We start from the raw sequence: 230686 nt of genomic DNA, 5'->3' as shown, positions 1-230686 counted from the left end.
ATGTTGCAGATAATCCTGGTTTACTTTGAGTAGATATTCGTCGTTACAGAATATATAATTGATTTCGCCAAGTTTCTTATTTTCTGAAAGAATGATTTCTTCCAGCCATTTCTTATAGTTGGTATCAACTGTTTCGGGTAAGTTTTCGTAAAAGAATTGTATCATCGTATTAAAACCAGTGTCCTAAAATTACACTGAATATGCCTTTTTGATTATTTTTGAGAGAGTGACTGAAGTTTATTTTAATCTGTCCGAATGGAGATTTGTAACCAGCGGTAACTCCTAAAGAGCTGTAATTTAGTTTTACTGCATCTTCAAAGCTTATATCATCCGAGAGATTCGCAAAGGAGAAGTTTCCGCTGATGAAGTAGTTCTTATTGAATTTAAATTGAAGATCATTACAAATCAAAATCACATTATTGCTGTTCAGCTGCCCGAAGTAAAACCCGGGAAAGCTTCTGAAATTAACGATATTCTGCTCAAAGATACCACCAAGTCTGTACTGATAAAACTGAGGCAGATTTTCCCCTAATGTAATTCCGCCATAAAGATTAAGGCGATAAGCAAATTGTTTGGAAAGCGGGATATTGATTCTGATGTCGGCTTTTATCTGGACCAGTCTTTTTTCAACTTCCGATTTCATCAGATCGATTACTTTACCTTCTGCATTAATGTAAATACCGCGGGTAGGGAAGTCTTTATCATTCTGGGTATCACTTTTCAGAAATACATAAGGATTCAGGAAGCGGTTATAACGTTTATTGGTTCCATTGGCTTCCGCTTCAAAATAATCATGGCTGATTCCTGCGCCCACTGCAAATTTATCTCTCCAGATAGATTGAATATACGCTTCATTACGCAACCACATCCATTGATCTACTTCATAATTGTTGATGTCCTTCAAATCAAAACTCATTCCTGACGAATAGATCCCGAATCCCGGAATATATCCGTTGTCAATAAAATAATTCAGATAATATCTTGGTTTATCGCCCACAATAACATCCAGCGATAGGTTTGAATTTCTGAATAAAAGACGTTTCGCAGAATAGTTAACAAGAAGCCCGGTTTTGAAAATTTCGTCGTAATGCAGCCCGAATTTAAGAAAGTGGCGTGAATTGTCCTCAGTGACATATAATTTCAGGTAGTTGACATCATTTTCAGAGATGATATCGTAATTAATAAATTTATAATTATTCGTAGCGACCAGCTTATCTATTTTTTTATTAATGCTTCCGTAAGTCTGAAGGGACGGAAGGCGAAGTCCCATCTTCCCGAGAACGTAGTTTTTCCCGTAAATTCGGCCTCCTTCTATTGCAACGCTATCTATTTTATAGACATTGGAATATATGGGATTTATGTGCTGTCTGAGACGGTCAAACGGACGTTTTGGCAATTCATCCAGAATTTTGGAATATTTCAGTCCTTCCGCGTAACCGCTGTCAAGAATTTTTTTCTTTTCATCATAACTTGTAGCAGTCATTCCGGTAAGGTTTGGTTTGATATTGATATCTGTGAATTTATATTGTCTTCTGGTATCTTTTTTAATTCCGAAATCAATGACCTGATTCAGTATGGAAATGATATTCCCAAGATCTTCTCTTTTGGATAAATCCTGGTTGAGATCTACTCCGATTACTATATCAATGCCTTTATCTTTTAGCGGTTTTGAAGGATAATTTACCGTCATCGCGCCGTCGATGTAAATGCTGTCTCCAATTTTTACGGGATCCATCAACGAAGGAAATGCTGAGCTGGCCATGATAGACTGTACCAGATCTCCTTTTTCAAAAATCTGCATGTTTCCACTTTCAAGATTAGTAGCTACACACATAAAAGGAATCGGCAACTTTGAAAAATCATCAATATTGGAAACATTTTTAAAAAGCTCTTTTAAAAGATAAACATTTTTCTGGCCGGTACTAATGGAGGAGGGAAGGGTAATTTTACCGTTTTTCAGAGGAATGGTGAGAAGATATTTATCAACTGATTTATTGAAAAAAGTAGTTTCCTGTCTTGTGGCTTTAGGATCCATGATTAATGAATAGAAATCCGTATCCATCACAATTTTTTCTATTTCTTTCCCGGAATATCCTGAAGCATATAAACCGCCTACAATTGCTCCCATACTGGTTCCGGCAATGTAATCAACCTTTACGCCTAACGAATCCAGTACTTTAAGTACTCCCACATGAGAAAATCCTTTAGCTCCTCCTCCTGCAAGTGATAATCCTATTCTTGGATTTTTAGGAATCACCAGATCTTTTTTCACCTGAGACCGGATCAAAAATAATTGGAATACTAATAAAAGAATCAGGAGCTTTCTCATAAGTTAATCTTTTACATAAATCCTTTTCACACGTGGCGAAATGGAGGTTAATACTTCATAGGTTATTGTTTTGCAGTAATCTGCGAATTCTTTCAGGGTTGGTTTTGCATTGAATACCGTTACTGTGTCCCCTTCTTTTACATCAGGAATATGATCTACATTAATCATCATCATATCCATGCAGATATTTCCGACAATAGGAGACAATATTTTATGGATTCCCACATTCCCCACCTGATTTCCTATCAGTCTTGGAATACCGTCGGCATAACCAACTGGTATTGTGGCTATTTTTGTGGTATGATCTGTTTTAAATTTTCTGCTGTAACCCACGGATTCTCCGTTTCCTACATACGATATTTGTGAGATTACGGTTTTAAAACTTACCACAGACCGAAGCTGTTTATTTATTTCACTATTTGGTGATTCTCCTAACATTCCGATGCCAATTCTTACCATATCATATTGATAATCTGTATAATTGGTTATTCCTGAAGAATTCAGGATGTGACGGGTAGGAGTGTAGCCCAGGTGCTTTATCAGATAACTTGAATTTTTTTCAAATGTATCAAGCTGATGCAAAGTAAATTCTTTTTCTGAAGAAAGATCAGATGATGATAAATGGCTGAATATGCTTTTTACTTTTACATTCTTTTGGGCTAAAGTGCTGCTTAATTCATCCAGTTCAAAATCCTTAAAACCAAGACGATGCATTCCTGTTTCCAGTTTAATATGGATTGGATATTTTTTATCGTATCCTGATTTCTGTACCGCTTCATAAAACTGTTCCAGTACCCTGAAGCTGTATATTTCCGGCTCCAGATTGTAGGCAATCACAGTTTCGTAACTGTGTTGTTCAGGATTCATGACAACAATCGGTACAGTAATTCCTTTTTTACGAAGCTCAACGCCCTCATCTACAAAAGCCACTCCTAAGTAATCGATATGATGATGCTGCAGGAATTCTGAAATTTCATAGCTTCCGAGGCCGTAGGCATTGGCTTTCACCATTGCCATCATTTTAGTGGAAGGCTTCAGTAAGGATTTATGATAATTGATGTTATGAAGAATTGCATTCAGATTAATTTCAAGAACGGTATCATGTTTTCTGAGTTCAAGAATATCTTTAAGCTTTTCAATCTCAAATTTTCTCGCACCTTTTAGAAGAATAATCTGATTTTCTATTTCCGTAAGGTGTTTACTGTCAATTAATTCCTGAGTGTTAATGTAAGTAGAAGTTTTAGATTTAAATAATTCACTGTATTTAGATATTTCATGACCAATCAGGAAAACAGAATCGAATTTCTGCTCATTTACCAGTTCGGATACTTCTTCGTACAGTTCTTTTGAATTTGAATTTACTCCAACGATTTCCGTTAAGACCAGGGATTTTTTTGGTTTATTATATTCATTTAAAAATTGTAGGGCTGTTTTTAAAGAATCCAGATCCAGATTAAAAGAATCATTGATAACAATATTGTTTTTAATTCCTTCAATAGCTTCAAGCCTCATTTCTACAGCTTTCAGCGCATTGATTTTTTCGATGATCTTATCATTGCTGATCCCTAATTCTTTTAAAACAGTTAAGAGTGCCAGAGCATTGATTAACGTTGCCTCGTCCCGTTGATTAGCGGGAAAGCTTATTTGTTCACTAAAATAATGAACAACGACATCCTTTCCTCTTGAAAAATTATTTTTGAAATGTACATTATTGCTTTCCTTAAAGCCGTAAGTAATTAATTTTTTTGTTGAATAGAGTTCTTTTATTTTACTGTCAACCAATAAATTATCACCATTGTAAATAATAATTTCCGAATTTTTGAACAATTTGATTTTTTCATCAATCAGTTGTTCCTCAGATTTGAAGTTGGCGAGGTGCGCAGTACCGATATGCGTCAGCAACCCGATCTGAGGGTGGAATATATTTTCCTGCTTTTCCATTTCATCCGGTTTCGAGATCCCTACTTCAAAAATTCCCAGTTCATGGGACTCATTAATCTGAAGCAAAGATAAAGGAAGGCCAATCTGAGAATTAAAACTTTTAGGACTTTTTACCGTTTTGAATTCATTCCACAGGCATTGATACAGCCATTCTTTTAAAATAGTTTTACCATTGCTTCCCGTAATTCCAACAGATTTTATATGAGCATTTTCAAAATGATATTGTGCAAGTTTTTGGAGAAAGGCAACAGAATCACTGGTAATAATCCAGGTAACATTTTCATACTGCGGATCATGGTGTTCTGAAATAATTACGCCTATACCCCTGTCAATGGCAGCCTCAATAAACTTTTCTCCCGAATTCTTCTTCGTATTGATCGCAATAAAAGCTGTATTTTTGGTGGAATAAATAATCCTGCTGTCGAAAGCTATATTTTTTATCAAAAGTTTTTCGTCACCAATAACCTGTGCATTGGTGATTTCTGCAATCTGATGTACTGTATAATTCATTGGTGCCTGTTCTGCTGATTGTAAGCAGGAAACAAATAAGCAAAGGCCTTATCAAATAATTGCTTATGCTTCCGGCTTCTTTTTGGCCTAATTTACTGTTTTTTCTTCTTCAAAAGCACTTCGTCAATAAAAACCCGGCGGCTTACCGCTTCATAGCTTTCGGTTTCACCAAGTTCAACAAGGTTATTGCCACTGGATATTCTCATAGAATAATTGGCAAGATTTCCGGTCCTTTTACAGATCGCGTGTACTTTGGTCACATATTCGGCAGTGGCCATAAGATTTGGCATCGGCCCGAATGGCCTTCCTAAAAAGTCCATATCAAGACCGGCAATTACTACCCGGATTCCGCTGTCTGCCAGTTGATTGGCTACATCTACAATGCCTTCATCAAAAAACTGTGCTTCATCAATTCCCACTACATCACAGTTGGAGGCCAGCAAAATAATTTCATTGGGATTTTCTACCGGTGTACTTCGTATTTTATTTTGATTATGAGAAATAACGTCTTCTTCAGAATACCTTGTATCCAGTTTCGGTTTAAAAATCTCCACATTCTGCCCCGCCATTTCTGCCCTTCTCAGCCTCCTGATCAACTCTTCGGTTTTTCCGGAAAACATTGAGCCACAAATAACTTCCATCCAACCACTTTGTTTGGAATGATTAATTGTATTTTCTAAAAACATTTGTTAAATTAGCCGTATATTTTTAACATCAAAAGTAAGCAATTTTTTAACAAGATTCTTATATGCAAAACATCCAAGATTTAAAGGAAAAGATTTTTTTTGAATCCAAGAATATGATCGCTATTCTGGATAAAATAAGCAATGTAGACGAATTAATTTCCCGGCAGGATCTTGTAGATGAACTTGCTAACCGGATTTCGTTTCTCAAGTTGCTTGAAAAAAATCTGGAGTATTTTGAAAAAGAAAATTTTTCTTCAACAGAAAAAAATAGTGAAAACTTTTCATCTCAACCTTTCATTGAAAGCAATTATGAAGTGGAAGAGGAAGAAGCTATTTTTAATAACCAACTGAATGAAATCGGCGAAAGTAAAGAATTTCCTGTTATGGAAGAAGAAGCCATTTTCAATAATCAGCTGAATGAAATTGTTGAAGAAGAGCTTCATGAGACACTGGTTGACTTTGTTGAAGAAAATACTGATTCTGAAACTGTTATATCAGCAGATGTACAAGAAGATAAAGATATTTTCAATAAGCAACTGGAAGAAACCGATGAACACGAAATTCCTGACAATACAGACAGGACATTGAATTTTATCGATGAAGAAAGAATTTTGGCAAATGCTGAACCTGAAAATGATGATGATATTGATGAAGACATGTTCAGCAGAGAACATACAGAAGAAGAAGCCATTTTTAATAATCAGCTGAATGAAATTGATGAATTTGAAAATGAAATTTCGGATGATCAGGGAAATTTTAATGATTTTGATGAAGAAGAAAATATCCGGAATAATTTTGATAAGGATGTTAAAAATGAAGAAAAGCAGGAAATTACAGAAACCATTCCAAGTATTTTTGATACGGAACCTATTGAGGAAGACCTGCTGATCGAAGAAAATGAGGAACATTTTACGGTTTCTGAAGCCATGATCGAACACGGAGAAATGGCTGCGGATACTTCAAATGTAGAAAGTATTGTAACGGAAATCAGGCATGAAGCGGCTCTTGAGGAAAAACAGGAGACTATTTTGGCAGAAATTAATGACCGCCGAAAAATTGTTGAGATTGACAGGCCTGTTCCTGAAAAAGAAAACGATAAACCGGCCTCCGATGAAAGTTTTGAAAATTTAGAAGCATATCAGCAGGAGAAAAAAATAAAGCTGGCTCATATTAAAGGCTTAAAAGCTGTACAGACGCTTTTTGATGATGATCATCTGGAAAGAACACTGCCCTTGGAACAGACAGCACCTGTTGAGAAAAAAGAAGATACGGGAAGTATTTTAAAAACAAATATTCCAACGGATTTTATGGAGGCGGAAAAGAAAAAACCGGAATTCAAACTGGATTTAAATGATCGTATTGCTTTTACAAAAACACTTTTCGGGGGAAGCCAGTCTGAATTGAATGAGGTAGTAAATAATCTGAACAGTTTCAGAACATTAGAAGATGCAAAGGAATACCTGAGCGACCTTTATTATGCCAAAAAATGGAGCAAGGTGGATGAATATGCACAAAGACTCTGGATCTTGGTAGAAAACAAATTTTTATAACGTAAATTTTGAGCGGAATTCTATATTTTGTTCCCACACCGATCGGGAACCTTGAGGATATGACTTACAGAGCAGTAAGTGTTTTAAAAGAAGTAGATTATATACTATGTGAAGACACCAGAACTTCCGGAATTCTTCTGAAGCATTTCGAGATTTCCAAACCTTTAAAATCGTATCATCTTCATAATGAGCATCAGGCAACGGATAAAGTGATCGCTGATCTGAAAAGCGGTCAGAATATTGCCATTATCACCGATGCAGGAACTCCCGGAATTTCGGATCCCGGTTATTTACTGGCAAAAGCAGGCGCAGATCATCATATTGATATGATCTGTCTTCCGGGAGCCACAGCCTTTGTTCCGGCTTTAGTAGTTTCCGGACTTCCCAATAACGAATTTCTTTTCGCAGGATTTCTCCCACAGAAAAAAGGCAGGCAGACCAAACTGAAGCAGCTGGCAGAAGAAAAAAGACGATTGTTCTCTATGAAAGTCCCCATAAAATCAATACTACGCTGGAACAGATCAAAGAATTTTTCGGAGAAAACACGAAAGTAAGCCTGAGCAGGGAAATCTCAAAAAAATTTGAAGAAACCAAACGCGGAACAATTATTGAACTTATTGAATTTTCTAAAAGCAAAACCTTAAAAGGTGAGATCGTTCTCATCGTAAATAATTCCATTTAATTGAAAAAACTAATTTTCGTGCTGTTTTCGTCGGTTTGCCTCGGACAGACGGATCAGTATAAACAGATACTCTTAACAAAAAAGCTGGGCAAAGAAGTGCGTTCCTACACGAAAGGTTACGGAATGATCAACGATGCCAAAACCGGAACATCCGGAATCGTAGATTCTTTAGGAAATATTACTTTTAGTTATCCTTTTAAAAGCGAAATATCAAGGCTTTGGAAAGACAGGTTTATCCTTAAGGTTAAATCAGGGAATTCCACAGGAAAAACAGCTCTTATTGATGAAAAAGGAAGTGAACTTATTCCTCTTGAAAACTTCAGGTTCAGGACATGGGAAAATAAAGACCGGCTGATCTGCACAAAACAAGGAAAAGAATGTGTTTATGACTTCAACGGAAAACAGATTATCCCTTTTTCGGAGAAAATAGAATTCGGCAGCGAAAACAGATTTTTTGTTAAGGTAAACGGAAGCTGGTTTATTTACGATTTTGACGGCAAACAGGTTTCAGACAGAGCATTTACTACTGATCTTCGGTTTTACAAAGGCCGTACTTATATTTCTACAGGTGAAAAATCCGGTGAAATTATTGATAATAACGGGAAAACGCTAACTAAAATTTCAGATCATAACGTAGACAATATCAATGCATTTCCGTTCCTTGTAACGCTTGATGCAGCAAAAAACCGGTACGGAATTATTAATGACACGGAAAAAGTTATTGCGGATGAAATCTATGATCAGGCTTTCGTAGGAAGAGAATATATCTATCTTACCAAAGATGATAAAGTAAGTATTTTTTCAAAGAAGGAAGGGAAGGTTTATGATCTTGATTATCAATATGTAAACCCTCTTTTTAACGGTTTGTTTAAAACATCTCAGGATCAGAACAATCCTAAAGCTGCAGTGGTTCGCTTATCCGGAGAAGTTGTTTTTCCTAAAGAATATGACCGGGTGGAAGGACTTACCATCGCCGGAGAAAAATATATTTATCTAAGAAAAAACGATGAAGAAACAATTGTAGATAAAAATTTAAAAAATATCCTCAAGGAAAATTATGAAATTGAAAAAATATTTCCGAATACCATTATTTTAAATAAAGATAATAACTACTACAAATTTTCACCAAAAGACGGAGAATACATAGAATTGAAAGGTTTGAAAGAGATTAAACCTTTGGAAATGTATCCCATGATCATAGGGAAAAATGCCGATAATTTCTACGGAGTTCTCAATGAAAACGGCAAAGAAATTATTCCTTTTGTCTATGATGATATCATTACTTTTTCGGGTGCCAATGAATTTGTGATAAGAAAAGGCAATAAATTCGGAATTTCCAACCATAAAAATGAACCTTTGGCAGAAGTGGTTTTTGATAAATACGTTCAGGATAAAAAAGGGATAAAATTGATGAAAGGAAAGGATTTTCAATTTATTTATTTTACAGAACAGAATGAAAAGAATTTTATTGAATAATCATATTATGATAAAAAACAGAGAATAAATTTCATTAAAATCGCGATTTAAAATGCAATGAATAACATTTTGTAATATCTTTGCGCACTGTTTTATTCGGATAAAATTAAATAATGTATATATTAGCCAACCTTCAAAAGGCTAATTGGTTAAAGAAAATAATTGTCATATATGAAACTATTAGAAGGAAAAGTAGCGCTAATAACGGGAGCTACAAGAGGAATCGGAAAAGGAATCGCTGAAATGTATGCCCAGCAGGGAGCAAAGATCGCTTTTACTTATGCCGGATCTGTAGACAAAGCTAAGGAATTAGAAGCCACTTTAAGTTCTGTAACTCAAATTAAGGGATATCAGTCTGATGCATCGGATTTTGATGCTGCTCAAACATTGGTAGACGAAGTTCTGAAAGAATTCGGAAAAATTGATATCCTGATCAACAATGCCGGTATCACAAAAGATAATCTGTTGTTGAGAATGTCAAAAGAAGACTGGGATAAAGTAATCAATGTAAATCTTGATTCTGTATTTAATCTTACAAAAGCCGTAATCAAGCCTATGATGAAGGCAAAAGAAGGTTCTATTATCAATATGACTTCCGTAGTTGGAATTAGCGGGAACGCGGGACAGGCGAATTATGCGGCCTCAAAAGCCGGTGTTATCGGGTTTACAAAATCTGTAGCGCTTGAATTAGGTTCCAGAAATATCCGTTGCAATGCTATTGCTCCGGGCTTTATCCAGACTGAAATGACAGATGCGCTTGATGATAAGGCAAAAGACAAATGGAACGAAGCTATTCCTATGAAAAAATTAGGTCAGACAAAAGATATTGCCAATGCCTGCGTGTTTTTAGGAAGTGAAATGGCATCGTACATCACGGGTCAGACTCTGAACGTAGACGGCGGTTTATTAACGTAAAAAAATGAAGTCAGTATATTCTGTTACTGCATTTTTTTCCACTATATTGATCATCGGCCTGGTATATATTTCTTATTTTAATGTATATCAGACCGATGATTATATTTATGCATATACTACCGGAAAATTAGGATTTATTGGAAATATGCAGGAATTCTATCTGAATTGGGGAGGGCGCTATTTCGGATATGGTTACAATATGCTGATCCCGCTTTCCAAAGATCCGGAAAATATTTTGCCTAAAATTTATCCTGTTTTTCTCATCTTTTCTTTCATAGCTGTTTCAGCACTTAATTTTAAAGAATTTTTTAAGTATTCCTGGCTGCTGGCACTTGGTAAAGGGTTCGCCTTATTTTTATTTTATACTGTTATTTTAACGAACATTTCAGAGCATTTCTTTTGGTTTACCGGATCCAATGTATATTTTTTGCCGGTTATTATATCGGGACTTTTGGTGTTTTTCTGCAGGAAATATAACGATACAAATAAAAAAATGTGGTACGGCCTGGTTCTGTTACTCATTTTCATTTTAATGGGCTCCAATGAAATTCTTGCACTGATTGTATTCGGGATGATAATATATTGGAATACTCAAAATAAGTCAGCCAGAGCAAGAATAATGTTAATGGTTGGTTTATCAGGCATTTTAATTTCATTTCTTGCCCCGGGAAATTTTCAGAGAATGACTGAATCTCAGGATGTTTTTTACGTGAAATGGTTTAAAAGAATCATCTATTTCGGCGCGGATACAACTTATATTGTTATCAAAACAGCTATTGTAATTCCATTATTTATTAAAATTTTTGAAAAAGAACTGGCCGAAATAACAGACCGGTATGATTTCAAAAAACTTATAATCATTTGGATGATCTCTTTTTTACCATTACTGTTCTTAGGATTTATCATGAACAGTATCGGAAGACAGTTCGAAAATATTATCTTTTTCTGGCTGCTAAGTTCATCGGTGATACTATATATGAGGTTTGGGAAGATCAAAAAATTCTGGATTTTTAGTATGATTATTATGTTACTGCCGCAAACCAACTTTTTTCCTGAGAAATATAAGAATTTTAATATCAGTTTTAATATCAATACCATCGCTAAAGAGATATTGTACACAGATTTAAAAGCCTATGACAGGGAAATAAGCGAAAGAGTTCATATTTTAAAAACAACACCATCAGATTCTGTTGTTGTAGATAAAATAAAAACAGTGCCTGTTGTATTATATTTTGATGAAATGTCTTCTGTAAGCGAAACCAGAGATTATGTAAGCATGCAGCTGGAGAGATATTTTAACAAAAAATACATCAGGACGAAATAATATTTATTTTTCTCCGAGAATTTTATCATAAAACTGTTTTACCTGAAGATCTCCATACCCGAAAATTCCCAGTTCATTTCGAAATTTTTCAAAAACAGCATTGAAATTCATCGTTTCGCTTTCCATTAAATCTCTGACAAAAGTTTCAGGATTAACATTCTGATAAACACGGATCAACTCTTTCAAAAAACGAAAACAGTCTGATGGATGAAGAGAAAGTTGCTTTAATGTATTGCGATCGTTACTTTGATATGCTTTCCACAAATCGCATCCCAGATCGATGTCTTTCTGATCAAATAAAATTTTCGATTTCCAGGCCTCCTGCAAATTCATATCATTTGAATCCGAAAATCCTTCCCACTTGTTTTCTAATAAATTTTTTGGAAAAACTCTGTAAATTTTTATATTTCTGTCTTTGGGAAGTAAGGTCAGGCAAAACCACAGATTCACCTGGCAAAAAAGATCATCTTCAAACCAGAGATTCACTTCAGAATGGTCCGGAATATTTTTCATCTTTTCAAATTCGGAGACGACTTTATGATAATAATTCTCTTTTTTATCAGAATAATTTTCGGAAATAAATTCTGCCCGCATTTTCCAGAATTCATCCGGATGATCAGCCTGTAAAGGTCCTGTAACCAAGGCTTCTCTACAGATAATTATCTCGCCCGAAATTATTGTTTGATTCAATCTTCCGGCGAGATAATCTCCGTTGATAATATTAAATGTAGCTCTCAAGATCTAATCTTTGAATACCTGGTTTTCCTGCTCCTGAACTCTGATAAAAGTAGTTCTTTTAGACAGCTCTTTCAATGTGGATGCTCCTACATAAGTACAGGTAGAACGGACGCCGCCCAGAATATCTTTTACGGTCTCTGAAACCGGACCTTTGTAAGGAACTTTAACCGTTTTTCCTTCCGATGCTCTGTATTCCGCAACACCTCCGGAATGTTTATCCATCGCTGTTTTCGAACTCATCCCATAAAAGAGACGGAATTTTTTCCCATTTTCTTCAACGATTTCACCACCACTTTCATCATGTCCTGCAAACATTCCGCCCAACATCACAAAATCAGCTCCTCCACCAAAAGCTTTAGCCACATCTCCGGGAACTTTACAGCCGCCGTCTGCAATAATGTGTCCTTTTAATCCATGCGCTGCATCGGCACATTCAATTATCGCTGAAAGCTGGGGATATCCCACGCCGGTCTTTACTCTGGTTGTACATACTGATCCGGGGCCTATTCCCACTTTAATGATGTCGGCACCCACCAGAAGAAGTTCTTCCACCATTTCTCCGGTAACCACATTACCGGCAATGATGATTTTATCGGGAAAATTGGCCCTTGCATTCTTCACAAATTCAACAAAATGCTCCGAATAACCATTGGCCACATCAATACAGAGAAACTCGATTTTTGGATGCTTTTCAAGGATCGTGCGAATTTTTTCTTCATCAGATTTACCGGTTCCGGTGCTTAATGCAATATATTGATGAATACTGTCCGGCTGCGAATCCAGAAAAGAAGTCCATTCTTCGGGTGTATAATGTTTGTGAATTGCGGTAATGATTTTATCCTTGGCAAGCTCCACGGCCATCTCAAATGTTCCTACTGTATCCATGTTGGCGGCAATTACAGGAACACCGCTCCATTTTTTCCGGGTGTGTCTGAAGATAAATTCTCTTTCCAGGTCAACTTCCGAACGGGATTTTAACGTGGAACGTTTCGGGCGAAACATCACATCCTTAAAACCCAGTTTTATATCATATTCTATTCTCATAATTTGGAAAATTATATTTAAATAAAAATAAGGAAAAAGATTGATTTTAAATCTTAAATTAGCTCAGATTAATGGAAATTCCTTATAAATCCACATTCTGAAATAACATTTGCAAGCAGAAATATGATTAATCACCTAAAAAGGATCGTGAACGAAGCAAAAAGCTCGAATATCAATGCAAGTTGGGTCATTGATGAGCCTAAAAGGGTGGTTAACCATGCAAAAAGGGTGGATGACGAAGCAAAAAGGTTCACTGACGAACCTAATAGTCTCAATTTCCATGCAAAAAGGCTCGTTTACCATGCCGAAAGGATGAATTATCAGCATCAGGAAATGAATTTGGTATGAAAATTAAGAAGAATTCCTGTATATATTTTAAAAAGCAATACATTTGAAGCCATGGATTTTCCTGTAACCTTCAACATTTTTGATAAAGCAATCCTTGCACATCCGCTTTTTGAAGCGGCAGGAATTTTCATCGGTATGCGCTATTATTTTTATTTAAAAAGAAAGTCCGCTGAAAAGATGTCTTTCAATACTTCTGCAGCTGTTTTAATAGGAGCTACAGCGGGAGCCTTAATAGGTTCCAAACTAATTGGAAATTTAGAAAATCCATACACTCTTTTTGAAAATTTTAGCTTCAAAAGATTTTGGACAAATAATACGATTGTTGGCGGACTGGCTTTTGGATTAATTGGAGTAGAATGGGCAAAAAAAATTATCGGCCATAAAGAAAGCACAGGAGATCTGATTGTCTTTCCATTAATTCTAGCAATGATTATCGGAAGAATAGGCTGCTTTCTTACAGGAATTCATGAAGAAACATATGGTATTCCTACAGATTCTTTTTTTGGAATGCATCTGGGAGATCAGTATCTGAGACATCCTGTTGCTCTATATGAAATTGTTTTCCTTATTGTTTTGTGGATTGTTTTAAAAATAATTAAGAAAAAAAATAAATTTCCGTCAGGATTTATCTTTCAGTTATTTATGATTTGTTACTTCAGCTTCAGATTTATGCTGGATTTTATCAAGCCTAAAGTAGATATCATTGCAGGACTTGGAACAATACAGTTGGTGTGTATTGCTATAATTTTTTATTATTTCTTTAAGCTTAAATCAGCGAAAATTGTAAATTCACGTTAAATATTACTCATGAAATTATTAACATTACTTGAAGTTGGAGATCTCACTGGCTTAGTTATATTCATAATAGCAATCATTTTAGTTGTACTTTTGGTTGTTTCAGTCTTTGTAGCAGCTTTTGTACAGATCATTTACGAATGGGATAATAAAAGAAAATTTACGAGTAAACAGTTCTGGAAAACAGTTTTAATATCAATGCTTGTTGGCGGGCTGATCAGTGGCTTCGTCTGTGGAGGAATGTAAAAATAAATTATGCCAGTAAGAAACTATACCTATTACGACTATACCATCAGTCTTTGCCCGGAATGCCTGAAAAGAGTAGGCGCAAAGATCATTATTGAAGATGAAGCGGTTTTCATGACCAAAAGATGTCCCGATCACGGATTTTTCAAAACAAAAATTGCTTCTGATGTTCAGTATTATAAAAATATCAGAAATTACAATAAAGCTTCGGAAACGCCGGTTCATTTTGGAACAGATGTAGAATACGGGTGTCCTTATGATTGTGGTTTATGTGTTGATCATGAGCAACATAGCTGCCTGTCTATTGTGGAAGTCACCGACCGTTGCAATCTCACCTGTCCGACCTGTTATGCGATGTCTTCGCCCCATTACGGAAGCCACAGAAGTCTGGAAGAAATTGAAGCGATGTTCGATATCATTGTTAAAAATGAAGGAGAGCCGGATGTTGTCCAGATCAGCGGAGGCGAGCCAACCATTCATCCTGAATTTTTTAAAATCATGGATATTGCCAAATCAAAACCGATTAAGCATTTAATGCTGAATACCAATGGTGTAAGAATTGCCAATGATCCGGGATTTGCAGAAAAACTGGCTACCTACGCTCCGGAATTTGAAATTTATCTTCAGTTTGATTCTTTTAAACCGGAAGTTCTGGAAGATTTCAGGGGAAAAGATCTTACCGATGTTCGGATGAAAGCTTTGGAAAAATTAAATGCCTTAAATCTTTCCACAACACTTGTTATTGTACTTCAGAAAGGGAAGAATATTGATGAGATCGGAAAAATTATTGATTTTGCCTTAAAACAAAAATGCGTTCGCGGAATTACCTTTCAGCCCGTAGAAATTGCCGGAAGAAACCGGGATGATTCGGCACATGAAAAAATTACCTTGACCGAAGTAAGGCAGGAAATTTTAAACCAGTTTCCACTTCTGAATTCTGATGATATTATTCCTGTTCCGTGTAATCCGGATGCTTTGGCAATGGGCTATATTCTGAAACTGGAAGGCGAAATTATTCCTTTAACAAGATACATCAATCCTGCTGATCTCCTGAACAATGAAACGAAAAACACAATCGTCTACGAGCAGGATACCGGCCTTCAGATGCAGTTGCTGGATATTTTCAGCACCGGAATTTCTGTGGATAAAGTAAAACCTAAAGTGAATCAGTTATTATGCTGTCTTCCCGATGTTTCTGCTCCTAATCTCGATTATGATAATCTTTTCAGAATTATCATCATGAATTTTATGGATGCTCACGATTTTGATGTCCGGGCTGTAAAGAAATCCTGCGTGCATATTGTCAACAAAGACCTGAAATTAATTCCTTTTGAAACCATGAATCTATTTTATCGCGATGATAAGGATAAGTATCTGGAAGAATTGAGGAGGGAGGATAGAGTTTTATTTTAATTTTTCTTCACAGATTTGTACAAATTTTCACAGCTATTTTATGAATTAATATGACATAGGGAAATGGAACGTTAAGAAAATTAATTCTGTGAACGTCAAAAATTCTAATGTTTGACGCGAGATAACTATTTGAACCGAAGAACAAATCTTAAATTCGCGCGAGTTTTAGAATTTTTAGAGAATAGAATTAATTTTTAGCAAAAGTTCCCAAGTCTTAAACTTTTCGTTCTTTTGTTTGACGACGTCGAATCTTCGATTTCAAGACAAAAGGACAAAAAATAAGGCGTAAAACAAATTTACGCCTCAATATTTAGATTTAATCAAACTTCATTACTTCACTCAGTGTATTCATATACTCATACGCCGTAAGGTCGAATTTTACCGGAACAATGGAAATGTATCCGTTAGCCAGAGCTGTTTCGTCCGCATCTTCAGATTCATCCATATTATTGAAATATCCGGTAAGCCAGTAGTATTTTTTTCCGTGGGGATTTACCCTTTCGTCAAAGCTTTCTTCCCATTTGGCATGAGCCTGCTTACAGACTTTAACTCCTTTTATTTCTTCCTTTGAAAGTTTCGGAATATTTACATTTAAAACAACCCCTTTAGGCATTGGGTTTTCCAGGGTTCTTTTAACAATATTCTGAATGTATTCTTTTGCTTGTGTAAAATCTGCTTCCCAGCTGAAATCAAGTAGTGAAAAACCGATCGCCGGAAGATTTTCTACACCTGCTTCTACCGCCGCAGACATCGTCCCGGAGTAAATAACATTAATAGAAGAATTGGCACCGTGATTGATCCCGGAAACTACAATATCCGGTCTTCTCGGCAATATCTTATCAAGTGCCATCTTGACACAGTCTACAGGAGTTCCGCTGCAGGAAAAATCTTTTTGCGGCCCTTCCAGGTGAACTTCTTCGTAGCTGAGGGTAGAATTGATGGTAATGGCGTGACCTTTACCGCTTTGTGGAGAGTTCGGTGCTACAACAACTACTTCTCCGATTTCGTTCATAAAACTTACAAGATTTCTGATACCAGGTGCTGTAATCCCGTCGTCATTAGTAACCAGAATAAGTGGTTTTTCCATATTAAAATTAAATTTTAACAAAAATACTTAAAACTATCTGATATTTGTAAAGAAGGTATTAAATTTGATAATTTGTAACAGTTAATTAAAAATTACTACTTATTAAAATACTTTTTTAAAAAATTAATAAAATACATTACAGATTTATGTGGAAAAATTTTAAGCTAAATAAATTTTTACTCCTAATTCCATTAACAAGTCTAATGTTTTGTTTCAACTCGCCTAAAAATGATGATGAAAAGATGCAGACGATAATGGTGAGCGTAAAAAATACACTTTCTTATTTGCATTACAGCCCAAAACCAATTAACGATGCGTATTCCAAAGATGTTTACAAGCATTACTTCGAATTGGTAGATCCGGGCAAAAGATATTTCCTGCAGTCGGATATGGATGAATTCGCAAAGCACGAAACCAAACTTGATGATTATATTAATCTGGGCGATCTTACGTTTTATAAACTTACAGTCGACAGATTATACCAGCGTGCTGATGAAATCGATAAAATGACACAGGATATTTTCAGTAAACCGATCAACCTTCATGAAGACGAATCACTGATCCTTGAACCGAAAATTAAAAAAGCTCCTGCAAACAAAGAGGAAATGTATAATGAGTGGAAAAAATTCATTAAATACAATATTCTTCAGGAAATTGAATCCATGAACAGCAAAGAGGAAGCGCAGAAGGAAAAGAAAGATTCTGTTCAGAAATATAAGCTGAAAGATACGATCAAGTACGAGCCTATTGCACCGGATCAGAAGATTAAAAAAGCAACGGATGAGGTGAAAGATCTTGTAAAAGAAACCTTTACGAGATTTAAAAAGAGAAAGAAAATGGATTGGTTTACCGTTTATATGAATGCTTATACCGAGGTTTTCGATCCTCATACCAATTACTACTCACCGAAAGATAAAGAAGACTTCGATACCAATTTTACAGGAAAAGTAATCGGAATCGGGGCAATCATCCAGGAGAAAAAAGGGAATCTGTATCTGGGTGCTTTAACTATAGGAGCACCGGCCTGGAAGTCCAAACAGCTTTCAGAAGGGGATAAAATTTTAAAGGTAAAGTCTAAACCTAAGGAAGATGCGGTAAACGTTGTTGGAATGCTCTCTGATGAAGCGGTACGATTGATCAGAGGGGAAAAAGGAACACCTGTTACATTAACTGTTCAGAAAAAAGACGGAACGATTAAAGATGTAACGATGATCCGCGAAGAAGTAGCGATAGAAGATACCTTCGCAAGAAGTATTGTCATCAATTCTCCGAACGGAAAAAAATATGGGTTCATTAATTTACCAAGCTTCAACGCAGATTTTGAAAATCCAAACGGGAGAAATGCTTCTGATGATATTAAAAATGAGATCATTAAGCTAAAACAGCAGAATATTGAAGGGATTGTTCTCGACCTTAGAAATAATGGAGGAGGATCTCTTACCGAAGTAGGGGATATTATGGGACTTTTCATGGATGCAGGACCTTATGTTCAGGTAAAAGACGGAAACGGAAAAATCCAGACCCTTAAAAACAAACAGGAAGCACCAATCTGGACGGGTCCGTTGGTGATCATGCAGAATGAGCTTTCCGCTTCGGCTTCGGAAATTCTTGCCGGAGTAATGCAGGATTACGGAAGAGCAATGATTATCGGATCTCCACAGTCATTCGGAAAGGGAACGGTACAGACTTTTGTGGATCTTAACAGATTCTTAAATACAGAAGATGATTTCGGATCTTTAAAGCTTACTATTCAGAAATTCTATAGAATTACCGGCGAATCTACCCAGAGAAAAGGGATTGTTTCCGATATACAAATGAAAGATTTCTTTACCTATGCTGAAATAGGAGAGCGATATGATGATTATGCTTTAGCTTGGGATAAAATACCTTCCACCAACTTCCAGAAACTTAATTATTTCAATATTCAGGCTTTGGAAAAAGCAAGTTCAGACAGAATGGCGAAAAATGCCAAATACCAGTTACTGCTTGAATCCGCACAATGGAGAGAACAACTGGACAAGGAAGAATCTATTACTTTGAATATTGATAAGTTCAATGAGGTTACGAAACAAAGAAAAGCTCAGATTGAAAAATTCAAATCTCTAAATAAATTTGAAAACGGACTTCAGTTTTTGATGTATCCTAATGAAATCGAAAGAGAGAAAAAGGATGAAGCTTTCAAAAAGAAATCTGAAATCTGGATCAAAAATCTTAAAAAAGACCTTTATCTTCAGGAAGCGATGAACATCATCGCAGATATGAATGTAAAATCTTAAAATTTGAATCGGCGAAGCCGGTAACAAAATAGCACAAAAAAACCGTTGCCTGAGGTTCTCGAAGGCAACGGTTTTTTTATTGAATTAAGGCTTTATTTAATCTCTATACATCCCACTCTTCCGCCTGCATTTCCCGTAGGCTGAGTATGAAAATCGTCTGCGGAAGCATGAATAATCATTCCTTTTCCGATTATATTTTTAGATTCATCTGTACATCCCAGACACCATTTGTCGGTTTTGAAAGTCAGCATGGCGTTTCCGTTCTGATCGGCAGTAAGGTTTCCGATATCTCCCATATGGAAATGTTCGGCTCCCCATTTTCCGTGATCGTCCTTGGCCGGATTCCAGTGCCCTCCTGTAGAAGTTCCGTCTGCTGCAGAGCAGTCACCTTTTTCGTGAATATGTACCGCATGAATTCCCGGAGTAAGATTGGTTACATCCAGCTTCATCACAACTTCATCGCCCTTTTGGGTAAATTTTGCCGTTCCGCCGGTTTGTGTGTTGCTTTTAGACATGATTTGGTACGTGTTTGTCGTTCCGCACGAAACTACAAACAGAGCACCCGCTGCCAATAATGATAATGTTTTAGCTTTCATTTTTAAATGATTTAAAGTGATTTTAGGTTAAATTTAAAAAACATTTACGGATACACCTTACGAATTCAGGATCTTTTTGAAAATAGCAGTAAAAGATTCTTTTTCTAAAGTCTTTTTCCGGCCTTTAAACCAAAACCAACGGTTCAGAATTCAAATTCTACCATTCGGTAAGAAAAATTTATATCAGGTGAAAATTCATCTTACTTTTGAATCGAAAATAAAAGCTATGAAAACAAAACTATTATTTCTTGTTACTCTTTTGTTCTTTGCCGTAAGCATGGCTCAGACAAAAATATCCGGAAGGATAACCTACAAAAATAAAGGCGTGGCTGAGGTAAATGTAAGCTTAAAAAACACCTATGACGGAGCAACAAGTGATTCCAACGGAAACTTTTCTTTTGAAACTTCAGAAAAAGGAAATCAGATATTAGTGTTTTCGCATCCCAAATACATTGAAGTTGAAAAGTCAATTATCATTGAAAATCAGGAAGTTTCCGTGAATGCTGAGCTGAGGGAACAGATCAATGAAATTGATGCCGTTGTTGTATCCGCGGGTTCTATTGAGGCCAGCGACAAAAAAAGAGCAACAGCGCTTTTGACGCCCATCGATATATACACAACGGCCGGAGCAGACGGACAGATTTCTTCAGCATTAAACTATCTGCCTGGAGTTCAGAAAGTGGGTGAAACAGAAGGTCTTTTTATCCGTGGAGGCACGGGAACGGAGTCCAGAATTTTTATGGACGGAAGTCTTATCAACAATTATTTTTCGAATTCAGTTCCGGGAATTGCGGGTAGAGACCGTTTTAATACTTCGCTTTTTAAAGGAAATGTGTTCTCAAGTGGTGGATATTCTGCTTTGTACGGACAGGCGCTTTCCGGTGCGCTCATGCTGGAAAGTGTTGATCTTCCGGATCAGAGCTCTTATGATTTCGGATTTTCACCCATATTTTTAAATGCAGGATTCCAAAGACTTACCGATAATAAAAACTCATCTTTCGGAGCAAGCGTAGGATATTCCAACTTAAAGCTGATGCAGGATGTTTTTAATTTTAATACTGATTTTTCAGAAGCTCCGGAAAGTCTCAACGGTGATTTTAATTTCAGAATTAAAACAAAATCAGGAGGTTTCTTCAAATATTACGGAATGTACGATTCCAACAGGATGGGAGTAAAAACCCAAAGCCTGGAGCCGGAAGATTATGATTGGTCTCTGGTAAAACTGAAAGGAAAAAATACCTATCATAATTTATCATTCAAACAGAAATTCGGGAAATATTTGCTGAATGCGGGAACTTCTTATTCCTTCAACCGGTCTGATCTTGATTTTTCAACCGAAAAAAATAATGTTGAAAACGGGAATACAAAACTTTTGACTGACGGAAATTATATTAATTTTAAAACCGTTTTAGAAAGAAAAGTAAATAAAATAAGTGCATTGCGCGGAGGTTTTGAGCTCAATGCAACCAGTGAAAAACTTAGCTTTAATGATTTTGTTCAAAAAAATTACAAGGATCTCATTTCTTCTGCCTTTGTAGAAACAGACCTGGGATTCAGCAATCATTTATCAGCTAAAATAGGAGTTAGGGCAGAATACTCTTCGTATCTTGAACAAAGCAATATTGCGCCTCGTGTGGCTTTAGCGTATCGTTTTGCAAAAGACTGGACTACTTCTTTCGCTTATGGTATTTTTTATCAGAATCCGGAAAGCAGATACATCAACGGACCAGCTAATCTGGATTTTCAAAAAGCGCAGCATTATATTTTTCAGGTGCAGAGAACAACAGAAGGAAGAAGTCTTAGGCTGGAAGCTTTTTATAAAAAGTATGATGACCTGATCAAAGTAAAAAACCTGAGTTATATTGACGGACAGAATCAGTATATTCAGACTGCTGACAACAACAATGGTTATGGTTTTGCAAAAGGGCTTGAATTATTCTGGAGAGATAAAAAGACTTTTGAAAACATCGATTACTGGATCAGCTATTCTTATCTGTATTCAAAAAGAGATTTTATGAATTATCCGGTAAGTCTGAAACCTAATTTTGCTTCTGAACACACCCTTTCAGCTGTGGCCAAAAGATTTGTTCCGAAATGGAAAACAGGGTTTAATCTTTCTTATACCTATGCCAAAGGCCGTCCGTATTATGATATTGCGACACAAAATGTAAATGGCGAACAGGAATATTTTGTAAGGCATGAAGGTCGGCTTAAAGATTACAGTGCATTGAATTTCAGTGTTAATTATCTGCCTAATTTAGGGAAGAAAGATGCTAAAGCATTTACGGTGCTTGTCCTAAGTGTATCGAATATATTAGGCTCAAAAAATGTTTACGGTTATAATTTCTCAATGGACGGAAACAGAAGTTCTGCGGTAGTCCCACCAGTAAATACTTTCGTTTTTATAGGTGCTTTCATCAGTTTCGGGGTTGATAAGACACAGGATGCCATCAACAATAATTTATAATAAAAATTACATTAAATACATTACTATTAACTTTAAAAAAATTTAAAAATGAGAAAATATTTTTTAACTTTCGCTTTAAGTATGATGAGTTTAACAGCTTTTGCTCAGTCAGATTATGAAAAAATAATGTCTGATAAAATTGCAAAACTGGAAACCACCAGATCAACCGATGAATTCCAGGCTCTGGCTAATGATTTCGACAGGATCGGGAAAAAGGAAATAAACCAGTGGCTGCCTTCCTATTATGCCGCATTGGCTTATCTTCAGAAAGGCAGAATGCAGATGCAGTCCGGTAAAATGTCCGAGCTTTCCATCAATGCGGACATTGCCGACAAATATCTGGATCAGGCAGAAGCAATTGCCGGGAAAGACAATTCTGAAATACATCTGCTGAGAAAAATGGCGTATTCCCTGAAAATGATGGAAAATCCCGCAGAACGATACATGACAGACGGAATGAAAGCCATGGAAGAGCTTAAAAAAGCAGAAACCCTGGACCCAAATAACCCGAGAGTAGCCCTCATTAAAGCCGAAGACACCTATTTTACTCCTGAACAATACGGAGGAAGCAAAGAAAAAGGTATTGAGCAGTTTAAAACAGCGCTGGAAAAATTCAATGCTTTTAAACCTAAAACAGCTTTGGACCCGAACTGGGGAAAAGCCGAAGCAGAATATTTTCTAAGCGGAGCGGCGAAATAATTTCCATAGCCTTCTCTCCGGAGGAGGCTTTATAATGTTCGCAGTGTAAAAGATGCTTAACGAAAATAAATTTTAATATTTTTAAGACACCAATTTTGATGCAGGGAAACTGATTATGAAACGCAAGAACTTTATCACTTTATGCTGGGTATCACTGGCAACATCCATGTTTTTCTTTTTCATTTTTACGGATGAGAAAAATCTGGAGAATTTTATGCTGACCATTGCCATATCATCTATGTACTCCTTTGTTCTGGGCGCAGGAAACTGGCTGATTAATGATTTTCTTAACAAAAAATTTCCCTGGTCTGAAGCAACTACCAAAAGGGCGGTAATCAGTATTATTTCCATCTTATTGGCAAATATCATTTTGGTGTATTTCTGCAATTACATGAATTTTGTGGTCTTCCAGAAAAGTGCGACCACAGAAGAATATTTTACAGGTAAATACAACTATATCAATTGGTTTACCATTAATATTGCCTTGCTGATTTCAGCTTTCCTTCACGCAAAAGGCTTCATGGAAGAACTGAAAAAAAATTCCAAAAAAGAAGTGGTGGAGCAAAAACTCATTGCAAAATCTGCCAATGCTCAGTTTGAAAGTCTTAAAAACCAGCTGGACCCGCATTTTTTATTTAATTCGCTCAATGTTTTAAGTTCGCTTATTGATGAAAATCCCAGGCAGGCACAGAAGTTTACCGCTTCAATGTCAAAGATTTACAGGTATGTACTTGAACAGAAAGATAAAGAATTGGTAACTGTAGAAGATGAGTTGGAATTTGCTAAAACCTATTGTGAACTACTGAAAACAAGATTTGAAGACAGTGTGGATTTCGTTTTTGATGTTAAAAAAGAAGATTACAGAAGGTTTGTCGTTCCGTTGTCGCTTCAGCTGTTGCTGGAAAACTGTATCAAGCACAATTTTGCAACATCATCAAAGCCGCTTATCATCAAAATTTACTCTGAAAATGATACGTTGTGTATCGAAAATAACCTTCAGGTAAGAGAACAGATTAAGGAAAGTTCCGGAATAGGACTTTCAAACATTGTACAGCGGTATTCTCTTCTTACGAAGAAAAATGTTTTTATCGAAAAATCCGAAGATTATTTTAAAGTGAAACTTCCGGTGCTGTCTGCAAAGCCAAACGTTGTCAGTGAAAAAATAAATGATGAAGACAAAGCTTACGAAAGAGCTCAAAAAAGAGTAAAAGAGCTTAAAAGCTTTTATGGAAACCTGATCTCTTATTGTATTGTCATTCCTTTTTTAATCATTCTTAACCTGATTACCTCGCCTCGCGAGCTCTGGTTCTACTGGCCAATGCTGGGATGGGGAATCGGTCTTGTTGCCCACGGAGCAAGTGTATTTGCGATCGGGAAAGGCTGGGAAGAGAAAAAAATCAGGGAAATTTTAGAAAAACAAAATAATCATAAATATTAAATAGTATGAATCCTATCAAAGATGACATAAGATACAAAGAGGCGGAAAGACGTGTTAAAAAAATTAAAAACTTTTATGTTTTTGCATTCGTTTATTTCGCGGTAAATATTTTTATCCTGGTAATGAATTACAAAGAATTAAAACCCGGAGAAACCATCTGGCACCTGAAATACTTTTCGCTTCCGATCTTCTGGGGAATCGGGCTTATCGGCTATGCGATCAATGTTTTTGTTCCGGGAGCTATTTTAGGCAGAAACTGGGAAGAAAAGAAAATTAAAAAACTGATGGAAGAAGAAGCTGCACAGAATAAATACAATAAATAATCATGAAAATACTACAGATCTTGTTTGCTGTTTCCATGGGAGTATGGTTTTTAAGTGAAATTCTATACAAGAATATTCTAAAATCCGGAGACAATGACAAAAAAGATAAAGACCGCTCAACGCTGAATATTCTGTGGCTGGCTATTCCGTTATCCATTGCATCATCCGTCAGTGTTTCATATCTTACAAAACTACCGATTTCTGATGAAGACCGGATTTATTACATCGGAGTTGCTCTTGTATGGGTGGGAATTATTCTTAGGTTTATCATCATCAGATCATTGGGTAAATATTTTACCGTTGATGTAACGATACGTGAAGATCACAAAATTAAGAAGGAAGGTTTCTACAAATATATAAGGCATCCGTCATACGCTTTTTCGCTGCTGACTTCACTCGGCCTGGGATTGTATCTTAACAATTGGTTCTCGTTGATTTTAGCTTTTTTAATTCCGTTTGTTGCTTTCAGTTACAGAATTACGGTTGAAGAAAGAACTTTGATTGAGCAGTTCGGGGAAGAATATCTGGAATACCGAAGAAAAACAAAAAAACTGATTCCGTTTATTTATTAAATTTAATTATTGTGTTGCAATTTTTAGATTTGATAAAAACCGCAAAGTTATCCAAAGAATGATAAAAAAATACTGATAATAAAGCTAAACAAAAGCCGTTTCACTTATTTTCGAAAAGCATAATTCAAAATGCACAAGGGAGTATTATTTAAACTCCTATTTAGAATAGTCAAACTTCTTTATCTGCAAAATCAGCGAGAGAAATATATTAAAATCTCAAAGCTTTAGATCCGAAGAAAACTACACATCCCGATTCACCATTGAGTCGGGATTTTTACAATTCAGAATACATATTCTACGGTTCGGTCATATAAAATTGATTCGAGGATTGTTTCCGTCATACATTTGTCTCAACAAAAAGAAACAATTAATCTTAAAAAATAAAAATTATGGAAACTTTCATCAACAAAGAAGAGCTTGCGTACCAAAAAGCATCAAGAAGAGTAAAAGAACTGAAAGGATTTTATGGAAATCTTACTTCATACTGCCTTGTCATTTCTTTTTTAGCCGTATTAAACCTTATCACTTCACCGGAATATTTATGGTTTTTATGGCCAATGTTAGGCTGGGGAATAGGAATTGCAGCACATGCAGCCAATACCTTCGGGATAAGCAAAGACTGGGAAGAAAAAAAGATCAGAGAATTGATGGAAGAGGAAAGAAAAAATACCAAAACACTTTAATAAAAACTTAAAAATTAATACAATGGACTACAATCAGGCACAACAGAGAGTACACGATTTAAAAAAATTCTACAAAAACCTTTTATGGTTCGGAATTATTACCATATTCATTTTTGCGGACGATATTCTGGAAAAAGGAATTTTTCACCTCTCGCTTTGGAACGGATCAATAATTCTGTCAATCTGGGGAATTGTTTTAATTGTAAAGGCCATAAAACTTTTCATTTTCAATGCAGAATGGGAGAGAAATATCATCAGAAAAGAAATGAAGAAGACAAAAGAACCGATTCAGTTTTAAAAACTGATAACTTTTGATTATTTTTAAATGCTAAAACTAAATCAGGAACTCAAAAATGATAAGAACAGTCATTATCGAAGACGAAAAACCGGCTTCAAGGAAATTGGAAAGAATGCTTGGCGAATTTCCTGAAATTGAGCTGGTTGCCAAAATAGAATCCGTAGAAGAAGGAGTTTCATGGTTTACTGAAAATGAGCATCCACAGCTGATCTTTTCGGATATTGTTCTGGGAGACGGTTTGTCATTCGATATTTTCGAAAAAATTCCCACCAAAGGTTTTATTATTTATACCACCGCTTTCGATCAGTACACACTGAAAGCATTTAAACTCAACAGCATCGACTATCTTTTAAAACCTGTTCTGGACGAGGACCTCGGAGCTGCCATTGATAAATTCAAATCGTTTATTCCTTCGGATCATTTGGTTAATTCTCAGGAAATAAAACAATTAATTAAAAAAGATAAAACTACGCTGTCCAGAATTCTGGTGAAGATCGGGTATAATCTTAAAATCGTACAGACACATGAAGTCAGCTGCTTTTACAGCGAAAATAAAATTGTGTATCTGCAGACTCAGGAGCGTGCTTTTCCTTCGGATTTTACATTGGATGAGCTGGAAGATATTCTGGATGATAGGAAGTTTTTCAGGGTAAACCGCCAGTTTATCATCAATTCGGATTACATAAAAAATATCCATACTTCGCCCAATTATAAAGTTGAATTGGAGTTTCAGCCTAAAGAAGAAATTACGGTAAGCCGCGACCGCGTTAAAGATTTTAAAGACTGGCTGGTAAGTTGATTCATAAAGATAATAGAGAAAAGATGATAGACTTTCTCTTATATCCCAAAACTTTAAACCTTGAACTTTAAACTAAAAACCCACAACTATTTGTAATCAATCCGGTTAGCTTCCGTATCTTCAAGTTGTTTTACAATGGTTGGAGGTATTTCTTCACTGTCAATGGGAAAGCTGATGGAATCCGTAATAAAAGTTTTCCGGTCTGCTTTCTGAAAAATTTCGAAAAGAGCAATTGGCTCCTGGTTAAAACTAATACATGTACTTATAAAATGCAATTCATGGAGCTTGTATTCTGGATTTTTAAGCTTTTCCTTAATATCTTTTATCCTTGAGATAAAATGACGCTGGCGAATAAACGTATTGCTGTTCATGATAATAAAAACATAATCAGAATAAGCCGTCACTTTGCCGAAATACTTATGCCGGTCGCCGCCGCTTCTTTCAATGAAATATTCACCCGAAGTTTCGGATTTATAGATCTCTGTGGCAGATCTCCAGATGCGCTCTTCACGGGCCTGTAAAGGATTATCCGGAAGATTCCTGTTGTAGGAGTACCAGCAGCCGACAAGCTTATCGAGCAAATCTGTATTCGGTTTTACATTATTCATATCAATCCGAAGATCATTGAAATTAAATGATTCTGTATTCGAATTAATAAAATCAATATAATTGGAATATCCCAATACTTTTACAATCTGGCTTAACTTGGCAAGATTGGGTTTGCTGATGACAGCATTTTTATCCTGATTAAATTTTTTTAATTTGTTAATGATCACATGTTCATACAGATAATTAGAGCCCAGAAGATCAGGCTGTTTCTTTATGCCTTTTCCCTGATTTTCAGAATTGATCAGGTCATTCAATTCGGCAACAATATAAGACCATTCTGTTTTGGAAACATCTTCCCATCTGCTTTTTTTGAGAAATTGCATTGCCAAAAAGTTCATCAGTTTTTCTAAATGCAGCAAATCTTCTTTTTTCATTTGTTTAAAATATAAGACTAATATAAGATTATTTTAAAACTTAATAATACCATCATAAGACTTTTATATTTATTTTTCCTTCGATATTTGAGTAGAAACAAAATATAAACAATGGAAACAAAACTCATCTTACAGAACGATCCGCTTTGGAAAAGACTTCAGAATTTTTCATTAGACCATCCTAATGCTGCTTTTCCCTTTTCAAAAAAACTGGCGAAAGAAGAAAACTGGACAAGTTCTTTTACCGCAAAAGCCATTGAAGAATATAAAAAATTCGTTTATCTATGCTGTACATTGCCTGATGGCGCTTCACCCAGTGAAATTATTGATAAAGTATGGCACATGCATTTAGTTTACACTCGAAATTACTGGGAAGAATTCTGCCCGGATATTCTCCAAAAGAAATTGCATCATCATCCGTCACCAGGAGGACCAGCTGAAAATGAAAAGCACAGAAGCTGGTTTGAAGAAACATTAAAAAGCTACCGTGAAATCTTTCAGCAGGAACCGCCTGAAGAGATCTGGAAACAGGATTTAAAACCTTTAAACAAACAAAATAAATCATACTTCGGTAAAATTGCTCTTTTATTGGGCAGTATGTTTATAATTTTCTCATGCACAGAAAATAGCAGTGGAGGATTGGGAATATTTTTTACCTTGATTTTCTTTTTCGTAATTGTGGTTTTGATTATAAAAACGTTCAGTAATAAAAGCGGATCAGATAAAAACAATACAGACGCGGGAGGTGACGGAACATTCTTCTATACCTGCGGAAGCGACAGTTCTCACGGAGACGGAGGAAGTTCTTCCGGGTGCAGCAGTTCCTGTGGGAGCAGTTGGGGGGGAGGTTGCGGAGGCTGTGGCGGCGGAGATTAATTATTTAATTCCACAATAATGAAAAGATTATTCATTCATACCATTCCTTTCGCGATAAGCTTTTTTTGGTTGCTGATAGTAAATCATACCTCAAATCCATTTGTTTTGAAAGGTCCGGATTTTTTAAAATTTTATCTCATCCTTATCTTCCTGTTTTATACGTCGGTATTTATTTTAAATAGGAGTATCTCACAAACAACATTTTATAGTTCAGGCTTGATTATTTTATTGGGAATCATTAAACTCTTTATTGGAATGATATTGGGAAAACCTGTCGGGTTTTTAATCATCATTTTAATTCTTGAATTAATTGTATTAATGATTATTAGAAGATCTTATCTAAACATGTAAATTAAATTCTGGTATTAATCCAAAAAAACAAACCCGAAACAACACGCTCCGGGTTTTATCATATTTTATTAATTCTATTTATTTTGACTTTTCCGTCCGTATTGGTCTATCACGAAACAGGTAACGGCAACAAGCATAATGCTCAATGTAAGTTGTGACTTTTCCGGATTAACGATCTCCTGATAAAGATGATATCCAAAAAAAGAAGATACTAAAGCAATAATTAATTGTTGAGCGTAAGAATAATTGTTTTCTAAAATGGTTTTCATAATGATATTTTTATTGTTATTTACAGAGTAAGTATAACAACTCAAAATATGTTACAGAAATTTATTTCTTATGAAATTACACCGCTTCCCAGCAATTCTTCTCCGTCATACCAAGCAGCAAACTGTCCTTCGGCAATTGCGGATTGTAATTCTTCAAACTCAATATAAAAAGCATTGTCAAACTGATACAAGGTTGCTTTTTGCAAAGGCTGTCTGTACCGGAATCGGGCCATCACTTCCATCGATTCTCCGCTTTTCAGCTTCAGGTCTTCACGAACCCAATGCAATTCGGAATTATCGATTTTCAAAGCTTTTTTAAGCAATCCGGGAAATTGATGCCCTTCTCCTACAAAAAGAATATTGTTTTCCATATCTCTGGAGATGATAAAACAGCTTTCCTTATGCCCGCCGATTCCCAGGCCTTTGCTTTGTCCAATCGTGAAAAACTGGGCGCCCTGATGTTTTCCGATTACCTTTCCATCAGATCTTTTATAATTGATTTTTTGGCTTAAAAATTCAAGTTCTTCCTGTTTTGAAGAAAATTTCGGCGTTTCCTGGGTAAAAAGCGGAGAATCTTTGAAAATTTCCACGATTTCTCCTTCTTTAGGAACCAGTTGCTGCTGCAGAAATTGCGGAAGGCTTACCTTTCCGATAAAACATAATCCCTGAGAATCTTTCTTATCAGCAGTTACCAATCCGATTTCTTTTGCAATTTCCCTCACCTGCGGTTTTGTAAGTTCCCCAATTGGGAATAACGCTTTAGAAAGCTGATCCTGGCTAAGCTGGCATAGAAAATAAGACTGATCTTTATTGTTGTCTTTTCCGGCTAAAAGATGGAAAATTTCTTTTCCATTTTCATCAATGGCAGAATCTACTCTGGCGTAATGCCCCGTTGCTACTTTATCCGCTCCCAACGACATTGCCGTTTTCAGGAATACATCGAATTTTACTTCGCGGTTACACAATACATCAGGATTCGGGGTTCTTCCTTTCTGATATTCATCAAACATGTAATCTACAATTCTTTCCTTATACAGCTCGCTCATATCGATTACCTGGAAAGGAATTCCCAATTTCTGGGCTACCATCAATGCATCATTACTGTCCTCGATCCACGGACACTCATCTTCCAGCGTTACCGAAGCATCATTCCAGTTTCTCATAAATAAGGCTACCACTTCATGGCCCTGTTGTTGCAGCAAATAAGCTGTAACACTCGAATCTACACCTCCGGAGAGGCCTACTACTACTTTCATTATATTCAATTTTACGAAACTCTTAACGGGAGCTCTTAGTTTGACGCTGCAAAAATACAATTAAAAAGATTCGTAAAAAAGTTATAATTTTAAACATCGACAAAAACAATATACTATGAAAAAGTTCATTATTCCTTTCTTTATGTTTATTTCAGGATCTGTATTCTGTCAGGTAGCCGTTGGGGCCTCACCGGAAAATAATAACCGCTGGACGTTCGGAGGCGGTATCGGTTTTGGTTTCGGAAGCAATAATTATTTTAACCTTTCAGCAGCTCCGAGAGTAGGATACAGGCTTACTGATGATTTGGAAGGTGGGATTTTAGGAAGTATATCGTGGCAGAAATCCAACGCGTACAGCTCTACGATGTTTGGAATCGGTCCGTTCATGAATTATTATATTGCAAGAACTTTTTTTATAAGTGCTAATTATCAGCATTATTTCATCAATTATAAAGATAAATTTTACGATTTTAAAGCCAATGCAGATGAAGATGCACTGTATCTGGGAGGTGGTTATATGCAAAGAATCGGTAATAATTCTTATTTGCAGCTTGGGCTGATGTATAATGTTTTGTGGAAAGAAAATTCCAGCATTTTTTCAAGCGGTTTGGTTCCGAATATTGGTTTCGTAGTCGGGCTTTAACAAGTATTCTGAAAGATGCGGTATAATATCATTGCATTCAGATCAGCAAAATCTGCGTTAGAAAATATTTGTTCTCCCACGAATTGCACAGATTCGCAGATTAAATTATTAAAGCTTTTTAATTTAACGCAAAGATGTAATTTATAATTATTAATTTTTAGTTAGTAAAGGCAAATAAATTTTGCTTCGCGAAGGTGAATATCATTTCGTCAAAATCATCTTGTTGATTTAAACTTTGTTCCTTTGTAAAGTATCAATTAAGCAGTATTTGCGTTAAAAAATAATGCAGTAAAATAAAGCATCAGAAAATTCAGACGGCAATCAGCGACGTTTCCAAAATCTGCATGAGATTATATTTCATCTCACGCTGATAGCACAGATCTCTCTGATTAAATTTCAGGATTAAATTTTCAATTCTTATAAATTTAAATATGTGGGAAATAATAATTAGCGACTATTAAAAATAAAAAAAGCATCAGAAAAAATTTCCGATGCTTTTCATTATAATTAAATTATTTATTTAAGATTGAGAAGACTTTTCCGCCGATTTTTTTGGTTTTGAAGTCTTTCCCGTTAATCCGTCTTTTGCCTCATTGACGTCAAGAACAACAGTTTCTCCTTCGTTCAATTGCTTGTTTACCAACATTTCAGCTAATAAATCTTCAATATATTTCTGGATTGCACGTTTCAATGGTCTTGCGCCGAAATCTTTATCCCAACCTTTTTCAGAAATAAAATCTTTCGCTTCCTCAGTTAATTCTACTTTATATCCTAATTTCTCAAGACGGCTGTATAATTTACCAAGTTCAAGATCAATGATTTTCTTAATATCGGTCTGTTCAAGAGAATTAAAGATAATAATGTCATCAATTCTATTCAGGAATTCAGGAGCAAATGCTTTTTTAAGAGCATTTTCGATAGTGCTTCTTGCTCTTGTATCCGAACTTGATTTTTTGGCAGAAGTACCGAATCCTACACCGTCACCGAAATCTTTAAGATCTCTTGTCCCAATGTTTGAAGTCAGGATGATAATGGTATTTCTAAAATCTATTTTTCTACCTAAACTGTCGGTAACGTGACCTTCATCTAAAATCTGCAGCAAGATATTGAATACATCCGGGTGAGCTTTTTCGATCTCATCCAGAAGCACCACAGCATAAGGTTTTCTTCTTACAGCTTCTGTTAATTGTCCACCTTCTTCGTATCCTACGTATCCCGGAGGCGCACCAACTAATCTTGAAACCGCGAATTTTTCCATGTATTCACTCATGTCAATTCTGATCAATGCTTCATCAGAATCGAAGAGTTCTCTTGCCATTACTTTAGCCAGCTCGGTTTTACCGACCCCTGTTGTTCCTAAGAAAATAAAGGTACCAATCGGACGGTTAGGATCTTTAAGACCCGCTCTGTTTCTCTGGATTGCTTTAACAACCTTTTTCACAGCGTCTTCCTGACCGATTACTTTTCCGTTCAGATTTCCATCCATTCCGGCAAGCTTATCAAGCTCGTTTTTGCCTACTTTCGTTACAGGAACACCACTCATCATGGAAACAACTTCTGCTACATTTTCTTCCGTTACGGTTTCTTTTTTCTCCTTCACATCTTTGTCCCACTTATCCTGAGCGGAGTTAAGTTCCATCTGGAGTCTTTCCTCTTCATCTTTCAGTTTTCTCGCTTCAAGATAATCCTGTGCTTTTACTGCTTTCTGTTTTAGTTCCTTAATATCTTCGATTTTCTTTTCAAAATCAATGATTTCGGTAGGAACCTTCATGTTTTTAATATAAACACGGGAACCGGCTTCATCCATAGCATCAATTGCCTTATCCGGTAAGAAACGGTCTGTAATATATCTTGAAGTTAAATTAACGCATGCTAAAATGGCCTCATCTGTATAAACAACATTGTGGTGTTCTTCATACTTATCTTTAATCTGATTAAGAATCTGTACCGTCTCATCAATAGAAGTAGGTTCTACCATTACTTTCTGGAATCTTCTCTCCAAAGCACCGTCTTTTTCAATATACTGACGGTATTCATCCAGAGTAGTAGCCCCGATGCATTGAATCTCACCTCTTGCCAAAGCCGGTTTAAACATATTGGACGCATCTAAACTTCCTGTTGAACTTCCAGCACCAACGATGGTGTGAAGCTCGTCAATAAATAAAATGACATCTCTGTTCTTTTCCAGCTCGGTCATGATTGCTTTCATCCTTTCCTCAAACTGACCACGATACTTCGTTCCGGCAACCAAACTTGCCAGATCCAGTGTAATCACTCTTTTATTGAAAAGAACTCTGGAAACCTTTTTCTGTTGAATTCTTAATGCTAAACCTTCCGCAATCGCAGATTTACCAACTCCCGGCTCTCCGATAAGGAGCGGATTGTTTTTCTTTCTGCGGGATAAAATCTGGGAAACTCTTTCGATCTCTTTTTCACGGCCGATAACAGGGTCCAGTTTCCCGTCCCTTGCCAAAGAGGTGAGGTCTCTGCCGAAATTATCCAGAGTAGGGGTTTTGCTTTTTGCAGAACCTAAATTTCCTGTAGGCTTCCTCATCTGTTCAAAATCCTCTCTTTCATCATCATCATCATATGCACTCATTTGCGGCGCCTGTCCGGAATTTTTCAGCATGGTCTGATATTCCTTTGAAACTCCCTCATAATCAATGTCGTAAGCTCCTAAAATATTTGAAGTAGGGTCCTCATATTTGTAAAGAATGCCCAAAAGCAAATGAACGGTATTAATCTCATTGCTTTTATACTGTCTGCATTCAAGTTCTGCACGTTTAACGGCATGGTCTGCCATTTTAGTGAAAGAAATATTAGTAACTTCCTCAGATATAGGATTAAGACTTGCTGTATTTAAAGTTTCAATTTTTCTTCTGATCTGTGTTAAATCCGCATTAAGGTTTTGAAGGATTTCTTTTGCAGAGTTTTCCGTTTTTATAATACCTAAAAGTAGATGTTCTGTATTAAGAAATTCACTTTTCAGCCTTTTAGCTTCGCTTTTGCTTTGTTTGAACACCTGGCTCAAACCTTGTGAAAACTTATAATCCATAATATATCTCATTAGAATAAAAGCAGCATTGCCATTTATTCATTATCTAAATTACAAATATTTTACCAAAAATCAATAAATGACTTTATGGCAGAAAAAATTTTATTATCTTCCTGAAAATGATTAAGTTTGTGATCCTCTAAAATTCTCCTATGAATCCCGAAACCGCTGCCTATATCGGCTATTCTGCATCCCTGTTTATTGTACTGAGCTTTATTCTGAAAGATGTAAGAAAAATCAGGATTGTCAATATGATAGGGTGTATCTGTTTTGTGATTTATGGTATTTTCAACGGGATGCTCTGGCCGGTAATTATTCCCAACGGACTAATTTGTTTTATACAGATTTATTATCTTCTGTCTGATAAAAACAAAAGATGAACAGAAAAAAAATTATTATTTCTGCCTTTAGTAATCTTAATACAGACCAGCGTATCGAGAAGGTTTGTAAAACCATGCACGATAACAGCTATTCTATTGAATTGATTGGCAATACATGGGGCGGAAGTGAAAAATTGTCACGTCCTTATCCTGTTTCGCGAATACAGCTGATTTCGAAAAGTTTAAAAACGGCTTATTTTGAATTCAACTGGAAATTGTATAATGAACTAAAGAAAAGAGCAGATAAGGAAACGATTCTTTATGCCAATGATCTTGATGCTTTGCTGCCCAATTATTTAATTGCTAAAAAAAAACAGATTCCGCTTATTTTTGACAGTCATGAAATTTTTTCCGAAATGCCGGCAATTCAAGGCAAAATGTCACAAAAATTGTGGCGATATGTAGAGAAGAGCATACTTCCGGACCTTCGTTTTATGATTACAGCAAGCTCCGGCTATGCAGAATGGTTTAAGGAACGATACGGAATTCAGGCAGCTGTTGTACAGAATGCACCCCGAAAACTTAATTTCAGTATTGAAATCCCTGAAAACAATCCTAAAATAATTTTATATCAGGGGGTGATCAATCCGTTTCGCGGAATAGATAAAGCTATTTTGGCCATGCATCATCTAGATCATGTAATTTTTAAGATTGCAGGCGACGGTCCCAGAAAGAAAGAATATGAACAACTGGTCATAAATGAAAGTCTTCAGGATAAAGTTCTGTTCCTGGGAAAACTTTCACCGGAAAAGTTACGGGATGTTACACTTACAGCAGATTGCGGAATGAGCATTGAAGAAAATGGCGGCCAAAGCTATTACTATTCGCTTCCGAATAAGGTTTTGGACTGTATCCAGGCACGTGTTCCTTTAATATTGTCTGATCTTCCTGAAATGCAGAACATTAGGAATCAATATGATGTTGGTGAAATTATAAAAGATCATAACCCTGAAAATATTGCTCATGCAATTCAGACCGTATTGAATAAAGGACGCAGAAATTATTTACCGCAACTTGAAAAAGCAGCTCATATTTTGTGCTGGGAAAATGAAGAAGTAAAATTGCTGGAAGTAGTAAAAAAAGCGTCTTTGTATTAATCTTATTTTTTAATATTTAAAGGAGTGTCTGTGACTTTAGCCCCGATTGTCGCGACATCCTTTTAATTTTCGGGCTCCGCGAAGCGGAGCCCGAAAATTAAAAGATACAGCAGAAAGCGGGAAAAAGCTTAATAAAATAAACTTAGAATTTCCATTCAGTTCTTATGAGGAGGGTAATAAAATAATCTTTTTAAATTGGTTATCTTTGCAGAAAGAAATCAATCAAAATGACCATTAAGGAAAAACAGCAGGAAATAATCGATGAATTTGCTTTTCTTGACGACTGGGAACAGAAATATGAATACATCATAGATCTGGGTAAAGAATTGAAGGGGCTTTCTGACGATAAGAAAACAGATGAAAACCTGATCAAGGGCTGCCAGAGTAAAGTCTGGATCGATGCAGAGTTCAGAGACGGCAGATTGTTTTTCAATGCGGATTCCGACGGGATTTTGCCAAAAGGGATCGTATCTCTTCTGGTAAGTATATACAGCGGACATTCTACACAGGAAATTTTAGATTCCGACTTTGATTTCATTTCAGAAATAGGATTACAGGAATTTTTATCACCTTCCAGAGCCAACGGATTAATGGCGATGACCAAACAGATTAAGTTTTACGCTGTTGCCTACCAATTGAAATCGTAATTGTGACAAGGATTTTAGCATATCGTTTTTCTGCTTTTGGTGACGTTGCGATGACAGCACCTGTATTCCGGGAATTCCTGGAACAAAATCCGGAAGTGGAAATTGTCATGGTTTCACGAAGTAATTTTGAAGCCTTATTCGAAGAGATCCCGAATGTTATATTTAAAGGGGTCAATCTTGATGACTACAAGGGTTTTTTTGGACTCAACAGGCTCGCTAATGAGCTTATCAAAGAATTTCATCCGGACCTTATTGCCAATCTTCATGATGTAATCCGAACGAAAATTCTGGATAAAATTTATAGTACGAAAGGATTTAGGGTTTTTAAAATCAATAAAGGAAAAGAAGAAAAAGAACATTTAACGGACATCTGGAACCTGAATAAAGTTCAGCTTAAGAAAACAGTGGAACGGTATGCCGATGTTTTTCGTGAAATGGGCTTTCAGGTGACACTTTCTCATCAGCTAAGACCTACGAGTTTCAATAAATCGGGGATTGGTTTCGCGCCTTTTGCTCAGCATAAAGGAAAAATGCTTCCTCTTGAAAAGTCATATGAACTCGCGAGAATCTTATCTCTAAAAAATACAGTTTATTTTTTCGGTGGTGGAAAAGCTGAAACCGAAATACTCGAAAAATGGGAAAAAGAAATTCCAAATACCCGAAACCTTGCAGGTAAACTGAATCTCACAGAAGAACTGGACACAATCTCACAATTACAAATGATGATCTCTATGGACTCCGCAAATATGCATCTTGCCAGCCTTGTGGGGACACGATGTGTTTCTGTTTGGGGCCAAACGCATCCTTACGCCGGATTTTTAGGTTTTGGACAAAGTGAGGAGGATGTGGTTCAGGTAAAGGATCTTACGTGCAGGCCATGCTCTGTTTTTGGTGATAAAGAATGCTTCCGTGGTGACTGGGCTTGCCTGGGAGAACTTAATATACAGAAGATTGTTGATAAGATTTAATAATCTTTTAAATAATTATTCTAAATTTCATTGGCACAGTATTTTAATATTTGTTTAAAAAGAAGAGTTATGAAAGTACTAAAAAAGACGGCTTTAGCTTTTACTGTCGCGATGTTCGTTACTTCATGTGTTGCTGTTAGGTCTAACGGAAATAATGGATTGCCGCCGGGACAGGTGAAAAAAGTAACCGGTGCAAAATCTGCGAGAAATTATGCTCCTGGGCACAATAAGTAAATTACAAACAAGCGTTCAGAGTCTCTGAGCGTTTTATTTTAGCTGATTTTTTAAAAGGTACAAACAAAAAAATCTCCCTTAAAAAAGAGAGATTTCTGTGGGTCCTGAGGGATTCGAACCCCCGACCCTCTGGGTGTAAACCAGATGCTCTGAACCAACTGAGCTAAGAACCCGAATTTTTTTAAAAGGTTTCGTTTCCTTTTCTGTGGGTCCTGAGGGATTCGAACCCCCGACCCTCTGGGTGTAAACCAGATGCTCTGAACCAACTGAGCTAAGAACCCTCTTTATCGTTGTTTCCTCGATTAGAGTGGTGCAAATATACGACTTATTCGGAAATCTCCAAATTTTTTTCTAAAAATTCTCCCACAACAAAATTACTTCCGCCAATAAAAATCATTTCCTCTTTTCTACAGTTCTCTTTTGCAGACAGATAAGCCTCCTGTACGGAATTGAAAATTTTATAGGAAATTTTTGCTTCCACCAATAAATTCTCATATTCCTGAGGTGCTCTGCCTCTTTGAATAGAAGGCTTCGCAAAATAAAATGCCGCATTTTCGGGCAAGATCCTCATGACATCATCTATCTTTTTGTCATTGACAAATCCTAAAACAATATGCTTATGCTTATTAATAGAATTCAGCTGGGAAAAAACATATTCCAGGCCAGCCTGATTATGTGCCGTATCACAAATCGTAAGCGGATTTTGTGAGAACTCAAACCACCGGCCGATAAAGCCTGTATTCTGATGAACACGCAAAAGTCCTTCTTCAATATTCTGCCCGGAAATAATGAATCCAAGTTTTCGTAATTCTTCAATTAATGCCAAAACAACCCGGATATTTTTTTCCTGATAATTTCCCTTTAAGTCAGACTTCAAAGCTGTTTTTATCAAAGTAGCATCAATAAAAGATACGTTTTCTTTATCAGCCTTGTTTTTAATGATGTTTTTCACCGTTTCATTTTCATCACCGAAAATGATCGGGATATGTGGTTTTACAATTCCTGCTTTCTCTTCCGCAATTTCTTCGATAGTCTCTCCTAAAATATTCTGATGATCCAGCTGAACATTGGTAATGGCCGAAACCAGCGGCAGGATAATATTGGTAGAATCAAGCCTTCCGCCTAAGCCTACCTCAATAATGGCTACGTCAACCTGCTGCTGATAAAAATATTCAAAAGCCATAATGGTGGTGAACTCAAAAAAAGAAGGCTGTATATTTTCCGGAAGATTTTTCAGTTTTTGGATAAAGTGATAGACAAATTCTTTATCGCAATTCTTACCATTTACTTTAATACGTTCGGTAAAATCAATAAGATGCGGTGAATTATATAAACCAGTTTTATAACCCGATTCCTGAAGAACGGAAGCCAGCATATTACTTGTAGATCCTTTGCCGTTGGTTCCTCCGATGTGAACACATTTGATTTTTTCCTGAGGATTTCCGAAGAAATCACATAGCTTCCTGATATTGTCTAATCCGGGTTTATATGCCTTCTGTCCATCAATCTGATAATTCGGAGCCTGTACGAACAGCCATTCTACGGCTTCCTGGTATTGTGCGGTTGTCATGATGCAAAATTAAACTTACCGGAGAAATTTAATACAGATTTTAATTAAAATTTTTTTAACTAAGCAAGATAATATTCAGAATAAAATAATTTAAGAAAGTTAAAATTTAGTCTTTTTATGGGTGAATAATATTTTTGTAAACTTCAAATTGTTTTTTTTTAAGGAGGCAATTATTTTTGCTAAAAACACAAGTGCACAAATGTTTTTTGAAATAGAAAATTTATTAACATAAAATTTTTAAAACATGGATTTAAAAAAATTAAAAGTAGTTGAGCTTAATGCTCAGGAAATCAAAAAAACCGAAGGTGGTTGGTGGCAAGCTGTTCTAATCGGATTAGCATGGTCTGCTTGGGAAAATGTTGGAGACATTAGAGAAGGGTTTAGTGATGGTTATCATGGTGTAAAACCGAGACATATAAAATAACTAATAAAAAAGAGGAGATGTTACAAAAAAGTAAATATTTTGATAAAAAAAAGGTAATAATGTTTATACTTATTTTCATTTTAACTGTTTCAATAATGGAATATTCTCCTGCAATTGTTAGGTTTTTAATTAATCAATTTAAATAAAAAAATAATGACTTTAAATAATAAAAAACTCATTGATCTAAATGAAGGGCAAATGAGAGAAATCTCAGGGGGAGAATCTGGTTGGTATTGGGTTATGTATACAGTTGGAGGAGTAGTAAGGTGGTATACAACGCAATGTGCTCTTTCAGCCTCAGCAATGCCACGCTAATACTTTTGTTTAGAGTGGTCCATCTATGGAACACTTTAAATATACATCATGAACAATAAAAACGACGATTTGTTTGCTCCCATAATGATTTTAGCTATCTTATTAGTAGCGGCTATATGGCATTACATATTATTATAGATTCTAAACAAATGAATAGCGTTAAATAAAATTATGATATTTTCTAAAAAAATAGATATTATATTAGCTTATTTAATTGTTTGCTTATTCGTCTTTGTGTGCGGAAAAGTTTTAGGGAAAGCAATGTATTATTTATTAAACTGAAAAAATTTTACCATATTAAGTACATAATATAGGAAGAAGAATACTTCTTCCTATATTTCTTTAGTTAAAAATTATTTATAAGCGATTTTATATTCTAAGGAATAATAATCAACATGATGATATTTTGTATTCTATATAATTTTAAAAGCCCTATATAATTTTGGGGTAGTCTAAAAATAATTTCTTATGACAAAATCTGTTTACCTCAGTATTATTGCTTTGGTGATAACAATTTTTATATCCTTACCGCATATCAAAGTTCCCATTTCATCTTCTTCAAGAGGTTTGGTAAGATCTGTTCAAGAAAACACCAAAGTGTCATCTGTAGTTTCGGGCAAGGTGGTACAAAGCAGATTAGAAAGAAACAACCAATACATACAAAAAGGAGATACACTCTTGGAAGTAGCGACAGCGCAACTTGATACACAAAAAAGCCTGCAAAGCAGTCAGAGTTCAGATTACGCAGCGCAATTATTAGATTTGCAAAAAATTTCTGGGGAGCAATTTGGAGGTTTGCAAACCGGGCAATACCAACGTGAGGTTTCTGCTATGCAGGAGAAAATTGCACAGGTGCAGACCCAGCTTGCTTTGGCACAAAAAGACTTCGACAGGGCAGAAACACTCTACAAACAAGGTGTAGTTCCAAAGGCAGAATATGACAAGTTTTTTTATAATCTCCAAGGGCTAAAAACTCAAATTTCGGGTATCAGAGAACAGCAAATCGCACAGTGGCAAGCCCAAAAAAGAGAGGTTGAACGGCAGCTTCGTTCTTTGGGTTCAGAAATTCAACGTATTGGGCAGGAGCAGGAAAATTATATCGTTACGGCACCCATTTCTGGCAGATTGGTCAATTTTTCGGGCGTACAAAAAGGAAATTTCATTGTGCAGGGGCAAAATATCGGTGAAATCTCTCCGGAAGAATCTTTGATTGCCGAGTGTATGGTCTCACCAAAAGATATTGGATTCATTCAAACAGGACAAAAAGTAGGATTTCAAATAGATACATACAATTACAATCAATGGGGTCTTTTGGATGGAGCAGTGAAAGAAATTGATCAAAACATTACAGTAAACCAACAAACCGGGGAAACTTACTTTAGGGTAATTTGTACAATGCAAAAAAATTATTTGCAGCTTAAAAATGGCTACAGAGGCAAAATCGGAAAAGGAATGACATTTACTGCACGGTTTCATCTCTTCGATAGAACATTATGGCAGTTGTTATTTGACAGAGCAGATGATTGGTTTAATCCGAAACTAAAATAATGAAGAAAGACATCTTAATAAAACAGCATGATCTTAAAGATTGTGGAGCTGCCTGTCTCGCATCGGTTTCAGCTTATTACGGGCTAAAAATGCCCATCGCAAAAATTCGTCAATTCAGCCATACTGATACACGGGGAACAAATGTACTGGGAATGATACAGGGCTTGGAGAAAATGGGCTTCAATGCAAAAGGAGTAAAAGGCGGCGCAGATGCCTTACCTGAAATTCCACTTCCTGCCATTGCCCACATCATTACTAAAGAGCAATATCATCATTATGTAGTTATTTATAAAGTTAGCAAAAGTAAGATTGAAATAATGGATCCTGCTTTTGGAAAAATTGAAGAATACACTATTGAAGAATTCTCAAATATCTGGACAGGCGTTTTAATATTGCTTGAGCCCAACGAATATTTTGAACAAAAAGATGAAAAGATAAGTATTTATAGTAGATTTTGGAATCTGGTACAGCCCCATAAAAGCATTCTGATTCAAGCTTTAATTGGTGCAGTAATTTACACTATTTTGGGTTTATCGACTTCTATTTATATTGAAAAAATCACCGATTATGTTCTTATCGACGCGAACCGAAGGCTACTCAATTTGCTGTCAGTCGGGATGATTATTATCTTGTTTTTTCAGATATTTATCGGGGTAATGAAATCAGTTCTGGTCTTGCAGACAGGTCAAAGAATTGACAAGCATCTTATTTTAGGATATTATAAACATTTGCTGAAGCTTCCTCAAAGATTTTTCGATACAATGAAAGTTGGCGAAATAATATCCCGGGTGAATGATGCCGTAAAAATAAGGTCTTTCATCAACGATGTAGCAATCCAAATATTTGTGAATATTTTTATTGTTATTTTCTCCTTTGCGCTGATGTTTACTTATTATTGGAAACTCGCACTAATAACCGCATTAATTATTCCATTCTATTTTTTTGTTTATTGGCTAACCAATAGACTTAACAGAAAAGTTGAGCGTAGATTAATGGAAGAAAGCGCAGAGTTGGAATCCCATTTGGTAGAATCTATAACATCTGTAAAAACTATTAAGCAATTCGGAATAGAAACTTTTGCCAATAATAAAACCGATAATTCATTTTCAACACTGTTGAAAACCATTTACAAATCTGCCCTCAACAGTTTGTTTTCTGGCGATTCTACAGAGTTTTTATCAAGAATATTTACTATTGTTTTGCTGTGGGTGGGTTCTGGTTACGTGATTGACAGAACTATAACTCCTGGTGAACTCTTGTCTTTTTATGCATTAATCGGGTATTTTACGAATCCCGTTTCTCAATTGATAGGAATGAATAAAATAATTCAAAATGCATTAATTGCAGCAGACCGTTTATTTGAAATTATGGATTTAGAACGCGAAGAAACGACCGATAAAATGGATATTAAAAAAGAAAATATACAGGACATTCAGTTTAAGGAAGTAAGTTTCAGCTATGGAAGCAGAACTGATGTTTTTGAAGACTTCAACTGTATTATAAAAAAAGGAAAGACCACTGCAATAGTAGGAGAAAGCGGAAGCGGAAAATCAACATTAGCTGCACTTATTCAAAATTTATATCCCTTGAAAAAAGGAAAAGTAATGATCGGGGATTATGATATTAATTATATTTCAAACCATTCGCTACGAAACCTGATATCGGTTGTTCCTCAACAGATCGATTTATTTTCAGGAAATATAATAGAAAATATTGCTTTGGGAGAAGATTTTCCAGATGTACAGAAAATTCTAAACATAACAAAAGATCTGGGGATTCTGGCATTTGTGGAAAAACTGCCAAATGGATTTCAAACTTATTTAGGCGAAAATGGAGCGTTGCTATCAGGTGGACAAAAACAAAGAATTGCTATTGCAAGAGCATTGTATAAAAATCCCGAAATACTAATTTTAGATGAAGCGACATCTTCGTTAGATACAGAAGCTGAACAAATGATTCAAAAAACATTGGATGATTTCAAAAATCAAGGAAAAACAATGATTGTTATTGCCCATAGGTTAAGTACTGTTGCCAGTGCTGATGAAATTTTGGTGATGAAAGACGGTAAAATTGTAGAACAAGGAGATCACAAAGCACTCCTTTCAAAAGATTCCATTTATAAACAAATGTGGGAAAAACAAAGCATTTCTTTAAATTAATGTAACAAAAAATAAATTGTCTCGTCTAATAAGGAAAAATCGGAATTATGAAAAAAGTTTTGACTATTATTTTGGGATTATCTTGCCTGGCTGTCAGCGCCCAGAAAAAGTGGTCTTTGCGGGAATGTGTTGATTATGCAACCAAACACAATCTTCAGGTAATCCAAAATGAATATTCGAAACAAATGCAGGATCTCAACCTGAAAATTGCCAGAAAAAATTATCTTCCTTCGGTGTCCGCCAATGTGGGAAACAGTGTGAGTTTCGGGCAGGCTTCTTTGGGAACGGGAAGTATCCGGAATGACAGGTTTAGCAATAATGCCAATCTTGGAGCAGATATCCTTGTCTATAACAACGGAAGGCTTGAAAAAACTATCAGAAAAACCGAATTTGACGTAGAGGCAAGTCAATACGACATTGAGACCATCAAAAATGATATTTCATTACAGATTGCACAGCAATATCTCACAACTCTGCTGAATAAGGAAATCGTTAAAATTTCCCAGGCTGCGGTTGAAAACGCCCAAAAGCAGTATGACAGATCAAAAATTACTACGGAAGTCGGAACGACAGCTCAAACGGTTCTGGCGGAGGCGGAAGCAGGACTTGCCAGAGAAAAGCAGAATCTGAAAACGGCTGAAATAAATGTGGGAAGAAGTCTTTTTGCATTGGCCCAGCTCCTGCAGCTTCAGGATTATAAAGATTTTGATGTGGAAGACGTAAATGTGCCGGATCAGCTGGCGCCACAACTAATAGCTGTAGATGAGGTTTTAACAACAGCCTATGAAACTCAGCCCCAGGTGAAAGCTGCAGAAAGCAGGATCAGATCGGCAGAAGCACAGACTGAAGTTACCAGAACCGCTTTCTGGCCTACTGTAACGGCAAGTGCGGGTATCGGAAGTTTTTATAATAATCTTTTAAATACAAGGGTCACAGGCTACGATCTGTTTGGAAATCCTGTTGTAGAGCCTACTTTTTTCAATCAGTATAAAGATAATTTCGGACAGAATATCGGGGTTTCGGTAAACATCCCGATTTTTAACAAAGGAATTACAAAACTTCAGGTTGAACAGTCGAAGCTCCAGGAAAGTATTGCAAAGACTACTTTACAGCAGCAAAAGCAGATTGTTCGTGAAAATGTTCAAAAAGCTCAGTTTGACGTGGATGCGAATTATGAAATTTATTTATCAGCAGTTCAGGCCGAGAAAAGCACGAAACTGGCCCTTGATTTTGCCGATAAAAGCTATGCGGCAGGAAGATCTACGATCTACGATGTCAATATCGCCAGAAACAATTATGCCAATGCGCAGGGATCTGTGGCTCAGGCTAAATATAATTATCTTTTCAGTCTTAAATTGTTGAATTTCTATGCAGGAATTCCACTAAGTTTGTAAAATGTCTATTCAATCTTTAGAAAAATATTTACCCCAAAATACATTACAATATTTAAAAATCTGGTTTGCAGATTACTATATTCATATAAAAATTACAAGAAACAGGAATTCCAAGCTGGGAGATTACCGCAAACTTCCAGACAATTCCCACGAAATTACGATTAATTCGACTCTGGTTCCGGAGCTTTTTTTCTTCGTGCTTACTCATGAGCTTGCCCACCTTATTGCTTTCGAAAAATATGGCAGGAGAATTTCTCCACATGGAAATGAATGGAAGGAAACCTTCAGACAAATGCTGTTGCAGAGTATTAATGTCTATGATGAGAATCTGAAACCGATCATTATGAAATTTTCCCAATCTCCAAAAGCGAACTTCATGGCGAGCCCGGACCTCGTTAAGTATTTCCATATTGAAAAACAGGATGATGCGCTTGTATTTATTGAAAATCTCCAAAAAGGCGATTTCTTTATTTACCGAAATGAGAAGTATTTATTGGAGGGTCTTATTAAAAAAAACTATCTTTGTAAGAACCTGGCTACGGGAAGGAAGTATTCTTTCAAGCCTTTGGCAAGGGTAGAAAAATGCACTTAATAATGTCAAAATCAAATAGATATTGCGTGATTATGGCGGGAGGAATCGGCAGTAGATTCTGGCCGTTAAGTACGCAGAAGTTTCCGAAACAGTTTCAGGATATTTTAGGCGTGGGACGCACAATGATCCAACAGACGTATGACAGGATCAGCAAGATTATTCCTGATGAAAATATATTTGTGATCACCAATAAAGAATATGTGGAGCTTTCCCATCAGCAGCTGCCGGAAATTCCTCAGGAAAATATTGTTGGAGAGCCTTTACTGAAAAATACTGCGCCATGCAATCTTTATATGGCCAACAAAATTGCTGAAATTGATCCTGACGCTACCATGATTGTTCTGCCGGCAGATCACCTTATTTTAAAAGAAGAAACTTTTCTGCAGAAAGCGGAAGTTGCTCTGGATCTCGCTGCCAAAAATGATTACCTTGTTACGCTCGGGATTACCCCTACAAGACCGGATACCGGATACGGATACATCCAATTTGTGGATAAACAAGATTCTGATTATTACAAAGTAAAAACCTTTACGGAGAAACCAATTCTAGAAATCGCCAAAAGTTTTCTTGAAAGTGGAGATTTCCTCTGGAACGCCGGAATTTTTATATGGAATGTTAAAAGTATTCAACATGCTTTCGAAAAATATCTTCCTGAAATGACCCAGCACTTCATGGCATGCGAATATAATGCTGAAGGTGAGCAAAGCTGTATCGAACTGATTTATCCTAAAGTACAGAAAATCTCAATTGATAACGGGATTCTGGAAAAAGCGAAAAATGTTTATGTAATTCCGGCAGACCTGGGATGGAGTGATCTGGGAACATGGACGTCCGTATTTGAAAATACGGAAAAAGACGAAAACCAAAATGCTACCAAGCAAAAACATATTTTAGCCTACAATTCGGAGGGAAATATTATCAATATAAAAAACAGCAACAAAGCGGTTATTGTTGATTCTCTGAAAGATTTTATTATCGTAGATACGGATAAAGTTCTGCTTATATGTCCTAAAGAACATGATCAGCTGATTAAAGATTATGTATTGGATCTGAAAAACCTTAAAAAGGGAGATAAGTTCATGTAAAATAATTCGGATTGATCTTCGTTCTTTCAATATGATAAAGTTTACATACAGGCTTACTGCGTTCATTTGCTTTTTATTCGGAACAGTACTTTCTGCTCAGGAGAAAAAACAGTTTCCCGGAGTTTCATCAATTTTGCAGAGTATCATTCCTGATGCAAAAAATGATACGTGGATGTTGATTCATAAAAGCTATGGAAAAGACAATATCATAAAGCAGTCAGGAGTAAAAAAAGATTTTGAATCTCAATCTTCAGGATTCAATATAGGAATTGCTGATGAAGACGCATTTTACTATATCGTGGTTTTATCGAAGGATATTCCGGAATATATTACCGATCTTACAGCACTCAGAAAATTTGTCGGTAAGGTGGATAATATTCAGGATGCAGCAGTTTTTGCCGCAACGGAAGGATATATTATTGATGAAGAATTCAGAGATCTGGCGGCCAATTATTACCAGGATTCAGCCAACTATTATCTGGATTTAGGAAAACTGACATCAAAGGAATGTCCTTATCAGAAAAAGTATTTTACCTTAACGATTCCAAAATCCGGAGTTGGGATTTTAAACGTAAAAGACAACGGATCTTATATTGAGCTGTATAATAAAAAATGCACCAATAATCCCAGATTGCTGAAAATTGAAAAAAAAGAAGAGCCGAAAGATGAGCCTAAAAAATCAAACAAATCTACAAAACGGAGATAAGTTTTACGAAACCGAACGGCTGATCCTGCGTCCTATGGCTGCGGAAGATGCCGAATTTATCCTTACACTTTATAACAGTCCCAAGTTTATCCAGTATATCGGTGACCGCTATATCAGGACGGTTGCTGATGCGGAAAATTATATTGAACGGAGATTCCTTCCTCAGTTTGAAAAACTGGGTTTTGGAAATTATTTAATTTTAACCAAAGAAGGAAATCAAAAAATCGGAGGCGTGGGAATATTTGAAAGAGACGGGCTGGATGTTATGGATATCGGTTTCTCCCTCCTCGAAGAATTTGAAGGAAAAGGATATGCTTACGAAGCGGCTTTAAAAATAAAATCAGTTGGGATGAATGATTTTGGCTTAAAAAAACTTTCAGCAATTACTACAAAAGATAATGCTTCTTCCCAAAAATTAATTGAAAAGCTGGGATTGAAATTTCAGAAATTTGTTACCATTCCGGGAGATCCGGAGGAGTTGATGTATTATGAAACAGAGTAATTTACTGTTCTTTACATGATTGATAATGAAGGAAATCTTAAAATATAAAATCATTAAGTTTGTCATCCTGAAAGGATCTATACAAAATCTTGAAAAGTTTGCATTGAGATGCTTTCAGCATGACAAATATGCTGTAAAATTATCCTTCCAGAATCTGCTCCGCAGCAGTCTTTGATGTTACTTTTTCAATAACTCTTTCACAGATTCCTTTTTCATCAAAAATAAAGGTCGTTCTCACAATTCCCATATACGTTTTCCCGAAAGTTGTTTTTTCCTGCCAAACTCCGAATTTTTCAAGAATTTCGTGGCTCTCATCAGCGATGAGATCATAAGGAAAAGCAAACTTGCTGTGAAAGTTTTTCTGTTTTTTTACCGAGTCTCCGCTGATTCCCAACAGTTGAAAACCAGCCTTTTCCAGTTTTGAGTAATTATCACTCAGGTTACAGGCTTCTACCGTGCAGGTTGGCGTATTGGCCTGGGGATAAAAGAAAATAACCAGTTTCTTTCCGATTAATTGTTCAGAACGTACGGTTTCTCCATCCTGATTTATTCCTTCAAATTGAGGTAATTTTTCGCCGACTTTAAGCATAATGTTTATTTTTGTTCAAATTTAATGGTTACATGACAAAAAAGCAAAGAGCGGAGCTTGTTCAGAGAGAATTGGAAAAATTGTATCCTCAAGTACCGATTCCGTTGGATCATACCGACCCTTACACGTTGATGGTTGCGGTGGCACTTTCGGCACAGACTACCGATAAAAAAGTAAACCAGGTTACTCCGGAACTGTTCAGGATTGCAGGAACTCCCCAAAAAATGGCAAAGCTGGAGGTGGAAGAAATTAAGGAACTGATCAAAGAAATCGGGTTATCCAATACGAAGGCAAAGAACCTTAAAAGAATGGCAGAACTGCTTTTGGAAAGACATCATGGAGTAGTACCGCAAACTTATGAAGAACTCGAAGCACTTCCGGGAGTAGGCCACAAAACGGCTTCAGTAGTGATGAGCCAGGGTTTCGGATTTCCTGCTTTTCCGGTAGATACCCATATTCATCGTTTAATGACGCAATGGAAACTGACCTCCGGAAAAAACGTTGTAGAAACAGAAAAAGATGCAAAAGCCATATGGCCGGAAAGCGTGTGGAATAAACTTCATCTCCAGATTATTTTCTATGGAAGAGAATATTCTCCGGCAAGAGGAAAAGGAGAGAAAGATTTTATTACGAAAATGCTATTCGAAAAATAATGGCATGCAATAATGAGGTAATGGTGGCTAAATTTTCACGAAAAATTTAGCCGGGTAGTTTAAAAGATTAAATTACTTCACATCAAGCAATCTTCGATGATAATTTATCTGCCCAAGATGATAGCTTAAATGCCCGAACAGGTGAATCAGGAAATACTCTGTTGTCATGGCATAGCCCAAAGGTTCGGAAGGATATGCTTTCTGAAGTTCTTCCGCAGATAAATTTCCAAGCGTAAGGTCTACAGTTTCAATAGTTCTTTCAATCTGCTGAATCAATTCTGTCCTTGGTATATTTTTTAATGAAAATTCAAGGTCCCTGTTTCTTATATAGCCGGAATTTCCAAGTGTGGCTCCAATATAGTGATTAAGGTTTCCTACCAGATGGAGACAAAGGTTCCCGGCTGAATTAGAAATATTATTATCGGTTTTCCAGATGTTTTCTTCGTTTTGATAAGATTCGATTTCTGTTTTTAATTTATTTAAATCTCTTGTGAAAAGGGATTGTAAACTTTGTATCATTTTATTTGATTTTTGTTCTGAAATATCCTTGGAAAAACTTAGTAACCGGGGAATCAATTTTAGTTTTTTAATGAGGAATTTCTTCCGTAAGAATTGTATTACCTGCTTTATCATAATAGATGCAGGAAAATTGATTAAGATCCACAATCCACTTCTCAATTCCTGTCCGGGCACAGTCTTCGCAGAATTTCATATAATCTGTTTCACCATGCTGATGACTTTTTAATTGGTTGATAAATAATTCTTTATCAACTTTGTTTTCAACGGCTAGTTCATCATATTGAGGCCGGGATTTTGTGGTGTAGCCGTTCTCTCCAAAATATTCCGTATGACTGTCTTTTACCCAGGTTTCGAAAGACTGTACACCGAATTCTTTTATTTCTTTGATGTAATTCGGAAAATCGGCACCCGACTGTACTTTGCTGTGCGCATGTTCAATTTGTTCTACAGTAAACATTTATTTGTATTTTTATTAAGCTTGATTTTACCGCAAAAGGAATAAAAGAATATAAATATTTGTTCTTTTGTGATAAAAATTAATTATTTCTGCTTTTTCGCCCACAATTCCATCTTCCGGTTCAGGACATCCAAAGGAAGACAGCCCTGATTCAGAATTTCATCATGAAACTTGGCCAGGCTGAATTTGCCGCCCAGTTCTTTCTGATATTTTTCCCTTAACTCACGAATCCTCAAAGAACCAATTTTATAACCTAAAGCCTGTCCGGGCATTGCCATGTATCGTTCTACTTCAGCCGTTGCGCCGGCTTCATCATAAGAAATATTGCTCAGAAAATATTTGATAGCTTCTTCTCTTGTCATTCTTCCGGTATGGAGGCCTGTATCAACCACAAGTCTTACAGCTCTCAGCATTTGGTCACTCAGATAGCCCATTTTCTGATAAGGATCCGTATACAATCCGAATTCCGGACCTAACGTTTCACAGTAATGCGCCCATCCTTCACCATACGCACCGAACCACCCGAATCTCATGAATTTCGGAAGCTTGGTGTTTTCCTGCTGTAAAGAAACCTGGTAATGATGTCCTGGTATCGCCTCATGCAAAAACAGAGATTCCATTCCTGAAGTCACATTGAATTTGGACGGATCCGGAAGCGGGACATAGAAAATCCCCGGTCTTTTTCCATCCGGAGTTCCCTGGATATATTCCGCACTCGCACTGGCTTCCCTGAATTTTTCCGTCTGCCTGATCTCAAACTTCGTCTTTGGAGTTACGGAAAACATCGTTTTCAGTTTAGGCGTGATTTTCGTTAAAATTCCATTAAAAGCATCCAGCACTTCTTTTGATGTTTTGTAAGGCATCGCTTTTGGGTCTGTTTTTACATAGCTGATGAACTCCTCAAGCGTTCCGCTAAAGCCCACCTGCTGTTTTACTTTTTCCATTTCGGCACGAAGCATGGCCACCTGCTGAAGTCCTGTTTTATTGATTTCTTCAGGGGTTTTATCTGTTGTAGTCCAGCTTTTTGCGTAATACTGATAAATTTCTTTTCCGTTAGGAAGACTGTTATAACCGTCTGTATCTCTTGCTTTTGGTAAATATTCTTTTTCTAAGAAGTCTCCCATTTTTGTATAAGCCGGAATGATCTTTTGTGTAATGGCATCTTTATACAATTTTGAAAATTTATCTTTCTGTTCTTTGGTAAAATCTTTTGGGAAATTTCTTACCGGCCCATAGAAAATATTCTTTTCCCAATCCGCAGTTATGATTTCTTCGGCTCTCATCTGCGGAATCATTTTGATTACCAGTTTCTTAGGTAAAACCATCTTATTGCTGATCCCTTCCCGGAAATTATCCGTTGCAGCGTTCATCCAGTCCGGAAACTTTTCCATTCTTTTGAGCCAGTCGCTGTAGTCTTTTTCTGTTTTAAAAGGCTGGCTTCCTTCTCCGCTCCCATAAAGCGGAAAGTTAAGCGGCAGTCCGCCAAACTGGGTAAAAGGAATATATTCCGGATGATAATCGTACGCCTGGATTTTATCTTTCAGTGTGAAGTTCAATACATCATAAACCACTTTATCTTCATCGGAAAGGTTTTTGTAGTCTACGTTTTCGAGCTGTTTCTGTACGGAGCGATAAAAAGCCACTTCCCCGGAAATAAAATCTTTATCAATGGTGATCGGAAGCTGGTCGTTATATCGTAAGTCACCCTGCGAAGTGGCGTCAAGCGGATAAAGTTTCAGGTACTGCTCATAATAATTGGAAGCAATAGAATCGATATTAGAGGGCGTGACTTTGGTTAAAGGGGAATCAGATTTTTTGCAGGAAGTGAGGCTCAGCACCAGGCTCAAACCTACAATGCTTTTCGATATGATATGTTTCATTCTTCGGAAATTCTTTATAAAAAACAAATGTAAATATTTAAAGTAGAAAAGCAGTAAAAGATTTTCTACATGAATGGGAGAGCTCGTTTAAAACAGACTTTAATTGGTGAAGCATAATTATCCGGATGATTAAGATTAGTGTTTGCATAATGCATTCATGACATTATTCAACACTTTTCATAAATAATGATTTTAAAAAATAATTTTCAAAAAATTTTTCACGTTCAATCTATTTTTTATCTTTGTTGAAAACGTTTAACAATCATATTATTACAGCTCTTTTTTAAGAAAAAATGAAAGGGATTTTAAAAATTTACCATCCGGACGAAACGCTAAAGTACAATATCAGAAACACTTATTGTAAAGCGGTTTACAGCAACCAGCAGCATTTTTTAGAGGTTGAGATCATCACGGATGACGGTCTGGATCATGTGGAGGATGATTCTCTGCAGTACAACTTTCCTCAACTTTCACTTGAGGTTTTTGATTTCCCTATTGAATCTGCGGAAATAGAAGGGAAAACAATTATGATTAATGATTCTGATGAAGACACTTTTACAGAAGTAGATCTTTTCGATGACGAGGATGCTTTTATCTACGATAATGAGCTGCTGTTTGATAAAAATGAAAAAGGCGAGCTTCAGGTTGTGTGGAAAGGAACCATTGATGATTTTTACACAGGTTCCAATGCTCCGATTCCTTTCAGGCTGAAATGCGAATTTAGCCAGGATGATATTGAAGTAGACGAAGATTAACATTTAACGTTCTCTTCTTCTCCGAAATTTTATACAGTTTTCTTTTCAGATTTTTTTGAAAAGAAACTTGCTATTGCTGAAAATAACAAATTTTAATGTGTTTTAAGCATTTTTTAAGATACCATTTCATAATATTCCAGTACATTTGTCGTTACAACTCTTATAAAAATACAGATTAATGCTGATAACGGAACTTACTCAGATTTTGTTTGCACAGGTTGCTACACCTACGGTAGCGGCGGAAGATTTAGAATTTTCATTTTGGAAAATCATGTTTCACGGAGGTGCCTTCGCCAAAATAGTAATGGTGACCGTACTCCTGCTCGGTGTATTTTCCGTATATCTGTTCTTTGAACGTTTTTTCTTTATTAAAAGGCTTACCTCTAAAACGGATGCCAACTTCATGGATAATATTGAAGACTTTATCAAAGAAGGAAAAATGGAATCTGCACTGGATTATTGTAAAAGACAAAACTCTCCTGAAGGCCGTATTCTGGAAAAAGGAATTTCAAGATTGGGAAGACCGGTTTCCGATATCGTAAGTGCAATGGAATCCCAGGCACAGGTTGAGGTTGCCAATATGGAAAAAAACCTTAATCTTTTGGCGGTAGTACCAAGTATTGCTCCGATGCTGGGACTTTTGGGAACGGTAATCGGGATGATTATCGCTTTCTTTAACCTTTCTCACGCTAGCGGATCTTTTTCACCTAAAACTTTGTCAGAAGGTATTTACACGGCGTTGGGACAAACAGCGGTGGGACTTGCAGTAGCAATTCCGGCGAACTTTTTCTACAATTTATTATTAACAAGAATTGATAAGTTTGTATTGAAAGCACAGAACATGTCCGGAGAATTTTTAGATCTTATCAACAAACCTTTATAAATCTTCATATGAAACCGTAAGGTTCCGTCTGATCTTTAAAAATTAGTAAAAATAAACAGATGAAAATTCAGAGAAGAAATAAAGCAAATCCTGAGTTCAGTCTCGCAGCGATGACCGATGTTATCCTGCTGATGCTGATCTTCTTTATGGTAACATCATCCGCGGCCAATCAAAGTGCCATCGATGTAAAGTTACCTAAAACGGGAGCTGTTGAAGATAATATACCAAATCCTTTAACCGTAAGCATCAAGCCGGACGGATCTTATTTTGTAGACGACAGTCCTGTAGAAAAAGCACAGCTTGAACAGACGATCGTGAATAAGCTGACTAATCAGACCAATAAATCTTTTACGATCAGGGCTGATGAAAATACTATGCACAAAGATGTTGTTTTTGTAATGGAAATTGCTGAGAAATACAAATTCAATATTGCCATTGCGACAGTTAAAGATAAATAACAATTCCGAAACTTTCGGAAATGATCTTTTTAAAATGAGGAGCCATATTATAGATAAAAATGAACAAAATAGAGACCGGGTAAAAAGTGCATTGCTTTCTATCCTGATCTGGTCTGCCATCCTGCTGTTTGTTTTTTTATATAAGCTGAAACCAGAGCTGGATGAGCAGCCTGAAATTGTAACCACCATGCTGGTAAACTTTGGAGACAACAGAAACGGAAACGGTGCAGAAGAACCTGCCGATCAGCCGGGAAGCTTGGCTGCAGCAACGGAAAATGTTACTGATCCTGCAGAAGCCGCTGTTCCGGAAACCAAAACCGTTTTAAAACCTGAGCCTCAGCCTGAAACCCAAAAATCTGAAGCAAAAGAAAAAATTATTACCGGAAATAATTCAAAAATAACGGTACCTAAAAAAGAAGAATCCAAAGCGGAAACTAAAAAATCTGCTGCAAGCACAAGTGCTGCTAAAAACACTAAAAAATCAGGAGCGGTAACTTCCAATTCAAAAACAGGAAACGGTGACGGAAAAGGAACTGCAGCCATCGGAAATCTCATCAGAGGAAGAGGAACTAAAGCCGGAAGCCAGGGAGATGGAGACGGCATCGGAAATGCAGGAGATCCTTTGGGTGGAGACGGAAACGGCGACAGCAGAGTGGGAATCGACAGAAAGCTGGTGGGCTTCATACCGGGAACAATGGGAAGAGGGGGAGCGCAACCTGCGAACAGCTGTACTGCAAGCGGAACAATCACCATATCTTATACGGTTGATAAAGCAGGAAATGTAGTGTCTGCAAGAAGATCAGGTGGAACATCCGATCCATGCATCACCTCAAATGCTATTTCTTGGGTAAAGAAATATGTAAAAGCTGAGAGAGCCAGTGTTTCTTCCACCGGAACTTATAAAATCACTTTTTAACATACAAAAGCACTTTAGTCAAGTGCTTTTTTTATTTCTGAAATTCTGTTGATCACCGGAAGCGCAAAAATTCCGCTGGTTTGAAGATAGCGTTCGTAGAACGTTCTGGCTTTATCCAGAAAGTCATTATTGATTTCTGTTTTTCCTTTAAAATAAAAGAGATTACCCAGCATTTCATAATAATCTTTGTGATCTCTTTCTTGTCTTTCGTTGATCATTTCGATCAGCTCTTCTTTCGTTTTTGAAGATACTTCAGAGAAGTTCATCTTAAAAATATCTCTCATTAACGAATCGAAATCCAGATCTTTCTGCATTAAACTTTCTTCCGGTTTATCCAGAATGAGTTTTTCCAATGCCTGGCTCAGCTGACGTATTAATCTTAATGTAAATTCTTTATCTGTAATCATAGTTGTGGTTTAAAGTTTAGTGTTTAAGGTTATCATATGATACTTCAATGTTTAAAACTTAAACATTGAACCTTGAGTTTTTTAAGCAAAAAATAAATATGCCAGTGCAATAGAAGTGATAATTCCCACCAGATCGGCCAAAAGCATTGCAATGACCGTGTATCTCGTGTTTTTCACAGCAACGGCCCCGAAATATACGGCAATCACATAAAACGTCGTATCTGAGCTTCCCTGAAGCACTGCGGCCAGTTTACCCTGGAAACTGTCGGCTCCGAAAGTTGCCATCGTGTCCACCATCATGCCTCTCGCACCAGAACCAGACAAAGGTTTTATTAAAGCTGTCGGAAGCCCGTCGACAAATCTCGCATCAAGATTCGCATGGTAAGCTACCCACTTCATTCCATCAATAATGACATCAAAAACGCCTGAAGTTCTCAACAAAGAGATGGCGATCAGCATACCCACCAAATATGGGATAATTTTCACACAAGTGGTAAAACCTTCTTTTGCGCCTTCGATAAAAGCATCAAAAACATTAATTTTTTTATAGACTGCGCCAAGAACAATTCCAAGAAAGATAAAAAGAATCAAGCCATTGCTCAATACTTTACTGAAGTCATCCAGCTGATCCTTACTAAGCTGTACCAGATACAAAACCAATAATGCTATAATCGCTGAAATTCCTCCAACGTAAGCAATCACAACCGGTCTTAAGAGATTGATCTTCTGATACAAAGATACTATGATCATGGCGGCCAGCGTTGCTGCAAAAGTCGCAATCATACAGGGAAGGAAAATATCCGTCGGGGTTTTTGAGCCCATTGAAGCGCGGATTGCAATAATTGACACGGGAATTAAGGTCATCCCACCTGCGTGGAGGCACAAAAACATGATCTGTGAATTGCTCGCGGTATCTTTATTGGGGTTTAAGCTTTGTAAACTTTCCATGGCTTTTAAACCGAAAGGTGTTGCTGCATTATCAAGTCCGAGAAGATTGGCGCTAAAGTTCATGAGCATATGTCCGAAAGCAGGATGGTTTTTGGGAATTTCGGGGAAAAGCTTTGAAAAGAAGGGCTGGATCAAACGGCTCAGAAGATTGATGCCGCCGGCTTTTTCAGCAATACTCATAAAACCCATAAATAAGGTCATAATACCGATGAGTCCAAGACAAATTTTCACGGCGGTTTCGGAGGTTCCGATCACACCGTCTGCTTCCTGAATACGATATACTTTCACATCCTGTTGTAAAGAATCTGTCTTATAATGGATCCGGCTATCTGCAAAATCCGGTTTTTGGGTCAGACTGTCTTTTACCAACGGAGAAAGCGTGTTCATTTTCTGTGTTGCAATCTGTACCGTGTCGCCGCTTTTACCTACCACCATATCATTAAATATGGTTTTATAATGGCTTGATGAAATGTATTTTACACTGGCAATGGCAATGGCAATAATAATAAAAGCCGACCAAATTCTGCTGAGAACCATCCGATTGAATTAATATGGGTTAAACTTATCAAAAAAACTTCAGATGACAAAGGGATGTGTGTCAATAGTCAATTCCTTCTGGTCAATCCGCTTCGCTTGTCAATTTTTAATCTTATTTAAAATTCACTTGCATGGCTAATTTACCATTCACATTTACTTATTTTTCATCCAGATACACCAAGAACCCATCAAAATCATCATCCAGGTTTTTGAGGATTTTAGCGGTCTTCATTTTCTTTTCTAAACCATCTATAAAAAAGCTTTTTTCAAAAAACTGGCGGTGGATTCCGGGAAGAAGTTCCATGAAATAATCCATCCCGAATTTATTATTGTGAAGGTCCATTTTCGTTTCCAGAGGTTTATTGGGAAACAGTTCTTCATGAAGGTCTGTCATTCTTTTGCAGAAGGCTAGTGCTTTTTCAGGAGATGAAATTTTACAGCAGTACATCATAATAAAGCAGCACCATAAAGCATGTCTGAAAGCGTTTCCAATTCCATTGGTAGAAGCTGTTTTGGGGAATTTTTTCTGCGCAATGGAATAGGCCTGAAGTGTCGCATGAAAACTTAATAAGGAGAAAAGAGGATGAGGAAGAACAAGCGACAAAAGACGCATGATCTTTTTAAGGCTCATGCTCCTGATTGTATTGAAAAATATACTGAACGTTCTCATCAATAAAAAATCTCTCTCCGAATCAGAGAGAGATTGTTGTATTTCGTTAAAAATTAAGCTTTTACAGTTAACAGGTTTACGGTTTTAGAAACGGTATCCTTAATTTCGGTCCTTTTCACGATGAAATCAACGAATCCTTTTTCCTGAAGGAATTCCGAAGTCTGGAAGCCTTCCGGTAAGTCTCTTCCGATAGTTTCACGGATAACTCTTGGCCCTGCAAAACCGATAAGTGCACCTGGTTCTGCCATGATGATATCTGCAGTCATTGCGAATGAAGCCGTAATTCCTCCAAAAGTAGGGTCACAAAGATAAGCGATGTATAAAAGTCCTGCTTCAGAAAGCTGAGCCAGCTTAGCCTGAACTTTCGCCAGCTGCATCAGAGAGTACGTTGCCTCCTGCATCCTGGCTCCACCGGATTGGCAGATAATCATATACGGAAGTTTTTTCTGGATACAATAGTCTACGGCTCTTCTGATTTTTTCTCCCATAACTGATCCTAAAGAACCGCCAATGAAAGCAAAATCCATACATGAAACCACCATTTCAGTTCCTTTTACGGTTCCTACAGCGTTTCTGATGGAGTCGGTAAGCTTCGTTTTAGCTTTAACTTCTTTCAGTCGGTCTGCATATGGTTTTGTATCTTTAAAATTCAGAATATCAATGCTTTCTACATTGGCGTCCAGTTCCGTAAATTTACCTTCGTCAAAAAGAATGTCAAAGAATTCTGCACTTCCTATTCTTACATGAAATCCATCTTCAGGAGAAACGTAATTGTTTCTTCTCAATTCGTCATGTTCTACGATTTTTCCTGACGGTGTCTGATGCCAAAGACCTTTAGGAACGTCTTTTTTCTGATCAGTAGAGGTCGTAATATTTTGTGCTTTTCTCTTAAACCACTCGAATGCCATATTGTTTATATATTGATGAAAGATAAATGATAAATGATGAAAACGGTTAATTGAGATCAATTATTAATCATCACTTATCATTAATAATTTTATTTAAGCGTATTTACGTTATTTAAATCTTCAAATGCCTGAACAAGTCTCTTAGCGAATGTTTCTTCTCCTTTTCTTACCCAAACTCTTGGGTCATAGAATTTCTTGTTCGGTTTTTCTTCTCCTTCAGGATTTCCGATCTGAGCTTTCAGATAATCAATATTGTTAACCATGTAATCTCTGATGCCTTCTGTGTAAGCAAACTGCAGATCCGTATCAATATTCATTTTAATTACTCCATAGTCAATTGCTTCTCTGATTTCTTCCAAAGTAGATCCTGAACCTCCGTGGAATACGAAATTGATTGGTTTTTCAGCAGTTCCGAATTTTTCCTGAACATATTTCTGGGAGTTATCCAGAATTTTAGGAGTAAGAACTACGTTTCCTGGCTTGTACACCCCGTGAACATTTCCGAAAGCTGCAGCGATTGTAAAGTTTTCTGAAATAGCTTTTAATTTTTCATACGTATAAGCTACATCTTCAGGCTGCGTATATAATTTTGAATTGTCAACGTCAGAATTGTCAACACCATCTTCTTCACCTCCTGTTACCCCGATTTCCACCTCAAGCGTCATTTGCATTTTCGCCATTCTTTCAAAATATTTAGCAGAAGTTTCAAGATTCTCTTCTAAAGACTCCTCGGAAAGATCCAGCATGTGAGAAGAATAAAGTGATTTTCCTGTCTGCTTGTAGAATTCTTCGTTAGCATCCATTAAACCGTCGATCCAAGGCAATAATTTTTTTGCACAATGGTCAGTATGAAGTATTACAGTCGCTCCGTAAGCTTCTGCTAGAGTATGAATATGTTTTGCTCCGGCGATCGCTCCTAAAACTGCCGCTTTCTGTCCGTCATTGCTTAATCCTTTTCCTGCATTGTAAGCAGCACCTCCGTTAGAGAACTGAATAATTACAGGGGAGTTTAGTTTCGCTGCAGTTTCCATAACCGCATTTACGTTGCTTGAACCAATTACGTTTACTGCCGGTAATGCAAATTTGTTTTCTTTAGCATGCTGAAAAATATCAGTAACTAATTGACCTGTGGCAACTCCTGCCGGGAAAATTCTGCTCATGTTTTACTTTTTAATATAAATTATTAGGGTTTGTAAAATTCCTGTAAAGGTAATCATTTTTGCTTAATTCTTAATTTCTTTTATCTCTTCCCCAAAGCAGCTTCTGGCGGATCGTTTCGTAGAAGCTGAGATTATTCGGCTGTACGAGAAGAATCTGGAAATCGGCTTTTTTAATGATGATTTCCTTATCCGTTTCGATATGTATCAGACGAGAGTCTAATGAAAGCGAATACTGTGGTACGCGGCTTTCCACTTTGAATTTAATTTCTACCTTATCATTCACCACCAATGGTCTCACATTGAGATTATGCGGAGCGATGGGTGTGATGACAAAGTTTTCGTTATTCGGAGAAATGATGGGTCCGCCGCTGCTTAAAGAATATGCGGTAGAACCGGTAGGAGTGGAGACAATAACGCCGTCACCCCAAAATACATTAAGAAATTCATTGTTGATATAAGAATCTACCGTAATCATGGAGGTAGTTTCTTTTCGGGAAACAGTAACATCGTTCAGCGCATAAGGAAAAAAGTCTTCTATTTCCGGAGATGTCACTTCAATAACAGAGCGTCGGCTGGTTTTCACATCTCCTTTTAAAATGGAATCCAGTGCATTGAACGCTTCTTCCTTGGTAAAGCTCGCGAGAAATCCCAGTCTTCCGGTATTTACTCCCACAATCGGAATTTCCAGGTCTTCAATAAAGGTTAAGGAATTAACGATAGTTCCGTCCCCGCCAAAAGTGAAGAAAAGATCCACTTCTTTATCCAGAAGATCCTGTTTGCAGTTAAAGGTTTCAAAAATTTTTGAGAACTGAAGAGCTTCAGCCATTTCATCATACAAAACAGATTTTACGCCTCTGTTTTCAAGCTCGGAAATAAATTTGCTTAAATATAAAAAGGTATCTAAATCTTTTTTCTGGGAATATATGGCTGCCTTCATTAGTTTTTTATATTTCTATAAATTTTTGGAAAAACCCGAATCTGTCCTGAAGCAGATCTGATTTTTCATCAGAATAATACTTTTGCACAATCCGGTAATCATACCGGTCGAATGTTTCATCAATGGAGCTCAGATTTTCATTGCTTATTTTGATGGTCACCTGGATTACATCTTCAGACATATTGCTGATAAAAGCTCCGTAAAATTTGGAATTGTTGCTTTCTACAATATTGGCAATCTCCGTCATTGAATATTTTCTGGAAGAAGTCTCAATGGTGAGAATGGCTCCCGATTCTGAAAACAGCGGATATTTCGATAAGTCCTGAAAGATATCTTCACAGCTTATATAACCCAGGTATTTCTCATTTTTGTTGATAACAGGAATGATGTTGGCATTGAAGGTATAAAATAACCTGATGCTGTCCATAATATTGTTATCTTCAAGAATGGCGAATCGCTCGATCTGATGTTCAAGATCTTTTAGGGTACCTTCTTCTTCATAAAGAAAGTCTTCTGCAAGAGCACCGTAAAAATGATGGGATTTTTTGATGAAAATATGAGAATATCCAAACGCTTCCAGCGTATCTCTTGCTGATTCTATGGAGTCAGTCAGGCTAAAGCATGGAAAGTCTTTTGAGATATATTCCTTGATAAACATTGTGCTAATTTATAAAAAATTAAACGAAACTTTTTCCGAATGTCAAACTTTTTTTCTCTAAAAAATAAAAAAATGATTTTAAAATTTGTTTGTGACAAAAAATTGGGTATCTTTGTCGCCTTTCATTTTTACTTTTTATTAGATTTATTTCAAACTGCACTGTCTTTTAGACATATGCAGTTTTTTCATTTCAGGGCTTTTGCAAACTCCCACATTACAATTCCGCCGCAAACACTCACGTTGAGTGAATGCTTGGTTCCCAGCTGAGGAATTTCAATAAATAAATCAATATGAGCCAATGCTTCATCGCTGATTCCTTCCACCTCATTTCCCAGGATCACTGCGTATTTTTTAGACGAATCAATAGTAAAATCCGTAATCATTTTACTGTCTGTTGTCTGTTCAATCCCGATTACTTCAAATCCTTCTGATTTTAACTCATTAATAACGGTGATTATATCATTTTCATATTTCCAGTCAACACTTTCTGTTGCTCCCAATGCTGATTTGTGAATTTCACGGTGCGGCGGCTGAGGAGTAATTCCGCAAAGGATGATCTTTTGAATCAGAAAAGCGTCTGCTGTCCTGAAAGTGGCCCCCACATTATGCATACTTCTGATATTGTCCAGAACAACAATTAACGGAATCTTTTCTGTCGTCTTAAAGGTTTCCACATCAATTCTGTTCAGCTCTTCCAGTTTTAATTTCTGTACCAATGTATTTTTTGTTAATGGTTATAAATATGTACGATTTTTAAATGCTTCCAGATTTGTTATTTCCAGAATACATGATCTGATGAACACTTCTTTCAATATTCTGCGCGATCGTTTCCATCGGAATATCATTTTCGTCATTATTGAACGGGTCTTCAATTTCTTCGGCAATCATCTCAAGGCTCATTAAAACATAATAGACAAAAACCGTAAGCGGAATCATAAACAGGCCAATTGAAATAACGTAGGCTACCGGCAAAGCCAGAACATATAAAATGATAAATTTTTTAACGAAAGAGGAGTAAGAATAGGGAATCGGAGTGTTTTTAATACGTTCACAGCCACCACACACATCCAGGAAGCCTGAAAGTTGCGTGTCAAGATAGAGCATTTCCACATCAGTTATTTTGCCTTCTTTTTTAAGCTGATGAAGCTTGTGCGTCAGCAGGATCACAATTTCACTGGGACCGTGATGTTTGATATATTCTTCAATTTCGGAATAATCTTCGTCCAGCGCAAGTCTTGTAGATTCTTTTGAAAGATGCTTAGCCAAAAAGTGCGGGAAAAATTTCAGATACCGTGCAATCTGTTCGGCATTTTTCCTGTCGTTGGCAAGAATCGTGTTGATCTTAATCGCGAAATTTCTTGAATCATTTACCAGTTTCCCCCAGAGTTTTCTTCCTTCCCACCATCTGTCGTAAGCTGTATTTGTTCTGAAAACCAGCAATAAGGAAAGCACAAAACCCAAAAGGGAATGGATCATGCTCACATTGCTGATGGGCGATTTGGAAGAAAGGTGAAGGTATTCTACTTCAAGATATTCAATTCCCCAGGAATACAATCCTACCAGAATCATGGTCGGGAAAAGAATTTTCAGGGTATCGCTTTTATGCAGGCTGAAAAGGATTTTCAGGAAATGTTTGGTATTGTAAACTCTCATAAAATTGGTTAGTCCGTACAAATATAAAATTTCACTTTTACTTTTGTTTTACGGAAAACCATAAATTTTATCTTGTGATTCATTTTTTCTTTGTAAAAACAATTACTATGGGATATTATAGAAAAGGACATTTCAGAAGAGACGGAAAATGGGTAAGCGGACACTATGTAAGCACCTTTGGAAGAAAAAGAAGAAAAAACAGCTCGCCTCAGGGATGCGCCATTTTGTTTCTCGGAGGAATAATTTCCTTTTTAATTTGGTTGCTGAAATAAAATTGATGTCTGATATCGGTTAAAATTTTTACAAAATTCAAAAAAACCTTACTTTTATTTCGAAATTAAAAACACCACCAAATGATCCTCGGAAACGTAGATATTGTCACTGATATTAGCAAAGAAGATTTTCAGAACAACTATTTTAAAAAGCATAAACCATTGCTCATCAAGAATTTTGCAAGCCGATGGGAAGCTTTTGATAAATGGAATTTTGATTTTATCCGCGAAAAAGCCGGCGGGCAGGATGTTCCGCTTTATGATAACAAACCCGCCGATGCATCCAAAAGTTCCGATGCACCGGTTACCCATATGAAAATGGAGGATTATATTGATACGATCAGAACGAAACCTTCTGATCTGCGCATTTTCTTTTATATCATTACCGACCGTCTTCCGGAACTGCTTAAAAATTTCACCTATCCTGATTTGGGGATGAAGTTTTTCAAAAGGCTTCCAACGCTGTTTTTCGGAGGCAGTAAAGCGCATGTACTGATGCATTATGATGTGGACTTGGGTGATTTTCTGCATATTCACTTTGAAGGAAAAAAAAGAATTCTTCTGTTTGATCAAAAACAATCGGCTTTTTTATACAAAGTTCCGATGTCGGTGCACACGGTATATGATTTAGATTACGAAAATCCTGATTATGAAAAGTTTCCGGCATTGAAACATGCACGGGGTTATGAGATTTTTATGGAACACGGCGATGCGCTTTTTATTCCCGGAGGTTTCTGGCATTTCAACAGGTATCTCGAGCCTGGATTTTCCATGTCGCTTCGTGCATTGCCCAACAAGCCAGCTGTCTTTGCCAATATGCTGTATCATGTATTTATCATGAGGTATACTGATAAGCTTATGCGAAAACTTTTTAAAGCGAAATGGGTGAATTACAAGCAGAAATGGGCTTATGAGAAGAGCTCCAGGGCATTGGCCAAGCATAACGTTTAATTTTTCCCGCGGATTTTCACAGAGTTTTATATTCTTTAACGCAAAAAAATCAATTATTTATGTGATCTGGGGCGATCTGTGAGAAATCATAAAGCACTTTACTGCTAATATTTTATTTCCTATTTTTACCGACCAATTTTAAGACAGAATTTTAATGGCAAAGGCAGCGAAGAAAGAAACTCCGTTAATGACACAGTATAATACCATCAAGGCAAAATATCCTGATGCACTTTTACTATTCAGAGTAGGAGACTTTTATGAAACGTTTGGCCAGGATGCCATTAAAACATCTCAGATTTTAGGAATTGTTCTCACCAAAAGAGCCAATGGAGAAGGACATATCGAACTGGCTGGATTTCCGCATCATTCTGTAGATTCTTACCTTCCGAAACTGGTAAGAGCCGGGATAAGAGTCGCCATCTGTGATCAGCTGGAAGACCCGAAAATGGTGAAAGGAATTGTAAAAAGAGGGGTCACGGAATTGGTTACACCGGGGGTGACATTCAATGATCAGGTACTTAATTCAAAGAAGAATAACTTTTTGCTTTCCCTTCATAAAGAAAAAGAAAAATTCGGAATTGCGCTGGTGGATATTTCTACCGGTGAATTTCTGGTAAGTGAAGGAAATCTGGAAAAGCTGCTTCATATTGTTCATACATTCGATCCGAGCGAAATTATTTATCAGAGAAGTGTTCAGATTCCGGAGCAGCTTAAGAACAGGAGTGCTTTTAAGCTGGAAGACTGGGCTTATCAATATAATTTTGCCTATGAAAAACTTACGAATCATTTTAAAACCAATTCGTTAAAAGGATTCGGGATTGAAAACCAACAGCTGGCCATTACCGCAGCAGGGGCTATTTTTGCTTATCTGGTTGAAGATACACACCACAATTTATTATCTCACATTACAAAGATTCAGATTATTCCACAGGAAGATTTTCTGATGATGGATAATTTCACACTGAGAAATCTCGAAATTGTTTATCCAAGCAATGCGCAGGGAAAATCTTTACTCGATATTATCGACAGAACTTCTACACCGATGGGTGGAAGGCTCTTGAGAAGAAGGATTATTTTACCACTGAAGTCTGTTAACGAAATCAACAGAAGGCTTTCTTTAATTGACTTTTTAAATGAAAATGATCATCTGAAATATGAAATTTCCCTGCTTTTGAAATCAATTTCGGATCTTGACCGGCTAATGGGAAAACTGGCAGCGGAAAAAATTTCACCGAAAGAACTGGGATATCTTCGCCAAAGCCTTATTAATATTCATAAGATTAAAGGTTTGCTTCATCCTCACGCCGATGTATTGGCGTGGCTTGATCCGCTGTATGACCAGGAAGAACTAATCAAATGCCTTCAGAATCACCTGAATGACGAACTGCCCGTGAACCTGGCGAAAGGAAATGTGATTAAAGACGGAATCTCTGAAGAGCTGGACAGACTAAGAGGATTGCAGTCGAAAGGCCGCGGTTTCCTTGATGAAATGTGTCAGCGTGAAATTGAAAGAACCGGAATTTCCAGTCTTAAGATTGATTTTAATAATGTTTTCGGATATTATATTGAGGTAAGAAATACGCATAAAGATAAAGTTCCGGCAGACTGGTTAAGAAAGCAGACGCTGGTGAATGCAGAAAGGTATATTACCGAAGAACTCAAAGAATACGAAAACCAGATTCTGGGTGCGGAAGAAAAAATAGGGGTTCTGGAAAATGAACTTTACAGAAAAGTGTGCGGAGACACGATCATTTATATGGATCAGATTCAGGAAAACTCACATATTATTGCGCAGCTTGATGTGGCGGTTGGATTGTCCGAACTTGCTGTTTCTGAAAGTTATACAAAGCCTGTTTTAAATGAAACTTTTGCGATTGATCTAAAAGAAGCACGGCACCCGATTATTGAAAATGCACTTCCTTTAGGAGAAAAATATATTCCGAATGATATTTATCTGGATAAAGATTCCCAACAGATTATCATGGTTACAGGGCCAAATATGGCCGGTAAATCGGCTATTCTCCGTCAGACGGCAATTGTTTGCCTGATGGCACAGATCGGAAGTTTTGTTCCTGCAAAATATGCTGAAATAGGGATTCTGGATAAAATTTTCACCAGAGTCGGCGCTACAGATAATATTTCTGCAGGGGAATCAACCTTTATGGTAGAGATGAATGAGGCGGCTAATATTTTGAATAATATTTCAGAACGCAGTCTGATCCTTTTAGATGAAATCGGGCGCGGAACTTCCACCTATGATGGTGTTTCCATCGCCTGGGCCATTGCCGAATATCTTCACCAACATCCTACGCAGGCAAAAACGTTATTTGCAACGCATTATCATGAGCTGAATGAAATGACGGTGAACTTTGAGCGTGTGAAAAATTTCCACGTTTCCATTCAGGAGAATAAAGGCAATATCATTTTTTTAAGAAAACTGATTCCGGGTGGAAGCGAGCACAGCTTCGGGATTCATGTGGCTAAACTGGCGGGAATGCCTGCAAAAGTAGTCAACAGAGCCAATGAAATCCTGAAAACACTTGAAGCCAGCCGCACTCAGGGCAGCTCTTCGGAAAGCATCAAAAGGGTAACGGAAGAAAATATGCAGCTTTCTTTTTTTCAATTGGATGATCCTGTTCTGGAAAATATCCGTGAGGAACTTACAAAGATTGATATCAATACTTTAACACCAATAGAAGCTTTAATGAAACTGAATTCCATTAAAAAAATGATTGGAGGGTAATTTATTTAATTTTTATCGAAAGTGATTGTTAAAGGAATACGAAATTTATAGCGAGCTTTTTCACCATTCAATTCACCAGGAATCCATTTATCTTTAATTTTTAAAATGGCCCTCTCTGCTTCTCTGTTAAAACTTTCATTGGAGCCGGAAGCTTTTACATCGACCATCGAACCTTCTTTATCGATAATAAAACTAATTTGGCAGGTTTCTATTTCTGCATTACTGATTATTTTTCGTGTTCTGAAATTTTTAATAATCCTATTATTCAATGCAGTTGTTCCTGATGGGAAGACAGCAGGTTTTTCTATTTCGATTTTTGCTCTGCCATTTCTCTCCACCATCAAAAGTTCATTAAGTTCAGCAGTTGGTAGGGGTTCTTCCTGGGCAGAAATGAAAATACAGAAAAATAAAAAGAAAATTTGTATTATTTTCACGGGTAAAGTTTTGATAAAGTTTAGTACTATTGATTTAATGTAATTCTTCGTATTATTCAAACTGCATTTTTATTGGCAACTGAAAAATATACCGCACGGGAACATCATCTTTTTTCGCGGGAACCCAGGATTTCTTAAGACTTCTGACGGTCTTTTCTGCTTCTTCATTAAAATCAGCATTGTCACCCTGAGCTAAAATCTGTGAAATTGTTCCATCCGTTTCTATGGAAAAGTAAACGATTGTTGAAACCTGTCCTTTTATCTTTTCGAGAGCAGATGTATCAAAATTATTGGCAAATTCTTTTCGGAACTCATTGATTCCACCGGGAAATTCGGGAGCAATTACGGAGTTGTTTTCATTATTCCGCTTTTCATAATTAAATTTCTTTGCAATCTCTTCCGGAATAGAGAAAGATGTTGTAGGCTCACCGCCGGAAGCCACCTGTGAAAAATAGACATGGTAAAACAGTACAGACAGACAGATTAAAAGTCTTTTCATGATTAAATTTCACCAAATATAAATATTTAAATTTAGTTTTAAGATTTCTTCAATGTCAGGGGGAATGTATAAAGATACCGAACCGGTTCGCCATTCACTGTTGCGGGCTTCCATTTTATAAATAATCTTCTCACGGCCAATTCTGCCGCATCCGAATGTTTTTTATCACTTCCTGTTGCCGTTACAAATCGCACATATCCGTTTTTTTCAACAATGAAATACACTCTTGTGTCAATATTTTTGGATTTTACATTGATAATATCCATTTTTTCTGCAAACTGCCTTTTGAAATTTTCTATCCCTCCGGGAAATTCAGGTGCGGTATCTGCTTTGGTAACAACATCTTCAAGCTTCATTTTCTTTTTTAAAATTTCATAGTCAGGAAGTTGTGAAACGGAGCCGTATTCCGACTGTGAAAATAGAAAAGTACTGAAAAAAAATGCTGAAAATAATATGATCTTCTTCATTTTATAAAATATATCTGATTGTTTTAGGACAGCAAAAATAACACCGAAGAAATTGTTAGGCGGAATAAAGAAATGTTAATTTTTAGTTGATTCGGAAAAAGTTTCGGCGCCCGCAGGGCGCCGAAACTTTTTCCGAATCTTAAAGAAAATAGGTTTCATCAAGTTTTAGACAAATAAATAATGAATTTTAAAACGGCAATCGAAATAAGCCTATAAATAATGAAAAAATTCAATATCATTGCATCAAATAAAAACCCGGATGATCAGATTAACATTTAGTCTTACCTATTTCCTTATCAGCATAATCATTTTTGTTATTGAAATATTGATTGCCACAGTATTCAGTAATATATTCTTCGTAAGGGCTTATCTTGGGGATGTTATAGTCGTAATGCTGCTCTTTACGCTTGTTAAATCTTTCCTGATCATTAAAAACAATCACATCCTTATTCTGGGGATCTTCCTGTTTTCCTGTCTGGTAGAATGGGCGCAATATTTCCATATTGCCGAAAAAATGGGATTACCGCCCGGAAGCATTATGTATGTTATCGTTGGAAATTCTTTTTCGTGGATTGATATCGCATGTTATGCTGCGGGATGCCTGCTGTTGTTTCTTTTAGTTCCTAAAAAATAAGCGGAGTTACCTTCCGAAACTGTCGTACTTATCCTCCGCATATTTGATGAAACGGTTGAGTAAGGCTACATTTTCTTTTTCCAGAGATGAAAGATCGTTGTCTACGTTATCAGAGACAGGAATGTACCAGTCGGTCTGTTCAAAGAAATTACGGTATGTCGCTTTTTTGAAGGAATAACCGTGGCGTGCAAATACGGAATTTTTGATAATTTCCATATCCAGCTTACGAAGGTTTTTAACGTCTTTTTCAGTCAATTCCTGTTTAGAAGCATTGATCTTAAAAACAGCATCGGAAGCAATTCTGTTTTTGGAGGCAGTGTAGGTTTCTGTTTTTCCTGTTTCCTCATCGGTATATTTTTCGACAAAACTTTTTGGGTTTTCCCAGTCGATGAGGTCGTTGTCCGGACTTAGCATAAAGTTCGGATTATAGACAAATTCTTTTTTTATCAGCTTTACCCTTTTCGACGGCGCTTTTACGGCGGTCTTATTAAATGCGTTCCATGTTCCGGTAAGGCTGTCATTGCTGAGTTTCACTTCAAACCTTCCGTCGGTCTTGTCATTTCCCGGTTCATCAAGGATGAAAGATGCTGCAGCTTCATTAAAGACTCCACGGAAAGGGCGCTGGTTTCCGTCTACAATACTTTGTCCGTATACACTGTCTTTTGTGATTCTGTTGATTTTCAGGGCTATTCTTTTATAAACATCCCCTTCGTAATCTTCCCCGATTTCAGGAGTAATGATTTCTTTTCCTGCAAAATCTCCCATGTAAATCCCATAATATTCTTTATGAATTTCAGGCACAGCAAGAGAGTCTTTCTTTACGGTTATGCTGTCTTTCTTTCCATTAGAGTTTTCTGTTTCTTTTTTACAGCCTGTTAACCCTATCATCAGGGAAACTGTCAAAAATAATTTTAAATTTTTCATATGCAGTTGTTGTTTATTTTGGTGTCGATTAATTCAGATATATTTTTTAGCAATTAAATATTCAATGAATAAAAGGTTCGGAATCCAGCCCAGCCATGCAATAATCTGATATACATCCATCGGATTCGGATGCAATAAATATACTATAATTACTTTCCACATTCTTAGGGTAACTGCAGAAAGTGTAAGGGCAAAGCTCCGCCACATCCATTGCTGATGTTCTTTAAAATTTTTCTGCCGGGCTAATTGATACGCTTTGAAAGTTGTAAACCACCATAAACAGCCCAAAATAACAAATGAAATTTTAGAATAGATTCCGCCATTGGCAAATATTCCCATATAAATTCCTGACGGCGCTGCAAAGACGAGAATTAGGAAAATGTATGTTTTTCCGATATTTTTATGCAAGTTTTTTATTCCGAAATCTTTTCTGAGAATTGCTAAAAACCCGCTAAGCAATACAAAAATACTGGTGTACACATGGGCATAAAATAAATATAAATAGTCCGGACGTTCTGTTACTTCCGTTTGTTTAATCATCAAAAAACTAACCTCTTTTCTCACCGGAATATATTCCAGCGTGATTTTCAGCATCAGCCAAAAGAAATATCCGAATCCAATGATTAAAAGGATTTTAAGTGTGATGGAAAGGTTTTTTTTGACTGAAAGCATTACATATTAATTTTCCACAATCATATTTATAGGTAATCTAAACTTAGATTTTATAGGTTTTCCGTCAAACAGTGCAGGAGTCCATTTATTTTTGGACATAATTTTTATTACGCGTTCCATCTCTTTATTCATGGAAGGATTATCTCCTACAATCTTAATATCTGTAACATTACCCTCTTCAGAAATTGTAAGTAAGGCTTCAGATTGTACTTTTCCTTGTGCATGTATTTTCTCTCCTCTGAACAATTTCATAAACTCATTTCGAAACCCATTAACACTTCCTTGATATTCAGCAGGTTTATTGAATTCATTAATAACGATTTCTTTTCCAATAGGTTCTCTGGGATGAGAGATTTCTTGTGCATATATTGTCGTAAAAGTTAATAAGGCAACGCACGCAATTATTTTTTTCATAGTATATTAATTATAAATTATTCAAATCCTGCGCAATCAGCCAGGCTTCACTCCAGCATGCCTGAAAATTAAAACCTCCGGTTACGGCATCAATATTCAGAACTTCTCCGGCAATATAAAAATTAGGTAAAATTTTAGAAGACATATTTTTAAAGTTAATCTCTTTTAAATCAACACCTCCGGCCGTTACAAATTCATCTTTAAATGTTGATTTCCCGGTAACCTGAAATTTCTTTTTACAAAGATTTCCAATAATTCTGTCCATTTCTTTTTTAGAAATATTGGCCACCTGTTTATTAAGATCAATGTTTGATACTTCCAGAATTCTTTGCCAGAAACGATTCGTTATATCAAAAATTTTAGATTGTCCGATCGTCTTTTTAGGATTGGATTGTTTGAATTGCTGAAATATTTCCTCTGCACTATCAAGTGATTTTGAAATAAAATTCACTTCAACTTCAAAATTATATTTCATTTTCGCAAGATTCACGGCCTCCCATGCAGAAATTTTAAGAATTGCCGGTCCTGAAAGCCCCCAATGGGTGATCAGCAATGGTCCGCTTTCTTCCGTTTTTAATTTCGGGATAGAGGTTTCTGCCATTTCAAAGCTTGTTCCTGCCAGATCTTTAAGCAAATTATCCTTTATATTAAACGTAAAAAGGGAAGGAACCAGATCAATAATGTTGTGTCCTAAACTTTCAATTATTTTTAAAGACTTTGGAGAACTTCCTGTGGAATAAATAATATAATCAGCCTCAAAATCACCCAGACTCGTTTGTATAAGATATTTCCCTTCCTGTTTTTCAATTTGTTTAACCGAGCATTTGGTCTTAACTTCAACATTTTTGCTACGAATTTCTTCCAGCATCGCATTAATGATCGTCTGCGAAGAATTGCTTTCCGGGAAAACACGATTATCGCCTTCAATCTTTAATGGAACTTTTCGGTTTTCAAACCATTCCATCGTATCTCCCGGCTGAAAACGGGTAAAAACGCTGAGGAGTTCTTTATTTCCGCGCGGATAAAACTGAATCAGCTCTCTGGGATCGAAACAGGCATGGGTAACATTACACCGGCCTCCTCCTGAAATTTTTACCTTTTGGAGAACATCTGAATTCTGTTCGAGAATAGTGATCTTATACTTCGTTGCGTCAAGGTTGGCAGCGCAGAAAAATCCTGCAGCACCACCGCCGATAATGATGATGTGTTTCATATTCTTTGTAATCCTATGCTCAGGATTATTTTTGCAAAACTACAATTTTTATAAACCATCTTATTTGAGTAATTTTGAAGAATATAATTTTTCATTTTTTAGAGTGAAAATTATCAACCACAAAAGTCACAAAAGTTTAAGTTGTCTTTTGATAATGGAAAAGTGCAAAATAATTTGAAAATCATGATTTTCCTTTCCATATCTAAATATACGCATACAGGAATTTAAAATTTAATGTACCTGTAAAAAGGCTTTTGTGATAAAATTAAATTCATATTTAAAATAAAGTTTAAATGATATTTTACCATAAATTTGAAGTACGCTGGAGCGATCTTGATGCGAACAAACATTTAGCCAATTCATCTTATGTGCAATATTGTGCACAGGCGAGAATGGCATTCATGACGAAAGAGAAAATGGGTGTAACCCAATTGAGCAGATGGGGAATCGGGCCGGTGATCCTGCATGAGCGGTATTCGTTTTTTAAAGAAATTTATGCCGATCAGACGGTAATTGTAAGTGTTGAAATTGACGGATGTTCAGAAGACTCTTCCATCTACAGATTTCTTCATAAGTTTTATACGCCGGACGGTGTGCATTGTGCCACTTCCGAGGCTACAGGAGTCTGGATCGATATGATGCTCAGAAAAATGACCACTCCGCCGGATGATGTAGTGGAAGCGATGAACAAATATAAAACTCCCGAAACAGTGGTGCTTTCGAAAGAAGACTTTAAAAAATTCCCTTTCCATCCGCATAATATTGATCCGTCAGAATTTACGGTTTAAAGTTTTGAGTTTCAAGTGTAAAATTACTCATTACTAATTATTCATTACTTATATTAAAAATATGTTTGAAGATAAATCACAGGAATTGACCCCCATCTCCAAATTAGGAGAGTTTGGTCTGATAAAGCATTTGACAGAGCAATTTTCTTTATCTAACAGTTCTTCTGAACTTGGAGTAGGAGATGATGCTGCAGTCATTAATCCTGAAAATAAAAAAGTAGTTCTTACGACAGATGTGCTGGCTGAAGGAGTACATTTTAATTTGGGCTACGTCCCGTTGAAACATCTGGGTTATAAAGCAGTTGTCGTAAACCTGAGTGATATTGCAGCAATGAATGCGACACCAACTCAGATTCTTGTTTCGCTTGCAATTTCCAATCGGTTTCCGGTGGAAGCATTAGAGGAAATTTATTCCGGAATTCAGGCAGCCTGCTCAAGATACAAAATTGATTTAATTGGCGGAGATACAACGAGTTCCAACGCGGGTCTTGTCATGAGCATTACGGCAATTGGAATGGAGAATGATGAAAATATTGTTAAAAGAAACGGAGCCAAACCAAATGATCTGCTGGTGGTAACCGGTGATTTGGGAGGTGCTTATATGGGACTTCAGATCCTTGAAAGAGAACATGCGGTTTTCCTGGCTGATCCTAATATGCAGCCTGAAATGGAAGGCTACGATTATATTCTTGAAAGACAGCTGAAACCGGAAGCAAGAACCGATGTAAAAGGAATTTTGGAACAGCTGGATATTAAACCGACTTCGATGATCGATATTTCGGACGGACTGGCTTCGGAAGTACTTCATCTTTCGGATCAGTCCGGAGTAGGATTCAGATTGTACGAAGAGAAAATTCCGATGGACAGCCTGACGATTTCCACAGCAGATGAATTTAATCTAAATCCCGTGGTAACTGCATTAAGCGGAGGAGAAGATTATGAATTATTATTCACGATTTCACCGAATGATTTTGATAAGATTAAAAATCACCCGGATTTTACGATCATCGGGCATGCCGTTGAAAAAGAAGATGGAAATTTTATGGTCGCAAGAGGATCAAACCAACTGGTTGCTTTGACGGCGCAGGGTTGGGATGCTTTTTTAAATTCAAATTAGCATGCTAACTTTTACGGTTCTCCCGACTTTAATTATTATTACATTTTTAATAGTAACCCTATATAAACACTTTATTAAAAAACAGCCTCAGAATTTAAAGGATACCTTCAGGGTTACTTTATTTTTTGCTGTTGTGTGGGGCCTGATCTATTATTTGGTTTTTAGCTGAACAGGTTAAACATCAGCTTTAAAGCCTTTATAAATCAACTTTGTCAAAGTTCGAAACTTTGACAAAGCTGATTCTAGTTAAGTATTCTCATATTTTACGCTTTCACGATATTCAGGATTACTTCCATTGCCTTTTGCATGCTTTCCAGAGCCACATATTCATACGGTCCGTGGAAATTGATTCCTCCCGCAAAAATATTCGGACAAGGAAGTCCCATATAAGATAGCTGTGCACCGTCTGTGCCACCTCGGATGGCTTTGATTTTAGGCTCAATTCCGGCTTCTCTCATGGCTGCAGCTGCACGGTCGATGATGTACATCTTGCCTTCAAACTGCTGCTTCATGTTTCTATATTGCTCTTTAATTTCAATTTCCGCAGTACCTTTCCCGTGTTTTTGATTAAATTCTGCAACTTTTTCTTCCATGACTTTCTTTCTTGCCTCAAATTTGTCGGCATCATGGTCACGGATGATGTACTGTAATTTAGCTTCAGAAATATCAGCATTCAGATCCATTAAATGATAAAAGCCGTCAAAACCTTTTGTGGTTGCAGGCGTTTCGTTCGCCGGAAGCATTTGGGCAAATTCGGCAGCCAGTAAAGCGGCATTCACCATTTTACCATAAGCATATCCAGGGTGAACGCTCAAACCGTGGATCTTTACCACCGCTCCCGCTGCATTGAAATTTTCATATTCCAGTTCGCCAACTTCTCCGCCATCCATCGTATAAGCGAATTCTGCCCCGAATTTCGCCACATCAAATTTATGCGCTCCTCTTCCAATTTCTTCATCAGGCGTAAATCCTACCGCAATTCTTCCATGCTTGATTTCAGGATGCCCAACCAGATATTCCGCAGCGGTTACAATTTCCGCACAGCCGGCTTTATCATCTGCTCCCAATAATGTATTTCCGTCTGTTGTGATCAGGGTCTGACCAACATATTTTTTCAGGCTTTCAAATTTTGAAGGGGATAAGGTAAATCCTGTTGTCTGATTTAAAACAAGATCACTTCCGTCGTAATTTTCCCAAACCTGAGGCTTTACATTTTCTCCGCTGAAATCCGGAGAAGTGTCATAATGCGAAATAAATCCTATAGTGGGTTGGTTATTATTTTCAAGATTTGAAGGAATATAACCCATAATATAACCATTTTCATCGATAGATACTTCTTCAAGACCAATTGTTTTCAGCTCTTCAGCAATATAGTTGGCGATATCCCATTGTCTTTCCGTAGAAGGGGTAGTCTCACTTTCAGCATCGCTGGTTGAATATATTTTTACATAAGTAAGAAAACGGTTCAGTAACTTTTCTTTCCATAAAGGGTTGAATTCTATTGCGCTCATTATTAGTATAAATTTGTGGGCAAAGTTAACAAATTTGAGTTTCAGAATGGCTTAATTGTAAGCGGATATAAACAATCGAAATTATAAATGATATATAAATATTTGAGAATCAAAATAATGGTAGATTTGTTTGTAAAGAAACTAAATAGTTTAGTTTTATTATATTTGAGAAAATCTAAAAGTATAAAATGTTCCTTACTGAATGTCCGCGCGATGCAATGCAGGGTTGGGGAGAATTCATCCCCACAGATAAAAAAATAGATTATATCAACTCCTTGATGGATGTTGGTTTTGATGTGTTGGATTGCCTGAGCTTCGTTTCTCCTAAAGCAATTCCTCAAATGGCCGACTCTGCTGAGGTTGCCGAGAATATTGATAAATCCAAATCCAATACAAAAGTTTCTGCCATTATCGGGAATTATCGTGGTGCAGAAAAAGCTCTTAAACATCCATCCGTAGACATCATCGGATTCCCGTTTTCTATTTCTGAAACTTTTCAGCACAGGAATACCAATAAAAGCCAGGAAGAAGCTTTTAACGAAATTATCAGAATGCTGGAACTGGTAAAAAGCGAAAACCGGCAGCTGAACATTTATTTTTCAATGGCTTTCGGAAATCCTTATGGGGAAATGTGGAAATGGGAAGATGTGGATTTCTGGGCTCAGCGCTTTTCAGAAATAGGAATTAAAGATATCTTGCTTTCTGATACTACAGGTGTTGCAACACCGGAAACTATCACTCTTTTGTTTGAAAAGATTCCTGCAAAATATCCTGAGATCAATTTCGGTGGACATTTTCATAATCGTTATGAAGATTCTTACTCTAAATTAAAGGCAGCATACGATCAGGGTTGCAGAAGGTTCGACAGTGCCATTAAAGGAATTGGCGGCTGTCCGATGGCAAAAGATGACCTTGTTGGAAACATGCCTACTGAACAGGTAATCAACTTTATGAGCGTGGAAAAAGCAGAGCATAAGCTTAACCTTCTGAATTTTGAAAGTGCCTATAATAAGGCGAAGGATATTTTCCATTTTTAAATAACAAATATTATATCATTTGCGGGATGATCATGCTTGTTGAAGGATTTCTAATAATCAAAAATTAATAAGGGGCGGGCTTTGGCCCGCTTTACTATTCACAACCAATTGGCTTAGCCTAAACTTAATTTAAATAACTTAATAAAATGTCACCAATCATCTTACCATCCGAATTAAAAAATCTTCCGACAGAAAATCTTGTTATTCTTGATGCACGAGTAGGAAAAGATGTATATCATAATTACCTTGAAAAACATCTTAAAGGAGCAAGATTTATTTATCTGGATAAGGATCTTGCAGAAATTGGTGAAAATGCCGCATTCGGAGGAAGACATCCGCTTCCTGGAATTGAAAAATTTGCAGAAACACTTTCAGAACTGGGGATTTCAGAAAAATCCCATATCATCATTTACGATGATAAAAATGGTGCTAATGCTGCCGCAAGAGCTTGGTGGATGTTGAAAGCTTTCGGGTTTGAAAATGTTCAGGTTTTGGATGGAGGTTTTCAAAATGCTGAAAAACAAAATGTTGAGTTTTCTTCCGGTGAAGAAACTTTTGAAAAAGCTGAAATTATCAAAAGAGAAAATTGGCTTCTTTCGATGTCCACGCTGGAAGAGGTTGAAAATGAATTGATAAACGGTAATTCAGCGGTGATAGATGTTCGTGATGCATATCGTTACAGAGGAGAGTCTGAGCCGATAGATCTTGTAGCCGGACATATTCCGGGAGCCATCAATATTCCGTTCTCTGAAAATCTTGATGAAAACGGCAATTTTCTTGCTCCTGAAATTTTAAAGGAAAAGTATTTAAAATTATTGGAGGGTAAACCTGAAAATCTAATCATTCACTGCGGTTCCGGGGTGACGGCTTGTCATACGATTTTAGCTTTGCATCATGCCGGTTTTGAAATCCCGTCTCTATACGTAGGTTCCTGGAGCGAGTGGAGCAGAAGGGAAGGAAAGAAAATAGCAAAAGAAATATAAAAACTTTCACAGATAGATCTGTGAAAGCTTAAGTTGGTTAATTAAAAGTATCAGTTTTATTTTGCAACTCCCAAGGCGGCAAAGTAATATTGAAAAGAGTTGATTTCCAATGCGAAAACACCATCGTTTCCAATCATGTTGATGGGTCTCCAGAAACTTCCGTCAAAAAAGCTGATCAGACCCTGGTAAGAATTTAAACCGTTTGGTTCGGTAACTCCCCATGGATTTCTCAGGATAATATAATTTTTGTTATTGAATGTAGACCATCCCAAAACAGTATAGGCATGGTTTCCTACAATATTTGATCCTGTATAATCTTTCCCAGATCCGTATGTCCATGCAACCATGGGATTAAAGGTTTTATAGCTCATTGAGTTTTCTCTCACAATTCCGAAAAGATCAAGCCCTGTTCTTGATGAGGTGTAATAGTAATACGGCGTTTTATTGGTAAGCTGTGCAACAGCTTTTGCGGGATCTCCATAGGCGGTTTGGGAAATATCCGGTTTATCATCATTTGCATTCGTAATCCATTTTGCAAAAGCTTTTTCATAAACGGCGGGCCAAATTTCTCCTGCATCATTGCTTCTGCAGTATACCGGATTGTTGGACGCGTTAATGATGGTATTATCAGTTACTTCTACGAGCCTCGTTGCGGCATCTTTTCCTCCGCCTTTTGTGAAAAACTGAATCGCATTGGTGCGGTCGGTTTCTCCTGTTCCGGTGGCTCTTACTTTGTGCTCAATAGTGTAAGGAGCTGCCCATGCGATTGCAGAAATTGCCGCAATGAAATAGCAGTTGCCTATTGCTCCCTGAATCGGGTCATTGTATTCCGTAACATCATTGAAGAAATTTCCTCTGTCACTCCAGGATGTTCCTGCAGGCGTCCATCCGTTTGCAATTACCTGTCCGTAAATAATGTTTTTTATGGAAGGCGTAATCAGCCTGTTGTTGATCGTACTGTTGAGCTTCGGGATATTCAGTACCATTTTTACATCGCCTTTGTCCAGTCTCGCATTTTTTACGGAAATGGTATTCAGATCTTTTATTCCTGTTGTGGAAAGATCATTCAGGGTTTTAATGTTTGAAAGGTTTACAGATTCCAGTTTATCGGTGGCTCTTACTTTAACTTCCTCAGATTTCAGAGCACGTACGGTGTTGTCTTTAGTAAGTTCCAGTCCGGCATACAAAGGTGAATTAAATTTGATGTCAAAAAGTTCTGAATAGTTGGTTTCCAGGGTCTCTTCAAGGATCTGATACGATTTTGCGTCTTTCCAGTCGAATTTTCTTCCTGTAATAGCTTCGGTTAATGCATAAGGATTAATTACTCCTACAAACATTTCTTTAGGTGCTTGGTCCATGATAATTGGTTTTAAAGATTAAGGTTAAAATTAATTTGGTTTTGAAAATCAGTACTGTACAGTTTTAGAAAGCGGTTGAATAAAGAAACTCCGAGATCATCATCGGGAGCGATTGTAATCTTTTTTGAATTAACATTAATTATTCTTTCACTTCCTCCCACCATGGCCGGGTTTTTTTGAGAATTCTCTAGATTATTTACTAAATAAAGAAGCTGAAGAAAAATTTCCGTATCAAATTTCTTTTGTTCAGATACAATCATTTTTTCATCCTTTTCATCGCCTTTAAAAAGTTTGAACTCTGCATTTCCATTCTCTTCAAAGAAAATAATCTGGTATCGGTATGCATATTGCGGAGGAACACTTCCGTTGTTAAATGATACGATGATTGTATTGGCTTTCATACTGTTGATTTCTGAAGCCAAAGTTATACGGGTTTGATATTGTGTATATTAGTGTTTTTACGAAATATGTATGGGGAAAAAACGGAAACAAAAAAAGCTGTCTCAAAAATGAAACAGCTGTTATTTAAAAATAATATTAAATTGAAAAATATTTTAGTAAAGCAATTAAAGCATTCCCAGCTCAAATTTGGCTTCCTCACTCATCATGTCCTTATTCCAGCTTGGTTCGAATGTAAGTTCCAGGTCAACACTTTTTACATTTTCCACTTCTGCTACTTTATCTTTTACTTCCTGAGGAAGTGTTTCTGCAACCGGGCAATTGGGAGTCGTAAGGGTCATGATGATCTTAACATCCGCATCATCGGAAATCTGAACATCATAAACCAGTCCTAATTCATAGATATCTACCGGAATTTCAGGGTCATATACGGTTTTTAAGACGTTGATGATCTCTTCACCAATGTCAGCAATCTGATCGTCTGTAAATTTCATTTTTTAATCTAAATTGATGTACCTTTTCAATAAATCTTCCTGACGCATGCGCCTGAAAATATTTGCCAAAGTTAAGACATCTTTTTCACAATAGTCTACTATTCTTTGCAAGTCTTTCTCTATGTAGTAGATTGATGAAACCATTGAGCCGTCGATATCATCTTTCGGAGTGGGAACTTTAAAAACATGAGCCAGTAATTCCAGGGAAACAAAACTCTTGTAGTCCCCGAATTTCCAAAGTTCCATGGTATCAAGGTGAGGAATTTCCCAGGGTTTTTTTCCAAACATCTGAAATGGTATCGGAGGCATCATTCCATTAATCAGGAACCTTCTGGCAATCCAGGGAAAATCAAATTCTTTTCCATTGTGTGCACACAGAATTACTTCACGAAGCCGCTGACTATTAAAGATTTCCCCGAATTCCTGTAATATCTTTTTTTCGTCATGCCCGGCAAAACTTTTAATTTTTAAAGTATCATTCTTTTCAAGCATCCCGATCGTAATACAGATAATTTTTCCGAATTCAGCCATAATACCTGCTTTTTCCGAATAAAAATCCTGTGCGGAAATTTCATCTTTTCTCTGGAATTTCGTTTTTTTATCCCAAAGCATCTGCTCGGTTTCAGGAAGCTCCTCCCACGATCCGGAGCCCGGAACGGTTTCAATATCAATAAATAAAATTCTTTCTAAAGGAATGTGCTGTATCATTTGTTTTTTATTTTATCCTACCTGCATTCCGTTTTTCACGGGCAGGGAAGGAGTTAGTAAAGTGACCTCTTTTTTATCTTCACCATAAACCCCTAAAACCAGACATTCGCTGAAGAAATTGGCAATCTGTTTTTTAGGAAAATTAACAACGGCCAGAACCTGCAGGCCAACCAATTCTTCTTTACTGTATAATGATGTAATCTGTGCAGATGATTTTTTAATTCCCAGATCTCCAAAGTCTATTTCCAGTTGATAGGAAGGATTTCTGGCTTTCTCAAAGTCATTGGCTGAAACTACGGTTCCGCATCTGATATCAATTTTTTCAAAATCTGTCCAGGAGATTTCAGGTTTTACTGTCATAATGTGATTTATTATTCTATTCTCTTTTCCTTTTGCAGGTTTAACAAAAGTATTAAAATAATAAAACTTAAATAATCTTGATCAATAAATTTTACATCTAATAATCAATTGGTTACGAATTTTTGAGAAAAATTATATGATTTCCGTGCAAGATTTACCTGAAACCAGTATTTATAGAATGAGTACTCAATGATAATGTTTAATGCCAAAATTTAATATAATGAAGATAAAAAAAGTACTTCATTTCCTGATGCTTGCTGCTATTGCTGTATCCGGAATGTCATTGATATCGTGCCTTGAAGACCAGTACACGCCAATTCCTGTAAAGCTGAGTGATGTTGACGGAAATTATAAGGCCAGACTGGTAACCTTCCAGGGAGGAAAAATAAATGAAAAGATTACTGATTTCAATGCTAAAGACAGCCTGATCACTTTCAAAGATTTTCCTGCGAGGGAAGTAGTAAAAACGATCATAACAGATCCGGCAAAGGCGGACACTGTTTTAGCACACTTAGGAAAAGTGGAATATAAAATAAAATTCAAATCTAAGTTGAATACCGAGCAAAATGTGGTAGAACTTGCTTTAGAGCCTCAGGTTATGGCTTTTCAGATTCCTGTAGAAGGTGTCACAAAAAATATTTCAGTAAAGATGTCTGCAAAACAGAAAGGTTTTTATGTAGGATATGATACTTCCCTGAGATTTGCCTGGGAAGCGGAAAAAATAACTGTCGGAGAGACAGAGGTCACTCCTTATCAGATCATAAAATATGAAGTTCCAATCAGTATAAAGAATTAAATAGTAGTTTTTTGCAGATAGGCCGGCTTCAGTTTGAGGCCGCCTATCTTTGTATTATGTTAAATGACTGACAGCATCGGAGTGATATCATATAGTCAATGAAAGAAAACAACGAACAAATTTTGGTTAGCCGCCTTTTGCAAAAAGAAGAAGCGGCCTGGAAAGAGCTTTTTGAGGCTTATTCAGGTAGTCTTGCCTATGTGTGTTCGAGATATATCATTGACAGGGATCATGTGAATGATGTTTTACAGAACAGCTTTATCAGAATGTTTCGCTCAATAGATTCTTTTGAATACCGAGGAAATGGTTCTCTGAAAGCCTGGGCCAGCAGAATTACAGTCAATGAATCTTTACAGCACATTAAACAAAATTCAGATTTTAAAATCGTAGCTGATGAAACTGATATTCCGGATGTTGAAATAGAAGAAGAACCTGATCTGGACGAAATTTCACAGCATGAAATTATGGAAATGATCCGGACGCTTCCTGATGGGTACAGGACTGTGTTCAACCTTTTTGTTTTTGAAGAAAAAAGTCATAAGGAAATCGCAGAGATACTGGGGATTGCCGAAAATTCCTCAGCATCGCAGTTGCACAGGGCCAAATCAATGCTTGCCCGGAAAATAAAAGAATATAAAATGTCTAAAACAGCGCAATATGAGTAATGAATGGTTAAATGATCTGCGCAGGAAAATGGAAGATCACACAGAAGATGTTCCTGATGGATTGTGGAAAAATATCAGGGAAGAATTATTTGTGGAGGACGAGAACAACGGCATTCCCAGTTCCGTTCCGAATGATCTCAAAGCGCAGAAGGCTGTTGTTGAATTTAACCGGCCGCTAATGTATCGTATTGTCGGTGTTGCTGCGACAGTTATTGTATTCTTGATTCTGGGCGGGCTATTTGATTTTACCGGAAAAAAACATCAACCTGAAATTAAAAAACAATATACTGTAGAAGATAATTTTCAGGAAAAACCAATATCTAATCCAGTAGCAAATTATTCCGAAAAAGACTTTGGAAACCAGTTTTTTAGCCCTGAACAAAAAGGAAAGCAAAAGAAGAATTCAGGACAGGAATATCTTAAAAATTCTTTAACGGGGATAACTTTTTCATCGGGAATTAATCTGGTTGACAAATCAGAAATTGATCTTGAAAATGAAATATTTTCTGAAAATAAATTAACTCAGAAAGAAAATAAAGGAACTACTACGGAAAACCCGTTTGTTGAAGAAACCTATCCTTTGATGACAAAAGAAGAAAGAAAAAAGAAGGAAGAATCTGAAGCGAAAAAGCTGGCATTCAATAAAGCAAAAAGAAACTGGATGCTGGGTTTGGGAACAGGAAACGCCTCTTCAAATTCTACCGATCAGTTCCCGGGTTATGCCTCACTCACCGGAGCCACACCTTCTCTTCCTGAAATGTGGAGTCTGGGATCTGGTGAAGATCCGCTGATGTCCATTCTTCTGGCTAATCAGGATAAAAAAGTTGATGCCACCATCAGGCATAAAACACCGCTAACTTTTGGTGCTTCTGTCTATAAAAATTTAGGAAAAAAGTGGAGCATCGGAACAGGGATTAATTATACTAAGCTTTCCGCGGAGCTAACCTCCGGAAGTCAGTCGGATTTTATCAGCAGTGAGCAGAATATTCACTACGTGGGAATTCCGGTTCAGGTAAACTATAATGTTATTCAGAAAGGCGCTTTTACGGGCTATCTCACAGGAGGAGGTACTGTTGAAAAAGCAGTTTCCGGCGATATCAAAACGAAATATATTGTAGATGGCGCGATAAAGCAGGAGATCAAAGAAGATATTCGTGAAAAACCAGTTCAGGTTTCTGTGAATTCGGCTGTAGGAGTTCAGTTTAAGGTGGTAAAATATATAGGTATTTATGCTGAGCCCGGAGTTGGTTATCATTTTAAAGATAACAGTTCACTAAAAACGATTTATAAAGAAAAACCGCTGAATTTTAATGTAAAATTCGGAGTAAGGATATTATTGGATTAACATATTTAAATCACAAAAATAATTGTATATGAAAACAAAACTAATTTTTTTAAGTTTTTTATTTTTAAGTTTTTTACAGCTGAAAGCACAACAATGTACCCCTGAAATTACCAGTCCAAGACTGGGCACTCTGTTTCCGGAAAAAATAGTTTTCTGCAATACGGAGACGGAAACCCTTTCTACCACCCAAACATATGGAACGTACCAATGGTACAGACAGCAGTGGGATTGGCAAGCACCCAATAATAATCCCTGGGTAGCAATTCCCGGTGCCACATCCCAGACTTTAACCATCAACGGGAATGATGATATGCTGTACTACTTCAAGGTTGAGGTGACGCAGAATGACTGTACTGCAGAAAGCGCTGCGGTTCTTGCAGACGGCTATGCGTACGGGCTTCCATTTATGATGGCAGATTTCCAGCCCGGAACTTTTGAAGAAACGGCTCCCGGTGTATATAATGTTTGTGATGGCGCATCAGTACAGCTTAATGACGGCTTTCCGCAGCTTTACGGAACGCATACATGGTTTAAATGCCTTCCCGGAAGTAATCCTCCTTTACCAACGGACCCTTGTATTATTGCTGGGGAAACAGGAGATTCGTATACGGCAATCAATTCCGGAACTTTCGGTTTTTATGCCTGTACGGAATATTGTCCTGATCAGTGCGAAATGCTAAGCGATTTTGCTTTTATTACCTTAAATTTCGGAAACTTCAGCTTCTGCTCCAATCTCGGGACGGGAGAAACCAAGCCTAAAGAAAATAACCTCAGCGTTTATCCGAATCCTGCATCACAGGTTATTTATATCGGAAAAGAATCTGATAAAAAATACCCTGAAGTTTCCATCATTGATATGTCCGGAAAACTTGTCCTGCAAAAGAAAGATCACCAGTTTTCTGAGGCTATTGATGTAAGTGCAATGGTTCCGGGAACGTATTTTATCGTATCTAAATCTGCGGACGGTAAAATATACAAGAATAAGTTCATCAAGAAATAAAATGAGATATTTTGGATTGAATTGATTGAAAGGCCCGGAGTTGATCCCGGGCTTTTCTTTTATACTTAAAATATTGCCCTCACCGATTAGAAAAAATATTTTATTTTTGCATCAAAACACAGACGATGCTGATCAAAATTTATGGAAGTGCAATACACGGCGTCTCGGCGCAAACCATTACGATTGAAGTTAATGTTGATACCGGAGGAGTAGGCTATCACCTCGTAGGTCTTCCCGACAGTGCTATTAAAGAAAGCAGTTACAGAATTTCCGCTGCGTTGAAAAACGTAGGTTATAAAATTCCCGGAAAGAAAATAACCATTAATATGGCGCCCGCTGATCTTCGTAAAGAAGGTGCCGCATACGATCTTAGCATTGCCATCGGAATTCTTGCAGCCTCCGATCAGATTCTTGCCGAAAATATCCAGGACTATATCATTATGGGAGAGCTCTCTCTCGACGGAACTTTACAGCCGGTAAAGGGTGTTTTGCCGATTGCCATACAGGCGAGAGAAGAAGGATTTAAAGGAATTATTCTTCCGAAACAAAATACCCGAGAAGCTGCGATTGTGAACAATCTCAATGTTTTTGCCGCCGAAAATATAAAAGAGGTGATTGATTTCTTTAATGAAGGAAAACCGCTGGAGAAAATTGAAATCGATACCAGAAAAGAATTTCAGGAAAAAATTAATGATTTTCCTTTTGATTTTTCAGAAGTGAAAGGGCAGGAGACTGCGAAAAGAGCGATGGAAGTTGCAGCAGCGGGCGGACATAATATCATTTTGATCGGGCCTCCCGGAAGCGGGAAAACAATGCTTGCGAAAAGGGTTCCCAGCATTTTGCCTCCACTTAGTTTAAAGGAAGCATTGGAAACCACAAAGATCCATTCTGTCGCGGGTAAAATGGGCACGGAAACTTCACTGATGACGGTTCGTCCGTTTCGTGCACCGCATCACACGATTTCAGATGTGGCACTTGTTGGCGGGGGAGGTTATCCTCAACCCGGAGAAATCTCGCTGGCACACAACGGAGTATTGTTTCTGGATGAAATGCCGGAATTTAAAAGAACCGTACTCGAAGTAATGCGGCAGCCTCTGGAAGACCGTGAAGTAACAATCTCAAGAGCCAGATTTACGGTGAATTATCCCGCAAGCTTTATGCTGGTAGCCTCCATGAATCCCAGCCCCAGCGGATTTTTTCCTGATGACCCTAATAATACTTCCACCGTCTACGAAATGCAGCGGTATATGAATAAGCTTTCCGGACCTCTCCTGGACAGGATTGATATTCATATTGAGGTGCAGAAAGTGGAGTTTGAACAATTAGCGGAACGAAGAAAAGGCGAGAAAAGCGAAGATATCAGAAAACGTGTTCTCATGGCTCGCGAAATTCAAAGAGAACGGTATAAAGACCTGAAAATAAGTTACAACGCGCAAATCGGACCAAAAGAGATTGAACAATACTGCGAATTAGATGAATCATCTTTCAGTCTCATCAAAACCGCTATGGAAAAGCTGAATCTTTCGGCAAGAGCCTATGACCGCATCCTTAAGGTAGCCCGAACCATAGCAGATCTGGAAGGCTCAGAAAATATTCTTTCGTATCATATTTCGGAGGCGATACAGTACAGGAGTCTGGATCGGGAGTTTTGGAATGGGTGATATTGGATTAAAGATATTAACCTTAATTTAAAAGTAGTTTAGAAATAAATAAGTTTGTTCTGGCATATCACTCGATTTCTAAGTTGAACTGTATAGTGCGATTTTGCGACATTCACAATTTAATATTATAGTTAATGAAATCAATTATACCAAACAATAAAGCTTATAGGCTTAGCGTTTTGTCAATATAAATTATAGGATGTTTTACAACAGATGATAATTTATTAAATATTAAAAATTAATAATCCATGAAAAACAAATTTTTCCTATGGTTATCGCTATTGATAACCTTGAGTATAATTTCATACTCATGTCGAAACGAAGACCTGGCAAAAGATGAAGCTAATCCCCAAAGAAACAATGCTGATTTTTTTAAGCACCAATCAAATCTCTATTCTAAAGCAGGTATTGATTACGTGAATATTTTAGAAACTTACAACAGGGAAACAGACTTTCTTTCAACGATACCTGATCAAGAGGGTATGCCATTGTGGGAGAAAATGCAGGTATTAGACGTTGATGATAAGGCAGTATTATATGTACCTCTTTCATCGGATAACATCAGTCTTAGCTCGTTAATACTGGTTACAGTCGATGAAAATAATAAAGTATCTGTCTTAAGAAATTTTACTAATGATTACTTAAAAATATATACTTACAATACTGATTATCCCGCTGACAAAAGAAGATTTTTGATGGATACTTTTATAGAAATGGACTTTTTATGTTTTAAACAACAAGAGTTTACAAATCTTCCAACTGATCTATATAAAGGCAGTGCAGAATATAATAGACTGAATATTGTGGAAGTAACAAAAGAGAGCATGAATAACGGCAAATTTATATACGGATCTTTATGTGCAACAATGCACGTTTGCGTAAATGGCTGCACGTTGTTGACTTGTGATTATAATAATTGCCAGCATCAAGGTAAATGTCACGTGTGGAAATCGTGTGCTAATACCGTAGACTGGGTGGATGATCCTACTACTTTCTATCCATCAGCTCCAAGTTGTGGACCTGGCTGCGGAGGAGGAGGTGGTGGGACACCTGGCTCAGGAGGAGCTCCTCCAAAAGATCCTTGTGCTCTAACAGGGGGTAATAAACCATTTTATAGAATGCTGACAGGCTGCAACAATAATGGAAATACAGATTTACCAACTCTTGATGATCCGTGCCAAAAAACAAATGATATGTTAGCAAGACCAAATGTTCAGCAAGGTATTGCAAATGTAAAGGCCAATGCAGCATTAACTTTAACTAATCCAACTACAGGTGAAATTGGATTTAAAGAAAATAAGGACGGTACAGTAGTTCCAGCAGATGTAAACTCAGCCCATCAAGTTGTGTACAACAATGTAATAAATGGTTATGGTGGCTATCATAATCATACCGCAACAGGCATTCATATGGTTTCTCCACCAGATATTGTAGATACATTATTTGGATTTGCAGCAGCACAAAGTGTAAATGATGGTGTTGGAAATGCCTATTATGGAATGATAGCTGCTGAATCATGCAGCTCATGTTCTGGGGGCATCAAATATGTACATTATGTAATACGTTATTCTGGAACTGGCTCGGAGTTAGGAAATTTTGTATATTCCCCCACGCAAATGACACAGTTTATCATAGACTATCGAAAAACAGCGAGTGATTTGGTTGATCCATATATAAGTGGGACAACTTATAGCAACAGTTTAGGAGATTTAAACGAAAAAGGATTAGAGAAACTATTCTTTAATACATTGCAAAATATGGGACTTACAGGAAAAGTTGTTCTACAACGAATAGAAAATAGTGGCATTGTATATAATGTAACACAAGATAGTGCTGGCACAATAACAGCAACACCATGTCCTTAATAGTAATTTATAAAAATAAAATATGAAAACAATATATCTTAAAACATTAATAGGCTTAATTATTAGTACAGTATCATGTTCTGCGCAGACACTTCCTTTAAATACTCCTTTTGCAGATATTCCTAATGGTGCCCATATTAAAGATACAAATAATGAGTTAGCGCAGTATATAGGAACTTATAAGGCAAATTTTAATGGTAATGAAATTATCCTATATATTACTAAACAACAAGATAAGTTGGAAAATAGTGCCCAGAAAAGTTATTATATGGACGCTTTAATAGTAAAATATATAGTTAAGAATTCTTCGGGGGCAACTTTACAAGATACTCAAAATAATAATTCAAATATTGAATTTTATAGTTTTAAAATGCGGCCAGCTAAGAACGCATTGCAGTTTATTTATACTGGCACAAATTGTCATGTGGGATGGGGAGACATTTATTTAAAGAAGATAAATGCAACTCAAATCTCTTGGGAATATCGTCCTGATGATATATCAACTACATCGCAAAGTTGTCCAAACAATCTTGACACAACAATTTATTTACCTGAAACAAAAGATTTAATATTTACAAAGCAATAAGAAAGTTCTTAAATTAGCCTTGACCAGTAACAGTCAAGGTTATTTTTATTAACAATTATTATATTTTAAACTTATGTAGTTATTTATACTAAAAGATGGAATAAACTAATGATCAACTAATTTAAGATATTAATTAATAACCTAAACTCCCTTCTTCCCCTCCAAAATCATCTCTATCATTTTGACTTTCCTGTTTTCGCGGGTTTCGGGTTTTTTGGCTTCGTTGATCCAGCGGATGTATTCTTTACGGTGCGTATAGCTCATCTTATCGAAAAGAGCTTTTGCTTCGTGGTTTTCATTAAAGACGGTAAGAATATCATCGGCTATTTCCACGGTTCTTTCTTCTTTATCTTCAGTGAGGCTGACAGAAATTTCATCACCGAAATTCTTTCCAAGTTGTTTCCTTATTTCCTGGGTGAGGCCCAGCATGTGGCAGTCGGATTTCATTTTGGCAAGGCTTCCGCGGTATTCTACTTTGTCATCGAAGAGGGCTTTGATTTTCACCTGGCCTTTTTTGTTAAACAGTTCCTCGGTGGAAAAAGGAAATTCCACAAAAGCGGCATTCATGGTGCCGTGTTGCTTAATAACAGCGTTGAATTGGATAGGCTGAGGTTTCATCAGGAATAAAATTTTAGAGCTAATTTATTCATTAAAAAACAAAAAACCGCAAAAGAACTTTTGCGGTTTTAAAAATTATATCAATAAAGATTATTTTCTTTTTCCTTTAGCAGGTGTTGCTTTAGGCATTTTTGTTTTGGTATCTGCAGGCGTGTTTTCGTCTCTTACCAATTGTAATTCGTCGATTAATCTTCTTGCTCCGGCATATTTGTCAATCGTCCAAAGAACGAAACGAACGTCTACGTTGATAGTTTTCTGCCATTCCGGTTCAAAAACGATGTCTCCGCTTAATGCTTCACTGTTTCCGTCGAATGCGATACCGATAAGGTTTCCGTCTCCGTCAATTACCGGTGAACCGGAGTTACCTCCTGTAATATCGTTGTTGGAAAGGAAGTTAACCGGCATGTATCCTTTAGCATCGGCATACTGACCGAAATCTTTAAGGTTGTAAAGGTCGATCACTCTCTGTGGAAGATCAAATTCTTCATCACCTTTCTTGTATTTTCCTACAAGACCGGTCATGTCAGTATAATAGTTATCTGTAATACCGAAATAGTTTCTGTCAGTTCTGATAGGTAATGTATCTACTGTTCCGTATGTAAGTCTCATCGTAGAATTCGCATCCGGGTAGAATTTCTTTTCAGGCATAGCCTTCATCAATCCTGCTAAGAATAATCTGTTGTTTTTAGCAAAATTATCATCAATCTTCACGAATCTTTCTGCAGAAGCTCTCTGGTCTGCAACCAATCCGTTCGCAATTTTCCAAAGCGGATCTGCATCCAGTTTTAATTTATCCGGATTCAGCACGAAGTTGGTTGCGGATGTTTTGTTGGCGAAGATTGAAGAATAGGCAATATTGGAAAGGTTATTCGCATCAAGACCCATGATGGTTTCAGATGCTACATCTTTGTTTACTCTGGTCTGGTAAAGGTTGACCATAGAGTTCAGCATTTCACCTTCAAGCTTGGTGTTGATATTTTCATAAGCGCTTTTCAAAGCGGCATCCACTTTAGGTTTCATGGCAAGTCTGCCTTTCATATCCTGATCTGCATACGCTTTAAGTACGCTTCCTACTTGTAATGCCAAAGTGAAATACTTGGCATTTCTTGAAAGCTGGGACATATACATTCTCTCAACGTTTCTGTCTGAAGTCTGCTTGTAATAAATACCGATATCTTCTAAAACGGTTTCGTACTCGGCAATATTTTCCGGTTGCAGCGCCCATGTTTTAAATCTTTCTTCTACCTTTTGCTTGTCGGTGATCGTTCCATTTTTGATTACGGCATCGATAGTTCCCTGTCTGTTTTTCCAGTAGTTGGCTACAGAAGCATATTGAGAAGCATAATTCAGCTGAGTTCCTTTATCTTTATCCATGTATTTCTTCATCACGTCCATCGCTAGCTTAGACGCTTCTACCCATGCCGGATAATCTTTTCCTACCATCTGCTGGATTCCGTAAGAAGTCAGGTAACGGTTTGTTCTTCCCGGGTATCCTAAGATCATGGAGAAGTCTCCCGGTTTTACTCCTTTAAGGGAAACAGGAAGGAAATGTTTAGGTTTTAAAGGAACGTTGCTTGGAGAATATTCTGCAGGGTTTCCGGCAGCATCTGCATACACTCTGAATACCGTGAAATCTGCAGTGTGTCTCGGCCATTCCCAGTTATCAGTATCGCCACCGAATTTTCCTAATGCGGAAGGCGGTGCACCTACCAATCTGATATCTTTATAATCCTGGTACACGAAATAGTAAAATTCGTTTCCGTTGAAGAAATCTCTTACGACTACTGTATATTTTCCGTTTTCAGAATTTTCAGACTGGATCGCTTTGGTTTCAGCATCGATCACTGCTTTTCTTTCTGCAGCGGACATGTTGTTGTTGAGTTTTGAATTGATTCTTTGCGTAGCATCATCCATTCTTACTAAAAATCTCACATAAAGATCTTTAGCATTGAATTCGTCTTTCTGTTTCATCGCCCAGAATCCGTTCTTTAAATAATCTTTTTCCGGAGTGGAAGCTGCTGCTACCGCGCCGTAACCACAATGGTGATTGGTGAAGATAAGGCCCTGTCCGGAAACAATTTCTCCCGTACAGAATCCTCCGAAGCTTACGATGGCATCTTTTAAGCTGGAATTATTCACGGAATAAATTTCTTCCGGTGTAAGATGCAGCCCTTCTTTCTGCATATCGACACCATTGAGTCTTTTAACAAGCATTAACAACCACATCCCTTCGTCTGCCCTCATTTGCGCAAAACTTAAAAGGAAAGTGAATAGTAGAAGTATTCTTTTCATTTTATAAAATAATTTTTGTGTCGCTAATTTACTAATTTTTACCGTATTCTGGACCCGGAATGGTATGAAATTGGATTTCAAACGCCTATGAAAACAATATTCATTTCGGTTTTGTGTGTTTTATTTTCAGGAATATTACTGAATTGTCATGTTGTAAACAGCAATACATCACAAAACACCGACCTTCATTCGCCGGTTCACAGGGAATGGATGCTTATCACTTTCGGGGCCTATTCCAAATCTGATCTGATCGCAAAAAATGCAAAAATTAACCTCACGGAAAAGCAGGAGAAAGGAAAAATTAAAGGAACAGCATTCATGGGCTGCAACAGTATGTTCTTTACTTCTGAGTTTAAGAATGACGGCGGTGTAAAAATATCAGAGATCGGGTCTACTCTGAAAGCCTGCCAGGATATGAAACTGGAAACGGATTTCTCTAAAGCGTTCAGGAATATGACAAATTACTCTGTAAAAGGACATGTTCTTACACTTTCTGATGATGACGGAAATCAAATGGAATTTATTGCAGCCGACTGGGATTAAAATAAAAGCGGAGAAATATTTTCTTCGCTTTTTATTTAAGCTTTAAGTATTCAAATCATACCCTCAAAGGAATCTGATTTAATTTAATCTAGCAGATTAAGCGCTCACATGAATCTGTTTTAGTCTAATCTGTCAGTTTAAATTAAATCAGAAGTTTGTTTAAGTCTAAACTCCCGGTTTAAACTAAAACACAAATCTTTTTGAGTTTAATCTGTCAGTTTAAATTAAATCAAAAGTCAGTTTAAGTCTAAACTGACATTTTAAAATAAAAACCATTTAAATGAAAACATCTTTACCACCAAGGTTGTCATTCTAATTCTTTAAATGGTTTAGGTGATATAGTAATTGTGTTTTTAGCTTTTCCCGGAAATTACCTTTAAGATAATCGGTTCCAGATTAGAAGGGAGATCGGCGGATTTAATCTGATAGTTTTTGATTTTCATTTCCTTGAACCAGTTTTCCCAGTATTCTTTGATGACATCTTCCTCGAATGGGTTTCCTTTTACAGGGTTTATTCCCAGTACAATTACCTCAAGATTGTCAAGGTCGTCGCTGGCTTTAATAAAACCTAATTTTTCAGACTGGATCCTGGATTTATAATCTGAAGCAGTAAGTTTTAAAGATTTAATAAGTTCAGGAGTAAGGTAAGATGTCATTTTACCTTCTGAAAATTTGGAATCTTTATGATATATATATCCATCGGTAAGAATGAAAAGAATATTTCTGTGATTATCTTTAATGCAATAATCTTTTACTTTGTTTTTAAAGAATTCCCAGATATCCGAACCGATATATTTTTTATCCTGTATTGCCGACTGATAAATCTGCGACGGCAGTGATGAGTAGGTTTTTTCAACCTTATCAATATTGTCTTTCGTAGTATTCCTGTCGAAAGAAACTTTGAGGGTTTTGGTAAGCTCATTCATTTTAGGATCTGAAGGCTCAGGATTGAAGAATACCTGCATCTGGTCATTAAGCTGAATCATTTTTTTCGTTTTGATATGATCCAGAAATCCTTTATCAATAGCTTTTATATATTCAATATCTCGCTGAAAATATTCCATGGTAGGATTGGCATTTTTCTGAGGATCAATTCTGTCTGAAAGGTCAATCAGGATACTTATATTCAGGTCTTTTATGTTCTTGGTATCTACAGAATTAATGGTTTGTGATACGGGATCTTTGGGTTTTCCGCACGCAATCAATAATACGGAAGCCATTACAGTATAGAGTAGTTTTTTCATAGCATAAGTTTTTATAGTACAGACATGTAAACCGTATTTTGACTTTCCGAATTTGCACCTACTTTATTGAGGTTATAGGTGTATTGCTTTTTGCATTCTTCAATCATTTCCTGCTTTATGGGGTAAGAAACCACAAGCTTTTCATTAATAAACGTAATCCATCCTTGCATATATTCGGAAGCGTAGAGTTTATAATCTTTGGTGGGAATAATGGTTCCGTCAATAATGTTCTGAAGCTCTTCAATCCTGCCTTTTGCTTTCGCAATAAGTTCTTTGATGCTTCCTATGCCCTGACGTACTTCTTCTTTCTGTTTCTCAAGATCTCCTATTTTTTCTTTGTGAATCAGGATATCTTTTTGTCTCTTGGTCTGTTCGTGTTTTATTTTGTCTTTTTCTTTATGCTCTTTCATCACGAAATCAAATACAAGCCCCCATATAATATATACAATGAATCCGGCGAAGATAATTCCCCAAAACTGATTTTTGGTAAATGCAATGGAAAGATCGAACGGAGGAGAATTGAACGTTCTGTTAAGCTCATATAGTTTTGATTCAATTTCATACGCCAGAATGGCATCGAACACGAAGGTGATCATAAAGAGGAGTGCAACTTTAGCGTAATTAACGAAGTTTTTGTTTTCACCAAACATATGGATCAAATATCCCAAACCCAGAAATACAAAAGGAATCAGGGTAACAAAAGCTCCTTCCAGAGGACCTTCTGCCCATGCTTTGTTGAATGCCTGTGCATCCAAGACACTTTGGATGATGTTATTATTGGCATCAAAATTTTTAAAAAACGCAGAGTAGGACGTGGAAATATAAAATGCGAACAGGTAAAGACTGATGGGAATTAAGATAATCAGCCCTATCCAAAACTTCGTTGATGCCCCTTTTGTAGCTTTTACATTATAGCTTTCAGGATTTCTTGGAAGATCATTGATCTCAAATTTTATTTTTTCGATGGTTTCCTGTACTGCTTCGATATCTTCACCTATTTTTTTCAGCTGATCCTCTTTATTGTCCAGCGATACGGTAAGACCTTTGATTTCAGTTTCTTTATTCTTCTGCTCATTGAGATAAGGTTCTTTCAGTTTATGCTGTTTGTCGCCCAGCTCTTTTTCTTCATTCTGAAATTTAGAATAAATGGCATCGAGGCAAATTGATAAAGCCGTATGATTTCCGTTGTTTCTGGAGCTGTCCCTGTATCCGGATTCATGATAGGTCCTTCTCCTGCTTTCCTCCGCAGATTCAGTGTTGGATTCAATCTCGAATTTTACAGGTTCATTTTTCGGATTGTCTGCAGGAACAGGTTTCAATCTGAAAAGATTTTTAATATTGGCGGTCATTGGATTCATAAGTCATTCATTTTTTAGGTCATTAAGAATATCTTGTTTGGTTTTTCCTTGTTTTACCGCTTCAATAAAATAATCTGCAATATCTTTGACATTTTCCTCCATAAAGCCGAAAAGGGCAACATATTTATTGAGCGCTGATAGTTCGTTTTCGGTAACAACTCCGTCTGCCCAGATCATGACGGTAAGATCGAAGAGGTATTCTACTTTTTCTTCAATCGTTTCCGGAATTAATGATTTGGAATTAATAGGGTTTAGCAGGATTTCGTCCAGTTTCTTGGAGGAGATTCCTCTTTCTTCGGCTGTTTTATACAGCATTTTAAGTTCTAAAGGACTAAAGTCGTCATCGCAGATTGCCATTTGATATAATCTGAGAAAATGAGCCTTTAAATTTTCAGTTAATTGATTGGTTTCCATAGTTATTTAATTATTCTGTCTCTTGTTTTTGGAATTTCTTCGTGTTTTGTGTCAATTGTTTCGGTTATTTTGTTTTTTTTCTTCGGAATTAATGAGTAGAAGTAATACAGGAATAAAAGTCCGACGATACAGTCAATGATGATCCATAGCGGTTTCAGATAAAGATAAACCGGAAAGATGGGATTGAATATGATAAAGATCAACATAAAAGCAATCAGCCAAAAGCTTCTGGTTCTGAATTCATTAACGATAATGACAAGTGCCATAAATGAAACTAAGATCCTGAGGAAAATATAGTATCCGTAAGGCCATTCGAAAATACTGATGAAGCACAGAATGGCAGCAATTATGATGAGGTATTTCATGGTTGTTGGTTAAATTATTTTACATGTTTTGAATATACATACCCTATCTTTCCGTTTGCTTTTACCTTTACTTTAATCCATGAGCCTTTCTTTGAAAGCTGGATCAGTTTGGCATTTTTGGAAACGATAGTTACAACGTTAGACTTGAGTGAAGGCTTCTCATAAATTTTAGTTTCACTAATTCCTGCGATATACCTGTTGCTGGAATTGATATTTACATTCAGTTCAACCTTCGGAGCTTTATTTGATGGTGCTTTTGAAGATGTATAAGAACCTGAAGTTTTGTGTTTTTTAGGCTTACTTTTTTTGTGAGTTCCGGAAGATGTACTTCTGCCTGAAGAGCTTCCGCTGCAGACGCCGCAGGTCCCGCCGCTTCCGCAATGTCCACATCTTGAACAATTGGTGCATGCTGTACAATAGGCAGAGCCTGTACAACGTCCGTCGTGTCCTATGCTGTCATTCGCTTTTACACATGAATGCAATAGAAATAAACTGAAGGTGAGTATGATGAAGGGTATTAGTTTTTTCATGGTTTGTTATTTAATATTGAGTACTTAGAATTATATAAGGATTTCATTTGTAGATATTTCTCTCATTGCCTTTGCTTTTATTTGATCGTTGCTGTCCTTAAATTGTCTGGTTGCACTGCGTATACCAATAGACAATATTTCATGATCTATGTGATTCAGGCGTAGCAAATAATTCTTGTTCTGAACGATAAACTCAAAATTTGATCCCTGTCTTTCGTAAGAAATTAATTTATTAAATGGAATTTGAAAGCTTTTTCCTCCTGCATTAAAAATTAATCTTGAGCTTGTTAAAAATAAATTTCCGGGATATATTTGTCTTACATTCTCTTTTACAGGGCGGTACCTTCCTCCTCTTACTCTGGCATTTACGCCTTTTGCAATTCTAAAAGATACGCTCGAACTGGAACGAGAATAACCTGTGTGAACAATTTTATTCTCTATAAGTGTAGCGTTAATATTTATATAACAAACTTCATCTCTATTTAATAATATTGGAGGATTATAGATGATGGGGAAAATACCGTGGTCTAAATTCCACAGTAATTTAGCATGCTTTAATTTTCTGATTTTTCTCTCAGAGATAAATGTTTTTATATTGTATTGATCAATTTTTAAATCTCTTATTATTTGTTTGAGCTCAGTTTCTTTTATAGGGGACAGATATTCGGCTGAAATTTTTTCATCCAGTATTTTATTAAATAAAGAAAAAGCAACTTTATTTTTTATGGCTTCAGTTCTGTCCCGAGGAAATTGAAGAAATGTTGAAAGGGATATTATTTGTTGATTTTCTGCATCTGTTAGCCTATTATCATCATAACACTTTTGAATAAGGCTTTTCAATGTTTTTTCCGCAAGCTTATTTTTTTCAGTATATATTTGCTGATCAGATAAATTGAAATAATTTTTTATATCATTTAAAATATTTACTTCAAGAGCATTGATATGGAAATTGCTAATTATAGAAGATAGAGTATGATGATAAATTTTTATTCCACATTTCATATTTTTCTTTTCGCTTAATGGCTTTTTTAATAGTAAGACATTTTGTTGATAAGTAGATAAAACCGTATTGTATTCAGAATAATTTATAGAACGTAGAATTCTATTTGTTCTATCAAAGCTGGGATATAATTTATTAACAATAAATTGTGCACTTAAAGGAATTATGAATACTGCCATTATCAATACTATTGTTGAAGCTCCAATTTCCTGCTCTATCAATAATCCTAAAGCTATTAAGAGAAACAGAATCCCCAAAAACCACCGTAAAATTTTAAGTATAAGTAAAAAAGTTTTCATGGTTAATTTATTTTTAATTATAATTTTCTAAAGTCTGATGAAGCTGATTTCTGTAGTTATAAATCTCATCAAGAGTATTCAATAAAATTTTTTCTCCTGCTTCCTTTCCGTTATGGAATGTTTCCAGATATTTGTTTGTTGTGTTGAAATGTAGCCTGCACAGCGGCTTTCGGTTGTTGTCATCCAGTAAAATCCCGAAATAGGAGAGGGTATCTCTGTACGCAATGCGCGAAGAAGGAATTTTTTCTCTTAAGATTGCTTTTACAATCTGAAAGCCTTCCAGCTCTTCTTCTGTGGTTACAATTTTAGAATCGTTATTGCTGTCAATCGGCTGGGAAGTTTTTACCTCTTCTTCTTTTTTCTCAATCTGCTCATTAATGCTCAATGCCGATTTCAAACGGAAACTGATGGATTCATTAATTGATGTTGCTAATGCTTTTTTTGCATATTCCTTAAAAGAAACCATTCTGTTGGCGGTTAATGGTTTTTCGAAAAAACGACCGACCAAGAGTTTTACCATTTCATCGGTAGGATTTTCAATTTCTTTTTCAAATTCTTTCCTGATGGCTTTGATGTATTTTAAAGCTTCGGCAGAATCCAGAATACTTTCCAGGTTATAATCTTTTTTGGTAAACTTCTCCAGGATTTTGATGGAGCTGTCTTTCAGATCTTCAATATTAATCGTGAAAAAAGGCTTTTCATCCATGATATTGGGTTTTTCAAGATCCGTATAGAAGTTGTAAACAATTCCGTTGGTCAATACACCAAATCTTGTTTTGGAAACGTGATAATACCTGTGCAGTTGAGAATTGTGAGCGTCGGCGCTTTCTTTCCAGTGTTTGCATTCTATAATGAAAATCGGCTCATCATTGTTGCGGATTACGTAATCAACTTTTTCTCCTTTTTTGGTTCCGATATCGCACACGTGTTCGGGCACAACTTCTGTCGGATTAAAAATATCATACCCTAATATCTGTATGAAAGGCATGACGAAAGCATTTTTTGTAGCTTCTTCAGTTCCGATCTGATCTTTCAGACCGATCACTTTCTGATGAAGCTGTTCAAGTTTAATTTTAAGATCCATAGAATTAGTATTAAAGGGTTTCATCTACAATAGCTGCGGTGGGAGCATTGAATTTTACAGAAGCAATTCCGTTTTCCATTCCTGATTTCGAGGAATACAGCGGGCTTTTTCCGATAATCTCGCCATTCCTTGCTTTTAGAACAAAATAATCTTTTCCGTTCACGGCCACTCTTCGGTCATATTTGGAATCATCCTGAGAATTTACTTTTACCGATTCGATTCCTTTCTGGCAGGATGCTTTCTGAACGTAGCCTTCGCTAGTCAAAATAATTTCACCGTTTCCGGCTTTTAGGTTAAAATGATACTCTTTGTTGATTCTCTGAGTGATAATAAATTTTCCCATGGTTATATTTTAGCTTGTATGACAGGATGTTGAACAGTAATAACAACCGTTTGCTTTTGAATAATCTTTCTTTGCTTCTTTAACAGCATCATCACAAGATGAAAATAGGCCGAGATATTTTCTGTTTTCTAAAGAAGGAAGAAAGGTGCAATTTTCATGATGCACTTCATGATCACCATTACTTTGTGCTTTTTTGTTGACGTAATACTTTTTCATGATAATAATGTATTTATTTGTTTAACATTCCAAAAGTATAACCCTTTCAAAACCAAACCTTACGGGAATCCGTAAAACCGGAAAAAAAGAAAAAACCTTTCAAAAAAATTGAAAGGCTTCATTAAAAATGGGTGCAAAAAAATGATTTAAATAATCCCGATATCCTTACAAAAGGCTACGAGCTGCTCATTGCTGGTGACTTCCAGATCTTCCTTCAGACCGTTAAGTTTTTTCTCAACACTGCTCAGGCTGTTGGGCTTAATATTTTTTTCCTGAAGGTGTGTCGGAATGTTTTTTTGGAGAATTCCTTTTGAAAGAAGCGAAACCAGTGCAATATCATATGCGGAAAACTCATAACTGTTCAGCTTTTTAACATCCTGCTTCAGATCAAGCGACAAATAATTTTCATTGATATACACCGAAGCGATGGATTTTTTAAGCTCCTTGGAATCATTTCGTGCTTTACGGACATAACCGTTGATGTGATAATCTTTAAAAAGAGAATCAATAATTCCGGATTTGTGTTCGGCAGAAAATACGATGATCTTTAATGAAGGCTGAATTTCCCTGATTTTCTCAATCAGTTCTCTTCCGTCTTTGATCTGTTGGGGATGATGATCTTCTTCATAATAAAGATCCGTGATCAAAAGGTCATAAGGCTGTTGTTCGCGTATGGATTTCTGAATTTTTGCCAACGCATCATCACAATAATATACGTAGTCTACATTCGGAATATTGAGATCCTCCAACGTTTTCTGTACGGAAATATTGATGCTTTCATGGTCTTCCGCAATTAAAATTTTTTTGAACATTGTTTTAGTTTTTTTTTAAGAAACGGGAAATGAGATATTGATCTTCAGTCCCTTTTCAGTTTTCGTGTCAAAAATAATTGCTCCATGAATACTTTCTATACGGGAAACCGTAGAAGAGAGGCCATTTTTATATAATACATCACCAGAAATTCCGATTCCGTTGTCCGAATAGCTTATGCTGATCACATCTTCTTTTTTTTCAAACCTGAAAGAAACGATGCTTGCGCCGCTGTGCTTTCTCATATTCACAAGAAGTTCACGAATGATCTGATATACCTCATTCTCTGTATTCTTGCTTATATTTTCCCAAAGGCTCTTCTCGTTTCCGGCAATGTAGGTATTAACAGATTCATTTTTAAAAGAACCGATCAGCTCCGATATTTTCTCGCTGAAGTTTTTCTCCTCAGTTGAATCATCACTTTTTTCGTAAGAAATATCTCTCGACTTTTCATACACGAATTCCAGCTCGTCCAGGGCTTTTACTTTATCGAAATGTTCCTGATTTTCAATTTTCGTCATCACCTGATAGATACCGTTCGCCACTACATCATGCACTTTTTTAGACATTTTGAGCTGCGTGTTTTTGATTTCGAGTTCTTTTTCTTGTTTTAAACGTATTTGTCTTTTCCTGAACCATATAATAATAGCAAATGATAGAACTAAAGCCATCAAAAGAAGAAGAATTTGGTTGTCTTGTTGCGCCCTTTCTGCTTTTAAAGTCTGATTTTTTGCTCGTTCACCCTCCAAGTCATATCTTACAATAGCAAATTGGTTTTTATTCCGATTTCTTTCAGTTTGAATATTGTCACTAATAGTATTTAATCGGTTAAAGTTTTTCAAATAAGTAGCCGGTTCTAATGAAATAATTCTCTGCAATGCTAACATTTGATCATCAGGACTTTTATTATTAGTAGCAGCCTTAAGCATCATTTTGGCAAAATTTAGAGAACGTGTTTTATCCTTATCTAAATAATAGGTGGACAAGGTTTCATAGCTGGAGTTTTGACCTTCTCCATCATTTATTTTTTTTCTTATTTCTAATGCTTGGTAAAATTCAGGAACAGGGTTATAGTTTTTATTTAAAAGATATTTTGCTTTTGCAAGATTGTTTAATGCTCTTGCATGATTGATAATACTATCTGCCAGTATAGCTTTTTCTAAATATGGTATTGCTTCCTTATATTTTCCCTGAGTGGTTAATATATCGCCAATATTATTGTAATAAACATATTTGTTTTCTTTATCAACGGCATTTTTTATTGCTTCATTGTAATATTTTACAGACTGATCATAATTTTTAAGATAATTAGAAGCGATACCCAAATTGTTATAATTTGATGCTAAAGTTTTTAAAACATTGATGTCCTGTTTTTGTTTGATGTATTTTTGTGCTTCTAAAGAAGTTTCAATTCCTCCTAAAAAATCTCCATTATCCGTCTGGATAATTGCCATATTTACTAACGCACGCCCTGCTCCCAAAGAATCATTATTTTCTAAAAATGAATTTTTACCTAAATTGAAATATATAAAGGCTGAATCTGATAATTTTTTGCTTCGAAATAGTTTTGCTTTTTCAAGAAACGGATTGGTTGTAAGAATGGAAGAATTATTTTGAATGCTATTTTCTTTTTTACAAGAATTTATAAACAAACATAATATGATTAGTATTATTTTTTTCATAGTAGATTAGTTTTCAGTGCAAAGTAACAAAAAGGACAGATTTATGCAATCTGTCCTAATAAAAAAATTATGGATGTGTGAATGGAGGTGGAGTTTGTCCTGTATTTCCTCCTACTGGACCGCCTGTTCCATCTTCTCCTGTTCCTGTTCCCGTTCCCGGATCAGTTCCTGTACCTGGGTCTGTTCCATCAGTGGGAGAATATTGCGTGATTGGTTGTCCGTTATTATCGTCGTTGCATTTTGCTGTATGGGCATTATGGTGTCCGAATGCTAAACCTAATAGCATTAATATGAATTGTAACATGTGTCAAAAAATTTAATTGTTAAAGCATTCGTGTTCTTCCCTGCGAAACCGATCGCAGACAGTGTTACACGGTAAAAATTTCGAAGCGCTTCTTAAATTTTTTGGGAAGTGAACCTTCAAAAACGGAAGAGAAACATCTGCTTCCCAACCCGGAGTTTTCTTCCGTTTTATCTGGTGATTTTTGAAATCAGTTTTGTAAATTTGTTTTTGTCTGTTTGTTTTAATGTTTTGTTTCTCACTGATTTCTATGGCAAAGTAACAACGAAAGGAAGGGCAAGGGTTAGAAAGTTTTTGGAAAGTTTCTGGAAAGTTTTTTCAGTGAGATCTACGGAAAACCGTAATGCTGTTGATTAAATTCTTTATAATTTTCGGATCAATAATAATCATGCGTATGTCAAAATATTTATCAGAGAAAAAAAAATTACTGGAAGATGTTTATAAGAAAGCTTCAGAGGAAGCGACAGAGACATCATTTAATGGAATACTCTTACATCTTGAACGAGTTTTACAAGATAATCATGAGAGATTGAGCTATAAGACCTTTGAAAACTATTATAAAGCAATAGTTGAAAACGAAGAGGATTATAATATTAAGAGATCAACTTTAGACAATTTAAGTAAATACTTGGGATATGATGATTTTGGTAAGTATTGTTCTGAATGGAAAACAATTGAATATACAATTCAACAGGCAATCTCTAAGATTGTAATTACAATTATTAATAAACCAATTTTCACAATGCCGGACTTTTTCAAGAAAAATGGTTTAGGAATTGTAGAAATGGCTTTTGTTTTACTCCTTGTCACAGGAGGTGTGGTTTTTTCAAATGGTAAAAAACCTCCGGCAATAAGTCTTTTGTCTGACTGGAATTCTCCCGCCACAGACAAACCTTTTATGTATTGGGATAAAGACCGGTATATGGCAACCGACAGCAGTTATGTGGGGCCTCAAGTTCATGTAATACCTATGGATCCAAAGGAATTTATATATCAGAAAAAAATCATGAGACCCGATACGCTTACTGTAGATAATGCTTTACACAAAGTCTGGTACGATAAAAGCAACAATGAAGTAGAGTTTTTTACAAGCTTTGGGAGAAATCCGGAAAACGGGAAGACCTTAAAAGAAGCAACTGAATATATCATAGAAACCTATGGAGGAGAATAATTTCTTCATAATTATTTAAAACTCCATTAAACTCCTTCCTGAAGTATTCCTTTACCTTCGTCTTTTTTAAGATGTGTAAAGGAATTTTCTCGTTTTTAATATTTGTTTTTTCATTATTTCCGGCGCAACAGAAGCCGGTGCAGATTGCCTTTCTCTCGGATATTCATTTTCAGGATCTGTACGGAAGCTTTTCCGATAATGATTTTAAAGGAATCGTCAATCCGACAACCGGTAAGCCAACGATTCTCAGGACCATGGATGCACAGCTGCATTCTACGCGGATTTTTAACGAAAACTATTTTGCATTCCTGAAAGCTTTAGATGATATTGCTAAAAAAGGAATTAAAATTGTAGCCATGCCCGGTGATTTTTCAGATGACGGACAGGCTTATAATCTCCGCGGGCTGCATAAAATTCTGGCCGAATATCATGAAAAATTCGGGATCGAGTTTTACCTTACAACAGGCAACCACGATCCGGTGGGTCCGTTCCGGCAGGAAGGAGGAAAAGATGATTTTCTGGGGGAGGATGGTAATCAACTTGGTATTTATAGCAAAGAAAATATTGGAAAAACAGATCATAAAATCATCACCCGGGATATCGCAGAATCAGGGTACCTGGAAATCATGGATGAGCTCAAAGATTTCGGGTTTTACCCTAAAAAACAGCACTTGTTCTGGAGCACACCATTTACACCATATTCTTCCAAAGACTATTCCTACGAAAAAGCCTTGCAAAATGCAGCTTATACCAAAAGGATGTACAACGTTGCACAAAATTTTTCCGTTCCTGATCTCAGCTATGTTACAGAGCCGGTAAAAGGAGTCTGGCTGATGGCCATTGACGGAAATACATATATTCCCCGGAATTTAAACGGGAGTTCGAAAGATCCGGAAAATTACAAGGGTGCAAGTGTGGGCTACAATAATGTGCTTACGCACAAAAAGCATCTGATTGACTGGGTCAAAAGAACAATGGCCGAGGCGAAAAAAAATGGTAAAACCGTCATTGCATTTACCCATTATCCCATGATTGATTTCAATGATGGTGCAACTCAGGAAATAAAGAGCCTGTTAGGTGAAAAAAAATGGCAGATGGAAAGGGTGCCTGAAGAAGAGGTGGCGAAAGTATTTGCAGAAGCAGGTCTTCAAATTCATTTTGCAGGTCATATGCATATCAATGACACGGGAATACGGACTATTAACGGTAAAATTCTGGTAAACATTCAGGTTCCGTCACTGGCGGCTTACATTCCTGCTTATAAAATACTTACCATACATTCTCCTGGTTTAATGGAAATTCATACAGAAGTTTTAAATGATGTTCCGCGCTTTAATGAGCTATTTCCGCTGTATGAAAAAGAATACAATACTTTGCAGGAATCGGCAGATAGAACAATCTGGAATAAAAATATCCTGAAATCTGTGTCTTACCACGATTTTATGCTCTTTCATCTTAAGGAACTTGTGCGATTGAGAATGATTCCGTACGATTGGCCGAAGGACTTTATAGAAAGGACAAGAAATTTTAGCGGTAAGGATATTCTTCTGTTAATACAAAATAATGAAGACTTAAAAAAAAGTGAGATTGATACGGAAGCGTTCAGAAAATGGAAAACGGAAGATCTTCTTCTGGATTTATATAAATTTCAATCAGCAGATGAACTTGCAAAAAAAGATATGTCCCGGGAGAGGCTTCAGCAATATAAGATTCTTGAAAAAATATTTTCAATATATAAAGGCCAAAATCCCCTGCTTATAAATTTTAAAAAAATTTTTAAAATTATGTCACTTCTTTCCAGCGGAGATCCTGCAGATCATTTTGAAATCAATCTTAAAAAGAATGCTGTAATCCGCTTGTAATAAGGGAATTTGAAAATAAAAAAATCACTTTGTGTTAGAATTATTGTATACCGTTATAATTTTATTATATTTGCACAAAGTCTTAAAAGGCAATTTTAAAAACAATTAAAACACTTATGATGAAAACGTTACAGCTTCCTGTTCGATTGCTCGTACGTGCATTTTTGCACTGTATGAAAACAAGTTTCTCTTCACAATCGTTAAACTTCAGAGATTCATTATTGATAACATGATTTATACATCAGTATAAAAAGATAAGTTTCAAATAATTCTTAAGATATTGATCATGCTCGATCTATAAGCATGGATTTGGTGCTTTCCTTTGTGTTAAAATTATCATTTGCACTCTAATATTAATTAAAAACCTTTTTTATAAACACAACAAGACATGAAAAAAATTATGATTTTGGCTGGTTTTTTATTCAGCCTTTCAATTTGTGCACAGGTAGGTATTAATAATACTTCTCCCCAGGCAACCTTGGATATTACGGCAAAAGCTACCGATGGAAGCAGCCCGCAGGGAATTATTGCCCCACGGTTAACGGGAGACCAGATCCAGGCGGGAGATGGCCAGTATAAAGCAGCACAGACAGGTGCTATTATTTATGCTACTGCGGCAGTTACCACACCAAGTGCTAAAACAGCAAATATCTCTTCGCAAGGATATTATTATTTTGATGGCAGCGTCTGGCAAAAAATAGGGGTAGATGCATCCAACATAGCAAGCAGTAGTCTTATAAAAAGAGTGGGCGCGTCTTACAGTAGCCTTGTGGCGTCAGATATCTCAAAATCAATAAATACCCTTTCGATTATTACCTCGGCGCCGTCACCCAGATTTAATCTTACAGCTCTTACAGCAACAGATCTTGGAAAGGTTCTTTACATACAGAACAATAGCGGAAACAATTTTGATATAAGATATATCGATGATCTTTCTGTAACTGTTGACTACACGCTACAAAATACTCGCGGAGCGGTATTTATATGGGGAGGAAATGGCTGGTTGAGGGGGTCTTATTAAATTACTACATAACATATAAACAAAACAAGGAATGAAAAAAATATTTATACTTACAACTGCTTTTTTTGCAGTTGCAGCAAAATCACAGATACTTACCAACAGTGTACCGGCACCGTCCATTACTGAAACAAATGTAATTCTGGACGCAAGTACAAATTATAGTGCAGAGGCGGGGGAAACGAATAATAGGAGTAAAGGAATTGTAATTCCCAGTGTAGATCTTGTCAATTTTGAGTTTATTCTTTCGAAGGCAGACGGAGTAACCTTTCGTACATACTTTGACGGGATGATCGTATACAACCGTTCTACCGGTAATACTCTGACTACGGGTAACCGTCCATCTACTTCCACCGCCGTTTCCCCGGGCTTTTATTATTTTTACAACCCTAATGGTGCTATAAATAAGAACATAAAAGGAGGACAATGGAGGCCTATGGGAAATGCAGGTACAGATACAACCAATGACGCATGGGTAAACGATACTGCTACCAACAGCGTAAAACTGGCATCCAATGCTGACGGAACGACCAGAGCCGCGGGAACAGATTTTGTTGCCAAAGATAACGGATCGGTAGGAATAGGAACCGATACGCCCAACAACAGTGCGTTGCTGGATCTCACAGCTTCCAATAAAGGAATACTTGTTCCGAGAGTGGCCCTTACAAGCGTTAATGATCAGGTTACGATTCCTTCTCCGGCCATTGGATTAATGGTTTACAATACCGGTGAGGGTTCACTTACTTATAAGGGATTTGTATTCTGGAACGGTACAGAATGGAGATCCTTAAATAATGATACTACAGTAGCTCCTTCCGTTGCTGCACTAAACTGTAGCGGAGCAAGTATATTTCCATTAACTTTTGTTTCAGGTGTAGCTTATAGCGGAACATTAACGGTGCCTTATTCAGGAGGGAATGGTGGCTCATATACTGCTGTGCCTTCTTTTACACAAAATGGACTTACTTTCACATTAAATCCCGGAAGCTTAAATTATGGAAACGGAACTATTTCATATTCTGTGTCCGGGGTTCCCAATTTTACTTCACCAACAAGCATTCCTGTTCCTATCTCTTTTCTCGGAACAAACTGTAGCGTTTCTATAGGGCAAAATAGTAACTTTTCGAATCTAATTTATGTACGTAAAACCGTACCGATTAATGCAAGTACACCTACCACTTCTATTACAACAATTGGGAATATTTCTGTAAGGTATAATGGAACGGGCTCGGTAGCAACCCCACAATTCCGAATTAATGGTTTTAGTGACCGGGCTTCTGTCTGGATGCAAAAAGCAGGAACAGGAGACAATGATTCTGCTTCTTTTGCATTAAGAGATGCTAAAGCTGATGTCTGGACAAACTTTTCAGATAATTTCAATCCGGGAAACAGAGATTCTGCGGTCAATTACATAAGTCTTTTTGGCCGTAATGAAATCTACAGAGTTTCGTTTGTAGGATATCCTTCGTTTTCGGCTTCCGGAGATTTCCCTGCTGTCACTTCAAGCATTACCATATTTATTGAAAAATTAGAATAAGTGTAAAATGGCATAAAATTCATGGTTAAAGCTTTAAATTAAGCAGATTGTTAATTATTTAATCAATTTCTAAAAATATTTAAATTATTAATGTAACCTTGATAATTCTGATCATCAGGTTTGCAGAGATCTAAAACTCTAAGTATTTAACACACTTTCAGGTGACAATTGAGCAGGCTGTTTTTGGACAGCCTGCTCTTATTATTATAACTGAATTAAATTATATGAATCAGCAATAAATACCACGAAAATTCATCTTGGTTTTTTTAACTAAAAATGGTATCTTGTAAATCTCACAAATACAGACAGAATTTAATGCTAGAAAAGAAAGAACACAATTACGAGAAAGCCGTATTGGTAGGTGTTGTTACGCAGCATCAGGATGAGGATAAACTTCAGGAATACATGGATGAGCTGGAGTTTTTGGCATATACCGCAGGAGCTACTGTAGACAGACGGTTTACCCAAAAATTAACGCAGCCGGATTCCAAAACATTTATAGGAAGCGGCAAAGCTCAGGAAATCAGAGATTATGTAAAAGAACATGAAATAGGAACCGTCATCTTTGATGATGAACTTTCTCCATCACAGCTTAAAAACCTGGAAAGGGAGATGGAAGTAAAAATCTTGGACAGAACCAATCTGATTCTTGATATTTTTGCCCAACGCGCGACCACATCATACGCAAGAACTCAGGTAGAGTTAGCACAATATCAATACCTTTTGCCACGATTAACCAGAATGTGGACCCACCTTGAACGTCAGAAGGGAGGAATTGGGATGAGAGGTCCGGGAGAAACAGAGATTGAAACCGACAGACGGATTATCCGGGACAGAATTTCCTTGTTAAAAGACAAGCTGAAAACCATCGATAAGCAGATGGCAACCCAAAGAAATAACAGGGGAAAGGTAGTGCGCGTAGCATTGGTAGGGTATACCAACGTAGGAAAATCAACTTTGATGAATGCGCTTTCAAAATCCGAGGTTTTTGCTGAAAATAAATTATTTGCCACACTGGATACTACCGTAAGGAAAGTTGTAATCGGGAATCTTCCGTTTTTGCTTACCGATACCGTAGGGTTTATCAGGAAACTTCCGACACAACTTGTTGAATCGTTCAAATCAACACTGGATGAAGTGCGTGAAGCAGATCTTCTGATTCATGTGGTAGATATTTCTCATGAAAGCTTTGAAGATCATATTGATTCCGTGAATCAGATTTTAATGGAAATCAATGCACATCAAAAACCGATGATCATGATTTTTAACAAGATCGATGATTTTAGCTATGAGAAAAAAGATGAGGACGACCTTACTCCTTCCACAAGAAAAAATATTTCCCTGGAAGAATGGAAAAACACATGGATGGCAAAATCAAAATATCCTACTGTATTTATTTCGGCGCTTACAAAAGAGAATTTCCCTGAAATGAAAAAGATGATCTATGATGAGGTCATGAAAATCCATATATCAAGGTTTCCATACAATGATTTCCTTTTCGAATATTTTGATAACGACGAGGAAGAAAATAATCCTGAATAATGATAAAACATCACCTTTTGCTATTATGCCTGCTGTTTTCGGTTTTCAGCTTTGGACAGAAAACAGCAATTGATCTGAAAACGATCGGGAAAGATCTTAAAAATGAAAAGTCTACATACAATTATGAGAAGCTGATTTTCAAGTATAAAGCCTATCCTAAATCTCTCGATACGATAGAATCGCAGCACCTGTATTACGGAAGAAATTTCGGAAGTAATCTTGTTTCCACAACAGAAGAAGATTTTAAAGCTCTTGCGGAAGCCTTTAAAAACGGAGATTTTGATGAATGTATAAAAAAGGGAAAAGTCCTTTATGAAAGAGATCCTACCAATCTTGATGTTCTCCTGATCTTATTGAGGGCGTATGATTCTAAAAAAGACGGAAACAATTTTATGCATCATCTCAGTCAGTTTCGTACGCTTACGGATGCAATCAGAAGTTCCGGTAACGGGAAATCTGAAAAAACGGCATATCTGGTCAATTCAGTAGGAGATGAATATATCCTGCTAAATATTCTGAATCTCGGTCAGGACTATACGAGGGTCTCAAAACCAGGAAAAGGGGGAATGTTCGACATCTGGAGTAAGGACGACAATGCCGTTTACATAAAGGTCCTTTATATTGATTTCTAACAAAAAATACATTAAAATAACAGCTTAGTGGAGTTATATTATTCATTTTCAGCTTTAATCGTTTTAGCATCTATTTTTGCATACCTTAATTACAGGTTCCTTAAACTTCCGAGTACTATCGGAATTATGGTAATCGCTATTGTAGTCTCCATATTTTTGGTTTCTTTCGGGGAAACTGTGCTGCCCAGAACTTTCGGGCATCTTCATAATCTGATGAGCAGCATCGATTTTACAGAAGTGCTCATGGGAGCCATGTTGAATTTCCTTCTTTTTGCAGGGGGAATCCATATTAACATAGACGATCTTAAAGAACAGCTGCGCCCTGTGCTTATATTTTCGACATTAGGCGTGGTTATATCTACATTTGTAGTAGGCTTCGGGATGTTCTATATTCTTCCGTTTCTGGGGATAGAGCTTCCGTTCATTTACTGCCTGCTTTTTGGAGCACTTATTTCACCCACCGATCCTGTAGCGGTTTTGAGTATCCTGAAACAAGCCAATGTGTCAAAATCTCTCGAAACGAAAGTAGCAGGAGAATCTTTATTTAATGATGGTATGGCTGTTGTCGTTTTTACGGTCGTTCTGCAGCTGGCCATTGGGAATGAAGTAGATCTCGGTGTAGAAAGTATCGGGCTGCTTTTGCTTAAAGAAGCCGGAGGCGGATTATTGCTGGGTGTAATACTGGGATGGGTAACTTCCCGACTTATGCGTGAAGTGGATGATTATATTATTTCCGTACTGGTAACTCTTTCTGTCGTGATGGGTGGATATCTCATCGCCCGGCAGATGCATATTTCAGGACCTTTAACAATGGTTGCTGCGGGATTATTTATGGGTAATTTTAATGTTAAATTTAAAATGAAATCCATTACCCAGGATTATCTGATCAAATTTTGGGAATTAATTGATGAAATCCTGAACGCCGTGCTGTTCCTTTTTATAGGATTTGAACTATTGGTAATCAAAGATTTAAGCCATTTTATGATTCCGGGGATTGCAGCTATTGTTGTTGTATTAATAGCAAGACTCGTTTCCATTTATGGACCGACAAAATTTATGAAAAGAACTTTTAGTCCGCAAACCGTAAAAGTTTTGGTGTGGGGAGGAATCAGGGGTGGAGTTTCCATCGCTTTGGCACTTTCTATTCCGAAGAATGATTACAGTACAGCTGTTTTAAGTATTACATATTGTGTGGTCGTTTTTTCTATTGTTGTTCAGGGACTTACTATTGGTAAAGTTGCAAATCCGAATAAAATTGCCAAAGAAGAGGAAGAGCTTGAAAGTATTACTTAAATAACCAGAGCTAGATAATTGCTATTCAATAAAGAAGATGAAAAAAATTATTATAATATTAATTTTATTAACGTTCAAATTTAGCTTTGCTCAAATTAATGTTGAGGAAATTAAAAAAAATGCAGTTGAAAATCCACAGGAAAATTTTTATAAATATTTAGAAATTTTTAAACAAGATCCTTCGAAACTGACTCAGGAAGAAAGGAATCAAATGTATTATGGAAGCCGTTTTGTAGAGGCAGAATACAGTATGGCAGATTATAATAAAGATTACGATGAGATCTGGAAAATTGCTTCGAGAAAAGGATTGTCAAAAGGAAAAGCTCAAAAAGTACTTCCAGCTGCTGAAGCAGCCTACTATAAGAATCCATTGAATAGAGAAATCCTGGCTTCTATGGTAAATATTTATCATGCCGCCGGAGAAAAGGCAAAAGAAGAACTGTGTATACTGCAAAATAATACAATTATTAAAATAATTGATGAAAGCGGTACCGGGCAAAACGAAAATTCGCCAATCTGTGTTATTACATTAGGGGATATGATGACCTTTGCCAAACCCATTATTATGATGGGAAGAGATTTTAAACAAAAGGATCTGAAAACAGATAAAAGTTCAATGATGACAGAATATTCTAACAGAGGAGCCAGCTTAGTTGTTAAATGTGTGGGATGTCTTAATTTTTAATAATGGAAATTTATCATCAGATTCTGGAAGCCTTAAATGTTCTTGCGATTCCTGAAAAAGCAGAATTTTTCCCGAAATTTTTTAAAACAGGGAAAGGGGAGTATGGTGAAAGAGATTTGTTTTTGGGAGTAACCGTTCCGGATCAGCGGTCCGTTGCTAAAGAATACTATACTCAGATCTCTTTCGCGGATCTTAGCAAACTGCTTTCCTCCGGTTATCATGAACACCGTCTTACAGCTTTGCTGATACTGGTTTTAAAATTTGAAAAATCAAGAGATGAAAACACAAAAAATGAAATTATAGCATTTTATCTGAACCATCTGCAATACATTAATAACTGGGATCTTGTAGATTCAAGCTGTTATAAAATCCTGGGCAGATATTGTTTTGAATATGAGAAAGAAGACATTTTAAGAACGCTTTCCGGTTCTCAGGAAATGTGGCACAAAAGAATGGCAGTTGTAGGAACATTGTATTATATTAAAAAAGGTTTTTTCGACCTTACGAAAGAATTTGTCACACAGAATTTAAGCCATACACACGATCTGATGCATAAGGCAAACGGATGGATGCTTAGAGAAATGGGACAGAAAAATAAGCAGGAGCTGATCCTGTATTTAAATAAATATTATCAGCAGATGCCAAGAACCTGCCTTAGATATGCCATTGAGAAGTTGGATGAGCCACTTCGGCAAGATTATCTGAAAGGAAGAATTTAAATAAATAAACCAATCAATGAAAAATACTTTAAAGATACTCATTGTGACTTTGCCTTTGCTAATCCTCACAAGCTGCTTTGATATTTTAGACAAAGTAAATGTAAAAGCAGACGGAAGTGGCGAATATACATTGATCCTGAATGCAAGTAAAAGCAAAACAAGACTGGCTTCCATCTCAAAAATGGAAACGATTAACGGAAGAAAAGTTCCGAAGAGGCCTGAAATTGAAGCGAAAGTCAACGAAGCTGCTAAAATTTTTAAATCAACGCCTGGAATTTCCAATGTAAAAACGTCCATGGATTTTGATAATTACATCATAAAATTAAGCTGTAATTTCAGTAAGATTGAAAATATTAATGCAGGCCTGGAACAGCTGAAAGCCAGAAACATTATCGGTAAAATGATTCCTACACAGATCTATAATCAAAATCTTGCTAAGAAAATATTTGTCAGGAATAAAGTAAACACTTTCAAAAGTGATTATGATAAAATGAGCAAGGCAGACCGGGAGATTTTCAATGATGCACGCTACATTTCCGTACTGCAGTTTGAAAATGCCGTAAAATCTCAGTCGAATACAGCGTATTCACTTTCTCCTAACCGAAAGGCGGTGAAGATGGAAGCCAATATTACCGATCTTATTCTTCAGAAAAAACCATTGCAAAATACAATTCTCTTTCAATAACTATAATTAAACACCATGAATTCTATACTACAAAAAACACAGGTGACTCTTTTATTGTTTTGTTTTTCACTTGCTTTTGCACAGCAGCACATGAAATTGCCTGCAGACGTGCTTTTCTATATGGAAATCAATGGAAAACAATTGGATAAAAAAATCAACTGGGCAAAATTTAACCCCATCCTGCAGGAGGTAACCAAAAAAAATAAAGCAAAACTTTCATGGACCGATTATTCCAAAACAGGAATTAAATATGATGCTCCACAATATCATTATGCTTCTTTTAATGATTCTGTAAAAGCTTACACGGCACATTTTATCCTTGATAACAAAGAAAAGTTTCAGGAATTCGTCAATTCCATTAAGAAAAAAGGACTGGAAAATTCCCGTAAACAGAATTATTCTTATGTAAGCCTGGATGACGATATTTTTGTAGCCTGGAATGGCAGCCGTGCTGTTCTTAAGATGATAAGCTACGATAAGCCTTATAAAGATAAATGGGATGAAACAGCTGTTGCAGATAGTGCTGCAGCAGTTATAGATAGTGTAGCTGCTGCTGTTGTAGACAGTGTAGCTGTAGATAGTGTCTATGCAGATACACCGGAAAAGCCCTTCGATTATAAGGAAGAAATACAATATCTGAAAGATGATATTAAATATTTAAAAGAAAGCATCAAAGAAAATACGGCTGAAATAGAAAAGATACAGAAAGATGTCAAATACCTGGAAAAACATCACAAATACCCTGAAGAAAAGAAGGGTTCAACGGATAAAAAATATGAGGAGCCCATTGTAGAAGTAGAGCCTTTGCCTGGACCGGAAGAGGATATGGAAGATCTTCAAATTCCTGAATACGATGATTTTAAAAAAGAAAGGGACTCATTAAAAGCGGAAAAATTCAAAATGCACAGAAAGCTTGTGGAAGAATCTTTCGATCAGTATTTCAACTCTGATCTCGAGCTGGATGTCCCTTCTGAAATGACGGCTTCCAGGGATGCCGCATCGGATGTTTTTGTTTATACAGACTACGGAAGCCTCGTTAATAATGGCATTTATGGCAGAATGATGAAGATGTACGAATTCGGCAGTCTTATCAACTCTGCTTATAACTCCAATTCGTCGTATAATCTTTATTTTGATAAAGATCAGGTAAGGTTGGTTAATAATTATCAGCACAAAAATCCTGAGGTTCAGAAAAGTGTTTCAGAAATCTATAAAGGGAGTAAAAATAAGAAGCTTGCCCGCCTTATCAATGATAAAAGTATTGGTTATTATGCAATTAACGTAGATGGAAGCAAATATTTCGACATGATGTATGCGCTGATGAAAAATGCGGGGGATTCCAAATATCAGAAAGAAACCGAACTGATTATGGAAACAGTTAAAATCGTGCTGGATGAAGAGGCAATTTCCAAAATTGCACCCGGAAACGGAATTTTTGTACTTAATGAACTAAAATCCAAAACGGTAGAGTATACTGATTATGAATATGATAATGACTATAATGAAAAAGAAATAAAGAAAACGAAGGAAGTTGTGGTTCCGGATTTTATTTTCGCTTTTGCTACTGAAAATGAAGGATATTGGAATCGTATTTTCAATCTGCTTGCTGCCAATAAAAACACTTCAAAAAACTTTTCTAAAAAAGGGAACCTGTATTCTTTCAAAGAAGATAAAAATTCCGGATATATGGATGAACTTTTCTTTACTGTTAAAGACGGAATTGTATATGTTATGACCTCTGAAAACGGATTAAATATTGAAAATCAAGGGCAAAAATCCAAAAACTGGATGAAAGACTCCACAAAATATCCGGCTTCTGGGAGATTGGATGTTCAGAAGCTGTTGACCGGTCTGGAAAAGGAATTCAAAAGCGGCTCCGAAAGAAAAATACTGGATACGGTGAGAAAGAATGTGGGCGATATTTATTTTAAATCGGAATCTAAAGGAAATACGATCCGGACGGAAATCGATTATTCAATTAAAGGATCTTCTGAAAACAGCCTGATGTACTTCTTCGATCTTTTTGATGAACTGTACAAACAGCATGAAGCTGACAAAAAACAGCCTGTTCTGTAATGAAAACAAAGTTAGCAGCTTTTGTATTGCTGATTCTGCTCGTTTGCGGATACTTTATCCTTTATCGTACCGATAAAGAATTAAAATATATTCCTCGTAATGCAGATGCTGTTGTTTTACTTGATGTTAAAAAGGCAACGAGGCAGTATCTGTTAAGCTTTCTGGGACATCCCTCGGAGTGGTTCCAATCAAAAACAAAAGACAAAAAAGGAATGTCGGTAAAAGATTCGGGAGTGAAGATTCCCGATTTTTTACAGATCTTCCACCTGGAAAAAACAGGCTTTTCAGATTGGTATTGTATTCTGGAGCTTAAAGACAAATCAACATTTCTTACTTATTTAAAGCAAAATGGTTTTTCACAAAAAGGAAATGATTTGTTTCGGAAAGGTTATTTTTTTATCAAAATAGAAGGCACTTATTGTATTGCCGGAACTTCCGATTCTGCTTTTGAAAATATAAAACCATTATTTCAGGAATTTTCACAAAGAACAAATTTCAGCTCAGATCAGTTTATTGATGGATCGCTGGGAAGTATTTCATTTATTTCTAACAATAAAATAAGGAATTTTCCTGTACATCTAAATTCGGATAATATTGAAATCAGTAACGGACAAAAAGAAGATTTTTCATCAGTTATTTCTAAAATTGAAGAAAATAACTACTTTATTGATGCAGAGTTAAATAAGGATAATATTGAAAGTATTACTTCAGTATTTAATAGAAGTATTTCAGATTCTGTGCAGATCAGTTCATTGAAAGCAACAGCTGTCCTGAAGCAGGTAAATGATACCGTCATCACGTATACTTACGACGATGATTTTAATGAAACTGAAAAGAAAACCATTCAGAAAATCATACAGCCTGATTATGTTATTTCATTAAAAACTCCCATCCCTGAAAAAGCATTACAACATTTTCAGAATAAAAAGTGGGTTAATGCGCAGAATCAGTTTACAGCCATTCCGTTTCAGCCGAATATCATTGAGAAAAAGCCTGACGGTCTTGAAATATATTCAACAAAAAATAAGTTTAATACTGCTCGCAGGCTCAATGCAAATTATATTTTTATCAGAAATAATACATTACTGTTTTCGAAGCTGAAATCATTAAACCGAAAAGAAAGAAATATAATTTCGGATCTCAGCTCTATTTTTTACGGAAATAAAGGACAGGAATATTATGTAAGATTACAATTTAAAAAAGAAGATCTGCCCCTGATGCTGAGATGGCAGAACAATTAATGTTTACAAATGGGAAATTTAGATATTGGTTTGGTCAGGACTTTTGTGCATTACTTTCTGCATTTTGTGTTTCCGGTATTCATTGCTTTGATTTTTTACCGCAAAAAGTGGAAGAAGACCTATCTTATTCTTTTGGCCACCATGCTCGTCGATCTGGATCATCTTTTTGCAGATCCTGTTTTCGATCCGGATCGTGCAAGTGTTGGATTTCATTTTTTACATTCTTATTATGCCATTACGGTGTATTTTTTGATGCTGTTCTTCAAAGGAAATATCAGAATTGTTGCAATTGGTTTATTGTTTCATATGCTGACAGACCTTCAGGATTTTTATTGCTGGAGTCATTAAATAACATTAATATTTTCTTTTAATATTTCAAAAGCCATAGATTTTTTGTATTTTGTAGACGCTATGAAAATAAAAGAACTTTTACATTATACTTACATTTTTCCCATCCTTGCCGTTGGATATTATTTTTCCGGCCTTATGGGTACCGGAATTGTTTTTGATGTAATTGCCGGTATTCTATTAACGGGAAGCGTGATTTCTGCTGTTCACCATGCAGAAGTTGTGGCCCATAAAGTAGGAGAGCCTTTCGGAACGATTATACTCGCATTATGTATTACGATACTTGAAGTAGCACTTATTATTTCTCTTATGGTTGCCGGCGGTGATCAGGCCATTACCCTGGCCCGGGATACTGTATTTGCCGCTGTAATGCTTATTCTCAACGGGATTTTAGGTATCTGTATACTGGTGGGTGGAGTAAAATATTATGAACAGTTTTTTGCCAGGACATCAGCAACAACCTACCTGGTAAGCATTGTGTCAATTCTTATTCTCACGCTCGTTCTTCCGAATTTTACTTCAAGTGTTAACGGACCTTTTTATAATCAGGCACAGTTGATATTCGTTTCAATCGCCTGTCTTGTCATTTACGGGATTTTCCTGATGGTACAGACCGTAAGGCACCGAAATTACTTTATTGTTCCCGAAGAACATCCAGAAGAAAATTATATTCCTTCTTTTCAGAAAACACTATCCAGCTTTATTTTTCTGGTGATTTGTTTGGCTATAGTTGTATTAATGGCAAAAGGGCTTTCTTCTACCATTGAAAATATGGTTCAGAGTTTAGGGGCTCCAAAATCTCTTGTTGGGGTTATTATTGCTGCAGTTGTTTTGTTGCCGGAAGGTCTTGCTGCTATCCGTGCGGCAAGAAGCAATCAGATCCAGTCGAGTCTTAATTTGGCTTTAGGTTCTGCTCTGGCAAGTATAGGACTTACCATACCGGCGGTTTCCATTGTTTGTATTATGTATGATATTCCTTTGGTTTTAGGACTGGACAAAAAAGATATTATTTTACTTTCATTATCAGTATTTATCGTTATGCTTTCGTTAAGCCGCGGTAAGACGAATATTCTTTACGGAACGGTACTTCTGGTAAACCTTGCAGCATATATTTTTACGGTAATTGTTCCTTAGGTCTGTAAGAGTTTACAGTCTTCTCGCAAGATCCATTTTGAACGCCATTAATTTGGCGATATTTTCGGCTTTATACAGGGCCATATCTGCATTTTCTCCTGCAAAGTTTTCTTCAATGGTTGTTTGCCAAAGCTGAAGCCAGCGTTCAAAATGTTTTTGTTCCATTGCCCGTATTTCATTAATAGGAAAATGTGCTCCCATAGGATTTCCTTTGTACGTCATCTGCCCGAATAATATTGATTCCCAGAAAGAATACATTTTGGGCAAATGCTTGTCCCAGTCTACTTTAGCGATATCGGTGAAAAATAAACCTATCATATCATCCTTAGTGACTTTCGCATAAAAAGAATTGACAAGATGTTCTATATCTTCCCGTGATTCTAACTTTTTCATAATTCAAAAATAAGGTAAAATTCATTCTGAAATTTAATAATAAGGTTGATAAATTTCATGAAAACAATATTCTATCTTTGCATGTTAGTTCAGATAAAGAAAGTGATAAGCATTCTGCTGACTGGATTAAATTAAAAACAAAATGATCATACATGGCAAGAGAATTCAGGCAAAAAATTCGTCAGAAAAACACGGATAACAGTGGTTTCGGAGATAATGCATCGGGAAGATTTATCAATAAAGACGGTCTTCCGAACGTCAGAAGGAAAGGCGTGAATATTTTCAACCGGTTCAGCTGGTACCACACCATGCTGGAGCTGTCAACCTTTAATTTTCTTTCTTACCTTGTTGTTGCGTATATTCTGGTGAATTTATTTTTTGCTTTAATTTATTATCTTATCGGGGTAGAACATCTTACCGGAATCGATAAAAGTGATGCGGTAAATGAATTTATCGATGTTTTTTTCTTTAGCTCCCAGACATTTACCACTGTGGGATACGGAAGAATTGCACCGGTAGGCTTCATGGCGAGTCTTGTTGCAACCTTTGAAGCTTTCCTCGGATTGCTTACCTTTGCCATTGCAACGGGACTTTTTTATGGAAGATTTTCAAGGCCGAGAGCATATCTGAAGTTTTCAGATATAGCCCTGATTGCTCCTTTTATGGACAAAACAGCGCTGATGTTCAGGCTTGCTCCCTATAAAAATAATTCTTTAACGGATGCTGACGTTACGGTTTCAGCAGCTATTGAAGTGATCGAAAACAGTGTAAAGAAAAGTAATTTTTATACGCTGAAAACAAGGCTCAACAGGATTAATACGCTGGCGCTGAACTGGACAATCGTTCATGTGATTGATGAGGATTCTCCGTTCTTCGGGTTTTCTGACGAGGATTTTAAAAAAACAGATATTGAAATCATCGTTCATGTGCGTGCATTTGATGAAGTGTTTTCCAATACGGTAGTACAGCGCACGTCTTATGTTTCGGAAGAAATTGTGTACGGAGCCAAATTTGTCCCAATGTATTATCCGGATCAGGAAAATCTCTCAACGGTATTGGATTTGGATAAAATCAGCCATTATCAACAAACGGATCTTCCGGAATTTAAGGAAGAAAAGAATAAATGAATTTAGACTTATACAAAAAGCAGGCTTTACAAAAGCAAAAAGAGCATAAAAAGTTTCTCGACGGAATCAAAAAGAAACCGCCAAAAAACCTTGATTATGTAGTCCAGGAAACACATGATGAAGTTTTTGAAAGTATAGATTGTCTTCAGTGCGCCAATTGCTGCAAAACCACAGGCCCTCTTTATACGGAAAAAGATATCGAAAGAATAGCAAAGCATCTTCGCATGAAACCTGCTGACTTTGAAGCTAAATATCTCCGCATAGATGAAGATAACGATAAAGTCCTGCAGCATCTTCCCTGCTTCTTTTTAAACAGTGATAATACCTGCTCTATCTATGAGGTGCGGCCAAAGGCCTGCAGGGAATATCCACATACAGACCGTAAAAAAATTTATCAGATCAATAATATTACCATGAAAAATACACTGATTTGCCCTGCTGCATACGAGTTTGTGGAACGAATTATGAAAAATTTGGCAAAATAGCATATAATCCAAAATCATTCTTAAATAATTATAAAGTACGTTAAATAAAGACTTCCGGGATAATATTAGGTAAAATGATGACGTTTAAGTTAAACAACCATTTAATAAATAAAATATTAATTATTATGAAGAAGTTAGTTTTAACAGCAGCGTTTACATTAGTCGGAGTAATCGCAGTATCAGCTCAGACGGACACCACACAACAGAACCCGTCTCAAACCCAAAATCCTAATAACCAAACGACAACTCAAACTCAACAGGGAACACAGGCTGCATCAGACTGGGGTGCCAACTCAGCAGCCAGCACTCAAACTCAGAATACCAACCCAGCTTCAACAACAGATGCAGCAGCAGCAACCACTGCGACTGATGTTTCAGCCAGTGTAAGTGCAGATCCGAATACGGATGCTACCAAGCCTAATGATGAAGCGACTAAAGAAGAAAAGAAATCTAAAAAGAAAAAGTCGAAGTAAGTATTTAAATTTAGTAAAGTAGAAATGGAATCCTGGAATTTTATATTTCAGGATTTTTATTCAACCTGTTTATAATGTAATTTGTCTTAAATTATTATAAATCAAGTTAAAACTTTTTTTACGTCTACCACATTGTACGATTATTGTACTTAACATTATACACCACTTTAAATCATTTATATTATGAAAAATTTAATTTTAGCAACAGCTTTAGCAATGTTTGGAACGATCGCAGTATCTGCACAAACCACTCCACAGAAGACAGCAACTGATAGTATGAAAACAGATACTGCCAGACACAAGGACATGAATAACGGAACTACCGGTACAATGAATACCGGGACTAATAATTCCAACAACAATTGGGATAAATCTAAAACCGACACGGCCAACTGGAAAAACCGAGACGCGACTACTGGCGACAGAAAAATGAAAAAGAAAAATAAGTAGATAATGCAATAAAGAAATCCTGAAATTTTTCAGGATTTTTTATTTCTGATCTCCTGCATCCTGAATTGTACAATGCTGCAAATAAGATCTTCAGGAATTTTTTCACTTAGAGGAAACTGAACAGCACCTTTTGAAAATTTGTATTTTTTTATAGTAAATTCCGGCTGGAATTTTTTAATTCCTTCCGCTCCGGGATAAAAACCAATATGTTTTTTATAGCCTGCAAAATAAACCAAAGGCTTGTTTCTATATCTGAATGCGGGCATCTGGTAACCAATATATTCTTCAATTTCAGAATCCTGATCACGAATAATTTTTCGTAATTCTTTTAATTTGTTCTCTATTTCAGGGAATAAGAGAATGTATTCGTCGATATTTTCAAAAGTGTTTTTCATACTTAAAGGTAATAATTTTACTTAATTTCCTGTCGAAACATAAATTAAAAAAGCGTTGAATGATCAACGCTTTCTCCTTTCACTTTTTACTTTTATCCCATTTATATTCCCGGGAACAGGTTGTATGAAAAAAGGTCGGGAAATTCCCAACCTTAGTATTTTATACGACTCCCTGAGCTAGCATTGCTTCTGCAACTTTCACGAAGCCGGCGATATTTGCACCTTTCACATAGTTTACATAGCCGTCTTCTTCTTTACCGTAGTCTCTGCAGGCTTTGTGGATTCCGATCATGATCTCTTTCAGTCTTGCATCAACTTCTTCAGAAGTCCAGTTGAGACGGATAGAGTTTTGTGTCATTTCTAATCCGGAAGTTGCTACACCACCGGCATTGGAAGCTTTCCCCGGAGAGAATAGCACTTTATTATCAAGGAAATAATTAATTGCATCTAAAGTTGACGGCATGTTGGCCGCTTCAGTTACACACACACATCCGTTTTCAACAAGAAGTTTAGCATCTTCAAGATCAAGCTCATTTTGGGTTGCAGAAGGAATAGCAACATCACATTTTACTTCCCAAGGACGCTTTCCTGCAAAAAATTGTGCAGAAGGATATTTTTTAGCATAATCTTCAGCTCTGTTGTTTCCTGAAGATCTTAATTCTAATAAATAATCGATTTTTTCTCCGTCGATTCCGTCTTTATCATAAACATAACCGTCCGGTCCGGAGATCGTTACTACTTTTCCTCCAAGTTCAGATACTTTTTTGATTACTCCCCATGCTACATTTCCAAAACCTGAAACCGTTACGATTTTGTCTTTAAATGTTTGCCCGATTGTCTTAAGCATCTGCTCTGCAAAATACACCACACCATATCCCGTAGCTTCAGGACGGATCAAAGAACCTCCGTAGGCAAGACCTTTACCGGTAAGTACTCCTGTAAATTCATTTCTGATTTTTTTATACTGCCCGAACAAGTACCCGATTTCTCTTGCACCTACCCCGATGTCTCCCGCAGGAACGTCGGTTTCCGGTCCGACATGTTTACAAAGTTCTGTCATGAAAGCCTGGCAGAAACGCATTACTTCCATATCAGATTTTCCTTGAGGATCAAAGTCTGAACCTCCTTTCCCACCTCCCATCGGAAGTGTTGTAAGTGAGTTTTTGAACACCTGCTCGAAAGCTAAGAATTTCAGAACCGAAAGATTCACGGTAGGATGGAAACGGATTCCGCCTTTATATGGTCCGATAGCAGAGTTCATCTGAATTCTGAATCCTCTGTTTACCTGGATTTCACCTTTATCGTCAACCCACGGAACTCTGAAAATGATAATTCTTTCAGCCTCCGCCATTCTTTCAAGAAGTTTCATGCCCGTATATTCCTTTTTAGTCATAATAAACGGAATTACTGTAACAGCAACTTCTTTTACGGCTTGTAAAAATTCTGGCTCGTTAGGGTTTTTGGCCTCAATTTTTGCTATAAACTCTTGGATTTTCTGGTCAATATTATATTGTTCCATATATTAGGGTTGAATATTATTGCCAACAAATTTAATTTTTTTTTCAAGATTCACAACACCTTAATGAATGATTGCTGAAAGTTTAATAATATAAATAGTTAATATTATTAAGTTGATAATTTAACCGTTAATTTTATTAAAAATTAAATGTTATGTTTAAAATAATGCAATATTAAGAAATGGTTAAATCTCATATTGTAATAAATTGTCTCCCCGAAAGTGATTTTACTTTCCCCAAAAGCTCCAAATCCAGAATTACGGGTAAAATTTTATGAGATGCAAGATCTGTTTTCTCAATAATTTCATCTAAAGAGATCGATGGATGTTCTGATATAAGATTAAATATTAATTGTTGGTATTCAGTCAATTGAATACTGATTTCACTGCGTGAAAATAATTCATCCATTTTTACTTTAGGCTTTTTAAGACCTAAATCATCAATAAGATCTTTAATGGTAGAAATGCATGCTGCCTTATTCTGATAAATCAGCTGATTGCAACCCTGGCTTTGTTTATCTGTAATTTTTCCTGGTAAGGCAAAGACTTCGCGGTTGTATTGGTTGGCGAATGTCGCAGTACTTACTGATCCGCCACCAAAAGCAGTCTCAACAACGATTGTTGAAGGGGATAAACCGGCAACAATCCTATTCCGCTGGATAAAATTTTCGCGGTCCGGTTTCCGGGAAGAGTTGAATTCTGTGAATAATGCACCACCTTCTTCCAAAATTTTTTCGGACAGTTTTCTGTTTTTTGAAGGATAAATCATATGAAATCCATGTGCTAAAACTGCAGCGGTAGGAATTTCTTTTTGAAGAGACTGCTCATGAACTTCTTTGTCAATACCCAAAGCAAGTCCGCTCACGGAAATATAATTGCAGGAATGTGTTTCTTCAAAAAAATCGGTAAGAAATTGTTGTCCGTATGACGTCATATTTCGGGTTCCGACCATGCTGATCCGCTGGTTTGTGTCATCAAAGTTTCCTTTTTGATAAAGAATGGCCGGAGCATCGTTGCACTCATTGAGCAATTCCGGAAGGTCACCAAAATGCCTGAGATTAATAATAATATTGTTCCTTTCACAAAATGCGAGTTCATTCTCTGCAAACTTCAGGTGTTCGGGATTTCCGATGTCAGCAACCATACGGTAGCCAAAGCCGTCTAGTTTTTTGTACTCTTTCTTGGCGTTCAGCCATGCTTTTTTTGCACTTCCGAAAGTGCGCACAAGTTTATGGAAATTAATATCACCAATTAAATTACATTCGCGGAGGGCAATAGAATAGAGATGTTCTTCAGAATACATTTGTGTTGTTTTGGCAAATGTATTGAATTTAGCTTAAATCTTGGAAGTGATAATTTCTTCGGCTGGTTTATTTTCTTCTCAACTCATCAAGATGTTTCCAGATGTCATCTTTTTCTTTATAGGGCAATTCCAGAAAATCCTCAGGATGATTTTCTTTATACTCCTGCCACAATTTATCATCTTTTTCACTGTAATAATTCGGGAATTCCCAAATATATTTTTTCTTTTTGTCACCTACTTTTTTAAACGTGAAAGCAAGGATTACGCCCACAACAGCACCCGCAATGTGTGCCTGCCACGCAATTTTGCTTGGTTCCTGAAGGTTATAGAACAATTCTTCGGGCAACATACCCCATATCAGACTTCCATAATACAACACAACAAGCAGTGAGATGGTAAGCAGCTTCATATTCCATTTAAAAATACCGCTGAAAAAAAGAAAAAAAGCAAGAACATACACTACGCCGCTGGCTCCGATGGTACAGGTATAAAGATAATCGCCGGTTATAATATCGATAGGCGGCAACAGCCATACCAAAAGACCTGTAGCAAGCCAACCGATTATAAATACTTTATTGGCCACTATCGGATAAAACTGATACAGAAGAAACATCAGGATCGCAATAGGTATGGAATTGCCTACAATATGATCCAAGTTTCCGTGCAGCAGGGGAGAGGTTATGATTCCCAGCAGGCCTTCCGGCAATAAAGGAATAATGGCGCCGAAACAACTTTCAAAAAAGCCTTGAAGCTGAAGAAAATATCCCAGCCACATGGCTGAAAGCATCAGCAACGGGTTTATAATAGCTTTTTTGGAAATTACATTGTTTTTTAGCATGCAGTGATTATGTCAAATGAAAAGCCAATGATAAATTTCGGAAAATTTGGCGATGAATTTTTACGCTGATCTTTTATTTAAGCCAAAAAGTAAATTTTTTGCTTTTATTTTATTTTATTTCAATCGTATTGTCACTAAATTTAGTTTTTAATATCTTGAAAATGAGATTTAATTGCGTGCTTTTACTTTATAAAATTTATATTTAATATTTTTGTTTAGCAATTTATACAATGAAATCCTGAACTCATGAAGAAGTTTTTATTAATTCTCTCCTTTTCTGTAGGCATTTTTATCAATGCGCAGGTCATCCTGGACACTGCTTCTGTTAAGACAGATACTATCAAACACTGGTCAGTCCTTGGCAAGCAATCTTTAATGATCAATCAGGCAGCATTCTCCAATTGGGTTGGAGGCGGTGCCAATAACGTAGGCTGGCTTCTGGGAGCAGATTATAATATTACCTATGAAAAAGATAACGATTTGTGGGAAAATATTATTCTCTTAAATTATGGGCAAAATGATACTCAGGGAATTGGGATAAGAAAAACCCAGGATGTGATTAATGTTTCTACTAATTACGGTAGAAAAGTTTCAAAAAGCTGGTATCTTTCGGTGGGAACAGGTGTCATCTCTCAGTTTACGGTAGGATATGAAGACGGAAACAATCCTGAAGCTAAGAAAATTTCCAATTTTATGGCTCCCGGTTATCTGAATGTCGGGATGGGGATTACGTACCGGCCCAATGACAATGTTAATGTAACGTTGCGGCCTTCTAACGCCAGATGGACATTTGTCTTTGATAAAGATCTTCAGACTGCCGGAACATACGGACTGAAAGCTGATGGTGATAATTCTTTACTACAGTACGGGTTTCTCGGAACAGCGTATTATAAATTTAAATTGATGGAAAATGTGAATATTACCAATAACGCTTCTGTTTTCTCCAATTATCTGGATCACCCTGAAAGACTCGTTCTTGCGTATGGAATGATCCTGAATTTAAAGGTTAATAAATTCATTTCCTCAAATATTACGGTAGATTTGATGTATGATCATAATCAGATCAAAAAAACACAGCTTAAACAAACGCTGGGGGTAGGTTTTGCCTATACGCTGGATAATGGAGTAAAACGTTCAGACAGAAAAGACAGCCGGTGGTGGATTAAAAAATAAATAATGTAAATTCAAACATAGGGAGCGGCTTTAGTCCGCTTTTTTAATCGTCAATCGGGACTTAGCCAATTAAATATAAGCAATAAAAAAGCACTTCAATGAAAATATGAAGTGCTTACTATTATCAATTATATATTACTAAAATTCTATATCAACTTCCAGTTTCTCGGCCAAAAGCTTAGAAATTTTTTCTTTTAACGGCTCAATATCTATATTCTGCATTGCATCGTTGGCGAAAGCATATAATAAAAGTGCCTGAGCTTCTTTTTTAGAAATACCTCTTGCTCTTAAGTAGAACAGAGCATCTTCATTTAGCTGTCCTACGGTACAACCGTGAGAACATTTTACATCATCTGCAAAAATCTCCAGCTGGGGTTTTGTATCAATAATTGCCCCTTCGCTCAGCAATACATTATTGTTCTGCTGATATGCATTTGTTTTCTGAGCAATTTTATCAACAAATACTTTTCCGTTGAAGACCCCATGAGATTTTCCGTCAAAAATACCCTTGTAGTTCTGGTAACTTTCACAATTCGGGAAATTATGGTGAACTGCTGTGTGATGATCCACCAGCTGATCTTTACCGATAATGGTGATTCCGTTCATAAATGAATTGATATTGGATCCATTATGAATAAAATCAAGGTTGTTTCTTACCAGTTTTCCTCCGAAAGAAAATGTATTTACGGTTGTTAAACTGTCTTTTTCCTGTCTTGCAAAAGTATTGTCAATCAGATAAGAAGTGTCATTATCATTCTGCAGCTTATGCCAGTCTGCTTTTGCATTGGGATATGTAAAAATTTCCGTCACAGAGTTAGTCAATACGTAAGTATTGTCAAAATTGTGATGGCTTTCAATGATTTCCACTTTGGCACCTTCTTCTACAATAAGTAAATTTCTCGTGTTGTAGAAGGTGTTTTCTTCCTGATTCTGAGAAATATAAAAAATATGAATCGGTTTTTCGATCACAACATTTTTAGGAACTTTCAGAAAAAATCCATACTTGCAATATGCCTCATTCAGATCGGTAAAAGCAGAATCTTTTGAAGCAATTGTATTAAAATAGGTGTCAAAAATCTCTCTGTGTTTCTCATCATTCAGGGCATAATTAAATGAAAGAAACTCAACATTTTCAATAGAAACTTTTGAAAGTTCTTTATGGAGTTTACCATTTACGAAAGTAATCCAGTCAAAGTTTTCTTCACCCAGATGAAGACTATCCAGCTGTTCTTTGGTAATATTGTGGCCTTCTTTCGGGAAAAAATTATACGCTTTTTCCGTAATCTCCTTTAGATTGGTATATTTATATTCTTCGTCTTTTCTTGTAGGAAAACCCTGCATTTCGAATCTTTGAAGAGCTTCTTTCCTTTTTTCATCCAGAAATCTGTGACGAAGGCTTTCCAAAAATTGATGATGGTTTTCTGTAATCTGTTCTTTTAATGCCATTACTGGTATATCTGTGGTTTGCACCATTTTTTGTTTTTTTGTTTGGCTGATTTGTTAAGCTAAGAGATGAATCTCTGAATTCTTATCCTTTAATTAATTTAAAAGCCAGTCGTACCCTCTTTCTTCCAGTTCCAGCGCAAGGGATTTATCACCGGTTTTGATGATTTTTCCGTTGGCTAATACATGAACGAAATCAGGCTGAATATAATTAAGCAATCTCTGATAGTGAGTAATCAGAAGAACTGCATTTCCTTCATTTTTGAAAGCATTTACACCGTCTGCAACAATTCTCAGTGCATCAATGTCCAATCCGGAATCTGTTTCGTCAAGGATCGCAAGTTTCGGATCCAGCATCATCATCTGGAAAATTTCATTTCTTTTCTTTTCACCTCCGGAAAATCCTTCGTTTAATGATCTTGAAAGGAAATCTTTTTTAATGCCTAATTTTTCAGATTTCTCACGAATCATCGAAAGCATTTCTTTGGCAGGCATTTCCCCTAATCCGTTGGCTTTTCTGTTTTCATTCATCGCAGCTTTAATAAAGTTGGTTACAGAAACTCCCGGAATTTCTACCGGATACTGAAAAGAAAGGAAAATCCCTTTGTGTGCTCTCTCTTCAGGAGCATCTTCAATGATGTTTTCACCTCCGAAAATAATTTCACCGTCCGTAACTTCATAATCTTCTTTCCCTGCGATTACGGAAGAAAGGGTGGATTTTCCGGCTCCGTTCGGTCCCATGATGGCGTGAACTTCACCTGGTTTTATCTCAAGATTAATTCCTTTTAAAATTTCTGCGCCGTCTTCAATTTTGGCGTGCAAGTTTTTTATCTCTAACATACGTTTAAATTTATCGCAAGGCTAGACTAAGATTTTTAATCTTCCTTTGCTTTTCTAAGATAAACAAAGGCGCTAACGCTTATCAATGAAATACTATTTCTTTTTATTTTAAACATTAAGAATTAAAGTTTATTAGTCTTAATGTATCATTTTTTTAAGCAAATCAATAAAATTGATTTTGATTAAGTTGATTAAGCTATTGCTGTAAACTTAACTTAATTCCTTAATGTTCAAAGGATACTATCCTACAGAACCTTCCAATGAAATTTCCAGTAATTTCTGAGCTTCAATGGCAAATTCCATAGGAAGTTTATTTAAAACTTCTTTACTGAAACCGTTCACAATTAAAGCAATGGCTCTTTCTGTGTCGATTCCTCTCTGGTTACAGTAGAAAATCTGGTCTTCCCCGATTTTTGAAGTCGTTGCTTCATGCTCCAGCTGTGCAGAAGGGTCTTTGATTTCAATATAAGGGAAAGTATGTGCTCCACATTCATTGCCCATCAATAAGGAATCACACTGAGAGAAATTTCTCGCTCCTTTTGCGGAAGGCATTACTTTTACAAGACCTCTGTATGAATTTTGTGACTTCCCTGCAGAAATACCTTTAGAGATAATTGTGGACTTCGTATTCTTCCCGATATGGATCATTTTTGTTCCCGTATCTGCATATTGGTGATTATTGGTTACGGCAATAGAGTAGAACTCACCGATGGATCCGTCACCTTTTAAAATACATGAAGGATATTTCCATGTTACAGCAGAACCTGTTTCTACCTGAGTCCAGGAGATTTTTGCATTTCTTTCGCAAAGCCCTCTTTTCGTTACGAAATTGAAAACTCCGCCTTTTCCTTCTTCATTTCCCGGATACCAGTTTTGTACCGTTGAATATTTTATTTCGGCATTATCTAAAGCGATTAATTCAACCACAGCTGCGTGAAGCTGGTTTTCATCTCTTGATGGCGCGGTACATCCTTCCAGGTAAGAAACATAACTGCCTTCATCGGCAATCACCAATGTTCTTTCAAACTGTCCTGTTCCCGCCTGGTTGATACGGAAATAGGTGGAAAGCTCCATTGGGCATCTTACACCTTTCGGAATATAGCAGAAACTTCCGTCAGAGAATACGGCAGAATTCAGGGCGGCATAAAAATTATCACCTCTCGGAACTACTTTCCCAAGGTATTTTCTTACCAGGTCCGGGTGGTTTTTAATGGCTTCCGAGATGGAACAGAAAATAATTCCTTTTTCCATTAGTGTATCCTGAAAAGTGGTTTTCACAGAAATGGAGTCCATTACGATATCTACCGCAACACCGGAAAGTCTTTTCTGTTCTTCTATATTAATTCCCAGCTTCTCAAAGGTTTTGATCAGTTCAGGATCTACCTCATCAAGACTTGCCAGTTCAGGTTTTACCTTTGGAGCGGCGTAATATTTAATAGCCTGGAAATCCGGTTTTTCATATTTAATATTAGCCCATTCCGGCTCAACCATTTTAAGCCAGATTCTGAAAGACTCCAAACGCCATTCCGTCATCCATTCCGGTTCTTCCTTCTTTGCAGAAATAGCACGGATGATATCTTCATTCAAACCGGTAGGGAAATCTTCATAGTCGATTTTAGTTTCCCATCCGAATTCGTATTTCTTATTTTCTAAATCGACGCGTAAATCGTCTTCAGTATATTTATTCATTATATTTTTAGATTTCAGAAGTTAGACTCAGATTTCAGACTCTGTATGTGGTCTGAGATCCGGCATCTAATGTCTTCTCTTTTCTACAAAGAAAAACTTTCTCCGCATCCGCATGTTCTGGATGCATTAGGATTGTTAAAAACAAACCCTTTTCCATTCAAACCTCCTGAATATTCAAGAGTAGTTCCTGCAAGGTAAAGTATTGATTTTTTGTCGACTACAATTTTAATATTATTATCTTCAAAAATTTGATCAGTGTCTGTTTTTTGGTTGTCAAACCTCAAAACATATTCTAAACCAGAACACCCTCCGCTTTTTACCCCCACTCTTATATAATCTTCAACAGGGTTAAAGCCTTCCTCTGTCATCAGTTGGACTGCTTTTGCCTTTGCTTGATCTGATACTTTTATCATTGTATTTATTTAGAATGATTTAATAGTGCAAAAATACGAACAATAATTAGTATATAAAAATTAGCGATTTTATTTTATCGATTTTTATTATTGATGGCTTTAACTTTGCAAAGATTTTAAAATCCAAACTATAAATTTACCTTAATGAAAAAATTAGGAATCATCGTTTTGTCATTGTTTATGCAGACTATTATAGCGCAGACTAACAGATTTGTGTATCAGGTAACCATGAAGCCGGACGCATCTGACAAAAATGATATTAAAACAGAAAATGCATATCTTGATATTTCTCCGGAAAAATCAGTGTTTTATTCTGAAAACAGGATTAAAAGAGATTCTGTTATACAGGCTGCCATGCAAAGTGGTGGAGCAAGAGGATTCAACAGAGATCAGATGCAGAGTCTGAGATCTATTATCAATTATTCTATAGAAAAAGATAAAAAAAGTCAGAAGATGATTTTCAAGGACAGAATAGGAAGAGATGTTTACACCTATGAGGAAGACAGACCTATCAGCTGGAAAATATTTCCCGAAACCACAAAAATAGGCGAGTATAAAGTACAGAAAGCGGAAACTGATTTTGGAGGAAGAAAATGGACGGCCTGGTTTACTACGGATCTGCCTTATCAGGACGGACCATATAAATTCGGAGGACTTCCCGGGCTTATTGTAAAGGTAGAAGATGATAAAGACGAATATTCTTTCGACCTGATGAAAAATTATAAAATTGCTGATTTTCCTACATTAAATCAATTCGGGAATACTATTAAAGTAAAAAGATCCGATTATGTAAAGCAGCAGAAAAAATTCATGGAAGATCCTATGTCTTTTATGAGTCAGGGCGGAGGAATTAGTGCACCAATGAGAGTTGGTGGTGGTAACCGTGGCGGCGGCGGAAATCCTGCGGAAATGAGAAAAAGAATGGAAGAACGGGTAAAGGAAGAAGCCAAGAAAAACAGTAATCCAATCGAATTGCAATAAACAAAGCCCCGAAGAAAATCTTCGGGGCTTTTAATTTTTAGGTTAATTTTATTTTATCTCAACAGCTGGTTGAAAGTATCCCCCTGTCTGATATCTCCGGTGTTGTATCCTTTCATGAACCATTCTTTACGCTGAGCGGAAGAACCGTGTGTAAAGCTTTCCTGGTTTACATATCCCTGAGATTTTTTCTGGATGTTATCATCTCCTACAGCTTCTGCGGCATCAATGGCAGACTGAATGTCTCCCGGTTCCAGAATGTGTTTTTCAGCATCTGTTCTTTTGGCCCAGAGTCCGGCGTAAAAATCCGCCTGCAATTCCGTGGCAACGGAAACCCTGTTCATTTCTGCTTCGCTGTATTGCCCGCTTCTTCGCATCTGATCTACTTTTTGGGTTGTTCCCAAAAGCGTCTGAACATGATGGCCAACTTCATGGGCAAGTACATATGCAACTGTAAATTCGGTTACTTTGGCGCCGAATCGTCGCTCAAGTTCATTAAAAAAGCTCATGTCCATATATACAGACTGGTCTGCCGGACAATAAAAAGGACCCATTGCTGCCTGAGCGGTTCCGCATCCGGATTGTGTTGTGCTTTCGAAAAGTACGATTTTCGGGGGTTCGTAGGTCATTCCGTTTTCACTGAACACCTGCTCCCAGGTAGTGGTATTCCATTTTCCCATCATATCTACCATTTCCCCGATTTTTCTTTCTTCTGCCGAAAGTTCCCGTTGTTCGGTTGTTGCTTGCCCGGAACCGCTTCCGGAAGAAAGTATGGAAGAAGGGTCTCCTCCCAGGAAAAAAATGATGGCAGCAATGATCAAAGTTCCCAATCCGCCTCCCACAACGGCTCCGCCGCCTAGTCCACGCCTGTCTTCCACGTTGCCGCCTCTGTCGTCAGTCCATCTCATAGTTGTATTATTTTGTGATATATAAATTTAAAGATTTAAAATGTATTTTTTATGGATGGAGCAATATTTTTACCAATTACCGGTTGAGCTGGTTTTTTTTAAGCCAGTAAGAAGTTGACTGATATGCAGAAATGGTCTGTTCAATAAGTTTTTTATTCTGAAGGTTTCCTTTCACATATTTTTCATCATAATACAGGTTAAATTCCGGAGTAAGGTTGTTTTTTTGCTGCGTCAAAACATATTGTTTAATTTTCTTAACCGGAGCAATAAGGGTTAAGTAATTATCTTTAATAAGTCCTAAATCTTCATAAGTAGCGACATACGCTTTCGGCTGAAACTCTTTTGAAAATACATCCTGCCCTAAAAATTTTGTCTGATAATTAAAATTAAGCAGACCTAGAAGCGTAGGCATTACATCAATCTGCGACATGGTCTGTGTAAACTTTTGCGGCTGAATAAATCCTTCAGAAAAAATCATTGCAGGAATTTTGTATTTATCCATCGGAAGTTCTGTATCTCCTGCGCTTGAAGCACAATGGTCTGCAATGATTACAAAAACCGTATTGGCATACCAGTCTTGTTTTTTAGCCATTTCAAAGAATTTTCTGAGAGAATAATCGGTATATTTTACGCCGCCTTCCCGTGATTTCGCATCACCAGGAATGTCTATTTTACCGTTAGGATAAGTAAAAGGACGGTGGTTGGAAACCGTCATCCAGTGATTAAAAAACGGTCTTCCGGATTTCGCTTCAGCATTCATGGTCTGAATTGCTTTTTTGGCCATATCTTCATCTGCAACGCCCCAGACATTGGCAAAGGAAATCTCATCCGGTTTAAAATTATTTCTGTCAACAATGGTGTAGCCATTTCCTTCATAAAAATCTTTCATATTATCAAAGTAGCTATAGCCGCCATATAGGAATTTAACATCATAACCTTTTGATTTGAAAACACTTCCTGTTGTAAATTTATTTTTATTGTTTTCTCTTTTAATGATGCTTTCACCGGCAGTAGGCGGGATACAGAGTGTAAGCGCTTCAAGTCCGCGAACGGTTCTGTTTCCTGTAGCGTAAAGATTAGTAAACATCAGAGATTTATCTGCAAGACTATCCAGGAAAGGGGTTATTTTCTGTGTGTTACCATAATGTGCCATAAAATCTGCCGATAAACTTTCAATGGAAATCAAAACGACGTTTTTCTTCAATTCCGGTTTTCCGGGTTGAATATTTCTTTTTAAAACAGGCTGTGCGTACTGGCTCAGAAAAGTGTTTTCTGCAACCTGCTGGTTAATCTGAGGATAAAACTGAAAATAATCCAGTTCATTATGGGTAAAAGCCCAATAAAATTTTGGCAATCCGTTGGCCTGGATTTCTTCCTCAAAAACATTATCAGATTTCAATTTTGTGGTAAAACTTAATCCTAAAATACTTATTGCTACCAAAATGCAAAAAGAACCTAATAAGATGATCTTCTGTTTAATATTCGGAAGGTTTAGAAGTTCAGTTTTAGTTTTTTTATAAATATAAACCGTAAATACAACTGCCAGTGCAAATATGGCCAGAAATAAAGGAACAACGGGATAGCTTTCCATGATATTTCCGATTACTTCGTTTGTATAGATAAGATAGTCTACAGCAATAAAATTATATCGTAATCCAAATTCATTATAAAAAAAATATTCGCTCACGGCATTAAAAATAATAAGGAGAACGTATAGGAAAATAGTAAGGAAATACATTGAATTTCTGATCTTTACCCGCTTTTCGGGAAGGAAGAGTATTAGGCTGAAGACAATGATTTTAAGTCCGATAAAAGCCATCGCGATTTCAGCAACCGATCCTCCGTATTGCTTAAAAATATTATCCGGAATGAGAAGTATATATAAAAATAGCAAACACAACAGGCCGAGGATGATATAACCGTAAGGTTTCTGATATTTCGAGTCTGATAAAAACAGAAAATAAAGGGCCAAAAAAGGACATGTTATGATGAACACCAATATATCATTCAGGATTCCGACCATCATAATTTGCAATAGGTCTAAAAAACCGAAATCTGCTGTGGTAATAGGGTGAAATACAAAAACAATTCTCAGTATGAATGAGATTGCAAGATAGAATATGCCTAAATAAAGAAACGGCTTAATTTTTTGAAACAACATCTGTATTTATTAAATGTTAATTCCTGCAAATTTAGCAATTGGGAGTAATTCTTTATTATGAAATCTTAAAATTTAAAAATAATTGTGAAATTTATAATTATTTAAAATAAAATTAAAAATGTAATATCTGCCAAAATCATAATATAAATGAGCTTTTTGATATTTTACATAAAAGAAAAGGACCGCTGTCACGATCCTTACATATTAAAAGAAGTTAAATTAATTATGAATGGCCGAAACCGATATTTCCTTTTTTACCGGATAAGTTCTTTTTAAAATCAATCATCCTTAATGCAGTAACTGCTGCTTCAACCCCTTTATTTCCAAGATCTCCGCCACTTCTCGCGATAGATTGCTCTTTGGTATCATCAGTAAGAACGCAGAAAATGGTAGGGGTATCGGTAAGTATATTACAGTCTTTGATTCCCTGGGCAACTGCTGAACAGACATACTCAAAGTGAGGAGTTTCCCCGCGGATTACACAGCCAATGGCAATCACTGCATCATATTTACGTTCTTTACAAAGCTGCATGCTTGCATAATTCAGTTCGAAAGCACCGGGAACGGGGAAAAGCTTAATGTTTTCAGGCCGTACTCCTTCTTTCTGAAGGATTTCCAATGCCGCATCGCGAAGATTGTAAGTTACAAAATCATTCCACTCAGAAAAAACAATGCCGATTGAAAATTCATCGGCATTGGTTATATGAAGTGGCTTATAATCAGAAAGATTAACTGTTGCCATTATTTAGTAATATTTAGTCATTTCAATATAAGAGTCAGACATTCCGTTGTCGTAGTCCTGATATTTTTCATCAATTGTAGCAAAATATTTTTTAGCTTCAGCTTTTTTATTAAGACCTAAAGCCAGAATACCTGCCTTTCTTGTGAAGTAATACATTGTGTACGGATCGTCTGAAGCAGAAGCTGCTTTATCCAGTAATTGCAAAGCATCGTCATTTTTGTTGAGGCCAGATTGTGCATCAGCCATTGCTCCGTATTTCATCGCCATCAAAGTTTTGTTGTCTGATGAAAACTTGTCCAGAAGATCATATGCTTCCTGGAATTTCCCTTCTTTGAATTTCAAAAGTCCCGCGTTATACGCAGAAAGCTTACCAATATCAGTTGCGGAATATTCATTATAGGTTCCCAGGAAACCAGGATTTGCAGCAGATTTACCACCTAGTGCCTCCTTATCTTTTCCTTCAGTAAGATTTTTCTGAGCGGCAAGGAAACTTTTTACAGCTTCAGCGTTTTTAGGAGTCACCACAAATTGTTTGTAAGCGAAGAATCCCAGAACGCCTAAAACAAGCACCCCGAAAGCAATACCCAATGGTTTTGAATATCTCTCAATAAATCTTTCGGTGTTTAAAGCTTCTCTGTCAAGATCTTTAAAAAACTCCACTGTTTCTTTACCTTCTTGCTCGTTTTGAGCATTCTTTGTAATTTTTGCCATAAATTGTTAAAAATTGAAATGCAAATTTAATTGTTTCTGAATGATTTACAAAATACTTTGTGTGTATTGTTGATTTTTATTTAAACAAATAAGCTGAATGATGAATTGTTGAGCGTGAATTTAATAAAAAATGCTTCGGAAAGCTCAGTGTGACAACGCATAATTTAACGTTACGTGAATATACATAGTATTCATACTGAGCCTGCCGAAGCAACGATTTTTTAAGTCTAATATTTTAAAATATGATAAACTTCTGCATTAAATTTCTCTAATTTTTCTTCTCCCTTAAGATCTTTCAGTCCAATCAGAAAGCTGAATTGGGATACGATTGCTCCTTGCTTTTCTACCAGCTTTGCTGCCGCTTCCGTAGTTCCTCCTGTTGCAAGAAGATCATCATGAATAAGAACTTTTTGTCCCGGCTTTATTTGTCCTTCACGTGTTTCGATGACAGCGCTTCCGTATTCAAGGTCGTATTTTTCCGAAATAACCGGCGGAGGAAGTTTTCCGGATTTTCTTATCAAAATAAAAGGAACTTCCAGAGCAACAGCAATGGCAATCCCGAAAAGATAACCGCGGCTTTCGATCCCGCAAACAGCATCCACTTTCCCTTTGCTGAACGCTACGAGATCTGCAATGACATCTTCATACAATTTAGGATCTAAAAAAATTGGTGAAATGTCTTTAAACTGAATTCCCGGAATCGGAAAATCTGGTACATTTTCTATCGTTTCTTCCAGTTTCCTGATGAGTTCTTGTGATGCCATTTTTAAGGATTGATTTTATAACTGGAAATTTTCCATTCGCCGTTTACATTTTTTAATCCGAAAGTTGCTTTCAACGAAGTTGTTCTTCCGTTTTTATCTGTAACGTCGTAGGTTGCATTTACACTTGCCACATTGGTATTAGAAAGATTCGTACTGATATTTTTCACACTCACGGTTTTCACTGATCCGAAGCCTGAAGTAGGGTTGGAAAACGATTCATAGCTTCCCCAGTTTGGATTGCTTGAAGCGCCGTATGCCGCCTTTAAGTTTTGCGAACTTACATTATTCAGGAAACCGGATACTACGTTTTTAGGATCTGCAGCGGGCTGTTTTGGAGTAGCCGGCGTTGTTGCCGTTGCATTCGGATCCGTTGACGGAACTGTTGAGCCCGGATTGTTCGGATCAATTACTGCAGGATCCTGGTTTACAGCCATCGAATCTACAACCACCGGAGCAGGAACTTTTAATAATAAAGGATTTACATCTAATCCTATTTTTGTCATTTTGAATATTTTGGCCGTCGTCTTAACCGATACGGTAATATCAATTTTATTATCAACGACTTTCGCTGCCGGAATGGAAGAAAATTTTAAATTAAATCCTTTAAAATTATTATCCTGCATTAGGTTTTTTGCCGTTGAAAGTTTCACCCCATTACTGAAAACTTCAAGAGTTACTTCCAATCCTGCACCTGTGAAGGAAACCGGATTTCCGGCATTGTCCACAAGTCTGGGAACGATCTGGATGGCAGTTGATGCCCCAGTTCCGTCGTCGCCTGTAGGTCTTGTGATGATGCTCAAAGCATTTGCTTTTACATCATTAGGATCACTTTCTTTTGCTTTATCGTCACCGAAAATATTCATTTCTCCTAAAGAAGGAGGGGCATTGCTGGCCCATTCGATGCCGTTTTTCTGTGCTACCTGATCGGCCATTGCCATAATTTCAGGAACTTTTTTGCCGTTGATTAGCTGGCCTAATGCTTTTAGTTCTGCAACATCGCCATCGGCTTCCACTCCGAAGGTCTTTAAAATATAAAGTGCTTCATTAAACTTAATCTGTTTAATGGTTGGAAGACTTGCCGTCATATCATTGATACTCGACTGTAAAGTTTTCGTGTTGGTGGCATCTACTGAATCTTTTTTGCATGCTGTAAAAAGCAACAAACTGAAAATTAGCAGAAAAGACAACTTTTTCATTTTTTTCCGTTTGTCACAAATTTACTAAAACGTTTATTAATAGAGGATTTTTATTTTATATTTTGTTTTTCCTTTAATTTATCTCCGAAATATGAACTAAAAACGGACTGCATATTCGGGAAATCCGTGCTTTCCCAATAAGTTGTGGTATAGCTGCTGTTTTTTAAATCAAACTTATTTTTTTCGGATACATTTTCATCTCTGAAGTCTAATTCCGTTGGATAGAAATTTTTGTAAACAATAAGTTGATTATAGTCTGGTTCACTTTTGTGTTTAAGTTTAAGGAAACCAATTTCATTGAATTCCAACAAATCTCTGAGCGTTTTCTGAGTGTCTTTTTCATATGTAGCATTGATGATATTTTTAACATCATAGAAGCGGTATCCAAAAAATGCAAATTCTTTTTCCTGTAATGCTTCGCCTGTGATTTCAATCTCGTCCTTCTGCTGGCCTTTAAGTTCTTTAATCACGGAATTTCTCTTTTTGTACTCCAGTATATTTCCTACTTCTTTCATTTCGGGAAGTCTTAGCAAAGCCTGATAATCCCACATGCCCGTTTGCTTTTTCTCAAAGACCGCATCTTCCAGTCTGTAGATTCGGTATTGCTCCACGGTGGCGCCTTTCATTTTTTTTGTTTTATTGTCGAAAATATAGGTAACAATTCCGTCTGCGTAACAATTGAGTTTGTTATTTACGGTGACATAGGCATTAAAATTACCTTTTACAAAAATATATTTTGCAGGTTTGTTATTTTTTATGACAACCGGTTCAATATTTCGGATTTTGTCATCAACCTTAATCACTTCTTTTTCAAAATCAGCATATGATAATGTGGCTATGGAGAAATTGTCATAGACCAGCTGAAATTTTTCCTGATCCGGCTTTATCAGGTTTTTGTCGATCTTTCCATCAATATCAGAATAAGCAACAATACTTCCGTCTTTTCCGAATACCGAAACTTTAGGCAGTGGCTTATTGGTTTTTTCAGAAATAAAAGTAATGGTTTGTGAACTGAAAAAATTGAATGCTAATGTCAAAAGTAATAATAGAAAACTTTTCTTCATGGCTTTAAAATTTAATTTGAATACTGTTTATATTTAAAAGACAATAAAAATTAAAAAAGGTTGCATGGAAATGTAATTTTTTTAAAAATAAAAAAAAGACTGATCATTACGATCAGTCTTTCAATTTTATCTTGTTATAAATTCCTTAGAAAGGATATTCATAAATTTCAGATTCATGTAAGTAAGGGTTTCCTGTAGGGATTAATTTAAGTTTAGATAATGCAGAAAGCACAGTAAACATAAATAATCCAACTACGAACAGGATTGCTCCTAAGATCAGGATGAATACTTCAGGAGTTTTCCAGTATGGTCCTACTGTTCCCGGCATTACCATGTTGAAGTAATCTAAAATGTGTCCGCAGATAACCACTATTGCCATTATTGTAACTACTTTATAGTTTCTTTTGATGCTGCTGCTTACTAATACCAATAACGGTAATAAGAAGTTTACGATCAGCATTGGTAAGAAAGTAGGAGAGTAGTGCTGGAATCTTCCGAAGAAATAATTAACCTCTTCCGGAATGTTCGCATACCAGTATAACATAAACTGTGCAAACCAGGTATACGTCCAAAGCATACTTGTTGCGAAAAGGAATACTCCTAAATCGTGTAAGTGATTGTCATTGAATTGTGGCAGGAACCCGTTTTTCTTTAAATAAACACTTAAAAGAATGATTACCGCAATACCACTTGAAAGGCAGCTCACCATTGAGTACCAGATGTACATCGTAGAATACCAGTGAGGGTCAATAGACATCAACCAATCCCAAGCCCAAGCAGCAGAAGCAAATCCGAAGAATGCAATATATCCTACCGCCCATCTGTACAACATCTGGTAATCTACTTTTGATTTGGTTTCGTCTACTTTTTTAGACTGAGCTTTCAGTTTCCAAGCGAAGAACGAGGCACCTAAAACATAGATAAATGTTCTTACGGCATAAAAAGGAATATTTAGGAAGATTCTTTTTTCAAATAAGATCACATCAAAATGAGCAGAGTTCGGGTCTGTCAATTCAGGATCCATCCAATGAAAAAGGTGTCCTTGGTGTGTAATGTTTAAAAGCATTAAAATGATCAGAATAGCACCACCGTAAGGAATATAAGAAGCAATAGCTTCCATTACTCTTGTAATGATAATTGGCCATCCTGCGTGTGCAGCATGCTGGATAGAATAAAAGAATAATACGCAGCAGCTCACTCCGAAGAAAAATACAGCTACAAAATGTATTGCCGCTAAAGGCTGGTTATGTACCTGAAGAGTAGCATGCTCCAAATGAGCAGCGTGATCCTGAGGACCAACCATTTCACTAGAATGTGTAGGAGCAGTATGACCAGAAGCGTTAACAGCTTCCATCATGTGTTCTATTTTCTCGGCAGAGATTCCTTTGTTTAAAAAGAAACCAATACCAAAAAGAACTAAACCTACAACAAGAAGGATTATAGAAGTTGATTTTAATTTTGGTGAAAAACTATACATTTCTTTTCTTATTTTTTAGTTTCGGTAGTCTTTGTTTCAGTAGTTGCCGGTGCTGCTGCTGTAGTCGACGCCGGTGTAGCCGTTCCCGCTGCAGGTGTTGCAGTGGCAGGTGCTGCAGCTCCTTTTTTAAAGGCATTCATTACATACATGGCCACTCTCCATCTGTCTCCAGCGTTTAATTGCCCTGCATAAGATCCCATTGCGTTTCTACCGTTTGTGATCACATAATGAACAGATCCTACAGTAATTTCCCTGTCGGCGTAGTTTGGTACACCGGAGAAAGCTCCGGACTGTACGATAGGTCCCTGTCCGTCTCCACCTACACCATGACAAGCTGCACAGGTATGTTCAAATAATATTTTCCCTCTCTCCAGATCCTTTGCAGAGTTTGCAGGATTTAAAGGAGAATTGGTCATTGTTTTTGAAGCATCATAACCGGCATTGTATTCATCAACGGTTTTCGGAAGCAATCCTTCTTCAAAAACACCATCTTTATTTTGAGGAACAGATCCTTCTACAGGAGAAAGGCCTGTTGCCCCGTTATTTTTTACGAAAGCAGGAATTTCATTTTCATGATCTGAATAAGCATCCTGGGCTTTCATCAATGGATCATAAGCTACCGGGAAATACATGTCCGGGAAATATACTAACGGAGTATTTTCTTTTGGCCCGCAAGAGTTAAGTAAAACTGTTGTTAAACCTAAAACTGCTGTAATTTTTAATACATTCTTTTTCATTTTAAGCATCTTTAACAGTTATTTCTTCAACTCCGGTTTCAATAAGCAACTGTTTTACAGATTCTACATCATCAGTTACAAATTCCATCATAAATTTATCATCCGTTGTTCTCGGGTCCGGGTTTTGTGCAGGAGCTCCGGGATACATTTTGTTTCTTACCAGGAAAGTTAATGACATCATGTGAGCGGCACAAAATACCATAAGCTCAAACATTGGTACAACGAATGCCGGCATATTGTGTCCCCAGTCAAAAGCTGGTTTACCACCGATATTCTGAGGCCAGTCGTGGTTCATTACATACCAGGTTAAAGTAGCTCCAATCGTTACTCCATAAAGAGCGTAAAGAAAAGCGGCATCAGAAATTCTTGTTTTCTTTAACCCCAAAGCTTTGTCAAGCCCGTGAACCGGGAACGGAGTATAAACTTCGTTGATTGCGATTCCTTTATCGTTGAATGCCTTAACGCCGTTCATTAAATCGTCGTCGTCAGCATAAAGTCCGTATACAATTTTAGTGGTGCTCATCTCCTTCTTTTGCTTTATAAGTTTCACCTGAGATTTTCAAAATCGATTTTAATTCGGCCTGTGCAATTACAGGGAATGTTCTTGCATATAATAAGAATAATACGGAGAAGAATCCAATTGTTCCTAAATATACACCCACATCAATGATCGTTGGCTTAAACATAGTCCAAGATCCTGGTAAGTAGTCTCTTGAAAGGTTGATTACGATGATGTCAAAACGCTCAAACCACATCCCGATGTTGATGATTAATGCAACAATGAATGTCCAGATAATATTCGTTCTCAATTTCTTGAACCAGAATGAAGCAGGAACAACAAGGTTACAGATGATCAATGACCAGAATGCCCACCAGTAAGGTCCAACAGCAGCACCCGGAGAAAGATAAGTGAAATCTTCAAATCTTGATCCTGAATACCATCCGATGAAATATTCTGTAGCATAGGCCACGGTTACCATACCACCTGTTAAAATAATTACGATGTTCATAATTTCGATATGATACATAGTGATATAATCTTCAAGGTGACAAACTTTTCTTGCAACCAATAATAACGTCTGTACCATCGCGAATCCTGAGAAGATCGCACCGGCAACGAAGTAAGGAGGATAGATCGTAGAGTGCCATCCTTTAATTACTGACGTGGCGAAGTCAAAAGATACGGTAGTGTGTACTGAGAATACAAGCGGCGTTGCCAAACCTGCTAGAACCAAAGAAAGTTCTTCGAATCTTTGCCAGTGTTTTGCTTTACCTCCCCATCCGAATGCAAGGAATGTATAAATCTTTTTAGTCCAAGGTGTTTTTGCTCTGTCTCTGATCATTGCAAAGTCAGGAATCAATCCCATAAACCAGAATACTGTTGATACCGAGAAATAGGTAGAGATTGCAAATACGTCCCAAAGTAGAGGAGAGTTGAAGTTCCCCCAAAGAGAACCGAACTGGTTTGGTAATGGGAATACCCAATATCCTACCCAAACTCTACCCATGTGAATTACCGGGAAGATTGCTGCCTGTACTACTGCGAAAATCGTCATCGCTTCCGCAGATCTGTTTACAGACATTCTCCAACGCTGTCTAAATAATAATAATACCGCTGAGATTAGGGTTCCGGCGTGACCGATACCAACCCACCATACGAAGTTAGTAATATCCCAACCCCAGTTAATAGTTCTGTTAAGTCCCCATGCTCCAATACCTGTTCCGATAGTATAGGCGATACACCCAAATCCATAGATGAATAGAACTAAGGCTGCATATAATGAGATCCACCATAATTTACCTGCTCTTTCTTCGATAGGTCGTGCAATATCTTCCGTGATATCGTGATAAGTTTTGTGACCAATAATCAGAGGTTCCCTTATCGGAGCTTCGTAATGTCCTGACATTTTTTACCTATTTATTATTTAAACTTTATTTTTCTACTCTGTTTCTTACTTTAGTATGATAGAACACGTTTGGCTTGGTTCCGATCTCTTCAAGTAAATAATATCTTCTGTTGTCAGCATATAATTTTCTGACTTCAGATCCTTTGTCATTCATGTCTCCGAACTGGATAGATCCTGTTGTACATGCTTTTGAACAAGCTGTCTGGAATTCTCCGTCTTTCACGATTCTGTTCTCTTTTTTAGCTTCAAGAATAGTCGTTTGAGTCATTTGGATACACATTGAACATTTCTCCATAACCCCTCTTGTTCTTACAACAACATCAGGATTCAGTACCATTCTTCCAAGATCGTTGTTCATGTTGAAATCGAACTTGTCATTCAGGTTGTAGGTAAACCAGTTGAAACGTCTTACTTTGTACGGACAGTTATTTGCACAATATCTTGTACCAATACATCTGTTGTAAGCCATGTGGTTTTGTCCCTGAGAACCGTGAGATGTAGCCGCTACCGGACAAACCGTTTCACAAGGTGCGTGGTTACAATGCTGACACATTACCGGTTGGAAGATCACATCAGGATTATCAGCAGGGTGGTTCAATGCCCCTCCGTCGCCGAATGCAGTACCATATAATTCAGGAACTGCCATTCCTTCTTTTAATCCCTCATATACTTCTACTTTCTGTCTTGAAGAATAATAACGGTCAATTCTTAACCAGTACATATCTCTGGACATTCTGATCTCTTCTTTTCCTACTACAGGAACGTTGTTCTCTGCCTGGCAGGCAATGATACAAGATCCGCAACCTGTACAGGAGTTAAGGTCGATCGACATGTTGAAGTGAGGCCCGTCCGTATCATCGAAAGCATCCCAAAGGTCAATCTTTCTTGCAGGAAGAGCTCCGCTGATGGTGTGATATTCCAAAGGCTTATTCCATCCTTTGTGCTCATCATCAAATGCTACGTTTAAGAAATCTGCCAAAGGAACTTCTTTAGCAATTTCGTAACGTCCCATTAATGTATTTTGAAGCTGAATCCCTGCGAATTCATGATCTTCACCTGTTTTTTCTAATTTAACATTAGATACCACCAGGTTAGATCCATCGAATAAAGGATATGCATTTACTCCCGTATCAGCTGTTGCTCCTGAATTTTTCTTACCATATCCAAGCGCAAGACCTACTGATCCTTCTGCCTGTCCCGGCTGAATGAATACAGGAACATCTTTTATAGTAACTCCGTTTACCGTAAGATTTACGATAGAACCGTCCAGCTGCATTCTAGCATTAAGATCGTTTTCTATACCTAATCTTTCAGCATCTTTAGGAGAAATTGTCAGGTAGTTATCCCAAGACATTCTTGTAATTGGGTCCGGTAATTCCTGAAGCCAAGGGTTGTTGGCCTGAGTTCCGTCTCCCATTGCTGTTTTGGTATATAATACCAATTCTAAATCAGATGCTTTGAAGCCTCCTAATTCAGCTACAGCCTGAGCAGCATTTCCTCCTGCATACGACAATGTTGTTGCATTTGCAGAAGTATTAAATCCGTTATATAAAGCTTTGTTGAATGAAGTTCCTCCTAGTACGGAAGAAGCATTTGCTTTTAAATAATCGTAGTAGTTGTTAGCCGCATTGTTCTTTCCGTTTTTCCAAACCAATAAAGATTCTTCTATCTGTCTTGATTTGTAGATTTTCTGGATGGTTGGCTGCATTAATGAATATACTCCCGTCTGCGGTTCGATATCTCCCCAAGACTCAAGCCAGTTGGCTACAGGAATTACAGCTTTCGCTGCTTTGTACATTTCATTTTTCTTATCAGCAATAGCAATGACGTAAGGAACCTTTGTTAAAGATTTTTTGAAATCTTCTCCTTTGTGGTATGAGTAAATAGGATCTACATTATTGGCGATCAATACACCAACCTGACCTGCATTTACCCATCCAAGGAATTCCTCGAATCTTGCTTTGTCAAATTCTTTTAATAGGTTTGCTTTACCTGTGAAAGCTGTAGAACCAAGTTTCTGGTTAATAAGGTGTGCTAAAACCTGAGCACCTTTGGAACCGTCGGCAAAAACTACTGCTTTGCTTCCTTTTGTCTGTAATTCTTTAGCAATTTCAGAAGCTGTTTTATCTGAAGTTCCTCCACCAACGATGGCATTGTAAACTTCAACTAAAGTTTTATTTACCTGGCTAGGCTTTAATCTGAATCTTTCGTCAGCGTTAGCACCAGTCAGTGACATGTTTGATTCCACCTGAATGTGTCTCAACATGTTTGGTCCCGGCTTTCTAGCAGCAGCGTAAGAAGATTCTAATCCTCCGCCATTGTAATCTCCTAAGAAATCTGCCTGGAAAGAAACTACCAATTCTGTTCCTCGAAGGTCGTAAACCGGTAATGCTCTTGTTCCGAAAACTTCCTGGGCTGCGTCTAATGCACCAGCATAAGGATAAGCATCATATGTTACTAACTCTGCTGTAGGATATTTAGCCTTAAATTCAGAGAATAATTTTTTGAAAGTAGGGGAAGCAAAAGAATGCGATAATAAAACAATTCTTTTTCCTGCAGCGTTAGCTTCTTCCAGTCCTTTGATAATGTAGCTGTCTACCTTATCGAAAGTTTCATCTTTACCTTCAAATTTAGGCTGCTTTACTTTATCATTGTCATAAAGAGAAAGTACGCTTGCCTGTGCTCTTGCGCTTGTTTTTCCAAGATCTCCTGCAACAGGATTCGGTTCAATTTTAATAGGTCTTCCTTCTCTTGTTTTTACTAAAACACTCGCAAAGTCAAAACCATCGAAATATGTTGAAGCGTAATAGTTTGGAATTCCCGGGATGATTTCATGTGGCTTTACCACATAAGGAATTGTTTTGATAACCGGAGCTTCACATGCAGCCAGTGTAACCGCTGCAGTAGAGAATCCTAATAGTTTTAAGAAATCTCTTCTTGAAGTACTGGATCCGTTTTTTTCAGCATCTCCAAGGAAATCTTCTACCGGAATTTCTTCCTGGAACTCTTTTTGAGCCAGCTTGTTGTTTAGAGCCGGATCTTTAAGTTCGTGAATACTTCTAAATTGTATTTTGTTTGAAGCCATTTATACTTCTAATTTTTAGTTATTAATAATGACATTTACCACACTCAAGACCTCCAATTGCATCTACAGTAATCTTACCACCATCTTTAGGGTATTGTTTTTTCAACTTGTCATGTAGATTCTTGAAGTATTCTTTATTATAACCGTTGTTCATATCAACCTCAGTAGTTCTGTGGCACTCAATACACCATCCCATTGTGAAGTCATTGGCCATCTGAACAACATTCATTGTATCAATTTTACCGTGGCAGGCTTTACATACAACATCAATTTTGTTGTTTGGATTCTTTTTGTTGAAAGAATTAATAATTGCCTGTTCACCTGCTACAACGTGCTGAGCGTGGTTGAAGTAAACGAAGTCCGGCATGTTGTGGATTCTTGTCCATTCAACTGGCTGCGTTTTTCCTGTATACTGTTGTTTTTCAGAATCCCAACCTGTAGCAGCATAAATTTTCTGGATTTCTCCGTCGTAGAATGCCTTGTCTTTTCCTGGTTCCATGTAGTGTTCTGCATTGTACTCGGAAATTGTTCTGTGACAGTTCATACAAACATTCATAGAAGGGATTTCAGATACTTTACCATACTTGGCACTGGAGTGACATAGCTGACAGTCAATCTTCTGTTCTCCTGCGTGGATTTTGTGAGAGAAATAGATAGGTTGTTCAGGTTTATATCCTTTGTAAACACCGATCCACATGATCCAGTTCCATACTCCGTATGCTGCCAGTAAAGCCAGAATAGCAATAAGTCCTTTACCGATATAGTGGTATTTCTCGTAAATTTCACGGAAAGATTTTACTCTTGTTTCGTTAAGTCCTGCTAAGTCCTCAGATTGTCCCAGTTTTACTAATTGTCTTAGTTTCAGTAGGATCCAAACCAATAAACCTGCAATCGCTAAAAGTGAAATGATCACCACGTTGGTAGTGGTAGAGCTCTGTGGTGCCACATTGGCAGATCCTGCATTTGCTGTATTCTTAGCATCATCAGTTTTTGCAGGTTCCGGAGCCGGAGGATTAGTTGTGTATGCTAAGATGTCATCAATATCCTTATCGGTAAGATTTGGAAAGACCTGCATCTCAGTCTTATTGAATTTTTCGAAAACTTCATTGGCGTATTTGTCACCAGAGGCTCTTAGCTCTTTGTTGTTCTTGATCCACTTGTGAAGCCAGTCTTTTCCAAGCCCCTGTTCGGTATCAAGTCTTGCAACCACACCTTTCAATGCAGGTCCTACGACCTGTTTGTCTAACGCGTGACATGCAGTACAATTCGCTTTGAAAAGTTTTTCTCCGTTTTTAGGATCGCCGTCTTGCCCGTAAATTGAAGCACTGGTTGATAACAATAAGCTTATTGCGATCAACGTTTGTCTATAATGCTTTCTCCAACTAATCATTTAAATTATCTTATGTTAGTAAATATTGAACATTCAATCAATTCGGCAAAAATAATATATTTAACAGGAATTTAACGGTATATAGAAAGGGGAAAATATCATTTACGTTTAATTTGTATTGATTCTAAATAACTCCATTTGGTATAATTTTTTAATTTACCTAAATTTGCGGAAACAAGTTTAAATGAAAAATTTTATTAAAATATTTTCGATAGTATTGTTTGGAGGATTTTATACTCTTGAAGCACAACAAATTGTAAAAAAAGATACCTTAGCCGGGACGGAATTGGTGATGACAATGGATTCTAAGGTAAATGCCGCGCTGGAAAGTATTGAAGACAAGTGTTCAAGAACTACCAGTACGGTTGTTTCGAGTGATGCTGATGATGATTCCGGTTCTTCGAGACCGACAAAAATTTATGTTCCGAATAGGGAACTTACCAATGCGGAAATATGCAGAAGAAATCCGAGGATTTTAGGATATAAGATCCAGATAACCACCGTAAAAAGCAATGATGAAGCTAATGAAGTGAAAGCGTATTTCAGAAAAAGATTTCCCAATTTGAAAGTTGAAACCGACGCATCACTCAGACCAAATTATAAAATTCTTGCGGGAAGTTATTTTACGAAACAAAGTGCTGCCTCTGACCTGTCTAAAGTAAGAGAGTATTTTAAATCGGCAATTGCCGTACAATACAGAATTTTCTGTGCGGAAGCAAAATAATTTAATTTTTGAAATATTGTAAAAAGCTGAGATTAATTCTCAGCTTTATTTTTTTATGCAGTTTTCAAGAGTATAATGGGATAGAATAATGAATTTTTAGTAATATTTATTTAAAAACCAGAAGAATTCTGTCATTCTCAGATAATTATTTGTTAAGGCATAAACAAATAAAATACTAACAACAACGGTTAAGAAAGACAGCATTTTTGGTGATTCTTTGTAGGAGTAAAAGAGCCATCCCAGCAATAACGGATAAACAAAAACAAAATGTCCTCCGTAAATGTATGAGGTGTGAAGTCCAAATCTCATAACGCAATGAATCACAATATCAAACAAAAATGAAATCATGAGTACCTGAACCAGCTTATTTTTAAAATTTTTACAATAACTCCAGGAGATAAGAGTCAATAAAACGGCAATGAAAATGTAAGGGATCCATGACGAGTATACGGTCATTATCATGCCTTTATAATGATATCCCATCATATTATGTTTATCCCGGATAATGAAATCCGAAAATAAAATATTTCCGCCAAAAAAATAAGAAGGAATCATATCCCAGGTCGGAGTTGAATTTACATTCGAGAACTTTTCATACTGTTCATTGGTCTTGCTGAATATGTTCTGGTATTTGAAATCAATCCGGTTCAGGTACAATAAAACAAAGCAGATAACAGTAAAAGCTCCTCTTAAAATAGCATTTCCAAACTTTCTCCAGCTGTGAAAGAGTCCTTTTTCAAAAGCAACTGGAATGAATACCTTGGCAATATTGGTTACGGTTAATCCTCCGATTGTAATTCCGGAAAATGCCAGCGCCAATGCGGGTATTTTTTTCTCTTTTTTAAGTTTTATTGCAGAATAGTGATTAAATAAAGTCAGTAGAAATAGGGTGTAAGTAAAATTTTCCGGGGTGAAAGACAGCAGGATTGTCGTTGAAAACGCACCGAAAAATAAAATGAGCAATAGACTTAGGATTAGAGGTAGCCTAATGATATTTTTCAGGTACTTGAAGACCTGAAGTACGCTTAGACTAACTGCAATATTGCTGAACCATGCGAGGATAAAGCGAAAATCTCCATTCATTTTGCCATCAGAAAAAAGCAACGCCAGCTCGCGGATCCAGTTGAAGAAATAATACGATAAAGGATGTCTTTCGAAGCTTCCTCCGGTCATTACAATGGATTTATTATCGAAGCTGAAATAGGCATCCCAGGGAATTCTGGAGTCAAAAATAATTTTATAATGTATGGCGATGAAGGATCCTAAATATCCGTAAACAACCAGGAAAAACAACAGAACAAGGAGTTCAGTTCCTGAAGATGGAAATAATAATTTCAGAAATTGGATGAATTTTGTTTTGAATTGAGCCACCGGTTTATTTTTTTCTACAAAAATAAATAAAAAACTCACCCATAAGGTGAGTTTAAATCTATTGAAATAGTTTGATTATTCTTTAATTATTTTTTCAGAAATAGAAGTTCCGTCTGTGAATTCTACCTGCATAATATAATTTCCTTTAGGCAATGAAGAAATGTCTGCCTTAGCTGATGAAGATTTTAATACTGATTTTCCAGTGAAATCTAAAATTTCAGATGATTTTATTTTCTTATCAGATTTGATATTGATTTCTCCTTTTGTTGGGTTAGGATATAGCTGGGCAAGTTTAGATTTTGCTCCAACTTCATTGGTTGCAAGCGTACCTGTTGTAACGTAAAAATCGTCTACCATAAACATATACTGGTCTGCTGCCATATATTGAATTCCTATTCTAATGGTTTGATTGGCATAAGCATCAAGATTACGTGTAATCTGTGTCCAGTTAGCAGTCGCATTTACGGCAGTAGTATTTGGAATGAACGTAAAATTACTCGCGGATGTTGGTGTTCCGCTTCCTACATATACTCCAATTTTATATTTTTCAGTAAAAGCAGGAGAAAGAGCTTTTACCCAAAGACTTAATTGATTATTAGCTGCTCCTAATGCTATTGGTGGAGATATTAACCAGTCATTGTTTGCATTTACGCCACCGGCTGGGACTCCGGCCCATGATACAGCACATTTTTGACCTGTATGAGGAGTGAAGTTTCTTACTTCTTCATCTACTCCTGTAACTGCGGTAGCGTTATTTGTAGCATTGCTGGCTGAAAGATTAAAAATCTGAAAAGCCATTGGGGCTCCGGCATTTGCCCAACTTGCGGTCCATGTAGAAACAGGGACTCCTGCAACTACAGGTCCCCCGCCTGTATAGGTATTTAAGCCATCTAAATCAAGTGTCTGCCAGTTGCCAAATCCTGTAATTGAAAAGTTGGTGTAACTTTCAAACGAATCACTAAAAAGGGTAGTTTGAGCATTTACAAACAATCCCGCAGACAGTAAGTTAACAAAAAGTATAAGTTTTTTCATAAAAATTTTAATTTTATGTAAAGCTAATAAAAAAAGATGCAATCCTATGAAAAATATTATTTAAAAATCATATTATGGGGTATATTAATTTACGAACTGCAGGAAAGTGTTGAACATCCGGAAACATCATCATACCCCGATGGCCTTTTCGCTGAAAATTCCGGGTAGATGGTATGATAAGGATTTTCCAGGGCGTGGGTCAATTTACCGAGCATTTCCGTTTTTCCATCATTAATTTCTTCAATACATTGATATAAAAGGTAATTTCTTAAAATAAATTTAGGATTTGTTTTGTGCATAATTTCTAAAGATTTTTCTCTTGAAATAATATTTTTTTCTAATCTGGACTTATAGTCTTTCATAAAATCATCCAATCTTGAAATTTTTTCATCATTAAGAAATGTATAGGAAACATTCTCAAACTGAAGTCTTAAATCTTTTTGGTCATCATATTTTTCAAGTTCATTAAAAAACAGCGTATAATCTAACTGAAGATCCTGCATAAGGCTCTGCCAGCTGTTAAAAAACTTTTCATCATTGGTTAACAGCTGATCAAACCCGAATTTTCTACAAAGCATCCGGTCATGAGATTCCCAGAAATAGCTTCCGTAATCATTCAGGATATCTTCAAGAAATTTTTCATCTTTAATTAAAGGATGAAGTGCATTTGCCAGCTGCCAGAGATTCCATTGGGAGATCTGTGCCTGTTTTCCGAATGCATATCTTCTTCCGGGCAGGTCGGTTGTATTCGGAGTAAAATTCAAATTATATTCATCCATCATTGAATAAGGGCCATAATCTATGGTAAGTCCCAGAACCGACATGTTATCTGTATTCATTACCCCATGTACAAATCCTACACGGTACCATTCAACCATAAGATCAGCGGTTCTTCTGCAGATGTTTTCAAAAAAATCTTTGTATTTCTGCTGGCCTTCCGATTGTATTTCTGTGAAATAATTTTCAATGGTGAAATCAGCCAGTTCCTTCAATATTGTATATTCCTGCTGGGCAGACATCAGTTCGAAATGCCCGAAACGTAAGAAACTTTCGGCTGTTCTTATGACTACAGCGCCTTTTTCGTTCTGCGGATTTCCGTTATACATAATATCTCTTACCACTTCTTCCCCTGTACGAGCAAGACTTAATGCTCTTGTTGTGGGAACACCGAGATGATGCATGGCTTCACTCATCAGATATTCACGCACTGAAGACCTCAGGACTGCTCTTCCGTCCGCATGTCTGGAGTACGGTGTTGCTCCGGCGCCTTTCCACTGGATCTCATGTTTTTGCCCGAGATTGTTGGTAATCTCTCCGGCAAGTATTGCTCTTCCATCTCCCAGCTGTCCTGCCCAATTGCCAAACTGATGTCCGGCGTAAGCAGTAGAATAAGTCTGCATTTCTTGTGGAAGACTATTCCCAACTAAAAAATCCAAATCTTTTTCTTCGAATTTTCCCAAACCGATTTCTTCGGAAAGGTTTTCATTAAAAGCAATAAGTGAAGGATGATCAAAACCTGCCGGATTTACGGTTGAGAATAAAACCTTCGGAGTATTTCTCTGCATCGTGTTACCGGAAAAATCTCCCGGAAACTTTTTTATAAAGGGTTGTTGTATGTTTTCAATCTTCATATCTCAAAGGTATTAATTAAAAAAGAAAAGACCTTCCAAAATATTGAAAGGTCTTGTGTATTTCTAAAAGAGAATTTATTTATTATTAAAGTCTATATCTTCACTGCTGTTAAGATTGTCATTAACATTTTCTTCTTTTTTGCCCGGTGTTTTTGGTCCGGATGGCTCTACCGGTTTCGGGTTTTTGATTTCGTCCAGCGTCTGCAGTCCGCCATCGTCTCCATAACCTGAGCTTAATCCTTTAAGATTTGAACAGCCGTCTTTCCATTCCGATGGTTTTACAAACTTATCACTCGGAGAAACTCCAAGGCTTTTATCTGCCCATACTTTCTTCATGAAAATGGCCCAGATCGGAAGTGCCATTTTGGCTCCCTGGCCTTCACCTGTTCCATAGAAATGCGTAGCTCTGTCTTCCCAGCCAACCCACGCACCTGTTGCCAGCTTTGGAACGATACCCATAAACCAACCGTCTGAATTATTCTGGGTAGTACCGGTTTTACCTGCAATTTCTATATCTTTTGAAATTCCTTTTCTTCCCAATTCTCCTGAAGCTGTACCATACTGTGCTACTCCTTTCATCAGTTCGATCATAGTATAAGCGTACAGCGGATTCATTACTTCTTTTGGCTCAACATTCACTTCCTTAATTACTCTTCCGTTGGCATCTTCAATTCTCCAGATCATTTCCGGTTTATTGTAATTACCATAGTTAGCAAAAGTACTATAGGCTCCCACCATTTCGTAGATGGTGATGTCGGATGAACCTAATGCCATCGGAAGACTTGTTGAAATCTCTTCTGTTACACCAAGATCTCTCGCCGTCTGAATTACACTTTGTGTCGTTGTCATTTCAGCCAGACGCAGTGCTACAGGGTTTTGAGAGTGTGCTAAAGCATCTTTCAAAGTAAGCATTCCGCCTCTTCCTACTACGTGATAAGTTCCTTTATTAAAGCTTGCATTAGAAACTGTAGAACATGGAGTCATCCCCAGTTTCATAATAGCAGTAGCATATACGAAAGGCTTAAAGGTAGATCCAACCTGTCTTTTCCCCTGTTTGATATGGTCGTACTGGAAGTGCTGCCAGTCGATTCCTCCTACCCAGGCTTTTATTTCCCCGGTTCCGGGAACCATAGACATTAATCCTGCCTGAGCTACTTTCTTATGCCATCTGATAGAATCCCAAGGGGACATTTCTACCTCTTCTTCTCCGGCCCACGTGAAACGTGATGTTTTGATCGGCTTTTTGAATTCCATCATGATAGAATCTTCGGAAACTCCGGCTGCTTTCAGCTGCTTGTAACGTCCGGTTCTTTTCATAGCCTGAACCATCAGGTCGTTGATCTGCTTGCTGTTAAGATAATAAAACGGCCAGTCTTTTCTGCCTCTCTGTTCAGCATCAAATCTTTTCTGAAGATCTGTTAAATGCTCTCTGATAGCCTCTTCGGCATACTTCTGCATCTTGGAATCAAGGGTGACGTAAATTTTTAATCCATCTTTATAAAGATTCAGCTTTTTGCCGTTTTCTTTTTCGTAATCCTTTAAATAAGCATCAATTTCCTTTTTTAAATAAAACTTATAATAAGCGGAATAATCATCATTGATGTTTTTGATCGGATGATAATCTAAAACAATTGGAGTTGCAATGGCTTTATTATAAGTGTCCTGATCTATATATCCCGTCTTCAGCATCTGTTCCAGTACGACATCCCTTCTTGCTTTCGCTCTTTCAGGATTTCTCATCGGGTTATTTTTTACAGGATTTTCCAGCATTGCTACAAACATGGCGGCTTCCGGTAAAGTAAGTTCTGATGTTTTTTTATTGAAATAGATTTTGGATGCCATTTCAATACCGTTAGCATTATATAAGAAATCAAACTTATTAAAATATAAAGTAACGATTTCTTCTTTTGTATATCGCTTTTCAAGACTTACGGCAACTACCCATTCTTTAAGCTTCTGAAACGCTCTTTCAATTTTATTCTGAGAAGCCCCATTGGTAAAAAGCAGTTTGGCAAGCTGTTGTGTGATAGTAGAACCACCTCCGCGTTTTCCACCATAAGCTACAGCTCTGGCGACAGATTGTAAATCGATCCCCGAATGTTCTTTAAAACGTTCATCCTCTTTGGCCTGAAGAGCATATACCAGGTAAGGAGGAAGATCTTTATAAATGATAGGCTGGGTTTTTTCTTTTTCAAATTTTCCCAATAGAACACCATCCGAAGAATAGATCTCGGAGGCGACATAAATATCCGGATTTTCAAGTTCTTTTACATCCGGCATTTCCCCGAGAAAACCTTGGGAAACGGCGAAAAAAATACCTGATATTCCTAATACTACAGCAATAAGTCCGACCCAGATAAATTTCACCCACTTTTTCCAGCCGGTATTTTTTTTCTTAGGAGGAAGAGGGAATGTTTTCCCTTTATTTCCTGTAATTTGTTTGTTTACTTCCATTGATGATTACGGTTTAGCCGTTTCTATTTTTACTCCAATATCTTCGATTCCCGGAAGGATGTCATTTCGCATAGCCTGAGTGAGACCAATCTGATATTTTCCTTTTGTCGGAAATCTGTAATTCAGTTTATACTGAAATAAAGTTTCCTTTGTATCACCGAAGCCGGTTCCCAACCATTCTCCATTAGGTTTTGCCAAAACATAATTCAGCGTATCAGTCTGCTTTTTTTTGGTCTGCATATCGGTGAAGTTTACAATAAACCTGATATTACTGTAAGGATATTCATTATTGTTTCTTACAACAAATATAATATTTTTAGGATTTTGCGGATCCGAAACTTCAAGATTAAATTTCTGTTCGCTTTTCTTATTCCACTTGTTATCAACAGAATTCATAATCACTTCTTCTTTTGAAGAAGAATTACAGCTGAAGAGAAGGATAAGCGAGAATAATCCTAAGATTTTACGCATTATTGTCTTTTTTTGGAGGAAACTTCTTTTTAAATTTTTTCTTGTTCGGGTTTGGTTTTTTGTCAACCTGAGAATCTGCTGCAGCTTCTACTTTTTCCAACTGGGGCTTTTGCTGTGGGTTGTTTTTTTGTTGTTTCTGCTGATTGTTCGGATTCTGATTTTGTGGCCTTTCCTGCTTCTGAGGCCTGTCGGATCTTTCAGGACGTTCCTGTCTTTCAGGTCTGTTGTTGTTTTTTTTCTGTCCCTGATTCTGGTTGTTCTGATTATTATTCGGTCTGTTCTGATTTCTGTTTTTATTGTTTCCTCTTCCTTTCTTCTCGAAACGGTCAACATTATTTTCCTGAATCAGATCTATGCTTGCAAACGAAGTTTCAGGCTGTTTCAGTTCTTCCAGAGGAAGTGTTTTTTCGCCACGTTTATTTTTTGCAATCAGTTTTTTAACGAGATCAATATCAAAATCGTACCAGGCAATAGAATTCTCAACGTATGCAAACCACATTTTCTTTTTGAAAACGTCGATCTTTATGCAGAATGCTCTTCCTTTTTCTGTATCAAGTGTTGTTGAAGAAGACGGGAAATTGCTCAATGCGTCAAGATAGCTGTCCAGCTCGTAATTCAGACAGCATTTAAGTTTGCCACACTGTCCTGCAAGCTTTTGAGGGTTGATGCTCAGCTGCTGATATCGGGCAACGTTAGTGTTAACAGATCTGAAATCCGTAAGCCATGTCGAGCAGCATAATTCTCTTCCACAAGATCCTATTCCTCCCACTTTTGCAGCTTCCTGTCTGAAGCCGATCTGCTTCATATCGATCTTTGTACGGAACGCTCCTGCGTAATCTTTAATTAACTGTCTGAAATCTACACGATTATCAGCAGTATAATAGAACGTAACCTTTGAAGCGTCACCCTGATATTCCACATCGGTGATCTTCATTTCAAGACCAAGCCTGTGGGCGATTTTTCGCGCTTCTATTTTTACGTTTTCTTCTTTTTTTCGTGCTTCCTGCCATACTTCCAGATCTTTCTGGTTGGCCAGCCTGTATATTTTCTGTACAGATTCTTCAGAAAATTTCTTCTTTTTCATCTGAATCTTTACCAGTTCGCCGGTGAGACTTATCACACCTACATCATGTCCGGGACTTGATTCTACTGTTACAACACTACCTATGTGTAATGGAATATTATTTACATTTTTATAAAACGATTTTCTGTCATTTTTAAATCTAACTTCAACAAAATCACATCTGTTCGGTGCGGGATTGTTGATGTTGGAAAGCCAGTCAAAAACACTTAATTTATAACTATTACCACAGGTATCTACATTTTCACAGCCATTCGCGGTCTTCTTGGGTCCGCAAGAATGTGCAGAATCGCCGGATGTTTTACATCCACAACTCATATATAATATGTTTAATTTGCAAATTTATGATTTTTATCTTTATGAGGTCTAAAATAATCAAATATTCAGAAACTTACCTGTTTAGTTTTAAACAAAGCTCTAAAAGTAGTGATTTAGTTTAGTTTAAGCTTCTTATAATCTTAGATTTAGAATAAAACCGAAGCAAAGTATTATTTTAAACATAGTTTTATTTGGTTTTATTGTTTAAAATTTTATGATTTATTAACAGACCTAAGTAAAATAATTTTATATTTGGGTTATATAATAATAGTCTATGAAAAAAATATTAGTATCAACTGCATTATTGGCAGGTGTTCTATCTTATGCAGGAGGTTTCAGGGTTTCTCTGCAGGGGGTAAAACAATTGGCAATGGCACATACCAGTGCTCATGCTGAAGATGCGAGTGTGGCATTCTTCAATCCTGCAGGGATGTCATTCATTCCCTCGAAATTAAGTATTGTAGCCGGTGGATTTGGCGCAAGCAACAGAGTTACTTTTCAAAATCTGAATACATTACAGACTACAGAGACTGATAATCCTTTAGGAACGCCTATTTACGCTGCCGTAACATACAGGCCTCTTGAGAAACTGACTGTTGGTTTCAGCTTTACAACTCCTTTTGGAAGTACTATAGAATGGCCGAATGATTGGGAAGGAAAAGAAATGGTTCAGAAACTTGAACTGAAAAGTTACTATTTCCAACCTATGGTTTCTTATAAATTTAATGACTGGCTGGCTTTCGGAGCAAGCTATATTTATGCTAGAGGTACTGTAAACTGGGATAGAGCGGTTACTCAATTTGGAGGGCAGCTTAATCTTGATAGTAAAGCAAGCGGGCACGGATATAGTTTCGGCTTTTATTTCAGACCGGATCCTAAAGTGGATGTAAGTATTGCTTACCGTTCTCCTGTTGATATGAAAGCTAAAGATGGTACGGCGACATTTAAATTCCCATCTACATCAATCTATCCTTTGTTAGGCTTAAATTCTTCGGGAACAGACGGATTTACCGCAACATTACCTTTGGTTGAGGAATACACCATCGGTTTAACGTATAAAGTAACTCCGAAATGGTTGATCTCTGCAGATTTTAATTATCACGGATGGTCCAGATATACTCAGCTTACCCTCGATTTTGCAAGCGCTCCTCTGGCTACAGGAAATGCAGATCCAACAGTTGTGGTTGCTCCTAAAAATTTCAGGAATGCAAAAACATTCCGTTTGGGAACTCAGTACGCATTCAGCAATATGATTTACGGGCGTCTTGGTGCTTATTATGATGAATCGCCTTACTCTGATGACCACTTTATTCCGGAGACCCCATCTTTCAACACGTATGTTGTGACCGGTGGTGTAGGATTTAAACTAAAGCAGTTCGGGGTTGATATTGCAGGAGGTTATGCAATGCCTCAGTCACGAAATGTAAATAATAAAACCCTTGGTTTCTACGGACAGGCTAAAGCGACGGCTTACTATTTCGGTTTAGGTTTATCTTACAATCCTTTTTAATTGAAGACTATGAAAAAAATTATAATTTCTACATTAGCGATTTCCGCACTTTTATTTACAACGAGCTGCGAGGATGATTTTGATCAAGATGTAAATGATGTTGTAGTAACCAGTGGTGAAGCCAATTTTTCCAGATATGTTGCTTTGGGAAATTCATTAACATCAGGATACAGAGATGGTGCACTCTATTCGGAAGGACAAAATGAGTCTTACCCTTCCATTATTGCACAGCAAATGAAGCTTGCAGGAGGCGGTGATTTTAAACAGCCACTGATGCCTAATAATACAGGGGGCTTTAACAACTTGCCGGGTTTCCCTGGGAAACTTACTCTTAAAGTTGTTAACGGATCATTAACTCCCGTTGCCGGTACTCCCGGAGGAGCGTTGGACAATGTCGCTTCGGGAAGGCCTTACCAGAACATGGGTGTGCCGGGAGCAAAATCCTTTCATCTCGTAGCGCCTGGATACGGAAGTCTTGCAGGTCTTGCAACCGGAACGGCAAATCCTTATTTTGTGAGATTTGCTTCATCTGCCACAACTTCAGTTTTAGTTGATGCAATATCCCAGGTTCCTACTTTCTTCTCTCTGTGGATAGGAAACAATGATGTCCTTTCATATGCAACAAACGGAGGTACAAACTCTCAGACAGTGGGAGGGGTTACCACATACACGGCTGCAACGGTTCAGCCTGACACTGCAAGCCCTGCAACATACAGATCGAATGATATTTCGAATCCTAATATTGTTGCGGGTTCTATCAAAGCGGTTTTGGACGGTCTTAAAGGAGCAGGTGTTACAAAAGGAGTAATCGCCAATATTCCTGACGTTACCAATATTCCTTTTTTTACAAGAGTTCCTTATAATGCAATTCCTTTAGATGCAGCAAAAGCCCAGGCTTTAAACACACAGCTTTATGGACCTTTAAAGGCTGTTCTTACTGCATATGGGCAAGGAAGCAGAATTAACCCTGTCGTAGCTGGAAATAATCCTGTGCTTATTATCGATAATAAATTAGCTGATCTTTCGGCTCAGCTTACGGCTGCTTTAGCAGCAAATGGCTATACTCCTACTCAGGCGGCATTTATAGGTAATGCTTTCGGAAGAGCACGTCAGGCAAAGCAAGGAGAATTAATGCTTCTTACATCCAGCAGCTTATTAGGTTTAGATGCAACAACCAATCAGCCAGCTACTCCGAGTTCTTTATTCATCTATGGTGCAAGTTTCCCAATTGGTGATCAATATTCGTTAACAGCTGATGAAGTAAACAATATTTCTACAGCGGTAACTGCTTATAATACATCCATCAGATCAATGGCAGATTCCTATGGTTTAGCTTTTGTTGATATGAATAAGAAAATGGTAGAACTGAATTCAAAATCAGGGATCACTTATAATGGGGTGAAATACACCGCAACATTTGTTAGTGGAGGTACCTTCTCTCTCGATGGGGTACACCTTACCGGAAGAGGATATGCTATCGTAGCGAATGAATTTATCAAATCAATCAACGCGAAATACAGATCCAATCTGCCGCAGGTTGATGCCAATAAATATTCGGGGGTTAACTTTCCATAATTCTCAATTGAATAAAAACTTAGAAACCACAGGATAGATTCTTGTGGTTTTTTTTTAAATTTGCAAAATCTTTTAAAAAGTAAAAATGGCCCATCAGTTAAGTTATCTATTTTGTACAAGGACGAGCAAGGACTTGGCAGAGAAAATTGCCCAGTATTATGGGAAAGAATTAGGAAAAATAAACTTTCAGGAGTTCAGCGACGGAGAATTTGAACCGGTTCTGGACGAATCTGTAAGAGGAGGAAGAGTTTTCCTGATCGGATCCACATTCCCTCCGGCGGATAATCTTTTAGAACTTCTTCTAATGATTGACGCAGCAAAAAGAGCCTCTGCAAAAAGCATTACGGTAGTGCTTCCTTATTTCGGACTTGCCAGACAAGACAGAAAAGACAAGCCGAGAGCGCCAATCGGTGCAAAGCTTGTAGCCAACCTTTTAACGGCTGCAGGAGCAACCAGAGTAATGACGATGGATCTTCACGCAGATCAGATCCAGGGATTCTTTGAAATACCGGTGGATCATTTATATGCATCTACAATTTTCGTAGATTATATCAGAGACCTTAATCTTGAAAACCTTACGATTGCTTCTCCGGATATGGGTGGAGCTAAAAGAGCGAAAAATTATGCAGGGCACCTTGGTGCAGATGTAGTTATTGCTTATAAGGAAAGAAAAAAAGCAAACGTTGTAGAAGAGATGTTTCTTATCGGGGATGTAGTAGGTAAAAATGTGATTCTTATCGATGATATGATTGATACGGCAGGGACACTTTGCAAAGCTGCAGATATCCTGATGGAAAAAGGGGCGAAAACTGTAAGAGCCATGGCAACTCACGGCGTGCTTTCAGGAAAGGCTTATGAGAATATCGAAAACTCAAAGCTATTGGAAGTTATTGTAACTGACTCGATTCCTGTAAAAAATAATTTGTCATCTAAAATAAAAGTGCTATCTTGCGCCCCATTATTTGCAGACGTTATGAAGATGGTTCATGAGCATCAATCAATTAGCAGTAAGTTTGTTATTTAATTGACAGTTAGAGTTTTGCGAATTTAATTTTAAACAATTTTTTAAATTTTTATAAATGAAATCTATTACAATTCAAGGTACAAAAAGAGAAAGCGTGGGCAAAAAGTCTACAAAAGCTTTACGTGATGCTGAATTAGTTCCTTGTGTTGTTTACGGAGGTGGTGAGCCATTGAACTTCTCTGCAGAAGAGAAAGCATTCAAAGGTTTAGTATATACTCCTGAAGCACACACGGTATCTATTGAGGTTGATGGTCAAACAATTCCGGCTGTTCTTCAGGATATTCAGTTTCACCCGATTACTGACAAAATTCTTCACGCAGATTTCTATCAGTTAGCTGACGATAAGCCAGTTATCATGGAGGTTCCTGTAAGAATCACTGGTCGTTCTAAAGGTGTTGTAGCTGGTGGTGTTCTTCGTCAGTCTTTCAGAAAACTGAAAGTGAAAGCGATTCCTGCTAACTTACCAGATGAGATCGTTGTAGATGTTACTCCATTAAGAATTGGTAACAAGCTTTACATCGGTGGAATCAAAACTGAAGGGTTTTCTTTCATGCACCCGGACAATGCAGTTGTTGTAGCTGTTAAGATGTCTAGAAATGCAATGAAAGGTGGTGCTGCAGCAATGGATGATGAAGATGAAGAAGAAGTTGCAACTGAAGAAGGAGCAGCTCCGGCAGCAGAAGAAACTACTGCAGCAGAATAAGAATTTCTTATCTGAACAATATAGAACCTGTCAATTTATTGGCAGGTTTTTTCTTTTTAGATTACATCTATAATCATATTTCTACACAATACCTTTAGAAAAAAAGCCGTAAATTTGAAGTGTTCTAAATAAGAACGTTTTAATTTAAAAATTTAATAAATGTTTGACATTCAGGAAATCAGAAGTCAGTTTTCTATATTAAATCAGAAGGTGAACGGTAAACCATTGGTTTATCTCGATAATGCAGCAACATCACAGAAACCGGATTCCGTTTTAACAACATGGGAGCGGTATTATAAAGAGATTAACGCCAATGTACACAGAGGGATTCATACGCTGAGCCAGCTGGCAACCGAAGAAATGGAACGTTCCAGAAGAAAAATTCAGAATTTTATTAATGCAAAACATGATTTTGAGGTAATTTTTACCAAAGGAACAACGGAAGGCCTTAATTTGATCTCATATATTTTAACACAAAAGCTTAAAAAGGATGATGAGATCATTATCTCTTATTTGGAACACCATTCCAATATTGTTCCTTGGCAACTGCTTTGTGAAAGAACAGGTGCAAAACTGAGAGTTATTCCTATTGACGAACAAGGTATTCTCCAGCTTGATGTATTTGATACTTTTTTAAGTGAAAAAACCAAAGTGGTTTCTGTAAATCATGTTTCCAATGCTTTGGGAATTGTAAACCCTATCGAGGAAATCATTGCAAAAACAAGAAAAAATACCGATGCTTATATTGTAATTGACGGTGCTCAGTCTGCACCGCACTTTACCATCGATGTTCAGAAAATGGACTGTGATTTCTATGTTTTTTCCGGACATAAAATGTACGCCCCGATGGGTACAGGAATTCTGTATGGGAAGCAAAATATTCTTGAAGAACTTCCGCCATTTCATGGAGGAGGAGAGATGATTGCGACTTGTTCATTTGATGGAACTACCTATGCGCCACTGCCTTTCAAATATGAAGCAGGAACCCCGAATGTTGGTGGAAATATAGCATTGGGAGCAGCGGTGGACTTTATCCTGAAAGTGGGGCAAGAAAATATTCAGAAGCATGAAAATGCCTTGCTGGAATATGCTCAAAGAAGATTGCTGGAATTGGAAGGCATAAAGATCTATGGTGAAAAAGCCAATAGAACAGGTGTGGTTTCTTTTAATCTTGAAGGCGTTGGTATTGCTTCCGATGTAGGAATGATTCTGGATAAATTAGGAATTGCCGTAAGAACGGGACACCACTGTACGCAGCCTATCATGGATTTTTTCAATATTGCAGGTACGGTAAGAGCCAGTTTTGCCGTGTACAACGAATTTCATGAAATCGATCTTCTGGTGGAGGGAGTAAAAAAAGCGCAGAGAATGCTTAGATAGTTTTCGCATTTTCCTGTACAATAAAAACCCGGGCGGAAATTTTTCCGCCCGGGTCTGTTTTAATTATCAGCAATTTTAATTAAGACCGGAATCGCACATTTCAATAGGAACCAGACAGCTTGTTGAGGTACATGGGTTTCCGGTAGGAATCTGCAGACAGCAAGCGTGGTAGCCGTTGTATATAATGTGATAAGTATTTCCAGGACAGGTATGACCGCCCATTACTTGTTTTAAGTTTTCTCTCTGGAGTTTTCTTAGATTTTTCATAGTATTTTTATTTAGTGATTTTGTAATTATTTCACTAAGTTATGAAAAATAATAATAGAATGAAAGTAAACAGAAAAATTCTTGTTTCTGTAAGGAATTATATATTTATTAAAAAAATTTTTTAAGGCTGTAACCTTTTTGGTTTTTTCTTGTCTTACTAATAGAAACAAATAATTATGAGGATTTCGTTCGGAAATAAAAAAGATGATTTGCTTGTCCGGCTTAAAAAGCAGGATCCGGCTGCGCAGAAAATTTTTTATGATCAGAATGTAAAAAAATACCTGAGTATAAGCCGAAGTTATATTAACGATCTTTACCAAGCCGAAGACTGCGTAATTAAAGCATTCTGCAAAATTTTTAAAAGTATTGAAAGTTTTCGCGCCGAGGGAAGCTTTGATGGATGGGCAAGAAGAATTGTCGTGAATGAATGTCTGAATTTCATTAAAAGCAATAAAACGGTTTTTTATCTTGATGATATCAGCGAATCTTATCTGGAGGAAATGTATGATGAGGAAATAATATTTGATTTTAATGCCCAGGAACTTCTTGATCAGCTTCCAGATGCATACAGGATGGTTTTTAACCTGTACGTCTTTGAAGATTATTCGCACCAGGAAATTGCCGATCTCCTGCAGATTTCAACAGCCGTAAGCAAAACACAATTATTCAGAGCAAAAGAGAAAATGAGGAAAATTTACTTTCAACAACAAAAAGCCTTGAGAAATGAAAATGTCTGAAAATAGTATAGAATATCAGGTTAAAAAACAGATCAGCGAAAGGGAAGTTGCGCCTTCCAGAGATTTATGGTCTGAAATTCAGGCTCATAAACCTGTTGAATCTGCAAGAACTAAAATCAACTGGTTTTTAGTGGCAGCTTGTGTGGTTTTAACATTCAGTTTGGGAATAGTACTCTTTTTTAATCAGGATAATCATGTGACTGAAAGGTATGAAAATATTGCTAAGGTCGGTAAGACTGAAGTTCAGCTTCCTGCGCAGAATAAGCTTCAGAAGAAATCAGCGAAATTAATCGTTAAAAATACTGAACAAAAAATTGCAGCAGAAAAAATTTCAGCAGATAATCAAAAAGTTCTGAAGGAATCACCGGCTGTTATACATGATGAACTGCCTTTAATACAACAAAATTCGCCGCATGTTATAGCAGAAATCACACCTGTTGAATCGGCTAAAATAATTGCACAATCAGATTCGGCTAAAATACATGTGAAAAAGAAACGGTATGTTGATCCTTCAACGCTGCTTTTTTCAGTCGAACACAAAGATGTTATTGAAAAAACAAAAGGAAAAAGCAATGTGGCAAGCATTGATCTGAACGAAAAATAAAATCAATTTTAAACAATAAAAAACTATTATAATATGATCAGGAAATTTATCATGATGGGAGGGCTATGCCTATTGTCTACAGCGATATTTGCTCAGAAAAAGCCGGTATTCAGTCTTCAGCCAAAAGAAGACACCGAAGTAAGTCCAATTGTAAAAGAAAAGGTGGACGAATATGCAAAAAAGATTGATACGATCATTAAGGAGGAAAAAAAACTGATGGAAGTAGAGTTAACTGAGCTTCAGTCTAAAAATCTTCCTAAAGCAGAATTCAATGAACAAAAATCATTGATTGCCAGTAAGTATTCTGAGAAGATAGATCAGAGAATTGAAGAATTAGGCTTTGATATGGATGCCGTTATTCAAAAACAGGTACGGTATTCTCTCCTTAATTCTGATGTGACTTCTAATGAGGAGTTAAAGGAAAAGTTGTTGAAAAAATTCAGACCAACAAAAGAACTTTCTCCTTATATCTCTTATTCTATTATGAATCTTACAAACGATAAGGCAGATAATATTTTGGATAACAATCTGCGTTATGCCGGAAATTTTGAATTTGGGCTTAAATTCAATTACCAGTTCAGCAGAACAAGTCCATGGGGATTAATTTCCGGAATCGGATTTTCCTGGAGAACATTGAGTATTGATAACAATATGTTTGTGGCAAAAGATGCCAATTCCAATGTATATCTGGCAAATTATGAAAAAGGATTGAGTAAAAGTAAGCTCAGAACAGGTTATATTGTCGTTCCGCTGGGATTGCAGTACAATTTTTCAAAGCTGAAAAATGCAGGTCTGGATGTCCAGTACAGAGATTATTCTCATGGATTTAAAGTGGGCGCCAATATCTACGGAGGAGTAAAAATGTCTACCAATAATATTATCAAAGGTGACGGAATAAGCGACAGAGACAGAAGCGACTATCGGGTAAGTCCTTTTATTTACGGAGGGCAGTTTACAGTTTCTTATGATGATTTCAGCATCTTTGTTAAAAAAGATTTCGGAAATTTCTTTAAAAATGGAACCTTTGAAAACGATAAAGCTTTAACTTTCGGAGTTGCACTCTGGTGGTAATGCACACATTCATATATAACAAAACGCCTGGAAAATTTCCGGGCGTTTTTCTTACAATATTAACTGTTTAAATTTAATTTTTTTATTTCATACTTCCTACCATGTCTTCAGGTTTCACCCATTCGTCAAACTGTTCGGCCGTTAAAAGTCCGAGCTTCACAGCTTCTTCTTTAAGAGTTGTTCCGTTTTTATGGGCTGTTTTTGCAATTTTTGCTGCGTTTTCATAACCGATATGTGTGTTCAAAGCGGTAACAAGCATCAACGACTTGTCTACCAGTTCTTTAATTCTTTCATGATTCGGCTCTATTCCTACCGCACAATGATCGTTAAAGGAAATACATGCATCAGCAATTAGCTGGGCCGACTGTAAAAAGTTGAAAGCCATCACCGGTTTGAAAACATTCAGCTCATAATTTCCCTGTGTTCCGGCAAAAGAAATAGTCGTGTCATTTCCTAACACCTGTGCACAAACCATTGTCATCGCTTCATTTTGCGTAGGATTTACTTTTCCAGGCATGATGGAAGATCCCGGTTCGTTCTCAGGAATATGAATTTCCCCGATCCCGGAACGCGGTCCGGAAGCCAATAATCTGATATCCTGAGCAATTTTGAATAGTGAAACTGCCAGTTGTTTTAAAGCGCCATGAGATTCCACAATTGCATCGTGAGCTGCTAAAGCTTCAAACTTATTTTCTGCAGTTACAAATGGATGATTGGTAAATTTAGCAATATATTCAGCGACTTTTACATCATAGCCTTTCGGAGTGTTCAGTCCGGTTCCTACTGCCGTTCCTCCCAAAGCCAATTCTGAAAGATGCGGAAGGGTGTTTTTTAAAGCTTTTAAACCGTAATTCAACTGGGCAACATAGCCGGAAAATTCCTGTCCCAAAGTTAATGGTGTTGCATCCATTAAATGTGTTCTGCCGATTTTAACGATATCTTTGAAAGCTTCTGATTTTTCAGCTAAAGTATTTCTTAATTTTTCAACAGCAGGAATCGTCACTTCCACAACTTTACGATAGGCTGCAATATGCATTGCCGTAGGATAGGTGTCGTTGGACGACTGGGATTTGTTGACGTCATCATTCGGGTGAATTTCCGATTTTTCGCCTAAAGTTCCGCCATTGTTTACATGAGCCCTGTTCGAGATCACTTCATTCACATTCATATTAGACTGTGTTCCGGATCCGGTTTGCCAGATAACCAAAGGAAATTGGTCATTCAGTTTTCCATCAAGAATTTCATCACATACTTTTGCAATCATATCTCTTTTCTCTACAGGAAGAACGCCCAGATCAGCGTTGGTATAAGCGGCTGCTTTTTTAAGGTAAGCAAATGCTTCAATGATTTCGTGCGGCATCGAGCCTTCCGGGCCGATTTTGAAATTGTTTCTGGATCTTTCGGTTTGTGCACCCCAAAACTTGTCTGCAGGTACCTGCACTTCACCCATGGTGTCTTTTTCTATTCTGTAATTCATTGTGATTGAAGTTTTATTATATTCAGGTTAAGGCTTAAGAAATTCAGTCTCTATTTAATCTTGGCCTGATTCTATAAAATTACATATAAATAAAAACACTCACAATTTATAATCATTATAAATATCAATCTAAGCCTCTGATTTTACTCATGTTTTTTTGCGAAGTTTTATTTTTGCATCCAAAGAAAAAAGAAGAATGGAATTTAGATATCAGGATCCGTATCCGATTCAGAAAGATGATACGGTGTACAAGAAGCTTACCTCAGACTATGTAAAAGTTGAAAAATTAGGAGACCGGGAAATTTTAACCATCGATCCGAAGGGCCTCGAATTGCTGGCCGAAGAAGCAATGGCAGATGTCTCTTTCATGCTCCGTTCTTCCCATTTGGAAAGCTTGAGAAGGATCATTGACGATCCCGAAGCTACTGATAATGACAGATTTGTTGCTTATAATCTATTGCAAAATGCAGCAGTGGCAGCGGAAGGCGCCTTACCTTCATGCCAGGATACAGGAACAGCAATTGTAATGGGTAAAAAAGGAGAAAATGTATACACGGGTGTTGATGACGGAGAATATTTAAGCAAAGGAATTTACAATACCTATCAGAAAAGAAACTTAAGATATTCTCAGGTAGTACCTTTAACCATGTTTGATGAGAAAAATTCGGGATCCAATCTTCCGGCGCAGATCGATATTTATGCTAAAAAAGGAGATTATTACGAATTTTTATTCTTAACAAAAGGAGGAGGTTCTGCCAATAAAACGTTCCTTTACCAAAAAACAAAGTCTTTACTGAACGAAAAATCCCTGGAAGAATTTATCAAAGAAAAAATTTCTGATCTGGGAACGGCTGCATGTCCGCCTTATCATCTGGCGTTGGTAATCGGGGGAACTTCTGCGGAAGCGAATTTGGCGGCTGTGAAAAAAGCTTCTGCAAAATATTATGATCATCTGCCTACTGAGGGTAACGAAGCAGGACAGGCTTTCAGAGATCTGGAATGGGAAGCAAAAGTTCAGAAAATATGCCAGGAAAGTGCGATTGGAGCTCAGTTTGGCGGAAAATATCTTACTCATGACGTGAGAGTGATCAGACTTCCCCGTCACGCCGCTTCATGTCCTGTCGGGATGGGAGTTTCCTGTTCAGCAGACAGAAATATTAAAGGTAGAATTACAAAAGAAGGTATTTTCCTGGAACAGCTGGAAGAAAATCCGAAAAGATTCTTACCTGATACGCCGCCGCATCTTGAGGAAGCCATTGAGATTAATCTGAACAAACCAATGCCGGAAATTCTGGCAGAGCTTTCAAAATATCCGATTAAAACAAGATTAAAATTAAACGGAACTTTAATCGTTGCGAGAGATATCGCCCACGCTAAAATCAAAGAAATTATCGACAGCGGAAAACCGATGCCTGATTATTTTAAAAATCATCCCATTTATTACGCAGGTCCCGCAAAAACTCCGGAAGGAATGGCTTCGGGAAGTTTCGGCCCTACCACAGCAGGAAGAATGGATGTGTATGTGGACGAATTCCAGAGTCATGGCGGAAGCATGATTATGCTGGCCAAAGGAAACAGAAGTAAAGACGTTACCAATGCCTGCGGAAAGTACGGCGGTTTTTATCTGGGCTCTATCGGAGGCCCTGCTGCTATTCTGGCAAAAGACAATATTCTTTCCGTTGAGGTGGTGGATTTCCCGGAATTAGGAATGGAAGCGGTAAGAAAAATTGAAGTGAAAGATTTCCCGGCCTTCATCATTACTGATGATAAAGGAAACGACTTCTTTGCAGATCTGGCGCATTAGAAAATATAAACACAGATAGATAAAAGACGGATAGAGAACAGATAAATAAAACTAAAAACCATAATCCATCATCTATTTGTCCATCATCTTTTAGTCTTTTTAATTAAAATCAAAATAAATAACAAAATAGGACGGCTATCTTTTGTGTAAAAAAATAAAATGTCCTATTTTTGCCTAAAATCTTTAAGAAAATGATAACGATTTTATCAGCATTTTGGCCGTTTTACCAGTTCCTCTGGACTGTATTTTTCATAATCATGTTCCTTGTGGGATTCTGGTGTATCTTTATGTTCTTCGGATTTGTAATTCCTTTATGGTTAACTGAAGGTCTGAAAGAATACTTCGGGAAAGTGAAGCCTTTTGATCCTGAAGATATCAGAAGCAAAATGGTTTACGAGCAGGAAGGAGTAGAGGTAATCTACAATGAGCCAAAAGGTCATGGTCCTTTTATTCATGACCACAGCCACGACAGCCACGGACATCATTAATTGATTGTCATTGTTTTCCCACATGAATTCCGGGAAAGCAATATCAAAGCAAAACAACATATACTAAAACCACTTATTTCGGTAAGTGGTTTTTCTTTTATTCCAATTTTTGAAATCGTCGGATGAGATTTTTGTGGGCCTTTTTTATAAGTAGCAGCTTATTTAAAATTAAGTTATTTTAAGGAAAATCAATTCCTGAAGTTGCTTTAAATCAGATCAGATTAAATATATCTTCATAAAAAATAAAATTAAAATAACTATTATCGGATTATAATAAACATTTATGATAATATAAAAGATTGAATTTTTTGGCAATTGTATTTAATTATAAAATTATTTTGCTGGAAAACATAAATAGTAATATGTTAAAATTTATCATTTTTTTCATAATAAATAATTAGTTTTCAAAAAAAGAAATTACTTTCGTGTAACTAAAGAAACGATTATGAAGAAATTTTATTCTGGTATTTTATTGCTTATGGTGGCCCTGGTCTTCGGGCAGATAAGCTATACCATCACCCCGAACCCCTTTAACGAGACAGATGCTATTACCTTGACGGTTCCTGGAAATCAGATAGATGAATCCGCTTGGGGAGTTGCCAACAACGCCGTTTATATCTGGTCCTGGTCTCTGGACACAAACTATCAGAACAGCCAGGATTGCCCTACGAATGGAAGCTGGACAAACTCTAATGAATTGAACAGGCTGAATTACAATTCAGCAACAGACACGTATTCTCTAACGTTTACACCCACTGCTTTTTATGGCAGAACGGGAATCGGAAGATTCGGGTTTTTATTGAAAAATAAAACAGGTACAAGCCAGACTTCTCCGGATATCTTTGTGAATGTTGGAATTCTAAATTTAAGCATGACCAATCCGGCTGTCAACAGTCTTACGTCTGTTCCTGCAGGAAATTCTATAAATGTTACGGCCACAACCAATGTTAATGCAACATTCCAGCTAAAAGCCAATGGAAGTGTAGTTCATTCTACTTCAACACCTTCAACTTCTTATTCGTACAGCTATACGGTAACGGGAGATGCGAATATGGAATTGATCGCAACGGATGCCAATTCAAATACGAAAAATGCTACATTTATTCTTCAGGTTCCGCGAAACGTTGTTTCGGAGGCTATTCCGAGCTGGATTAAGCAGGGAATAAACTATCATCCTACCGATCAGACAAAAGTAGGACTGGCGTTATATGCTCCTTTTAAAAATTTTGTACACGTTATCGGAAGTTTTAATAACTGGACGGTAAACGATACCTACTTAATGAAGAGAGACACAACAAACCCGGACTTGTACTGGATTGAACTGAGTGGCCTTACTCCACAACAGCTCTATACATTCCAATACAGAACAAACGACCTTAGAAAGGTGGCAGATCCATATTCTCCACAGATTTTATCTTCTTATGATGATCAGTGGATTACCTCTTCCACTTACCCGAATTTACCGGCATTCCCTACAGGTCAGGGCTTTGAAGTTTCCATGTTTAAAACTGGCCAGTCTCCTTATAACTGGCAGGTTACCAACTTCCAGCGACCAGCTAAAGATAATCTTGTGATTTATGAATTATTATTAAGGGATTTCACGCAGGAAAAAACATGGCAGTCATTAATTAACAAGATTACTTATTTAAAAAATTTAAAGATTAATGCGATTGAATTAATGCCTATCATGGAATTTGAAGGGAATCTCTCCTGGGGATATAATACCTCTTTCCATTATGCATTAGATAAAGCGTACGGAACCCCTGAAAAGTTCAAAGAATTTGTTGATATCTGTCATCAGAACGGTATTGCCGTAATTTTGGATGTCGCTTTTAATCATGCTACCGGCCGTTCGCCATTGGTTAGGCTTTGGAATGTAGATCCGGATGGTGACGGATATGGTGATGTTGCCACTAATAATCCTTACTTCAATACGGTTCCGAAACATTCTTATAATGTTTTTAATGATTTTAACCATTCAAGTTCTTCAACTAAATATTACGTTGAAAGATGCCTTCAACAATGGCTTACCGAATATAAAATTGATGGTTTCCGATGGGATCTTACCAAAGGATTTACCCAAAACTGCTCTGAAAATGATGAAACCTGCACCAATGCCTACCAGCAGGACAGAGTAGATATTTTAAAATATTATGCAGACAGACAATGGACAATAGATCCGAATTCTTACATGATTTTTGAGCACTTAGGAACGGATGCCGAAGAGCAGCAATGGGCCAATTACAGAGTTGCGGAAGGAAAAGGTGTGATGCTTTGGAATAAACAAACTGATCCTTACAACCAAAATACAATGGGCTATAAGGAAAACAGCAGTTACGATAGAATGAATCATGCACTTCATGGCTTTACAAATATGCATGCGGTAGGTTTTGGTGAAAGTCATGATGAAGAAAGATTAATGTTTAAGAACCTGGCTTATGGAGCTGTAAACGGAAGCTATGATGTGAAAAATCTTAATACCGCTTTAGAAAGAATGAAAACGTTCGGAGCTACTTTCTTCACTATTCCGGGGCCTAAAATGATATGGCAGTTTGGCGAGCTGGGCTACGAATTCAGTATCAACAGATGTGGCGACGGCTCTATTAACCCTGGATGCAGAACGGATGAAAAACCAATTGCGTTTACACTTGGATATGATACCAACGTTAATAGAAAAGCTGTATATGATACCTGGGCTAAAATTATTGATATCAGAAATGCATATCCTGTTTTCAGATCGAAGACATATACTGTAGAATCTAATAATCTTACCAACGATCCGAACGGATTGATTACAAGAATCTATGTTTACGATAATACCCTTACCAACGGTGTGAAAAATATTGTCGTAGTGGCAAACTACAACACAACAGCACAGAATGTAGTTCCATATTTCCCTTATACAGGGCAGTGGCAGAATCTTATGGATAATTCAATCTCAAACATCACTTCTACCACGGCAGCCATCACTTTACAGCCGGGAGAGTTCAGAATTTTCGGAAACTATGTAGGAAATTTGTCAACAATTGATGAAACCGCAGCCTATAAACTGTCATTGCAGATCGCAGATAATCCGGTGAAAAACGGTTTGGCAATATTAATGTATCACAAAGCCAAAAACGGAGAAATTTTAATCTACGATATGAGTGGTAAGAGAGTTGATAGCTTTAAACTTAAAAATGAAGACGGGACATATGAATTAAACGCTAATTATGCGCCGGGTACCTATCTGGTTCATTTAAAATCAGATTCTGGAGTTGCTATTCAGAAAATGATTATACAATAAACTTAGGCCGCTTCAAGCGGTCTTTTTTTATGTTGAAAATAAGTTTATGGATAAGACTTTAAATAAGAACCGTCATTTCTTTCCGAAATTAGCACATCTACAAATCAATCCGTATCTTTGCCAACTAAATTTTTACTATGTCTAAGAGTTTAATTCCAAAATTAGAAGCTATAAAACAAAGATATAATGAGGTGGCAGACCTTATTATTCAGCCTGATGTTATTTCAGATCAGAAAAGATATTCTTCTCTGAACAAAGAATATAGTGATTTGGGGAAAATTGTAAGAGTTTACGATCAATATAAAGGTGCTTTGGATACGATTGAAGAATCTGACGAGATTATTGCAGACGGATCCGACAAAGATTTTGTAGAACTGGCAAAAATCGAAAAGAACGAGGCTTTAGAAAAAATTCCCGGCCTGGAAGAAGAATTAAAAGTATTGTTAATTCCTAAGGATCCTGCAGATGACAAAAACGTAATCGTGGAACTTCGTGCAGGAACAGGGGGAGATGAAGCAGCGATTTTTGTGGAAGATATCTACAGAATGTATTCCATGTACTTCAAGACAAAAGGATGGAGACATGAGGTGACAGATTCAAACGAAGCGGCAAAAGGCTACAAGGAACTCATCATGAAAGTGGAAGGAGAAGGCGTGTACGGAATCATGAAATTTGAATCCGGCGTTCACCGTGTACAGCGTGTTCCCGAAACGGAATCTCAGGGAAGGGTTCATACTTCTGCCATTACGGTTGCGGTTCTTCCGGAAGCCGAAGAAGTAGATTTTGAACTGAATCCGGCGGACATCGAAATGCAGACTTCCAGATCCGGAGGAGCAGGAGGCCAGAACGTAAACAAAGTTGAAACCAAAGTGCAGCTTACCCACAAACCTTCGGGGTTGGTAGTAGTTTGTCAGCAGGCACGTTCCCAGTTGGCAAACCGTGAGCTTGCGATGGAAATGCTGAGAACTAAACTATACGATATAGAGCTTCAGAAAGTACAGGGTGATATTGCTGCCCAGCGTAAATCGATGGTTTCCACAGGAGACCGTTCGGCGAAGATCAAAACCTACAATTATCCGCAGGGAAGGGTGACGGATCACAGAATCAACAAATCCATGTACAACCTGGATGCCTACATGAACGGAGATATCTCTGAAATGATTGACGCCGTAATCATGGCAGAAAATGCCGAAAAAATGAAAGGCGAAGAAGAAAATTTATAAAATCTTTATCATAAAATCTTTGTTAAATCTCCGGTTTTCCGGAGATTTTTATTTTAGATCATCGATAACTTTTTTGCTGTAAAGAATTTCAGATAGATTCCTTATTTTTGGGAAAATAGCTAATATGAAATTCAGACCACTATTACTAACCGCCGGAGTCCTGTTTTCGGCAACATTGTATTCACAAAAAATGATGTATCCTAAAGCATTAAAAGGAAACCAAACCGATAATTATTTCGGAACTGCCGTTGCAGACCCTTTCAGAGATCTTGAAAACGATTCCGAAGCCACCAGAAAATGGGTTGATGAAGAAGTAAAACACAGCCAGGATTATCTTTCAAAAATCCCGTTCAGGGAAGAAATCAGAAAACAACTGACGGATATCTGGAACTATGAGAAAATTTCGGCCCCATTCCAGGAAGGAGAGTATACTTATTATTACAAAAATAATGGCTTACAGGCACAATCTGTTTTGTATAGAACAAATAACAAAACGAAGGCTACAGAAGTATTTTTAGACCCGAATAAATTTTCGGATAAAGGGACAACGTCACTTTCCCAGTTATCATTTAACAAAAAAGGAAATCTTGCCGCCTATTCTATTTCAGAAGGAGGAAGCGACTGGAATAAAATCATTATCATCGATGCTGTTTCGAAAAAGCAAATCGACGAAACGATCGTGGATGTAAAGTTCAGCGGGATTTCATGGCAGGGTGATGAAGGCTTTTATTATTCAAGCTACGATAAACCCAAAGAAGGAACCGTACTTTCCGGTATGACGGATAAGCATAAAGTGTATTTTCATAAATTAGGAACAAAACAATCTGAAGACCAATTAATTTTCGGAGGCGATAAAACTCCGAGAAGATATATCGGAGCAGGAGTTTCCGAAGATCAGCGGTATTTGATTATTTCAGCAGCCAATGCAACTAATGGAAATGAATTGTACATAAAAGATCTTAAAAACGGAGGCGATTTTGTGCAGATTAATAAAGGCTTTGATATTAACGCAAGCATTGTTGATACCCAGGGAGACAATCTGTATATCTTTACCGATAAAGATGCACCGAATATGCGTTTGGTAAAAACCACCATTAAAAATCCGGCTCCGGAAACATGGAAAGATGTTATTCCTGAAACGGAAAATGTGCTGGGAATTACAACCGGTGGAGGGTATTTCTTTGCAACCTACATGATCGACGCTATTGATAAGGTTACACAATATGACAGAAACGGTAAGGTAATCCGTGAAATTACACTTCCCGGAAAAGGAAATGTTTCAGGTTTCGGAGGAAAAGAAAAAGAGAAGGAACTTTATTACTCATTCACCAATTATATCACTCCGGGAACAACCTATAAATTTAATGCTGATACCGGAAAATCGGAAGTATATCAAAAGCCAAAAGTGAAATTTAACCCAGAAGATTATGTTTCGGAACAGGTATTTTACACCTCAAAAGACGGCACAAAAGTTCCAATGATGATCAACTACAAAAAAGGAACAAAACTGGATGGTAAAAATCCTACGATTTTGTATTCTTACGGAGGTTTTAACATCAGCTTGCAGCCTGCCTTCTCTGTTGTGAATGCCATCTGGATGGAAAATGGCGGGATTTATGCCGTTCCGAACATTCGGGGAGGTGGTGAATACGGAAAAAAATGGCATGACGCCGGAACAAAAATGAATAAGAAAAATGTGTTTGATGATTTCATTGCGGCAGGAGAATACTTACAGCAAAAAGGATACACTTCAAAACAATTCATGGCACTTTCCGGCAGATCAAACGGAGGACTTCTCGTAGGAGCTACCATGACAATGCGTCCTGATCTGGCAAGAGTAGCATTCCCGGGAGTTGGCGTACTTGATATGTTGAGATATAATAAATTTACAGCCGGTGCAGGTTGGTCTTACGATTACGGAACAGCCGAGGACAACAAAGAAATGTTTGAATATTTAAAATCGTATTCTCCGGTTCATAATGTAAAAGCAGAAACCTGCTATCCTTCTACTATGATTATCACCAGTGATCATGATGACAGGGTGGTTCCGGCACATTCTTTTAAATTCGGGGCAGAGCTTCAGGAAAAGCAGGCCTGTGATCATCCTATTTTATTGAGAATTGAAAAAAATGCAGGACACGGTGCCGGAAGATCTACGGATCAGGTGATTGGTGAAAATGCAGACCTGATTTCCTTTGCGCTATATGAAATGGGAATTCGTAAATTAGGAAAATAAATAGTTAATTAAATGTAATGAGGCCGGGCTTTAGCCCGGCTTTTTCAATATCAGGATTAATAAAATCTTTTATCCGGTATAGAATATTTTTTGTCTGCTATAGACCATTTTTTTTGTGCAGTATAGAAGATTCTTTGTTCAGTATAGTAGATCTTTTATGCATTATAAAAGATTGTTTGGCGATATAGTATATTTTGAATGCCATAACGAAGACTTTTTCTCTAGTGACGAAGATCTTTTCTGATTTATGATTCAATGTTTTTGATGTACTCTCGAGAGTCTGCATTTCCTTAATCGGGAACAGAAAACTAAAGATGGGTGTATTATCTCAAAAATGCTTAATTTTAGCGCTATAATAAATCTGAAATTATGAGACGGGAAGTTCTGAATAAAACTCCTCAATTTACGATTGCTGAAAGGCAGACTGAAATTTATCCATTTGAAAAAGATGGTCTACAGCTAAAGTCTTCCTACAAGGCAGAAGATGTTAACGACAAAGAATTAACTCACACGACTCCTGGAATTGCACCTTATTTAAGGGGGCCTTACTCCACCATGTACGTCCAGAAGCCGTGGACGATCCGTCAGTATGCAGGTTTTTCAACGGCAGAAGAATCCAATGCTTTTTACAGAAGAAATTTAGCAGCAGGACAAAAGGGACTTTCCGTTGCATTTGATTTGGCAACTCACAGAGGATACGATTCGGATCATGCAAGAGTGGTTGGTGATGTAGGAAAAGCCGGAGTGGCAATCGATTCTGTTGAGGATATGAAAATTTTATTCAACGAAATTCCATTAGATCAGATTTCTGTTTCCATGACGATGAACGGGGCCGTTTTGCCGATCCTTTCTTTTTATATTGTTGCCGCAGAAGAGCAGGGTGTTTCACAGGAACTGCTTTCGGGAACCATTCAGAATGATATTTTGAAAGAATTCATGGTGAGAAATACCTACATCTATCCGCCCGCGCCATCCATGAAAATTATTGCCGATATTTTTGAATATACTTCGAAATATATTCCGAAATTCAATTCGATTTCAATCTCCGGATATCACATGCAGGAAGCGGGGGCAACACCGGTTCTGGAAATGGCTTACACCCTTGCAGACGGATTGGAATATGTAAGAACAGGGATAAAAGCAGGAATGAATGTTGATGATTTTGCTCCGAGGCTATCCTTTTTCTGGGCTATCGGAATGAATCACTTCATGGAAATCGCAAAAATGCGCGCCGCAAGATATATTTGGGCAACCCTTTTAAAACAGTTCAATCCACAAAATCCTAAGTCTTTAGCCTTAAGAACACACTCGCAAACTTCAGGTTGGTCATTGACCGAGCAGGAGCCTTTCAATAATATTACCAGAACAGCAATTGAAGCGTTATCTTCAGCATTGGGAGGTACACAGTCTCTTCATACGAACGCTTTAGACGAAGCTATTGCTCTTCCGACAGACTATTCCGCGAAAATTGCAAGAAACACCCAGATTATTCTTCAGCAGGAAAGCGGAATCTGCGACGTGGTAGATCCTATGGGAGGTAGTAATTTGGTGGAAAGCCTTACCCAGCAGATGATCGAAGAAGCCATGAAATATATCGATGAGGTAGAGCAGGAAGGAGGAATGACGAAAGCCATCGAAGCCGGAATCCCGAAAATGAGAATTGAAGAAGCGGCTGCAAAGAAACAGGCAAAAATTGACAGTGGAGAAGAATTCATTATTGGTGTTAATTCATTTAAATCTGCTTTAAAACAAGATCAGATAGAAATATTAGATATCGACAATACGGAAGTTCGCAGAAAGCAGATCGAAAGATTAAATAAAATAAAAGAAGAAAGAAATGCAGAAGCTGTTGTTCAGATTTTAAATGAAATCCGGGAATCAGCCAAAACGGGAGAAGGAAACCTTCTCGCATCGTGTATTGAAGCGGCACGCAGAAGAGTAACGCTTGGAGAAATGAGTGATGCGATGGAAGAAAGTTTCGGAAGATACAAAGCCAATATCAGAACAATATCAGGAGTTTACGCCATGAATGCAGGAAAAAATGAATACTTTGAAAAAGCACTTCAGCTGACTCAGAAATTTGAGAAGGAAGAAGGTAGACGTCCCCGATTAATGGTGGCAAAAATGGGTCAGGACGGGCACGACAGAGGTGCAAAGGTAGTCGCTACCGCTTTTGCGGATATGGGATTTGATGTAGATGTTGCGCCATTGTTTCAAACACCTGAGGAAGTTGCGAAACAGGCTGTGGAAAATGATATTCACATTCTTGGTGTTTCTTCTTTGGCAGCCGGACACAAAACACTGGTTCCACAGGTGGTTGAAGAATTGAAAAAACTAGGTGCCGATGATATCACGATCGTTGTTGGTGGTGTAATTCCCCAACAGGATTATGAATTCTTATATGCCAATGGAGCCGATTTTATCTTTGGTCCCGGAACCAATCTTCCAAAGTGTGCGGTGGATATTTTGAAGAAATTTTTAAATTAAATTAACGATTGCAAAGTATAAGTTGCACAGCTTTTGTATAGTTTAATGAAAATTTTCATTATGGCTTATACAGTAGTTTCAGTATTTCCGGTGACTGTGGATACACAGGAAATTAAAAGAGATTTAAAAGAAAACGGTTTCAGTGAAGCAAATATTGTTGTTTCAAAATCAAGCGTAGAAAGCGGATTATCAACCGACCATTATCAGGAGGACGAACAGACGAAAGGCTTTTTTGAGTATACTTTTGCACACGATGCAGAGATGCTGGATGCTTATCGTAAACATAGCATTGGACGAAACAATATTGTTGTTTATGCAGATAATGCCGAAGAAGCGGCCTCAGCAAAATCCATTTTAAACAGAAATGGAGCCCTTGAAGTGTTTAAAAAGCCTTCAGACAATCAAAAAGATATTCCTGAAGGGATGACTGAGCAGGAGTATGACGGAATTATTGCGAAGGCAAGACATAATATTTATTTCCTGGGATCGGAAAGAGTATATCACTCGAATGAAGTAAGAGGAATGGATGATGATATGGACAGTCTGGGTTCGAAAGACTGATTATAAGTTTAAAATATAAAGCCTGCTGGATTTCCGGCAGGCTTTACTGTAATTAATAGTTATGGTTTAGGGTAATAAAACTTTGTCTATAGCATGAATAATTCCATTGCTGCATTGAACATCAGTGGCGATTATATTAGATACCCTGTTGTTGTTATCTGTAATTTTCGCCCCACTTGTTGTATTGATTTTGAATGTCCCTCCTTGGAAAGTAGTCACTGTCATATTATTGGTCAGGTTTGTTGATGCTACGTTAGCTCCTGTTACGACGTGGTACTTTAATGTGTTTTCAAGTATAGTTTGTGGAATTGCTGCCAGATTTGCAAGATTCAGCTCCGTTAATAATGATGAAAAAGCAGTATTGGTAGGAGCAAATACCGTGAAAGGCGAATTCGCTGTACCACTGAGGATACCTACAAAATTTGGCATATCGTTTCTTGTAAGTGCAGAAACAAGGGAACTGAATTGTGGATTTGCAGTGGCATGTGTCACGACTGTCGGTAACCCGATAACTGCATTTACCTTATGGATTACGCCATTATTTACATCAATATCCGTAGCAACAACTGAAGAAACACCATTGATTCTAACGCCGCTGCTTGTATTAATAAACATGCTTAGCGGGCGTGTTGAGGAAGCCGGACCAATGGCAAGCGTGGAAACATATCCGGTTGATATTCCTGAACTTTTTACTTCAGTACCCAATACGTGATTCATCAGTAAAGTTTTCAGCGCTGCTGTGGGTACGTCATTTAAACTTGCATATCCGTTGGCCTGCAAAAATGTTGCAAAAGCGGCATTGGTGGGTGCAAATAATGTAAATGTTCCGGATTGGTCAAGGGTTGATGATAGACCTGTCTTATCTACGGCAGCTTTCAGATTACTCAGATCTGTGTCTGAAGAAATTCTTTGATAGACAGTCATTTCAGAGTCCATCATTACATCATCATTGTCATCGCACGAGTATATTGAAAATACAGCGATTCCCGAAAAGAGTAGAGGTTTTAAAAAATTTTTCATAATACTTTAGGTTAATGTGTAAAAACAGACAGGCAAAAATTATACCTATTTTTTATTTTTAATAAAATATTTTATTAAAAATATTAATTTAGAATAACTATAAAGGACTTGTTTCCTTACAAAAGATGTTTCCCATCTGAAATAGATATTTAAAACACGATCATAAAAAAGCATACCGGATTTTCCGGCATGCTTACTTAATAATAGTCTCTATGGTAAAAGAACTTTGTTTATGACATGAATTATTCCATTGTTGCATTGTACATCAGTGGCAACAATATTTGATACTCTGTTGTTTTTATCTGTAATCTTAGCACCTCCTGTAGTTGTGATTTTAAATGTACTTCCCTGGAAAGTAGGTACAATCATATTATTGAAGAGATTATTTGATGCAACATTCACTCCCGTTACAACATGATACTTTAACGTATTTTCAAGGAGCGGCTGTGGGATTGCTGCAAGATTAGGAAGGCCCACTTCAGTCAATAATGATGAGAATGCCTGATTGGTTGGCGCAAATACTGTGAAGGGAGAATTTGTCGTTCCGCTAAGTATTCCCACAAAGTTCGGCATGTCATTTCTTGTTAGTGCAGCAACAAGAGAACTAAACTGCGGATTTGCCGTGGCATGGGTGACAATAGTTGGCAAACCTATTACGGCGTTCACTTTATGTATAACACCGTTGCTGGCGTCAATATCTGCTGATACTACAGAAGATACCCCGTTAATTTTTACACCACTGCTGGTATTAATAAACATGCTGATAGGTCGTGCAACGGAAGCCGCACCAATTGCCAAAGTAGAAACATAACCCGTTGAAAGTTGAGACGCTTTCAATTCCGAGCCCAGAACATGATTCATCAATAAAGTTCTCAGCGCTGCTGTGGGTACGTCATTTAAACTTGCATATCCATTTGCTTGTAAAAACGCATTAAATGCAGTGTTACCAGGTGCAAACAGAGTCAGGGGACCGGTCTGATTAAGTGTAGCAGATAATCCTGCTTTGTCTACCGCGGATTTAAGAGTACGCAAATCATTATCTGCTGAAATTAACTGATAGACAGTCATTTGAGGGTTGTTGTCGTTGTCATTGTCATGCTGACATGAGATCAGGCCAAAGGCCGCTAAGCCTAAAAATAAGGCTGTTTTAATAATTTTTTTCATAATGTAATTTTTTTTGAATCGTTCAAATATATACTTTTTTTGCACAAGTTGGTATATAAATAAACTTTTTTTAAAATATTTTTTTCCCTCTTAAATTATACTTTTACATAAGTAGTTTTTTCCAGCTTAAAATTTTTTATATATTTGCATCTGTAAATCAAGTTTAATCCTTAAAAATCGAAGCAATGTTCAGATCTAATCAGAATTCTACAGTTGGATTACCGCTTATGGTGGTAAGGCTTCGTGGCTTGGTGCATTCTTAGAACAACAGTACAATGATATACCAAAACCCGAAGTCGAACAGATTTCGGGTTTTTTGTGCCAATATTCAAACTTAAACAGTTTCCCGAAATCAATTTATAAAATTCAGCAACTTCCCAAATAGCAGAGAATTTTTATTTGAAGCTATTTCCGGCTTTCCGCTATTACTCCTCACTCACCTTTCAGGTTCGCTGTGGGGTAGCCGCTGCAATCCGGGCTAGGAATATCCGCTTTGTCATTCTGAAAATAGAGAAGTGAATTGAATAATCTCAATATTAAGATAGATTATTTAAACCTTGGTCACATACGTTTCAGTTTGTGTGAGGAATGGCTGATATTTAGTCGGGAAGAATATATGTGATGTATTAAAATCTAATATCTAATATCTCACATCTAAAGTCTAAAACAAAAACAATGGGAAATTTAAAACTTAAAGGAAAAGACATATTAAAAATAGGCTATCCGAACAATCAAAGTATCAACATTGCTTTGGAAGTCATGAAAAGAAATTTTGCGACGAAGAATATACATCATGTGAAATCTCTTTTAAAAAAAATTCTGCAAAATCCGGAGCACTTCGAAAAAGATTTAACCTTCGGACAAATAGCGGAAGCCCTGCTTTCATCAAAAAAAACAGAAAAAAGAATGCTCAATGCAAACCGGGCTTCTTTTCAGATTTTCGGAAATAATATCTCAGATGAAGCAAAAAATCAGCTGTACACAGCACTGAAACTTCCGGTCTCAGTAAGTGGAGCTTTAATGCCTGATGCGCACAGCGGTTACGGTCTACCGATCGGAGGAGTGCTTGCTGTTGAAAACGCAGTGATTCCCTACGGAGTCGGGATGGATATCGGCTGTAGAATGAGCCTGAGTATTTTGGATACTCCGGTTTCCTATCTGGACGGAGCAAGAGATAAGTATGAGAAAGTACTAATGGAGCATACAAAATTCGGGATGTATGAAACTCATAAATCTCATGTCGATCATGAAATTTTCGACAGCGATACATTTGATATGATTCCGATTTTAAAAAGACTGAAAGGAAAAGCCATTAAACAAATGGGAACTTCCGGTGGTGGGAATCATTTCGTAGAATTCGGAGAGGTGGAAATTACAGAAGAAGACGGTCAGATCGGGCTTCCGAAGGGAAAGTATCTGGGAATTCTTTCACACAGCGGATCGCGCGGATTAGGGGCAGAAATTGCTCAATACTATTCCAGGGTTGCAACAGAGCAGTGCCCGCTACCCAAAGAAGCACAGCAATTTGCCTGGCTGGATCTGAATACCCATCTAGGATTAGAATACTGGACGGCAATGAATCTTGCAGGAGACTATGCTTCAGCATGTCACGATGATATTCACAGAAGACTTGTGAAAGCTGTCGGAGGAAGGGTAAAAGCAAAAATTGAAAATCACCATAATTTCGCATGGAAAGAAATTCATAACGGAAAAGAAGTGATTGTCCACAGAAAGGGAGCAACTCCGGCCAATGAAAATGAATTGGGAATGATTCCCGGTTCTATGACGGCAAAAGGATTTATCGTGCGCGGAAAAGGAAATCCGGATTCGCTGAACTCCGCTTCTCATGGAGCGGGAAGAGCATATTCAAGAGGAGAATGCAGAAATCTTTTTACCCAGAATGATATCAGAAAAGAATTAAAACTTAAAAATGTCACTTTAATGGGTGGTAATGCTGAAGAAGCACCAATGGCATATAAAGACATCAATGAAGTGATGAATGCACAACAGGAACTCGTCGATATTCTTGGAACTTTTCAGCCTCGGATTGTGAGGATGGATAAATAATTTGGTTGTTTGTGGATGGCTGTTAGTTGATAGATATCTATTTCCTAATAACCATCAACCAACAACAACGGTTAACAAAAAAATAACAATGGACAAAATAATACAAATAACCTCCGGAAAAGGACCTTTGGAATGCCAGTGGGTAGTGGCAAAAGTGCTGAAGGTTTTCCTTGAGGACGCAAAAAATAACTATATAGACTATGAAATCATTCATCGTGAAAACGGTGACGAAAACCTTACCCTCAAATCCGTAACCATTCTTTTAAAATCAAAAATGGTAAACGAATTTTTAAAAAACTGGTTGGGAAGTATTTGCTGGACCGGGAAAAGTACTTTTAGGAAGCTACATAAAAGAACCAACTGGTTCATCGGAATCTTTGAACTGGAAGAAGAAAGGAAAGTAAGTTTTAACGAAAAGGATATTCGTTTTCAGACGGCCAGAAGCCAGGGAAGTGGTGGACAAAATGTGAATAAGGTGAATACGGCGGTACGGGCCACATACCTTCCGACCGGTCACAGTGTTTTCGTGCAGGATTCTCGTTCTCAGCTGGAAAATAAGAAGATTTCCATTTCAAGACTGAAAGAGAAAGTATTGGAACAAAATATTATCATGATTCAGAAAAGATTACAGGATACATGGAATAATCATCTGCAGGTACAGAGAGGAAATCCCATCCGGACATTTTCCGGAACGGATTTTAAAAAGAACCATCAGGAAAAATCTTTCAAAAAGCAAAGAGACCAACTGAAAAAAGAATTAAAAAATTACAACAATGACCTTAACTAAAAATAAATACTACTTCGAAGCGCTGGATAATTATCCTTACAATCTTCCGGAATGTCTGGAAGCGTTGAATTATGCTTTATCTTATGATCCTGAAGATGCAGACAGTCTTTGTCTCATGGGAAGAATCTACAGTGAGATGTTATCCGATTATGAAAAGGCAAAGCTGTACTTTGAAGAAGCTATGCAGTGTGATGTTACGAATCTGAATGTTCCTCAATATTACATCAGCTGCCTTATTGATAACGAAGACTATCACGAAGCCGAAAAACTGATTGATTATTCTTTGAAAATCAAGGGAATTGATAAAGCAACCTTATGGTTTTACAGGTCTTTACTTTCCGAAAAACGCGGCAGTTGTGTAAATGCGCTGAAATTTTTAGATGAAACCGCAAAGTACTGCTTTACAAAATACAGTCTGGATGTGGTGAAAGACCGTAAGAAATTCATTAAATCCAAAATGCCGAAGAAAAAGAAAACAAAAAAGGAGACAAAATAAGTCTCCTTTTGTATTGTAATAGTCTTGGTAGAACTTTCCGTCTGGTTATTTCTTGTTTACGGAAATCAGATAGTCATATACCATTTGATGCTGTTCGTCGTTCAGTTTAGCTTTCGGTGCCATTCTGCTCAGTGTCTTTAGCCATCCCTGGTCGTCGTGCTTTTCCGGATTAGGAAGAGCGTGGCATTTGTTACAGGAATTTTCAAAAATCGTCTTTCCCTGCTCCAGTTGTTCGGATGAAGTGTACTTAGGCCCTGTTACCGCAGTGCTTTTGGGTCCGCACGATACAAGCAATGCAGAAAATCCTATCGCGCTTAATATCAGTTTTTTCATAATAATATTTTTGAAGTGATTATTTTTTTGCAGAAACGATGTAATCGTACACCCACTGGTGCTGTTCATCGTTCAGTTTTGCTTTCGGCGCCATAGAATTCATGATTCCCACCCACTGCACAGAAGTGTGAGATGCAGGATCCGGGAGTTTATAGCATCTTCCGCAGGAGTTTTCGAAAATGGTTTTTCCCTGTGCAATTTGTTCGGCTGTAGATACAGCGGCTGCCGGAGTGGCTGCTGTTGTTGCTTTTGGTGTACAAGAAGCCAATAAAACGGCTGTAAAAGATGCTACAGCAATGATTTTTTTCATGTTGTCAATTATTTGAATAAAACAAATGTAGGAATTTCCTTTTTTCATCAGTTAAACGGGGATTCAATTTAGAAGTAATACAAATAAAGCATTTTTTTAGGAGCTTTTTCCAGCTCTCACTACTCGCTTTTTGTTATTTCGGGGTTGCGGCGGCTTTGCCGCCGCAACCCCGAAATAACAAAAGAGCTCAAACATACCGTTCGATCTGGGCTAGGGTATAGGCCTTTCATTAGAAACTAAAACATCAACACGTCATTTCTATGCTTTAGCAGCAAAACATCAGGTAAAAAAGCAAAGTCCCCACAATTTGTCATGATAAATTAAATGAAATAATATTTAAATAAACCAATCCTCTTGACCATTGGCTTTTAATTGTCTATTTTTGGATCAATGAAATTTTCTACAAAAGAACTATTGGAAGGAATACAGTCAGGAAACAAACGCCTGATTGCAAAAGCCATTACCTTAGTAGAAAGTAAAAAAGCTGAGCACCGCCAACAAGCCGAAGAATTACTAAAAGAGGTGATGCCTTTCACGGGAAATTCCATCAGAGTGGGCGTAACAGGTGTTCCGGGTGCGGGAAAATCAACCTTTATTGAAAATTTTGGCAGGCTTGCAATTGCCAATGGCAAGAAGGTGGCGGTTCTGGCGATTGATCCGAGTTCAGCCATTAATAAAGGAAGTATTCTGGGCGATAAAACAAGGATGGAAGAACTGGCAAAAGAAGAAAACGCTTTTATAAGGCCTTCTCCAAGCTCAGGATTTCTGGGAGGTGTTGCCAATACCACTTTTGAAACCATGATGATCTGCGAAGCAGCGGGCTACGATTATATTTTAATAGAAACCGTAGGTGTCGGTCAGTCTGAAGTTTTGGTCGCAGATATTACAGATGTTTTCCTGTTTTTAAAAATAATCGGCGGCGGAGATGAACTTCAGGGAATCAAAAGAGGAATCATGGAAATGGTAGATGTGATCTTTATCAATAAAGTTGATGAAGAAAATCTGCGGAAAGCGAAAAATACGAGGATCGAATTAAAAAGAGCACTGGATTTTATTCCTCCAAAAGAAAAAGACTGGAAAGTTCCGGTTTTACTGGGTTCTGCTTTAAGCAATGAGGGGCTTAATGAAGTTTTTGAAAAAATTGATGAATTCATTAGCCTTAAAAAGAAAACCAACAGATTTGATCAAGTAAGAAATCAGCAGGCTGAAAAGCGTTTCGAATATTGGGTTCAGGAATATATTTTGTCGGAGATGAAGAAAAACAATACTTTGGAAGAGGCTTATCTTCAGCATAAAAAAAATGCTTCTGCACTGGTTTCCAATCCAAGTACCGAAGCAAAATTATTTGTGGAAAAATTTTTATCTAAAGAAAAATCTTAAGGCTGAACTTTCTGTTCTTCATTTTTTGTAATATATCCATAATACGAAATCGGCTGCCTGTCGTTGCTTCTTATAGAGGTAAGAGCTTGTCCGGATTTCGAAACTTCAATAATAATTTCATCAACAGCTTTCACATCATTGGTTTTAATTCTTACAATCCAGGCTCCTTTTTTATTCTGACTTTTATTAATGGTAAAATCCTTTGAAGTAAATCGGTAACTGTTTTGTGTTGTATTTCCATAGGTAGGGTTAAAAACTCTTCCAAAATAAGGGAGTGCAACTTCCAGACTGTTAGGTCTGATATCGATGCTGTAATTGCTGCCGGTCAGGTCAAAAATTCTGGTAGCGGGAGCATTAGGCAATGAGTTTGCAATATTGATAACGTCATAATTGGTAGGATTGGCTCTCTGTGCCTGAAACGAAAAATCCTGGGAATTTACAAGCGCCGTTACTGCCTGGACATCCATATTGCTGCTCTGTGAAGAACAGTTTTCGAAAAGCAATAGAAAGGTAAGCATGCATATAATGGAGATAAACTTTTTCATAATAATAAATATATACGGATTCAAACAGCAAATTGTATGCAAATATATAAGCTTAAAATTTTATTTTGGAATAAAAATTGTAAAGGTTGAACTAATAACACTCGAACTATGAAATTTACAAATTTATTAGGAATAGGGGCTTCGGCTCTTATTGTTGCTGCTTGTACGACCAATCCAATCACGGGAAGGTCTTCTTTACAGCTGGCAAATAATTCAGAAATCCTGACCATGTCTGCTCAGGAGTACAGATCAACATTAGGAAAATCCAAAGTTATAACAGGAACAGCAGATGCCAAAAAGGTAGTCAATGTAGGATCGAGAATTAAATCTGCTGCAGAAAGATATTATCAGTCCATCGGCCGTTCGGGGGATCTTGCCAATTATAATTGGGAATTTAATCTTATTCAGAGTAATGAGCTTAATGCATGGTGTATGCCTGGCGGAAAAGTAGCGGTTTACACAGGAATTTTGCCCGTTACCAAAAATGAAAACGGATTGGCTGTGGTAATGGGGCATGAAGTGTCACACGCCTTGGCCGGACATGGAAATGAAAGGATTTCTCAGGCAATGGTTGCTCAATACGGTGGAGCAATCTTAGGAGGAAGTATTTCCAATGCACAGTGGGCCAATGTTTTTGAAGCGGTTTATCCTATCGGATCACAGGTCGCTTTATTGAAATACGGAAGAAATCAGGAGTCTGAAGCAGATCAGATGGGACTTTACATCATGGGAATGGCAGGATACGATCCAAGAGAGGCAATTCCTTTCTGGGAAAGAATGGAGGCGGCTTCAAAGGGAGCAAGACAGCCGGAATTTTTATCTACTCACCCTAATCCTGAAACCAGAATCTCAGATATTAATAAAAATTTACCTAAAGCACTGGAATATTACAGAGCTGCAGGAGGAAAAATGTAAATACAAAAAGAAATTTTAATCTTGAGTAAGGCCTTATTGAATTTTTATTAATTTGGTAAGGCCTTTTAATTCAAACCATTTAGGCACAACACTATGAAAAATCTAACAATTACAGGACTTATTCTTTTGGCTTTATCCATACTTCTTTTTTATCTTACAGCAAACAATTTTACATTAAATGATCTTGGGATGCCTCATATAATGGGAATTCTGGGAGGCATCGGAATCGGATTAATAATAGGCGGAATGGTAGGCTACGTAAGCAAAGGAAGTGCAATAAAAGCTGAGGAGAAAAGAAGAGAGTTTAAAAAACTGCAGCAGGAAAAAGAAGATCTTGAAAAAAGAGCTGCTGATATTGCAAGGCGTGAAGCAGAGCTGGACCTAAGAAATCAAAATCCTCAGCTCTGATGAACTGAGGATTTGGTATGCTAAATTGATGTTAATTTAAAACTTATAACCTACACCTACCATAAAAAGGTTAGGTCTGTTGTCATATCTTATCTCTTCACCTGAAACTCGGTTGATAAAATTTCTGGAATCTTTACTGAAAGCACCTTCGTATCTGGCATTAAGAATCAATTTAGAGATTTCAAGCTGAGCACCGAATTGGTATCCTACGGTAAAATTATCCCTGGCATTTTCTTTAAAATCATTAAAAGTGTCTTCTTTAGCCAAATTGTAGCTCGCCACAGGACCTACAAAAACGCCAAGAGTATTTCCTAAAATATTGTATCCTAAAAGCACAGGAAGATCCAGCCTGCTGCTCTTGATATCAAAAGTTGTATTGGCGGCAGTAAATTCATTTTTAAAATTGGTGTAGTACAATTCCGGCATCAGGAAAAATGAGGTTGGCAATCCTACTTTTAATGAAAGACCCACGTTAAAACCTGCATTGTTTTTACCTTCGCCTTCAATGGCCTGGTTTACCGTTCCTTTGATATTCTGCCATGACGGAGATCCTGTAGGAAAAATTAAATTTGCCTTTCCTGCCAAAGAAATCTGTGCAGAAGCAAATAGGGAAAACCCTATTAAAGCTATACTAAGAATCTTTTTCATTGTCTTCTATTTTTGTAATTGTATTATCAATCGTTTTATTGTTCTCAAGCAGATACTCTCTCAGTTCTTTAAATAATTCCGAAGAATATACAAAGTCAATAAGATTTTTATTACCCGCCGTAATCAGGATGTCTTTATTTCCTTCCCATTCCTTGATTCCTAATCTCAGGTATACAATTTTCTCGCCAATTGTCATTACAGAATTCATATCGTGGGTATTGATGATAGTAGTGGTATTGTATTCCTGGGTAATTTCCAGCAGCAGATCATCGATTACATTGGAGGTGTAAGGATCCAGACCGGAATTCGGTTCATCACAGAAAAGATATTTGGGATTATTCACAATTGCTCTTGCAATCGCTACCCGTTTCTGCATACCCCCGGAAATTTCGGAAGGAAATTTTTTATTAGCTTTATCAAGATGTACTCTTCCGATAACCTCGAAAACCCGTCTTTTCTTTTCCCTGAATGTTAAATTGGTAAACATATCCAGCGGGAACATAATATTTTCTTCTACTGTTAAAGAATCGAACAAGGCACTTCCCTGGAAAACCGTTCCGATCTCGGAGCGAAGATGCTGCTTTTCTTCTCTTGACATCACATTGATATCCTTACCGTCAAATAGAATTTCTCCGGAAGTTGGCTGATAAACATTAAGCAGACTTTTAAGGAATACCGTTTTTCCGGATCCACTCTGCCCAATGATCAGATTGACCTTTCCTTTATCGAATGTAGTTGAAATCCCTTTAAGTACCTCAACCTGATCAAAACTTTTTTTAAGATCTTTTACCTCAATCATTTAGCTTAATATTAATTGGGTTAATAGTAATTCCGAAAGGATAATGAAAACCATTGTCCAAACTACTGCCTGTGTACTTGCTCTCCCTACTTCCAAAGATCCTCCTTTTACATTATATCCAAAATATGAAGGTACTGTTGCTATGATAAAAGCAAAAACAATTGTTTTTGTGAATGCATAATAAATAAACAGATTCGGCATATACATCTGTATTCCTACAATATAATCATTGGTAGTCCAGTTTCCGGTTAAAATCCCGGCTATATAACCTCCGCCAATACCAAAAACAATACTTATGGCAATAAGTAGAGGATTAAAGATTACACACGCTACAATTTTAGGAAAAATAAGAAAATTAGGAGAATTTACTCCCATAATATCCAAAGCGTCAATCTGCTCGGAAACCCTCATGGTTCCGATACTGGAGGCAATGTAAGAACCTACTTTACCGGCAAGGATAAGACTTATAATGGTAGGAGAAAATTCCAGAACCAAAACGGCTTTTGTAGCATATCCTACAAATGATGGCGGAATAGGGAACGATGAAGCATCAAAATTATTAAACATCTGAATGGCCACAACTGCTCCTACAAATATAGAAGTGAAGATGACAAGACCAAATGAATTAACGCCTAAGTCATTTATTTCTCTCATGAGCAGCTTCCAGAAAACATTCATTTTCTGTGGCTTCTGTATAGATTTACCGAGAAGGATAATGTATTCTCCGACTGCTGTAAAAAACTTTTTTAACATTCTGCTAAATTAGACTTTTTTTATTTATTAATTATAGAATGGGCAGACCAGGCTCTATCAATATTCAATATATCATAATGTAGACCAAAATCTTTATTTTGCATTTTTATCTCCGCCAATCACCAGCAAAATGGTTTTTAAGATGATGACCAGATCAAGCATGAAACTCCAGTTTCTTACATAAAATGCATCCGCCAGAACTCTTTTATTCATTTCCACTTCCACATCTCCGGCATCTCCGCGAAGTCCGTTTACCTGAGCAAGACCTGTAATTCCGGGAGTTACCATGCTTCTCAGGCTGTAGCGTCCTATTTTTGGTTTGTAATAATTGTCTACCGCAAGCATATGAGGCCTTGGTCCTACGATGGACATGTCACCTTTCAAGACATTCAGAAACTGAGGCATTTCGTCAAGACTGGTTTTTCTCAGAAACTTTCCGAAAGGAGTGATCCTTTTATCATTTTCTTCAGTTGTTTTTGTTGACGATTCGTCATTAACGATCATTGTACGGAATTTGATGCATTTAAAAACCTCTTCATGAAATCCATATCTCTCCTGAATAAAAAATACAGGTCCTTTTGATGTTAATTTGATTAAAACAGCAACAATAGGAAAAAGCCACGAACATACTCCAATCAAAATGACCAAAGAAAAGATGATATCGAAAATTCTTTTCATCAAATAATTAGAATAATATTCCAGCGGATATTTTACCTGATTAAGAACGGGCTGTGTCTGTATATATCCCATATTGTAAAGGAAAAAATCACTTTGTGTAATATTGGGAATCAATGAGATGTGTACTTTATTCGCTTCTGCCAGTTTGAAAATTTCTTTTTCCGTATTGTGCGTATAAGAATTTTCCAGAGGAATGAACAGCGTGTGGATTCCGTTTTCCTTCCAGAATTCAATCAGCTGATCGGTTTTGATTTCCTCATTTGGATATTCAAAAATTTTATAGCCGTAATCCCTTCTGTCCCTTAATATATTTTTTAAAACTTCCGTAGAGCTATTCTCATGTATAAACATCACGTTCCGGTGGTTGATCCCAAGGCTTCGGACATATTTGATTCCGAAAAATATCATCGATCTTACAAAAAAAATAAAAAAGAAGAGATAGAAGGAAAGCCAGTAAATATCTGAATTAAAAAATACATTGTAGCTTACTTTTCCAATCAGCAATACCCCAAGAATAAATAACAAAAAATGAATGAAGATTCTTTCCAGAAACAAAGTATAGGTAAGGTTTCTGGGAATATTGTAAATTCCTGTTCTTCCGCTTAAAAGAATCCAGAATAAAAAAAGCAATGCTAAAGAAAAGGCATTCTGATACCAGGTTTCCTCATTGTATTTCAGAGTCTGATTCCTTGTTAAAAAAAAGAATATGAAAATTGATGCAATAACCACAAGGTCAAGCAGGATAATGATGGATTTAAGATATCTGGAATAGCGTATTCTCTGCATCTATCGGGTTTAACGGATAAGAAAGCTAATTTACATATTTTTATGGAATATTCAGATACTTATGGGTCTGCACGGAAGCTCTCCACTCCGGATGTTCGAGAATGAAATCTGTAATTTTAGGGTACATTTCGTCACGTTTGCTCCATTCGCTCTGGAGGTATAGTGTACAGCTCTCTGAAACCTTTGCTGCCTGCTCCTGGGCGAATTTAAAGTCATTATTATTAAATACAATAACTTTCAGCTCATGTGCTTTTTGATAAATTTCCTCTTTTGGGAGGCCGGTTTTTTTGGGAGATAATGTGATCCAGTCGATCTGCCCGCTCAACGGATAAGCTCCTGAAGTTTCAATATGAATAGAGCAGCCCAGTTCTTTTAGTCTTGATGTTAAAATATCAAGGTTCCACATCAATGGCTCTCCACCTGTTAAAACAATTGTCTTACAGTGCTTTGCTGCTGTTTCTGCAATTTCTTTTGCATTCATCAGCGGATGCAGGTTCGGATCCCAGCTTTCCTTTACATCGCACCAATGGCACCCTACGTCGCAGCCACCCAGCCGGATAAAATAGGCTGCTTTTCCGGTATGTGCTCCTTCTCCCTGAAGAGTGTAAAAATGCTCCATCACAGGGAGCATTTTACCTTCTTTTAATAATATATCTTCTACTAAGTCCATTTTAAAATTAATCGTTGTAGACCGAAGTTTTGTAAGCAATGATTGTATTTTTCATCAACATCGCTCTTGTCATAGGCCCAACTCCTCCCGGAACCGGTGTAATCCAGCTTGCTTTTGCTGCACAGCTGTCAAAGTCTACGTCACCAGCCAGATAATATCCTTTCGGAGAGTCGTCGTCTACTCTTGTAATTCCTACGTCAACAATTACGGCACCTTCTTTAATCATATCTCCTTTCAGGAAATGAGGATCACCTAATGCAGTAATAACAATGTCTGCTTTTTTAGTATATTCTTCGATGTCTTTTGTATAAGAGTGTGTTAAGGTAACCGTAGAATTTCCCGGGAAATCTTTTCTTCCCATAAGGATACTCATCGGTCTTCCTACGATTTTACTTCTTCCGATGATAACACAGTCTTTACCTTTTGTTTCAATATTGTATCTTTCCAGTAATGTTAAAATACCAAATGGCGTAGCAGGCAGGAAAGTATCCATTTCCAATGCCATTCTTCCGAAATTTTCAGGGTGAAAACCGTCAACATCTTTTCTTGGATCAATAGCATTAATGATTTTTTCCTGGTCGATCTGATCCGGCAAAGGCAACTGAACGATAAATCCGTCAACCGCTTTGGATTTATTTAATTCATCAATTTTTTCCAGTAACTCAGATTCTGAAACAGTGCTTGGAAATTTTATAAGGCTTGATTGAAAGCCAACTTCTTCACAGTCTTTTACTTTTGAATTGACATAAGCTTTGCTCGCTCCATTGTTTCCTACAAGAATAGCCACCAAATGTGGTGCACGTCTTTTCCCGGCAACAATTTTTTCAACTTCAGCCTTTATTTCCTGTTTTATTTCTTTGGATATTTTTAGTCCGTCAAGAATTTCTGCCATTTTTACTTTTATTACTTTTATAATTAGATTTTTTAAGGATATTTTTCCGGATTCTGATGGGTGCAGAAAACGGAAATTACATAGACGTGTTTTTGAATTTCATCTATGTGAAATAAAATAATGTAAGGAAACTTTTTTATAGGAAGTACTCTTACGTCATCATAACGAATTTGAAAAAAGGGATTTCTTTCCAGCTGATCATATGCTTTTGATAATTGCTTTTCAAAATTCGATACTGTTGAATTAGAAATCGTTTTATAATAATCTACGGCGTCTAAAATGTCCTGATTTGCTTCAGGATATTGGAAGATTTCAAATGCCATGATTTTTTTTCATTTTTTTAAGAAAATCTCTAGCTGGCGTAAATTCTTTATGATTCTTAGCCTTCCGTTCATCAATAACTCTTTTCATTTCATCCGTCAATTCAAAATCATCCTCGTTTTTTTCAAAACTGATTTTCATTTTTTTCAAAAGATTTTCCATTAAAGTTTCTTCTTCCTTATTTTTAAGATGTATGGTAATGGTACTCATTTGTTTTATTTTTAATCAAAATTAATGAAAATCAGCAACAATTTATTTGTTTGCTTTATAATAATTAATTAATCCATTGGTTGAAGAATCATGAGCGCTAACGGTGTCATTACTTTCAAGTTCCGGAAGAATTTTATTCGCTAAAACTTTCCCTAATTCCACCCCGAACTGGTCGAAACTGAAAATGTTCCAGATTACGCCCTGAACGAAAATTTTATGCTCGTACAATGCGATTAGCTGCCCTAATGAAAAAGGAGTTAATTCATTGAAAAGTATAGAGTTGGTAGGTGTATTTCCCTGGAAAACTTTATAATTTAATAAGAAATCAATTTCTTCATCAGATTTTCCTGAGGCCTTTAATTCCGCTTCTACCTCTTCTTCTGTTTTTCCGAAGGCAAGAGCTTCAGTCTGAGCGAAGAAATTGGCTAATAATTTATCCTGATGATCGGAAACTTTGTTTGGACTTTTAGCGTAAGCAATGAAATCAGCAGGAATCAGTTCTGTTCCCTGGTGAATTAATTGATAGAAAGCATGTTGTCCGTTTGTTCCCGGTTCTCCCCAAATGATGGGTCCTGTTTCATATTCTACGAACTCTCCGTTTCTGTCAACACATTTTCCGTTGCTTTCCATATCTCCCTGCTGGAAATATGCCGGAAATCTGTCTAAATATTGTGAGTAAGGAAGAATCGCAACCGTTGTCGCTGCATAAAAATTACGGTACCAGATTCCGATCAATCCCATTAAAACTGGAATGTTTTCAGCAAAATCTGCTGTCTGGAAATGCTGGTCTGTATCGTAAGCTCCTCTGAGTAATTGTTCGAAGTTTTCATAACCTACAGCCAAGACGATACTTAATCCGATGGCGCTCCATAGTGAGTATCTTCCGCCCACCCAATCCCAGAATTCGAAGATATTCTCTTCCGCAATTCCAAAGTCTTTAACCGCTTGGACGTTAGTAGATAAAGCCACAAAGTGTTTCGCTACATCTTCTTGTTTTCCTGCTTTTAAGAACCAGTCTCTTGCAGAATGAGCATTCGTCATTGTTTCCTGGGTAGTAAATGTTTTAGAAGCAATGATGAACAGCGTTGTTTCAGGATTGAGGTCTTTCACGACTTCTGCAATATGATTTCCGTCCACATTAGAAACAAAATGAACGTTTAACCTTGTTTTAAAATGTTTTAAAGCCGAAACCACCATCACAGGCCCTAAATCCGAACCGCCGATTCCGATGTTCACCACATCTGTAATTTCTTTTCCGCTGAAACCTTTATGAGCTCCTGAAATAATACTTTCGGAAAAAGATTTCATATGATCCAAAACCTTTTTAATCTGAGGTTTGATGTTTTCTCCGTCTACTAAAATCTCTTTATCGGAAAAATCCCTCAAAGCTGTATGCAGAACTGCTCTTCCTTCTGTCTCATTGATTTTGTCTCCCGAAAACATTTTGGAAATGGCATCTTTCAGTTCACATTCTTCTGCAAGGCTTAAAAGAAGCTTTTTCGTTTCGGAATCGATGAGGTTTTTTGAATAATCGAACAAAAAATTCGGTCTTTTGATTGAAAATTCATTAAAACGGTTCGGATTGCTTTGAAAAAGACTTCTCAGATCAAAATCATTATTGGCAAACTGTTCGTCTAATGCTTTCCAGCTATTGGTTTGAGTAGGATTTATTTTTGATAGCATATATTAGAAATTAGGTTTTGTGATTAGGATTCAGGATCGTGAATACCAAATCCTCATGTAAAATATTGATTTGCAAATTTACGGAATTTAGTTCAATGATGTCAATGGATGATTAAAAATCAGCCGGCAAGTTCTTATTGTCAAAATCAGTATTTTTAGATCAAATTTTTTACTAATGATCAACAGACGTAATTTTATCAGAAAATCATCATTAGGAATTGGCTTTTTTGCTTTGCCCTTGCCTGTAAAATTTATTTTTAACGAAGAATATATTTCCAGACGGCCCGAAATTTCCCAACGAAAATTTACGTCTGAAGCGATTGAAAAAACCATTAAGACAGTTAAAAAATCAATTGCTGACAAAGAACTGGCGTGGATGTTTGAAAATTGTTTTCCTAATACATTAGACACAACAGTAAAATTTTATTATAAAAATAATAAACCTTACACTTATGTAATTACGGGAGATATTGACGCCATGTGGCTCAGGGATTCTTCTGCACAGGTTTATCCGTATTTAGGTCTTGCCAATGAAGATGAAAAGCTGAAGAATCTCTTAAAAGGTATTATTAATAAGCAGGTAGAATGTGTTCTTCTTGATCCTTATGCCAATGCTTTTTTTGATGATGCAGCCAAAATAAGCGAATGGAAAGATGATTCCACACTAATGAAGCCAGGAATTCATGAAAGGAAGTGGGAAATCGATTCTTTGTGTTATGTGATGAGATTGTCTTATAACTACTGGAAAGCAACTGGTGATTCTTCAGTATTTGATGCGGATTGGAAAAAAGCAATGCTTTTGATTTTGCAGACTTTTAAACAGCAGCAAAGAAAAGATTCAAAAGGACCTTATAAATTCCAGCGATCCAATGGGAATCCTTTGGATACGCAGTTTGCAGGAGGGTACGGAAATCCAACCATGAAAGTTGGACTTATTCATTCGATGTTCAGACCTTCGGATGATGCTACTTTTTACCCGTTTTTGATTTCTTCCAATATGTTTGCGGTAGTTTCTTTAAGAGAGACGGCAGAAATCTTTTCTAAAATTTTAAAAGATGAGAATTCTTCAGGTCAGTTTAAAGATTTGGCTAAAGAAGTAGATGATGCGATTCAAAAATATGCTATTTTAAATCATCCTGAGGCGGGAAAGATTTATGCATTGGAAATCGACGGTTTTGGAAATGCTCTGTTTATGGATGATGCCAATGTCCCGAATTTACTGTCCATCCCTTATTTAGGATATGCTTCGAAAGACGATAAAATTTATCAGAATACCAGGAAGTTTTCTTTGAGCAAGACCAATCCATGGTTTAGTGAGGGGAAATTTGCCAAAGGAATCGGCGGGCCGCACATCGGAGAACATAAGATCTGGCCTTTAGGCTTGATCATGCAGGCTTTAACCACCGATAACGATGAAGAAATTATTTCATGTTTGAAAATGCTGAAGGCCACACACGCGGGAACAGGATTTATCCATGAGTCTTTTGATGTTGATCATCCTGAGGATTTTACAAGGGCGTGGTTTGCCTGGGCCAATACTTTATTTGGTGAACTGATTCTTCATCTCTATAAAACAAAACCGGAAATTCTTAAAAGAAAGTTTTAATGAAAATAAAAACCTCCGGATTTACCAAAGGTTTATTGTAAAATTTAAAATATATATAGATAATCCGAAGGTTAGAATAGCTTATGCTTCGGCGTCCGACCGCTTTTTTGCAGACTTCCTTTTTCTTGCAAAATAAACGACTGCAATTCCGATTAATACAATTGGCCATACTGTAATTAATCCTACAACAATTTTCTGAATTAAATAATATCCTTCCACAAAAGCTGATTTAGCACTGTATAGAAAATCGAAGTTATATTTATCATCAATACTGTCTGTATTGGTAATGGCAATCTCAGCAACTCTGATTTTTGGTTCTTTAATGTAAACATCCACCATGCTGTATTTCAAGTTGTCAGTCACATCCATGTTGGCTAATTGTTGTTGATTGTCTTCAGCCATATTTTCGTTATCCAGCTCTACTTTATCTTTATTGGCTTTTAATGCAGAGATGTTTTTGCTGTTTTTTTCAATTCTTTTGCTTTCAAGCTGGGCGTATTTTATGCTTGATGTTATATCTTCCGCGTTAATGAGCCTTGAATTAAGGAATAGTTTTTTATCGTTGATCATAGTGAGCAGTTCACCGAGTTTTTCAGTGGGAACTCGCAGCTGCATCCTGTTTTCTGTCTGGTACTTTTTTACCAGTACGGCATTTTCATTCGATGTGTTATATGTATTTTCCGAAACAACATTACTCTGCAGGTTGCTTTTTGTTACAAATCCTCCAAGTTCCTGTACAGATTTTTCAATAGAGATCGTTGTCTCATAAACGTCTTTTACTTCCATGTTCACATCAGCGGTTTTAATAAACTGCTTGTCTTTTACTCTCATTGTGGCAACGGAAGAAACACTATCCGAAACCATTGCTGCCGAAGAGTCAGCGGTAGCATACGCTTCCATATCTGTTGATGCAACTTCTCCTTTTTTACAGGAGTATATTCCTAATAACAATGCGGCTGCCAATGATAATCTGAGGTACGTTGTTTTCATAATATTGATTTTTAATGTTTTGCTTATTCCAAAGTTCGGGCTGAATCTTTTGTAACATTTGGAAATCAGCGGTAAACAATTTGTAAAAGGAAATTATTTATTAAGTTTTTAAAAATCAGTTATTTGTAAAATAAACGGGTTTTAGGTACCTCATTTTCGGATTAATTTTTGCTTATCTTTTACAAGTCAAACACACAAAGAATTATTTATGTCAAATACTTTTTCCAAAATCAGAAATGCAATAGAATTATTCAGATCCATAGACTTTGACCAGCTGAGTACAATTTCTCAAAAGGTAAATCTTCCCAAGTTGATGGAGAATTTCTCCAAGCTAGACGATAAGCAGCTTTCCGGAATGATGAAAATGCTCGATCCCAATAAAAAGAAAAAAGAACTTCCACCCATCGATGGCGACTTTTACGACATTTATCATACGTTGAGCCCGGAGCAAAGAGAAATTCAGCTTAAAGTAAGAGCGTTTATGGAAAAAGAAGTAAGGCCTTTGGTTAATCATTACTGGCTGAGAGACGAATTTCCACATGAATTAATACCGAAATTTCAGAAACTGAATATTTGCGGCGTTACCTATGAAGGGTATGGGTGTCCCGGATTGCCTTTCCTGATGGAAGGCGTTCTGGCTATGGAAATGGCAAGAGTAGATGCTTCTATTGCTACTTTTTTCGGAGTGCAGTCCGGTCTTTCTATGGGTTCGATTTATATCTGCGGTTCTGAAGAGCAAAAGCAAAAGTGGCTTCCGCAAATGCAGAAATTCGAAAAAATAGGAGCTTTTGGCTTAACGGAGCCTGAAGTCGGTTCCGGAGCAGCAGGTGGCTTAACGGTAACCTGTAAGAAAACGCCTGAAGGCTGGGTTCTGAACGGACAGAAAAAGTGGATCGGGAATGCAACTTTTGCCGATGTTATTATTATCTGGGCCAGAGATCTTGATGATGGCGAAGTAAAAGGATTTATTGTTGAAAAAGATAATCCCGGATATTCGGTAGAGAAAATAAAGGGGAAAATGGCTTTGAGAATCGTTCAAAACGGATTGATTACCCTAAAAGATTGTATGATTACTGAAGAAAACAGATTGCAAAATGCAAATTCTTTTAAAGATACCGCGAAAGTATTACGGATGACGAGGGCAGGAGTGGCCTGGATGGCAACCGGTTGCGCCAGAGGAGCGTATGAAAGTGCTTTGGATTATACTAGGAAAAGAGAACAGTTCGGTAAACCGATTGCTTCTTTCCAGATGATTCAGGGACATCTAGTGGAAATGCTTTCCAATCTTACGGCAATGCAGACAATGGTTTTCAGACTTTCCGAAATGCAGGATGAAGGAATTTTGAAAGATGAACACGCTTCTCTCGCAAAAGTTTTCTGTACCATGAGAACGAGGGATATCGTATCAAGAGCAAGAGAAGTCATGGGCGGAAACGGAATCCTCCTTGAATATGACGTAGCTAGATTCGTAGCAGATGCGGAAGCTATTTATTCTTACGAAGGAACCAAAGAAATCAATTCTTTGATTGTGGGAAGATCAATTACCGGCTTTAGTGCATTTGTATGATATAAGTGAATGGTCAATTGTGAATTTGCTTTGATTGTCAATTTTTTAAATTTACTGTGGGGCAAAATTCATTATTGACCATTCATAATTTAATTGGTCATTCATTTTTTGATCAGCTCACCAGATGTTTGTATTTTTCTCTGTTGTCTATAATCATCCAGAGGTTGATAAGAAACATAACTCCGGCAATCGCCATTCCCATTGGTGATTTGTCTAAGGTAAATACATGCGCGACAATTCCTACCATAACGGGTAAAATGACAATAGCTCCTAAAGCTCTCGTTTTTGGAAAGATGAACAGCAGTCCGCCGATGACTTCAACGGCACCTACCAATGGCATCAGCCAAGCAATTTCCCCAAAAGCACTAAAAACTTTCATTTGCTCAGGAGTCGGTTTTTCCATTGGCATGTAATTGAAAAATTTGTTTAATCCGGCATTAATAAACATTAATCCGAAAAGAAGAGACAGGATAAATTTTACAGCTTTCATAGAAATATTTTTTATTTAAAGTTAAATAAAATTATAATCCATTAACTGATGTGTTGTAAAATTTATAATAAATATTTTATTTTGTAATTAATCCATCTCTTTTAGGGTTATATTTTTAGAGATTTTATATTTTTTCTTTTTCTTATCCGGTTTTTCTTCTTCACCGAGTAATTTTCCCCACGGCTGAAGTCCTTCAACTCTTTCAAAGATAATTTTAATGATGGCAATGGCCGGAATACATAAAAACATGCCTGCAATTCCCCACAGATGTTCACCAACCAGAATGCCTATAAAAGAAAATAAGGCGTTGATTTTTACTTTTGATCCTACTACAAAAGGAAGGATAATGTTTCCGTCTATGGCATGAACAATAATATATCCTATAGCAACGTAAATGCATGTGGACGGAGTATTGGTTGCAAAAGCGATAAAACAGGAAATAAGGAGCGAAATGAAAATGCCTATATAAGGAATTATATTAAGCAAACCGGTAAGAACTCCAAGCAGAATAGCATATTTTACTCCCAGTATGGTAAGGACAGTTGTTGTAAGAATCGAAACAATAATCACCTGAAGACAAAGCCCGATAATATATCTTTTTGTCATTATTCTAACTTCCGAAACGACTTCCTGAACACTGCTTTTATGCTTTTCGGTGAAAACATTAACAATAAAATTATTTAAAATTCTTCTGTAATTTAAAATGAATATGAAAAATAAAATAAAGAAAGCTAAAAATCCTAATCCTGTAGAAAAAATTCCCAGGGTAAACCCTAAAATAATGCCTGTAGAAGATAACAGTTTCTTTAAGCCTTCGTCCAGATAGGCAAACTGCTCATCAATTTTCACATTAAATGTTCTGGAAACCCATCTTTGGAGATCATGAAAAACATGTGTTGCCTGCTCTGTAAGCTGGGGAATGTCTTTACTGAAACTCGAAATCTGGGAGCCAAAGAAAAAGATAAGACTTGTAATCACAATCAGCAAAATCATTACAGAAAATATGGTAGAAAATGATCTTGGAAATTTTAATTTCTGTTCCAGAAAATTAGCAAATGGCAAAAATATCATGGCCATAAGAAATGCTAAAAAAAACGGTGCAAGAATGCTTTCGCCCAAAGCTAAAAGATATCCAAATCCTATTATGGAAACAATAACCAGCGCAAGCTTTACGAGAAAAGGAAGCCGAAGTAAATTCATAATTTTTTCTGTTGCATAAAAATAATAAAACACTTCGAATTGAAGCGTCTTAAAAATAATTTATTTGATGACTGTAGGATAAGAAAATTCCATGCCTGTTTTTTAAATTAAAAAAAACACATCCTTGTGAGATGTGTTTATATCGAGAATATTAATGTAATCTATTTTTCAACGGCGAGTTCCAGCACTTCATTCATCCAGCTTACATAATGAACTTTCAGATTTTTTAAATAATCCTTTTTTATTTCTTCTACATCTTTTCTGTTGGCCTCACAAAGAATAACTTCTTTGATTCCCGCTCTTGTTGCAGCAAGCAGCTTTTCTTTAATTCCGCCTACCGGAAGTACTTTTCCTCTCAGCGTAATCTCACCGGTCATGGCAAGATGAGGCTTTACTTTTTTATTTTTAAATGAAGAAACCATCGAAGTAAGCATGGCAATCCCTGCAGATGGACCGTCCTTAGGAGTTGCTCCTTCCGGAACGTGAACATGGATATTCTTCTTTTCAATGTCGTCCTGAGAAATTCCCAGGTCATCATGTTTAGCTTTAATATATTCCAGGGCGATGGTTGCAGATTCTTTCATTACCGTTCCCAGATTTCCGGTCATGGTAAGCGAGCCTTTTCCGTTGCTGGTGATGCTTTCAATAAAAAGGATATCGCCGCCTACGCTTGTCCATGCAAGCCCGGTAACAACGCCTGGTACGTCGGTAAGTTCAGACAGGCTTTTAGGTCTCGGAACACCTAAGATTTCATCAATTTTTTCAATGGAGATTTTTGGGTCATATTCTTTTACCAAAGCTGTTTGCAGTGCTGCCCATCTTGCGATGGCTGCAAGTCTTTTTTCAAGGCTTCTTACCCCGCTCTCTGAAGTATGTGCTTCAATAATATGCTTAAGCTCACTGTTTCCAAGTTTAAATGATTTGGAATCGAGGCCGTTTTCTTCCTGTTGTTTCTTGATTAAATGTCGTTTGGCGATTTCGATTTTTTCTTCCAAAGTGTATCCTGTAATCTGAATAATTTCCATTCTGTCAAGCAAAGGTGTCTGAATCGTTGATAGGGAATTTGCTGTGGCAATAAACATTACTTTGGACAAATCATAGCCCATTTCAAGAAAATTGTCGTAGAATGATTTATTTTGCTCAGGATCAAGTACTTCCAGGAGTGCGGAACTCGGATCACCGTGCATTCCTTTTCCTACTTTATCAATCTCATCCAGAACAATTACAGGATTTGAAGTTTCTGATTTTTTAATAGACTGAAGAATTCTTCCTGCCATCGCTCCGATGTATGTTTTTCTGTGTCCACGGATTTCACTTTCATCATGCAGCCCGCCCAGAGAAACCCGTACATATTTTCTTCCCAAGGCATCGGCAACGGATTTTCCGAGAGATGTTTTTCCCACACCCGGAGGTCCCACCAAAAGAAGAATAGGAGATTTCATGTTGTTTTTAAGTTTTAAAACAGCCATATGTTCCAGGATCCTTTTTTTGATGTCTTCCAGTCCGAAATGTGCTTTATCTAAAATTTTCTGCGCTCTCTCAATGTCAAAAGTATCTTTGGTGTACGTTTCCCATGGAAGATCGGTAAAGAAATCCAGGTAATTTCTCTGAACATTATAATCCGGAGAATTAGGATTCTGACGCTGCAGGCGGTTAATCTCTTTTTGAAAATGCTCTTCAACTTCCTGGCTCCAGGTTTTCTTTTTAGCTTTAGCGATTAGTTCTTCAACATCACTTTCCGGGCCGCCACCAAGTTCCTCCTGGATGGTTCTGATCTGTTGATTCAGGAAATATTCACGCTGCTGTTTATCGAGATCTTTGGAAGTTTTCTGATGAATCTGATTTCTCAGCTCCAGTTTTCTGAAATCTTCATGCATCATTTCATAGCACTTATTAGCCCTTTCCATAAGGTTTTTCTCCTCAAGAAGTTTTTGCTTTTCGGTAGAAGGGAAGTTGGCGTTGGTGCAGATGAAATTAAGCAGGTCATCATTATTATTGATGTTTTTGATGGCAAAATTGGCCGCATTAGGGATATTAGGATCAAGTTCGATAATCTTTAACGCAAGATCTTTCACATTTTCCAGCAATGCTTCGTATTCTTCCTTGTTTTTTGGCTTTCCGTCTTTTAGCTTTGATATCTCTGCCTTAAAATAAGGTTGCTTTTCAACGATTTTTTTAATCTTAAACCGATGAAATCCTTTTGTAATAGCCGTAATATTGCCTTCAGGAAGCTTTATAATCTTAATGATTTTGGCAAGTGTACCTACCTGGAAAATATCTTTTTCAGATGGCTGTTCTAAGTCAGAATTTTTCTGGCTTACAATTCCTATAAAATCGCCGTTTTTTTGTGCTTCCTCCAGAAGCTGTATGGATGTTTTTCTTCCGGCTGTTATGGGGATAACCACATTCGGGAACATCACCATATTCCTTACGGGAAGAACCGGAAATATTTTTTGTTCGGAATTTTTCTCTGTTTCTGCAAGATCGGAAAGGTTGATCTCTTCAGCTACAATATCAAATCCGTCACTTATCATTTCTTCTAAACTTATATCTTCAAACTCTGTCATAGTAAATCGAATGACAAATTGTCATTGCCGTTTTAATTCATTAAAGTAAAACTTTACAATATGTGCTAAAAATCATATTGTATATAATATGTCCTTTTATGACACAAGACCTGTGCCATTTGTTTTTTGCTAAAAAATACGGTCAAAATTTCCTTTTTTAGAAAAATTAAATTTTAAAAATTAAAATAAAGAACTAGGATTTCCGTAATTTCTTAAAAATGTGTATTTTCGCAACCTGATAAAAAACTATAATTTATATAATGGCAATTTTAGGACAAATTAGGAGTAGACCTTGGCTTTTGATGGGAGTAATTGCACTGGCGCTTTTGGCGTTCCTTGTAAACCCAGACAGTATCGAAAAGGTTTTCGGTAAAAATCCTGATGTTTTAGGAAAAGTAAATGGTGAGAAAATTACCCGTGAAGAGTTTAACGACCAGCTTTTCGTACTGCAGCAGCAGGCAGATCAGCAGGGGCAGCCGAAGACCGGTCTTGAAGAGCAGGCTTGGCAGTTGCTGGTACAGTCTAAACTCATCAAACAACAATTCGAGAAGATGGGCTTCGAAATGACGGAAGATTATTTCTGGAATCAACTTCAGTATGATCAGATGTTTGCTCAGCAGAAGCAGTTTTTCGACGAAAAAGGAAACTTCAAAACCCAGGAGCTTAAAAAACAGATTGAAGATATGAAAGCTGGTTCGCCGGAAGGATACAACCAGTGGATGAAAAGCAGAAAATCTATTGAATACAGATTGATGGCGAGACAGGTTTTTGCTAATATTTCCCAGGGAATCACAACCGGGAAAAAAGAAGCAGAAGCTTTAATGAAGCAGAGAGATCAGCTGGCTGATATCGATTTCGTAAAGATTGATTATGCAACTTACCTTCAGAAAAATAATATTAAAGTTACCACTGAAGATCTTGCCAATTATATCAAGCAGCATCCTGTAATGTTCAAAGCTGAAGAAAGCAGAAACATCGGAGTGGTTTATTTTCCTTCCCAGCCAAGTGCAGCGGATGATGCTGCCACGCAGAAAGAAATCAACAAATTATTCTCTGCAGGAACGGATGCAAGCGGCGGTACGGAAAATTTCCAGAATACAAAGAATGATTCTATGTTTGTGATGGCCAATTCCGATATGCCTTACAATCCTCAGTATCTGAAACCAAATCAGTTGCCGCAGACTATTCAGGCGCAGATTCCATCTGCTGCTATCGGACAGACTTTCGGTCCTTATAAAGAACAAAATTTCTATGTAGTGTCTAAACTTTTAGACAAAAAGACATCTGACTCAACTTTGTCAAGACATATTCTTATTGCTTTTAAAGGAAGCCCGGCGGGAGAGGGTGTTACAAGATCCAAAGAACAGGCTAAAAAACTGGCGGATTCTATTGGTGCAATTGTGAAAGCTAATCCAGGGAAATTTACAGAATTCCTGAAATTATCAAACGACCCGAATTCAGCAGCTCAGGGAGGAAGCCTTGGATGGACAACTCCGGAAACGCCTTTCGTACCGGAATTCCTTACCTACCTTGCTAACAATCCTAAAGGAGCAACAGGAGTGGTAGAAACTCAGTTCGGATATCATATCATCAATATCGAAGATAAAAAGCCGGGTGCAATGAGCTATAAAGTTGCCAATCTTGTAAAAGCAGTAAAACCTTCTGATGCTACCGAAGCAGAGGTAAACAAAAAAGCCAGCAGATTCGTTCAGCAGGTTCAGGGAAAATCGTTTAACGATTTTGTAAATATTGCTAAGAAAGCAAACTATCAGTTCTCAAATCCTAAGCAGGCAAAAAGATTTGATGGTCAGCTTCAAGGTTTAGGAACAGAAAAAGATCCTGAAATCCTTGCATGGGCATTTGATAAAAAGAGAGAAAAAGGTGATACCGAGCTGTTTACCGTGGACGGAACAGGAGACAAAATCGTAGTATACCTGAACGGGAAGCAGGAAAAAGGTTCTGCAGATCCTGAATCTGTGAGAGACCAGATTGAAGTAGTAGTGAAAAATAAACTTGCTGCAAAGCAGATTTCTGAGAAAATCGGAAAAGCTGGAAGCCTGGATCAGATTGCTAAGCAATTCGGAACCACAAAACAGTCTGCACAGGTTAATCTTTTAAATCCTTCAGTAGCTGGTTCTATGGAACCTAAAGTTGCAGGAGCAGCGTTCGGAGTAGCAAAAGGAAAAATTTCTAATCCGGTTGAAGGCGGAACAGGTGTTTACGTTTTGGTAAAAAAGAATGAGACAGTAAATAAACAACCTGGAGATCTTAAACAATTCACAGAATCTGTTACCCAGAGAAATTCAGGAATGTTCGGGCAGGCTTGGCTGAAAAGCTTACAGGACAATGCTGATATCAAAGACTACAGAATTGAAATCTGGAATAAATTAGGCACTCAACAGCAATAAAATTATTTTCATAAAGATAAAAAGCGGCAAAGTTTTTGCCGCTTCTTTTGTGTTTAACGCGGAGCAATAAAGAAAAACATTCATTTAAATGTATTATATTTGCTCATAGAAAAATTTAGCAAGTGAAGTTCAGTAAAGAATTAAAAGCTGGGATAATCGCATTGATAGCCATTGTAGGCTTTGTGATACTTTTCCAATTTATGAAAGGCAGAAGCCTTTTTACTACCGATAATATATTTTACGCAAAATATGATAACGTGGAAGGGCTCGCCCAGTCTGCACCGGTTTCCATTAACGGATTAAAAGTAGGGCAGGTGGATAAGATCATTCCCAATACTTCCAAAGACGGGAAAATTGATTTCCTGGTGAAAATTACGGTTGACAATAATTTTGAATTTTCAAAAAACTCAACACTTGAGATTTTCGAGCCAGGCTTAATGTCCGGAAAAGAAATGAGAATCAATCTGATGTACGGAGGTCCTACGGCTAAAGACGGAGATACTTTAAAAGGAGCATTTAAGCTCGGAACTTTAGGGAGTCTTTCTTCTCAGGTAGGCCCTGTTAAAGATCAGCTGCAGACCGTTTTGTATAGAGTAGATTCTTTAATGTCTAGTGCAAACCAGGTGGTAAATGCCCAAAATAGAGAAGAAATCAGATTGTTGCTGGCTAATCTTAATAAAACAGTAGCTGCTCTGCAAACCACAGCAGGAAGTGTGAACAGCCTTGTAGGCCATAACGATCCTAAGCTCCAGAAAGTTTTGGATGACGCAAGCCTTACCATGCAAAGCGGTAAAGTAACATTGGATAAATACGGTAATCTTGCAGAAAGTATTGATACACAAAAACTGAATGCTACGATTGCTAATCTTGATGCTACCGTAGGAAAGCTTAATGAAGTAGTGGCCGGAATAAATAACGGACAGGGAAGTTTAGGAAAACTGATGAAAGATGAGGAATTGTACAATAATCTAAATTCTGCATCCACCAACCTGAATTCATTAATTGAAGATGTGAAGGCAAATCCTAAGAGGTATGTTAATTTTTCAGTATTCGGGAAAAATAGTAAAGACTAATAAATAAATCCATGCAATATATCGCTCATATTATTTTTCTGATTTTATTAATTGTGGGTTTTGGCCTCTTCGCAAAAAGCTTGCAAAAGATTTATAGAAATATCAGATTAGGACGTGAAATTAACCGAAGCGACAGAAAGGGTGAACGCTGGGAAACCATGGTTAGGGTGGCAATGGGGCAAAGCAAAATGACAAAACGCCCTGTAGCAGGAATTCTGCACCTTTTTGTATATGTCGGTTTTATTATTATCAATTTTGAACTTATAGAAATTGTTGTTGACGGAATTTTCGGAACGCATAGATTTCTGGCAACAATTTTCGGAAATACCTTCTACAGTTATTTTACGGCAACATTGGAAGTACTGGCATTATTGGTTATAATCGGTGTTGTAATATTCTTTATCAGAAGAAATTTTTACGGAGTAAAAAGGCTTACCATGAAAGAACTTTTCGGATGGCCTAAAGAAGATGCCAACTGGATTCTTATCATTGAGTTTGCTCTTATGGTAGCTTTCTTTACTATGAATGCTTCAGACTCTATTCTTCAGGCAAGAGGGTACGATCATTTTGCTCGTCTTGGATCATTCCCGATCAGTCAGATTACCTTTGTGCCTTTTTTAGAAGTTTTCAGTTTTGATAACGGATTCTTATTCGGTATTGAAAGAGCTGCATGGTGGTTTCACTTTGTGGGCATCCTATTCTTTATGAATTATCTTTATTATTCAAAACATTTACACATTATTTTAGCTTTTCCAAGTACTTGGTATGCCAATCTGGAGAAGAAAGGAAAATTCAATAATCTGGATTCCGTTACTCAGGAAATCAAATTAATGATGGATCCGAATGCAGACCCATATGCTGCTCCGGCCGGAGGTGATGCAGAAGCTCCTTCGAAATTCGGGGCGGAAGATATTTTTGACCTTAATCAGGTACAGTTATTAAATGCGTATTCCTGTACGGAATGTGGCCGTTGTACTGCTGTTTGTCCGGCAAATATTACCGGTAAAAAACTTTCTCCAAGGTTAATTTTAATGAAAACCCGGGATCGTCTTGAAGAGGTAGGGAGAAACATAGATAAAAACGGGAAGTTTGAGGATGATGGTAAAAAGCTGTTGAACGATTACATTACCAAAGAAGAACTTTGGGCATGTACTACTTGTAATGCTTGTACAGAAGCATGTCCGGTGTTGCTTGATCCGCTTTCCATTATTTTTGATATGAGAAGATTTCTGGTTATGGAACAGTCTGCTGCTCCTCAGGAATTGAATCTTATGATGGCAAATGTAGAAAACAATGCTGCTCCTTGGCAATACAACCAGGCGGACCGTCTGAATTGGGCAAAAGATTAATTAATCAATTATATAATTTGAGAATTTGAGACTGAGTTATTACATTTTCAAATTTTCAGATTCTCACATTTTTCAAATTGAAGGAGATGGATTTCAATATAAAAACAATGGCAGAATATGCTGCCGAAGGTAAATCACCGGAAGTTCTGTTCTGGGTAGGCTGCGCCGGGAGTTTTGACGACCGTGCCAAGAAAATAACGAAAGCATTTTGTAAAATTTTAAATAAAATCGGAGTTGAATTCGCTGTTTTAGGACAGGAGGAAAGCTGTACCGGAGATCCGGCAAAACGCGCCGGAAATGAATTCGTCTTCCAGATGATGGCTTTAACGAATATTGAAGTTCTTAATGCTTATGAAGTTAAGAAAATTGTTACGGCTTGTCCGCATTGCTTCAATACCCTTAAAAACGAATATCCAAGTCTGGGTGGAAACTATGAAGTTATTCATCACACGCAGTTTCTCAGAAACCTGATGGAAGAAGGAAGGCTGAAAATTGAAGGCGGGGCTTTCAGAGGAAAAAAGATTACTTTCCATGACCCATGTTATCTGGGACGGGCAAATGATGAATACGAAGCGCCCAGAGCTTTGCTGGAAAAGCTGGATGCTGAACTCGTAGAAATGAAACGTTGCAAAACAAACGGATTATGTTGTGGTGCAGGAGGTGCTCAAATGTTTAAAGAGCCGGAAAAAGGAAATAAAGATATTAATATTGAACGTACGGAAGAGGCTTTGTCTTTTGAACCTAAAGTCATTGCAACCGGATGCCCTTTCTGCAATACCATGATGACAGATGGCGTGAAACATTTTAATAAAAATCACGAAGTTGCCGTAAAAGATATTGTAGAACTGTTGGCTGAAGCTGAAGATTTATAAAATTCTGAGCAATTTTAACGAATAGCATTCCATGAAAACAGGATGGCGAATTTCCTTTTTTTTCATAACCATCATTATTGCTGTACTGAGCTTTTGGAATTATAAAAACAGGATTTATGATTGGGATATGCCTGGCTATATAGGAAGTCTCTATACCCTGAAGTTTCCGGATGCACCAGATACAATTCGTAAACTTACCTACAGCGAAATACAAAAAAAAGCTCCTGAAGACCAGTTCAGGGATATTTTAGGAATACAAAAGCCTGCCGATAATGCCCGACAGGCTTTTGCTAATAATACACGTGCCTTCATGGAACAGTTGCCTTATTATCAGATAAAAGTAGGGTATAATCTGGGAATTCTTTTTCTCTATCAATTAGGTCTTTCTTCGCCGGATGCGGTCCTTTTCTTAAGTATAATTTCCTATTTTATTTCCGGATTACTTTTATTTTATATTATAAGAATTATTTTCCCTGAAAACTATATTCTCACAGGAGTGCTGACTATTTCAATCATGCTATTGCCTCCCATGACTTTTATGGCCAGAGTAGCCACGCCGGATATGTTCGTTTTACAGTTTCTGTTGATCTTTATGATGGGTATAATCCAACAATGGAAAAAGTGGACTATGTTTTCAGTTCTTTTTGCCATTACTTTTATCAGACCGGATTATATACCCTTTACATTAAGTTATCTGGCAGTAGCAGGTATTTATGGATATTTAAACAATAAAAAAATAGAAATAGCTTTTATATTACAAAGCATCATTCTTTTTACTTTATATGTATCGATCACAAATTTTTATGGTTATCCCGGTTGGAAACATCTTTTTTATGATACCTTCATCTACAGGCGTGAATTTATTTCCGGATCACCGCCGGATTTCAGCATTAACGATTATCTTGCCATAATTTTCACCAAAATTATTTACTTTAAGAAAGTTACTATAACGTCCGTAGGACTTCTCATATTAACGTTTTATCTTTCTAAAGATTTATGGATCAGAACACTTGCTGTCTTTTTTCTAATTAATATTTATATTAAATTCCTGTTTTTCCCCCATTCATCAGGATTAAGGTTTTTCTTCGGATATATTATTTTGTTAATCATCCTTTTTCTATATGTATTGAGTAAAAAGTATAATGGGTTCAAACTCAGGAAAATTGCGTAATTTTGAATTTTAAAATGTATCAGACATGAAGATTGAAGAATCAAATATTGTAGAGACCAACGATTACAGAGTTATCATATATCCCGCATCCAGGCCTTTTGAGACAAAAGAGGCAAAAATAATTACAGAAAAGCTTTTTGATTTTCTGTCCACTTGGGCTGCGCACGGAAAACCGCTCTCATCATCGTTTAAGATTGAAAAGAATCAGTTTATTGTTATTTGTGTAGACGAAGAGAAAGAAATGGCTTCAGGATGCAGCATCGATGCATTGGGAAAAATAATGAAAGAAATTGATGATGAATACCATCTGGGTCTTTTCGACAGAATGAAAGCAAGCTTCATCGAAAATGGTGAAGTAAAAACGTTGAAACTTATTGATTTTAAAACTAAAATAAGAAACGGAGAGATTTCTAAAGACATACAGGTTTTTGACTTTTCAAAAAATACCTATCTCGAATTTTTAGGAAATTTTCTTCTGCCCTTTGAAAGAAGCTGGGCCGCATCTATTAAATAACATCCCGATTAATTGAATAAACAAAAAGTGGAAAACTTCCACTTTTTTTGCTTTAGTTATATTTGTGAAATTTAAATATAAAAGATCCTATTAATTATCCCGGATGAAAGTATCTAAACTCCTTTTTTTAACAACCGCTCACAGACATGATGATGACAGGATATTCTATCATCAGGCCAGAGCATTGAAAGAACAAGGATATGACGTAAAAATCTGCAGTCTTTCATCAGAGTTTCAGGGCACGGTTGCAGGGATTGAAATAGAATCCTATGCCGTCCTGGAAAGAAGTGTTTCTGAAAAGAAGAGGATTCTGGAAAAAATGTGCATCGCGTATCAGCCGGACGCTGTCATCTGCTCGGAACCTTTAGCCGTAATAGCAGCAAAAAGCATCAGAAAGAATAAAAATATAAGTATTATCTATGATGTCACGGAATGGTATCCATCCATGAGGATGGTAGAAAGATTTTCTTTTCCATTTAACCTTATTCATGCAATAAAGTTTTTTCTTATTCAGTTATATGCGGGATGGATCAGCACCCATTATATTTTCGGAGAAAACACAAAGAAGTTTCCTCTGGCGTATTTCTTTCCGTTTAAAAAATCAATAGTGTTACCCTATTATCCGGATGATATTTATATTAGGCAACATATTAAAAGCCTGGATTCGGACAAAATAACACTCTGCTACACAGGACAGTTTTCTGAGGAAAAAGGAATCGGTAATTTTTTTGCCGCGGCAGGTAGTCTGAGAAAAAAAGCACCTGAACTTAAGATCTCAATCCTTTTAATTGGCGGTTCCAGAAAAGAAAAAGACGAAAAATATTTTTCCGGACTGGTAAAAAAATACCATTTTGAAAATCTCAGAATAGAAAAGCCGGCATCTTTTGAAACCTTTACGGAAGCTTATGCTGATGCAGATATCTGTTTTGACCTGAGAACCATGAATTACGAAAATCATCATTGTCTGCCTATTAAGATATTTTATTATGCAGCCTCCGGAAAACCTGTAATTTATACGGATTTAAAAGCTACACGACAGCATGTTGATGTGTCAAAATTCGGGTTTCTGGTTGATCCTGAAAATTCTGAGGGAATTTCAGATATTATTCTGAATTATATCAAGAACCCTGAAATTTATTCGGACCATGCTCAGAATGCGCGAAAAGAGTATGAAACGAAGTATGCCTGGAATGGTATTAAAAATAATTTCGTCAACTTCATCAAAAAATCATTAGCATAAGATGAAGGAGACTATTTTTAAAACTTTTGTTTCCCGGTTTTTAATCCTGATCCTGAATTTCGGGCTGGTAATTTACTCCACCAATATGTGGGGAAGCAGTGGAAAAGGGTTGATATCAATTATCATTGCAGACCTTACCATCATCAGTTTTTTTGCGAATATCTTTGTGGGCAGCAGTATGAGCTATTTTGCAAGAAAATTCAGAACTGAGGAAATCCTGCCTTTCGCTTATCTTTGGGCTGTTATTACGGGAATTCTGATTCCTGTTTTGTTCAGTTCCGGCCATGCTGCAGAATATTCCGGATACCTTATCGGACTTTCGGTGATGTCTTCACTTCTTACGGCTAATGTAAATTTGTTCGTAGGCCAGCAGAATATCAAAATGTTCAACTTATATACGGTTTTACAGCAACTCGTGCACATCATATTCATCATCATAATTGTTTATTGTATCAAAATTACCTCTGTTAATGCCTATTTCATTGCCCAGATAAGTTGCTTTACGCTACTGTTTTTTATCACTGCCATTCAGTTAATAAAAAAGGCTGATTTTAAAAAAATATTGATCTCAAAGGATATTGGTTTCCAATTGTTTAATTATGGCTGGAAAATACAGTTGAGTACATTTCTACAGTTTCTCAATAACAGGCTTTCATTTTATTTTCTTGAATATTTCAGGGGAATTATAAGTGTCGGTGTTTTCTCGATAGGAATTGCCTTCTCCGAAGCTGTATGGACTGTAAGCAGAAGTCTTTCCGTAGTTCTGTATGCAGATGTGGTAAATGATACGGATTTTAATAGTGCAATCGAAAAAACAAAAATATCCCTGCGCATCAGCTTCCTTATTACCCTTCTGTTTATTTCTATCATGCTGATGATTCCTGCGCACTGGTATGCCATGATTTTCGGTAAAGATTTCGGGGAAACAAAGGAAATTGTTTTGTTGCTTTCGCCCGGGATTTTAGCGATAGCCGTGAGCAATATTATCGGATATTACTTCGCAGGAATTAATAAATTGAGAATTTTAAATGTTAAATCTCTTGCAGGGCTCATCTTTACCATTATCTCTTCATTTTTTATCATTCCGAAATGGGGAATCAAAGGAGCCTGTATTATAAACTCTGCTTCCTATTGCCTTTCATCAGGAGTTCTTTTCTGGAGGTTTTATCAGATTACCGAATTTCATATTCGTGATTTCATCTTGTCCAGAAAAGAAATTCATCTTCTGCTAAAGAAAATTGTGAAAACTCATTGATTAAATTTATCAGAGATTTAAACATTTTTAAAGTTGAATATAATCTAAATACAGATTGCCGTTAATTAATCCTGAAAGCCAATAAAATCAGAGGAAAAATTGAAAATAAGTTTTTATCTTTGCTGTACATGAAGAATATTTTTTTCGGAGTTCTGGTTATTTTTTTTGCTTTCCTTAGTTGCAGGACAGAGGATGATGATTTGCAGAATATCGACCAGATCCTTAATATTTATATGAAAAATACATCGGGGAGAGATCTTTTTAAAAATAAAAAAGATTCTTCTTATTTCACGTATTCAATGAACGATGACAATGGTGCCGCAGATCTTGCTCCTGTCAACAGCAGCCTCCGTGCAACTGGAGATTCCACACTTTTTATTGAATATATTGCAGGCGCAAGAAGAATAGGGATTGATACTTTAAATCCGGATAATAAAATCTATCGTTCTGATATAACGGTTTCTTTGATCAAGAGGCTTAATAATACTGCTTTAGATACTATTGAGGATAAACTTAGAATTGAATACAGAATGACGCCGTCCGTGTTCGAAGTCTCGAAAGTATATTATAACGGTACCTTAAGATTTACAAAACAGCCCGGTTCCCCGAATGTTGTTACAATCGTAAAATAATTTTATACATTTGCAAAACTGTTGACATTCTGATGTTCAACATTCTAATAACTAACATCTAAATAAAATGTTACAAGTCAATTTTTTGCGCGACAATAAAGAGCGCGTTTTAGAGGGTCTTAAGAAAAGACAATTCAGGAATCTTGAGTTGGTGGATCAGGCTATTGCTACCGACGACGAAAGAAGAAAAATTCAGTTCGAACTGGATTCCCAGCTTTCCGAGAGCAATAAAATTTCCAAGGAAATCGGACTTTTGATGAAAGAGGGAAAAAGAGAAGAAGCCGAATCTGCAAAATCTAAAACAGCACAGCTTAAAGAGTCTACGTCCGAATTGAAATCACAATTAGATGTCAGAGAAAAAGAACTGATTAATATCCTATACCAGCTTCCGAATATTCCTCACGAACAAGTGAAGAGTGGTGCTTCTGCAGACGATAACGAGATTATTTACCAGTCTCACGATGTTGAAGGTCTTGGAGAAGGAGCGATCCCTCACTGGGAACTGGCAAAAAAATACAACCTAATTGATTTTGAGCTTGGGGTGAAAATTGCCGGAGCAGGTTTTCCGGTTTACTTAGGAAAAGGAGCACGTTTGCAGAGAGCATTGGTTCAGTATTTTCTTGATAAAAACGTAGAAAAAGGATATATGGAGGTCAATCCTCCTCACGTGATAAACGAAGCTTCCGGATATGGAACAGGTCAGCTGCCGGACAAAGAAGGACAGATGTATGAGATTGCTAATAATACAACCTCTGAAACATTATTTTTAATTCCTACAGCAGAAGTGCCGGTTACCAATCTGTACAGGGATGTATTATTCGAGGAAAAGGATTTACCTGTAAAGAATACAGCTTTTTCTCAGTGCTACAGAAGAGAGGCGGGAAGTTATGGTGCTCACGTAAGAGGACTGAACCGTCTTCATCAGTTTGAAAAAGTAGAAATTGTAAGAATTGAAAAGCCAGAAAATTCTTATGCGGTCTTAGAAGAAATGGTAGAACATATTAAAGAAATTCTGAGTGATCTTGAACTTCCTTACAGAGTGTTAAGACTTTGCGGCGGAGACACCGGTTTTGCTTCTGCCATGACCTACGACTTCGAAGTCTGGAGTGCTGCCCAGGAGAAATGGCTGGAGGTGAGCTCTGTTTCCAATTTTGAAACCTTCCAGGCGAACAGATTAAAATGCCGTTACAAAACAGACGGAAAGTCCCAGCTTGTACATACCTTAAACGGATCTGCAATGGCGTTACCGAGAATTATGGCTGCTTTGCTGGAAAACAATCAGACAGAGGATGGAATTAAGCTTCCAAAAAAGATTGCAGAATATGCGAGATTTGATGTGATAAACTAATCAAAAAATAAAAACCACTGATATTCAGTGGTTTTTTTATTCAATAGTATTTACCTATTTTTTTACTCCTTAATAAATTTTGTTGAAGCTGAATTTCCGTTTTTATCGATTGTTTGTAAAATATAATTTCCTTTTGCCAATCCGGATACATTGATTTGTGGGATCTTAACTGAATTTTTCTGGGAATAGACTTTTTGTCCAACTAAATTGAAAATATTCAATTCCATAATATCATTATCAGATTTTACATACAGCTGATCTTTTACCGGGTTAGGGTAAACTGATGTTCCTCCATTGATCTCAACAGACTTTACCCCTAAAGTACCTGCGGAACTAATTTTCACATAAGAAAAATTTCCCTGCAATACACTTGTAGAGCTGGACCAGCATGATGTGAATAAGCTTCCATATCCTGTTGCGCTTGTTCCTACCGCCTGGTTTGAGGTTGATGTACCGTTGCTTCCGGTATGCCGTATTTCAATAACCAGATTGCTACCTGTGTAAAGATAAGGAGTGGTGAAAGTAATATCAAAGCTGAATGTATTGTTATTTGCCACTGAACCGGCTGGTATTGAAAGGCTTCCGGACCGAACCTGTGTCTGAGTTCCTACAACGTTTGCTGCAAAATTTAGCTGTGCGTTGGCAGGATTTACACCATCACTAAGATAAATCTGATAATCAGGATAAGTAATATTAGAAGCAGGCCATGATGAAGCTGCCGTACTCGGTATTTTGAACGATATTGATGAAAGGTACTTCCCCGATAAAGTAGTCAATTGTGTATCATCAATAACCATTTGATATGTTCTCGTAGAATTGGCAAAAGGACCTGTAAAGGTACTTACAACCGTTAAATCGGGAACTGTTACCGAAGTTTGAGCTTTCGTTGCTGAGAAAAGCAAAATCGCACTAACTGTAAATGCATGACATGCCATTTTACGAAGGTAGGTTAGTGTTTGAGGCTTTTTGGTTTTCTGAAATGTGGGAAAATGTAGTTTTGTAAGCATATATTAAATTTTTAGTTACAATAAAGGTGCAAAATTGATTTTGTAATAAAATCGAATTTAATAAATAATATTATCAATATTTTTAAATTTTTTATATAATTGTTTTATAAATAAATTGTTATATGCGTGATATTAATAATTGGTGGCTAATTTGGTCCTTTCAGATTTATAATTAAAAGCTCTCTGGGGTCTATCCAGAGGGCTTTTAATTATAAATTTAGCTATTATTCACTACTAATGACAATTCGTATTATCGTGATTGTGTGTATTATGATCCCCCGGCAAATGACAGTCTCCCTGTTTGTCTTTTGAGATCGTCATTGCTTCTGCTCTTGGAGAGAGATAAGGAATTCCGAGCTCAAGACCTCTTACAATAAACAGACCTCCTAAGATAATCATCACCACCGGAATCATCTTTAATATTTTTATCCGAAAAGCCTGGTTCATAAGATTTCCTAAAAGAACGACCGTAAACATAAACGGGAGAGTTCCTAATCCAAAAAGAGCCATATATAAAGCGCCCTGCCATATTCCCCCGCTTGCAAGGCTTGCGGTTAATGCCATGTAAACCATTCCGCAGGGTAAGAAACCATTAAGAATTCCTGTTGTAAATCTTGAGCGGTAATCTGCTTTCTGCAGCAACCTTCCCAAATTAGATTTAACTTTGAATAAAAATTTAGAAAAGAAAGGAATTTTTGAAGCAAAATCTTTACCTCCGAAAGAAAATACAGCCATTATAATTAATAATATTCCCACGGCAATCGTAAGATATTTCTGGATTCCTGCCATTTCGAAGCCTTCGCCTACAATGCCCAGAATTGCTCCTAAAAATGAATAGGTAAAAATTCTTCCGAACTGGTAAGTAAGATTCTGGAGATAATAATTGGTCGCCTGTTTTTTTGTTAATCCCATTGACAGGGCAATAGGTCCGCACATTCCGATACAGTGAAAACCGGAAGCAAATCCTAAACCTATAGCCGATACAATAAGTGCTATTTCCATATTACATCATAATCTATTCTGTAATCTGTTTTATCTTTAGTCCAGTTTAATCGTAATGTATAATTTCCCATTTTTAATACCTGAGCAGGTATTAAAAATGATTTGCTGGCATCAAGCTGCACAGATTTTTTTATATCTAAATTCTGATCGTCAGTCCTGTTCAAAACAAATTTTACCGTTGTATTGGAATTGTTGTAGTCTGTTGGAAAGGTAATCTTAATCCCATTTTTATCCTGACTGTAGACTGGTTTTTCCTGCAGATCATCGGCTCTTTTTTTAGCATCAATAACATCCTGATATTTCAGTTCTTCCTCATAATAATTATCAGTTACCATTTCAGAATTTTTCTGGCCGTTCGGGAAAAGAAATAACATTGATAATATGAATGCCATGAATGCCAGTAATGCGATGACTACACCGTGCCCCCAAGTGAATTTTTTCATTTTAAATTAATATATTTTAAAAACCTCTATTCCGTCAGATGATAATATTGAGGTTTTGATATTAGAATTGTAGTTTAAAAGGTCCCTCAAAATAGGTTTCGTAAGAATCCACCAGTTTTCCGCTCATATCATAAACACCAATAGTAATATTCTGCTTGGAAAGATTCATTTCACTTTCCGGGAAGCTGATATTAACGGTTCCTTTGGTAATCTTATCCCTATCAACGGTAATTTTGCTTGAACCACTGTAAATAACTTCTCCGTGTTTCGGTTCAACTACTTTAATGGTTACAATCTTCTTGTCATTGGTTTTATTGAGGAAAGTATAATTGTAGGTATTGGTAATTTTTCCGTCCCTTAAGAAAAATGTACTTCCGGCAGGCTTGATGAATTTTGCTTCCATTTCGCCACGGTTATAAAGAAGATATCCAAGGAAACCGGTTAGTAATACCAGAATTAAGGCAAAGCCTTTCATTCTTCCTGTAAATTTAAATTTGGTCTCGTTTTCGATTTCATTCTCCGTAGCGTACCGGATTAATCCTTTCGGGAGTCCTACTTTTTCCATGACTTCATCACAGGCGTCAATACATGCCGTACAGTTTACGCATTCCAGCTGTTGTCCGTCCCTTATATCAATTCCGGTAGGACAAACTACCACACACTGATGACAATCGATACAATCTCCTTTTCCGGCTGCTTGTCGGTCTTCTCCTTTTCTCCATTTCGCTCTGTTTTCCCCTCTTTTGAAATCGTAGAAAACATTTACCGTATCCTTATCGATCAAAACACCCTGTAACCTTCCGTAAGGACAAACCAGTGTACAAACCTGCTCTCTGAACCATGCAAATACAAAGTAAAATGCAGCAGTAAGCAAAATCATTACAATAAAATTGGTTGGATGCGCAAATGGTCCTTCCGAAAGAATCCTGAAAACCTCTTCATATCCTACGATATACATAAACATGAAGTGGGTAATAACAAGTGATATGATAATGTAGATGGTCCACTTCAGACCTCTTTTCCATATCTTTTCGCTGTTCCACTCCTGTCTGTCCAGTTTCATCTGCTTATTTCTGTCTCCTTCAATAGCATATTCTATTTTACGGAAAATCATTTCAAGGAAAATTGTCTGAGGACATATCCACCCGCAGAAAATTCTACCGAAAGCAATCGTAAATACAATAATAAAAATAAGAGATGCAATAGCTCCCAACGTTAGGATGAAAAAATCCTGAGGATAGAAAGGTTGTCCGAAAATGAAAAACTCCCGGTCAATCACATTAAATAAAATCATCGGATTACCATTGATTTTAATAAACGGTACCGAAAAATAAATAAATAATAAAATACAGCTCACAAGATACCTGTAATTGGTATACTTTCCTTTAGGCTTTCTGGGATAGACCCATTTTCTTTTTCCGGACTGATCCATGGTGCCTATAGAATCTCTGTAAGTTTCAGGGTCCAGAACCTGGCCCTGTCCGCCGCGTACTTCTATTTCTTCTATGTCTGACATATGTACTGGTATTTAAAAAAGAAAAAACATAATTCGTTACTATTTTTAAGGTAATAACAAATTATGTTTTTCATATGTTTCTAATTTTTTTGTTAAAATTATTCTTTCTCCCAGTGTGCTTCAGTTCCCTGAGGCGCTGCACCACCCTGAGCTGGTGTCACCGGAGGCAATTCCTGGTTGATGTGGTATACATATGCTGCAATCTTTTCAATTTCAGCACCGGAAACTTCCCCGTTCTTACCGAATGCTCTCATCGCAGGATTGGTAGGAGATCCGTTCCAGTCCATATGGAATACGTTTTTAAATAACGTTTTCTCAGGTTGGTTGATCCAATATTGATCCGTAAGGTTCGGACCGATACCACCACTACCGTCTTCTTTATGACAAGATGCACAGTTCGTTTTAAAGAGCTCTTTACCCTCTGCAATATTATCTGCTGAATATTTAGCTGTTTCAATTGTTACAGGCGGCTGAGTTTCTTCGTATTTCTTGATGCTTGCAAGCTGTTCTTTATATTCTTTTTCATATTCTGTCAATGGATGAGCAAAATCTGTGAAAGAGTATGCTGCAACATACACAATACAAAAAGCGGTCCCAAAATAGAACAAACCTACCCACCATTTCGGTAATTGGTTGTCCAATTCCATAATCCCGTCGAAGCCGTGATCGATAAGGATATCTTTCTCTTCGGCAGCAGATTGTTTTTTAAATGCTGCATTATATAACCTTATAAAATAAGGAACTTTTTTCTCTGCTAAATAAGCTGCTTTTTCTTCAGGAGATAATTTTTTGAATTTATTGTTTTCAATAAGATCTCCGATCGCGCTGTGTATGTATGCCAGAATACCTGCAATCACAACAGTTCCCCAGAAGTAAGGCGAGCCTAGAAACTCATAGCTCTGTACAAACAGATAATAAAAAACTATTAAAAGTCCGATTATTATTAAGATGTTTACAAAAACCGGTGTTCTTTGTTTCATAATAAGTTGTTAATTTTTTAAATTAAAATTATCATCATCCTGGTCATCACTCAGAGGAGCTTCTTCTTCTTCCTTGTAATATTTTTTAGGTCTGCTGAAAACATATATTACAAGTGCTACGAAGAACAGCATAAAGAAAATCAGAGCCAAGGTCTGGTAAAAGCCAGCATTGTCGGTATTGGATAATATGTCTTTAAAGTTCTGAGGTATCATGATGGAACTTTTTAATGTTAGTTATTACTTGCTGTTTTGATTTCCGTTGTTTTGATATCCGTTCCTAATCTCTGAAGGTAAGAAATAAGAGCTACAATCTCTTTTTTCTCCAATTCACCTTTAGGTCTCTTTGCATAGGCATCTTTAAGATCCGGTGCTTCAGACATAATATCTCTTACAATCTTCGTTGCCTGGTTATTGGCCCATGAGTTTGCAGAATCAATTTCGGCTTTTGTATAAGGCACCTCAAATGCACTCTTCATCAGCTTCATTTTATCTACCATTTTAGATCTGTCAAGATCGGTAGCAATTAACCAAGGGTAACGAGGCATGATAGAACCTGCTGAAGTAGATCTTGGGTTATACATGTGCTTATAGTGCCAAGAACTTGGGTTTTTACCACCTTCTCTGTGCAAATCCGGTCCGGTTCTCTTAGATCCCCAAAGGAACGGTCTGTCGTATACGAATTCTCCCGCTTTGGAATACTGTCCGTTTTTACCGTTGAATCTTACAATCTCATCTCTGAATGGTCTTACCATCTGAGAGTGACATGCATTACATCCTTCTCTTATATAAATATCTCTACCTTCCAGCTCCAGTGGAGAATATGGCTTCACTGCTGAAATGGTTGGTACACTTTTCTTAAGCGATAGGGTAGGAATAATTTCTACCATACTACCGATAGAGATCGTTAATAAAGACAGAATACCCATCAATACAGGAGTTCTTTCCAGCCAAAGGTGAGTGCCTTCTCCTTCTTTACGCTTTTTGCTGATGTTCGCTAAAGCCGGAGCTTCTGCAGGTACATCTTTCTGGAATGATCCTTTTCTTACCGTAGCAATTAAGTTTACCACCATTAAAATAGCTCCTGAAAGATAAAATAATCCTCCTACGAATCTCATTTTAAAATAAGGAATAATTGCCGTTACAGTATCCAGCCAGTTTTTCCATACTAAGGTTCCGTCTGGGTTGAACTGTTTCCACATTAATCCTTGAGTAAATCCGGAGATATACATTGGTACTGCATAGAAAATAATTCCTAAAGTTCCCAGCCAGAAATGCCAGTTGGCAAGTCTTGTTGAATATAATTTCGTTCTCCATAAGATTGGGATCAGGTAATAGATTACACCGAATGCCATGAAACCATTCCATCCTAATGCACCTAAGTGTACGTGACCGATAACCCAGTCTGTAAAGTGACCGATTTTGTTAATGTTTTTAGTTGCCAATAATGGCCCTTCAAATGTTGCCATACCATAACAAGTTACTGCAACAACGAAGAATTTAAGAATAGGATTTTCTCTTACTTTATCCCAGGCTCCTCTTAATGTTAAAAGCCCGTTTAGCATACCTCCCCAAGATGGTGCAATAAGCATGATAGAGAAACCTGTTCCCACTGCCTGAGCCCAAGCCGGTAAAGCGGTATATTGAAGGTGGTGAGGACCAGCCCAGATATAAACGAAGATTAGTGACCAGAAGTGAATAATCGATAGTTTATACGAGAATACCGGTCTGTCTGCTGCTTTAGGTAAGAAATAATACATTAAACCTAAAACAGGCGTTGTCAGTACGAATGCAACCGCATTGTGACCGTACCACCATTGTACGATAGCATCTTTTACCCCCGCATATGCAGAATAAGATTTCCATCCTGTGAAAGATAACGGAACCTCAAGGTTGTTGAAAATATGAAGCATCGCTACGGCAATCCATGTTCCAACATAGAACCAGATGGCAACATATAAATGTCTTACTCGTCTTTTAGCTATCGTTAAGAACATATTAGCCCCGAAAATCACCCATGAGATGGTAATTAAAATATCAATAGGCCATTCGTGTTCTGCGTATTCTTTGGATGTGTTAATCCCCATGAAGAACGTAACATACGTTACAAGGATCATGATCTGCCATGTCCAGAAGTGGATCCAGGACAGGGTGTCACTGTACATTCTTGTTTTCAGTAATCGCTGTAAGGAATAATATACTCCTACATAAACAACATTCATTACGAATGCAAAAATAACAGTACTCGTGTGCAGCATTCTGATTCTCCCGAATCCGAAAGCACCATGCGTTTTTATCAACCCATCGATGCCACCACCTAAACTTTTAATGGTTGTGTCGTCCGTTCCGAATAAAAACTCCGGAAGCTCAGGGTAGAAAAGCATTAATGCAGCTGTAAGCCCAAACAAAAACCCTATGATCCCGAAAACGACGGTCGCATAAAGAAATGCCCGGACAATACTGTTGTCATAACTAAACTTTTGTGTTTCCATATCAACTATTCACTTTTTTCTTCAATTTTTTTACTTTCTCCTTTTTCATCATCGTTTTCATTGCTGCCAGGCTCTTCTTTTTCCCTGATTTCATCAGAGTCGAAAAGAATTCTTACAGCCGGGGATTCATCATCCTCAAACTGTCCTTTTCTGGCATACACTATAAACACGACCAGGAAAACTGCAGCCAAAGAAACACTGCATAGGATCATTAAATATAGAATATCCATTAGACAACAAAATTAACCTATTTTCGGGGTTCAAATTTAGTGAAAAATAATGATATTCGTCACGAAATACGGCTTTTGTCTAATTTAAAACCAGTCTAAATAAGGGCGTTTAAGCGTTTTTTCTGAAATATTTTCTGCCCAGTATCCAGGTTGAAAGAGTAGTGAATGAAACAACTGTAATGGAGCTTGCCGGCATGATCAAAGCGGCGAAAAGAGGATGCATATGTCCTGTAACTGCGTAACTTAAGCCGACAACATTGTAAAGAAAACTGATTATGAATGTCATCTTCACAATCGTCATCGAACCCTTGCAGACATTCAGGTATTTATCGAGAAGTACCACTTTTTCACCGTCCATAATGACATCGGAAGAAGGGGTAAAGCTGTTGGTGTCGTCTGCAATCGCTATTCCTACATTACTTTGCTTTAATGCTCCGGCATCGTTAAGTCCATCTCCAAGCATCGCTACTTTAAAGTTTTGATCCTGAAGGTTTTTGATGTAATTCAGCTTGTCTTCGGGACTTTGGTTAAACGCCATTCCTTTGGATGCAGGAATCAGTTCTTTAAGTTGGTTTTCTTCTGAAGCATTATCGCCACTAAGAATGAAAACGTGGTATCCGGCAAGTTTTTTAAAGAGATTTTTTAGATTTTCGCGGTATTCATTTTTAAAAATGAATTTACCGATAAACTCATTGTTTTTGCTGATATACACTGCTGTTTCCAGATTTTTTGACTCCTGATTATTGTACCTGGCTGAACCGATTTTATAGAGATTGCCTCTCACCAGCGCTTCATATCCTTTCCCTGAAATCTCTCTGAAATGTTCTACCTGATAGTAGTCATCATTTACTTCAATAAAATCATACAGCGATTTTGATAGGGGGTGATTGGAGTTCTTTAAAAGCGTTTTTATATTCAGTAAATCAAATTCTTGAATCTCTGCTCCCTCGTAAGTAATATTGGATTTTTTTCTGTGGGTGATGGTTCCTGTCTTATCAAAAACAATCGTATCAAGTTTAGCAATTTTCTCGATGGTGATCGTGTCTTTTACATAGAATTTATTTCGTCCTAAAATCCTCATGATATGTCCGAAAGTAAAAGGCGCGGACAGGGCAAGGGCACAAGGGCAGGCAATAATCAGAATGGCGGAAATTACTTGGAACATTTTATTAAGATCAATAAAATACCAGTAAATTCCGGAGATTAAGGCAATGCCTAAAATAATGAAAGTGAAATACTTACTGACCTTGTTCGTTAGGGTGTCAAGCCCGGTTTCGTGTTTTTTAAAAGCTTCTTTGTTCCAAAGCTGGGTAAGGTAACTCTGGTCAACATTCTTGATCACTTCGAGTTCAAGAGAAGAACCAATCTGTTTTCCGCCTGCGAAAATTTTATCTCCAGGTTGCTTGCTTATGGTAGCGCTCTCACCCGTAATAAAACTGTTGTCTATATTTCCGTCGCCATTTATGAGGATGGCATCCACCGGAATGATTTCCTGATTTCTTACTAAAATACGGTCTCCGATTTTAATTTCCGAAAGCAGAATATTGTCCTGCTTTCCGTCAAAATCAACTTTTGTAACGGCAATAGGATAAAACGATTTATAATCCCGGTCGTAAGAAAGTGCGCTGTAGGTTCGTTTCTGGAAAATTTTACCAAGAAGCATGAAGAATAAAAGTCCGCACAGGGTATCAAAATATCCAGGACCATAGTCGGTTGCCACTTCATAGAGGCTCCGTCCGAAGAGTACGATAATTCCCAGGACGATGGGAACATCAATATTTACGATCTTATTTTTCAGTCCGTACCAGGCAGATTTATAGTAATCTGAAGCCGAATATACTACCACCGGAATTGCCAGCAGACACATTAGTGCGCGGAAAAGTCCTTTGTAATGCTCCATCCAGTAATCTTCACCGCCGATATATTCCGGAAAAGCAAGGAACATTCCGTTTCCGAAAGCAAAAGCAGCAATAGCAAATTTTACCAGAAGTGATTTGTCAAGATGTTCAACATTTTTATCCGCAGTTTCAAGACTGATAACCGGCTTATAGCCCAGATTGGTGAGGAAATTAGCTAATTCGCTTAGTTTTAATTCATTATGATTGAATGAAACCTGCAGCGTCTTTCTGGTGAAATTAACCTGCGAATATTTAATGTTTTTGTTTAATGTATGAAGGCTTTCCAATAACCAGATGCATGAAGAACAGTGGATTACTGGAATTTTAAAAGTGATGAGACTGGTGTTTCCTTCAGAAAAATCAGTCACCTTTTCAAAGATTTCCGGGGTGTCTAGATAATCGAACTGCCCGGAATTTTCATCACCGGGGCGAATTCCTGCTCTTTTATTAAGCTCGTAAAAATTGTTTAAATTATTAGCATTTAGAATTTCATAGACCGATTTACAACCGTTACAGCAGAAAGTCTTTTCATCAAATAAAATTCTTTCTTTTTCGATACCTTGGCCACAATGAAAACAGTTCTCGCTCACCTTCATAAATTATTGAACTACAAAATTATAACAATTTTTTTTGTTTATCGAGTTAAAAAGTTCTATTTTTGTGATAAATGTCATATAAAATGTCGCAGGAACAACAGATTGCCATCGAAGAAAGGTTCGCCAGAGTTTTTAATGATAAATCATTTAAAGAGAGACTTTCCAGTGCTGATTTTGAAAAATATCTCAACGCCAAAAAGAAGTTTACTTTCCAGAAGCATGATACGATTTTTGAGGACGGAGAAACTCCCAAGGGAGTGTTTGTTTTAGAAAAAGGAGCAGCGAAATTATCAAAATCGGGAGCATTCGGAAAAGACCAGATCTTAAGATTTATTAAAGAAGGTGATATCATCGGTTATCGTTCTTTGCTTTGTGGAGAAAACTTCCAGGCAAAAGCTGAAGCCATGACTGATATTGAGGCTACTTTTCTGCCTGCAGATGTTTTTATGTATCTTCTTGAAATAGATTCTCAATTATCTTTTGTTATGCTTCAGAAGATTTCCTATGAATTGGGCGAGTCTTCTAATACGATTACCTTCCTTGCACAGAAAACGGTGAGGGAGAGACTTGCGGAAATCTTACTTCTTCTGGAACAGAAATTAGGTGTAGATCCTGAAGGTTTTATCAAAATTTCGTTAACAAGGGAAGAAATCGCCAACATTATAGGTACGGCTACCGAAAGTGCCATCCGTCTTATTTCCGAATTTAAAGGAGATAATCTCATTGAAGTAGACGGAAGAAATATCAAGATTCTCAACCACGACAAATTAATGAAACTCGGTCACGTAGTTTTATAAAATCATACAAAATTGAAGTCGGCTCAGGGCCGACTTTTTAACTTTTAAATAGATACAATATGTCTGTTCATTCTGAAATTAAGAAAGTTACAACGGAAACCTTGCGCAAAATGAAATTTGACAAGGAAAAAATAACCATGCTTACAGCATACGATTATACCACAGCAAAAATGGTGGATGCCGGAGGGATTGATGCGGTTCTTATAGGCGATTCTGCTGCCAATGTCATGGCGGGCTTTGAAACCACACTTCCCATTACGCTGGATCAGATGATTTATCATTCTCAAAGTGTGGTAAGAGGTACAGACAGGGCATTGGTGGTTGCCGATCTGCCTTTCGGAACCTATCAGAGCAACCCGGAAAAAGCTCTGGAATCTGCAGTTAGAATGATGAAAGAAGGAGGAGCACATGCCGTAAAAATTGAAGGAGGAAAAGAAATCTCAAAATCAATTAAAAAAATTATCAATGCAGGTATTCCTGTGATGGGGCATTTAGGTTTAACACCTCAGTCTATCTATAAATTCGGAACCTATAAAGTAAGAGCAAAAGAAGAAGCTGAAGCAGAAAAATTAATTGCGGATGCGCAATTGCTTGAGGAATTGGGATGCTTTGCAGTGGTTTTAGAAAAAATTCCTGCGGATTTAGCCAAAAAAGTAACGGAATCGATCTCTATTCCTACCATTGGAATAGGAGCAGGAGCGCATTGCGACGGGCAGGTCTTGGTCTACCATGATATGGTTGGAATGAACAAAGGTTTCAGTCCTAAATTTTTAAGAAGATATCTTGATCTTTATACCGAAATTACAGGTGCTGTGGAGCAATACGTGAAAGATGTGAAAAGTCAGAATTTCCCTAACGAAAGTGAAAGTTATTAATTATGAATAATCAACAAACAATCCAGGGAGTACTTTCTATTGTAGCATTATTGTGTCTTGTAGTAGGCTGGTTTGATCTTTTCTCTCCCGATATCAATATATTGCTTTCCCGGAGAGTATTTTATGTGCTTATCGGAATAAGCTTTTTTCTTCAGGCTCCGTTGATGACGACAAAAAATTTTATGTATGCCATGTATGCAGCAGCAGGATTATGTGTGGTGGGGGCGCTTTTCCCGGTAGACTGGAAAATTTCCGGAATTAAAACATTAGGTCTTCTCGGAGGAATTATACTTTCATTTTCAAACAGACCCAATTATCGTCAGTAAAAAAATGGAGGAACAGATTGTGTATGAAGACAACCATCTTCTGGTGATCAATAAAAAAGTAGGGCAGCTGGTACAGGGCGATAAAACCGGAGATGATTCTTTACTGGAACTGATTAAAAATTTTATCAAAAAAAGAGATGACAAACCAGGGAATGTATTTCTTGGTCTGGTTCACCGTATCGACAGGCCCACATCGGGTCTGGTGATTTATGCCAAAACTTCCAAAGCTTTGTCCCGGCTCACGCAAATGGTAAAAAACCGGGAAATTAAAAAAACATACTGGGCTGTTGTTACCAAAGAGATGATTCCGCAGTCCCAGAGGTTGATTCATTTTTTAAAGAAAAACGAAAAAAATAATAAAGCCATCGTTTTCCCGAAAGCCACTGAAGGTGCAAAAGAAGCAATTCTTACTTATCATATCATCAAAAATCTGGATAATTATTTTCTTCTGGAAATAGACCTGGAAACGGGAAGGCATCACCAGATCAGGGCCCAGCTTTCAAAAATCGGGGCTCCTATTAAAGGTGATCTTAAATATGGTGCAGCACGTTCCAATCCTGATGGAGGAATAAACCTTCACGCCCGAAAACTGGAATTTATTCATCCCGTTACCAAAGAAAATATTGAAATCACGGCTCCCGTTCCGCAGAATGACGCAGTCTGGAGAGCATGCGAAGAATAGCAATCAATTAAATTCCGTAGAAATACTTATCGGAAAATAGTAGAATCCCTGTAATGGTTTTTGTTTTTTTAAGATAGTTTTACCTATCAATTTAAAGAACAATAATCATGCTTACACTTGGACAACTTAAAGAGGCAACCTGCTCAAAATCTGCTTACGCTTCGCAATTCTTACCGTATGTTATAGCAACATGCGATAAGTTTTCCATCAATACCCCTTCCCGAATGCTGAATTTTTTGGCACAGGTAGGTCACGAAAGCGGCGGACTGTTTTACACCGAAGAACTTGCCAGCGGAAGCGCATACGAGGGAAGAAAAGATCTGGGAAATACTCAGAAAGGAGATGGGGTAAGATTCAAAGGAAGAGGGCTTATTCAAATTACCGGAAAAGCCAATTATAAAGCGGTTTCACTTGCTTTAGGAACGGATTTTGTGGCAAATCCCACATTTTTAGGAGGTAAAAATGTTACGAAATGTAATGCTATTCAGCTTAAAAATGCAGCAGAAAGTGCTGGCTGGTTCTGGAATAGCAGAAATCTCAATGCATTGGCAGATCAGATTGATATTACCAAAAATATTGATACGGGCAACAACCTTGTTGTTTTTAAAAAGATTACCAAAGCCATTAACGGAGGATACAACGGTCTGCCCGACAGACTAAATCGTTATAAAGCAGGATTAACTTATTTTCTTTAATTGTAACAGACTATATTCAGACTGAAGATAGTCTTTATTTTTTAGGAGCTGTTTGTTTGATTACATCGAAAGCTATATTTTTTTTTAAGCTTTTTCCCGCTTTCGCTACTCGCTTTTTCGGATTCTTCGGCACGGCTTCGCCGCGCCGAAGAATCCGAAAAAGAGCTCAGACAGGCCGCTCAATCGCGGCTAGGGTAGCCGTCACTTAATTAAAACACTACAAAATCAACAAATATTTACCCAAATGCCAATTAAATTAAAATACACTCCATAATTTATGTTTCAAGCTTCGCGCAGCAATTTATTGCCTTTGCATCTTAAATAGAATTCCATAAAGAAAACTTTGCGTTTAAAAGCTTGGGAATTAAATAAAAAAATCAGTCATCAGTCGGAAAAATAAAATAACATTCATCATTTTAGCCATCCTTCCGTCAACAAAAAATTTTGCTCATTTCAAAAAAATGTCTACCTTCGTTTCAACTTTAGGGGTGTCTGTTTATAGCAGGCTGAGAATTTACCCTTTGAACCTGATTTCTAGATCATACTAGCGTAGGGAAAAGTGAAATGACTTTGCTGTACATTCTATTGTACAATGATGGGCATTCCTAAAGTATA

The 230686-nt window shown here is 37.0% G+C and carries 222 protein-coding genes, 2 tRNA genes, 1 pseudogene and 1 riboswitch (1 of these 226 cut by a window edge); of the genes and pseudogenes, 113 read left to right on the top strand and 112 right to left on the bottom strand.

The window, feature by feature from the left end; genetic code table 11:
- The 4 genes from ybeY to M0D58_RS11150 all read right to left on the bottom strand — a co-directional run.
- Nucleotides 1-165, bottom strand: the start of a protein-coding gene (ybeY, locus tag M0D58_RS11165; RefSeq protein ID WP_248389250.1) for an rRNA maturation RNase YbeY. It extends 246 nt beyond the left edge of the window; only the first 165 of its 411 coding nucleotides appear in the window; its start codon is at nucleotides 163-165; its stop codon lies beyond the left edge, outside the window.
- 4 nt (nucleotides 166-169) lie between these two features.
- The gene (locus tag M0D58_RS11160) at nucleotides 170-2329 is read right to left on the bottom strand and encodes a patatin-like phospholipase family protein (RefSeq protein WP_248389248.1); all 2160 of its coding nucleotides are present in this window, start codon (nucleotides 2327-2329) and stop codon (nucleotides 170-172) included.
- 3 nt (nucleotides 2330-2332) lie between these two features.
- Complete coding sequence (locus M0D58_RS11155; RefSeq protein WP_248389246.1) at nucleotides 2333-4780, bottom strand: bifunctional UDP-N-acetylmuramoyl-tripeptide:D-alanyl-D-alanine ligase/alanine racemase; 2448 nt, start codon at nucleotides 4778-4780, stop codon at nucleotides 2333-2335.
- 92 nt (nucleotides 4781-4872) lie between these two features.
- Nucleotides 4873-5466, bottom strand: a complete 594-nt coding sequence (locus tag M0D58_RS11150) for a thymidine kinase (RefSeq protein WP_248389244.1) — start codon at nucleotides 5464-5466, stop codon at nucleotides 4873-4875.
- A 62-nt stretch (nucleotides 5467-5528) separates the two neighbouring features.
- On the opposite strand from M0D58_RS11150, the gene M0D58_RS11145 reads away from it, so the two are divergent.
- The 5 genes and pseudogenes from M0D58_RS11145 (at nucleotide 5529) to M0D58_RS11125 (ending at nucleotide 11413) form a co-directional block, all read left to right on the top strand.
- Nucleotides 5529-7016 carry a hypothetical protein gene (locus M0D58_RS11145; RefSeq protein WP_248389243.1) on the top strand — a complete coding sequence of 496 codons (1488 nt, stop codon included), beginning with the start codon at nucleotides 5529-5531 and terminating at the stop codon, nucleotides 7014-7016.
- Between the two features lie 59 nt (nucleotides 7017-7075).
- Nucleotides 7076-7572 (top strand): annotated as a pseudogene (gene rsmI, locus M0D58_RS11140) (16S rRNA (cytidine(1402)-2'-O)-methyltransferase); the annotation flags it as partial.
- Between the two features lie 126 nt (nucleotides 7573-7698).
- Nucleotides 7699-9174, top strand: coding sequence for a WG repeat-containing protein (locus M0D58_RS11135; RefSeq protein WP_248389242.1), 1476 nt, complete (start codon nucleotides 7699-7701; stop codon nucleotides 9172-9174).
- Between the two features lie 171 nt (nucleotides 9175-9345).
- Nucleotides 9346-10089 carry a 3-oxoacyl-[acyl-carrier-protein] reductase gene (fabG, locus tag M0D58_RS11130; protein WP_248389241.1) on the top strand — a complete coding sequence of 248 codons (744 nt, stop codon included), beginning with the start codon at nucleotides 9346-9348 and terminating at the stop codon, nucleotides 10087-10089.
- A 4-nt stretch (nucleotides 10090-10093) separates the two neighbouring features.
- Nucleotides 10094-11413, top strand: coding sequence for a DUF6056 family protein (locus M0D58_RS11125; RefSeq protein ID WP_248389240.1), 1320 nt, complete (start codon nucleotides 10094-10096; stop codon nucleotides 11411-11413).
- Between the two features lie 3 nt (nucleotides 11414-11416).
- On the opposite strand, the gene M0D58_RS11120 is transcribed toward M0D58_RS11125, so the two are convergent.
- Both M0D58_RS11120 and M0D58_RS11115 read right to left on the bottom strand, forming a co-directional pair.
- Nucleotides 11417-12151 carry a DUF1835 domain-containing protein gene (locus tag M0D58_RS11120; RefSeq protein ID WP_248389239.1) on the bottom strand — a complete coding sequence of 245 codons (735 nt, stop codon included), beginning with the start codon at nucleotides 12149-12151 and terminating at the stop codon, nucleotides 11417-11419.
- A 3-nt stretch (nucleotides 12152-12154) separates the two neighbouring features.
- A complete protein-coding gene (locus M0D58_RS11115; RefSeq protein ID WP_248389238.1) occupies nucleotides 12155-13195 on the bottom strand; it encodes a GMP reductase in 1041 nt (346 codons plus the stop codon).
- A 123-nt stretch (nucleotides 13196-13318) separates the two neighbouring features.
- On the opposite strand from M0D58_RS11115, the gene M0D58_RS11110 reads away from it, so the two are divergent.
- From M0D58_RS11110 to M0D58_RS11095, 4 genes are read left to right on the top strand one after another with little or no spacing between them, the layout of a single operon-like run.
- Nucleotides 13319-13543: a hypothetical protein gene (locus tag M0D58_RS11110; protein WP_248389236.1), complete on the top strand. Its 225-nt coding sequence runs from the start codon at nucleotides 13319-13321 to the stop codon at nucleotides 13541-13543.
- A 51-nt stretch (nucleotides 13544-13594) separates the two neighbouring features.
- Nucleotides 13595-14341 (top strand): prolipoprotein diacylglyceryl transferase, encoded by a 747-nt coding sequence (locus tag M0D58_RS11105; RefSeq protein ID WP_248389234.1) that lies wholly within the window; start codon nucleotides 13595-13597, stop codon nucleotides 14339-14341.
- Between the two features lie 9 nt (nucleotides 14342-14350).
- The gene (locus tag M0D58_RS11100; protein ID WP_248389232.1) at nucleotides 14351-14584 is read left to right on the top strand and encodes a hypothetical protein; all 234 of its coding nucleotides are present in this window, start codon (nucleotides 14351-14353) and stop codon (nucleotides 14582-14584) included.
- A gap of 9 nt (nucleotides 14585-14593) precedes the next feature.
- Nucleotides 14594-15997 (top strand): radical SAM protein, encoded by a 1404-nt coding sequence (locus tag M0D58_RS11095; RefSeq protein WP_248389230.1) that lies wholly within the window; start codon nucleotides 14594-14596, stop codon nucleotides 15995-15997.
- Nucleotides 15998-16313: 316 nt separating this feature from the next.
- On the opposite strand, the gene surE is transcribed toward M0D58_RS11095, so the two are convergent.
- Nucleotides 16314-17084 carry a 5'/3'-nucleotidase SurE gene (surE, locus tag M0D58_RS11090; protein WP_248389228.1) on the bottom strand — a complete coding sequence of 257 codons (771 nt, stop codon included), beginning with the start codon at nucleotides 17082-17084 and terminating at the stop codon, nucleotides 16314-16316.
- A gap of 146 nt (nucleotides 17085-17230) precedes the next feature.
- On the opposite strand from surE, the gene M0D58_RS11085 reads away from it, so the two are divergent.
- A complete protein-coding gene (locus tag M0D58_RS11085) occupies nucleotides 17231-19360 on the top strand; it encodes a carboxy terminal-processing peptidase (RefSeq protein WP_248389226.1) in 2130 nt (709 codons plus the stop codon).
- Nucleotides 19361-19452: 92 nt separating this feature from the next.
- On the opposite strand, the gene M0D58_RS11080 is transcribed toward M0D58_RS11085, so the two are convergent.
- The gene (locus tag M0D58_RS11080; RefSeq protein ID WP_248389224.1) at nucleotides 19453-19956 is read right to left on the bottom strand and encodes a superoxide dismutase family protein; all 504 of its coding nucleotides are present in this window, start codon (nucleotides 19954-19956) and stop codon (nucleotides 19453-19455) included.
- Nucleotides 19957-20182: 226 nt separating this feature from the next.
- On the opposite strand from M0D58_RS11080, the gene M0D58_RS11075 reads away from it, so the two are divergent.
- The 8 genes from M0D58_RS11075 to M0D58_RS11040 all read left to right on the top strand — a co-directional run bounded on the left by M0D58_RS11075 (nucleotide 20183) and on the right by M0D58_RS11040 (nucleotide 27235).
- A complete protein-coding gene (locus tag M0D58_RS11075; protein WP_248389222.1) occupies nucleotides 20183-22423 on the top strand; it encodes a TonB-dependent receptor in 2241 nt (746 codons plus the stop codon).
- Between the two features lie 48 nt (nucleotides 22424-22471).
- Nucleotides 22472-23122 carry a hypothetical protein gene (locus M0D58_RS11070; protein ID WP_248389220.1) on the top strand — a complete coding sequence of 217 codons (651 nt, stop codon included), beginning with the start codon at nucleotides 22472-22474 and terminating at the stop codon, nucleotides 23120-23122.
- A 115-nt stretch (nucleotides 23123-23237) separates the two neighbouring features.
- Nucleotides 23238-24560: a 2TM domain-containing protein gene (locus tag M0D58_RS11065; protein ID WP_248389218.1), complete on the top strand. Its 1323-nt coding sequence runs from the start codon at nucleotides 23238-23240 to the stop codon at nucleotides 24558-24560.
- 5 nt (nucleotides 24561-24565) lie between these two features.
- Nucleotides 24566-24883, top strand: a complete 318-nt coding sequence (locus M0D58_RS11060; RefSeq protein ID WP_248389216.1) for a 2TM domain-containing protein — start codon at nucleotides 24566-24568, stop codon at nucleotides 24881-24883.
- 2 nt (nucleotides 24884-24885) lie between these two features.
- Complete coding sequence (locus tag M0D58_RS11055) at nucleotides 24886-25455, top strand: methyltransferase family protein (protein WP_248389214.1); 570 nt, start codon at nucleotides 24886-24888, stop codon at nucleotides 25453-25455.
- Nucleotides 25456-25844: 389 nt separating this feature from the next.
- Nucleotides 25845-26138, top strand: coding sequence for a 2TM domain-containing protein (locus M0D58_RS11050; protein ID WP_248389212.1), 294 nt, complete (start codon nucleotides 25845-25847; stop codon nucleotides 26136-26138).
- Between the two features lie 22 nt (nucleotides 26139-26160).
- Nucleotides 26161-26436 (top strand): 2TM domain-containing protein, encoded by a 276-nt coding sequence (locus M0D58_RS11045; RefSeq protein ID WP_248389210.1) that lies wholly within the window; start codon nucleotides 26161-26163, stop codon nucleotides 26434-26436.
- A 55-nt stretch (nucleotides 26437-26491) separates the two neighbouring features.
- Nucleotides 26492-27235, top strand: a complete 744-nt coding sequence (locus M0D58_RS11040) for a LytR/AlgR family response regulator transcription factor (protein ID WP_248389209.1) — start codon at nucleotides 26492-26494, stop codon at nucleotides 27233-27235.
- Between the two features lie 86 nt (nucleotides 27236-27321).
- On the opposite strand, the gene M0D58_RS11035 is transcribed toward M0D58_RS11040, so the two are convergent.
- The gene (locus M0D58_RS11035; protein ID WP_248389208.1) at nucleotides 27322-28218 is read right to left on the bottom strand and encodes a hypothetical protein; all 897 of its coding nucleotides are present in this window, start codon (nucleotides 28216-28218) and stop codon (nucleotides 27322-27324) included.
- Nucleotides 28219-28329: 111 nt separating this feature from the next.
- On the opposite strand from M0D58_RS11035, the gene M0D58_RS11030 reads away from it, so the two are divergent.
- Nucleotides 28330-29094, top strand: coding sequence for a glycine-rich domain-containing protein (locus tag M0D58_RS11030; protein WP_248389207.1), 765 nt, complete (start codon nucleotides 28330-28332; stop codon nucleotides 29092-29094).
- A 425-nt stretch (nucleotides 29095-29519) separates the two neighbouring features.
- Here the strand turns inward: M0D58_RS11030 and M0D58_RS11025 are convergent, their stop codons facing one another.
- Nucleotides 29520-29714: a hypothetical protein gene (locus M0D58_RS11025; protein WP_248389206.1), complete on the bottom strand. Its 195-nt coding sequence runs from the start codon at nucleotides 29712-29714 to the stop codon at nucleotides 29520-29522.
- Nucleotides 29715-29782: 68 nt separating this feature from the next.
- The gene (gene mnmA / locus M0D58_RS11020; RefSeq protein WP_248389205.1) at nucleotides 29783-30970 is read right to left on the bottom strand and encodes a tRNA 2-thiouridine(34) synthase MnmA; all 1188 of its coding nucleotides are present in this window, start codon (nucleotides 30968-30970) and stop codon (nucleotides 29783-29785) included.
- A 115-nt stretch (nucleotides 30971-31085) separates the two neighbouring features.
- Between mnmA and M0D58_RS11015 the strand changes: the two genes are divergently transcribed.
- Nucleotides 31086-31613, top strand: a complete 528-nt coding sequence (locus M0D58_RS11015; RefSeq protein WP_248389204.1) for a hypothetical protein — start codon at nucleotides 31086-31088, stop codon at nucleotides 31611-31613.
- Nucleotides 31614-32133: 520 nt separating this feature from the next.
- Here M0D58_RS11015 and M0D58_RS11010 read toward each other — a convergent pair.
- Nucleotides 32134-34668 (bottom strand): ATP-dependent Clp protease ATP-binding subunit, encoded by a 2535-nt coding sequence (locus M0D58_RS11010; RefSeq protein ID WP_248389203.1) that lies wholly within the window; start codon nucleotides 34666-34668, stop codon nucleotides 32134-32136.
- 152 nt (nucleotides 34669-34820) lie between these two features.
- On the opposite strand from M0D58_RS11010, the gene M0D58_RS11005 reads away from it, so the two are divergent.
- From M0D58_RS11005 to M0D58_RS10985, 5 genes are all read left to right on the top strand, one after another.
- Nucleotides 34821-35048 carry a uroporphyrinogen decarboxylase gene (locus tag M0D58_RS11005; protein ID WP_248389202.1) on the top strand — a complete coding sequence of 76 codons (228 nt, stop codon included), beginning with the start codon at nucleotides 34821-34823 and terminating at the stop codon, nucleotides 35046-35048.
- A complete protein-coding gene (locus M0D58_RS11000) occupies nucleotides 35045-36145 on the top strand; it encodes a glycosyltransferase (RefSeq protein WP_248389200.1) in 1101 nt (366 codons plus the stop codon). Before M0D58_RS11005 ends, M0D58_RS11000 begins: the two co-directional genes overlap by 4 nt.
- A gap of 227 nt (nucleotides 36146-36372) precedes the next feature.
- On the top strand, nucleotides 36373-36792 hold the full coding sequence (locus tag M0D58_RS10995; protein WP_248389198.1) for a SufE family protein: 420 nt from the start codon (nucleotides 36373-36375) through the stop codon (nucleotides 36790-36792).
- A gap of 2 nt (nucleotides 36793-36794) precedes the next feature.
- Complete coding sequence (locus M0D58_RS10990; protein WP_248389196.1) at nucleotides 36795-37760, top strand: glycosyltransferase family 9 protein; 966 nt, start codon at nucleotides 36795-36797, stop codon at nucleotides 37758-37760.
- A gap of 69 nt (nucleotides 37761-37829) precedes the next feature.
- Nucleotides 37830-37994, top strand: coding sequence for a hypothetical protein (locus tag M0D58_RS10985; protein WP_248389194.1), 165 nt, complete (start codon nucleotides 37830-37832; stop codon nucleotides 37992-37994).
- A gap of 98 nt (nucleotides 37995-38092) precedes the next feature.
- Here M0D58_RS10985 and M0D58_RS10980 read toward each other — a convergent pair.
- The 3 genes from M0D58_RS10980 to M0D58_RS10970 all read right to left on the bottom strand — a co-directional run bounded on the left by M0D58_RS10980 (nucleotide 38093) and on the right by M0D58_RS10970 (nucleotide 39564).
- A tRNA-Val gene (locus tag M0D58_RS10980) sits at nucleotides 38093-38167 on the bottom strand.
- Between the two features lie 33 nt (nucleotides 38168-38200).
- Nucleotides 38201-38275 (bottom strand) — tRNA-Val (locus M0D58_RS10975).
- Nucleotides 38276-38319: 44 nt separating this feature from the next.
- Nucleotides 38320-39564, bottom strand: a complete 1245-nt coding sequence (locus tag M0D58_RS10970) for a bifunctional folylpolyglutamate synthase/dihydrofolate synthase (protein WP_248389191.1) — start codon at nucleotides 39562-39564, stop codon at nucleotides 38320-38322.
- A gap of 244 nt (nucleotides 39565-39808) precedes the next feature.
- Between M0D58_RS10970 and M0D58_RS10965 the strand changes: the two genes are divergently transcribed.
- The 8 genes from M0D58_RS10965 to M0D58_RS10930 all read left to right on the top strand — a co-directional run bounded on the left by M0D58_RS10965 (nucleotide 39809) and on the right by M0D58_RS10930 (nucleotide 48289).
- On the top strand, nucleotides 39809-39988 hold the full coding sequence (locus M0D58_RS10965; protein ID WP_248389189.1) for a hypothetical protein: 180 nt from the start codon (nucleotides 39809-39811) through the stop codon (nucleotides 39986-39988).
- A gap of 783 nt (nucleotides 39989-40771) precedes the next feature.
- Nucleotides 40772-41851, top strand: a complete 1080-nt coding sequence (locus tag M0D58_RS10960) for an HlyD family secretion protein (protein WP_248389187.1) — start codon at nucleotides 40772-40774, stop codon at nucleotides 41849-41851.
- Nucleotides 41851-44010, top strand: a complete 2160-nt coding sequence (locus tag M0D58_RS10955) for a peptidase domain-containing ABC transporter (protein WP_248389185.1) — start codon at nucleotides 41851-41853, stop codon at nucleotides 44008-44010. Before M0D58_RS10960 ends, M0D58_RS10955 begins: the two co-directional genes overlap by 1 nt.
- Nucleotides 44011-44057: 47 nt before the next feature.
- The gene (locus M0D58_RS10950) at nucleotides 44058-45404 is read left to right on the top strand and encodes a TolC family protein (RefSeq protein ID WP_248389183.1); all 1347 of its coding nucleotides are present in this window, start codon (nucleotides 44058-44060) and stop codon (nucleotides 45402-45404) included.
- Nucleotide 45405: 1 nt separating this feature from the next.
- Complete coding sequence (locus M0D58_RS10945; RefSeq protein ID WP_248389180.1) at nucleotides 45406-45996, top strand: SprT-like domain-containing protein; 591 nt, start codon at nucleotides 45406-45408, stop codon at nucleotides 45994-45996.
- Between the two features lie 2 nt (nucleotides 45997-45998).
- The gene (locus tag M0D58_RS10940) at nucleotides 45999-47081 is read left to right on the top strand and encodes a mannose-1-phosphate guanylyltransferase (RefSeq protein WP_248389178.1); all 1083 of its coding nucleotides are present in this window, start codon (nucleotides 45999-46001) and stop codon (nucleotides 47079-47081) included.
- 31 nt (nucleotides 47082-47112) lie between these two features.
- Nucleotides 47113-47787, top strand: a complete 675-nt coding sequence (locus M0D58_RS10935; RefSeq protein ID WP_248389176.1) for a hypothetical protein — start codon at nucleotides 47113-47115, stop codon at nucleotides 47785-47787.
- Entirely contained in the window at nucleotides 47747-48289 is a 543-nt protein-coding gene (locus tag M0D58_RS10930; RefSeq protein WP_248389174.1) for a GNAT family N-acetyltransferase, read from the top strand. The genes M0D58_RS10935 and M0D58_RS10930 overlap by 41 nt, the downstream gene beginning before the upstream one ends.
- 139 nt (nucleotides 48290-48428) lie before the next feature.
- On the opposite strand, the gene bcp is transcribed toward M0D58_RS10930, so the two are convergent.
- Complete coding sequence (bcp, locus tag M0D58_RS10925; protein ID WP_248389173.1) at nucleotides 48429-48878, bottom strand: thioredoxin-dependent thiol peroxidase; 450 nt, start codon at nucleotides 48876-48878, stop codon at nucleotides 48429-48431.
- Nucleotides 48879-48910: 32 nt separating this feature from the next.
- Between bcp and M0D58_RS10920 the strand changes: the two genes are divergently transcribed.
- The gene (locus M0D58_RS10920) at nucleotides 48911-49531 is read left to right on the top strand and encodes an endonuclease III domain-containing protein (protein WP_248389172.1); all 621 of its coding nucleotides are present in this window, start codon (nucleotides 48911-48913) and stop codon (nucleotides 49529-49531) included.
- A gap of 72 nt (nucleotides 49532-49603) precedes the next feature.
- On the opposite strand, the gene M0D58_RS10915 is transcribed toward M0D58_RS10920, so the two are convergent.
- From M0D58_RS10915 to M0D58_RS10905, 3 genes are all read right to left on the bottom strand, one after another.
- Nucleotides 49604-50050 carry a DinB family protein gene (locus tag M0D58_RS10915; protein WP_248389171.1) on the bottom strand — a complete coding sequence of 149 codons (447 nt, stop codon included), beginning with the start codon at nucleotides 50048-50050 and terminating at the stop codon, nucleotides 49604-49606.
- Nucleotides 50051-50117: 67 nt separating this feature from the next.
- The gene (locus M0D58_RS10910; RefSeq protein ID WP_248389170.1) at nucleotides 50118-50507 is read right to left on the bottom strand and encodes a DUF1398 domain-containing protein; all 390 of its coding nucleotides are present in this window, start codon (nucleotides 50505-50507) and stop codon (nucleotides 50118-50120) included.
- Nucleotides 50508-50590: 83 nt separating this feature from the next.
- Nucleotides 50591-52387, bottom strand: a complete 1797-nt coding sequence (locus tag M0D58_RS10905; protein WP_248389169.1) for a DUF885 domain-containing protein — start codon at nucleotides 52385-52387, stop codon at nucleotides 50591-50593.
- Between the two features lie 293 nt (nucleotides 52388-52680).
- Between M0D58_RS10905 and M0D58_RS10900 the strand changes: the two genes are divergently transcribed.
- The 4 genes from M0D58_RS10900 to M0D58_RS10885 all read left to right on the top strand — a co-directional run bounded on the left by M0D58_RS10900 (nucleotide 52681) and on the right by M0D58_RS10885 (nucleotide 55399).
- Nucleotides 52681-53142 (top strand): hypothetical protein, encoded by a 462-nt coding sequence (locus M0D58_RS10900; protein ID WP_248389168.1) that lies wholly within the window; start codon nucleotides 52681-52683, stop codon nucleotides 53140-53142.
- Between the two features lie 178 nt (nucleotides 53143-53320).
- Entirely contained in the window at nucleotides 53321-54025 is a 705-nt protein-coding gene (locus tag M0D58_RS10895; RefSeq protein WP_248389167.1) for a MotA/TolQ/ExbB proton channel family protein, read from the top strand.
- A 59-nt stretch (nucleotides 54026-54084) separates the two neighbouring features.
- Nucleotides 54085-54483, top strand: coding sequence for an ExbD/TolR family protein (locus M0D58_RS10890; protein WP_248389165.1), 399 nt, complete (start codon nucleotides 54085-54087; stop codon nucleotides 54481-54483).
- A 34-nt stretch (nucleotides 54484-54517) separates the two neighbouring features.
- Nucleotides 54518-55399 (top strand): ferric siderophore ABC transporter substrate-binding protein, encoded by an 882-nt coding sequence (locus M0D58_RS10885; protein ID WP_248389164.1) that lies wholly within the window; start codon nucleotides 54518-54520, stop codon nucleotides 55397-55399.
- Nucleotides 55400-55413: 14 nt separating this feature from the next.
- On the opposite strand, the gene M0D58_RS10880 is transcribed toward M0D58_RS10885, so the two are convergent.
- From M0D58_RS10880 to M0D58_RS10840, 9 genes are all read right to left on the bottom strand, one after another.
- Nucleotides 55414-55806: a hypothetical protein gene (locus M0D58_RS10880; RefSeq protein WP_248389162.1), complete on the bottom strand. Its 393-nt coding sequence runs from the start codon at nucleotides 55804-55806 to the stop codon at nucleotides 55414-55416.
- 81 nt (nucleotides 55807-55887) lie between these two features.
- Nucleotides 55888-57291, bottom strand: coding sequence for a nucleoside recognition domain-containing protein (locus M0D58_RS10875; RefSeq protein ID WP_248389160.1), 1404 nt, complete (start codon nucleotides 57289-57291; stop codon nucleotides 55888-55890).
- 157 nt (nucleotides 57292-57448) lie between these two features.
- Complete coding sequence (locus M0D58_RS10870) at nucleotides 57449-57961, bottom strand: DUF6973 domain-containing protein (protein WP_248389158.1); 513 nt, start codon at nucleotides 57959-57961, stop codon at nucleotides 57449-57451.
- A gap of 53 nt (nucleotides 57962-58014) precedes the next feature.
- Complete coding sequence (gene accD, locus M0D58_RS10865; protein WP_072885032.1) at nucleotides 58015-58869, bottom strand: acetyl-CoA carboxylase, carboxyltransferase subunit beta; 855 nt, start codon at nucleotides 58867-58869, stop codon at nucleotides 58015-58017.
- A gap of 89 nt (nucleotides 58870-58958) precedes the next feature.
- A complete protein-coding gene (fbaA, locus tag M0D58_RS10860; RefSeq protein ID WP_248389156.1) occupies nucleotides 58959-60029 on the bottom strand; it encodes a class II fructose-bisphosphate aldolase in 1071 nt (356 codons plus the stop codon).
- A 70-nt stretch (nucleotides 60030-60099) separates the two neighbouring features.
- Complete coding sequence (locus tag M0D58_RS10855) at nucleotides 60100-60966, bottom strand: NAD kinase (RefSeq protein ID WP_248389154.1); 867 nt, start codon at nucleotides 60964-60966, stop codon at nucleotides 60100-60102.
- A 7-nt stretch (nucleotides 60967-60973) separates the two neighbouring features.
- Entirely contained in the window at nucleotides 60974-61624 is a 651-nt protein-coding gene (locus M0D58_RS10850; protein WP_248389152.1) for a CBS domain-containing protein, read from the bottom strand.
- Between the two features lie 185 nt (nucleotides 61625-61809).
- Nucleotides 61810-62340, bottom strand: coding sequence for an RNA methyltransferase (locus M0D58_RS10845; RefSeq protein ID WP_248389150.1), 531 nt, complete (start codon nucleotides 62338-62340; stop codon nucleotides 61810-61812).
- 37 nt (nucleotides 62341-62377) lie between these two features.
- Nucleotides 62378-63277 carry a bestrophin family protein gene (locus tag M0D58_RS10840; protein WP_248389149.1) on the bottom strand — a complete coding sequence of 300 codons (900 nt, stop codon included), beginning with the start codon at nucleotides 63275-63277 and terminating at the stop codon, nucleotides 62378-62380.
- A gap of 107 nt (nucleotides 63278-63384) precedes the next feature.
- Here M0D58_RS10840 and M0D58_RS10835 point away from each other — a divergent pair, with 107 nt between their 5' ends.
- The 3 genes from M0D58_RS10835 (at nucleotide 63385) to mutS (ending at nucleotide 67243) form a co-directional block, all read left to right on the top strand.
- Nucleotides 63385-63549, top strand: coding sequence for a hypothetical protein (locus tag M0D58_RS10835; protein ID WP_169231716.1), 165 nt, complete (start codon nucleotides 63385-63387; stop codon nucleotides 63547-63549).
- Between the two features lie 81 nt (nucleotides 63550-63630).
- Nucleotides 63631-64500, top strand: a complete 870-nt coding sequence (locus tag M0D58_RS10830; RefSeq protein WP_248389148.1) for a cupin-like domain-containing protein — start codon at nucleotides 63631-63633, stop codon at nucleotides 64498-64500.
- Between the two features lie 154 nt (nucleotides 64501-64654).
- Nucleotides 64655-67243, top strand: coding sequence for a DNA mismatch repair protein MutS (gene mutS / locus M0D58_RS10825; protein ID WP_248389147.1), 2589 nt, complete (start codon nucleotides 64655-64657; stop codon nucleotides 67241-67243).
- Between the two features lie 5 nt (nucleotides 67244-67248).
- Here mutS and M0D58_RS10820 read toward each other — a convergent pair whose 3' ends face one another.
- From M0D58_RS10820 to M0D58_RS10810, 3 genes are read right to left on the bottom strand one after another with little or no spacing between them, the layout of a single operon-like run.
- Nucleotides 67249-67677 carry an energy transducer TonB gene (locus tag M0D58_RS10820; RefSeq protein ID WP_248389146.1) on the bottom strand — a complete coding sequence of 143 codons (429 nt, stop codon included), beginning with the start codon at nucleotides 67675-67677 and terminating at the stop codon, nucleotides 67249-67251.
- A gap of 52 nt (nucleotides 67678-67729) precedes the next feature.
- Entirely contained in the window at nucleotides 67730-68176 is a 447-nt protein-coding gene (locus M0D58_RS10815; RefSeq protein ID WP_248389145.1) for an energy transducer TonB, read from the bottom strand.
- A gap of 38 nt (nucleotides 68177-68214) precedes the next feature.
- Nucleotides 68215-68643 carry an energy transducer TonB gene (locus M0D58_RS10810; RefSeq protein ID WP_248389144.1) on the bottom strand — a complete coding sequence of 143 codons (429 nt, stop codon included), beginning with the start codon at nucleotides 68641-68643 and terminating at the stop codon, nucleotides 68215-68217.
- A gap of 259 nt (nucleotides 68644-68902) precedes the next feature.
- On the opposite strand from M0D58_RS10810, the gene M0D58_RS10805 reads away from it, so the two are divergent.
- Entirely contained in the window at nucleotides 68903-69277 is a 375-nt protein-coding gene (locus M0D58_RS10805) for a ribosomal maturation YjgA family protein (protein WP_248389143.1), read from the top strand.
- Nucleotides 69278-69283: 6 nt separating this feature from the next.
- Here M0D58_RS10805 and M0D58_RS10800 read toward each other — a convergent pair whose 3' ends face one another.
- From M0D58_RS10800 to M0D58_RS10785, 4 genes are read right to left on the bottom strand one after another with little or no spacing between them, the layout of a single operon-like run.
- Nucleotides 69284-70201, bottom strand: coding sequence for a YARHG domain-containing protein (locus M0D58_RS10800; RefSeq protein ID WP_248389141.1), 918 nt, complete (start codon nucleotides 70199-70201; stop codon nucleotides 69284-69286).
- A gap of 33 nt (nucleotides 70202-70234) precedes the next feature.
- The gene (locus M0D58_RS10795) at nucleotides 70235-70873 is read right to left on the bottom strand and encodes a DUF2306 domain-containing protein (RefSeq protein WP_248389139.1); all 639 of its coding nucleotides are present in this window, start codon (nucleotides 70871-70873) and stop codon (nucleotides 70235-70237) included.
- Nucleotides 70874-70879: 6 nt separating this feature from the next.
- Nucleotides 70880-71287, bottom strand: coding sequence for an energy transducer TonB (locus tag M0D58_RS10790; protein WP_248389137.1), 408 nt, complete (start codon nucleotides 71285-71287; stop codon nucleotides 70880-70882).
- Between the two features lie 10 nt (nucleotides 71288-71297).
- A complete protein-coding gene (locus M0D58_RS10785) occupies nucleotides 71298-72500 on the bottom strand; it encodes a BaiN/RdsA family NAD(P)/FAD-dependent oxidoreductase (RefSeq protein WP_248389135.1) in 1203 nt (400 codons plus the stop codon).
- A 293-nt stretch (nucleotides 72501-72793) separates the two neighbouring features.
- Here M0D58_RS10785 and M0D58_RS10780 point away from each other — a divergent pair, with 293 nt between their 5' ends.
- Both M0D58_RS10780 and thiL read left to right on the top strand, forming a co-directional pair.
- Nucleotides 72794-73288 (top strand): acyl-CoA thioesterase, encoded by a 495-nt coding sequence (locus M0D58_RS10780; RefSeq protein ID WP_248389133.1) that lies wholly within the window; start codon nucleotides 72794-72796, stop codon nucleotides 73286-73288.
- Between the two features lie 61 nt (nucleotides 73289-73349).
- Entirely contained in the window at nucleotides 73350-74405 is a 1056-nt protein-coding gene (gene thiL, locus M0D58_RS10775; protein WP_248389131.1) for a thiamine-phosphate kinase, read from the top strand.
- 263 nt (nucleotides 74406-74668) lie between these two features.
- On the opposite strand, the gene pepT is transcribed toward thiL, so the two are convergent.
- Nucleotides 74669-75916: a peptidase T gene (gene pepT / locus M0D58_RS10770; RefSeq protein ID WP_248389130.1), complete on the bottom strand. Its 1248-nt coding sequence runs from the start codon at nucleotides 75914-75916 to the stop codon at nucleotides 74669-74671.
- Nucleotides 75917-76104: 188 nt separating this feature from the next.
- Here pepT and M0D58_RS10765 point away from each other — a divergent pair, with 188 nt between their 5' ends.
- Nucleotides 76105-76953 carry a hydroxymethylglutaryl-CoA lyase gene (locus tag M0D58_RS10765; RefSeq protein WP_248389128.1) on the top strand — a complete coding sequence of 283 codons (849 nt, stop codon included), beginning with the start codon at nucleotides 76105-76107 and terminating at the stop codon, nucleotides 76951-76953.
- 146 nt (nucleotides 76954-77099) lie between these two features.
- Entirely contained in the window at nucleotides 77100-77936 is an 837-nt protein-coding gene (locus M0D58_RS10760) for a sulfurtransferase (RefSeq protein WP_248389125.1), read from the top strand.
- Between the two features lie 56 nt (nucleotides 77937-77992).
- Here the strand turns inward: M0D58_RS10760 and M0D58_RS10755 are convergent, their stop codons facing one another.
- The 5 genes from M0D58_RS10755 to M0D58_RS10735 all read right to left on the bottom strand — a co-directional run bounded on the left by M0D58_RS10755 (nucleotide 77993) and on the right by M0D58_RS10735 (nucleotide 81255).
- Nucleotides 77993-79294: a C2 family cysteine protease gene (locus tag M0D58_RS10755; protein WP_248389124.1), complete on the bottom strand. Its 1302-nt coding sequence runs from the start codon at nucleotides 79292-79294 to the stop codon at nucleotides 77993-77995.
- An 11-nt stretch (nucleotides 79295-79305) separates the two neighbouring features.
- Nucleotides 79306-79695 (bottom strand): hypothetical protein, encoded by a 390-nt coding sequence (locus M0D58_RS10750; protein ID WP_248389122.1) that lies wholly within the window; start codon nucleotides 79693-79695, stop codon nucleotides 79306-79308.
- Nucleotides 79696-79860: 165 nt separating this feature from the next.
- Complete coding sequence (locus M0D58_RS10745) at nucleotides 79861-80187, bottom strand: SUF system Fe-S cluster assembly protein (protein ID WP_029296148.1); 327 nt, start codon at nucleotides 80185-80187, stop codon at nucleotides 79861-79863.
- 3 nt (nucleotides 80188-80190) lie between these two features.
- A complete protein-coding gene (locus tag M0D58_RS10740; protein WP_248389120.1) occupies nucleotides 80191-80895 on the bottom strand; it encodes a ribonuclease H-like domain-containing protein in 705 nt (234 codons plus the stop codon).
- 12 nt (nucleotides 80896-80907) lie between these two features.
- On the bottom strand, nucleotides 80908-81255 hold the full coding sequence (locus M0D58_RS10735; protein ID WP_248389118.1) for a tRNA-binding protein: 348 nt from the start codon (nucleotides 81253-81255) through the stop codon (nucleotides 80908-80910).
- A 220-nt stretch (nucleotides 81256-81475) separates the two neighbouring features.
- Between M0D58_RS10735 and M0D58_RS10730 the strand changes: the two genes are divergently transcribed.
- The 7 genes from M0D58_RS10730 (at nucleotide 81476) to M0D58_RS10700 (ending at nucleotide 89173) form a co-directional block, all read left to right on the top strand.
- A complete protein-coding gene (locus M0D58_RS10730) occupies nucleotides 81476-82051 on the top strand; it encodes a DUF4840 domain-containing protein (RefSeq protein WP_248389116.1) in 576 nt (191 codons plus the stop codon).
- A gap of 98 nt (nucleotides 82052-82149) precedes the next feature.
- Nucleotides 82150-82716: an RNA polymerase sigma factor gene (locus M0D58_RS10725; RefSeq protein ID WP_248389114.1), complete on the top strand. Its 567-nt coding sequence runs from the start codon at nucleotides 82150-82152 to the stop codon at nucleotides 82714-82716.
- On the top strand, nucleotides 82709-84061 hold the full coding sequence (locus M0D58_RS10720) for an outer membrane beta-barrel protein (RefSeq protein ID WP_248389113.1): 1353 nt from the start codon (nucleotides 82709-82711) through the stop codon (nucleotides 84059-84061). The genes M0D58_RS10725 and M0D58_RS10720 overlap by 8 nt, the downstream gene beginning before the upstream one ends.
- A gap of 28 nt (nucleotides 84062-84089) precedes the next feature.
- Complete coding sequence (locus tag M0D58_RS10715) at nucleotides 84090-85061, top strand: T9SS type A sorting domain-containing protein (RefSeq protein WP_248389111.1); 972 nt, start codon at nucleotides 84090-84092, stop codon at nucleotides 85059-85061.
- A gap of 125 nt (nucleotides 85062-85186) precedes the next feature.
- The gene (locus M0D58_RS10710; RefSeq protein WP_248389109.1) at nucleotides 85187-86722 is read left to right on the top strand and encodes a YifB family Mg chelatase-like AAA ATPase; all 1536 of its coding nucleotides are present in this window, start codon (nucleotides 85187-85189) and stop codon (nucleotides 86720-86722) included.
- A gap of 248 nt (nucleotides 86723-86970) precedes the next feature.
- A complete protein-coding gene (locus M0D58_RS10705) occupies nucleotides 86971-88587 on the top strand; it encodes a hypothetical protein (RefSeq protein ID WP_248389107.1) in 1617 nt (538 codons plus the stop codon).
- A 22-nt stretch (nucleotides 88588-88609) separates the two neighbouring features.
- Nucleotides 88610-89173, top strand: coding sequence for a DUF6705 family protein (locus M0D58_RS10700; protein ID WP_248389105.1), 564 nt, complete (start codon nucleotides 88610-88612; stop codon nucleotides 89171-89173).
- A gap of 141 nt (nucleotides 89174-89314) precedes the next feature.
- Here M0D58_RS10700 and M0D58_RS10695 read toward each other — a convergent pair whose 3' ends face one another.
- Both M0D58_RS10695 and M0D58_RS10690 read right to left on the bottom strand, forming a co-directional pair.
- Nucleotides 89315-89791, bottom strand: a complete 477-nt coding sequence (locus M0D58_RS10695; protein ID WP_248389103.1) for a YdeI/OmpD-associated family protein — start codon at nucleotides 89789-89791, stop codon at nucleotides 89315-89317.
- 90 nt (nucleotides 89792-89881) lie between these two features.
- Complete coding sequence (locus M0D58_RS10690) at nucleotides 89882-92083, bottom strand: S46 family peptidase (RefSeq protein ID WP_248389101.1); 2202 nt, start codon at nucleotides 92081-92083, stop codon at nucleotides 89882-89884.
- A gap of 87 nt (nucleotides 92084-92170) precedes the next feature.
- Between M0D58_RS10690 and M0D58_RS10685 the strand changes: the two genes are divergently transcribed.
- Nucleotides 92171-92626 (top strand): META domain-containing protein, encoded by a 456-nt coding sequence (locus M0D58_RS10685; protein WP_248389099.1) that lies wholly within the window; start codon nucleotides 92171-92173, stop codon nucleotides 92624-92626.
- Nucleotides 92627-92979: 353 nt separating this feature from the next.
- On the opposite strand, the gene M0D58_RS10680 is transcribed toward M0D58_RS10685, so the two are convergent.
- From M0D58_RS10680 to M0D58_RS10625, 12 genes are all read right to left on the bottom strand, one after another.
- Nucleotides 92980-93870, bottom strand: a complete 891-nt coding sequence (locus M0D58_RS10680; protein WP_248389097.1) for a hypothetical protein — start codon at nucleotides 93868-93870, stop codon at nucleotides 92980-92982.
- A gap of 11 nt (nucleotides 93871-93881) precedes the next feature.
- Entirely contained in the window at nucleotides 93882-95228 is a 1347-nt protein-coding gene (locus tag M0D58_RS10675; RefSeq protein WP_248389096.1) for a beta-carotene 15,15'-monooxygenase, read from the bottom strand.
- 3 nt (nucleotides 95229-95231) lie between these two features.
- On the bottom strand, nucleotides 95232-95642 hold the full coding sequence (locus M0D58_RS10670) for a hypothetical protein (RefSeq protein WP_248389095.1): 411 nt from the start codon (nucleotides 95640-95642) through the stop codon (nucleotides 95232-95234).
- A gap of 2 nt (nucleotides 95643-95644) precedes the next feature.
- The gene (locus M0D58_RS10665; protein ID WP_248389094.1) at nucleotides 95645-96007 is read right to left on the bottom strand and encodes a DUF6804 family protein; all 363 of its coding nucleotides are present in this window, start codon (nucleotides 96005-96007) and stop codon (nucleotides 95645-95647) included.
- Nucleotides 96008-96021: 14 nt separating this feature from the next.
- Nucleotides 96022-96537 carry an SH3 domain-containing protein gene (locus tag M0D58_RS10660; RefSeq protein WP_248389093.1) on the bottom strand — a complete coding sequence of 172 codons (516 nt, stop codon included), beginning with the start codon at nucleotides 96535-96537 and terminating at the stop codon, nucleotides 96022-96024.
- Nucleotides 96538-96567: 30 nt separating this feature from the next.
- Nucleotides 96568-97836 (bottom strand): hypothetical protein, encoded by a 1269-nt coding sequence (locus M0D58_RS10655; RefSeq protein ID WP_248389092.1) that lies wholly within the window; start codon nucleotides 97834-97836, stop codon nucleotides 96568-96570.
- A gap of 13 nt (nucleotides 97837-97849) precedes the next feature.
- A complete protein-coding gene (locus tag M0D58_RS10650) occupies nucleotides 97850-98920 on the bottom strand; it encodes a type I restriction endonuclease (RefSeq protein ID WP_248389091.1) in 1071 nt (356 codons plus the stop codon).
- Nucleotides 98921-98930: 10 nt separating this feature from the next.
- On the bottom strand, nucleotides 98931-99263 hold the full coding sequence (locus tag M0D58_RS10645) for a YegP family protein (RefSeq protein ID WP_248389088.1): 333 nt from the start codon (nucleotides 99261-99263) through the stop codon (nucleotides 98931-98933).
- A 9-nt stretch (nucleotides 99264-99272) separates the two neighbouring features.
- Entirely contained in the window at nucleotides 99273-99479 is a 207-nt protein-coding gene (locus M0D58_RS10640; RefSeq protein ID WP_248389085.1) for a hypothetical protein, read from the bottom strand.
- A 146-nt stretch (nucleotides 99480-99625) separates the two neighbouring features.
- Entirely contained in the window at nucleotides 99626-100291 is a 666-nt protein-coding gene (locus tag M0D58_RS10635; RefSeq protein ID WP_248389082.1) for a response regulator, read from the bottom strand.
- A 15-nt stretch (nucleotides 100292-100306) separates the two neighbouring features.
- Nucleotides 100307-101971 carry a tetratricopeptide repeat-containing sensor histidine kinase gene (locus M0D58_RS10630; protein ID WP_248389080.1) on the bottom strand — a complete coding sequence of 555 codons (1665 nt, stop codon included), beginning with the start codon at nucleotides 101969-101971 and terminating at the stop codon, nucleotides 100307-100309.
- A 67-nt stretch (nucleotides 101972-102038) separates the two neighbouring features.
- A complete protein-coding gene (locus M0D58_RS10625) occupies nucleotides 102039-102275 on the bottom strand; it encodes a hypothetical protein (RefSeq protein WP_248389078.1) in 237 nt (78 codons plus the stop codon).
- Nucleotides 102276-102666: 391 nt separating this feature from the next.
- On the opposite strand from M0D58_RS10625, the gene M0D58_RS10620 reads away from it, so the two are divergent.
- The 14 genes from M0D58_RS10620 to M0D58_RS10555 all read left to right on the top strand — a co-directional run bounded on the left by M0D58_RS10620 (nucleotide 102667) and on the right by M0D58_RS10555 (nucleotide 118215).
- On the top strand, nucleotides 102667-103443 hold the full coding sequence (locus M0D58_RS10620) for a hypothetical protein (protein ID WP_248389076.1): 777 nt from the start codon (nucleotides 102667-102669) through the stop codon (nucleotides 103441-103443).
- A gap of 137 nt (nucleotides 103444-103580) precedes the next feature.
- Nucleotides 103581-105305, top strand: a complete 1725-nt coding sequence (locus M0D58_RS10615) for a metallophosphoesterase family protein (RefSeq protein WP_248389074.1) — start codon at nucleotides 103581-103583, stop codon at nucleotides 105303-105305.
- A 388-nt stretch (nucleotides 105306-105693) separates the two neighbouring features.
- Entirely contained in the window at nucleotides 105694-106326 is a 633-nt protein-coding gene (locus tag M0D58_RS10610) for a hypothetical protein (protein ID WP_248389072.1), read from the top strand.
- 31 nt (nucleotides 106327-106357) lie between these two features.
- Entirely contained in the window at nucleotides 106358-107860 is a 1503-nt protein-coding gene (locus M0D58_RS10605) for a hypothetical protein (RefSeq protein ID WP_248389070.1), read from the top strand.
- A 315-nt stretch (nucleotides 107861-108175) separates the two neighbouring features.
- Nucleotides 108176-109402 (top strand): GTPase HflX, encoded by a 1227-nt coding sequence (gene hflX, locus M0D58_RS10600; protein WP_248389069.1) that lies wholly within the window; start codon nucleotides 108176-108178, stop codon nucleotides 109400-109402.
- Nucleotides 109402-110034 carry a DUF4919 domain-containing protein gene (locus tag M0D58_RS10595; RefSeq protein WP_248389068.1) on the top strand — a complete coding sequence of 211 codons (633 nt, stop codon included), beginning with the start codon at nucleotides 109402-109404 and terminating at the stop codon, nucleotides 110032-110034. The genes hflX and M0D58_RS10595 overlap by 1 nt, the downstream gene beginning before the upstream one ends.
- A gap of 27 nt (nucleotides 110035-110061) precedes the next feature.
- On the top strand, nucleotides 110062-111327 hold the full coding sequence (locus M0D58_RS10590; RefSeq protein ID WP_248389067.1) for a cation:proton antiporter: 1266 nt from the start codon (nucleotides 110062-110064) through the stop codon (nucleotides 111325-111327).
- Between the two features lie 37 nt (nucleotides 111328-111364).
- On the top strand, nucleotides 111365-112012 hold the full coding sequence (locus tag M0D58_RS10585) for a DUF4919 domain-containing protein (RefSeq protein WP_248389066.1): 648 nt from the start codon (nucleotides 111365-111367) through the stop codon (nucleotides 112010-112012).
- 2 nt (nucleotides 112013-112014) lie between these two features.
- Nucleotides 112015-112731, top strand: a complete 717-nt coding sequence (locus tag M0D58_RS10580) for a DNA alkylation repair protein (protein WP_248389065.1) — start codon at nucleotides 112015-112017, stop codon at nucleotides 112729-112731.
- 16 nt (nucleotides 112732-112747) lie between these two features.
- On the top strand, nucleotides 112748-113416 hold the full coding sequence (locus tag M0D58_RS10575; RefSeq protein WP_248389064.1) for a hypothetical protein: 669 nt from the start codon (nucleotides 112748-112750) through the stop codon (nucleotides 113414-113416).
- Between the two features lie 15 nt (nucleotides 113417-113431).
- The gene (locus M0D58_RS10570; protein ID WP_248389063.1) at nucleotides 113432-115492 is read left to right on the top strand and encodes a hypothetical protein; all 2061 of its coding nucleotides are present in this window, start codon (nucleotides 113432-113434) and stop codon (nucleotides 115490-115492) included.
- Complete coding sequence (locus tag M0D58_RS10565; protein WP_248389062.1) at nucleotides 115492-116733, top strand: hypothetical protein; 1242 nt, start codon at nucleotides 115492-115494, stop codon at nucleotides 116731-116733. The genes M0D58_RS10570 and M0D58_RS10565 overlap by 1 nt, the downstream gene beginning before the upstream one ends.
- Before the next feature lie 9 nt (nucleotides 116734-116742).
- Nucleotides 116743-117081 carry a DUF6122 family protein gene (locus tag M0D58_RS10560; RefSeq protein ID WP_248389060.1) on the top strand — a complete coding sequence of 113 codons (339 nt, stop codon included), beginning with the start codon at nucleotides 116743-116745 and terminating at the stop codon, nucleotides 117079-117081.
- Nucleotides 117082-117144: 63 nt separating this feature from the next.
- On the top strand, nucleotides 117145-118215 hold the full coding sequence (locus M0D58_RS10555; RefSeq protein WP_248389058.1) for a calcium:cation antiporter: 1071 nt from the start codon (nucleotides 117145-117147) through the stop codon (nucleotides 118213-118215).
- Between the two features lie 12 nt (nucleotides 118216-118227).
- Here M0D58_RS10555 and M0D58_RS10550 read toward each other — a convergent pair whose 3' ends face one another.
- A complete protein-coding gene (locus M0D58_RS10550) occupies nucleotides 118228-118608 on the bottom strand; it encodes a group III truncated hemoglobin (protein ID WP_248389056.1) in 381 nt (126 codons plus the stop codon).
- 152 nt (nucleotides 118609-118760) lie between these two features.
- Between M0D58_RS10550 and M0D58_RS10545 the strand changes: the two genes are divergently transcribed.
- The 4 genes from M0D58_RS10545 to M0D58_RS10530 all read left to right on the top strand — a co-directional run bounded on the left by M0D58_RS10545 (nucleotide 118761) and on the right by M0D58_RS10530 (nucleotide 121143).
- On the top strand, nucleotides 118761-119735 hold the full coding sequence (locus M0D58_RS10545; protein ID WP_248389054.1) for an ion channel: 975 nt from the start codon (nucleotides 118761-118763) through the stop codon (nucleotides 119733-119735).
- Nucleotides 119732-120220, top strand: coding sequence for a YkgJ family cysteine cluster protein (locus M0D58_RS10540; protein WP_248389052.1), 489 nt, complete (start codon nucleotides 119732-119734; stop codon nucleotides 120218-120220). Before M0D58_RS10545 ends, M0D58_RS10540 begins: the two co-directional genes overlap by 4 nt.
- A gap of 125 nt (nucleotides 120221-120345) precedes the next feature.
- On the top strand, nucleotides 120346-120693 hold the full coding sequence (locus tag M0D58_RS10535) for a hypothetical protein (protein WP_248389050.1): 348 nt from the start codon (nucleotides 120346-120348) through the stop codon (nucleotides 120691-120693).
- Between the two features lie 183 nt (nucleotides 120694-120876).
- On the top strand, nucleotides 120877-121143 hold the full coding sequence (locus M0D58_RS10530; protein WP_248389048.1) for a hypothetical protein: 267 nt from the start codon (nucleotides 120877-120879) through the stop codon (nucleotides 121141-121143).
- Nucleotides 121144-121172: 29 nt separating this feature from the next.
- Here the strand turns inward: M0D58_RS10530 and M0D58_RS10525 are convergent, their stop codons facing one another.
- The 4 genes from M0D58_RS10525 to M0D58_RS10510 form a co-directional block, all read right to left on the bottom strand.
- Nucleotides 121173-121538: an iron chaperone gene (locus tag M0D58_RS10525; protein ID WP_248389046.1), complete on the bottom strand. Its 366-nt coding sequence runs from the start codon at nucleotides 121536-121538 to the stop codon at nucleotides 121173-121175.
- 160 nt (nucleotides 121539-121698) lie between these two features.
- Nucleotides 121699-123057 (bottom strand): NADP-specific glutamate dehydrogenase, encoded by a 1359-nt coding sequence (gene gdhA, locus M0D58_RS10520; RefSeq protein WP_248389044.1) that lies wholly within the window; start codon nucleotides 123055-123057, stop codon nucleotides 121699-121701.
- 190 nt (nucleotides 123058-123247) lie between these two features.
- Nucleotides 123248-124357 carry a DNA-processing protein DprA gene (gene dprA / locus M0D58_RS10515; RefSeq protein WP_248389042.1) on the bottom strand — a complete coding sequence of 370 codons (1110 nt, stop codon included), beginning with the start codon at nucleotides 124355-124357 and terminating at the stop codon, nucleotides 123248-123250.
- A gap of 67 nt (nucleotides 124358-124424) precedes the next feature.
- Complete coding sequence (locus tag M0D58_RS10510; protein ID WP_248389040.1) at nucleotides 124425-125195, bottom strand: rhomboid family intramembrane serine protease; 771 nt, start codon at nucleotides 125193-125195, stop codon at nucleotides 124425-124427.
- Between the two features lie 246 nt (nucleotides 125196-125441).
- Here M0D58_RS10510 and M0D58_RS10505 point away from each other — a divergent pair, with 246 nt between their 5' ends.
- Nucleotides 125442-126368 (top strand): DUF3078 domain-containing protein, encoded by a 927-nt coding sequence (locus tag M0D58_RS10505; RefSeq protein ID WP_248389039.1) that lies wholly within the window; start codon nucleotides 125442-125444, stop codon nucleotides 126366-126368.
- A gap of 138 nt (nucleotides 126369-126506) precedes the next feature.
- Here M0D58_RS10505 and sufD read toward each other — a convergent pair whose 3' ends face one another.
- The 4 genes from sufD to M0D58_RS10485 all read right to left on the bottom strand — a co-directional run bounded on the left by sufD (nucleotide 126507) and on the right by M0D58_RS10485 (nucleotide 130753).
- A complete protein-coding gene (gene sufD, locus M0D58_RS10500; RefSeq protein WP_248394973.1) occupies nucleotides 126507-127814 on the bottom strand; it encodes a Fe-S cluster assembly protein SufD in 1308 nt (435 codons plus the stop codon).
- 93 nt (nucleotides 127815-127907) lie between these two features.
- Nucleotides 127908-128651, bottom strand: a complete 744-nt coding sequence (gene sufC / locus M0D58_RS10495; RefSeq protein ID WP_248389038.1) for a Fe-S cluster assembly ATPase SufC — start codon at nucleotides 128649-128651, stop codon at nucleotides 127908-127910.
- Nucleotides 128652-128891: 240 nt separating this feature from the next.
- On the bottom strand, nucleotides 128892-130340 hold the full coding sequence (sufB, locus tag M0D58_RS10490) for a Fe-S cluster assembly protein SufB (protein WP_248389037.1): 1449 nt from the start codon (nucleotides 130338-130340) through the stop codon (nucleotides 128892-128894).
- Nucleotides 130341-130423: 83 nt separating this feature from the next.
- A complete protein-coding gene (locus M0D58_RS10485; RefSeq protein ID WP_169231783.1) occupies nucleotides 130424-130753 on the bottom strand; it encodes a HesB/IscA family protein in 330 nt (109 codons plus the stop codon).
- A 144-nt stretch (nucleotides 130754-130897) separates the two neighbouring features.
- Here M0D58_RS10485 and M0D58_RS10480 point away from each other — a divergent pair, with 144 nt between their 5' ends.
- Nucleotides 130898-131734, top strand: coding sequence for a GLPGLI family protein (locus M0D58_RS10480; protein WP_248389036.1), 837 nt, complete (start codon nucleotides 130898-130900; stop codon nucleotides 131732-131734).
- A 53-nt stretch (nucleotides 131735-131787) separates the two neighbouring features.
- Here the strand turns inward: M0D58_RS10480 and ypfJ are convergent, their stop codons facing one another.
- From ypfJ to M0D58_RS10415, 13 genes are all read right to left on the bottom strand, one after another.
- On the bottom strand, nucleotides 131788-132639 hold the full coding sequence (ypfJ, locus tag M0D58_RS10475; protein ID WP_248389035.1) for a KPN_02809 family neutral zinc metallopeptidase: 852 nt from the start codon (nucleotides 132637-132639) through the stop codon (nucleotides 131788-131790).
- Between the two features lie 76 nt (nucleotides 132640-132715).
- On the bottom strand, nucleotides 132716-134800 hold the full coding sequence (locus tag M0D58_RS10470; protein WP_248389034.1) for an LTA synthase family protein: 2085 nt from the start codon (nucleotides 134798-134800) through the stop codon (nucleotides 132716-132718).
- A 223-nt stretch (nucleotides 134801-135023) separates the two neighbouring features.
- Nucleotides 135024-135542, bottom strand: a complete 519-nt coding sequence (gene ribH / locus M0D58_RS10465) for a 6,7-dimethyl-8-ribityllumazine synthase (protein WP_248389032.1) — start codon at nucleotides 135540-135542, stop codon at nucleotides 135024-135026.
- Between the two features lie 3 nt (nucleotides 135543-135545).
- Nucleotides 135546-136253, bottom strand: a complete 708-nt coding sequence (locus M0D58_RS10460; protein WP_248389030.1) for a YfgM family protein — start codon at nucleotides 136251-136253, stop codon at nucleotides 135546-135548.
- A 227-nt stretch (nucleotides 136254-136480) separates the two neighbouring features.
- Complete coding sequence (locus M0D58_RS10455; protein WP_248389028.1) at nucleotides 136481-137017, bottom strand: adenine phosphoribosyltransferase; 537 nt, start codon at nucleotides 137015-137017, stop codon at nucleotides 136481-136483.
- Nucleotides 137018-137019: 2 nt separating this feature from the next.
- The gene (locus M0D58_RS10450) at nucleotides 137020-138213 is read right to left on the bottom strand and encodes a hypothetical protein (protein ID WP_248389026.1); all 1194 of its coding nucleotides are present in this window, start codon (nucleotides 138211-138213) and stop codon (nucleotides 137020-137022) included.
- Nucleotides 138214-138263: 50 nt separating this feature from the next.
- Complete coding sequence (locus M0D58_RS10445) at nucleotides 138264-139277, bottom strand: hypothetical protein (RefSeq protein ID WP_248389024.1); 1014 nt, start codon at nucleotides 139275-139277, stop codon at nucleotides 138264-138266.
- A 145-nt stretch (nucleotides 139278-139422) separates the two neighbouring features.
- Nucleotides 139423-140754 carry a quinol:cytochrome C oxidoreductase gene (locus M0D58_RS10440; protein ID WP_248389022.1) on the bottom strand — a complete coding sequence of 444 codons (1332 nt, stop codon included), beginning with the start codon at nucleotides 140752-140754 and terminating at the stop codon, nucleotides 139423-139425.
- Nucleotides 140755-140762: 8 nt separating this feature from the next.
- Nucleotides 140763-141500, bottom strand: a complete 738-nt coding sequence (locus tag M0D58_RS10435) for a c-type cytochrome (protein WP_248389020.1) — start codon at nucleotides 141498-141500, stop codon at nucleotides 140763-140765.
- On the bottom strand, nucleotides 141493-142014 hold the full coding sequence (locus tag M0D58_RS10430; RefSeq protein ID WP_066435200.1) for a DUF3341 domain-containing protein: 522 nt from the start codon (nucleotides 142012-142014) through the stop codon (nucleotides 141493-141495). The genes M0D58_RS10435 and M0D58_RS10430 overlap by 8 nt, the downstream gene beginning before the upstream one ends.
- The gene (nrfD, locus tag M0D58_RS10425) at nucleotides 142001-143398 is read right to left on the bottom strand and encodes an NrfD/PsrC family molybdoenzyme membrane anchor subunit (protein WP_090000552.1); all 1398 of its coding nucleotides are present in this window, start codon (nucleotides 143396-143398) and stop codon (nucleotides 142001-142003) included. The genes M0D58_RS10430 and nrfD overlap by 14 nt, the downstream gene beginning before the upstream one ends.
- A gap of 25 nt (nucleotides 143399-143423) precedes the next feature.
- Nucleotides 143424-146483, bottom strand: a complete 3060-nt coding sequence (locus tag M0D58_RS10420; RefSeq protein WP_248389018.1) for a TAT-variant-translocated molybdopterin oxidoreductase — start codon at nucleotides 146481-146483, stop codon at nucleotides 143424-143426.
- A gap of 22 nt (nucleotides 146484-146505) precedes the next feature.
- Entirely contained in the window at nucleotides 146506-147873 is a 1368-nt protein-coding gene (locus M0D58_RS10415; protein ID WP_248389016.1) for a c-type cytochrome, read from the bottom strand.
- Between the two features lie 184 nt (nucleotides 147874-148057).
- Between M0D58_RS10415 and M0D58_RS10410 the strand changes: the two genes are divergently transcribed.
- A complete protein-coding gene (locus tag M0D58_RS10410) occupies nucleotides 148058-148597 on the top strand; it encodes an SPOR domain-containing protein (RefSeq protein WP_248389014.1) in 540 nt (179 codons plus the stop codon).
- 96 nt (nucleotides 148598-148693) lie between these two features.
- On the opposite strand, the gene M0D58_RS10405 is transcribed toward M0D58_RS10410, so the two are convergent.
- From M0D58_RS10405 to M0D58_RS10380, 6 genes are all read right to left on the bottom strand, one after another.
- Nucleotides 148694-149968 carry a DUF6080 domain-containing protein gene (locus M0D58_RS10405; RefSeq protein ID WP_248389012.1) on the bottom strand — a complete coding sequence of 425 codons (1275 nt, stop codon included), beginning with the start codon at nucleotides 149966-149968 and terminating at the stop codon, nucleotides 148694-148696.
- A gap of 75 nt (nucleotides 149969-150043) precedes the next feature.
- The gene (locus M0D58_RS10400) at nucleotides 150044-151000 is read right to left on the bottom strand and encodes a T9SS-dependent choice-of-anchor J family protein (RefSeq protein WP_248389011.1); all 957 of its coding nucleotides are present in this window, start codon (nucleotides 150998-151000) and stop codon (nucleotides 150044-150046) included.
- Nucleotides 151001-151089: 89 nt separating this feature from the next.
- Nucleotides 151090-152631 carry a protein adenylyltransferase SelO gene (locus tag M0D58_RS10395; protein ID WP_248389010.1) on the bottom strand — a complete coding sequence of 514 codons (1542 nt, stop codon included), beginning with the start codon at nucleotides 152629-152631 and terminating at the stop codon, nucleotides 151090-151092.
- Between the two features lie 75 nt (nucleotides 152632-152706).
- Nucleotides 152707-155085, bottom strand: coding sequence for a penicillin-binding protein 1A (locus M0D58_RS10390; protein ID WP_248389009.1), 2379 nt, complete (start codon nucleotides 155083-155085; stop codon nucleotides 152707-152709).
- Between the two features lie 6 nt (nucleotides 155086-155091).
- Nucleotides 155092-155556, bottom strand: a complete 465-nt coding sequence (locus M0D58_RS10385; RefSeq protein WP_248389008.1) for a gliding motility lipoprotein GldH — start codon at nucleotides 155554-155556, stop codon at nucleotides 155092-155094.
- Nucleotides 155549-156955, bottom strand: coding sequence for a PSP1 domain-containing protein (locus M0D58_RS10380; protein WP_248389007.1), 1407 nt, complete (start codon nucleotides 156953-156955; stop codon nucleotides 155549-155551). Before M0D58_RS10380 ends, M0D58_RS10385 begins: the two co-directional genes overlap by 8 nt.
- Before the next feature lie 274 nt (nucleotides 156956-157229).
- On the opposite strand from M0D58_RS10380, the gene M0D58_RS10375 reads away from it, so the two are divergent.
- The 5 genes from M0D58_RS10375 to M0D58_RS10355 all read left to right on the top strand — a co-directional run bounded on the left by M0D58_RS10375 (nucleotide 157230) and on the right by M0D58_RS10355 (nucleotide 163147).
- Nucleotides 157230-158465, top strand: a complete 1236-nt coding sequence (locus M0D58_RS10375; protein ID WP_248389006.1) for an OmpP1/FadL family transporter — start codon at nucleotides 157230-157232, stop codon at nucleotides 158463-158465.
- Nucleotides 158466-158474: 9 nt separating this feature from the next.
- Nucleotides 158475-160040, top strand: coding sequence for an SGNH/GDSL hydrolase family protein (locus M0D58_RS10370; RefSeq protein ID WP_248389005.1), 1566 nt, complete (start codon nucleotides 158475-158477; stop codon nucleotides 160038-160040).
- An 85-nt stretch (nucleotides 160041-160125) separates the two neighbouring features.
- Nucleotides 160126-161064, top strand: a complete 939-nt coding sequence (locus M0D58_RS10365) for a ribose-phosphate pyrophosphokinase (RefSeq protein WP_248389003.1) — start codon at nucleotides 160126-160128, stop codon at nucleotides 161062-161064.
- A 55-nt stretch (nucleotides 161065-161119) separates the two neighbouring features.
- Complete coding sequence (locus tag M0D58_RS10360; protein WP_090000564.1) at nucleotides 161120-161767, top strand: 50S ribosomal protein L25/general stress protein Ctc; 648 nt, start codon at nucleotides 161120-161122, stop codon at nucleotides 161765-161767.
- Nucleotides 161768-161926: 159 nt separating this feature from the next.
- Nucleotides 161927-163147, top strand: a complete 1221-nt coding sequence (locus tag M0D58_RS10355; RefSeq protein WP_248389001.1) for an aminotransferase class V-fold PLP-dependent enzyme — start codon at nucleotides 161927-161929, stop codon at nucleotides 163145-163147.
- Nucleotides 163148-163222: 75 nt separating this feature from the next.
- Here M0D58_RS10355 and M0D58_RS10350 read toward each other — a convergent pair whose 3' ends face one another.
- On the bottom strand, nucleotides 163223-163414 hold the full coding sequence (locus M0D58_RS10350; RefSeq protein WP_248388999.1) for a bacteriocin-like protein: 192 nt from the start codon (nucleotides 163412-163414) through the stop codon (nucleotides 163223-163225).
- A 176-nt stretch (nucleotides 163415-163590) separates the two neighbouring features.
- Here M0D58_RS10350 and M0D58_RS10345 point away from each other — a divergent pair, with 176 nt between their 5' ends.
- From M0D58_RS10345 to M0D58_RS10335, 3 genes are read left to right on the top strand one after another with little or no spacing between them, the layout of a single operon-like run.
- Entirely contained in the window at nucleotides 163591-164151 is a 561-nt protein-coding gene (locus M0D58_RS10345) for an RNA polymerase sigma factor (protein WP_248388997.1), read from the top strand.
- Nucleotides 164138-164755 (top strand): hypothetical protein, encoded by a 618-nt coding sequence (locus tag M0D58_RS10340; RefSeq protein ID WP_248388995.1) that lies wholly within the window; start codon nucleotides 164138-164140, stop codon nucleotides 164753-164755. The genes M0D58_RS10345 and M0D58_RS10340 overlap by 14 nt, the downstream gene beginning before the upstream one ends.
- A 33-nt stretch (nucleotides 164756-164788) precedes the next feature.
- Complete coding sequence (locus M0D58_RS10335) at nucleotides 164789-165826, top strand: outer membrane beta-barrel protein (RefSeq protein WP_248388993.1); 1038 nt, start codon at nucleotides 164789-164791, stop codon at nucleotides 165824-165826.
- Between the two features lie 82 nt (nucleotides 165827-165908).
- Here the strand turns inward: M0D58_RS10335 and fumC are convergent, their stop codons facing one another.
- Nucleotides 165909-167303: a class II fumarate hydratase gene (gene fumC, locus M0D58_RS10330; RefSeq protein WP_248388991.1), complete on the bottom strand. Its 1395-nt coding sequence runs from the start codon at nucleotides 167301-167303 to the stop codon at nucleotides 165909-165911.
- Nucleotides 167304-167499: 196 nt separating this feature from the next.
- Between fumC and M0D58_RS10325 the strand changes: the two genes are divergently transcribed.
- From M0D58_RS10325 to M0D58_RS10295, 7 genes are all read left to right on the top strand, one after another.
- Nucleotides 167500-169107, top strand: a complete 1608-nt coding sequence (locus tag M0D58_RS10325; RefSeq protein WP_248388989.1) for a fumarate hydratase — start codon at nucleotides 167500-167502, stop codon at nucleotides 169105-169107.
- Nucleotides 169108-169298: 191 nt separating this feature from the next.
- The gene (locus M0D58_RS10320) at nucleotides 169299-169595 is read left to right on the top strand and encodes a hypothetical protein (RefSeq protein ID WP_177175296.1); all 297 of its coding nucleotides are present in this window, start codon (nucleotides 169299-169301) and stop codon (nucleotides 169593-169595) included.
- A 445-nt stretch (nucleotides 169596-170040) separates the two neighbouring features.
- Entirely contained in the window at nucleotides 170041-172881 is a 2841-nt protein-coding gene (locus tag M0D58_RS10315) for an alpha-amylase family glycosyl hydrolase (protein ID WP_248388987.1), read from the top strand.
- A 137-nt stretch (nucleotides 172882-173018) separates the two neighbouring features.
- Nucleotides 173019-174104 carry a peptide chain release factor 1 gene (gene prfA / locus M0D58_RS10310; protein ID WP_089858019.1) on the top strand — a complete coding sequence of 362 codons (1086 nt, stop codon included), beginning with the start codon at nucleotides 173019-173021 and terminating at the stop codon, nucleotides 174102-174104.
- A 124-nt stretch (nucleotides 174105-174228) separates the two neighbouring features.
- Nucleotides 174229-176340 (top strand): prolyl oligopeptidase family serine peptidase, encoded by a 2112-nt coding sequence (locus M0D58_RS10305; RefSeq protein WP_248388985.1) that lies wholly within the window; start codon nucleotides 174229-174231, stop codon nucleotides 176338-176340.
- Between the two features lie 369 nt (nucleotides 176341-176709).
- Nucleotides 176710-178827, top strand: a complete 2118-nt coding sequence (scpA, locus tag M0D58_RS10300; protein ID WP_248388983.1) for a methylmalonyl-CoA mutase — start codon at nucleotides 176710-176712, stop codon at nucleotides 178825-178827.
- Nucleotides 178828-178887: 60 nt separating this feature from the next.
- Nucleotides 178888-179388 carry a hypothetical protein gene (locus tag M0D58_RS10295; RefSeq protein ID WP_248388981.1) on the top strand — a complete coding sequence of 167 codons (501 nt, stop codon included), beginning with the start codon at nucleotides 178888-178890 and terminating at the stop codon, nucleotides 179386-179388.
- 66 nt (nucleotides 179389-179454) lie between these two features.
- On the opposite strand, the gene M0D58_RS10290 is transcribed toward M0D58_RS10295, so the two are convergent.
- The gene (locus M0D58_RS10290; protein WP_248388979.1) at nucleotides 179455-180408 is read right to left on the bottom strand and encodes a fasciclin domain-containing protein; all 954 of its coding nucleotides are present in this window, start codon (nucleotides 180406-180408) and stop codon (nucleotides 179455-179457) included.
- 210 nt (nucleotides 180409-180618) lie between these two features.
- Nucleotides 180619-181476: a fasciclin domain-containing protein gene (locus M0D58_RS10285; RefSeq protein WP_248388977.1), complete on the bottom strand. Its 858-nt coding sequence runs from the start codon at nucleotides 181474-181476 to the stop codon at nucleotides 180619-180621.
- 771 nt (nucleotides 181477-182247) lie between these two features.
- On the opposite strand from M0D58_RS10285, the gene M0D58_RS10280 reads away from it, so the two are divergent.
- The 3 genes from M0D58_RS10280 to M0D58_RS10270 all read left to right on the top strand — a co-directional run bounded on the left by M0D58_RS10280 (nucleotide 182248) and on the right by M0D58_RS10270 (nucleotide 184922).
- Complete coding sequence (locus M0D58_RS10280; protein WP_248388975.1) at nucleotides 182248-183639, top strand: RtcB family protein; 1392 nt, start codon at nucleotides 182248-182250, stop codon at nucleotides 183637-183639.
- An 88-nt stretch (nucleotides 183640-183727) separates the two neighbouring features.
- Entirely contained in the window at nucleotides 183728-184426 is a 699-nt protein-coding gene (gene prfH / locus M0D58_RS10275; protein WP_248388973.1) for a peptide chain release factor H, read from the top strand.
- Nucleotides 184413-184922, top strand: a complete 510-nt coding sequence (locus M0D58_RS10270; RefSeq protein WP_248388971.1) for a tetratricopeptide repeat protein — start codon at nucleotides 184413-184415, stop codon at nucleotides 184920-184922. Before prfH ends, M0D58_RS10270 begins: the two co-directional genes overlap by 14 nt.
- A gap of 45 nt (nucleotides 184923-184967) precedes the next feature.
- Here the strand turns inward: M0D58_RS10270 and M0D58_RS10265 are convergent, their stop codons facing one another.
- Together M0D58_RS10265 and M0D58_RS10260 are read right to left on the bottom strand one after the other, a co-directional pair.
- Nucleotides 184968-185255, bottom strand: coding sequence for a cytochrome C (locus M0D58_RS10265; RefSeq protein ID WP_248388969.1), 288 nt, complete (start codon nucleotides 185253-185255; stop codon nucleotides 184968-184970).
- 19 nt (nucleotides 185256-185274) lie between these two features.
- Complete coding sequence (locus M0D58_RS10260; RefSeq protein WP_248388967.1) at nucleotides 185275-185565, bottom strand: cytochrome C; 291 nt, start codon at nucleotides 185563-185565, stop codon at nucleotides 185275-185277.
- A gap of 390 nt (nucleotides 185566-185955) precedes the next feature.
- On the opposite strand from M0D58_RS10260, the gene meaB reads away from it, so the two are divergent.
- Complete coding sequence (gene meaB, locus M0D58_RS10255; protein WP_248388965.1) at nucleotides 185956-186945, top strand: methylmalonyl Co-A mutase-associated GTPase MeaB; 990 nt, start codon at nucleotides 185956-185958, stop codon at nucleotides 186943-186945.
- Here the strand turns inward: meaB and M0D58_RS10250 are convergent.
- Complete coding sequence (locus tag M0D58_RS10250) at nucleotides 186942-187490, bottom strand: DUF4251 domain-containing protein (protein ID WP_248388964.1); 549 nt, start codon at nucleotides 187488-187490, stop codon at nucleotides 186942-186944. The genes meaB and M0D58_RS10250 overlap by 4 nt on opposite strands.
- 108 nt (nucleotides 187491-187598) lie before the next feature.
- On the opposite strand from M0D58_RS10250, the gene M0D58_RS10245 reads away from it, so the two are divergent.
- Nucleotides 187599-188405 carry a M48 family metallopeptidase gene (locus tag M0D58_RS10245; protein ID WP_248388962.1) on the top strand — a complete coding sequence of 269 codons (807 nt, stop codon included), beginning with the start codon at nucleotides 187599-187601 and terminating at the stop codon, nucleotides 188403-188405.
- Nucleotides 188406-188498: 93 nt separating this feature from the next.
- On the top strand, nucleotides 188499-188813 hold the full coding sequence (locus M0D58_RS10240; protein WP_072884382.1) for a hypothetical protein: 315 nt from the start codon (nucleotides 188499-188501) through the stop codon (nucleotides 188811-188813).
- 36 nt (nucleotides 188814-188849) lie between these two features.
- Here the strand turns inward: M0D58_RS10240 and M0D58_RS10235 are convergent, their stop codons facing one another.
- The 9 genes from M0D58_RS10235 to pgi form a co-directional block, all read right to left on the bottom strand.
- Nucleotides 188850-189461, bottom strand: a complete 612-nt coding sequence (locus M0D58_RS10235) for an outer membrane beta-barrel protein (RefSeq protein WP_248388961.1) — start codon at nucleotides 189459-189461, stop codon at nucleotides 188850-188852.
- The gene (locus M0D58_RS10230; RefSeq protein ID WP_248388960.1) at nucleotides 189445-190260 is read right to left on the bottom strand and encodes an ABC transporter ATP-binding protein; all 816 of its coding nucleotides are present in this window, start codon (nucleotides 190258-190260) and stop codon (nucleotides 189445-189447) included. Before M0D58_RS10230 ends, M0D58_RS10235 begins: the two co-directional genes overlap by 17 nt.
- On the bottom strand, nucleotides 190261-191013 hold the full coding sequence (locus M0D58_RS10225; RefSeq protein ID WP_248388959.1) for an MlaE family ABC transporter permease: 753 nt from the start codon (nucleotides 191011-191013) through the stop codon (nucleotides 190261-190263).
- Between the two features lie 93 nt (nucleotides 191014-191106).
- Nucleotides 191107-192477 carry an exopolysaccharide biosynthesis polyprenyl glycosylphosphotransferase gene (locus tag M0D58_RS10220; RefSeq protein ID WP_248388958.1) on the bottom strand — a complete coding sequence of 457 codons (1371 nt, stop codon included), beginning with the start codon at nucleotides 192475-192477 and terminating at the stop codon, nucleotides 191107-191109.
- 40 nt (nucleotides 192478-192517) lie between these two features.
- Complete coding sequence (locus M0D58_RS10215) at nucleotides 192518-193147, bottom strand: 7-carboxy-7-deazaguanine synthase QueE (protein ID WP_248388957.1); 630 nt, start codon at nucleotides 193145-193147, stop codon at nucleotides 192518-192520.
- A gap of 7 nt (nucleotides 193148-193154) precedes the next feature.
- Nucleotides 193155-194039, bottom strand: a complete 885-nt coding sequence (locus M0D58_RS10210; RefSeq protein ID WP_089856500.1) for a bifunctional 5,10-methylenetetrahydrofolate dehydrogenase/5,10-methenyltetrahydrofolate cyclohydrolase — start codon at nucleotides 194037-194039, stop codon at nucleotides 193155-193157.
- Between the two features lie 32 nt (nucleotides 194040-194071).
- Nucleotides 194072-194362: a type II toxin-antitoxin system RelE/ParE family toxin gene (locus tag M0D58_RS10205; RefSeq protein WP_248388956.1), complete on the bottom strand. Its 291-nt coding sequence runs from the start codon at nucleotides 194360-194362 to the stop codon at nucleotides 194072-194074.
- Complete coding sequence (locus M0D58_RS10200; protein ID WP_248388955.1) at nucleotides 194352-194570, bottom strand: hypothetical protein; 219 nt, start codon at nucleotides 194568-194570, stop codon at nucleotides 194352-194354. Before M0D58_RS10200 ends, M0D58_RS10205 begins: the two co-directional genes overlap by 11 nt.
- A 42-nt stretch (nucleotides 194571-194612) precedes the next feature.
- The gene (pgi, locus tag M0D58_RS10195) at nucleotides 194613-196253 is read right to left on the bottom strand and encodes a glucose-6-phosphate isomerase (protein ID WP_248388954.1); all 1641 of its coding nucleotides are present in this window, start codon (nucleotides 196251-196253) and stop codon (nucleotides 194613-194615) included.
- A 178-nt stretch (nucleotides 196254-196431) separates the two neighbouring features.
- Between pgi and M0D58_RS10190 the strand changes: the two genes are divergently transcribed.
- Nucleotides 196432-197859: a glycoside hydrolase family 125 protein gene (locus M0D58_RS10190; RefSeq protein WP_428037174.1), complete on the top strand. Its 1428-nt coding sequence runs from the start codon at nucleotides 196432-196434 to the stop codon at nucleotides 197857-197859.
- 81 nt (nucleotides 197860-197940) lie between these two features.
- Here the strand turns inward: M0D58_RS10190 and M0D58_RS10185 are convergent, their stop codons facing one another.
- Nucleotides 197941-198849 (bottom strand): DUF4349 domain-containing protein, encoded by a 909-nt coding sequence (locus M0D58_RS10185; RefSeq protein ID WP_248388949.1) that lies wholly within the window; start codon nucleotides 198847-198849, stop codon nucleotides 197941-197943.
- Nucleotides 198850-199057: 208 nt separating this feature from the next.
- Between M0D58_RS10185 and M0D58_RS10180 the strand changes: the two genes are divergently transcribed.
- A complete protein-coding gene (locus M0D58_RS10180; protein ID WP_248388947.1) occupies nucleotides 199058-200416 on the top strand; it encodes an acyl-CoA dehydrogenase family protein in 1359 nt (452 codons plus the stop codon).
- Nucleotides 200417-200528: 112 nt separating this feature from the next.
- Here M0D58_RS10180 and M0D58_RS10175 read toward each other — a convergent pair whose 3' ends face one another.
- The 3 genes from M0D58_RS10175 to lon all read right to left on the bottom strand — a co-directional run bounded on the left by M0D58_RS10175 (nucleotide 200529) and on the right by lon (nucleotide 204673).
- Nucleotides 200529-200906 carry a DoxX family protein gene (locus M0D58_RS10175; RefSeq protein ID WP_248388945.1) on the bottom strand — a complete coding sequence of 126 codons (378 nt, stop codon included), beginning with the start codon at nucleotides 200904-200906 and terminating at the stop codon, nucleotides 200529-200531.
- 87 nt (nucleotides 200907-200993) lie between these two features.
- Complete coding sequence (locus M0D58_RS10170; protein ID WP_248388943.1) at nucleotides 200994-202106, bottom strand: AI-2E family transporter; 1113 nt, start codon at nucleotides 202104-202106, stop codon at nucleotides 200994-200996.
- Between the two features lie 161 nt (nucleotides 202107-202267).
- Nucleotides 202268-204673 (bottom strand): endopeptidase La, encoded by a 2406-nt coding sequence (gene lon, locus M0D58_RS10165; protein WP_248388942.1) that lies wholly within the window; start codon nucleotides 204671-204673, stop codon nucleotides 202268-202270.
- Nucleotides 204674-204933: 260 nt separating this feature from the next.
- Between lon and M0D58_RS10160 the strand changes: the two genes are divergently transcribed.
- From M0D58_RS10160 to serS, 10 genes are all read left to right on the top strand, one after another.
- Entirely contained in the window at nucleotides 204934-207081 is a 2148-nt protein-coding gene (locus tag M0D58_RS10160) for a peptidylprolyl isomerase (RefSeq protein WP_248388939.1), read from the top strand.
- Between the two features lie 122 nt (nucleotides 207082-207203).
- A complete protein-coding gene (locus tag M0D58_RS10155; RefSeq protein ID WP_248388937.1) occupies nucleotides 207204-208154 on the top strand; it encodes an MlaD family protein in 951 nt (316 codons plus the stop codon).
- A gap of 11 nt (nucleotides 208155-208165) precedes the next feature.
- A complete protein-coding gene (locus tag M0D58_RS10150; RefSeq protein WP_248388935.1) occupies nucleotides 208166-209503 on the top strand; it encodes a 4Fe-4S dicluster domain-containing protein in 1338 nt (445 codons plus the stop codon).
- Nucleotides 209504-209589: 86 nt separating this feature from the next.
- Nucleotides 209590-210375 (top strand): (Fe-S)-binding protein, encoded by a 786-nt coding sequence (locus tag M0D58_RS10145; protein ID WP_248388933.1) that lies wholly within the window; start codon nucleotides 209590-209592, stop codon nucleotides 210373-210375.
- A 31-nt stretch (nucleotides 210376-210406) separates the two neighbouring features.
- Nucleotides 210407-211546, top strand: coding sequence for a hypothetical protein (locus tag M0D58_RS10140; protein WP_248388931.1), 1140 nt, complete (start codon nucleotides 210407-210409; stop codon nucleotides 211544-211546).
- A gap of 25 nt (nucleotides 211547-211571) precedes the next feature.
- The gene (locus M0D58_RS10135) at nucleotides 211572-212060 is read left to right on the top strand and encodes a hypothetical protein (RefSeq protein WP_248388929.1); all 489 of its coding nucleotides are present in this window, start codon (nucleotides 211572-211574) and stop codon (nucleotides 212058-212060) included.
- 103 nt (nucleotides 212061-212163) lie between these two features.
- Nucleotides 212164-213300 (top strand): glycosyltransferase, encoded by a 1137-nt coding sequence (locus M0D58_RS10130; protein ID WP_248388927.1) that lies wholly within the window; start codon nucleotides 212164-212166, stop codon nucleotides 213298-213300.
- A 1-nt stretch (nucleotide 213301) separates the two neighbouring features.
- The gene (locus M0D58_RS10125) at nucleotides 213302-214555 is read left to right on the top strand and encodes a lipopolysaccharide biosynthesis protein (RefSeq protein WP_248388925.1); all 1254 of its coding nucleotides are present in this window, start codon (nucleotides 213302-213304) and stop codon (nucleotides 214553-214555) included.
- 128 nt (nucleotides 214556-214683) lie between these two features.
- On the top strand, nucleotides 214684-215187 hold the full coding sequence (locus M0D58_RS10120; protein WP_248388923.1) for a hypothetical protein: 504 nt from the start codon (nucleotides 214684-214686) through the stop codon (nucleotides 215185-215187).
- 67 nt (nucleotides 215188-215254) lie between these two features.
- Complete coding sequence (serS, locus tag M0D58_RS10115) at nucleotides 215255-216535, top strand: serine--tRNA ligase (protein ID WP_248388921.1); 1281 nt, start codon at nucleotides 215255-215257, stop codon at nucleotides 216533-216535.
- 62 nt (nucleotides 216536-216597) lie between these two features.
- Here the strand turns inward: serS and M0D58_RS10110 are convergent, their stop codons facing one another.
- The 9 genes from M0D58_RS10110 to M0D58_RS10070 form a co-directional block, all read right to left on the bottom strand.
- Complete coding sequence (locus tag M0D58_RS10110) at nucleotides 216598-217542, bottom strand: T9SS type A sorting domain-containing protein (RefSeq protein WP_248388919.1); 945 nt, start codon at nucleotides 217540-217542, stop codon at nucleotides 216598-216600.
- Nucleotides 217543-217776: 234 nt separating this feature from the next.
- Complete coding sequence (locus M0D58_RS10105; protein WP_248388917.1) at nucleotides 217777-218544, bottom strand: sulfite exporter TauE/SafE family protein; 768 nt, start codon at nucleotides 218542-218544, stop codon at nucleotides 217777-217779.
- Nucleotides 218535-218987, bottom strand: coding sequence for a FixH family protein (locus M0D58_RS10100; RefSeq protein ID WP_248388915.1), 453 nt, complete (start codon nucleotides 218985-218987; stop codon nucleotides 218535-218537). Before M0D58_RS10100 ends, M0D58_RS10105 begins: the two co-directional genes overlap by 10 nt.
- 61 nt (nucleotides 218988-219048) lie before the next feature.
- A complete protein-coding gene (ccoG, locus tag M0D58_RS10095) occupies nucleotides 219049-220503 on the bottom strand; it encodes a cytochrome c oxidase accessory protein CcoG (RefSeq protein WP_248388913.1) in 1455 nt (484 codons plus the stop codon).
- A gap of 98 nt (nucleotides 220504-220601) precedes the next feature.
- Nucleotides 220602-221483, bottom strand: a complete 882-nt coding sequence (locus tag M0D58_RS10090) for a cbb3-type cytochrome c oxidase N-terminal domain-containing protein (RefSeq protein ID WP_248388911.1) — start codon at nucleotides 221481-221483, stop codon at nucleotides 220602-220604.
- A gap of 9 nt (nucleotides 221484-221492) precedes the next feature.
- Nucleotides 221493-221696, bottom strand: coding sequence for a cbb3-type cytochrome oxidase subunit 3 (locus tag M0D58_RS10085; RefSeq protein WP_248388909.1), 204 nt, complete (start codon nucleotides 221694-221696; stop codon nucleotides 221493-221495).
- A 17-nt stretch (nucleotides 221697-221713) separates the two neighbouring features.
- On the bottom strand, nucleotides 221714-223972 hold the full coding sequence (ccoN, locus tag M0D58_RS10080; protein ID WP_248388907.1) for a cytochrome-c oxidase, cbb3-type subunit I: 2259 nt from the start codon (nucleotides 223970-223972) through the stop codon (nucleotides 221714-221716).
- Nucleotides 223973-223977: 5 nt separating this feature from the next.
- Nucleotides 223978-224202, bottom strand: coding sequence for a cbb3-type cytochrome oxidase assembly protein CcoS (ccoS, locus tag M0D58_RS10075; protein WP_248388905.1), 225 nt, complete (start codon nucleotides 224200-224202; stop codon nucleotides 223978-223980).
- A gap of 109 nt (nucleotides 224203-224311) precedes the next feature.
- Nucleotides 224312-226690, bottom strand: coding sequence for a heavy metal translocating P-type ATPase (locus M0D58_RS10070; RefSeq protein ID WP_248388903.1), 2379 nt, complete (start codon nucleotides 226688-226690; stop codon nucleotides 224312-224314).
- A gap of 89 nt (nucleotides 226691-226779) precedes the next feature.
- Here M0D58_RS10070 and M0D58_RS10065 point away from each other — a divergent pair, with 89 nt between their 5' ends.
- The 5 genes from M0D58_RS10065 (at nucleotide 226780) to M0D58_RS10045 (ending at nucleotide 230071) form a co-directional block, all read left to right on the top strand.
- Complete coding sequence (locus tag M0D58_RS10065; protein WP_248388901.1) at nucleotides 226780-227493, top strand: Crp/Fnr family transcriptional regulator; 714 nt, start codon at nucleotides 226780-226782, stop codon at nucleotides 227491-227493.
- A gap of 59 nt (nucleotides 227494-227552) precedes the next feature.
- Entirely contained in the window at nucleotides 227553-228368 is an 816-nt protein-coding gene (panB, locus tag M0D58_RS10060) for a 3-methyl-2-oxobutanoate hydroxymethyltransferase (protein WP_248388899.1), read from the top strand.
- Between the two features lie 2 nt (nucleotides 228369-228370).
- Nucleotides 228371-228694 carry a hypothetical protein gene (locus M0D58_RS10055; protein WP_248388897.1) on the top strand — a complete coding sequence of 108 codons (324 nt, stop codon included), beginning with the start codon at nucleotides 228371-228373 and terminating at the stop codon, nucleotides 228692-228694.
- 4 nt (nucleotides 228695-228698) lie between these two features.
- The gene (locus M0D58_RS10050) at nucleotides 228699-229376 is read left to right on the top strand and encodes an RluA family pseudouridine synthase (RefSeq protein WP_248388895.1); all 678 of its coding nucleotides are present in this window, start codon (nucleotides 228699-228701) and stop codon (nucleotides 229374-229376) included.
- A gap of 107 nt (nucleotides 229377-229483) precedes the next feature.
- The gene (locus M0D58_RS10045; RefSeq protein WP_248388893.1) at nucleotides 229484-230071 is read left to right on the top strand and encodes a glycoside hydrolase family 19 protein; all 588 of its coding nucleotides are present in this window, start codon (nucleotides 229484-229486) and stop codon (nucleotides 230069-230071) included.
- A gap of 474 nt (nucleotides 230072-230545) precedes the next feature.
- Nucleotides 230546-230644: riboswitch (TPP riboswitch) on the top strand.
- Nucleotides 230645-230686 lie beyond the last annotated feature (42 nt).

The sequence above is a fragment of the Chryseobacterium nepalense genome, assembly GCF_023195755.1.
GTDB lineage: Bacteria > Bacteroidota > Bacteroidia > Flavobacteriales > Weeksellaceae > Chryseobacterium > Chryseobacterium nepalense.
This window is presented reverse-complemented; position numbering and strand designations above follow the sequence as displayed.

Excerpts from the sequence above, each read along its gene's own strand:
- M0D58_RS11160 (WP_248389248.1), bottom strand. The coding sequence starts at position 2,329 with ATGAGAAAGCTCCTGATTCTTTTATTAGTATTCCAATTATTTTTGATC.
- M0D58_RS11155 (WP_248389246.1), bottom strand. The coding sequence starts at position 4,780 with ATGAATTATACAGTACATCAGATTGCAGAAATCACCAATGCACAGGTT.
- M0D58_RS11150 (WP_248389244.1), bottom strand. The coding sequence starts at position 5,466 with ATGTTTTTAGAAAATACAATTAATCATTCCAAACAAAGTGGTTGGATG.
- M0D58_RS11145 (WP_248389243.1), top strand. The coding sequence starts at position 5,529 with ATGCAAAACATCCAAGATTTAAAGGAAAAGATTTTTTTTGAATCCAAG.
- fabG (WP_248389241.1), top strand. The coding sequence starts at position 9,346 with ATGAAACTATTAGAAGGAAAAGTAGCGCTAATAACGGGAGCTACAAGA.
- M0D58_RS11125 (WP_248389240.1), top strand. The coding sequence starts at position 10,094 with ATGAAGTCAGTATATTCTGTTACTGCATTTTTTTCCACTATATTGATC.
- M0D58_RS11115 (WP_248389238.1), bottom strand. The coding sequence starts at position 13,195 with ATGAGAATAGAATATGATATAAAACTGGGTTTTAAGGATGTGATGTTT.
- M0D58_RS11110 (WP_248389236.1), top strand. The coding sequence starts at position 13,319 with ATGATTAATCACCTAAAAAGGATCGTGAACGAAGCAAAAAGCTCGAAT.
- M0D58_RS11105 (WP_248389234.1), top strand. The coding sequence starts at position 13,595 with ATGGATTTTCCTGTAACCTTCAACATTTTTGATAAAGCAATCCTTGCA.
- M0D58_RS11100 (WP_248389232.1), top strand. The coding sequence starts at position 14,351 with ATGAAATTATTAACATTACTTGAAGTTGGAGATCTCACTGGCTTAGTT.
- M0D58_RS11095 (WP_248389230.1), top strand. The coding sequence starts at position 14,594 with ATGCCAGTAAGAAACTATACCTATTACGACTATACCATCAGTCTTTGC.
- surE (WP_248389228.1), bottom strand. The coding sequence starts at position 17,084 with ATGGAAAAACCACTTATTCTGGTTACTAATGACGACGGGATTACAGCA.
- M0D58_RS11085 (WP_248389226.1), top strand. The coding sequence starts at position 17,231 with ATGTGGAAAAATTTTAAGCTAAATAAATTTTTACTCCTAATTCCATTA.
- M0D58_RS11080 (WP_248389224.1), bottom strand. The coding sequence starts at position 19,956 with ATGAAAGCTAAAACATTATCATTATTGGCAGCGGGTGCTCTGTTTGTA.
- M0D58_RS11075 (WP_248389222.1), top strand. The coding sequence starts at position 20,183 with ATGAAAACAAAACTATTATTTCTTGTTACTCTTTTGTTCTTTGCCGTA.
- M0D58_RS11070 (WP_248389220.1), top strand. The coding sequence starts at position 22,472 with ATGAGAAAATATTTTTTAACTTTCGCTTTAAGTATGATGAGTTTAACA.
- M0D58_RS11065 (WP_248389218.1), top strand. The coding sequence starts at position 23,238 with ATGAAACGCAAGAACTTTATCACTTTATGCTGGGTATCACTGGCAACA.
- M0D58_RS11060 (WP_248389216.1), top strand. The coding sequence starts at position 24,566 with ATGAATCCTATCAAAGATGACATAAGATACAAAGAGGCGGAAAGACGT.
- M0D58_RS11055 (WP_248389214.1), top strand. The coding sequence starts at position 24,886 with ATGAAAATACTACAGATCTTGTTTGCTGTTTCCATGGGAGTATGGTTT.
- M0D58_RS11050 (WP_248389212.1), top strand. The coding sequence starts at position 25,845 with ATGGAAACTTTCATCAACAAAGAAGAGCTTGCGTACCAAAAAGCATCA.
- M0D58_RS11045 (WP_248389210.1), top strand. The coding sequence starts at position 26,161 with ATGGACTACAATCAGGCACAACAGAGAGTACACGATTTAAAAAAATTC.
- M0D58_RS11040 (WP_248389209.1), top strand. The coding sequence starts at position 26,492 with ATGATAAGAACAGTCATTATCGAAGACGAAAAACCGGCTTCAAGGAAA.
- M0D58_RS11035 (WP_248389208.1), bottom strand. The coding sequence starts at position 28,218 with ATGAAAAAAGAAGATTTGCTGCATTTAGAAAAACTGATGAACTTTTTG.
- M0D58_RS11030 (WP_248389207.1), top strand. The coding sequence starts at position 28,330 with ATGGAAACAAAACTCATCTTACAGAACGATCCGCTTTGGAAAAGACTT.
- M0D58_RS11025 (WP_248389206.1), bottom strand. The coding sequence starts at position 29,714 with ATGAAAACCATTTTAGAAAACAATTATTCTTACGCTCAACAATTAATT.
- mnmA (WP_248389205.1), bottom strand. The coding sequence starts at position 30,970 with ATGAAAGTAGTAGTAGGCCTCTCCGGAGGTGTAGATTCGAGTGTTACA.
- M0D58_RS11015 (WP_248389204.1), top strand. The coding sequence starts at position 31,086 with ATGAAAAAGTTCATTATTCCTTTCTTTATGTTTATTTCAGGATCTGTA.
- M0D58_RS11010 (WP_248389203.1), bottom strand. The coding sequence starts at position 34,668 with ATGGATTATAAGTTTTCACAAGGTTTGAGCCAGGTGTTCAAACAAAGC.
- M0D58_RS11005 (WP_248389202.1), top strand. The coding sequence starts at position 34,821 with ATGAATCCCGAAACCGCTGCCTATATCGGCTATTCTGCATCCCTGTTT.
- M0D58_RS11000 (WP_248389200.1), top strand. The coding sequence starts at position 35,045 with ATGAACAGAAAAAAAATTATTATTTCTGCCTTTAGTAATCTTAATACA.
- M0D58_RS10995 (WP_248389198.1), top strand. The coding sequence starts at position 36,373 with ATGACCATTAAGGAAAAACAGCAGGAAATAATCGATGAATTTGCTTTT.
- M0D58_RS10985 (WP_248389194.1), top strand. The coding sequence starts at position 37,830 with ATGAAAGTACTAAAAAAGACGGCTTTAGCTTTTACTGTCGCGATGTTC.
- M0D58_RS10970 (WP_248389191.1), bottom strand. The coding sequence starts at position 39,564 with ATGACAACCGCACAATACCAGGAAGCCGTAGAATGGCTGTTCGTACAG.
- M0D58_RS10965 (WP_248389189.1), top strand. The coding sequence starts at position 39,809 with ATGGATTTAAAAAAATTAAAAGTAGTTGAGCTTAATGCTCAGGAAATC.
- M0D58_RS10960 (WP_248389187.1), top strand. The coding sequence starts at position 40,772 with ATGACAAAATCTGTTTACCTCAGTATTATTGCTTTGGTGATAACAATT.
- M0D58_RS10955 (WP_248389185.1), top strand. The coding sequence starts at position 41,851 with ATGAAGAAAGACATCTTAATAAAACAGCATGATCTTAAAGATTGTGGA.
- M0D58_RS10950 (WP_248389183.1), top strand. The coding sequence starts at position 44,058 with ATGAAAAAAGTTTTGACTATTATTTTGGGATTATCTTGCCTGGCTGTC.
- M0D58_RS10945 (WP_248389180.1), top strand. The coding sequence starts at position 45,406 with ATGTCTATTCAATCTTTAGAAAAATATTTACCCCAAAATACATTACAA.
- M0D58_RS10940 (WP_248389178.1), top strand. The coding sequence starts at position 45,999 with ATGTCAAAATCAAATAGATATTGCGTGATTATGGCGGGAGGAATCGGC.
- M0D58_RS10935 (WP_248389176.1), top strand. The coding sequence starts at position 47,113 with ATGATAAAGTTTACATACAGGCTTACTGCGTTCATTTGCTTTTTATTC.
- M0D58_RS10930 (WP_248389174.1), top strand. The coding sequence starts at position 47,747 with ATGAGCCTAAAAAATCAAACAAATCTACAAAACGGAGATAAGTTTTAC.
- bcp (WP_248389173.1), bottom strand. The coding sequence starts at position 48,878 with ATGCTTAAAGTCGGCGAAAAATTACCTCAATTTGAAGGAATAAATCAG.
- M0D58_RS10920 (WP_248389172.1), top strand. The coding sequence starts at position 48,911 with ATGACAAAAAAGCAAAGAGCGGAGCTTGTTCAGAGAGAATTGGAAAAA.
- M0D58_RS10915 (WP_248389171.1), bottom strand. The coding sequence starts at position 50,050 with ATGATACAAAGTTTACAATCCCTTTTCACAAGAGATTTAAATAAATTA.
- M0D58_RS10910 (WP_248389170.1), bottom strand. The coding sequence starts at position 50,507 with ATGTTTACTGTAGAACAAATTGAACATGCGCACAGCAAAGTACAGTCG.
- M0D58_RS10905 (WP_248389169.1), bottom strand. The coding sequence starts at position 52,387 with ATGAAACATATCATATCGAAAAGCATTGTAGGTTTGAGCCTGGTGCTG.
- M0D58_RS10900 (WP_248389168.1), top strand. The coding sequence starts at position 52,681 with ATGAAAGGGATTTTAAAAATTTACCATCCGGACGAAACGCTAAAGTAC.
- M0D58_RS10895 (WP_248389167.1), top strand. The coding sequence starts at position 53,321 with ATGCTGATAACGGAACTTACTCAGATTTTGTTTGCACAGGTTGCTACA.
- M0D58_RS10890 (WP_248389165.1), top strand. The coding sequence starts at position 54,085 with ATGAAAATTCAGAGAAGAAATAAAGCAAATCCTGAGTTCAGTCTCGCA.
- M0D58_RS10885 (WP_248389164.1), top strand. The coding sequence starts at position 54,518 with ATGAGGAGCCATATTATAGATAAAAATGAACAAAATAGAGACCGGGTA.
- M0D58_RS10880 (WP_248389162.1), bottom strand. The coding sequence starts at position 55,806 with ATGATTACAGATAAAGAATTTACATTAAGATTAATACGTCAGCTGAGC.
- M0D58_RS10875 (WP_248389160.1), bottom strand. The coding sequence starts at position 57,291 with ATGGTTCTCAGCAGAATTTGGTCGGCTTTTATTATTATTGCCATTGCC.
- M0D58_RS10870 (WP_248389158.1), bottom strand. The coding sequence starts at position 57,961 with ATGAGAACGTTCAGTATATTTTTCAATACAATCAGGAGCATGAGCCTT.
- accD (WP_072885032.1), bottom strand. The coding sequence starts at position 58,869 with ATGGCATTCGAGTGGTTTAAGAGAAAAGCACAAAATATTACGACCTCT.
- fbaA (WP_248389156.1), bottom strand. The coding sequence starts at position 60,029 with ATGAGCAGAATTTTCCCGGCAGGAGTTGCCACAGGTCAATTAGTTACT.
- M0D58_RS10855 (WP_248389154.1), bottom strand. The coding sequence starts at position 60,966 with ATGAAGGCAGCCATATATTCCCAGAAAAAAGATTTAGATACCTTTTTA.
- M0D58_RS10850 (WP_248389152.1), bottom strand. The coding sequence starts at position 61,624 with ATGTTTATCAAGGAATATATCTCAAAAGACTTTCCATGCTTTAGCCTG.
- M0D58_RS10840 (WP_248389149.1), bottom strand. The coding sequence starts at position 63,277 with ATGAGAGTTTACAATACCAAACATTTCCTGAAAATCCTTTTCAGCCTG.
- M0D58_RS10835 (WP_169231716.1), top strand. The coding sequence starts at position 63,385 with ATGGGATATTATAGAAAAGGACATTTCAGAAGAGACGGAAAATGGGTA.
- M0D58_RS10830 (WP_248389148.1), top strand. The coding sequence starts at position 63,631 with ATGATCCTCGGAAACGTAGATATTGTCACTGATATTAGCAAAGAAGAT.
- mutS (WP_248389147.1), top strand. The coding sequence starts at position 64,655 with ATGGCAAAGGCAGCGAAGAAAGAAACTCCGTTAATGACACAGTATAAT.
- M0D58_RS10815 (WP_248389145.1), bottom strand. The coding sequence starts at position 68,176 with ATGAAAAGACTTTTAATCTGTCTGTCTGTACTGTTTTACCATGTCTAT.
- M0D58_RS10810 (WP_248389144.1), bottom strand. The coding sequence starts at position 68,643 with ATGAAGAAGATCATATTATTTTCAGCATTTTTTTTCAGTACTTTTCTA.
- M0D58_RS10805 (WP_248389143.1), top strand. The coding sequence starts at position 68,903 with ATGATCAGATTAACATTTAGTCTTACCTATTTCCTTATCAGCATAATC.
- M0D58_RS10800 (WP_248389141.1), bottom strand. The coding sequence starts at position 70,201 with ATGAAAAATTTAAAATTATTTTTGACAGTTTCCCTGATGATAGGGTTA.
- M0D58_RS10795 (WP_248389139.1), bottom strand. The coding sequence starts at position 70,873 with ATGCTTTCAGTCAAAAAAAACCTTTCCATCACACTTAAAATCCTTTTA.
- M0D58_RS10790 (WP_248389137.1), bottom strand. The coding sequence starts at position 71,287 with ATGAAAAAAATAATTGCGTGCGTTGCCTTATTAACTTTTACGACAATA.
- M0D58_RS10785 (WP_248389135.1), bottom strand. The coding sequence starts at position 72,500 with ATGAAACACATCATCATTATCGGCGGTGGTGCTGCAGGATTTTTCTGC.
- M0D58_RS10780 (WP_248389133.1), top strand. The coding sequence starts at position 72,794 with ATGATATTTTACCATAAATTTGAAGTACGCTGGAGCGATCTTGATGCG.
- thiL (WP_248389131.1), top strand. The coding sequence starts at position 73,350 with ATGTTTGAAGATAAATCACAGGAATTGACCCCCATCTCCAAATTAGGA.
- pepT (WP_248389130.1), bottom strand. The coding sequence starts at position 75,916 with ATGAGCGCAATAGAATTCAACCCTTTATGGAAAGAAAAGTTACTGAAC.
- M0D58_RS10765 (WP_248389128.1), top strand. The coding sequence starts at position 76,105 with ATGTTCCTTACTGAATGTCCGCGCGATGCAATGCAGGGTTGGGGAGAA.
- M0D58_RS10760 (WP_248389125.1), top strand. The coding sequence starts at position 77,100 with ATGTCACCAATCATCTTACCATCCGAATTAAAAAATCTTCCGACAGAA.
- M0D58_RS10755 (WP_248389124.1), bottom strand. The coding sequence starts at position 79,294 with ATGGACCAAGCACCTAAAGAAATGTTTGTAGGAGTAATTAATCCTTAT.
- M0D58_RS10750 (WP_248389122.1), bottom strand. The coding sequence starts at position 79,695 with ATGAAAGCCAATACAATCATCGTATCATTTAACAACGGAAGTGTTCCT.
- M0D58_RS10745 (WP_029296148.1), bottom strand. The coding sequence starts at position 80,187 with ATGAAATTTACAGACGATCAGATTGCTGACATTGGTGAAGAGATCATC.
- M0D58_RS10740 (WP_248389120.1), bottom strand. The coding sequence starts at position 80,895 with ATGATACAGCACATTCCTTTAGAAAGAATTTTATTTATTGATATTGAA.
- M0D58_RS10735 (WP_248389118.1), bottom strand. The coding sequence starts at position 81,255 with ATGACAGTAAAACCTGAAATCTCCTGGACAGATTTTGAAAAAATTGAT.
- M0D58_RS10730 (WP_248389116.1), top strand. The coding sequence starts at position 81,476 with ATGAAGATAAAAAAAGTACTTCATTTCCTGATGCTTGCTGCTATTGCT.
- M0D58_RS10725 (WP_248389114.1), top strand. The coding sequence starts at position 82,150 with ATGAAAGAAAACAACGAACAAATTTTGGTTAGCCGCCTTTTGCAAAAA.
- M0D58_RS10720 (WP_248389113.1), top strand. The coding sequence starts at position 82,709 with ATGAGTAATGAATGGTTAAATGATCTGCGCAGGAAAATGGAAGATCAC.
- M0D58_RS10715 (WP_248389111.1), top strand. The coding sequence starts at position 84,090 with ATGAAAACAAAACTAATTTTTTTAAGTTTTTTATTTTTAAGTTTTTTA.
- M0D58_RS10710 (WP_248389109.1), top strand. The coding sequence starts at position 85,187 with ATGCTGATCAAAATTTATGGAAGTGCAATACACGGCGTCTCGGCGCAA.
- M0D58_RS10705 (WP_248389107.1), top strand. The coding sequence starts at position 86,971 with ATGAAAAACAAATTTTTCCTATGGTTATCGCTATTGATAACCTTGAGT.
- M0D58_RS10700 (WP_248389105.1), top strand. The coding sequence starts at position 88,610 with ATGAAAACAATATATCTTAAAACATTAATAGGCTTAATTATTAGTACA.
- M0D58_RS10695 (WP_248389103.1), bottom strand. The coding sequence starts at position 89,791 with ATGAAACCTCAGCCTATCCAATTCAACGCTGTTATTAAGCAACACGGC.
- M0D58_RS10690 (WP_248389101.1), bottom strand. The coding sequence starts at position 92,083 with ATGAAAAGAATACTTCTACTATTCACTTTCCTTTTAAGTTTTGCGCAA.
- M0D58_RS10685 (WP_248389099.1), top strand. The coding sequence starts at position 92,171 with ATGAAAACAATATTCATTTCGGTTTTGTGTGTTTTATTTTCAGGAATA.
- M0D58_RS10680 (WP_248389097.1), bottom strand. The coding sequence starts at position 93,870 with ATGAAAAAACTACTCTATACTGTAATGGCTTCCGTATTATTGATTGCG.
- M0D58_RS10675 (WP_248389096.1), bottom strand. The coding sequence starts at position 95,228 with ATGAATCCAATGACCGCCAATATTAAAAATCTTTTCAGATTGAAACCT.
- M0D58_RS10670 (WP_248389095.1), bottom strand. The coding sequence starts at position 95,642 with ATGGAAACCAATCAATTAACTGAAAATTTAAAGGCTCATTTTCTCAGA.
- M0D58_RS10665 (WP_248389094.1), bottom strand. The coding sequence starts at position 96,007 with ATGAAATACCTCATCATAATTGCTGCCATTCTGTGCTTCATCAGTATT.
- M0D58_RS10660 (WP_248389093.1), bottom strand. The coding sequence starts at position 96,537 with ATGAAAAAACTAATACCCTTCATCATACTCACCTTCAGTTTATTTCTA.
- M0D58_RS10655 (WP_248389092.1), bottom strand. The coding sequence starts at position 97,836 with ATGAAAACTTTTTTACTTATACTTAAAATTTTACGGTGGTTTTTGGGG.
- M0D58_RS10650 (WP_248389091.1), bottom strand. The coding sequence starts at position 98,920 with ATGGATCTTAAAATTAAACTTGAACAGCTTCATCAGAAAGTGATCGGT.
- M0D58_RS10645 (WP_248389088.1), bottom strand. The coding sequence starts at position 99,263 with ATGGGAAAATTTATTATCACTCAGAGAATCAACAAAGAGTATCATTTT.
- M0D58_RS10640 (WP_248389085.1), bottom strand. The coding sequence starts at position 99,479 with ATGAAAAAGTATTACGTCAACAAAAAAGCACAAAGTAATGGTGATCAT.
- M0D58_RS10635 (WP_248389082.1), bottom strand. The coding sequence starts at position 100,291 with ATGTTCAAAAAAATTTTAATTGCGGAAGACCATGAAAGCATCAATATT.
- M0D58_RS10630 (WP_248389080.1), bottom strand. The coding sequence starts at position 101,971 with ATGAAAAAAATAATACTAATCATATTATGTTTGTTTATAAATTCTTGT.
- M0D58_RS10625 (WP_248389078.1), bottom strand. The coding sequence starts at position 102,275 with ATGTTACAATTCATATTAATGCTATTAGGTTTAGCATTCGGACACCAT.
- M0D58_RS10620 (WP_248389076.1), top strand. The coding sequence starts at position 102,667 with ATGTCAAAATATTTATCAGAGAAAAAAAAATTACTGGAAGATGTTTAT.
- M0D58_RS10610 (WP_248389072.1), top strand. The coding sequence starts at position 105,694 with ATGAAAAAAATTATGATTTTGGCTGGTTTTTTATTCAGCCTTTCAATT.
- M0D58_RS10605 (WP_248389070.1), top strand. The coding sequence starts at position 106,358 with ATGAAAAAAATATTTATACTTACAACTGCTTTTTTTGCAGTTGCAGCA.
- hflX (WP_248389069.1), top strand. The coding sequence starts at position 108,176 with ATGCTAGAAAAGAAAGAACACAATTACGAGAAAGCCGTATTGGTAGGT.
- M0D58_RS10595 (WP_248389068.1), top strand. The coding sequence starts at position 109,402 with ATGATAAAACATCACCTTTTGCTATTATGCCTGCTGTTTTCGGTTTTC.
- M0D58_RS10585 (WP_248389066.1), top strand. The coding sequence starts at position 111,365 with ATGAAAAAAATTATTATAATATTAATTTTATTAACGTTCAAATTTAGC.
- M0D58_RS10580 (WP_248389065.1), top strand. The coding sequence starts at position 112,015 with ATGGAAATTTATCATCAGATTCTGGAAGCCTTAAATGTTCTTGCGATT.
- M0D58_RS10575 (WP_248389064.1), top strand. The coding sequence starts at position 112,748 with ATGAAAAATACTTTAAAGATACTCATTGTGACTTTGCCTTTGCTAATC.
- M0D58_RS10570 (WP_248389063.1), top strand. The coding sequence starts at position 113,432 with ATGAATTCTATACTACAAAAAACACAGGTGACTCTTTTATTGTTTTGT.
- M0D58_RS10565 (WP_248389062.1), top strand. The coding sequence starts at position 115,492 with ATGAAAACAAAGTTAGCAGCTTTTGTATTGCTGATTCTGCTCGTTTGC.
- M0D58_RS10560 (WP_248389060.1), top strand. The coding sequence starts at position 116,743 with ATGGGAAATTTAGATATTGGTTTGGTCAGGACTTTTGTGCATTACTTT.
- M0D58_RS10555 (WP_248389058.1), top strand. The coding sequence starts at position 117,145 with ATGAAAATAAAAGAACTTTTACATTATACTTACATTTTTCCCATCCTT.
- M0D58_RS10550 (WP_248389056.1), bottom strand. The coding sequence starts at position 118,608 with ATGAAAAAGTTAGAATCACGGGAAGATATAGAACATCTTGTCAATTCT.
- M0D58_RS10545 (WP_248389054.1), top strand. The coding sequence starts at position 118,761 with ATGGCAAGAGAATTCAGGCAAAAAATTCGTCAGAAAAACACGGATAAC.
- M0D58_RS10540 (WP_248389052.1), top strand. The coding sequence starts at position 119,732 with ATGAATTTAGACTTATACAAAAAGCAGGCTTTACAAAAGCAAAAAGAG.
- M0D58_RS10535 (WP_248389050.1), top strand. The coding sequence starts at position 120,346 with ATGAAGAAGTTAGTTTTAACAGCAGCGTTTACATTAGTCGGAGTAATC.
- M0D58_RS10530 (WP_248389048.1), top strand. The coding sequence starts at position 120,877 with ATGAAAAATTTAATTTTAGCAACAGCTTTAGCAATGTTTGGAACGATC.
- M0D58_RS10525 (WP_248389046.1), bottom strand. The coding sequence starts at position 121,538 with ATGAAAAACACTTTTGAAAATATCGACGAATACATTCTCTTATTCCCT.
- gdhA (WP_248389044.1), bottom strand. The coding sequence starts at position 123,057 with ATGGAACAATATAATATTGACCAGAAAATCCAAGAGTTTATAGCAAAA.
- dprA (WP_248389042.1), bottom strand. The coding sequence starts at position 124,357 with ATGTATTCTGAAGAACATCTCTATTCTATTGCCCTCCGCGAATGTAAT.
- M0D58_RS10510 (WP_248389040.1), bottom strand. The coding sequence starts at position 125,195 with ATGCTAAAAAACAATGTAATTTCCAAAAAAGCTATTATAAACCCGTTG.
- M0D58_RS10505 (WP_248389039.1), top strand. The coding sequence starts at position 125,442 with ATGAAGAAGTTTTTATTAATTCTCTCCTTTTCTGTAGGCATTTTTATC.
- sufD (WP_248394973.1), bottom strand. The coding sequence starts at position 127,814 with ATGGCATTAAAAGAACAGATTACAGAAAACCATCATCAATTTTTGGAA.
- sufC (WP_248389038.1), bottom strand. The coding sequence starts at position 128,651 with ATGTTAGAGATAAAAAACTTGCACGCCAAAATTGAAGACGGCGCAGAA.
- sufB (WP_248389037.1), bottom strand. The coding sequence starts at position 130,340 with ATGAATAAATATACTGAAGACGATTTACGCGTCGATTTAGAAAATAAG.
- M0D58_RS10485 (WP_169231783.1), bottom strand. The coding sequence starts at position 130,753 with ATGATAAAAGTATCAGATCAAGCAAAGGCAAAAGCAGTCCAACTGATG.
- M0D58_RS10480 (WP_248389036.1), top strand. The coding sequence starts at position 130,898 with ATGAAAAAATTAGGAATCATCGTTTTGTCATTGTTTATGCAGACTATT.
- ypfJ (WP_248389035.1), bottom strand. The coding sequence starts at position 132,639 with ATGAGATGGACTGACGACAGAGGCGGCAACGTGGAAGACAGGCGTGGA.
- M0D58_RS10470 (WP_248389034.1), bottom strand. The coding sequence starts at position 134,800 with ATGTTGTTTCAAAAAATTAAGCCGTTTCTTTATTTAGGCATATTCTAT.
- ribH (WP_248389032.1), bottom strand. The coding sequence starts at position 135,542 with ATGGCAACAGTTAATCTTTCTGATTATAAGCCACTTCATATAACCAAT.
- M0D58_RS10460 (WP_248389030.1), bottom strand. The coding sequence starts at position 136,253 with ATGGCAAAAATTACAAAGAATGCTCAAAACGAGCAAGAAGGTAAAGAA.
- M0D58_RS10455 (WP_248389028.1), bottom strand. The coding sequence starts at position 137,017 with ATGGCATCACAAGAACTCATCAGGAAACTGGAAGAAACGATAGAAAAT.
- M0D58_RS10450 (WP_248389026.1), bottom strand. The coding sequence starts at position 138,213 with ATGAAAAAGTTGTCTTTTCTGCTAATTTTCAGTTTGTTGCTTTTTACA.
- M0D58_RS10445 (WP_248389024.1), bottom strand. The coding sequence starts at position 139,277 with ATGAAGAAAAGTTTTCTATTATTACTTTTGACATTAGCATTCAATTTT.
- M0D58_RS10440 (WP_248389022.1), bottom strand. The coding sequence starts at position 140,754 with ATGTATAGTTTTTCACCAAAATTAAAATCAACTTCTATAATCCTTCTT.
- M0D58_RS10435 (WP_248389020.1), bottom strand. The coding sequence starts at position 141,500 with ATGCTTAAAATGAAAAAGAATGTATTAAAAATTACAGCAGTTTTAGGT.
- M0D58_RS10430 (WP_066435200.1), bottom strand. The coding sequence starts at position 142,014 with ATGAGCACCACTAAAATTGTATACGGACTTTATGCTGACGACGACGAT.
- nrfD (WP_090000552.1), bottom strand. The coding sequence starts at position 143,398 with ATGTCAGGACATTACGAAGCTCCGATAAGGGAACCTCTGATTATTGGT.
- M0D58_RS10420 (WP_248389018.1), bottom strand. The coding sequence starts at position 146,483 with ATGGCTTCAAACAAAATACAATTTAGAAGTATTCACGAACTTAAAGAT.
- M0D58_RS10415 (WP_248389016.1), bottom strand. The coding sequence starts at position 147,873 with ATGATTAGTTGGAGAAAGCATTATAGACAAACGTTGATCGCAATAAGC.
- M0D58_RS10410 (WP_248389014.1), top strand. The coding sequence starts at position 148,058 with ATGAAAAATTTTATTAAAATATTTTCGATAGTATTGTTTGGAGGATTT.
- M0D58_RS10400 (WP_248389011.1), bottom strand. The coding sequence starts at position 151,000 with ATGAAAAAACTTATACTTTTTGTTAACTTACTGTCTGCGGGATTGTTT.
- M0D58_RS10395 (WP_248389010.1), bottom strand. The coding sequence starts at position 152,631 with ATGAAGATTGAAAACATACAACAACCCTTTATAAAAAAGTTTCCGGGA.
- M0D58_RS10390 (WP_248389009.1), bottom strand. The coding sequence starts at position 155,085 with ATGGAAGTAAACAAACAAATTACAGGAAATAAAGGGAAAACATTCCCT.
- M0D58_RS10385 (WP_248389008.1), bottom strand. The coding sequence starts at position 155,556 with ATGCGTAAAATCTTAGGATTATTCTCGCTTATCCTTCTCTTCAGCTGT.
- M0D58_RS10380 (WP_248389007.1), bottom strand. The coding sequence starts at position 156,955 with ATGAGTTGTGGATGTAAAACATCCGGCGATTCTGCACATTCTTGCGGA.
- M0D58_RS10375 (WP_248389006.1), top strand. The coding sequence starts at position 157,230 with ATGAAAAAAATATTAGTATCAACTGCATTATTGGCAGGTGTTCTATCT.
- M0D58_RS10370 (WP_248389005.1), top strand. The coding sequence starts at position 158,475 with ATGAAAAAAATTATAATTTCTACATTAGCGATTTCCGCACTTTTATTT.
- M0D58_RS10365 (WP_248389003.1), top strand. The coding sequence starts at position 160,126 with ATGGCCCATCAGTTAAGTTATCTATTTTGTACAAGGACGAGCAAGGAC.
- M0D58_RS10360 (WP_090000564.1), top strand. The coding sequence starts at position 161,120 with ATGAAATCTATTACAATTCAAGGTACAAAAAGAGAAAGCGTGGGCAAA.
- M0D58_RS10355 (WP_248389001.1), top strand. The coding sequence starts at position 161,927 with ATGTTTGACATTCAGGAAATCAGAAGTCAGTTTTCTATATTAAATCAG.
- M0D58_RS10350 (WP_248388999.1), bottom strand. The coding sequence starts at position 163,414 with ATGAAAAATCTAAGAAAACTCCAGAGAGAAAACTTAAAACAAGTAATG.
- M0D58_RS10345 (WP_248388997.1), top strand. The coding sequence starts at position 163,591 with ATGAGGATTTCGTTCGGAAATAAAAAAGATGATTTGCTTGTCCGGCTT.
- M0D58_RS10340 (WP_248388995.1), top strand. The coding sequence starts at position 164,138 with ATGAAAATGTCTGAAAATAGTATAGAATATCAGGTTAAAAAACAGATC.
- M0D58_RS10335 (WP_248388993.1), top strand. The coding sequence starts at position 164,789 with ATGATCAGGAAATTTATCATGATGGGAGGGCTATGCCTATTGTCTACA.
- fumC (WP_248388991.1), bottom strand. The coding sequence starts at position 167,303 with ATGAATTACAGAATAGAAAAAGACACCATGGGTGAAGTGCAGGTACCT.
- M0D58_RS10325 (WP_248388989.1), top strand. The coding sequence starts at position 167,500 with ATGGAATTTAGATATCAGGATCCGTATCCGATTCAGAAAGATGATACG.
- M0D58_RS10320 (WP_177175296.1), top strand. The coding sequence starts at position 169,299 with ATGATAACGATTTTATCAGCATTTTGGCCGTTTTACCAGTTCCTCTGG.
- M0D58_RS10315 (WP_248388987.1), top strand. The coding sequence starts at position 170,041 with ATGAAGAAATTTTATTCTGGTATTTTATTGCTTATGGTGGCCCTGGTC.
- prfA (WP_089858019.1), top strand. The coding sequence starts at position 173,019 with ATGTCTAAGAGTTTAATTCCAAAATTAGAAGCTATAAAACAAAGATAT.
- M0D58_RS10305 (WP_248388985.1), top strand. The coding sequence starts at position 174,229 with ATGAAATTCAGACCACTATTACTAACCGCCGGAGTCCTGTTTTCGGCA.
- scpA (WP_248388983.1), top strand. The coding sequence starts at position 176,710 with ATGAGACGGGAAGTTCTGAATAAAACTCCTCAATTTACGATTGCTGAA.
- M0D58_RS10295 (WP_248388981.1), top strand. The coding sequence starts at position 178,888 with ATGGCTTATACAGTAGTTTCAGTATTTCCGGTGACTGTGGATACACAG.
- M0D58_RS10290 (WP_248388979.1), bottom strand. The coding sequence starts at position 180,408 with ATGAAAAATTTTTTAAAACCTCTACTCTTTTCGGGAATCGCTGTATTT.
- M0D58_RS10285 (WP_248388977.1), bottom strand. The coding sequence starts at position 181,476 with ATGACTGTCTATCAGTTAATTTCAGCAGATAATGATTTGCGTACTCTT.
- M0D58_RS10280 (WP_248388975.1), top strand. The coding sequence starts at position 182,248 with ATGGGAAATTTAAAACTTAAAGGAAAAGACATATTAAAAATAGGCTAT.
- prfH (WP_248388973.1), top strand. The coding sequence starts at position 183,728 with ATGGACAAAATAATACAAATAACCTCCGGAAAAGGACCTTTGGAATGC.
- M0D58_RS10270 (WP_248388971.1), top strand. The coding sequence starts at position 184,413 with ATGACCTTAACTAAAAATAAATACTACTTCGAAGCGCTGGATAATTAT.
- M0D58_RS10265 (WP_248388969.1), bottom strand. The coding sequence starts at position 185,255 with ATGAAAAAACTGATATTAAGCGCGATAGGATTTTCTGCATTGCTTGTA.
- M0D58_RS10260 (WP_248388967.1), bottom strand. The coding sequence starts at position 185,565 with ATGAAAAAAATCATTGCTGTAGCATCTTTTACAGCCGTTTTATTGGCT.
- meaB (WP_248388965.1), top strand. The coding sequence starts at position 185,956 with ATGAAATTTTCTACAAAAGAACTATTGGAAGGAATACAGTCAGGAAAC.
- M0D58_RS10250 (WP_248388964.1), bottom strand. The coding sequence starts at position 187,490 with ATGAAAAAGTTTATCTCCATTATATGCATGCTTACCTTTCTATTGCTT.
- M0D58_RS10245 (WP_248388962.1), top strand. The coding sequence starts at position 187,599 with ATGAAATTTACAAATTTATTAGGAATAGGGGCTTCGGCTCTTATTGTT.
- M0D58_RS10240 (WP_072884382.1), top strand. The coding sequence starts at position 188,499 with ATGAAAAATCTAACAATTACAGGACTTATTCTTTTGGCTTTATCCATA.
- M0D58_RS10235 (WP_248388961.1), bottom strand. The coding sequence starts at position 189,461 with ATGAAAAAGATTCTTAGTATAGCTTTAATAGGGTTTTCCCTATTTGCT.
- M0D58_RS10230 (WP_248388960.1), bottom strand. The coding sequence starts at position 190,260 with ATGATTGAGGTAAAAGATCTTAAAAAAAGTTTTGATCAGGTTGAGGTA.
- M0D58_RS10225 (WP_248388959.1), bottom strand. The coding sequence starts at position 191,013 with ATGTTAAAAAAGTTTTTTACAGCAGTCGGAGAATACATTATCCTTCTC.
- M0D58_RS10220 (WP_248388958.1), bottom strand. The coding sequence starts at position 192,477 with ATGCAGAGAATACGCTATTCCAGATATCTTAAATCCATCATTATCCTG.
- M0D58_RS10215 (WP_248388957.1), bottom strand. The coding sequence starts at position 193,147 with ATGGACTTAGTAGAAGATATATTATTAAAAGAAGGTAAAATGCTCCCT.
- M0D58_RS10210 (WP_089856500.1), bottom strand. The coding sequence starts at position 194,039 with ATGGCAGAAATTCTTGACGGACTAAAAATATCCAAAGAAATAAAACAG.
- M0D58_RS10205 (WP_248388956.1), bottom strand. The coding sequence starts at position 194,362 with ATGGCATTTGAAATCTTCCAATATCCTGAAGCAAATCAGGACATTTTA.
- M0D58_RS10200 (WP_248388955.1), bottom strand. The coding sequence starts at position 194,570 with ATGAGTACCATTACCATACATCTTAAAAATAAGGAAGAAGAAACTTTA.
- pgi (WP_248388954.1), bottom strand. The coding sequence starts at position 196,253 with ATGCTATCAAAAATAAATCCTACTCAAACCAATAGCTGGAAAGCATTA.
- M0D58_RS10185 (WP_248388949.1), bottom strand. The coding sequence starts at position 198,849 with ATGAAAACAACGTACCTCAGATTATCATTGGCAGCCGCATTGTTATTA.
- M0D58_RS10180 (WP_248388947.1), top strand. The coding sequence starts at position 199,058 with ATGTCAAATACTTTTTCCAAAATCAGAAATGCAATAGAATTATTCAGA.
- M0D58_RS10175 (WP_248388945.1), bottom strand. The coding sequence starts at position 200,906 with ATGAAAGCTGTAAAATTTATCCTGTCTCTTCTTTTCGGATTAATGTTT.
- M0D58_RS10170 (WP_248388943.1), bottom strand. The coding sequence starts at position 202,106 with ATGAATTTACTTCGGCTTCCTTTTCTCGTAAAGCTTGCGCTGGTTATT.
- lon (WP_248388942.1), bottom strand. The coding sequence starts at position 204,673 with ATGACAGAGTTTGAAGATATAAGTTTAGAAGAAATGATAAGTGACGGA.
- M0D58_RS10160 (WP_248388939.1), top strand. The coding sequence starts at position 204,934 with ATGGCAATTTTAGGACAAATTAGGAGTAGACCTTGGCTTTTGATGGGA.
- M0D58_RS10150 (WP_248388935.1), top strand. The coding sequence starts at position 208,166 with ATGCAATATATCGCTCATATTATTTTTCTGATTTTATTAATTGTGGGT.
- M0D58_RS10145 (WP_248388933.1), top strand. The coding sequence starts at position 209,590 with ATGGATTTCAATATAAAAACAATGGCAGAATATGCTGCCGAAGGTAAA.
- M0D58_RS10140 (WP_248388931.1), top strand. The coding sequence starts at position 210,407 with ATGAAAACAGGATGGCGAATTTCCTTTTTTTTCATAACCATCATTATT.
- M0D58_RS10135 (WP_248388929.1), top strand. The coding sequence starts at position 211,572 with ATGAAGATTGAAGAATCAAATATTGTAGAGACCAACGATTACAGAGTT.
- M0D58_RS10130 (WP_248388927.1), top strand. The coding sequence starts at position 212,164 with ATGAAAGTATCTAAACTCCTTTTTTTAACAACCGCTCACAGACATGAT.
- M0D58_RS10125 (WP_248388925.1), top strand. The coding sequence starts at position 213,302 with ATGAAGGAGACTATTTTTAAAACTTTTGTTTCCCGGTTTTTAATCCTG.
- M0D58_RS10120 (WP_248388923.1), top strand. The coding sequence starts at position 214,684 with ATGAAGAATATTTTTTTCGGAGTTCTGGTTATTTTTTTTGCTTTCCTT.
- serS (WP_248388921.1), top strand. The coding sequence starts at position 215,255 with ATGTTACAAGTCAATTTTTTGCGCGACAATAAAGAGCGCGTTTTAGAG.
- M0D58_RS10110 (WP_248388919.1), bottom strand. The coding sequence starts at position 217,542 with ATGCTTACAAAACTACATTTTCCCACATTTCAGAAAACCAAAAAGCCT.
- M0D58_RS10105 (WP_248388917.1), bottom strand. The coding sequence starts at position 218,544 with ATGGAAATAGCACTTATTGTATCGGCTATAGGTTTAGGATTTGCTTCC.
- M0D58_RS10100 (WP_248388915.1), bottom strand. The coding sequence starts at position 218,987 with ATGAAAAAATTCACTTGGGGGCACGGTGTAGTCATCGCATTACTGGCA.
- ccoG (WP_248388913.1), bottom strand. The coding sequence starts at position 220,503 with ATGTCAGACATAGAAGAAATAGAAGTACGCGGCGGACAGGGCCAGGTT.
- M0D58_RS10090 (WP_248388911.1), bottom strand. The coding sequence starts at position 221,483 with ATGAAACAAAGAACACCGGTTTTTGTAAACATCTTAATAATAATCGGA.
- M0D58_RS10085 (WP_248388909.1), bottom strand. The coding sequence starts at position 221,696 with ATGATACCTCAGAACTTTAAAGACATATTATCCAATACCGACAATGCT.
- ccoN (WP_248388907.1), bottom strand. The coding sequence starts at position 223,972 with ATGGAAACACAAAAGTTTAGTTATGACAACAGTATTGTCCGGGCATTT.
- ccoS (WP_248388905.1), bottom strand. The coding sequence starts at position 224,202 with ATGGATATTCTATATTTAATGATCCTATGCAGTGTTTCTTTGGCTGCA.
- M0D58_RS10065 (WP_248388901.1), top strand. The coding sequence starts at position 226,780 with ATGTCGCAGGAACAACAGATTGCCATCGAAGAAAGGTTCGCCAGAGTT.
- panB (WP_248388899.1), top strand. The coding sequence starts at position 227,553 with ATGTCTGTTCATTCTGAAATTAAGAAAGTTACAACGGAAACCTTGCGC.
- M0D58_RS10055 (WP_248388897.1), top strand. The coding sequence starts at position 228,371 with ATGAATAATCAACAAACAATCCAGGGAGTACTTTCTATTGTAGCATTA.
- M0D58_RS10050 (WP_248388895.1), top strand. The coding sequence starts at position 228,699 with ATGGAGGAACAGATTGTGTATGAAGACAACCATCTTCTGGTGATCAAT.
- M0D58_RS10045 (WP_248388893.1), top strand. The coding sequence starts at position 229,484 with ATGCTTACACTTGGACAACTTAAAGAGGCAACCTGCTCAAAATCTGCT.